This is a genomic window from Enterococcus sp. C63, assembly GCF_040887215.1.
In the GTDB taxonomy this organism is placed as follows: Bacteria; Bacillota; Bacilli; order Lactobacillales; family Enterococcaceae; genus Enterococcus_B; species Enterococcus_B hirae.
Map to the genome: position 1 here is coordinate 346,028 of NZ_JBFOFI010000001.1, position 230,686 is coordinate 576,713.

Genomic DNA, 230,686 nt, shown 5'->3' on the forward strand with positions numbered 1-230,686 from the left:
TTGTCGTACACGTTCTGGATCAGCAGCTGGAAGATCGATTTTATTGATGACTGGCAAAATTTCCAGATCATTATCCAAAGCTAAGTAAACATTTGCTAATGTTTGAGCCTCGATTCCCTGTGCCGCATCAACTACTAATACCGCACCTTCACAGGCTGCTAAACTCCTTGATACTTCATAAGTGAAATCGACGTGCCCAGGGGTGTCGATTAGATGGAAGATATAGGTTTCGCCATTTTTGGCTGTATAATTCAATTCGACAGCATTTAATTTAATCGTGATTCCACGTTCACGCTCTAGATCCATTGAGTCTAATAGCTGATCCTGCATTTCACGAGACGTCACAGTGTTCGTCTTTTCCAGAATACGATCGGCCAGCGTTGATTTTCCATGGTCGATATGAGCAATGATCGAAAAATTTCGAATTTGCTCTTGTCGTTGTTTCATTTTTTTTATATCCATAGCGTCTCCTCTTTTCGTTTAATCAGCACCTCTCATTATATCAATGAAAAGCATGAATTTAAAGACTTTTTACCTAGTCAGCTTTAGAAGTTTTTTTTATGAAAATTTGCTATACTAATAACAAGTAAATAATTGGAGATGAAAGAATGGATGAAAAAGATTTCAGAGAAAATCTTGAATTAAAACCTGTTACTGAAAAAGATGTTGATCAATTCAATGAGTTATTGTCTTATGTCTTTCAAGTAACAGAAGCAGACATCGAAGAAAGTGGTTTTGAAAGCAAAGGGGCATTTATTCGCTCCAAGCGCCCAATTTTGGAACTATCGGAAGTATTTGGATGGTTCCACCATAACAAATTGATTTCTCAAATTGCGATCTATCCATGTGAAGTCAACATCCACGGTAAACCATACAAAATGGGTGGCGTTACCGGTGTCGGAACGTATCCTGAATATGCAAATCATGGATTGATGCAAGATTTGATCTTGGTTGCGTTAGATAATATGCGTAAAAACAAACAATGGATCTCTTATCTTTATCCCTATAGCGTGCCTTATTATCGACGCAAGGGTTGGGAAATCATGTCTGATAAGTTGACATTTAAAATTCGTGATACCCAATTACCGAAGAATGTTCCTGTGGATGGAATGGTGGAACGATTACCAGTAGATCATCCAGATGTTTACCGAGTATATCAGAAATTTGCGGCTCAAAATCACGGTGCTTTGTTTCGTAGCCAATTTCATTGGGAAGAATATTGGCGATTTGAAAATAAAGAGGAACGGACAGCTGCGATCTACTATACGAAAGAGCATGAACCAATTGGTGTTTTATTTTATTGGGTCGCTGAAGAAATTTTCCATGTTAAAGAGATGTTTTACTTGAATCAAGAAGCTCGGAATGGTTTATGGAATTTTATTTCAGCACACTTTTCAATGGTTTACTGGGTTCACGGTGACATCTACAAAAATGAGCCACTGGCTTTCTTGATCGAAGATAGTCAAATAAAAGAACAGATCGAGCCTTATTACATGGCGAGAATCGTAGATGTCAAAGAGTTTCTGAAGCAATTCCCCTTCGTTTCTACTGCGAAACCTTTCCACTTTGTTGTCGAGGACCCTATCGCCTCATGGAACAATGGTGTTTTTGGGTTGGTCTGGAACGAAGACGGACAATTGGATGTCGTGGACGAACCTGTCGGACAATCGGTCCAGTTGTCCATTCAAACATTAAGTTGTTTGATGATGAATTATCGTCGCCCTTCTTATCTTGCAAGGATCGAACGAATCAAAACAGATGATGAAACACTTAAAACACTTGAATTGATTCTTCCAAATATGGAAGCTTATTTCAGTGACTATTTCTAAGAAAAGGACGATGAAAATGAATATTTATTTTGCTGCCCCACTTTTTGCGAAAAGTGACTTATTATATAATGCGAAACTTGTAGAAGAAATCAGGAGTCTTTCCAATGAATTAACCATTTATCTTCCGCAAGAAAACGAAGCGATCAATGATAAAACAGCCTATGCTGATAGTCAGATGATTGCTTTAGCCGATACAGAAAAGGTGTTGGAAAGTGATTTGATGATTGCACTATTAGATGGTTTGACCATTGATCCTGGTGTTGCATCCGAAATTGGTGTTGCCTATGCTAAAGGGATTCCTGTCATTGGATTGTATACAGATAGTCGGCAACAAGGCGGTACCCACCCGCAAAAAATTGCTGCTTTACAAGAAGTAGCTGAAAACCAATTCCATTATTTAAATCTTTATACAATTGGGTTAATCAAGCTAAATGGCGCTCTCGTAACTAGTGAAGAAGCGTTACTCAGTCAAGTAAAGACTTACTTAGATGGAGGTTTGAGCCATGAATAAGACAATGAAAAAAATCCAACTTGCACTTGTTGCTTTTGGTGTGTTTGTGGTTTGTTATAATCTTTATGAATTTATTACTAAAAAATATTCAACTACTCAGGGAGTTACTTTCATCATCGAATCTTTAGCTGGGATTCTATTGATTTTTCTCCCTCAGATCGTTAGAAAAATCGCAAAATTATACGTTCCAGATGCCATTGTTTTATTTTATTGGTTTTTCTTGTTTATTTCCGTGTTCTTAGGTACCGGTATGCATTTGATCAGTATCATTTCATTCTGGGATAAAATTTTACACGCCGTTAGTCCTATGGTATTGACTGCCCTAGGTTACGGATTGATCGGCTTATTATTGAAAGATGCACCAATTGCGAAGACTAGTCCATGGTTGTTTTTACTGTTTGGTTTTGCCTTTGCTGGCCTCTGTGGCGTGTTCTGGGAATTTTGGGAATTTCTCTGTGATCAATTCTTAGGAATGAATCTCCAACGGTTTGCCGCTTCAGATGGCACCTTATTTGTCGGACGAGCTGCTTTGATGGACACGATGGGTGATTTATTCACAAATACGATTGGTGCATTGGTCATGGGAATCTTTGCCTGGACCCAAGGAAGAAACAATCGTGATTATTTTGAAAATTATCGGTTGAAAATTTTGAAATAGAGCAAAAAAAATATCACATTAAAGAATTGTGACAAAATGAGATGCCACCTAACCATTGACGTTTTCACGCACAATTTTTAGGAAGCATCTCACTTTTGTCTCACCCACTTATTTCTTATCATCAACCCTTACGGTGATTTTGTTACCATTCTCAATGAAAATTGTACTTATTGATAAGGGTTAAAATGATGGGAACAAAGAAGATATTTACCTGACTACTCCTATTTATATGGGGAATAAAAACATTACCTTATGAGTAGATGAACTTGGAAATAACGATTGAGATCAACTTATTTTATGAATGATTTTTTCAGACTTATGACTAAATTACAAAAAAACAATAAAGCTAGGTGGTTGACCTAACTTTATTGTTTTTTTTTAAGCTTAGATGGTGTGTGGCTCAACTAAACATTTGATCGATTCTACTGTTTGCCAACACCCGTTTTCTTGCGAAAGCTTACCGTTTCTTTACTCTTCCGTGTCTTCAAGTTCTTCCGTTTGGAAATGAAGTTTCTCTGCTAGCAAGGTAATCGTTACTTTAGATTTTGGTAAGATGTGTCCTGCTACGATTTCTTTGGCTAATGGTGTTTCTACTTCTTTCGTAATAAAGCGTTTCAATGGTCGTGCCCCGTATGCTGGTTCGTAGGCATTTTCAGCGATCCATGTTTTGGCTTCGTCGCTGATTGTTAGATGGATTTCTTGATAATCCAATCGTTTTGCCAATTGTGCCACCATTTTATCAACGATTCCTTTCACATTTTCAAGACTTAACGGTGTGAATAAAATCGTATCATCGATTCGATTTAAGAATTCTGGTTTGAAATGACCTCGAAGGATCGTTCTTACTTGTTCTTCCACTTCTTCAGGGATAGTGCCATCTGCTGACACTCCTTCTAATAACAGTTGAGAACCAATGTTGCTGGTCATGATAAGAACGGTATTTTTGAAGTCAACTACACGTCCTTTAGAATCAGTTAACCGTCCATCATCTAATACTTGTAACAAGATATTAAAGACATCTGGATGGGCTTTTTCGATTTCATCGAGTAAAACGATCGTATAAGGATTTCTGCGAACGGCTTCCGTCAATTGTCCGCCTTCTTCATAGCCAACATAACCTGGAGGAGCCCCAACCAAACGAGATACGGCATGTTTCTCCATATACTCACTCATATCGATCCGCACCATGTGTTCTTCAGAATCAAATAAGTTTTCTGCTAAAGCTTTCGCTAATTCTGTTTTCCCAACTCCGGTTGGTCCTAAGAATAAGAAAGAACCTAGTGGGCGGTTTGGATCTTGCAATCCTGCTCGAGAGCGAATGACCGCATCACTGACAGCATCTACTGCTTCATCTTGTCCAATCACACGTTTATGCAATGTTTCGTTGAGCTTGATTAGTTTTTCTCGTTCCCCTTCCACTAATTTCGTGACTGGGATACCAGTTAAACGTCCAACCACTTGCGCAATTTCGTTTTCAGTGACTGATTCTTGAACCATTTTGATTTCACTGTCTTTAGCTTTTGCTTCCAATTCCTTTAATTCTTTTTCTAATTGAGGAATCGTTCCATGTCTTAGGACGGCAGCCCGTTCTAAATCATAGTTGTTTTCTGCATCTTCTAATTCATGTTTGGCTTTATCGATTTCCGCACGTTTAGAAGAAACGCTATTGACTTCTTGTTTTTCTGTTTCCCATTGTATTTTCATCGAGTTTGCTTCTTCACGAAGATCAGCTAACTCTTCTTGTAGATTTTTCAAACGTTTTTTACTTGCATCGTCGGATTCTTTTTTCAATGCTGCTTCTTCGATCTCTAATTGCATCAAGCGACGAGTCACTTGGTCTAGCTCAGTCGGCATAGAGTTCATTTCTACTCGGATCGTTGCACTTGCTTCATCGATCAAATCAATTGCTTTATCTGGTAAAAAGCGGTCTGTGATATAACGGTCAGATAAAGTTGCAGCAGCGACTAATGCATTATCATGAATGTTGACTCCATGATGAATCTCAAAACGTTCTTTCAATCCTCGTAAGATACTGATTGTATCTTCTACTGTCGGTTCTTTGACTAAGACTTTTTGGAAACGTCGTTCTAATGCTTTATCTTTTTCCATATATTGACGATATTCATCTAATGTAGTAGCACCGATTAAATGCAATTCACCTCGAGCAAGCATTGGTTTCAATAAATTTCCAGCATCCATGCTGCCTTCAGTTTTCCCTGCACCAACGATATTATGGATTTCATCAATAAATAAGATGATTCGTCCATCACTTTTCTTGACTTCTTTCAGCACAGCTTTTAATCGTTCCTCAAATTCACCACGGAATTTAGCACCAGCAATCAATGCCCCCATGTCTAATGAAAAGATCGTTTTATCTTTCAAGTTTTCTGGCACGTCTTTTCGTACGATACGTTGTGCTAACCCTTCTACAATTGCTGTTTTACCGACACCAGGTTCACCAATCAATACTGGATTATTCTTGGTTTTACGAGATAAGATACGGATAACATCCCGAATTTCTTCATCACGTCCAATGATTGGATCCATTTTCCCGCTTCTGACTTGTTGAACAAGATCTACGCCGTATTTTTCTAATGCTTTGTATTGTTCTTCTTGATTTTTAGATGTCACCTTTTCTCCTCCTCTCATGTCTTCGATATTTTTACGTAACTCTTTTTCTGATAAACCATTTTTGGTCAAATAAACCGTCAATGGATAATTTTTCAATTTCATCAAGGCTAAAATTACAATCTCTGTTGAAAGAAATTCATCGCCAAAACTTTCTCTTAACTGGTCTGCTTCATTTAATAAACGGAATAGATTTTGGCTTAGATTCTGACCATATTGGACGGTTCCCCCTGAAACTGTGGGATATTCATCTAATACACGATCTACTTCCTTTTCAAACGTATCAACATCCATTCCCGCATCAGTGTATAGATTGCGCCCAAAATGGTTTGGTTGTAAAAAAATCTTCCACAAATGCGCAATATCAATTTCTTGATGTTTTCTTGTGACAGCGATTTGTTGCGCTTCAGCAATCGCTTCTTGAAGCGTGGTTGTCATTTTTTCAATGTTCATTTTACTTACCTCCTGAATATAAAATTTCAATATTCAATATGATACATCTCGTTCCAATAAACATTATACCTCTTTGGTCAGTCTTGGTCAAAAGATAACCTCGCTTATTTTATCGGAAATAAGTGATCAAAAAAAAACACAACAGAGCCAACTTGGATGGACTTACTGTTGTGTTTTAGATCTAATAAAATGACTCTATACAATCGCTGTAATAATCAATTTGATTCTTTTTTGTTGTTTTTTACATCTTGGATCTCTTGTTTTATTACCCTTCGACGATCAGCAATCACGTAGAATAACCCATAAATAAAAGGTAAGATAAATGAGCTAAACCGATACAGTAATAAAGAAGAAAAAGCATCTACGGTTCCCACAAGTGGTCTGAATAACAATAGATAGACAAATTCAAATGAGCCGATTCCAGCTGGTGTAGGGATGACACCAGATAATACTACCGCAAAACTGATGAATGAAAAGGTCAAGAGAAAGTCGATCGTGGGATGGTTTTCAACCAAAAAGAGATAGGGCATGATATACCAAAAAATAAGTTTGACCATATTCCAAAAATAGATGCGTAATAGAGCTGTTCGATCTTTGACAATTGTCTGGACAGTTTCTCTCAACGAATAGATTTGTGTATTACATGTATCTACCCAACTTCTGATGCGTTCACTTCGAAACAGTTTGTTTGAGATACTCACAAAGAAAATTTGTAGATTCAGACTCATCGAGACCATCAATAAAAAGGCAATGATCAGCCCAGTTAGAATAATGCCAGCAATAATGAACCAAATCATGTTTGGTCCTTTGGAATAAAATAAAGAGAACTGGATGATCAAACCAATGATCGCATAGGTAATCACGGCTAATTTATACATAATCATATGCAACGCAGTGACACCTGCACCTTGTGAGTATTTCATTCCTTTTTTATTATAAAAATAAATTTCTGAAATCAAAGTGCCTGTTCCAAATGAAACGATTCGATAAAATGCAATATAGCAAGATGTCCAAAAACCATCCCAAGTGGAAAATGTTGGTTCGAAAGGCTGGGCAATCTCTTTGATTGAACGCCCTTCTGCCAACTGATAGATCGTTCCTAACAAGAATGCCGCTACCAGAACGATAAAGCTTGTAGACAGCAATTCAGCGAAAATATCTGCAAAAGATTGGTTGATCAAATAATAAATAATGGCAAAAATTCCAATCAATAAGAATAGATTTAACGCTATTTTCGTTTTTGCACCTTTTGTCGCCATCAATTACTCCTTAATGAAAAAAATAAATCAACAGTAAATCCACCAATACACCCAGTACAAATCCTACTGTAAATTTCTTTTTTCTCGTTTTATGATGGAATACTTTACGAGAAATCAATCCGCCAATTCCACCGCCTAATAAACTAACAAAAATCAAATTATTTTCTGGAACGCGCCAACCGCCTTTTTTTGCTTGATACTTATCATACCCCATCAAACAAAATAAATATAAATTGACGATCACTAAATAAAACCACAAAGGATTGTGTAGTAAAGCTTCCATACGTGTTTTCCTCCACCTCTAGCACATCATTTTTGCTCTTCTTTAGGAGCAAAGACCGACAACCCTTTTTTGACTACGACTAATTCGATAGGCAGATTATCTGTCGTATCACCATCTGTACGAGTGCCAACTGATTTCTCCCGTGCTTGGATATTGATTTGACTAGCAGTCAAATAATTGATACCTGGGACAGAGTAAATTTTTCCTTTGATTAAACGAGGCAAATAAAAAACAAATCGAAAAATATCTAAAGATGGGATGATTGTGACATGAAACATACCATCATCGGGTGAAGCTGAATCATCAAAATTCGTATAACCACCTACTGAGTTAGACATTGTGACTGTCAATAATTGTGTTTTTCCTCGCCAATGTTCTTTTTCTGTTTTGATATCTAAATGATACTTTCTCTTTTTTAATAATAACTTGATGAACCGTTTGATAAAAATCCAAGAACCATATTTTTGCTTTTCTTTTTGACTGATCCAAACAGCTGTATCTGCCAGTATACCGATCGTTAAAGTTGAGATAATGACTTCATCATTGACTTTTCCATAATCGATTTGACGGATTTGTCCCTCTAAGATAATGTCCGCAGCTTTTTCCTTTTCTAATGGAATACCGAGAACACGTGCTAAATTATTGACTGTTCCTCCTGGTAGTAGTCCTACTTGATAATGCTCAAGTTTATCTTGAAAAGCCTGTACAATATGATGGATCGTACCATCGCCTCCGATTACGATTAAGGTATCTGCGTGCGTTTCTTCAGCTTTTTTGACTAATGTCTCATGCTTGATCGAAGGACCTGTTTCCGTTAGATTGATGATTAGTTCTGGTCGTTTCTTTAAGGCATATTCTTTAAACCAGCTTGCTAATTTTTCACCTTCATCTTGTCCTGAGCTTTGATTATAAAAAACTAGCAATTTTTCCATTTCTTTCTTCCTCCCATTTTTACACAAAAACCAAGGGGTCAGACGTTCCATTATTGGAATACGCCCACCCCCAGCTAAAAGGATAGATCCACTTCGTTCACTTACTTGATCCATCCACGTTCCTATTTGATTTTATACGTTTGTATTCAATTCTGCAATTTTTACAATCACATCTGTTGCTTTTTCCATCACTTGCAGAGAAACAAACTCAAATCGGCCGTGCATATTTTCGCCACCCGCGAACAAATTAGGCGTTGGAATGCCTAGATAAGAAATTTTCGATCCATCTGTTCCACCTCGTACTGGTTCAATCACAGGCTCGATTTCTAAATCGATCATCGCTTGTTTTGCTAATTCAACAATGCTCATATCTTTTTCAATAATTTCTCGCATATTATAGTACTGATCATACATATCAACTTTCACGCGTGTCTGATCGAAGCGACTATTTAGTTTTTCTTGGATTTCAGTAATTTTCGCTTTCCGTGCTTCAAATTTTTCTCGATCGTGGTCACGGATAATATAACTCATAGTTGCTTCTTCGACATTTCCATTTAATCCCATCAAATGGAAGAACCCTTCATAACCTGTCGTTTTTTCTGGGACTTCATCTGCTGGTAGTTGATTATGGAAGTCTATCGCTAATTGTAATGCATTGATCATCGTATCTTTGGCTGTACCAGGATGGACATTTTTTCCTTGAATTGAAATATTAGCCTGAGCTGCGCTGAATGTTTCATATTGCAATTCGCCTAAAGGTCCACCATCAACGGTATAGGCAAAATCAACATCAAACTGCTGGACATCAAATTTATCTGCTCCTACCCCAATCTCTTCATCTGGTCCAAAAGCTACTTTGATCTCACCATGAGGGATAGTTGGGTTTTTCAGCAGAATTTCCATTGCGGTCATAATTTCAGCGATCCCAGCTTTATCGTCCGCACCTAACAACGTACTGCCATCAGTTGTGATCAATGTGTGTCCTTCGTAGTTTTTCAAATTAGGGAAGTCTTTGGTATTTAATGTATAATGTTCTTCACTATCTAGAACAATCGTTGATTCCCCATCGTAGTTCTCAATGATTTGTGGATTAACATTTACTGCATTGAAATCTGCGGTATCAATGTGGGCAATGAAACCGATCGAGCGAACTTTCTTTTCAATGTTACTTGGCAATGTTCCTATAACAAATCCATTTTCTTCATTGTAAAATACATTGGTTAGTCCTAAATCTTCTAATTCCTTTTTTAAGACTTGCGCAAAAGCGACTTGTGTTTGTGTCGAAGGAGTCGTTTGACTACTTTCATCAGATCTGGTTTCAGTCTTAACATAGCGTAAAAAACGTGGTAAAAGATTTTCGTACATACAACAGCTCTCCTTTAGTTAAATTGAAATGGGTTCGTATCCGTTTCTGAAACAAAGAAATCAACGGTCCAATTTTCTTCTTGTTTCCATTTCTCAAATTTTTCGACAAACTTTTCTTTACATAAAGATTCAATATAATGACCTGGATCAATCGCAATCAAGCCTGCACTTTGCATATCTTGAGCTGTGTGGTAATAGATATCTCCAGTAATATAAACATCCGCTTTTTGAGCTAATGCATAAGGATAGAACTTTTCGCCACTACCACCACAAATGGCGATTCTTTTAACAGTGCTCTTTGTATGAGTTGGACGAACAACTCGTAGCCCTTCTAATTGGAAAACTTCTTTTACTTTAGATACAAATGTATCTAAATCAAGCGCTTCTGGTAATTCTCCGATTCGACCGATCCCCCAGGTTTGAGTCGGTTCGTCAATTGAAAACAAATCAAATGCTACTTCTTCATAAGGATGGACACGATACATAGCTGATAACACTTTTTCCTCACGGTCTTCAGGAAAAATCACTTCCACTTTAGCTTCTTCTACCTTTTCTAGTTGGCCATTTTTACCAATTGCGGGATGTGCCTGTTCATTCGGTCGAAAACGACCTTCGCCAATACTGGTAAAACTTGTATGATCGTAATGACCTTGTTCACCCGCACCAGCCTCAGCTAAAGCCTTACGTAATTTGTCAGCGTCTTCGATCGGTACATAAACAGCTAGTTTTTTGTAATGCCTTGTATGTGTCTTTAACAAATAATTTTCGACATTGATTCCTAATGCTTCACAAAACCAATCATTCAATCCATCCTCGATAATATCCATATTGGTATGTGCTGCATAGACAGAAATATCATGTTTTAATAAATCAGCATACATTTTTTCTTGTGGATGATCCGTTGTTAATCGTTTAATTGGTCGAAAAATGGGAGGATGTTTAGCAATTAACAAATCAATCTTTTTTTCGATGGCTTCTTGCACAACTTCTGGACGAACATCTAATGTCATCATTATGCGTTGAATCGGTTTATTTAACGTTCCAAGGTGTAGCCCCACAGGATCTCCTTCTTCAGCCAACCATTGAGGACAATATTCTTCAAATTTGCGAATAAATTCATTACCGTTGATCGCCATTAAGCTAAAACCTCCTCGATCATCTGGATTTCTTTTTTTATCGCTTCAACACGTTCTTCTTGGTTCTGTGCTTGTGCCAATTGTTTTAAAATCGCTTGTCTTTGTTTTAATTCTCTTTGCCATTTCTTTTGGAATACCACTGTTTTTCCTTGCAATAAAAATGGACCAAACAGAATCTCTTCCTCATTATAGATATGCTTCGTCGATGTTTTTTCAGCTACAATGATTTCATAGATTTTTTTGTTTTCCTCTAAAATCTCTTCTGCAATGATTTGATAGTGATTGTCTTGCAACCATTTTCTCACTGCTTGCTCGCCAATATTTGGTTGGAGAATCAAACGCTCCTTCCCTGTTAAACGATGTTGTTTGGCGCCTGCTTCTAAAATATCTCGAATCAAAGCCCCACCCATACCAGTAATCGTGATCGCATTGATCTGATCTGTTGGCTCAATCGCATCTAATCCGTTAGCTAAACGAACAACGATCCGCTTTTCTAAACCATTTTTCTGTACTTGTTTTTTTGCTGACTCATAAGGGCCTTTTACCACTTCGCCAGCTACAGCAAATTCAATTTTATCCTTTAACATTAATGCAACTGGCAAGTAAGCGTGGTCAGAGCCAATATCTGCTAAAAACGCTCCTGTTGGGACATGTTCTCCCACTAATGCTAAGCGTTTCGATAAATCTAAGTGGTTCATACCTTCACTCCTTCCCCCTCATTATAACATTTTCCCTATAAATGAAGGAGATTTGAAAAAGAAAAATTTCAAATCTCCTGATGAGCTATTTGCTTTTACGAAACTTTAACACTGACTATTCAATAACTCTTACCTCAACGATCGAATTACCAGGAATTTGCGGAGGGATTGACATTGTCATAATTGGTTTTTCTTTTAAAGTAAACTTGATCTCGTCACCTTTTTGAAAAGATTCCTTACCTCCGACTAATTGATCATTCGAAACATTTAGTGTTACACCATCATTATCAAAAGAGGTTCCAATATTCTCGGGGTCTTCGATTTCATCTACATTGACCACTTTGATTTGAATGGTATCATCGACTGAGTCATCAATACTTTCAATTTCACCCTTAAAAATACTTTGTCCTTCGTTAGAAGAATCCTTCGCTTTAGTCGTTGTTTCCGCACTAATCGAATCGATCGATGCCTCATTTTTATCTCCATTACCACAACCTGTTAGCGAAAAAAGTAACCCTGTCGCCAACAAACAAGAAAAAATCACTTTCATATCTTTATCCTCCGGCTAATTATTTACATTACTTCAATTGATGATCGTTCTTTGACTTTTTATTTAGTTGACGATAATCAATATATTCTGTTTTTAGTCGTTCAATTTTGTTTTTGATACTTGTTCATCAGAAATTTATGGTTGTCTTTTTTCGTTACCATGATGACTATTGATCAGGCATAAGCTTCTCAGTAATCATCACTCTATCCAGTATGACACCACTTTTGTAGCTTGTTACGATCAATATAAGTGGCGTTAAGTATGAATTCAGATACACTTTCATCTCAAATTATGAGTTTCTTGAATAACTAAGTGAACATCGAGAGTCATTGAAAAGAGAATTATTTGCAGACTTTTCTCAATTAATTGTTTGCATTGCTTATTTTCCTACCCATCAAAGCAATAGGCAGGAAATAGGGCAATAACTAATTCAGCAAAAGGCTTTCGCGATCACATCTTCTAAGCCTACTAAGGCTACAATTATGACTTCTATGCTTTCTCTTTTCGCTAGCCATTTCTTCGATTGCGTCCAGTCATTTCAATTTCTTTTGTCAAATAACGAATCCGTTCCATGATTCGTTTGGCTTTCAATGGTTCTTCATCTCCACGCTGTGTCACAGCAAGATGTTGTTCCAATTCATTCATTGTAAAATTGGAAGAGAAAAAGGTTGGCAGTTGCTCTTGCATTCGATATTGCAAAATCACACCAAAGACTTCATCTCTGATCCAACTACTCATTGCATCAGCGCCAATGTCATCCATCATTAAAATGGGTGAACGTTTGACCGCATCTAGTTTTTCTGCGACTTGATCTTTTCCAATCGCTTGTTTCATTTCAACAGCAAAAGTAGGAAAATGGACAAGTGTAGTTGTAAAGCCTTTAATGGCTAGTTCTCTGGCAGTCGCCCCTAAAAGATAGGTTTTTCCTATTCCAAAGCTACCAACTAAATAAAGTCCTTTATGATATTCTTTGGGACTTGCACTATAATTTTCCACAAAGTCTAGTGTTTCAAAACTTGCATAGCTCCGTCCATCGGTACGCTCAAAATTATTGAAAGAAGCATCTTGGATATCTTTTGGCATATCGACAGCTTTGATCCGGTTCCTAATTTCTTCTTGTCTTTTCTTCGCCAATAAGGCTTCTGTTGGAACATAAGTCACATCGACATAATGAAAATTCAAGGTTAGCTTGGGCTCATAGCCAGGAGCGATCATCGTAGGGTCATTTTTTTGGTATTTTCGTTTTTCTTGGACAAATTCATATAGTTTTGCATAACTTTTTTCGATATCTGCTTGTGTTAACTCATCTTTGTGATCCGCCAAAAAGGCTTGCACATCTGGATCGTTGAGGACTTCTTCGATCATTTCAGCAAATTTTTGTTGATAATTTCGCTGGCTGATGATCCGCTTTAATTCTTTTCCTACATCTTCCATTAGCTATCTCCCTCCTTCTTGGCAAAATATTCTTTGAATCGTCGTTCGATCTCCGCTTTTTTCTCACTACTGATTTTTTTCTCTTCTTTTGGCTGGTTGACCCAATCTGGTAGTTTCTCACGACGAACGTTTCGACGATTAGTTGAATAATTCTGGTTCGTATTTTTAGTATTTTGTTTGACTTTGCTATTGGTTTTCCGAATATGTTCAATGGCTTCTTCTGGGGTCATGATCTTTTTTTGTGCCCATTCGTTAGCGATCGTGTTGACAAAGCTTGCGGTTAAGCTAGGACGATCTTTGATTACTAAGACATAATTGATCAGGATATTGATCAAACTATTCGACAATCCCGATTGTGAAACCAAATCCTGTAAAAGCCAAGTTTCTTGTTTTGAGACATAGCCGCCTTTTGCTTGTTTCAGTGCCTCTAAGTATTTCATTGGCGGAATGCTTTTGGCTTCGTTCACTAACTGTAGTGTCGCATTTGTCAGAGCAGTTGCTTCCTTAGGTGTCTCATTCTGATTGGCAGAGGTTGCTTCTTCATTTTGATTAGCCAATGTATTTGTTTGCTTCGTCTGTTGGTTCTTCAATACGATGCGTTGAAGCTCTTTGACAGATACTGTCTGCTCAGAAAAATCATACGCTTGTACGACCCATTCACCTAACGTCAACTCATCCACGCCATAAAGTAAATGATACATTGTTAACTGTTCCTTCAATGATTCATCTAGATTCATGATATGTTTTTTTGCCAACCAATCTGTCAAAAAGCGCCAATCAAGAGTGGATTGTTCCATGGACTTCCCCAGATCAGCTGATTTGGTTGTAAATGACTGTTGGTTTTCCTCGAGTTTCTCTTGATCTGCAGCATAAGTTTTTTCATTAAAGCGATATACTTCTAAAAATTTCTTTGTGATCTTTTGATAATCATTCGTCGAAAAATGTTCCGGCTGAAATAGTTGGATCAACTGATCGAAACGCCGTTGACCGACTTTTTCTAATAGCAGAAAAGACAATAATGTATCTTTAAAAAATGCTAACGGTTCAATTGGCTCAAGTAACTCATAAATAAAACATCCCCCTAAGCTAGGGTCTTCTTTGAAAAAAACTTCTAAAAGTCCGATCCCTTCTAGTTTTTTTCGTGCTTCATAAAGCTGAGGAATACCACAATTCAAGCTACTTAACAGATCAGCATGTAATCCTTCCAGTCCAACGCCTTTTTGTAAAGGAATTTCTGATAGTAAGGTAAAATACAAACTCAAAGCTTCACTGCCGATTAATGGCTGGTAGAGATAAAGTAATGAGGATTTCCCTTCTTCTCTTAGCGGATAGCTTTTTCTTCCTTGGTAGATATTTTTAGGTTGAAGCTCTTTCCATGCGTTATCCAAGGAATTTGGCCTCCTTTTATGACTTGATTTTATTTCTGATTTATTCGTTGTTTTCTTTATGATTCTCTTTATTATTTTCTTTTGCTTTATCAACGATGTCTTGTAATTCTTTTAAAAACACCGACATATCTTTAAATTGACGATAAACACTGGCAAAACGGATATAAGCAATCTCATCTAAATTGACCAGATCTTCCATCACGTATTCTCCGATCAACGTCGTCGATACTTCATTTTCACCAAGACTTCGCACCCGATTTTCAACATGATTTACGATTTGCTCCATTTGTTCCATCGCAACTGGTCTTTTTTCTGCTGAACGGATTAATCCTCTTAAAATCTTGTCACGATTAAATTCTTCCCGTTCCCCATTTTTTTTGATCACTAATAAAGGTGCTGCTTCAATTCTTTCAAATGTTGTAAAACGAAAAGAACAGTTTTCGCACTCTCGTCTTCGACGAATTGCTCGACCATCATCCGCTTGTCGACTATCAATCACTCGGGAATTGTTATGTTGACATCTAGGACATCTCATTATTTTCACCTCTTAATCTGGAATTTTTCTGATATACATTCATTTAATATATTGAATCAATTTATATAGTATTGATTCAATGAACAGTCAAAGGATAAATTTTCACTCGATAATAGTTACGTAAATAATTACGTATGAAACAATATTTTTATGATTCACTCCTGCTTTTCATAAAAAAAGTTTCACACATGTAACTAGTTGTATTATAACATGAAACAATTCTTACAGGCGACTCTCCTGTATAAAAAACCTCGTTAGAAGAACCTTTTTTTCAATCGATTGATCGAAATTGTTCCAAAGCAAAACAATTAGGCTTGACTTTCGAGAAAATTGCATGTAAAACAGTGCTTCTTAAAAACTTCTTTCAGGTGCATACTTCAAAAAAAACAGAGAGTGAGACAAAACTTGTCTCACTCTCTGTTTCAACAGTCTAAGTTATACCCATTAAAGTTTTTCTTCAATCCCTGTATAATGTTTCATTCGTTGTTCATCGATTTTTTGTTGTTCAGGAATATGATCGGATTCTGGTAAAGGTGTTTTTTTGTGTGTTGGATCATCTTTTTTTCGTTCTTGTGTCAGATCTTGCTCCTTGGCTTCTTTTTCTGCTTGTTGGTCTTCTAATTCATCGACTCTGGCTTTGTAGCGTTCATCATTTTCTTTTGCAGCTTCTGATTGTGCCCGTCCTTCATCTACCAGTTCATCTTTATTTAAGATCTCTCCTAGTTTTTCTTTTGCAGAACCGACTACTTTATCTTTTTGATTTTTAAAAGTCCCCATACCAATCCCCCTCTTTTCTTTATATTCAGCATAGCAAACTATCTAAATATACTCAAAGAAATCGATTGTTGAAGTCCGAGAGCCAACGTTCGATTTGACAAGTCAGTTCATCCTTACTACCGGAATTGTCAAAAACGATATCTGCTAATTTTTTCTTTTCTTCAATCGGCATCTGGCTTTGTATTCTTTTCTTTGCTTCGTCCAGTGTCAATTGATTTCTTTTCATCAAACGTTGCAATTGAATTTCTTCTGGAAGGTAAACGACTGCTACAGCATCCATTTCCTGTTCATAATGACCTTCAAATAATAAAGGGATATCAACGACAACTAAAGGATAATTTGCTTTTTGTTGCTTAATCTGTTCCGTAATCGCTTGACGGATAAATGGGTCTAATAAGCGATCAAGTTTTTGTCTTTGTTCTGTCGAATCGAAAATAATCTTAGCTAAAGCTACTCGATCAAGCGAGCCATCTTCTTGAAGGATTTCTTCCCCAAATTCTTGAACGATTGCCGCCAATCCAGGAGTCTGAGGTTGGACGACTTCACGGGCGATGATATCTCCATCGATCATCGGGATTTGGTGACGGCTAAAAACAGCTGCTGTAGTGCTTTTCCCAGTAGCAATCCCACCAGTTAAGCCTAAGACATAGCCTACTTGCTGATTTTTAGTCTTTGGCAATTTGGACAATAGTGAGTCCCCCTTTGCGCTACTTTTGTTTTGACGATCGGTGTATGACAACGAACACATGGTTGACCAGTCTGACCATAGACATGTAAAGCTACTTGAAAGTTACCTGACTCGCCTAACGCATTGAGATAACTCCTGATCGTCGTTCCGCCAGCCTCGATTGCCCGAGACAACACGTCAATAATTGCTTTTCGTAACAACTCTGCTTCTTTGGGCTTCAATGTATCCGCTGGCTGTTCTGGATGGATCTTCGCTTCCCAAAGCGCTTCATCCACATAGATATTCCCTAAACCTGTTACTAATTTTTGATCTAATAATAATGGTTTAATCGCTTTATGAGATTTTTGTAAGCCTAAACGAAAGCCGTCTAATAAAAATGTATCTGGCAACGGTTCTGGACCTAATTTCATGATGCCTTTGTAAGCATCACTCGCTCCTTTTTCAACTAATGTCATTCGTCCAAATTTACGTACATCATGGTATCGGAGTTGGCTACCATCTTCAAAGAAAAAAATGACATGCGTGTGTTTATCGATTGGTTCATTTTTTTCAACAAATTGGTATTTTCCTTCCATACGTAAATGTGAGATCAATTCATAATGAGTCAAACGAAAAATTAAAAACTTGCCTCTTCGATCAATAGCCAGAATCTCTTCGCCAACTAACGAAGCTTCAAAGATTGCTGTTTCTGGTTGTTCAATGATTCTTGGCCATAAGACTTGGATTTTTTGGATTTTCTTTCCAACGACTAAACGAGACAAGCCTTTTCGTACAGTTTCTACTTCTGGTAATTCTGGCATGTTTTCACCTTCGACTTATTTGCTTTTTTATCTATTTATTGAACAGATCGGTTCAATAGCGGCAATCAGCTATTTCGCTTCATACCACGTCTTCCCCCAACTACTATCTGTAATCAATGGTACGTGTAAGGACACGGCATGTTCCATGACTTCACTTACTAATTTGTCTAATCGTTCTAATTCTGTTTCTGGCACTTCAAAAACCAATTCATCGTGTACTTGTAACAACATGGTTGCTGATAGTTTTTCTTCTTTTAAGCGTTTATCCAACTCGATCATCGCGATTTTAAGAATATCAGCGGCACTTCCTTGGATTGGGGTATTGATTGCTGTTCTTTCAGCAAAAGAACGTATATTATAATTTCGTGAATTGATATCTGGTAAATAACGTCTGCGATGGTAAAGGGTTTCGACAAAGCCTTGTTCCTTTGCTTCACGAACGATACGTTCCATATATTCTTTGACTCCAGGATATTTCTCAAAATACGTATCAATGTACTGTTGTGCTGCTTTTCTTGTAATCCCAAGGTTTTGTGATAAACCATAGTCAGAGATGCCATAAACGATCCCAAAATTGACTGCTTTTGCTTGACGACGCATATTTGGTGTGACATCTTCTGCTTTTTCAATCCCAAAAACACGCATAGCAGTACTTGCATGGATGTCTTGTCCTTCAAGAAAGGCTGCTTTTAAATGTTCATCATTCGAGATATGAGCTAAAACTCGCAATTCGATTTGTGAATAGTCAGATGAATAGATCAACCAGTCTTTTTCTCTAGGCACAAACGCTTGGCGAATCTTTCGCCCTTCATCTAAGCGAATAGGAATATTCTGTAAATTAGGGTCTACTGAACTTAAACGCCCCGTTTGTGTCAAGGTTTGAACATATCTGGTGTGGACTTTCCCATCAGATTGAATGACTTTTAACAAACCTTCCACATAAGTTGATTGGATCTTGGCGATTTGGCGATACGTCAAGATGTCATCCACGATTGGGGCTTGTTCTCTTAATTGTTCTAAAACATCGACCGCAGTGGAATAGCCCGTCTTCGTTTTCTTGATCACCGGTAACCCCATTTTTTCAAATAAAATGACACCTAATTGTTTTGGTGAGTTTAAATTGAAGGATTCACCAGCCTCTTGATAGATTGTTTCCTCGATCTCTTTCAATCGATTGGAGAATTCGATTTTCATTTCTTGTAAACGAGAAGCATCAACTTTGATACCAGTGATTTCCATTTCAGCTAAGATGATTGAAAGGGGTAGTTCCATCTCACGGAACAAGGCCATTTGGTTTTTTTCTGTTAATTCTTGACTTAACTTAGGTGTTAAAACATTAATGGCAGATACTTTTCTGGCAAGGTGGGCAAAAAATACTTCTTCCTCTTCCGGTAATCCTTTTTTTGCCCCTTTTCCATAAATTGCTTCATCTGACTGCACTTCATGATAGCCATAATGGGCAGCGATTCCTTCAATATCCGTACTTTTCTCATTTGTATCAAGCAAGTAGGCACCAAGCAAGACATCAAAATCGATCCCTTTTGTTTTCGTGGCATACCGATTTAAAGCCACATAGGTCCGTTTGGCATCATAGACTTTTTTCAACCGTGTTGGATCAGCTAACCAAGCACAAAAAGCTTCGTTCTCAAATAACGCTAGATCATTCGTAACATAAATTTTTTGTTTCGTCCCCCAAGCTACACCCACGATATCTTCTGTATGGTAATTGTCTCCCATCATCTCCACATATAAAGCCATGTCAGTCGTGAACATGTCCTCATGGTATTCATGGACTACTTCAAATAGGATATCTTCAAGTTCTACTTCTTCCTCAACAAGGTCCAGCTTTGCCAGGAATTGTTTAAATTCCATTTCTTTATAAAATGGCACCAATTTCTCTAAGTTTTTCCCTTCATATTTCAATGAATCAATTGAGACTTCAACTGGCGCATCTGTATTGATCGTCGCTAATTGTTTGGATAAGAAAGCTTGTTCTTTATCATTGATCAAATTTTCTTTCATTTTGCTTTGTTTCATTTCATCAATATGCTCATAGATTCCTTCAACGGATCCATATTGTTTTAACAATTTGATTGCTGTTTTTTCGCCGATTTTCGTCACACCAGGAATATTGTCTGAAGCGTCTCCTGCCAAACCTTTCATATCAATGATTTGATTTGGCGTCAACCCATCATATTTTTCAGCCACATGTTCAGGTGTGTAACTTTCGATATCACTCACACCTTTCACCGTAATGTCTACTTTGATTTCATTACTAGCTAATTGAGTCAGATCTCGATCACCAGATAAAACAACGACATCAAATTCTTCTTTATTGACTTTTTCGGCTAATGTCCCAATGATGTCATCCGCTTCATAATTAGGTAATTCATAGTATTGGACACCTAGTCCTGTGAGTAATTCACGAATGTAAGGCATCTGTTCTTTAAATTCTCCAGGAGTTTTTGAACGGCCACCTTTGTATTCTGCATACATCTCGGTTCTAAACGTCGTCTTTCCTGCATCGAATGCAACTAATACATGAGTAGGTTGCTCTTTTTGCATCACATTTTCAAACATCGTGTTAAAAGCATAGATCGCATTTGTATGCAACCCATTTCTATTTTTAAACCGTTCTAATGAATTGTGTAAAGCAAAAAATGCGCGAAAAGCAACACTATTTCCATCTACAAGTAATAATTTATTTTTTGTCATCTGCCTAACTCCTTACTGTAAAGTTCTTATTTATTCTAACAAAGAATACTGAGGAAAGCGAAAAGAAAAACGCAAATTAACCACTTTACTGGACAAAAAAGAGTGAAAAGACTCAATGCTTTTCACTCTCATAATTATTGTTCAACTGAACGATCCATTCAATCGCTTAATTGTTACGTCCGAAAATTCTTAAGAATGCTAAGAACAAGTTGATAAAATCAAGGTATAGTTGCAATGCCAAGAAAACGGCAATTCCACTGTGTGCTGTCCCATTTGATTCTATATAGATTGACCGGATCTTTTGGTTGTCATATGCGGTAATTCCTGCGAAGATCACGACTAAAAGAAGAGAAATAAACAACTCTACTGCGCTGCTTCGTAAGATAAAGATATTCAAGACCATGGCAATAATGACACCGATCAATGCGGCCATTCCGGCACGGCCGACACCTGTCAAATCTTTTTTAGTAACCAAGCCTACAACGGACATCCCTAAAAACATTCCAGTTGCTGTAATAAACGCTCTGGTAATGCTACCGATATCATACATCGCTAATGTGACAGCTAACGTCAGTCCATTCAAGAGCGAATACGCAATAAAACCACCAATAGCTAAACTTGGGTTTTTAGCTGCTTTAACGCCCAATACAACTACTAAAATCAACTCTACGATCCAGAGACCCATAAAGCCTAATGGAAAATTATTGATGAACGAGAAAACTTGTTGAGGATATACTTGTAATGCGAGATAAGAGATAATCGCACTTAATGCTAGACCTCCTCCTAGATAACCATAGATCTTAGCATAGAAGCGATTCAGTCCTGTTGAAATAGTACCTTGATTATTCATATGTTTCACCTTCACTTTCAAGAGTAATCTCTAATTCTGGTTCGACCGGTGGCTGAACCATCACTACTGCATCCAATACCCGATTTTCTTCGCTATTGTTTGCTTCGACAGAGATTGTCACGACATTTTTCATTTTGTCTACTTTGATAATATCAAACTGAAAAGTCAATGTTTGATAATGGAAAACTGGCTCAATAAAATTGACAGAAAAATTGACTACATGAGACCCAGGACCTGGCAAATGTTTTGAAATTGCACTGGTGATGATGCCCATCAACATGACAGAAGGCACAATCGGTTGTTGGTATTCCGTGTGTTTCGCAAAATCATGTTGGATGTAGAGTGGATTCGCATCATTTGTTAGTCCTAAATACAATAACAGCTGATTGTCTTCAATCGATTCAGTTAAAGACAACGAGTCCCCTTCCTCCAGTTCATTGATGGTTTTTCCTAATTTACGTGGTTTACTTATGTTCAAGTTAGTAACCCTCCAGTTTATATATTGATCACTTCTTATTGTATCAAAACAGTCCAAAAAGGCAAGTTACACTGATTAAAACAAGAAAATATTAACGAAACTGAAAGAAGACAGCGATGTTGATTCCTCTTTTGAAAACCAGAAAAATCAAAAAATCTCTATCTGTTAAGTTTCATTCTTTAACAGATAGAGACTGCTTTACAATCGACTACTTAAAAAAATAGATTACAATACATTCTTTGTCGTACTACTTAATAATTTTTCATACGCTTGTTCAAATTTTTGAACGTCCCCTGCACCCATAAAGATAATGACAGCATCGTGGAAATCAAGTAAAGGAGAAACATTGTCTTCTTTGATCACTTGACCACCTTTTTTGATTTTATTGCCAAGATCTTCAATTTTAACATCGCCCTGTTCTTCACGAGCAGAGCCAAATATATCACATAGATAAACTTTATCTGCAAGATCTAGTGCTTCTGCAAACTCATCCATCAAAGCAATTGTGCGGGTAAATGTATGAGGTTGGAAAACTGCAATGATTTCTTTATCAGGGTACTTTTGTCGAGCCCCATCGATTGTTGCTTTGATTTCAGCTGGATGATGAGCATAATCATCTACAACTGTCATATCAGCTACGATTTTTTCGCTGAAGCGACGTTTTACACCTGGGAATGTTAACAATTCTTTCGCTACTTCTTCTTGGTCTAGTTTTTCAAAATAAGCAACTGCGATCACGCCTAATGCGTTTAATATATTATGTTTGCCAAAAGCAGGAACAGTGAAATGTCCCACAAATTCATCTTTGTGGTACACATCGAAAGCTGACCCCGTCGTTGTGCGTTCGATATTCCGAGCTTGGATATCATCGTCTTCAGAAACACCATAATAATAGATCGGAACATCTGCTTCTAATTTTCTTAAGTAAGCATCATCTCCATAGGCAAAGATCGCTTTTTTCACTTGATTTGCCATTGATTGAAATGCGGTAAACACATCATCAATACTTGTATAATAATCTGGATGATCAAAATCAATATTTGTCATGATAACATAATCAGGCGAATATGCTAAGAAATGGCGACGATATTCACAAGCTTCAAATGCAAAAAATTCTGCTTCGGGATCGCCATGTCCTGTGCCATCACCAATTAAATAACTTGTTGGACGAATGCCAGTCAACATATGTGAAAGTAATCCTGTCGTACTCGTTTTACCATGTGAACCAGTCACTGCAATACTCGTGTAGTTTTGGATAAAGTCGCCAATAAAGTCATGATAACGAACAACTTCTAATCCCAACTCTTTCGCTCTTTGAATCTCCTCATGCGTATCTGGGAAAGCATTACCAGCAATGATCGTCATTCCAGGTTGAACATTCTCTGCATCAAAAGGCAAAATTTTGATATTTGCTTTTTCTAAATCCCTTTGTGTAAAGAAATATTTTTCGATATCTGATCCTTGTACTGGTAACCCTTGCTCGTGTAGGACAAGTGCCAATGAGCTCATTCCTGATCCTTTAATACCAACAAAATGGTATAATTTATTTTGATTTTCCATTTGAATCCTCTTCTCTTAAATATCATCCATTATTTTGTTTTCTATTACAACACGTTCCTCATTATCATATAAACCTAAAAAAATTTCAACCAAATATATTTGAAGAGGTTACTTACTTGAAAAATCGTTCAAATTTAAAAACTGGCTAACGCTCTCGTTTGGTCTACTAGGGATAATTTTCTCATGAACGCAAGAAAGTTCCTGAAACAGAAGAACGGATCCGTTGATAGGCTGACCAAACTTTTTGTGGGATGTCCACATGATTCATATAATTTTTCCCATTTGGTCCATAGCCCTGTTCATCATCCTTCAAACGAACCATTTCTCCTAAAACTAACGCATAGAAATAATCTTTCGACCATTGATCGTTCAACTCTGGCTGAGAAAAATGTAACTCTTCCGCTAGTTCAATTAATTGGGGAACAAATGGGACATAGTTACACCATTCTACTCCTGTGCCTTTCCAGACCTTCTCAAAAGTTGCTCTGGTACGTCGCTGTAATGTTGGATCATTCATAAGAAAAATCCGTTCAGGTAGAGCGCCCTTTTTTTGAAGGATCGTCAAGGCATGTTGTGCATTTTCCCCAGAGTTCGTCGAGGTTGTTTCTAAAATGAATCTTTCAGTTGGAATGCGGTATTTTTCTGTTAAGTAACGAAAACACATCTCACTTTCACTGAGTCCATCCTCAAATAAAACCCCTTGCTTTGCAAAATTTTGGCGAAGCACCTTAGTAGCATGTCCGATTCCTCCGACTAGAAAAATTTGCTGCACTTGTCCTTGCAAATACAGTTCAGCTGCCTTATCAGCAAGAATCGGTAAGCCATTACCTGCTAGAATCACTATTGGTGCCGAATCATTTGTTCTTTGATCACTTGCATCAGCCAAAAAGGATAGCAAACAATTCCAATCTTTCAATTGTTCCCCTTGATTCGTCATGAGCTTTTTTCTCCTTTTTAAGATTTTTTACTTACTGGAAAGCTGTTCATTTGGCACTTTATCCAGTGTTTCCTTCCAAATCAAATGCCCTCGACATTTCCCGCAAACATAGCGTTTGGTATCGATTTTTCGTTTGCGGTAAATATCGGTTGTACAACTAGCACACTGATACCATTCAATTTTAGTCGTTTTCTTAGCAGAAAGAGCAGGAGCGTATCTTAAACCACCCGTTTTTTTTAGTAAGGCCTTAAAATCAGCATCTCGATGACGATAACCTTTATTAGCTAAATGCAAATGATAATGACATAATTCATGTTTAATGATTGCAACTTTTGTCGCTTCATCCACTTCTTGAAACATCTTCCAATTAAAATCTAAATGATGGTCGTTTAAGTGATAACGTCCCCCTGTAGATCGCAAACGAGAATTGAATTTTGCTTGATGCTTAAAGGGCAATGAAAAACTATCTAGCGAGATTTTTTCAACGAGTTGCTGCAATTCGATTTCTGTCACTTTATTTCGCCTCATAAGGGGAAAGCATCGTTAAACTGATTCTTCCTTTATTGACATCAACAGCTTCAATCCAAACTGTTACAACATCGCCTACAGAAACAACATCAGTAGGATGTTTAACAAATTTTTTACTTAATTTAGAAAGATGAACTAATCCGTCTTGCTTTACACCGATATCAACAAACGCACCAAAGTCGATTACATTCCGTACAGTCCCTTTCAACTCCATCCCTGGTTTCAAATCTTCCATACTTAAAACATCTGAACGCAAGAGTGGGGCTGGCATTTCATCCCGCATATCTCTACCAGGTAGGGTTAACCCTTCAAGAATATCAGTTAACGTTTCTTCTCCTACAGATAATGTTTTGGATAAATGAGTGGAAGAAAGTTGAGATAGGGTTTCGATTGCTTCTTTTTTACCTAATGATTTCTCTGATAACCCGTTGCTTTTTAGAATTTCTTTTGCAATTGGATAACTTTCCGGGTGAATGCCTGTATTATCAAGAATGTTTTTCCCACCTGGTACACGGATAAACCCGATCGCTTGCTCATAAGCCTTTGGTCCTAAGCGAGGAACTTTTTTCAATTGCGCTCGCGTCTCAAACGCACCATTTTCTTCTCGATAAGTCACAATATTTTGAGCAGTTGTTTTATTCAAACCAGAGATGTGTTGCAATAATTGAGGGCTTGCAGTATTAACATCCACACCCACTTGATTGACCACAGTTTCTACTACAAAATCTAATTGTTCCGCTAAACGTTTTTGAGAAACATCATGTTGGTATTGTCCAACTCCTACAGCTTTAGGATCAATCTTCACTAATTCAGCTAATGGATCTTGCAAACGTCGAGCGATCGACACTGCACTTCGCTCTTCCACTTGGAGGTCAGGAAATTCTTTGCGGGCAATATCACTTGCAGAATAAACAGAAGCTCCCGCCTCATTCACGATCGCATAGTACGCTTTATGATCAGCTGATTTTAATTGTTCAGCAACAAATTGTTCTGATTCACGGCTAGCAGTACCATTCCCTATTGCGACCATATCTACTTGGTATTGGTTGATCAATTGAACAAAAGCAGGTCCTGCAGCTTCACGTTTCGCTTGAGAAGCAGGTTTATGCGGATAGATGACTTCAATTGCCAAAACTTTACCTGTCGCATCTACTACAGCTAACTTACATCCTGTACGATAGGCTGGATCGAATCCTAAAACGACTTTTCCTTTTAAAGGAGGTTGTAACAAGAGATTACGGAGGTTTTCTCCAAAGATCGCAATTGCTTGCTCATCAGCTTTTTCAGTTAATTCATTGCGCACTTCCCGCTCAATCGCAGGTTGAATAAATCGTTTGTAACTATCTTGATAAGCATTCCTAACAAACATAGTTGCGGGAGAAGCTGGGTTATTGATCAATTGCCGCTCCAGATAAGACAAAATAGGTTCCTCTTCCACTTGGAGTCCGACTTTCAAAATGCCTTCTTTTTCACCACGATTCGTCGCTAAAATGCGATGAGAGACGATTTTATGAATGGGTTCGGCATAATCATAATACATTTCATATACCGCTTTTTCATCCAGCTCCTTCTTTTTAACGACACTGACATAAGAACCTTTATTGTAGGTATAGGAGCGTACCCACGTTCTGTAAGTTGCATTATCACTGACTTCTTCAGCAATGATTTCGTGAGCGCCTTGCAATACTTCCTCGACCGTATGAACTTCTTTTTCATCATTGAGGTATTTTTTTGCTTCTGCATAGACATCTTCATTGGGCAATTGACGAAGCCACTGGGCAAAAGGCTCTAATCCTTTTTCTTTTGCGATCGTCGCTTTCGTTCTGCGTTTTTGTTTATAAGGACGATACAAGTCTTCTACTTGTTGCATTTTAACTGCTAAAGTAATGTCTTTTTTCAATTCTGGCGTTAGCTTACCTTGTTCATCGATTAAACGAATCACTTCTTGTTTTCGTTTCTCTAAGTTTTCTAAATAAGCATAGCGCTCTTCAATTTCTCGAATTTGTACCTCATCTAAGCTACCGGTCATTTCTTTTCGGTAACGTGCAATAAATGGGACAGTATTTCCTTCGTTCAATAAATTCAATACGGTGGTAAGTTGTTTTGAATGATACATCGTTAGTTCTTTTTGAACTAACTGGACAATTGTTTGATTTAAATTCTCTGCCATCAATATACTCCCTTTTTAAGTTAAAGCCATTTTCATTATTCCCTGTTTCTAAATAAAAATGGTGGATTTTCTCACATACTTATTTATTTTATCATATTTGATAACAGTACTTATAGCAGCTCTTAGCAAAACAAATCAATCACACTAAAAATCCCCTATAATAGTTGAGGAATTTGAGTTTCCTCAATACTTTTATAAGGAATCATGTACTGTTATCCTGATCCATTAATTTCCTTGCCACGGTCCTTCAGTGTTTTGATACTCAATGTCTTGAACGATACCAGTTTCATCAAAAACCACACCATGCATCGATCCACCGAAGACTGCTCCACCGTCAATTCCGATTTTCTTATCGTGAATCCATAAATCTGTCGTTTCCATATCTCCGTGTAGCATAGGGGTAATGGTATGACCAAAAACGATTGTTTTTCCTGTATTATTTTTACCTTCATGGAAAGGTTCGCGGATCCAGATGAAATCATGAGGGTTTGTATCATGCCAATCTTTTTTAGTTAAGTCAACCCCTGCATGGACAAAGAGATAATTATGCCATTCATAATAAAGCGGCCGCTCACATAAAAAATCAATCAGTTCGCCATATCGTGAGCGAATCATCAACGCAATCTCTGTGGGCGAATACTCTTCAGTTGACCCAGGGTGTAAAAGACTGTCAAATGTTTCTTTGCCACCATTCCGTAAATAGGGCTCATACCAGTCTTCAGGACTTTGGAGGAACTGCAAAAAGTACTCTTCGTGGTTTCCTCGAAGATAAATCGCGTTATTTTCTTTGACTAGCTGCATACCTAGTAAAAAACACTCTTTCGTATTAGGGCCTCTATCATTCAAATCCCCCATCAATACTAATTGATGATTTAATGGATCAAATTCGTTGACCAATTTTTTAAAGAGATCGTATTTTCCATGAACATCGCCAATCGCATACACCCACTTTTTCATGATGAAACTCTCCCTTTCCATTGTAGTATAACGTATCTTTCGCATAGATTTACACTTATCGAAAAGGTTTTTCCCTTTCCTATACTGATTTTCTCAATAAAAAGAAAAAAAGACAAGCCAAAAATAAAGATAGCAAAGGAATTCCCTTATTCACTCAGCGCTCAACTAGAGCTAGGTGATTGGAGAACAGCTTCTCCTGCTATGTTTATTTTTCAGCTTGTCACTAAATGCTAGTTAAAAAAAGCAGCTAATTTTTCTTCTACTTCTTTTTCAGACAGTTGATGCTCTTTGATGTAGCGGTTTTGTGGATGTTTTGCGCATTCGATCGAACAAGAACCTAAATGTTTTTCTTCATTTTCAACAGAAGTCAACATCTGACGATTGCATTCAGGATTGCCACAATTGATGTAGCGTTCGCAAGGCGTACCGTCGAACCAATCTTTGCCTACGATTCGTTTATCCACTTGATTGATATCAACTGCAATACGTTCATCGAACACATACATCTTACCATCCCACAATTCTCCTTGAACTTCAGGGTCTTTTCCATAAGTCGCGATCCCGCCGTGTAGTTGACCAACATCTTTGAAGCCTTCACGGACTAACCAACCAGAAAATTTTTCGCAACGAATCCCACCAGTACAATAAGTAACCACTCGTTTTTCCATAAATTCTTCTTTATGATCACGGATCCATTTAGGGAGTTCCCTAAAGCTTCTAATATCAGGACGAACAGCCCCACGAAAATGTCCTAGATCATACTCGTAATCATTTCTGGCATCAATGACAACAGTATCTTCATCTAAAATTGCCTCTTTGAATTCTTTTGGTGAGAGATAATCTCCTGTCAATTCGTGAGGATCGATATCGTCTTCTAATTTCAAAGAAACAAGTTCTGGTCGTGCACGAACAAACATTTTCTTAAATGCGTGGCCTTCACTTGGATCAATTTTAAAAAATGTATCAGCAAAACGCTCGTCTTGATGCATCATCGCCATATATTTTTCAGTTTCTTCGATCGTTCCAGACAATGTGCCGTTGATTCCCTCTTTGGCAACTAAGATTCTTCCTTTTAAATTCAACGATTTACAAAAGGCTAAATGTTCCTTCGCAAATTGCTCTGGGTCTTCAATGGTTGTGTAGTTGTAATAAAGTAATACTTGGTAATCCATGTTTTCTTTCCTTCCTTCTCTTCTCTCCAGAATAGTATAAAAAAAGTAAGGTTCGTTTGACGATATTTATGCTTGTGTATTTATGTTCAAACTTTTCAGTTAACATAATATAATTATCGTTTTTTAATTTAGGCAAACTTTACTACGTAAAAGATGGAATAAGATGACCTCAACGATGGAATGACCATTTACATAAACTAGGTTCTACCAAGTGAAAAACACCCACTCTACTAGTCGCTAAACATGACCTGTTTAACTACTAGTAGAATGAGTGTCTGAAGACTACCTTCAAATCATTTCTTTATTTCCCTGTTACTGCAAAATAATTACCATCAGGATCGGCAAAATTAAATACGTATTCTTCACCTAACTGGACTAATTCGCCTAATACCGTACCTTGTGCTTGCATTTTCTTATATAAATCAAAAATATCATCGCTATAAAACATCAAGGATGGGGAACTTCCAGCAACTTCTGGGGAATGTTGTTCAATGAATTCCCGATCGTATAAGACAAGTGAAGTAGTCGCTTTCTCTGATTGGGCGATTTCTACAACCAGTGTGCCATCCATTTCTTGACGATCTAATTCTTTGAATCCAACCGCAGTCCAAAAATCAACGTTTTTTTTCACATCATCAACATATAACATGATTTTCATTTCATTGGTAAACATGTAAATCCTCCTACATTTCTTCGTTTTAGAAGTCATAAGCTTAACTATTTTAGCATACGGAGATCGGAAAAGCTATCTTCACTCCATCTTTATACTCTTATACTTGCCCTTATTGTCATAGTTTTTGGAGTGGATGGAATCTCGTTTTCACTTTTCGGAATAAAATAGATTCCCTGTATCAATCGCCTATAAAAAAAACAGATCCCGTCTCAAAGACGAAATCTGTTTTTGGCTTATAACTAAGCATTGACATCAATGACTTTTGAATCATCTTTGATTGCTTCACGATCCAAGTCCTTAATTCTAGCACTTGTGACAATCCCGGCAACCATACTGCCACTGACGTTCGTTGCTGTTCGAGCCATATCAATCAATGGTTCTACTGAGATAACTAAGCCAACGATGGCAACTGGCAAATTCATCGCCCCTAAGACGATCAATGAAGCAAACGTTGCGCCGCCACCAACACCGGCTACACCAAATGAGCTGATCGTGACGATTGCAACTAACATCAAGATAAAGCCAATACTAAAAACATCAATTCCAGCAGCTGGAGCAACGATCGTGGCTAGCATCGCTGGATACACACCTGCACAGCCGTTTTGCCCAATTGATAAACCAAAGCTGGCTGAAAAATTCGCTGTTGCTTCATCCACACCTAACGCTTTGGTCTGTGTTTCGATATTCAATGGCAATGCCCCTGCACTTGAACGTGAAGTAAAAGCAAAGCTCAATACTGGAAAAGCTTTTTTAAAGTAGTCAAACGGATTGACTTTCACTGAAAGCAAGATCAATGAATGAACAATCAAGACTGCTAGTAAAGCAACATACGAAGCAAGTACGAATTTTCCTAAATTGATAATGGCAACAAAATCACTAGTAGCCATCACATTCGTCATCAACGCAAAGACGCCATATGGAGTCAAACGTAAAACTAAGGTAACGATACGCATAACGATTTTATATAAACTATCAATCAAATTGGCAAAAAATTCTGCTTCTTTCGGTGCTTTTCTTTTGACTCCTAGATAAGCAATCCCGACAAATGCAGCAAAAATCACAACACCGATCGTACTTGTTGCACGTGTACCAGCTAGATCAGCAAAAACATTTTTAGGGATGAATGATAATATTTGTTGCGGAATCGTTAATCCTTGGATACTCTCTTGGCGAGTGGCTAATTCCGAGATTCGAGCTGTTTCTGCTGCGCCCTCGGTAAACTTCGCTCCTTGAAGACCAAATAATATGGTTGTACCGATTCCAATCAATGCAGCAATTGCTGTTGTTGCAAGCAGTGAGGTTAATACTGTTGCACTGATTTTACCTAATTTTTCAGAAACTTTCATTTTTGTAAATGCGCCAACGATCGAGACGAATACTAATGGCATAATCAGCATTTGTAAGAAGCCGACATAGCCTTCACCTACGATATTGATCCATTCCATTGATTGACTGATGACTTGGTTATCTACTCCAAAAATCAATTGTAATAAGCCACCAAATACGATTCCGATAGCTAGAGCTGTATAAACCCTTGTTGAAAATTTTGCATGGCGCTTTTGCATGCGATAGAAAACATATAATAATACCGCAAAAACTAGAACCACTAAAACTGTGATGAGTGTTGTCATTTTACTCCTCCTCTAATTTTTAATGACAAGTCCATCTAAGGAAGTAAAGGTTCCCGAAAATGATTCTTCAATCATTTTCCTGAAAATATTTTTTTCAGCGACTCGTTTATTCTAGACTATTTATGTAAAAAATACATTCGTTTTGCTTACAATTAGTAATAGAAAAAAACCAGTAGTGATAGCCTTTGACTATCACTACTGGTTTTAAGCACGTTTTATGCTTCGTTTTCTTCTTTTTCAGATTGAAAATTTAGTTTCACGCCTGGTTGATCCAATGCAATCTCAGTTATTTCATAGGCCATTCGTTTGACGATGTCAAATAATGGCGCAACTAGCTCATCCACTTCTTCTTGTGTGACATCATTTTGTCCTTCAATCTTTCGATTAAGGATATGGTTAATTTGACTCACGCTTCCTGATAAAACATATGTATCAAAGACTAAGCGAAATTCTAAACGTGCCCCTACGATACTGTGTTCTTTCGGATAGTTCTCAATCGTCTCTTTTAGAGGAGAAAATCCTACTTTTAAATCTGTTTCAACTTCTTGATCAGGCCTTTTAAAATCATAGTGAAATGCCTCTACTACTTCTTTTTGTCTTTTGATTTCCATTTGATCACTCCTTATTCAAATTATAACATACCTCACTTTGAAAGAGGATACTATTTTATTGCTTTCTCCTTGATATCAAGGATTTTTAAGAGATTATCTACAACATAATCGGCAGGAATATCTTGTAAAAAATGATCAATATCATACAAACAAGTCAAGACTCCTGCGTTCTTACCAGCTTCTATATCTAAACGACGATCACCAATCATGATCGTTTCCGACTTTTTCAATTGATGTCTTTGGATCAAATCATTTAATGAGTCGGGCGCTGGCTTACGAGGAAAATTCCGATCAATCCCAATGACTTCTTCAATTAAATCAGCTAGATCAAACTGCTCAAGCAATTCCCAAGTCGAGTTTGAGAGTCGGTGGGTCAAAATAAAATGCTCTGCCCCTTGGCTTTTCAATAATCGTAACACTTCTTGGGTGCCTGCAAAAGGCTTGGGAATTTTCTGACTCGCTGCTTCATAACGATGAAACAAGGGTGTAAATTGTTCTTCTGGTAATTGGTATTCTTTGATTAGTTGACGGGTGGAAAATTTCTTCATGATCGGATAAATCGTTTCTTGATCCGCTAAGATACCTAACGCAGCCATTGCTTGAAGCGCTCCATCGACCATGGCTGGATAAGTATCAAATAATGTTCCATCAAAATCCCAAACATAATTTTTTATCATCGTAACTTCTTTCCTTTAGATCTATTCATATTCCCACAAAACATGTCCCTCTTATAACAATTCTTTTCCGAGGATTTCTAACTCTTTATTTAAAGTGTATTGGATCGGTTGCGCATTCGGGATATCAATCGTATCCAACTGATTTTCTGGTACATCTTCTAAGTATTTCGTTAACGCACGTAAGCTATTCCCATGTCCAACCACTAAGACATTTTTACCAGCTAATAAGTGTGGTGCAAGTTCATCTTGCCATAAAGGAACCACGCGCTCAACTGTCATCTCTAAGCTTTCACCATGGGAGAGCAAACGTGGATCTAAAGAATCATAGCGTCGATCAAAATGGTTTTCTGATACGAGTGGCGGAACTTCTCGATAGCCACGACGCCATTTTTTGACTTGTTCTTCGCCATATTCTTTTTTCATCTCCGTTTTATTTTTACCAACTAATGCCCCATAATGTCGTTCATTTAACCGCCAAGTTTTTTGGACGGGAAGATACAATTGATTCATTTCTTCTAAAGCTAACTGTGACGTTTTGATTGCTCTTTTTAGTACAGATGTATAAACGATATCAAAAACCAATCCTTGCTCATTCATTTTTCGTCCAGCTTCCGTTGCTTGTTGCATCCCCTTTTCAGTTAGCGCAACATCTAACCAGCCAGTCCAATAATTTTGAAAATTGGCTTCACTTTCACCATGTCGTAATAAGACTAACTTCATCCTCTTCACCTAGACTTTCGTTTCAAATTGGGTACCGCATTTTTTACAAGTCACTCGAATTCGTCCTTTACCTCGTGGCGCTCTTTGCTTTTGGTGACAAGTAGGACAAGAAAAAAACGTGTACTCCATCACTTTCTTTGAATTTTTTGGCTTTCTCAACTGAGAAAACCATAATTTTATTTGATTCGATTTTTCGATGAATTTCCGATTTTCATTTATTCTTACATAGATTTTCTTCGATAACAATCGAAATACGATCAGACCGAGTAATCCCCAAAATAAGAAATAACCGATTGAAAAAGGAAGTAAAAATTGAAACAGACGAAAGAATAGTGCCAGAATCAACAATACTCGGTTCAACGAATCAAATGTTGCATAACGTCCTTGCATCACTTGGTTGTATTTTCTTTTGTATTCAATCAAGCGTCTTAACCAAATTTGTGCCATCGTAACTCCTCCTGCTGCTCTTATTATGGCAAAAAAAAGCAAAAAGAAAAAGCTTTAATTCGCTTTTTCCATTGTTAATTGATGAAGTGCATTCCGATTCTTCATAAAGTCAATCACGATGACTTTCTTTTCCTGCGCTCTTTGGACGACACGAAATGTATCCGCTAACGGTAACGTGAGTTTTCTAGAAGGCACTTCCTTCAAGCGAACAAATCGGCGAATCAGCGTTAAGAATTGTGTTAATTGAATCGATGTATGAACTAAATCAGGATATTTTTTTAATAATTGAGTTGTCTTTAATAAATGGCGTTTTTTACCAATTTCACTTAAAAAACTTTTTAAGATTTTTTGTTGCCGTTGAAAAATTGAAAACGAATCTTTCTCATCAATTTTATAACGCATTTGTCTTTGAAGTTCACTGACCGTTAACTGTATCAACTGGCCGTTCTCCTTGATTATCAAGCCATTTGGAAATAGCTCTGTTACTGCCTGATCCCAACTTGTCAATGAAAGCTCAAGATAATCTTTCACAGGTAAATCAAGTTCTCTATTAAAAAAGAGCAAAAGTGCAGTTAACCCTTCTGATTGATAGATTTCTCCTAGTGTTTGACCTTCTAAATGAAACTCTGGCGAAAAATGCAACAAAGTTTTCCCCTTGTTTAACTGAACATAAAGAAAGGTCGAACGGTTGATGACTTGATCCTTTAGCACCACTAAAAAATTCATTTTTCTCCCCCTTTATCATTTTTAACATAGCATATTTTTAAAAAGTTGTCTGGTAAAAGAGGAGGGTTTCATAAAAATTTAGTAATTCATCAAATTCTCCTTAAAACAATGAAACCACCTGAGCGATTGTAGGTTCACTCCTCTTTTTCCATCAATTCTTTCATCTCGATCACTTCCCGATATTGGTGGATTTTAGTGATCCCAATGACTTTATCGACATCAATACTAAAACAGATACCATTGCCTGGAACATCGATGTTGATTCCCTGACCAATCGTCTCCATGACTTGATTGGTTAAACTATCAGGTACGAGGGTTAACACAATATCTTTTTCAGGTGAGATTTCCAGACCTAAAAAATTACTAGAATCATGAATCCCTGATCCACGCCCATGGAGTATCGTACCTCCAGCTGCTCCGGCGGTTTTTGAAAACTTAATCACTTCGTACCCCATCCCCCCATCAACAATCGTGACGATCATATTCAGATTCAACGCTACAGGATCTTTCATTTTTTTCCCTCCAACTGTTGTAATTTGTGTTTGGCTTGTTTATCTTTTTCATCTTTCCTTTTGTAGATATAGCCTAGAACCAATGTCGATAATATAGGCGTCAATGCAATCATAGCCACTACTCCAAATCCATCAATAATCGGATCTCTTCCTTCAATTTGCGTGGCGATTGCCACACACATCGATAAAATGAACGTGGAACACATGGGGCCAGTCGCTACCCCTCCGTTATCAAATGCCATAGCAAGAAAAATTTTATCAACCTTGCGTCCTAAAATGAAAGCTAAGCCATATCCTGGAATCAAAAAATAGTAGAGAGAAAACCCAACTAATAAACGCCACATAGATAACCCAACTGCTAAGCCAATCCCAATAGAGATGACTGCTAACATGATTTTTGCTTTGATTCTTCCCTCACTCAATTCTTCCACTTGTTTAACCATGACGTGGATCGCTGGTTCTGCGAAACCAACTAAAAACCCCATCAAGAACCCTAAAGGTATCAAAAGCTGATTATGTTCTAAACTAGCAAGTACACTACCTAGATGTTGTCCAACAGGAACGTAAGCCAGATCGACACCATGCAGGAATAAGATCAATCCGACAGTAGTGATCAAAAAGCCCTTGATAATAGCCCAGAAGCGTTCTTTACTCATCTGAAAGCTCAGGAAGTTCATGACTAAGAATAATAGTATGATCGGCGATATGGCGATTAACACCTCATAGGAAATGATTTCTATCCCCGAGAATAATTCTTGGACTATCTTCATTGAAAAATCACCCCTAAAATCATTACTGCCAGAATTGGACCTAAAGATGCAATCCCAACCATCCCAAAGCTATCATTGGCACTCGTTTCTTGACGAATCATACTAGTCAGTCCGCCAGCTAATGCTAGAATAAAAGGAACGGTAATCGGTCCAGTCGTAACGCCTCCAGAATCAAAAGCAATCGGCATAAATTCATTACTTGTAAAAAATGAAGCGACTAATACACCAACATAACCAATCGCCATCAATTGATAATAAGATAATTTGAAGACAACCCGTAAAAGAGCAAACGCTAAAAAGACACCTGTGCCAACGCTTACAATTCCAATTAACAACACTCGGCCAATCTTTCCTTCAGAAATCTGATTGACTTGTTGTCCCAACACTTGAACGGAAGGTTCTGCGATCGTGATTACAATTCCAATCATAAATCCTAAAGCAATGAGGATTGTGAGACTTTTCTTTTTGATCATATATTTTCCCACTAATCGCCCGACTTCCATCATCGAATAATCGGCGCCAAATAAAAATAGTGTCATGCCAATCATCATAATCCCTGCCCCAAACAAAAAAGAAATCATTTCATCTGAGTCAAGCGGTGCGAAAATAAAAGTTAAAATAACAATTAAAAGTGTCATTGGAAAAATGGCGATAACAACTTCTTTTAAATTTTTTAGCATATATCCTCCTCCTTTACTCTATTTTACCTGATTCCTTCACAAGTTACGAGCAGAACAGGTAAACGCTGTTATTTTTTTCAATAAAAAAATACTCAAATATGACATTACCGTAAAAAGAAGCCAAATTGAGCGAAAATCAAACTTGGTTTCGGCTCCTTTGGCTTCTCTTTATGTTATAAGCAACCCTGCTACTTCAAAATCAAGAATGAAAAACCATACGAGCCTTTCAATTTTTGGGGTTTGATTCTGAAAAGGAAGGTCTACTGTTTAGCAAGGTACTCAAAAAACATCTGGAGCTTTGCGCCCTTTTTGTTTCACCCTGAAAAAGTAATCACAAAATAAGTACTCAACTCTAAGACAAGGAAGCAATCAAGTGTTTTCGAAATGCTTCGTATTCGTCTGCCTGTTGATTAAACAAACGTTGGTTGCTTGTGTGGCTATCTTGCATCCATTCTTTTGGTTCGCTGCTGCCTAGAAACGCATCTAACAATTGTTGTGTGACAATCGGATTCTTTTTCACTGCTTCTTTGACCAGGTAAAAATCTTCAATTCCTCTTTGCAATTGTTTGTAACGTAAAGACAACAATAGCTGTCCAGAATAGCTAGGATAAATGAGACAAGTATCACCGATCGGTAACGAACTAGTATTATAGCGGATATCTTCTCGCACATTTTCTGGCCAGCAATTATATGCCCAACGCAGCATACCATCTGTTTTGAAGCAATGCGCTAAAATTCCTTGGATACGAGTCTCTAGTAATGAGCTGTGTAAAAAGGTATTCGGACGATCAGGATAATTACAAATATAATATTGTGTCTTTCCTGGATGGCTTTGTGTTAACCGCTGATAATGGTTGCACGTACAATAAAAAGAAGTGACCGGAAAATCGACATCTGGCAACAATTGTTCCAAGACGTTTTCTTTATCAAAAGCGACTTTTATCTGAACACTAGTATCCACTGACTTTAATTCTGCTAATGAAGCTTTAAAGGTGTCTATTTCGTGAATCTTCGGCTCATCAGAGATAATCCTGACTTTATCCCATACCCCAATCTCTTTGAAATGCTCAAATAATTGGTTGAAATAGGACTTCAATTCATTTTTGTTTTCGATGAATCCGATCTTTTGCAAGGCTTCATCAAAATAGCGAACCACAATTTTTTCAGGGTAATCTAACTGTTGGATCAATGGGAAGAATGGTACTTGCCACACACCTAACAAACCAAAGACGTTGATTTCTTGATCGATACCTGCTTCTGCCATTGTTTGAAGATAGCGATCTAAAATGGTGAAATCACACGTCAATTCTCCTTTGAGATCCTTCTTGACTTTGATCATTGAATACTCATAGAGATTCGCTGGATAGTCTTTGACGATATAATTGAACCAACCTTTCCAAGGGATCTCGCCTGCGATCACCGTTACCGCTTTTTGCCCAATAGCTGCTAAACTGGCAGCCATTTCGCGAATCAATCGGAAATGAGTCTCACTCCAAAGTGGGACTTGAAAACTTCTCGCTAAATTAGACGGTTGTTGCCAGATGTCCAAATTAAATTTCTGAGTCACGTTATCTGGAAAACAATAATCTGAAACGTCAATCATTAATTTTTTCGTCACTACTTCTTCGTCACCGGCTGTCAAATATGAACGGTAAACTGTTATTTCTAGTGAATAGCTGCCAGACTTGATTTCAGTATCCAAAGGAAATTCCAGATAAATTGGCGCATAACGATCGCCTGAATAAGTTTTCACTGTTTGTTCTAACAACTTATCAGCATACAATATATCTTCGTTGCCTAAATAATAGTCAATAAATTGAGCTTTTACTGGTAACGAGGATTCGATAGCGATACGATAAATCGGTATCTCAATAGCATCTGGTATCGAAAATTCATCCGATAGTACGAAATGGTTTTTTCGCCCGTCATGAAGTAGTAACTGACAAGCATTTTTACTGTTCTTATAAAAAGTTAACTCCGTAAGTTCCTGAGGCTGTTCAGCCGTCAGACGATTGGTCGCTTTATAACTTTCATGGACAAGGTAAGCTTGCATTCAATGCTCCTCCTTTGGTCGATTCAATCCATCGATCAATTGTTCAAATCGTTCATTCGTCATTTGATCTGGAATCATTCGCCGTAATTGCTTTAAATTAAGTCTTTTTACCAATTTGAAACGACTAGGATCTTGCCAGCTAGGGAAAAATCGTTGGAGAACTTGCTGATTTTCTGCCTCTTTTACGAGTTGAAAAATCGGTATGTCGATGATCTCTCTGGTCGAAAATTCGTTGCCTTTTTCTTGTTGTTCCCACTGTGATTCCATCCATTCCATCGCAAATGGAAACCAGCGAGCAAAACGTTCGTCTGTCACTTCATCAGATGTGCGGTACCACTTAGTTGCCAAAGAAAGTCCATGAGGTCCTTTTTGAAAAATATGTGATTCAAAAGGAACATCATTTTCTTCTAACGCACGTAAATATAGTAAGGAATTTTCGATAGGAACGATCGAATCTTCAAATGTGGAGAATAAAAACGTCGGCGGCGTATCACTCGTCACGCATTCTTCCAAAGAAGGAGCAGAAATACCCATGACCTCTGAAAAAGAAGAGAGGATAGCTGGATAACCTAATAAACATAGAGCGGGTTTAGTCGCTAACATTGTCGACATGGCTGCTGCTAAATGCCCACCTGCTGAAAAGCCAATGACCGCAATCTTATGACGATCAATCTGCCATTCTTCCGCACATTCTTGAAGTAATTCCATTGCTTTTTGTCCATCAGACAATGCTTTTTGAAAATGACGATGTTCTCCTACATGATAATGTAAAACACCTGCATGATAGCCCTTTGACAGAAAGCTTAATGCGATCGGTTCCCCTTCTCTTTCACTACAAAAAGAATACCCACCCCCAGGAATCACTAAAATAAACGGACGTTTTTCGATTGGCTGCGATTCAAACAATTCTTCTTGTAAGTAAAGCTTGAGACCGGTATTTGCCTTGCGATCAAAAATCATTTCTTTTGTTCTCATTGCTTCATTCTCCTAAGCCATTTTCCTCAATCACTTGTTGATACCAATAAAAGCTATCCTTTTTATACCGTGCTAAATCGAGTAACTCTTCATCGGTCCGATTGACATAGATAAATCCGTACCTTTTATTGATTCCTTCATGAGTACTGATCAAATCAATCGCACTCCATGGGCAATAACCGATCACCTCAACGCCATCTTCAATCGCTAAAGCCATTTGCTGGATGTGTTGATGTAAATAATCAATCCGATAATCATCATGGATTTTCCCGTCAATGAGTTGTTCTGATGCACCGATCCCATTTTCTGTCACCAAGAGTGGTAAGCGATAGCGAGAATAAATTTCATTTAAAGTAAAACGAAACCCTTCTGGATCAATAGGCCAGCCAAATTCCGTCATTGGTAAATGTGGATTTTCGACTGTTTGAAAGAATCCTGGAATCCCAAAACCGGATTGCTGATCTATTTTTTGTTCTTTGGCAAAATAACTGGAGACGGTCATTGTATTATAGTAGTTAAAAGCAATGTAGTCTCCTGTTCCTTCTGCTAAAATCGTTTGATCTTCTGCAGTAATCACTGGTTCCGCACCAATCTTCTCTAATAAATGCCAAGCATTATGATTGTACTTCCCAAAAACAGCAACATCTAAAAAGAGCCAATTTCTAAGCGCACTCATATATAAAGCGGCCATCTGATCCTCTGGTTTATCTGAAGCAGGATACACACTGGCGATGTTAGGTGCTGGTCCAATTTTGCCGTTATAATTTCCTTTGTGGTAATTACTGGTCACGAGGGCTTGTGCGACTAACATATGATGGTTTTCTTTCATACTTTTATTACTTGTCCCAATTACAGAACCAGCCAATGCCATGACATTTTGTTCATTGATTGTTTGCCAAAGTGGAACATCTTGCCCAAAATGGTCAAATAATACCTGACAATAATCCGCAAAAGTTTGAATCGTTTCTCTATTTTCCCAACCACCTTTTTCGGCAATGGACGCAGGCAAATCAAAATGGAAAACAGTTACGATTGGTTGGATATCATTTTCTTTCAATAACTCAATCAAACGTTTGTAAAAAGCAATACCAGCTGGATTCACTTTTCCATTAGGCATTACACGACTCCATGAAATCGAAAAACGATAAGCTTTTAGTCCTAACTCTTTAAATAAACGGACATCTTCTTCCAATCGATGGTAGTGGTCAGAGGCAACTTTAAAATCAGTCGTTCCTTCTGGGATAGACTTGATATCCTGAACAGATGGTTCTTTCCCCTCTTCATTCCAAGCGCCTTCTACTTGATAAGCACTGGTAGAAGCTCCCCATAAAAAATCTGTTGGAAATTTATTTTTCATCTTCATTCTCCTTTATGGCCGCACCAATTAAATTGGCGTCTGCTTGAAATTTTGCTGCTTCAATCGTCATTGGTTGTAATGTTTTTTTGATGATTGGCGCTACTGTAAACAGCTCTCGATAAGCTTGTTGAATCGTCTGGATCAAATATTCTTGTTGACTGATTCCTCCACCAATGACGATCTTTTCAACATCTAGCAGCGTTTGAACATTGAAACAAAGAAAAGCAACCTGTTTACAATAATCATGAAATAAAGCTTTGGCTGACTCATTCTCACTGTCTTTTAAGGCAGCAAAGACCTGTTCGCCCTCGTCGTCTACTTTTAATAATTCAGCTAATTGTTTGATCAACCAAACAGCCGACAGTCCCATACCTACAAACGAGTCTTGACCAGTAATCTGACGATCACGGATCATAAAGCTAATTTCACCGGCTTGCATGTGCGTTCCTTTATAAAGCTGTCCATTGATACAAATGCCCATGCCAACTCCAGTTCCCAAAATAATCGCTGCGCCTTGTTGGATCCCTTTTAAATTGCCATATTTCATTTCACAGGAAGTAGCAGCTTTGGCATCATTTTCAACGAACACTTCGAAATTCTCCAACTCTAAAAACGATTGCAATTGGAGTTGATCCAGATAAGGAACAGCACCGCCGAAGCGAACTGTTCCAGACTGATCAACCGATCCAGGTACTGAAAAAGCAATTTTATGGAATGATTGGATTTCTTGATAGTCACGAATCATTTGTGATAATAATCGTTGAAATTGCTCTTTGTCTGAAGGTGTTGGAAAACGCTTTTTAAAAGAAACTTCATTCTGAGAAATCAGAGCGGTCTTGATCATCGTCCCTCCAATATCAATCCCTAAAACGACCATTTGCTCTCCTCCATTATGCTTGAACTTCTTCTGCAATCACACCAGCCATCTTTTCTTTTGCTTCCTTAGCTTCGGCTTCTGCTTTTAATTCTAATTCATACTCTTTTTTGTCAGCAATCTTGATAAATGGATACCACATCAAGATCCCGATACCCATGCAAATAACCATCAAGATTGTATAATTTATCCCACCAGAAAGTGGCATCTTAACAAAAGTTGGTGTCGTCCAAGGCAATAAACTTATCATTGGGTTCAATGAAATCGGTAAAATGGTTGTGGTTAATCCCCACGTCACAAAGCCTGCGATCAACTGTGTAAAGACTTGTGGAATGAAAAACAATGGGTTTAAAATAATCGGCATACCAAACATCAAGGGTTCCGTAATGTTGAAAATGGCAGGAATCACGGATAATTTCCCAAGTTGTTTCATTTTGGCAGATTTACTACGAATCATAAAGAACGTCACAAATCCCATGAAGCCTGCAGCGTACATTCCCATGTAGATCACAGAAGGAATCAAGTAAGGCAAAGCTTCATTTTTTTGGAAAGCTGCGATATTTGAGACAACCATCGTCATACTGATTGCTCCTAATGGTCCTTGTAAAACTGCATTGTGAATCCCAAAGAACTAAAGGACAGCTAATACTTCCATGATAATAATAATTGATAATGGACTAGCAACCAACGCGTTAAGCGGTGCATTGATCACATCGATAAAGAATTGAAAAATCGAGCCAGATTTTGTCAAACCAAATAAGATACGCAGAATAAATACAAGGACAAAGATGATTGTTACAACAAAGACCGGTGCCAATGATTGCGTAACCATCGGAGGTACGCTATCTGGTAATTTAAGCACAATATTTTTTTTCGATAGATAAGCATAAAGTTGAGTAACCACTAACGCAACGATCATTCCAATAAACAAGCCTTGTCCGCCTAAGAAATCTAAGCGTAATGCTGCAATCGTAGAGTCTACAGCCTCTCCATTTTGCATAGCCATTGTTGCGACAGTTTGAGGCATCAACATCACAAAACTAGCTAAAGAAATAATTGCTGCGTTTCGCTCATTCGTCCCCAGTTGTTTTGCATAAGAAAAAGCCAGACTATAAACGACATACAATGAAAATACTCCAGTTGCACCATTTGTAATAGCTTCTACATGTGGGTAAATACCTAATGAAGTCAAATAATCGATCCAACCAGGAATTGGGAAGTTCCCTACGATCGTAATCAGCGCAATCCCCAAAGTGATTGGACTCGTACGAATAAACCCTTCCATCAAAGCAGCTAACACTTTATTTTGTTGTAATTTTTGCGATAATGGTAATAACTTATTTCCTAAAAACGCTTCTAATTTTTCCATCGTAATCCCCCTATTGTTTATATTCCCATGTGGTAACACTTTCTAACCCGTCGACATTTAAATAAAAATGGTAGACACCTTCTTCTATCCAACTATTTCCATTATTATCAAAGATAGCTAAGTCAGAAATTGGAATAGTGATTCTTGCTTGCTTTTCTTGATTTGCTTCTAAATAGATTCGCTGACTGCTGACCAATCGTTTTTCCGGTTGGACAATCGAAGCATATTCTTGATGAAGATAAACATGTGTCACAATTTCTGCTGAAACATCCGATCGATTTTTCACTAAATAATTGATCTCAATAAATTGGTCTTTTTGCTCACTTCTCAGTAATTGACTTTCGAATGAGGCGTAACTCATTCCCGTTCCAAATTTGAATAGCGGATCATTGGATTCATCGATATATTTTGAGACAAAACGCTCAGAATGATTGCTTGTTGAGATTGGTCTGCCTGTGGAGGTCTGAGCATAATAAATCGGTAGTTGTCCTTCACTTCTAGGAAACGTCATCGATAGACGAGCAGAAGGACTGACTTTACCAGCAAGTAAATTAGCGATTCCGATCCCACCCATCGTTCCAGGAAACCAGACAAGTAATAAACTATCGAAATATTTTTCTACATCCGTTAAGACTAGCGGCCGACCGGTGTATATTACGCCTACAATTGGTTTATTTAATTCATGTAATTTTTTGATCAGACGTTGTTGTTTTTGTGAAATCTGTAAGTGAGCTTTAGAAGCTCCTTCACCACTTTCCAGAAATTGTTCGCCAAATGTTAATACAATCACATCAGCTTTTTGAGAAATCTGGTAAGCTTCTTCCATTAATGATTCCTCTTCTGCAATTGGCCCATTCAATAATTCCATTCCTTTTTTCAGAGGTCCAAACCCATCATAAGAATCGAATAAATTGTATCCTTTAGCAAACATTAAGTGATCTGTCGCAAAATGGCGACTCAATCCTTCCTTCAAAGTAACCGTATCTTGTGGCTTTCCGCTGACTGAAGCCCAAAAACCTAAAGTGAGAGGACTTTCGCCGTATGGACCGATCACAGCAATTTTTTGATTTGGTACTAATGGAAGTGTGTCATTATTTTTTAAAAGAACACAACTTTTTTCAACCAACTCGACTGCTGCTTCTTTAGCTTTTTCGGTTAAGATTTCTCCAGTATTCACTTCTTCCAAGCCACGATAAGGATTTTCAAATAAGCCCAATTTATTTTTGAGCATTAAAATACGCCACACCGCTTCATCGAGAAGTTGCATAAATCGTGGCTCTTGTACTAATTCAGACAGGTGATTGGCATAAATCGAAGTCATCATGTCTAAATCAACACCTGCAATAAGTGCCTTTTTGGCTGCATCTATTTCGTCTTTGGCATACCCGTGAGGAATCAGTTCTTTGATTGCTGCATAGTCTGAAACTAATACGCCATCAAAACCAAAGCGAGAACGTAAAATCTCTCGATTCAACCATTCATTTCCAGTTGCAGGAACTCCATTCAATAAATTAAAAGCAGTCATTACTAATTCACATTTTGCTTCAATTGCTGCTTGATAAGGCTGTAGATATTCATTGAAAAGCCGTTGATGGGACATATCTACCGCTTGATATTCTCGTCCTGCTTCCGGTGCTCCATAAGCTGCAAAGTGCTTCAGACATGCAGCTATATGTTTTTCTGGAATTTTTGTCTCACTCTCTCCCTGATAACCATTGACGATACTTTTTGCAAACTCTTTCGCCGTATAAACATCTTCGCCTGGAGATTCCATAACTCGCCCCCAACGTGGATCACGCGCTAAATCTAACATCGGTGAAAACAAGACATGTAAGCCATTTAAATAACTTTCTTCTGCTGTTAACTTAGCTGCTTGTTGAATTAGCTCAAAATCGTAAGAACCAGCTTGAGCTAGAGGTATGGGGAAAATTGTCCGAAACCCATAGATGACATCTGACATAAACAACATGGGTATCTTGTGTTTACTTTTTGCTAAAACTTTTGTTTGTAGTTCTTTTAATTTTTGATGATCGTTGATATTATAAATAGAGCCAATCTCAAATACGTCTAACTCTTGAGGTAATCCTAATTCTTCCATTGGCCCAGTATTCATCACATCATTTTCTGATAGAATACTTCCATTCAGTTGGATCGTTTGTGCGATTTTTTCCTGAACAGATAATCGATCAAACAAAGATTGTAACTGATCTGTTTCCATCGGCGCCTCCTTTGTAACCGCTTTATAGAACAGATTATAAAGAATAAAAAACGAATTTTATATAAAAAAATTAGCATTTATACCAAAATATTCGCGCTATATAAAATTTATTCGTGTAAAATAAAAAGAAAGAATTCGTCACAAGGAGTATTTATATTATGACTACCGATACGATTAAAATAACTATGGATTTATTGTACCGAAAATATCTGATTCCGATGCTATTATTTGATGAAAACGGATATCTCATCCATCCAAAAAATTTAGAAGACTTACCAATCACGATCAGTACCTATTTTCCATTTAAAAAAACAGAGCAGATCCAGCTTTACCATACAACATCCTATTTATACGGCTATTTTTGTTTTAAATCTGATCAAAAGGAATATCAGATGATCATTGGCCCTTGCGGTATTATCGGTTCAAAAGAAACCTCTTGTTTTTTTATGGGACATGAGTACCATTATAATATTCATTATTCCAAAGAAGACAAGTATTCATTTGAAGAATATATCCAACTATTACACACGATTCTGACTCAGCGGCCAACCAAAAAGGAAGAATTTATTTGGTACTTTCAACAAGAAAAAAATAAAAAAAATCGATCCACTGATTACAGCCTGGAAAATAATCTTTATGATCGACGGATCCACAAAGAAACCTTCGATTCGTATCATTTTGAATTACGCTATCTAGATTACATCAAACGAAACGAACCTGAAAAAGTCATTTGGGTCTTTAATAAAATGAAAGAAACCTATAAAGTCTCTTTATCCCCCTTTGAATTGGAAGGATTGAAACTTAAATTTGCCTCGTTCGTAGCCATCGTTACCAGAATGAGTATTGAAGAAGGTGTACCGATCAATCAAGCCTTCGGTCTGTCCGACTCTTTGATTCAGGGACTGATTTATATCCACTCAGTCAAAGAATGTCTGCAATATATGAAAGAAGCAACCTTCCGTTTTATGGAACTTCTTCATAATTTTCCTTTAGCTCAAAAATCCATGTTAGTAAAAACGATTGTCAACCACATTGATAATCATTTATACGAACGCATCACCGTCGACGAGTTAGCTGCCATCACTGAAAAACATAAAGCACATATTTGCAGCCACTTCAAAAAAGAAATGGGGATTACCATTCACGGATACATTCAAGAAAAAAAGATAACCGAAGCAAAACATTTGTTATTGTTTACAGATCATTCTTACGATGAAATCAGTCACTTGCTTGCTTATTCTAGTCAAAGTCATTTTATTCAAGTGTTCAAAAAGGTCGCCGGCTGTACCCCAAAAGAATACAAAAGTATCCACTATGCCCATTCATTAGTCTGAAAATGCCTTAACTACTAAGTCGTTCTCCATTTATCTTGATCGTGATCAGATAGGTTCAATACTTTCATGTATGTATTTTTAACTGCTTTTGGTTTGAGTAAATGTAGTAAAAACAAGCCGAAGAACACTAAAATCAAGGAAATGATTTTAGATTCTTCGGCTTATTTCATCAACCTAATTATGCGTGGCGCTACTCTCTCGATCGTGTCAAACTTCGTCGCGTTTCTCAGAAAGATCAATCATTTTTTCTTAGCGTCTTTGACTTCCAAAAAGATAATTTAGAAAATTAGTGACATATGTTTGATACGCTACGGGATCAACTGATTGGGCTTCCCCATGTCCAGCTCCTGCTATAATCAACTTGACTTTATAGCCCCCGGAAAGATCATAGAGTTCATCCGCATTTTCATGAGGAACTACTTGATCAGCATCTCCGTGAATGATCAATTTGGGGATCGTTGTGGCCATACCAATTTCAGGTAGATTTTTATTCACATTCATTTTTAATTCTTGGTCAAAGTAATACTCTTTCAACAATCCCATATATAGATCTTCATGTTCTTCGTCTGCTACAATGTCAAATTCTTCCCCAAATATTGAACCTAATAAAGGCGCTACGGTATTTTTGTAGGTGTATCTAAGTTGTTCATCAATTGATTTAAATCCGCAATTCTCGATGATTCCTTTTACGTTTGCTGGGATATCCTTAGCTAATGTTGACATCATAGTTGCAGCCCCCATTGAGCCACCATAAAGTAAAATCTTTTGAGTCGGCTTAGTTCCTACTTCTCGATTGATCCAATAGAGCACATCATCTGACTCATATTGTCCATAAGTGACATAATCGCCCCCACTGTTTCCAGTGGCACGAGGGTCTACAAATAATAAATTATAGCCCGCATTGTAAAAGATATTATACTCATCCGTTACTGTCCCTAAATTCCAATTTCCTCGAAAACCACCATGAATCATCACCGTTACATCTGATTTTTGATCCACATAATAAGATTTCAACGTCATTAATTTTCCATCTTGCTTATTTACGGTCGTTCCTTCTAATTGAGTGGTATTAGGATAAAAACCTGTAGGCTCAGCAGGTGCCGTTCCATCATTCGCTGCACCAAGCAAGCTCATAAAACAACTGTCTTTTGCAAAAGCAATGTCATACATCGCACTGATTGTAATCAAACGTTTGATTACTTCTGGACTAACATCAAAGCGTTCTTTTACATTCACTTCTGAAATTTGGTCTGATATCAACGAAGAGAATTCACTTAGAAGTTTAAAAATATCTCCATTATACTCTTTGAAAACTTCAGTTATTTTATCTCGGATATAATTTAAATAAAGTTTTCCCTTGAAATTCTTGCCTTTACCGATTGCTTGAATGATCGCTTGCTCATCGTCAGATAATCCAAGTGTTGTTGTTTTTACTTGCCCCTCGTTTCCTTTGTTGAGGGATTGAGAAACAGATGTAAGGCTTGTTCTTGCCAATAGTCCCTCTTGTTCCTTTCCGTAAACGATACTTGGTGTAGCACATCCTAACAATAAAATAGAAGCCAAAGTAATCATGCAACATTTATTTTTCATTCTACTCACTCCTTTATTTGATATTTCTATTCTAATGAAAGCGTAACCATTTTTATATCAAAAAAGAAGTGTTTGTTATATAAAAGAAGCTCTTTTAAAAAATTCTTGAGTAAATCTTAGGATCATTCAGGTCATTTATACTAGCATAGCCATTTAGCTAATATTTTATACTGGTCTTATTTGTATTACACCACTAAAACCAAACGCTTGTGATAAAACAAAAGAAGATACTGAGACAACTTTTTTGTCCCAGTATCTTCTATTATATCTAAAAATGAATAAACGGTGTTTAAAGAGCTCTTGTTCACGACGAGATAAAAGCAGCATTTTTGAAAGATAAGCCGAAATTAATCAAAAATTGGAGAAGCACAAAGTAGATAACAATCGACAGAAAAAACTAGCGTTTGTGTTTCTTGGCAATTTTCGGTATTCTTTTGGTACTTGATAGTTAACACTTTCGTCTCAACCTCTAAGGTGCTAAGTTTTTTGCTAAAGACGATCAATTCGATAATTTTGACTGCTCATCTTGCCTGCTCATCATATGCTATTTAAACAAAACATAATATTGGGACATATAATGTTCTGTATCTTTTGGAGATAGAGATTGTATGGCTGTCCATAATTGTTTTTTAGCCATTGATCTTTCCACGCCATCGGTGTAATACCCTCAGCTTTTACTAATGAATTCCCTAATTTTTCAATTTTTTTCATAAGATCTTTTTCTGGATTATTGTTTAATCCAAGGTGTTTTAACCCATGTTCCGTAACTAGCCAGTGGTTAGTATTTTGTCCACGATCAATAAGATTTTCTGGACCTTTCAAACGATTTCTTGCTTCTGCATGGTAGATTTCTATGCTATCTCCTATCTCAAGCAACAAATGGTCATCGGTGAATCGTTCAGGTATGTCTCCATTAATCGATTTTTCATACCTAATTTTGCCATCATGAGATTTGATAGTCACTTTTACATAAAGTTCATCTTTAAATAAATAATGAGGTTTTGGCATATTTAAGGTAAGTGTTGCTTCTCTTGAATTTAAATTCGTTCTTAATGAACCTGACCATTGATCATTAAAGCCATAAAAGATAAGATCTTCATCGGCTAACTTACTGATGTCAGCTTTGATTAATGAAAGAGAAGCATGGTTTTGGGTTTCCTTTACATAAACATAATTTTCGCTTGGTAAATAATACTTCATTTGTTCACCAGAAAATTCTAAATGATAGACCCCATTAGGAATATTTTTAAATGTCATTTTTTGTTTTACTGGTTGACTCGCTATAATAGTTGCTCCATCTTTTAATTCAACTGTGAGCCCTTCAAAGTTACTCAAATCGCTAGGAAGAATTTCAATGGTCAAATCACCAACCAACCCTAGAGAGGCGATTTCTTCGTTAGTAACCAATTCAAAATTAGAATTGATCAAATAGTTTGGGTCAATCAATTGACGTGCACGCACCAACTCATTTTCAGAGACAATATCTGCCAATGAAGCCACAGCTGGATAACCTGCCACACGATTTTTTTCTGCTTGAAATTCATCAAGATACAACCCACGTTTTTTTAAGGCAGCAGAAAAATCCTGCTTACTATTTTCACTGTAGATACGATTCATTAAATTGGGTAATGTATATTCCCAATCTTTGAAATCACTCTGATTAGCCATTTTACGGTATTCCTGATATATCTTAGTGAAGGAGTCATTTCCAGCTTTTTGTTTGAACATCGTTAATAAAATCAGTTGTTCACGCACATCGACATCATGGTAAGTGTCTCCATCACGGATCAACTTATCATATAGCTTGTTTTCGACTTCTTCTTTTTTACCTAAATTAAACAACCAACCGATGTCATCTGCTTTTTTTCCATATTTTTCATACTGATATTGGACCCCAAATAAATTATTTGACACTTCGCCAGTATACATATCTTGCCCATCAAAACCAGCTTGATAACCGTGAGCAATTTCATGTAATGTTGCCCAACTTAGTTCTTTCAACCACATATCTGTCGTAGGTTCACTATTAGCTGTCCAATCACCCCCATAATAAGCAGCACCTGCGCCAGAATCATCAGCCTTTAAAAAGTAACGATTCGCGCCGTTCTGATTTTCTGGTGCGGAACCATCAAAACCAGCGATACCGTTAAATAAAGCAAAAATACCGTGATGATACTCAATCAACGCATCAATTGATGGAAAATCTTTTAAGTTTCTCACTAGTTCTTTGTCCAATTTGGGTACGAGTAATTGGAAATCTACTCCTTGAATTAGCGCATACTCTGCATCCTCCGTATCCCACATTGAAAAAAACATGGTCTCATTCCCATGATATCCATAAACAGGTAACGCTTTCATTTCTTTGGAAGTCACCACTTCGTATTCGATCTGTGCTGATCCTTCTCCGTACGGTGTATCAACAAATGGAACCAAGGGCTCATCTGCACGTATACTTACCCAATTTGATCCAACTTCGATACTTTTTTCATTCTTTTTATCGTTTCCTAGTAGTCGCAATTTTAACTTATTCTTGAAATGAGCATTTGTCTGTCTCATTCTCAATTCGATATTTTCGCTTAAGATAAAACCTAGATCCTGACGATCATGGTTTTTCCCTTTACTCATCCCTGAGTTGAAGATCCACGTCGGCTCCGGAATACTAAAAATCTCTTTTGACGTGACTTCTTGCGCCCCAACATTGGCTGAAAGTACAAAGATACCAAACACAAACAACAACAGACTAACCGCATATTTTTTCATTTACCTCACTCCTTAAAATTATTTTATGAACAAAAAATAATTATTCACTCATTAAGAAAACGTTATTTTTTGTACAATTTAATTATAAATAACAACTAAATAAATAGCAACAATATAATATTTATAAATTTTTATCCTAACAACCTATAATAATTACAGTTATTTAAATAATTAACCATAAATATATTTTTTAATATTAATCGTTATCTAAAAAGAAAAAAAGCTCTCCCTTAGTGGGACAGCTTTTCCTATACATTTAAAGTTTATACCAAACTAATTTTATCATCGAGTCGCGTTTACTTGACAGAACCGATCATTCCTTGAACAAATTGTTTTTGTAAAACAAAGAACACGATAGCTGTTGGTAATGTTGCAATCACAAGCCCGGCCATAATCATTCCGTAATCTGGTGTATAAGAGGCTCCCATGGCAGATAAAACTAATGGGACCGTACGCTTATCTGGTGATTGTAATGCAACTAAAGGCCAAAGATAGTTATTCCAGCTACTCATAAAAGTAATGATTGCAGCAGCTGCATACGTATTTTTAGCAGTGGGTAGGTAGACACGGAAAAATATACTTAATTCTTTTAATCCATCTAAACGTGCAGCTTCTACTAAATCTTTAGGAAACGCTTTAACGTTTTGTCGAAAGAAGAAGATCAAAAAAGCTGTACTTACTGAAGGCAAAATGACGACTAAGAAGCTATTAATCCCTAAGATCGTTCCGTTTAAATTAGAAAACATGCGGTACAAAGGAATCATCAACGCAGCAAAAGGAACCATCATCGATAAAAGCAAAATCGTAAATAATCGTTCTTTTTTTCGACTTTTATAGATCTCAAACCCATAACCAGCCATAGATGAAATCAACAAAGCTAAGACCGTTGTTACAATAGCGATCAAAGCTGAATTCCACAATGAGCGTGCAAAGTTTAAGTCATTTGAAAAAAGATTCTGGAAGTTGACAACTAAATGGCTACCGATCTTTAATTTTCCGGCAGTAATATCGATAGGTGTATTCGTCATTCCTAAGATCATCCAAACAAAAGGAAAAATCGAAATAAATGAAATCACGCTCAAAGAGGCATATTTAAAAACAGCTAACCAATCGAATGTTTTAGTCGCTTTTTTTTCCTTCTCTTTAAGAAGTACTTTGTTTTCTGCTTGATCTATCACGCTTTTTCACCTCCGACTTTCGTTTGAATGATTGATAACAGTACAATAAAGACTACGATCACAAATGAAACCGCCGCAGCATAACCAAAATTCGGTGTAAATTTATAACTTAAATTGTAAATATACTGAGATAGCGTAGTTGTTGCATTTGCTGGTCCACCACCCGTAATATTTTGTACTTCATCAAAGAGTTGCAACGTACCGATCGTTGATGTGATTGACGTAAACAAAATAATTGGTTTTAAGTTAGGAATCGTGACTTTGATCAATTGTTGCCACTTAGATGCGCCATCGATTTCTGCTGCTTCATAAATTGCCGGATCAATATTTTGCATTCCTGATAAAAAGAAAATCATGTTATAACCTGTCCAACGCCATGTAATCGAAATGATGATTAATACTTTCGCCCAAACTGGATGAGTCAGCCAGCCAATTGGCATATCGATCAAGCCGATCGTCATCAAAAAATTATTCACTAATCCCGATTGAGAAAACAAGCTTTTCATAATAAGCGAATAGCTAACCATGGATGTGATACAAGGTAAAAAAATCGCTGTCCGGAAGAATCCTTTCATTTTAAGCTTTTTATCATTTAATAAATTAGAGACAAATAAAGCTAAAAACAACATAATCGGTACTTGTACCAATAAATATAAAAAGGTGTTAAAAAAAGCCTTTTTGAAGGTCGCATCATTCAACATGCGTTGATAATTCCCCAAACCATTAAAACTCATATTAACTGGAGGACCACTTTGAAATGAAGTGATCAGCGCTAAAATCATTGGAATAAACACCATGATCGAGATCATCAGAACTGGTAAAACAAGAAACGCATTTCCGTTCTTGAAAAAATCTTTTTGTTTCATCTGCTTTGCTCACTTTCGTTACGTTCATCTTCGTTTTATCTGTCATTTAAGGATCGTCTCACAAATCCTCCCTCTCAACTAATTGTCTGAGTAATTGACAGCGTCCTCACGAAAATTCTACGGTATTGATTGAAACTATTTTTAATAGATAGCAAATTTGTGTGACTGATGACCGTTCAAAAATCACCAGCCAACACAAATTTGATCCTCTAAATCAACTCATTTCACTCTACTTAATTGGCTAACTGTGCTTCTACTTGTTTTTGCGTATCTGCCAAGACTTTATCAGTATCTTCTCCATTGATGATTCGGTGTAATGACTCTGCTACAACTGCTTCGATTGCATAGGTTTCTTGTCCATAATTAACTTGTGGAATTTCCGCTGTCCATTTAGAAAAGTCTTCAAACACCTTTTGACCACTATAGAATTCAGAAGACTCTTGATAAGCTGGTTGATCTTTTGCACTTAACATGGTAGAAACTAACCCGATTTCTTTCGCTAAGGTTCCCATCAAGTCTTCGTTAGTCGCAAAGGTCTTCTTCAAGAAGTCTTTCGCATTTTCTTCGCCTGAAACACCTTTGATCACATACCACCCAGCTCCGCCTAAATTAGAAGCTTGTGCTTTTTGCATATTGGCAGGTAATGAAGGTGTCGGTGCAATTGCCCATTTCCCTGATTGATCTTCAGCACCTTGGATCGTTGAGGAATACCAAGCACCAATTGGACTGGATGCAACAGCCCCTGATTGAATGGCCGTGACACCTGCATTCCAATCTGAAGTTTGTTCCACTAGATCTTCTTTAAGTAGTGTAGCAAATAGATTTAATCCATATTTCAATGATTGGTTATCTTTGATCGTAACCGTCTTTCCATCTTCCGAAGTGTACCATTCACCAGCTTCTTGCATGATCATACGGACACGTCCAAGATCTGAGGGATTCACTTCAGTAATTTTTTTACCCGTTTTTGCTTTAACATCTCGAGCAACTTGTAAATAGTCATCCCAACTTAAATTCTGCATATCTGCTTGACTGTAACCGGCTTCTTCTAACAAATCTGTTCGATAAAAATTAGCCGTAACACCTGAATCAAATGGAACGCCATAAATTTGATCATCGATCTTATTAACCGCAAATTTATACGAAGCAAAATTGGATTCATCTACGATATCGGTTAACTCAGAAAATGCGTCCGGATAAGAATTCAAATAACCTTGAATACGATAATCCTCAATCAACACGATATTCGGTAATCCATCCGTATTTCCACTGGCTAATGCTGTGTTTAACTTTTGTACGATATCATCTTGTGACATCGTAACGACATCCACTTCGACGTCTTTATTGTCATAGACTTTTTTTGCTTCATTGACTGCTTTGATATTAAACGTTTCATCCCATGCCCAAACACTGATTTTATTTTCATCTTTCGTTGCTGAATTCGAGGAACTCCCACATCCCGCAAACAAAACTGCTGCTGAAGCTAAAAGCGTCGCACTTACTACTAATTTTTTGAATTTCATATCCAACCCGCCTTTTTCATTTTTATTCTTTACATGTGAATCATACCAAAAAATGTAATCGTTTTCTTAATTTCTAAAAGAGTTCCAAAAAATATCCCAAAATAAGAAAAAATCACAAATTTAGATTTCAAATTTTTTTATTTTGAGTAATTCATCTTGCTTTTCTGCCAATTAAACCGTATTTTAAAAAGAGAAACTGTTTAAAAGGGGGAACAAGCTTGATTAATTTATTATTGATCGACGATGAAAAAACAATCTTACATGGCATAGCCAATTTGGTTGATTGGTCAAACCACGGATTCCAAATTAAAGGCGCTTTTTCAAACTCATTGGAAGCGCTTGATTTTTTCTCTATTCATTCTAATGATATTGATATTGTCATTACTGATCTTATCATGCCTGAACTGGATGGGATTGAACTTGCTCGCCTCTTAAAAAAAAGCAAGCCTGATATTCAAATATTAGTGTTATCAAGCCATGATGAGTTTCAACTAGTGAAAGACTCTTTTAAAGAAGGCGTATCCGATTATTTACTTAAACCAAAATTGAATCCAGAAAACCTGCTTTCTGCTTTGAACCATTTGGTTAAAAAAGGCCAAAAAAATCTAGACTCTAAATTCTCTCTAGATAGTGCTTTAACACAATATTTCTCTGGACAAAAAACAACGATATCTAACGATCCTTTTCGTTTCCCGTTATTTTACATCGTCTATAGCGAAATGGATGATTTAGCTCCACTAGCTTCTCTAAAAAGTAACGAAGAACGAGCTGAACCCTGGATTGATTGTCAGCCTTTTACCACTCTCGACTATGAATATGGTTGCTTACTAAATGTTTCTTCCATGGAATGTTTCGAACAAATTCAGACTTCTTTGCGTGAATATGCGCAAAAATCTGATGCATTATTGATTATTTCCCCTTGTTTAGAGCTAAGTGAGCTGTTCGATTGTTTTCAAAGATTAAAAAAATTAGGCAAAGGACAACGTTTTTATCAGAAAAGTGCTGGTGTTGTATCGGAAGAACAATTAGTCCCTTTGATTCCACACTTTGATCAGAGCACAAAAAGCTACTTAACAAAGATTGTCAACAAAGATTATGTATCCGCTATCAGAGAAATGAAATCTGCGATTGAGACTCTGATCGCTTTAAAAATTGACCCTTTATTTTTAAAACACGAAACAATCAATCGTCTCTACGCACTCATCAATGCTTTAGAAGATGGTCAAGGGACGAAAGAATTGACGACATTAAAAATTACGTTACCAACACTTATAACGAACGTCGCCACCATCGAAGATTTTTCCATTACGTTTACTAAAATCATCACTCAATTGATGCGTTGGAGCACGCCGGAAAAGAATGAAAACTCAGAAATTCTGACAGCGATCTATGATTATGTTCAAGAAAATTATCATCAAGATATTTCCTTGCAAATCATCTCCGAAAAATTTCATTTTTCCTATAGTTATTTATCTACCATGTTTACCGAGAAATATGGGATTAGCTTCACTAAATATCTAAAAAAAGTCCGGATACAACATGCGAAACGGCTTTTGCTTGAGACAACCGAGCCACTTTCACAAATCTCTTACCAAGTAGGATTTGCTGAACTTGGTTACTTCTCAAGAGTATTCAAGGAAGAAACTGGGCTAAATCCTTCTCAATATCGAAAAGGAAGTTTGAAACATGAAGAAAAAATTCAAAGAGTATGAACTAGTTACAAAACTACTGGTTGTCCTAGTCATTGCGCTTCTTACTCAAGCGATTATTCTGTCCTTCTTCATTTATGATCGATCCAAAAACGCTTATATCCATCTATTTGATAAATCGAATGAACTAACGCTTGGCAAAATACAACGTGATTTTGAACGATTGAATGATAATATCGAAAATACCTTAACGATGGTCGCTAACAACCCTGCAGTCGAAAATTATTTCTCTAACGATCCGCACTCTTCGTTAGATAACTACGCAAATGTAAAAACGATCCAACAAATGAACCGAAGCTTCACTTCGATCTCTCCTTCCATCAATTACGATCTGATGATCTATGGTGAAAGTGGACATACCTTCGTTGGAAACGAGATGCTTACCAGTATGGATGCTGCGGCATTCATGAGATCTGATGTCGTACAAAAAGCAAAGGCACATAAAGCATCGACCCAAATGTTCTTTGTTGACTTTGGTTTGACTACTCGTGACCAAACAAAAAGCAGCATCCTATTCATTAAGAAATTGACTTCCTCGTTGAATCATATTTATGGGTATGCTGTCATTGCGATAACTGCAGATGAGCTAGCGAATTTATTCAATGAAACGATCCATTCGGAGGTCTCCAAAATCTATCTCATCAATGAAGCAAATCAAATCATTACCTCCAATGAAACTGGCATGATTGGTGCCAAAACCAACTTGTTAAATGATTTAAATACCAATGAAACAAAAACAGTTGATTATAATCGTTTAACACGTGTTCCATTATATCGACAAAACTTAGCTTTGATTAGTAAAGTAAATATTCGTTCACTAGTCAATCAAATGGGACTGATTGTTCCGATCGTCCTTTTTAATTTGATGACTTTAATGGTAGTTGGTGCTATTGTCTTTCGCTATATGAACCGTCAGACGAAGTCGATTTATGCCTTGATTCAGTCCTTAAAACATATCAAAAAAATTCCTAATAATACCCAAGTAGACGTTCAAGGGACCTACGAAACAAAGACTTTAGGCACTACAATCAATCAACTATTAACAACGATCGACGAGAACTATTTTACTTCAATTGAAAACGAAAAGAAAAAACGCCAATTAGAGATTCAAACGATGCAAGCCCAAATCCAGCCTCACTTTATCTACAATACGTTAACTAGTCTAAAATTTTTGATCTGGCAAAAAGAAAATCAAAAAGCAATTCATGGAATCGATCATTTTATTGATTTATTGAGAAGTACCATTGGAAAAAAAGCAGAAACAATCACTGTCGAAGAAGAATTAAAAAGTGTGCAAAGCTATATCCATATTCTTTCATTGAGATATGGTGATGATATCGCCACTCGGATCATGGTCCCCGATGAACTATACCCTTTTAAAGTGCCCAATATGATGATCCAGCCAATTATTGAAAATGCTTTTTTACATGCTTTTCAAACAAAAAAAAGTGGGTTTATTACTTTATTCGGAAAAATTCATGAAACACAATTGATCTTTGAAATCGTAGATAACGGTGATGGATTTGATACAAATCAAAAGAAAAAAAACAAGGACTATTTTTCTGGAATCGGAGTCAAGAATGTGAACGAACGAATCAAATTGCTTTACGGCACAGAGTATGGATTGCAGATCCAATCGATTATGGGTGTTGGTACAACGGTAAAAATCACATTGCCATTAATCAGTTAATCCAAAAATAAACAATTCAGTTAGTTGATACTTATAAGCAATAGACGCTGCCCTTCTAAGATAGATGATTTTAGAAAAGCAACGTCTATTTGTCTATGGTTTTATATTTTTCGTGACTGCTAATAATATGAAAAGCTATTGTTCTTTACCGATACTTAGCTATCAATCCTTCCTCTAGATAGACAGCATTCAAGCATCAGCTCCTTGAAATAAGCCTAAATTTTTTTAACATGAAAAGGTGTTTTAAAAAATTGCCTCTTATTTGCTCGGAGCTGACCGCTTCTTTCACGACCTTTACTTCACGATAAAACTGAATTCATGGTCTTCTTCCGCTGAAATATGATACGCTTCTTCAACATCTGCTCCCCAGCTGTTGATTCCTCCTACACCACGTACCTTCCCTTGAATCACTAAGACGGTTCTTCTAGCTGGTGGTAACTCTTCAAGATGCGTAGCATTTTCTAATTCTTCGGCTTTATAGGGGAGAGCTGAAAATGCAAAATCGCCGTTCACTTGTTCAAAGCGTAATGAAAATTCCTCCTTTCCTTGATCCGCATTATTCATCGTAGAATCTCTAGTGATTTCTAGCCATTTCGTCTTCATATGGACACCACAATCTTGTGGCACGAGATAGGGAGTCACTGGTAAACCAGTTACTTTATAAGTACCCTCGATTCCTCCTGCCATTCGATCTGGATACGTTTCTCCTGATAGTCCTTCATATTCAAAATATTTCGCTTTGGTTGGCATAATAAAGCGAAAACCTAATAAAGGTAATTCAGGCAGTCCTTGCTGTCCATGATAAAAGACAGAAATTTTCATTTCCCCATCAGATTGTACTTCATAGTTGACTATGACTTCTGTTTTGGGCACCGAATTGATTTCTAACGTGAATTTGATCGCTGCTGATTGCGCATATTCATGATTGGAATAGCGATTATTGATCGGAGCAATTGGCTGTTCGATTGGTTTTTGATCAATGGAAACTTGAACATTTTTTACTTTCGGGTACATCCCAGCCCCTAGCCACATGGACGAACGATAGCCAAACCCATTCCCTCGATCATTATCCGTCAAAGCCCGCCAAAACGTCGGCAGCGTTTCTCGATACAACCATTCTTTCCCATTTTTATTTAAGGATTCCAACCCACCTCTTGTATAGGAAAAGATATAATGAAATCCTTCACCTTTTAAAGCAAATGTACAATCTCCATAAATAATCTTCATTTTAATCGCTGTATTTTCCATAATAATACCTTACCTCCTGTAATGCCGGTTTTTCTTGACCATCAGAAAAGACGATCCCGTTACCTGAAAATTCATAATCACTTGGACGATCATCAAAGTCCCCACCGTATCTCATTACTTTTTGTTTCGTCAATGGATCGATCACTTGAATCGCTTGATCTTTAAAGTCCCAAATATAGCCACCTTGATACATTGGGTATCGATCTAATAATTCCATGTAAGAATTCAATCCTCCCAACGAATTCCCCATGTCATGCATGTATTCACATAAAATGAAAGGCTTTTTCCCATCATTTTCAAGGTAATCACAGATATCTGTTGGCGTAGCATACATGCAACTCTTGACATCAGAAATCGAATCTTCGAATGCAGGATTAGGGAAATTTCCTTCATAGTGAACAAGGCGATCGGGATCTTTTTCTTTAAAGTAATCATTCATCAAACGAATATTCTCTTCTGCGTAAGATTCATTTCCTAAAGACCAGAATAAAATACTCGTATGGTTCTTGAATGTCTCAAAATTTGTCTGTGCTCTGTCAAGAACGATCTCCCGCCATTGAGGAACATTCCCCGGTACATTGTAAGACGGCTCAAACGCCCCCATCTTTTGCCAAGAACCATGAGATTCCAGATTGGTCTCTGCCATCAAGTGAATCCCCGCCTGATCACAAAGATAATACCAAGGGATTTGATTTGGATAATGTGAGGTTCTAACCCCATTGATATTCGCATGTTTAATGATTTCTAGATCTTTCTTCATATCCATCAAATCGATAGCTCTTCCTTTTTCAGGATGCCATTCATGTCGATTGACACCGTTGATGATCAAACGTCGGTCATTCAAATAAATGATCCTCTCTTTGATCTCGATCTTTCTAAAACCAAATGGATAGTAACTATACTCCGTCACCCCAGTATCATCAAACGTTTCAAATTCGGCGGTGTATAAATTGGGTTGAAAATGATCCCATAAAGTAATTTTATCTACTGGAATATGCAACGAGATTTGTTCTTCGATTCTCACTTCTTCTTGATGGATCTCTTCTCCTTTGCAATTGAGGAGTCGGACACGCAGCTTTCCGTTTGAAGTAAGATTTTCAATAGTCAAGTCGATATCTACCCAACCGCTTTGAAAAGAGGGATCAACTTGAGGTTTGATCCACATATCCTCTATATGATTTTTCCCTCTGGCGATCAATGAAACATCTCTAAAAATCCCAAAGAAACGGAAAAAATCTTGGTCTTCGAGAAAAGCGGCACTACTTCTTTTATGGACTTCTACCGCTAAACGATTCTCTTCTTCCAGATAAGGAGTTAAATCAAATTCAGAAGGCGTGAAAGAATCTTCTGCATAGCCAACAAAGTGCCCATTTAACCAGACATACTTTGCCTGTTCGACACCTTCAAATCGAATGGTGATCGCCTTTTCTTTCATTTCTTCATTTAAAGTAAAGTTCGTCACATATGAGCCAACTGGATTATACTCGGCTTGAGAAAACATCCCCTCGGCTTCTTCCTTACCAGCGGTTGTATAAGCCGGACGTCTAAACTCATGCCCTTCCCATGGATACATCGTATTGATGTAGTGGATCTTGTCGTATCCTGCTAGTTCGATATGCCTAGGAACATCAATCTGATCGAAGCCACTGTTATCAAATCCCTTTTCAAAAAAATTCACTGGACGTTCTAAAGCATTGCGGGAATAGCAAAATTGCCACTTCCCATTCAGCGATTGGATTCTGGTGTTTCCTGTTTCCACTTCTTCTTTAGCACCATAAATAACATGATCACTATGGGCTTTCCTTTGATTTACTCGATACACTTGCGGATCATCTAACCATTCAATCAATGCGTTCATTTTTCTATTCTCCTTCGTCTATACTCATAAAATGAATCAATTCTGTTTGAAAATCGCCATAAAAATCCGGGAAATAAAGACCTATTGTCATTAATTCCGATCCTGAATATACTTTGCCATCTATCTGGTTCTGGTATAGTTTTTCTTCGCTTAGTCCAACAAGGCGTACCTCATGAAATTCGGGCTGTGCATTTGCCAACCGACGATTTATAAATAAGAGGACTTCCTGTTGGTTTTTTGAAACAAATTCCCAGGAAGCAATATTTTGCTCAAAGGGATTTTGTAAACGATAGAAATCACCATATTGGACTGTCTGTCTGATTTTTTTATAAAATTCTACCTGTGCGGCTACTTCCTGCTTTTCCTCACTAGATAATTTTGTTAGATCGAGTTCATATCCAAACACCCCGCCCATGGCCACATCTCCACGTGTTTTTAAACTGGTGACTCGACCCGTTTGATGATTAGGAACAGCTGATACATGGGCAGTCATAGCTGAAATAGGATAAGCTAAGCTCGTCCCATATTGGATATTGATGCGTTCAACCGCATCTGTATTGTCACTAGTCCAAGACTGTGGCATATAATAAAGCAGCCCTGCATCGAACCGTCCACCACCACCAGAACATCCTTCCCAAAGGATATGAGGATAGTCGTTTGTTAAGTTTTCCATCATCTCATATAATCCTAATAGATAACGATGCAAAACTTCCCCTTGGTTTTGTTTGCCCAATGACACCGAATAGACATCAGATAGCGATCGATTCATATCCCATTTGATATAGTCGATCTCCACACTGTCTAACAAATGCCGTAACTGTGTTTCAATCGTCTGCCGGACTTCTTTTCGGGTAAAATCAAGGACGTGTTGAGATCTAGAAGCTGATGGTTGACGACCTGGTTCTTTCATCATAAATTCGGGATGATCCCGATTTAATTGAGAGTCGCTGGAAACCATTTCAGGCTCAACCCACAAGCCAAACTTTAGTCCTTTTTGGTGAACATAGTCAGAGATCCCTTTTAAGCCATTTTTCAATTTCCCTTGATATTCAAACCAGTCTCCTAGAGAAGATTGGTCCGAATCTCTTTTCCCAAACCAGCCGTCATCTAAAACAAACATCTCTATCGCTAATTCGTTTGCTTCATCAACGATTGCTTCGATCTTTTTGCTCGTAAAGTCAAAATAAGTCGCTTCCCAATTGTTGACTAGGATCGGACGTTCTTGGTATTGGAATCGCCCTCTTGCTACTCGTTCCCGTAATAAATGATGGGTCACTTGACTCATCCCATTCAACCCTTGATCAGAATAAGTTAAGAGTATTTCCGGTGTTTGGAAGCTTTCATATGGTTGTAACTCCCAAGAAAAATTATAGGGATTGATCCCACCGATCACTCTAAATTGTTGAATGGCATCTTTTTCAATCTCAAAGGAATGATTTCCCGAATAAACAAGATGGATCCCAATCGCTTCCCCTGTGAATTCAGTTGTTGCATGATTTGTCAAGGCGATGAATGAATTCATCTGATGACTGCTTGAACCACGACGGCTTTCAAATGATTTGATGCCATCTGTTATGCTTTGTCTAGACATCTGCCGTTCTTTGACATGCGCTCCTGGTAAGGCAATCACTTCATCAAACCGGCCTGAATTCGTAAAATCAAGTTGAAAAGAGGCTGCTTTTTCAATCATCACTGGATCATTGGTTTCATTTCTTACCTTCAGCGAACGTGTAATCACTGCTCTTTCTCGATAAATCGTATAGGAAAGATCCACGTAAATCTTTTCTTCACGATCTTTCAACGTCACGATCAATGTTTCTGCTTCTGTATCATTCTTGATATACGCTTGCGGTAATCCAGATAAATTTGGCTTTCCTTCTTGGATCTGAAAACTTTCATAACGTAGATCAAGCAGATTTGATCCATTTTCTCGACGAATCATCAAGGCAGGTAATCGATAATCCATCCCTCCGTGCCCTGAATACTCTTGTGGTAATGTATCTTTTGAATACGTTCGATCTTCATTTAAGGGGACGTTCCCAGAAAAGCCACGATCTCTGCGAGGATATTTTTTATAATTATGATAATGGGTCGTTCTTTTACCAAAATAAACATGAGCCAGAACTTCACTTTCTTCAATTTGAAGAATATAGGAAATTTCTGAATTGGATAGATGAAATACTTTTTCCTGTTCGTCAAATGTGATTAAAGCTACTCTTTGATTCTTCATCACTTGTTCCATTGTTTCACCTCTCAAATAAATAGTAACCGTTTACTTTTGTTACATTTCCTGTATACTGTTTACTAAACAAATATGTCAATAAAAATTTTTATTTTTTTGTAAGGGGTGCCATTTTATGGTTGGAATTAGAGATGTCGCAAGAAAAGCCAATGTTTCACCTGCTACGGTCTCAAGAGTTTTGAATGAAGACAAAACGATCAGTGTCTCTGCTGCTACTCGTCAACGGATTTTCACTGCAGCTGCCACATTAAATTATGATATCAACAAGCGAAAATATATTAAAAAACGCCGTCCTTCCATCGGTGTCATTTCAGCAATCAGTAAAGCCAGCGAAGAAAAAGATATTTATTATCGAGAATTACGAGCAGGTCTAGAAGAAGAAGCCAGCCGACTCCATATCGGCATGAATCGAATTTATAATATGTCGGATAACCCGACCGAGTGGAAAGATTTGGATCAATTAGGTGCTATAATCGTAGTCGGTACGATCGATAAAGGTGCAATCGCCGATTTATTGAAACAGAACCGACAATTAGTTGTAGTAGATAATCCAGATATCCAACAAGAAGTGGATATGGTCTATGGGGATCTCGAACGAATGACTAAATCTGTTTTAGAACTTTTTTTAGACAATGGGCACACCAACATCGCTTATATTGGTGGTTATCAAATCGATATTAACGAAGCTGGTCGGAAATCAACAACTGAGAATGAAAAAAGGCTCAGAGCCTACCGCCATTTCATGCAAGATCATCATTTGACCAAACAGATCAATTATTATTTAGGAGAATGGACAGAGGAATCCGGAGAGCAGTTAGCGACCAAACTTCTCGAAAAACAAAAACATGATTTACCGACGGCCATTTTGATCGGTAGCGATCCTTTAGCATTAGGTGTTTATCGAGCATTACAAAAAGACAATCGAAAAATTGGAGAAGAGATCGTTCTAGTTAGCTTCGATAACATCGAGGCGATTGCTGATTTATCTCCTAGTTTAACAAGTGTAGCGATCAATGCAAAAGCCATTGGTCAGTCTGCTGTTCGATTAGCGGTGGAGCGAATCGATGGTTTGAGAGAGGAACCGATCATTGTCACTTATCCTACACGACTAATCATTAGAGAAAGTTTTAACCCTGATAAATCCTAACCAAATAGACGAAGAAGAGCGAGATAACTATCCTTTCCCGCTCCTTCTTCGTCTACTTTTGCTTATCCTCATTTGTTAAATCAGCTTCTACTTTTTGGCTTTCGATCCATCCTAAATAATATTCATGATAGACTCCTTCTTCCGTTTGCTTCGTTAGCAGATACTGTCCAATCACATTTCCTGTTTGATACCCTCGTTGAGCTAATGTTAATCTTACTTCTTCGATATTGTTCTTTTCGGTATGATTGACTTCCACTTGTAATAAAAATCGATGATAAGTTTTACCAGGCTGATTGTACCAAACAATTTTAGACAGTGGAATTGTGGCTGATGTTTGGTCTGTACAGAAGCCATAAATCATTTCATCGCTCAGCGAAAAATCAAAATACCCACCGAAGCTGGCATAGTTTTCAAGATAGGCTTTCGAATCTAAAATGTCGTCGGAATCCACTATGACGATTGCCGCAAAAGGAATTGTTTCTTTGGTAATGCCTCGATTGTCAATCATAAGTTTTAATTGTTCTTTTCGAGCCAAGATTTCTTCATGTTTTTTTTGCAGACTTATTTTTTCTTGCTTAATCCGCTGCTCTGTTTCTGCAATCGTTGCATAATGTTCTTCGATCGTTTTTCCATATAAATTTTTCATCTGTTTGATTGGAACATCTAATTTTCGATAGAAATTGATGTCATAGATCTGAAAAATATCATCAATATTAAACATCCGATACCCGTTTTCTTCATGGCGTAGAGAATGGATTAACCCTTGCTCATCCCAAAAACGAATCGTTGACTTTGGTACATTTAGTAGTTCCGAGACTTCTCCGATCGTGTAAAGTTTTGGCATTTCCGCTCACCTCTTGTTAATTTTACCGCTTCTTCTATTGACCTTCAAGTAACTTTAAGGTGTAAAATTCATTATTGTCTAGTAAAAGGAGGAAACAAAATGACATTACTTAAACAATTCCTATGGAAGAATAAAAAAATCGTAGGCATGACTTTTTTATTCGTCTGTTTACAAATCATTGGTACACTTGGTGTGCCTAAATTAGTGGCAACATTAATTGATGAAGGGATAGTTACTGGTCAAAACAGTAAAATTTATACCATTGGTCTACAAATGGTATTCGTAGCCTTACTAGGTACTTTTTCAGCGATTGCTTCTAGCTATTTTTCTGCACTAGTGTCTGCAAAATTTGGCTACCAAACAAGGGAAACCTATTTTGATAAGTTCCAACAATTATCGATGAAAGATGCAGATGAATTTGGAAGTGCCTCACTCCTGACTCGAATGACTAATGATGTAGATAATATCCAACAAATGATTGTACTCTTTTGTCAAATGATCTTACCTGCACCAATCATTGCGGTGTTTACAATTGTCATGATGCTTCAATATTCCATGACATTGACATTGATTACATTGATTTCTGTGTTTATTTATGCTGTCGTTATTTACATTTTAATGAAAAAAGGAACCCCTCTATCTCTCAGTATCCAACCAAAAATGGATCGTATCACAGTGACTTTAAGGGAATTTTTTACAGGTGTGAATATGATTCGAGCCTTCAACAATCAAGACTATGAGGAGAAGCGCACCAATCAAACATTTGAGAAATATGCCGCACAGATGATCCGAGTCAATCGCGTATTTGCTTGGGTCACTCCAATTGCTTTTTTATTAATGGGGATCGTATACAGCGCCATTCTTTGGTTTGGTGGTTCGTTGGTCAGTGAAGGTGCACTACAGATCGGGACTGTTACTGCCATCGTCGAATATTCGATGCTCACGTTGGCTTATCTAATGACTGCAGCTATGGTGTTAGTCGTCGTTCCAAAATCGATGTCCTCTCTTCGGCGGATCGAAGAAGTGTTGAATCAACCTATTGAGATCATTGATCCGGAAAATCCATCAACAGCTTCGCTGAATATGGATGATGAGCATGTGTTATCTTTTGAACACGTTTCTTTCAGTTATACCAAAGATTCGGAACCTGTATTGGAAGATATCCATTTTAAGGTACCTAAAGGCAAAACAACTGCCATCGTTGGCGGAACTGGTTCTGGTAAAAGTACAATTGCCAAATTGCTTCTTCGTTTGAATGATGTGACCAGTGGACAGATTACATTAGGGGGTCAACCACTCCAACAATTAACACAAGAAATGATTCGCTCAAAAATCAGCTATGTTCCGCAAAAAGCGTTTCTGTTTAGTGGAACAATTTTATCAAACCTGCAAATGGGCAATGAGCATGCAACAGAAGAAGAATTGACCTCAGCTATACGTATTTCACAATTAGAGGAAGTTTTGGATAAATTGCCCAAAAAATTAGCTAGTTTTGTTGCACAAGGCGGAGATAATTATTCTGGCGGACAAAAACAACGGATGTGTATTGCACGAGCGCTCATCAAACCAGCAGATATCTATGTTTTCGACGATAGCTTTTCTGCTTTGGACTACAAGACGGATGCAAAACTAAGAACAGCCCTCCATGAAGAAATGGCTGATAAGACATTGATCATTGTGGCTCAAAGATTGAGTACAATCATGAACGCTGATCACATCATCGTTTTAGACAATGGCCGAATCGTGGGACAAGGAACTCACGAAACACTCCTTGCTACTTGTCTTTCTTATCAGGAATTTGCTAAATCACAAGGGATTTTGAAAGAAGGGAATATATGAAAACAACTGATGTAAAAATGAATAAACATAGTTTGATCCGCTTTTGGAAAATGATCCAATCTGATCACAAAACATTTTATGGCTTACTATTATGTAGTTTAATCGGTAACCTGATGGTCGTTGCAATGCCGATGATCATGGGCGTTGGTATCGATCAGCTTTTAAGTCGAATCCGTACGATCGGGATTGCTGAAATGACATTTCATGATGTCAAGGATGCCCTTTTGTTCCCTGTTGTTTTATTACTCGTTTTTTCTTTTTTAAGTAGTATTACTTCTTTCATTCAAGAATACGCAATGGCTACATTGAGTGAAAAAATCACACTTAATGTTAGAAAAGAAATGACCAAGAAATTCAAAACATTACCAATGGCCTTCTTTGATCAGCATCAGGTAGGAGATATCATCAGCCGAACAACGACTGGTTTGAATCAACTAGCACAAGTCTTGCTAACAGGGATCAATCAATTTTTCACTTCCATCGTAACGATTTTATTTTCCATTTTGATGCTGTTTTATATTGACAGCAAATTGACGTTACTGATTCTTTTATTGATCGTTGGTAGTTCATGGGTCACTCAACTCTTTGCGAATAAAAACAAAAAGATTTCTGATGACAATCAAACAGAACTAGGTTCATTAAATAATAAAGTGGAAGAATATCTTGCAGGTAACTTGGTCATCAAAACATTCAATCAACAAGATCAAGCGATCGAGTCGATCCGTCAAGTAAATCATTCACAGTACCAAGCATTTAAAAAAGCGCAATTCATGAACTTTGCCATCTATCCAGCGATTCGCTTGATCAATCAATCAGCGTTCATTTTAAGTGCTGTCTTAGGTGGGATCTTAGTAATATCTGGTGGACTCACACTAGGATTGTTACAAGCTTATCTGCAGTACATCAATCAAATCTCTGAACCGATCTCGACCGCTTCTTATGTCATCAATTCGTTACAATCTGCTATGGCGGCGATTGATCGTATCTTTGAGATTATGGATGAACCAAATGAGCGTTCTGATCACGAAAATACAACATCACTTGACCAGCCTGCTGGTTCAATCAGGTTCAAAGATGTTCGATTTGGTTATAGTCCAGATAAGATCTTGATGGAAAATGTCAACTTTTCGGCTAAACCAAAACAAACAATTGCAATCGTGGGACCAACTGGGGCAGGAAAAACGACATTAGTCAATTTACTCATGCGATTTTACGAGCTAAACCATGGAAGAATCGAATTCGACGGAATCGATATCACGAAATTCTCTCGTAGTGAGTTACGTAAACACTTTGGGATGGTTTTGCAAAATACATGGCTCTTTGAAGGCACAGTGGCAGATAATATTGCTTATGGGAAACAGCAAGCTTCCAGAGACGAAATCATTGCGGCTGCCAAAATTGCCCAATGTGATCATTTCATCCGTACGTTACCTGAAGGATATGATACGATTATTTCAAGTGAAAATGGTTCGTTGTCACAAGGACAACAACAGCTATTGACCATTGCTCGGGTATTGCTAGCGAATCCTTCCGTAGTTATTTTAGATGAAGCAACCTCCAGCGTGGATACCCGCACCGAAGCAATGATCCAAAAAGCAATGAATGCTGTCACAGAAAACCGAACCAGCTTTATCATCGCCCATCGGTTATCTACGATTGAAAATGCCGACTTGATTTTAGTGATGGAAAATGGAAATATTATTGAACAAGGAACCCATCAGTCACTATTAAGCAAACCAACACTTTATGCTAGTTTATATAATAGCCAATTTCAAATCACATAAAAGAGGTTGTGAAAAGTGCGCTTTGATCTGAGTAATAAGGAAGAAAATCTCGAAACAGCTCCTCATGTTTTGAGATTTTTAGACTTATTACCGAGGGTCAGCACTTTGAACACCGTTTATATCAAGAGGTTGTGAAAAGTGCGCCTTGACCTAAGTAATTTTGAACACTTTTTACCTATTTTAAACCCCATAAAAAAGAGCCTGGACTTTTTTCCAAGGCTCTTTTTTATGGGTCTATTCTTTCAATCTCTCTTATTCACAAATTCAATCGTTACATAGAGAACTTTCACTTACATAAATTGTCAATGTCTCTCCTTACGCCATTTTCTTTTTGGTGTTGAAATTCATCTAAACTTTTTTAGCGATTCTCTACTTGCGATAATTGTTGTTCGAATTGCCATGTTTCTCCACCATCAGTCGAATAAAAAAGACAAGCAAACATTTTCCCTGCATCGATCGATCCATTTTTTAGGAGGTAAAACTTGGTTTCCAATTTATTGGCACTTACTTGTACCACTTCATTTGGTGACTGGAACAAATCGATCCCTCCCAATTGATACTCACCCGGGATAGCTACCAAGGATTCTTTGAATGTTAGTCCCCCATCATTCGTATAATAGATGTTTTCTCTTGTAGAAAGGAAACCCAATGTCTTCGTCACAAAACTAACATTTTGAATCGGTTGATTTACGATGGTACTGCCGCTTTTTTGCCAGCTTTGCCCTTTATCGTTGGTCGTATAAATTTTTAGACTTTCCGCAGACATTCCTGTAGAGGATGAAAATACCATGACGCCTTGATCGTTTGTGAAAAAGTTTGCTTTACGGTAACGAACCTGTCCGCCTTGATCTGTAATCTGACTTTTTTGCCACGTCTTCCCATTATCAGCTGATGATAATAGGTAAACGTTTTTTTGATCAGGTAAATAGATAAACCAAGAAAAAGTAGGAGAAACATCAAATGTTTTGTCCATCCATTCCCCTTTTGCAACAGTACCCGAAGTCAAAGTATAGTCACCAAAACGCAACCAGTCCACAGCAATTGGAACGAAATGCCAGTCTTTTCCTTGATTCGTCGTCAAATACAAGGCTTGTGTTTCTGGGTCTATTTTTACGTCATTCGTTTGCTCAGTGGTCAAATTGACGGATGTTTGAACAGGTTTCAATAAACCGTCCTGATTAGTCGAAGTTGGCATTTTTCTTACTTTTTCTTCGCTTTGCATCATAGAGTGTACATTCGTTGCTACTGGTCCTGCATTAATGAATTGATAAACACCCCCGCCAATCAACAAGAGTGTTCCAACTCCAATTGCTAAATGAGAGTAAAAAGGCTCAATTCTTTTTTTGTTTTTTCGGTCTATCGGTTCATTTACTTGCATAAAAACATAGTATCGATTACTGCCATACCAAGTAAGTTGTTCTCCTAGAAAAAGTGAGACACCCTCCATCGTTTGCAGCAGAAAATAACGCCTCTTTTTCGCAAGTGTAAACTCCTTTTTGTTATGATCACTCAAGTAGAGATAATTTTCGTCCTGAGAGCCAACTGAAATATGTAACATATTCGCCACTTGTTTTTCCAGCCATTGATCATAATGCCGAGAGATGTTCCTCTTTTTGAACCATAGCACAGCAACGAGTAAAAACAAGAATAGTCCTATCGCAAAGTCAACATAACTTGAAAAATGGTACAAACTAGTGATTCGCTCCATTTTAAATGAATGTGGATGATTCTGCTTTAAATGATGGTAGATGTTTCCCCATCCGCCAAAGAACAACAGGTTAGCGGTTAAATACATCCCAATTTTCCATGTCATTTTTTTCGTTCGTTGATTGATGATAGACAACATCTTTGCTTTTGCTGACATCAATTCAATAATCAATAATTCTTTATCCATCTTGCCAATCTCCTTTTTTTACATTATGACGTAAAACGAGGAGATTGACTAGTTGATTTACGCTTTATTTAACGTTTATCTTTTTTTTGTAAACAAAGTATAATCCAAGTAAGAAGCAAGCCATGCCAATCATAGAAAGACTTGATTTTTGATAACCTGTAGTAGGTAGTTTTTTGTCTTCTTGTTCTTCTTGTTCGTCTTTTTCATCTTTTTTATTTTTTTCATTTTTTTCGTCTTTTTTATCTCTCTGATCGTTGTTATTCGTTGTCTCATTTGGCGTTGCTGGTACTGGCTTTTTATCCCCCGATTGGTTCGTATCCGCATCTGGTTTTTCTTTAGTTGGTTCAGCTAGCACATGGATTTCAACAGTTTTCTTTTGATGACCGTTTTGATAGGTCACTGGATAAACGCCAACTTTTGTCGTATCCACCTTACCAGAAACCATTTTCTGGTCAAATGTTAGGGGATTTCCTTCTTTATCATTGGCTGAAATAAAATTGTCTCGTGGATTCCAATTGTCTCCTACATAGAGTGTGGAACCTTTAACTACGAGTGTTTCTTTGTTCTCTTTGACCGTTACTTTGATCGTCTTACTTGCTATTCCGTTGGTATACGTCACAAAATAATCGCCCGTTTTTTGGCTATCCACCGAACCTTCCACCATTTTTGGAGTGAACGGTAGAGGCATCCCATCTTCATCAGTAGCTGAAACAAAATTAGCTTGTGGATCCCATTGATCACCCACATAAATAACTGAGTCTTTGGCCTGAATGCTCTCCTGGTTTTCTTTTACTGTTACATGAATGACTTGAGCAGCGCTACCATTAGTATAAGTAATCGGTGTCACTCCTACTACTGAGGTATCCACTGTTCCACTGACCATACTCATATCAAATGGAAGGGGATTTCCTTCCTTATCTGTTGCTGAAATAAAATTATCCTGTGGATCCCAGGTTTCACCAAGGTAAAGCGTCGAATCTTTGGCTAAAATTGATTCATAGTTTGGCTCTTTCTGCCAAACATACGTATCTGCCATCGCTCCTGTATAGTTCGCCATCAATTCTTCTGAAGTTAGCACGTATTCCCCAGCAGGGTTCGTAACCGTTCCAGAACCAACGTTTTGCCAATAACCAGTGTTTCCATCTTCTACTGGAATAGCAGGAAGATTGGCTGAATCTACAAAACGATAGCCTTTACCAAGAGTCAATTCATTGAGGCTCGTTGTTCCAGCCAGCATTTCTGCCATTTCTACGGGATCCTCAAACTGAAAATAAGAAAGATCTAATTTTTTTACTTTCGAACAATTTAAGAACATATATGTCAGATAATTCACAGACTCTGTATTGAAATTAGACACATCGATCGTCTCTAGTAACTCACAATTAGCAAACATGTATCTCATTGCTTGGACTAGACTGGTGTCAAAATTAGAAACGTCCAAAGAGGTTAAACTATTACAGCCATTGAACATATAATTCATGGATGTTACTTGACTTGTATCAAAACCTTCCACTGCGATCGTTTTCAATTTGCGACATTGATCAAACATGTAATGCAAATGAACAACCTTTGATGTATCAAAATTAGAAACGTCCACACTCTCTAATTCATAATTCAAACGAAACATCACTGAAAGATCAATCGCACTTGATGTATCGAAATTTGAGACATCCACATAGCGCAACTTCTTACATTCAGCGAATAAACGTGACATATAAACCACATTTGATGTATCAAAGTGAGCGATATCTAAGGTAATTAATTCATTACAAGCAAAAAACATTCTGTTCATGTTGACAACATTACTCGTATCAAAACTAGAAAGATCGATTGATTGTACTTTGGTACATCGACTGAACATGCCACTCATATCAACTACATTACTTGTATCGAAACTTGAAAGATCAAGATGAATGAGATTCTCTGTTTGGTCAAATGCTTCAAAAAACATATTAGACATATTCGTGACATTTGACGTATCCCATCCTGACAAATCAACGCCATTTAGTACACGACAGTCAGAAAAAAAGGAAGTCATATCCGTTACTTGACTTACGTCTAAATAAGCTAAATTCTCAATGGACAAAAGATTACTATATCCATAAAATAAGCGATGAGTTTCTTTAGGAGCAATCGTTGGTCCAGTGAATACCATTTTTTTTATTTTAAATCGATAGCTGTTGAACCAAGGAGGAAAAAACGTAACCGGTGTTTCTCCCAATGTGCCTCCTCCAATATATAATGTACCTTCTGCATCGATTCGCCAAGAACAAGTTCCGAAAACACCACTGGCAATATCGGTGGATTCTTCTGTAGGTGTGGCAGTGTTGAGAAGTGTCTCCTCTTGTTCTGTGTTTTCCGTCAATTGATCCTGATCTAAGTCAACAGCTGATTGACTTTCAGTTGGTTGATCAAGGCTCTCTGATTCCTCTACCAGTTTTTCTTGCGGAACTTCTGTCATTGACTCTTCTAACTCTGGCTGATTTTCATCAGGTTCCTGGATCATTGTTTCTAATGGATTTTCGACCAGATCGTTTTTACCTCCTGGTTCGTTTAAACTAGTTGCTGTTTGTACTTGCTCTTCGTCTGGTTTACTCCATTCTTCGGCATAAGAATAAGAAAACGGATGAAGCAGAGATTGTGTCGCCAACCAAATCGCTAACGAACATTTGACTAACTTTTTCTTGTTCATTGATTTTCCCCCTAAATTCACCATGTTTTTAAAATAAAAGCTATTTATATAATCAACGATTACTTGAAGGAAAAGTTTTCTATTTTTTTCTTTCAAAAAAAATATTAGTAAAAAAATTGAGCTCATCGTTTATTCAAGTTAAAATAAAAAAGATTTCACTAAATAAATTACGCGGCTTTTAATTAAAGTCGGGAAGGAATAAGAATGAATAACCTATTTTTCAGATTATTAAATAACAAGCAATTACAGCGGCAGATAAGAATTCTTTACTATTTACATAAATGTGATTCGATTTCTTCAACTGAAAAACTAGTGAAAGAACTTGAAACAACAGCACCGACACTTCGCGCGGATATTGATTCTTTACAACAATTACTTCCCAAGGGAATGACCATCAAATATTATAAAAAGATCGGTTACCGATTGATGGTGTCTACATTCAAAACGATTGATTCCATTGTCATGGAGATCGCTAAAGATACAATTGTTTATAAATTGATTGACGAAATCTACCGAGGTCGTATTCATTCATTCCAAACTGCCACCGAACAGTTTCATCTCTCGCATTCAGTTTTGAGAAAGACCATTCGCCATATTAACAAAGAATTAAAATTTTATCGCCTTACTTTATCGACTAAACAATTAGATTTATTAGGAAATGAAGCAGATATCCGTTACTTTTTATTTGAGTTTTACCATGGTTTTAGACAAACATTTACGACCAATCATTCTTATCAAACAATCAACAATACATACGAAGAACTCCAAGAAGCGACAACGCAAATCGCAACAAATTATTTTCGCATCAACTTATGGATGAATATTTTAAAACAGCGCTTATTAAATAAACAAATGATTCATCTCGAACCGTCCTTATGTAAAGAAATTAAGGCAAGAACAAGTTTCATTCAGTTTAAATCGGTTTTTAAAAAGTATTTTAAAAGTAGATTTGGTATTACCCAAGTAGCCGAGGAGGAAATTGTTTGGTCTTACCTCATACGCTTACATTGTGTTTCTTACTACCCAGCTAACAAAACTTTGAATCTGTGCTATCCAGAAGATATTCCAACCTTAGAACAGTATGAACCATTTTTACGACCATTACAGAATTCTACAACTATCACAAATGTCGACCTGCTAAAGTTAAAAGGATATCTCAGCAACCTGCGTCTGCTGACAAAAATCTCTTCTCATTTTGAGCGAATCACTTTAGAACTTCATACTAGCGTACCTATGAAAGTCAAAAACTTTTTAAAGAATGGCAGAACTATTTAAAAAAGTATACACATGTATTACCTTTTTCTGTTACCCACTATCAAGATATCGCCTTAACGTTAAGTATTATTCATTATGCCAATTTAACCTCTTCCTCTACCCAAAAAAAACAGACGATTTTATTTTCATTCCAAGGAGAACCCGGATTAGAAGACTATTTGACTCGATTCGTATGCCAATTGCTTCCACAAAATGTGGTTCCTCTTTTTGTCTCTAATAAATTTATTTCACATAAGATGGTTTTAGAAACTGAGGTTGCATTGGTTGTTTGCAATTATGATTTTCTAGATACAACCTGCCCTTGCCCAGTACTCTTACTTTCTTATTTTCCTACAAAAAAAGAATGGCTCGATCTGCAACAATACATTTTTAAATTAGCTTACCCAATCAATGATTGATCATTAGCTGAACAAGTAACAAAAAAAGAATCAACACGATTTTTAGTTTCGTGTTGATTCTTTTTAATTATTTATTATAGATTTTTGGTCCTTTTCGCATATTCCGTCGATCATTTTTAGGCTCAGCCATTTTTTTTGAACGTCCGCCGCCTTGTTTCTTTTTGATCAATTCAAGCATTTTTTCCTTTGTATCCATCTTATACCCCTTTCTTCATGATTGTCAGCTACGTTATCATTTTCTAGTTTTCTGATTCTTTTACATGATTCACTAAGTTTGAATTATCCCTTAGGTGCTAATAGCGCCACTAATTCCACATGATGTGTTTGTGGGAATAAATCGACTGGTTGTACTTTTTTCACTTCGTAGCCTGACTCAGCAAATAACTTTGCATCTCTGGCAAAAGTTGCTGGATTGCAAGAGATATATACTAATTTCGCAGGTGCCATGTCAATGGCTGACGCAATAAAACGTGCATCTAATCCTTTTCTTGGCGGGTCGACAACGATCACAGATGGTTTGATCCCTTTGTCTTGCCATTTCTTCATGACTGTTTCTGCCTTACCTACTTCGTAATGAGCATTTTCAATTTTGTTTGTTAATGCATTGAATTGTGCATCTTCAATCGCTTCCGGAACAAGTTCCATGCCATAGACCTCTTTAACTTTATCAGCTAGAGATAAACCGATCGTTCCAATACCAGAGTAAGCATCAATGACGGTATCTTCTTTTTGTAACGCTGCAAATTCAATGGTTGTTTGATACAATTTTTCCGTTTGTTCAGTATTCACTTGATAGAATGATTTTGAGGAAATACGGTAAGTTTTGCCCAATAGTTGATCCTCAATATAACTTCTACCATAAAGAACCTTCTCTTTATCGCCTAATATCACGTTTGTTTTCTCTTCGTTGATATTTTGAACGACTGAAACGACTTCTGGCAATTCTTCATGAATAATAGAAGCAATTTCCTTGCCTTTAAAGAATTTTTCTTTTCGTGTAACTAAAACGACCATCATTTCATGTGAGTAATGACCTCTTCTGATGATAATATGACGGATTTGTCCTTCATTTTTCGCCTCGTTATAACCACGTACTTGGAAACGTTGCAAAATATCTCTCACACGTTTGATGGCTTCATCGATTGCTGGATCTTGAATATAATAATCCTCGATTTCAACTAGTTCATGGCTATTCTTTTTATAAAAACCAGTTGCTAGACGACCATCTATTCTTCTCACTGGAATCTGTGCTTTGTTACGATAGCCAATAGGATTCTCCATTGGGATGGTAGGTAAAATGTTAACCTCTGGCATCTTTGCGATCTTGCTCATGACATTTTCCACTTGCTTTTGTTTAAAAAGTAATTGCTGCTCATAGTTCAAATGTGCTAAAGGAGCAATTCCTGTCCGTAGAAGGCGATTATCCTTTAATGGTTGACGGTCTGGTGATTCGGTTAGCCATTTTTCTACTTTTCCATAACCAAATTTATTCCCAGCTTTTACTACTAGCACTTCCACTCGTTCACCTGGTAATGCATTTTCAATAAACAAAGGATAGCCATCGATTTTAGCTACGCCCATACCTTCATAACTTAAATCGATAATATCTAATGTGTAACGTTCATTTTTTTTAACTGATAGTTTCTCTTTCATAATAACTCCTCATTTAGGTTTGTAACTGAAGCAGTTTTGCTTTTAGTACTACGGTCATATCCAAAAAACGATCATTTGTGTTTTATTGGATAGGGACTTGGTACCGGGTTGCTTCAGGACATTTTTTTTAGGCACATAGAGCCTTTTTTTGGCAAGTCCATTTATTCACTTGAAGCCTTCACTTCATTTACGATCCAATTGTCAATCTTTCGTTCGCCTACTTTAGACTCAACAAAGAAAAATAACATACTGTTACATAATGATCTTCAATAAATAAGAATTAATTTTTATCATACGAAAGGGTGGAACGATCATTTGTCCCACCCTTTACGTCATTTTTCTTTATCTGCAATCTTGCCGTCACCGTCTATGTCTTCATCAGTCAAACGCTCAACTTCTTTGACAAATTCTTTGCTGACCTCTTCTAACTCCTCTTCGGAACCAGTAATTGCTTCATCTGGAATTTGGTCGATGTTTGCATAAAATTCAATATGTTGATGAAGGTTTTGGAAGTGCATAGGTGCATTTCCACCATATTCGCCGTCTAAGTTGATCATGACCGGTCGGTTGATATCGTCTTCTGTTTCGACATACAAACTGCTGGTTTTCGTATAAATCACTCGAGAATCATCTACATGGCGCCCACCATTCAACATCAAGGCTGCGATATGCAAAATTTCAAAAATATTCGCTGTTTTGACAATAATTAATGAAAATTTACCATCGTCTAGCTTGGCATCAGGAGCAATCTTTTCGAACCCGCCGACTGAATTAGTGAGTCCTAAAAAGAACATAGAGGCATTCCCGATGTATTCTCCTTCATCATATTTCAAGCGCATTTTGATTGGTTTCACTCGAGGCAGCATCTCTGCACCTTTAGCTAAATATGCCAAATAGCCGAAAATACTCTTTAGTTCTGAAGGAACTTCATAAGTTAACTCCGTTAAATAACCACCCGCAGCGATGTTGATAAAGTAGCTATCTTCCGTTTGACCGATATCCATCTTAACCGTCTGATTCTTCTTGATAACTTCAGCTGCGGCTTTGATATCATCCCGTGGAATCTTTAACGCACGTGCGTAATCGTTAGTAGTACCTGCTGGGATAATCGCCATTTTAGGACGATGCTCAAGCGGTGCAATACCGTTAACAACCTCATTGATTGTCCCATCGCCTCCCGCAGCTACCACCAGATCAAATCCATTTTCTGCTGCTCTTCTTGCTTCATTTTTGGCAGAATTTTTTTCTGGTGTTGTCGCATACGCACTTGCTTCATAGCCAGAATCCTCCAAAGCTTGGAGGATATCCGCTAGATTTTTTTTCAACAATTCTTTGCCAGAAGTTGGATTATAAATAACACGAGCTTTTTTCATGATCTACTCCTAGCGTTTTGCTAATTCTTCTTGCAACAGTTTATTAACGACACCTGGATTGGCTTGACCTTTAGTTGCTTTCATGATTTGTCCTACTAAGAAACCAACCGCACGATCTTTTCCGTTTTTGAAGTCATCTACTGATTGTTGGTTATTATCTAAGATTTCGTTGATAACTGGTAATAGTTTGCTTGGATCAGACAACTGAACCCAACCATTTTTTTCAACAACATCTTGTGCGTCGCCACCATTTGTGATCAATTCTCGGAATACTTTTTTCGCAATCTTAGAACTAATCGTACCATCTGCAATCAGACGAATCATGCCTGCTAGATTTTCAGGAGTCAAGTTCGTTTGAGCTAATTCTAGTTTCTCACTGTTCAAGTAAGCAGATACTTCACCCATTAACCAGTTAGATGCCTGTTTTGCATCCGCACCATTCTCTAAAGTCGCTTCAAAGAAGTCAGACATTTCTTTTGATAGAGTTAGAACCATTGCATCATACTCTGGTAACCCTAATTCTTGGATATAACGTTGACGACGAGAGGCAGGCATTTCCGGCAAGCTTGCTTTCACTTTTTGGATCCATTCATCGTCAATCACAAATTTAGGAATATCAGGTTCAGGGAAATAACGATAATCGCTAGAACCTTCTTTGACACGCATCAAAATCGTTTTATTAGTTGTTTCGTCAAAACGTCGTGTCTCTTGTTGGATTTCTCCACCAGAAAGTAAGACTTTTGCTTGACGTTTTTCTTCAAAGGCTAGACCTTTTTTAACAAATGAAAGGGAGTTTAAGTTTTTCAACTCTGCTTTTGTTCCAAATTCTTCTTGTCCATAAGGTCGTAAAGAAATATTGGCATCACAGCGCATAGAACCTTCTTCCATTTTCACATCACTAACTTCAGTAAATTGGATGATTGAACGCAATGCTTCTAGATAAGCATAGGCTTCTTCTGGTGAACGCATATCAGCTTCAGAAACGATCTCGATCAATGGTGTCCCTTGACGGTTTAAGTCAACGTAAGAATAGCCACCAATACCATGCATGTTCTTACCAGCATCTTCTTCTAAGTGAACCCGTTCGATCCGTATTTTCTTTTTCTTACCTTCAACTTCGATCTCGATCCAACCGTCATGCCCAATGGGTTGATCAAATTGTGAGATTTGGTAAGCTTTTGGATTATCTGGGTAAAAATAATTTTTACGATCAAAATGTGTGTCTTTAGAAATTTCACAGTTCAAAGCGAGTGCTGCTCGCATACCAAATTCTAATGCTGCTTTATTCATTACTGGTAAAACACCAGGATATCCCCAGTCGATCACATTTGTATTGCTGTTTGGTTCAGCTCCAAAATGTGCAGGAGCTGGAGAGAAAATTTTTGAGTTGGTCTTTAACTCAACGTGGACTTCAAGCCCAATGATTGTTTCAAAGTTCATTCGCCTTTCCCTCCTAAAATTGCTGGTTTTTGATTATGGAATTGTGTTGCTTGCTCAAAAGCATAGGCTGCTTGGTACATTGTTTTTTCATCAAAATAATTACCAATGATTTGTAAACCAACCGGCATATTCTCAGATAATCCCGCAGGAACTGACATTCCAGGTAAACCAGCTAAGTTAACAGGAATTGTTAAGATGTCACTCATGTACATCGTGATTGGATCATTGATGTTTTCACCGATACCAAATGCCACTGTTGGAGAAGATGGGCCGATGATCAGATCGTAGTCTGCAAAGACTTTTTCAAAATCACGTTTGATCAATGTTCGAACTTGACCCGCTTTTTTAAAGTAAGCATCATAATATCCAGCACTTAATGAGAATGTTCCCAACATGATCCGACGTTTGACTTCTTCACCAAAACCTTCAGTACGTGAATTCACATATACATCTTCTAAGTTCTTCACATTTTCTGAACGGTAACCGAAACGAATACCATCAAAACGTTGTAAGTTGGAACTTGCTTCTGATGAGGCAATGATATAGTAGACTGCTACCCCATATTTTGAATGTGGCAAACTTACTTCTTCTACAGTTGCGCCTAATGAACGGAAAGTTTCTGCCGCTTTCAAAATGTTTTCTTTTACGCCAGGATCGACTCCTTCGCCAAGATATTCTTTTGGTAAAGCAATCTTCATCCCCTTGATGTCGCCAGTTAATCCTTCGGCAAAATTAGGAACAGAAACACCAGAAGATGTGCCATCTTTTTCATCATAGCCACTGATTGCTGTTAAAGCTAATGCATTATCTTTGACGTTGCGAGTCATTGGCCCGATTTGATCTAGTGATGAGGCAAAGGCGATCAAACCAAAACGTGACACACGTCCGTAGGTAGGTTTCATTCCCACGATTCCATTAAATGAAGCTGGTTGGCGAATACTTCCGCCAGTATCACTACCTAAGGAAACTGGGATTTGTCCAGCAGCGACTGCAGCAGCCGAACCACCAGAAGAACCACCAGGAACTTTCGAATGGTCCCAAGCATTTTTTGTTTTCTTAAAGTAAGAAGTTTCTGTACTTCCTCCCATCGCAAACTCATCCATGTTCAATTTACCAACTGGAATCATATCTGCTTGATACACTTTGTCCATGACAGTAGCATCATAGATAGGATCAAAATTATAAAGAATTTTGGAAGCTGCAGTCGTCAACAGATCTTTGGTAACGATATTGTCTTTGATCCCAATTGGAATCCCAGCTAAGACATTATTTTCGTCAATTCCTTTTTCATCTAACGCTTTGGCTTGTGCCAGAGCTTTTTCTTCATTCAATGTAATAAAAGCTTCAATCTCTGGCTCAGTTTCTTTGATTCGCTCAAAGGTTGCTCTTGTTAAATCTTGTGCAGTGATTTCTTTAGAAACCAGTAATGCGTGCAATTCTTCTAAAGAAAGATCATATAGTTTTGTCATTATGCGCCAGCCTCCCCATTGTCAATAATTGCTGGCACTTTGATAAAGCCATCTTCTTTTTCTGGTACATTTCTCAACAATTCATCGCGATCCCAACCAGCACTTGCTCGGTCTTGTCGCATAACGTTCACTGTTTCAACCACATTTGATGTAAATGGAACACCTTCTGTATCAACTTCCTCAAGCATTTCCACCATATCAATGATTTTCCCTAATTGATCAGTAAAACTTGCAAGTTCTTCATCTGCGAACGCAAGTTTTGCTAATTTGGCAACGTGTTTTACTTGTTCTTCACTGATCGCCATACTACCCCTTCTTTCTAAACGAGTTAAAAACTTTGCTCTCTATTTTAACATAAGTGATTCCCATCTGAAATTGTTTCTTGAAATTTGTCTGAAAAAAATCAGATTTTCTTAATTAAAATGACTGTCAGCTAATGCTTCTGCCATTTTTTCTTCTGACCATACGTCGATTCCTAGTTCTTGTGCTTTGGTCAGCTTACTACCAGCGTCTTCGCCTGCAACCACGATATCGGTTTTCTTAGACACACTGCTAGTAACCTTACCTCCAAGATTTTCAATGGTTTCTTTTGCTTCTTCACGCGTAAAACGAGTCAATTTCCCTGTTAAAACCACTGTTTTTTCTTTAAAAGGTGAGTCGATCGTTTCGATCTGTGAAGAACGAATCCCTTTATACTCAAAGTTGACACCTGCTTGTTTTAGTTCGGACATCAAGTCATGGACCTCTTCATTACTGAAATAAGTCACTACGCTATCAGCAATCGTATCGCCGATCGTGTCTAGCGCAATGATCGATTCAAAGTCACTTTTACTTAATGTTTCCAGATCGCCAAAATGCTCTGCTAATATCTTCGCTGCCTTGGAGCCGACGTGGCGAATCCCTAAGCCAAATATCAATCTTTCGACCGAATTATCCTTACTATCGTGGATTGCTGTCAATATATTATTGGCTGATTTTTCTTTGATTTTATCTAACGTCAGCAATTCCTCTTCCGTTAGCTTGTAAAGATCAGCCACATCTGTAACTAGTTGTTTATCATACATCTGTGCCAATACTCTTGGTCCTAGGCCATCGATATTCATGGCGTTACGTGAAACAAAATGATTCAATCCTTCTTTGATTTGGGCTGGACACTTCGGATTGATACAACGAAGAGCAACCTCTTCATCAAGATGAACTAATTCACTATGACAGATCGGACAATGTGTTGGTAAAACATAAGGTTCGCTATCAGCAGGTCGTTGATCCAACACGACTTGTGCTACTTCAGGGATAATATCTCCTGCTTTATAGATGCGAACAATATCGTTTAACCTTATATCTTTTAACTTGATGTAATCACCGTTATGCAGACTTGCTCGACTAACTGTCGTGCCAGCCACTCGTACCGGAGTCATAATCGCTGTAGGTGTCACAACACCAGTCCGCCCAACCGTCCATTCGATTTCTTCGATCTTCGTTTCTACTTCTTCCGGTGGGAATTTATATGCGGTTGCCCAACGAGGTGCTTTGACAGTAAAACCTAATTGGTCCTGTAAAGAAAATTCATTCACTTTGATGACGATTCCATCAATTTCATAGGTTAAGTCCATTCGTTTTTCATGGTATTCTTCAATAAATGACCAAACTTCATCAATCGAATGACACAAACGCTTTTCGTGATTCGTATGGAAACCGATCTGTTCTAATTCTTCTAAAGCATCATATTGGGTTGTTGCTTTCATCGGTCCAAAATCCGCTACCGTATATAAAAAAGTATCCAAATTACGTTTTGCAGTAATTTTAGAGTCCAGTTGTCTCAGTGATCCTGCAGCTGCATTTCGAGGATTTGCAAAAATATCTTTTCCTTCTGCTTCTCTTGCTTGATTTAATTGCACAAATGATTTTTTGGGCATAAAACATTCGCCGCGGACTTCGATACTGATAGCATCTTTCAACTTCAATGGGACAGAACGAACTGTTTTTAGATTTCCTGTGATATTTTCGCCAACCGTCCCATCTCCTCTTGTTGCACCACGAACAAATTCGCCATTTTCATAGCGCAAGGAAACCGATAAACCATCAATTTTTAACTCACAGCAGTAATCAACAGGGCGACCAATCGCTTTTTGGACACGTTGATCAAAGGCAAAGAGTTCGTCTTTGCTAAATACGTCATTCAAACTATAAAGCGGAATATCATGAGTCACTTTTTCAAACCCACTGAGAACTTTCCCCCCTACTCGCTGAGTTGGTGAATCCGAAGTGATTAAATCAGGATATTGCTCTTCAATTGCTACTAATTCAGCATATTCTTGATCATAAACATAATCTTCGACAGTTGGTTTATCTTCAACATAATATTCTCTGGACCAACGATTTAACCGAGATCGTAGTTCTTCTGCTCGTTTTGCAGCTTCATCAATTGTCATTTCATGTTCCATCGTTTATCCCCCCTGTTTAAACTTTTTCAATTGGCGCAAATGCTGCTAACAACCGTTTCACACCTTGACTAGGAAATGCCACGTCCAATTCTAAATCTTTGGCAGTACCATTTACCCTTACCACTGTTCCGATCCCCCATTTTTTATGGTTGACTTTATCGCCTGCTTTCCAGCTATTGCTTTCTCCACCAGTTGCTGTTTTTGAAGAAACAACAGTTGTTACTGGTTGTTTGTAGGCTGGTTTAGCTGTTCTGCTCGTAAAAGGACTCGTTTGTTTTGGCGTTGGCCGCATGCCTTGGACTTCTAATAATTCTTGATCGATTTCTTCTACAAAGCGAGAAGGTCGATTATATTGCGTCCTGCCATATAAGGTACGGGAAAAAGCATTGGTCAGGTAGAGTGCTTCTTCTGCTCTCGTGATCCCGACATAAGCAAGTCTTCGTTCTTCTTCCAATTCGCTTTCTTCCATCAAGGCTCGTGACAATGGGAAAACCCCTTCTTCCAACCCAATCAGAAAGACGACTGGAAATTCAAGACCTTTTGCGGCATGCAAAGTCATCAATGTCACTTGGGTAGTTTCTTCTTCTAAATTATCGATGTCAGAAACTAAGGCCAAGTCATTTAAAAATACAGTTAATTTTTCTTCTGGTGCATCCGCATTTTCTTCATTTTGTTTTTCAAATTGTTTATCAAATTCTTGAGTAACGGTTAAAAATTCTTCCAAGTTTTCGATTCTTGCTTGTGATTCTAAAGTATTTTGAATTTTTAAGTCTTCTAGATACCCACTACGTTCTAAGATTTCTTTTGTCAGTTCGGTCACTGTTAGATAGGGAACCATTTGTGTGACGTCATTGATCATATCGCCAAAAACTGCTAATTGTTGACCGGCTTTTCCACCAATGTTAGTTAAATCAACATTTTGCGCCGCTTCAAGGAGTGGCCATTGGTGGATCGTCGCAAAACTTCTTAATTTCTCGATTGAGCCAGGTCCGATCCCGCGTTTAGGCGAATTAACGATCCGTTCAAAACTGATTGAGTCTTGAGGATTCGCAATCACATTCAAATACGCTAAAATATCCTTAATTTCTTTACGGTCGTAGAACTTATGTCCGCCCACCATTTTATAAGGAATATTCGCTTTTAGTAAGGTTTCTTCCATTACACGAGACTGAGCATTGGTTCGGTACAAAATCGCAAAGTCGCCATAATTTCGTTGATTTTCACGAATTTGCTCTTGCATACGATCCACGATGAAACGTGTTTCATCTCGCTCGTTATCTGCACGGTAGTAAGTGATTTTATTTCCTTCCCGGTTTTCTGTCCAAAGATTTTTCGGCTTTCGATTGCTATTATTTTCGATCACTTGGTTGGCAGCACTTAAAATTGTTTTAGTTGAACGGTAGTTTTGCTCTAATAAAATGACTGTGGCATTCGGATAATCTTTTTCAAAATCCAAAATATTTTGCATATCAGCGCCACGCCAACCGTAAATACTTTGATCAGCATCTCCCACAACACATAAATTTTGGAATCTTTGGGCGAGTAGATTAACTAAAGTATATTGTGCATGGTTCGTGTCTTGGTATTCATCTACATGGATGTAATGGAATTTATTTTGATAATAAGTCAAAGAATCTGGATGCTCTTCAAATAACCGAATGGTATTCATAATCAAGTCATCAAAATCCATACATTGGTTATATTGTAATTCTTTTTGATAAGCTACATAACACTTAGCTGCAATTTCTTCATAGTAGCTTCCTTGCAACTTGGCAAACTCCTGAGGGTTTTGCAAGTTGTTTTTTGCTTGCGAAATCGTTCCAAGTATACTTCTTGGATCGTATTTTTTCGGATCAATATTCAATTCTTTTAAGATACGTTTCATTAAAGACAACTGTTCAGAAGAATCGATAATAGTAAAATTTCGGTTGTAACCGATAAAATCGACATCTCTTCTTAAGATACGCACACACATGGAATGGAAAGTCGACACCCAAACATCTTCGCCACCATATTCTAAAATGGCATTTACCCGCTCCTTCATCTCTTTAGCGGCTTTATTGGTAAAAGTAATCGCTAGGATGTTCCACGGATTTACTTCCTTTTCTTCAATCAAATAAGCAATTCGGTGGGTCAAGACCCTCGTTTTCCCACTACCTGCACCGGCCATCAATAATAGTGGTCCCTCGGTATGAAGAACCGCTTCTTTTTGTCGAGGATTCATCCCATTCAATAATTCACTTTTGGATGACATTTACAACATCCTTTCTTTTATCAATCCGTTTAATTATAGCATTTCCCCAGCTTTCATTAAAGCATATATTATCTATGAATAGGGTAGTAATAACCGCAATCTGATCACTGCAAGCGAAATGAAAATTTGTTTGCAAAGCGATGGATTTGCAATGAAAAAAAATTTATTTTCTTTTCCTCTTGTAAAAAAGAAAAAATCACGCTAAATTAAATTGAAACGAGGGATTAGCAATGAAAGCAAAAACATTATTTAAACATGTCGACAAAACACAACTATATTATATTTTAAAAGGGGTCTTAGTTGGGTTGCTCACTGGCGGTATCGTTAGCTTTTTTCGCTTGGCGATTGAGAAATTTGGTGAATTGACCGAACAAGTTTACCTTCATAGTCAACAAGAACCTTTATATTTAGCATTTATCTTAGCAGCTTCAATTATTATTGCTATTTTTGTGGGATTTCTTATCAAAAGCGATCCCGATATTAAAGGAAGCGGCATTCCCCAAGTTGAAGGACAATTACAAGGAGAATTAACAGTCTCATGGTTTTCTGTTCTATGGAAAAAATTTATTGGAGGCGTGTTATCGGTTGGTTCCGGTTTATTCTTAGGTCGAGAAGGTCCATCAATCCAGTTAGGCGCAGTGGTGGGTGAAGGAACAAGCCAATTATTAAACAGCTCTTCAGCTGAAAAGAAAATTCTTATCTCTAGCGGAGCGAGTGCAGGATTAGCAGCAGCATTTAATGCACCGATTGCTGGGTTATTATTTGTTTTAGAAGAAATCCATCATTCTTTCTCTCCATTAGTTTGGCTGACATCCTTTACATCAGCGATCACTGCTAATTTTGTGTCACTTTATTTTTTCGGTTTGAAACCTGTATTGTCTCTAGGAAAAATTCCGTCTTTACCGTTAAAATATTATGGTTTTTTAATTATTCTAGGTATTATTCTCGGTGTGCTAGGGTATATTTATCAGATCGTTTTGCTTAGCTTACCAAAATTTTATCGAAAGCTGCCGATTCCTGCACACTTTCACGGAATCGTTCCTTTTCTTTTAGTTTTGCCGATTGGCTATTTTTGGCCAACAATCCTAGGGGGCGGAAACCAGATCATCATCACTTCAGGACATGCCTTTTACCCATTAACATTGATTGCAGGTCTATTTATCTTACGGTTTTTCTTTTCTATGGTTTCATATGGCGCCAGTTTACCGGGCGGGATTTTTTTACCAATCCTAACTTTAGGTGCGCTGATTGGAGCATTTTATGGAGGGGCTTTAGTGAACTTAGTTGGTATGAATCCGATTTATGTCAAAGACTTTCTCGTGATTGCGATGGCAGGTTACTTTACAGCAATCGGAAAAGCCCCGTTGACTGCAATTATCTTAGTAACGGAGATGGTCGGTTCTTTGAATCATTTGATGCCTTTAGGTGTCGTTTCACTCTTCGCTTACGTTAGCAATGATTTATTAGGAGGCAATCCGATTTACGAATCTTTACTCGAGCGATTGATTCAACAAGAAAAACAACCAATATTAGTCGGCAAAACAACCTTTGATTTTCCAATCACTGCGGAAAGTACATTGGATGGACGAATGGTCAGAGATTTCAATTGGCCAAAACATATGTTACTCGTTTCCATTATTAGAGGAAATAAAGAGATTTTGACTCATGGGGATACAATCATGAATGTTGGCGACATTTTAGTCATCTTAACCGATGAACGTCATCTTTCAAGCGTACGGAAAACGATTGTTGCTCGCTCTTCGATTTTAACGACGAAACAAGCCTTTTAGGCAATAAAAATTTGCTCTTACGATTAGCCAGTATGCTAGTGGTAAGAGCAAATTTTTATTTTATAGGGAAATACAACCAGTATCTTTATCTTTAAAAAAACTTTTCATCTTATTCTCTTTCTTTATTTCCCCAAAAATACTTCACTGTAATTGTTACTCCTACAAGGAACATTCCCAAGAAACTAATCATTAAACTGTCTGTGTCCGTTGTTTTGGGGAAGGTACTCATCGTTTTTACTTCTGTTTTAATCACATAACCTGGTTTTTGAGCCCCTGCACTTTCTTGCTGGTCATTTGGCAGTTCGGCATCAATTCCAAGTGATCCTTTTACGTCAAGTGTTGCCTTCATATTATCCCTTCTAACTTTTTTAATCAGTTTAAGGCGCTGCTGTCCAAGATACAGCATCTAATTGCAACGTCAAATTGAACGTTGGTGTACTCTTGGTTGCTGTGGTAGAAGATACTGTTCCAGCATAGTTGAAGGTGGTCGAAAAAGCATTATTTGCGGTACCATTTGCAGTTAGTTTTCCTTCATTGTTTGCTAATGTAAAGAGTTTGACTGGTGTCGTCGCAAAATCTGTGAGTGTTCCTGCGGCGATCAAGGAAGTGTTCGTTGCTGCTGGAGAAACAAGATTTAGACTAGAAATTTCTGTGATACTTTCGGCATTTGTTTGCGCGAAATCTGCAATGGATACATCAACTGGACGTCCCGATTTATTTTCAATATTATAGGTTGGAGATTCAATATCATTTCGCCCGCTTACGTTATAGAATATGGTCGCTGTATCTAATGTCACATTGATCCAATTGTCATGACTTTCCTCAATCGCTTCTTCTGGATCTGTGTTATCTAATCCAATCGTACCATTGATTTGAATATCGGCTTGGTCAACACCAATCACGTCTTCCGCTTGAACCATTGCGGGCGCAACAAATCCAACAAAACTCCCACTAAACAACATACTTACAAGTACTTTTTTCATCATATCAATAAACCCCTTTTATTTTTTATTCAACTGTTAATGTAACTCCTGCAGCCACTTGACCTTTTTTTTCGTTGGTGTCTGGGTCATACAAACTAAATAAAGCAACTGATGGATACTCCCCCTTTTCTAATGCCTGTTCCAACGTGACATTTTTTATTTCATACCCGGGCTGAATCGCACCGGAAGTATAAACAAGTTGATTGTTCTTTTTTTCTCTAATTTCTACATTGATCGGATAGCCATTTTCACTGGGATTTTTTATCATCAATTCGCCGCTCCCTGTTTGTCGATCGATTTTCGCTTCAGGTGAGATAACTAAATTGAATTTGCTTTTATCTACTGCAACCTGCGCGATTTTTTTATTTTCAGAGTCAGAGATTTTTTGGGCATCTTTCCCAGCGGGTAAAAATTCGCCACTGACAATAGTAACGGGCTCTGGTTTTGCTTGAAGATAATAGCGGTACACTAGCCAGCCACTTAGCAACAACAATAATCCTAGTAGAATGAGTAGTACCTGTTTTTGTTTTTTCCGTTTTGTTTCTTCCATTGCTTTTCTCCTTTATTCTTTAGCTGATAGTTGATAAGTAAAGGCATAACTAGGATAATATTTTTGTAAAATGTTTCCTGAAAATTCTCCAGCTAAATAAAGTTCAATTGGTTCTGTTAAAAAAGGGGCAATTTCCAATCTGTCCACATTATTTTGCCCGACAACCAACGGTCCCATCGTTGTCCCATCAGTGGCAACAAGATTAAGAATCAACTCGTTATGATTTCCGCCAGAAAATTGATTGACTAGCACAACTGATGAATCAGCTGTAAGATCTTGAACCGTGCCAATCGTAAAATCAATGGGATAGTTACTCGAACTAATGATTGGTTTGGTCGAAGATGCCGTGTCGAATGCACCTTCTGTTTTCGATTCAAATATCATTTCTAAAGGTACTTCCACACTTAATGGACTTTTGACTACTTCCACCTGTTGTTCTACCCAAAGACTTTCAGTTAAATAGGCTTGAAGTTCGGGATCATCGTTGACGGCACCAGCTATTTTTGTATAGACAAAATAAGTTCCAGCTGGTAGTTTTTCTTTTGTCCATGTCATTCCCGCGGTTTCTTCGACTGCGATCATCCCATCTGTATTTTCATCAGCAAGCTCAACTTGTTGTTGTGCTTCCTCAGTCGTTAAATCGGTTTCACTCCAAAGTTGTTTCGTACTTAATTTAAACGTCGTTGCCTTTCCTATCCGACTGGCTGGCTCATAAGCATTGATCGTAGTGTCTAATTGACTTTGTCCGACCGCTACACTCGGCTGTGCTTTCCAATCGGTAATATTGATTTTTTTTTGATAGATTGCTTGTTTTAGAGCTGTATTTGTAAAGTAACTGTCATTTAATGTAGCTGTACCAGCTCCTACTACTTCCTTTTTTTGTAAACTTTGATCAGTTGCTAAATAGCTAAATTGATAGCCTCCTATTTCTCCTGCTACTCCATCGATCCGGTTAAATGTCATATTTCTAGCAAACAAGCCGTTGGTATTAGAAGTATTTTGAAAACGAACAAAATCGGGCTCATCCGCATTCATTACAACATTTCCATTTGAATTGAATCTGCCTAGGCTGATCATTGAAGTTTGTGAATTAGCGCCAAAATTGATTTCTGCTGCTTGACCATTCGTAAAATTCATTGGCTTGTTACCTGTTTGTTCATACAAAAATTCAGCATTTTGACCAATCGTAAAAATTAATCCTGTCCCATCATAAGAAAAATAATCTTTGCTTGATGTCAATTGCACATTCGCATTTTCTTCAAGAGTGACTCGTATTTTCCGATCACCCGATCCGCCAGAAGCTGAACCATAAAACAAAGCGAGATTCGTACTCGTTTGGTGGTTGATAATCGTCGTCGAATCTTTCGCAAATGTAATGTTGTTTCCTTCCATGAACTCTTCGCTGTTTGCTCCTGCTTCACTGACAAATTCATTTTTCCCCTCAAAGGTGAAGGTGGATTCTGTATGCCAAGCTAGAAGTGGTTGCGCCCCAGTCTTTCCATAATAATTGACGTTTTCAAAAACCGCGTCAAATGAGAGAACAGATAAACTTCCAGCCCCTAAGATCCCGTAGTAAGATTGGTTGCCATAGATAACGCCATTTTCATCAGTTAGTGTCGCGCTTCCAAAATTCATGTTTTTCAATTTGATTCTTAATCCACTAATCTTCACTCGATAGCCAGTATTCGAAGCGGTTGAGTTGGAAGCGTTGGTATATAGCATATGATGATTTTGACCATCGATCTCGACATTTTTATAAAACTCAAAAACATCCGCATCTGTATACACGATGTCTGCTGTCAAAGCAACATAATAGGTTCCCGAACCTGAATCATTATTGATTTCACTCATTACCCTAATTAATTCATCTGCTGTTGCTGCAGTATAAGGACTTTCTAATGATCCTTCTCCAACCAAAGGACTAATTGCACCAATTTCGTCGGACAGTTCAGCGTTTTCTGCTAACACTTGTTTTGTTTCTTCGCTGCTTGTTGATGCTTCGGTGATTTGATTATTGACATCTTCATGGGATTCTTCCGTAGTTGTCTCAAAGGAAACGGAGTACTCATCACTTGTGCTCGTTTGCACATTGTCATGGAGATTTACACTATTCTCAGAATTTTCTTGTGCATCAAAGTCATTGACTGGGACAATACTAGCACAAAGAATAAAGAGCGATAAAACAACCCATTTTGTACTTTTTTTCATATTCCCCTCCTCTATAACCATTCTTTTTTTATATAAAAGCGCTTTTGATTAACATTAGATTACAAAAAAATGATACTATACACATTTATATCCGTCAATAAATAACTAATTTCTAATCACAAACCCTATATTTATTCATCTATTTGTCAATTTCGCTTTCCATTTTTTAATTTTCAAAAAATTTGCATTTAATCTCACAAAAAAACCTTCTTACGAAAATTATTGTTAAATTCCGTAAGAAGGTCTCATATTTATAAATTGAAAATTATGCTGTTGTTACTGTTGGTGATTTTCTTAGTAAACCATAAATCACACCAGAAACGATTGCACCAATAGCGATGAATGCTAAGTACAAGACTGGATGACTTAACAAGAATACAACGAAAATCCCACCATGAGGAGCAAGTAATTTGATACCGAAAGCACCAACTAAACCACCTGTTAAAGCAGAGCCAATAATGAAACTTGGAATGGCGCGGATCGGATCAGCTGCTGCAAATGGGATCGATCCTTCTGTTACAAAGGACAAGCCCATCACAATATTCGTTAGACCAGCATCTTGATCTGTTTTACTAAATTTATTTTTGAATAAACGAGTAGCAACAAAAATTGCTAATGGTGGAACCATCCCACCAGCCATAACAGAAGCCATCACGACACTACCGCCAGTCGCAACAGTTGTTGCTAGCGTAGCTGTACCGAAAACATAAGCCGCTTTATTAATTGGTCCACCTAAGTCAGCAGCCATCATTCCTGCAAGTAAAGCTCCAAGTAACGCAGCGTTTGAACCGCTCATACTTGTTAAAAATCCGTTTAATGCATCATTGATTGCTTTCATCGGTACATTAACCAACAACATCAAGAACCCGGTAATCAACAACCCAAACACAGGATAAAAGAGAATCGTTTTGATTCCGTCTAATGATTTAGGTAATTTCTTGAAGAGTTTACGCAAGAACACAATGACATATCCAGCTAAGAAACCCCCGATCAAAGCTCCTAAGAAGCCTGCACCGCCAGTATTAGCTAATGCACCAGCAGCAAAACCAACAATCAAACCAGGGCGATCCCCGATACTTGAAGCAATAAATCCAGCAAGAACTGGTAACATGAAACCAAAAGCAGCTTGACCGATTTGGTTGAACCAGCTGGCAATTTGATTATAATTCCCAAGGTTTGCAAGCTGATCTTGTGGTACACCCATAAATTGGTCTACCATGAAAGAAAGAGCAATTGCAATCCCACCGCCAATAACAAACGGCAGCATATGAGAAACACCATTCATCAAATCTTTATAGATTCGTTGACCGACGGTTCCTTCTGCATTTCCTTCATCAGAACCAGTATCTTTCCCTTGTCCATGATAAACTGGTGCAGTACCACTTAAAGCAAGATTGATCAGTTCTTCTGGCTTACGAATCCCGTCACTAACCGGACGATTGACAAGTTCTTTCCCGTCAAAACGATCCATGGCAACTTTTTTATCTGCAGCTACGATTACACCATCCGCACGAGCGATGTCTTCAGCTGTCAATAAGTTTTTAACGCCTTCTGATCCGTTTGTTTCAACTTTGATCTCTACACCCATTTCTTTCGCTTTTTTCTTCAAAGCATCTTCCGCCATATAAGTGTGGGCGATTCCTGTTGGACAAGCGGTTACTGCAATAACAAACTTGCTCTTAGGATCAACGGTTGCAGCTTCAGCTTGTTTTGCCTGTTCTGCTTTTTCTTCCGCAGCTTTTTGATCTTCCGCTGTTTGGAATAATTCTTGTACAGCTTCTGGTGAATCTGCTTCTTTTAATTTTGCAACAAAATCTGGATCCACTAAAAGGCGGGATAAAGCAGCTAACGCTTGTAAGTGTGTATCATTTGCGCCTTCTGGAGCTGCGATCATAAAGAATAGGTAAGTCGGCTGATCATCTAATGCCTCATAATCGACCCCTTTGTTACTTTTAGCAAACAGTACGGTTGCTTCTTTTACTGCTGCATTTTTTGCGTGAGGCATCGCAATGCCGTCACCTAGTCCGGTAGAAGTTTGCGCTTCTCGTGCTAAAATCCCCTCTTTATAGGTTTCAATATCTGAGATTCTTCCGGCAGCAAACATTTTTTGGACCATTTCATCAATTGCGCCTTTTTTATCAGTTGCTTGTAGGTCCATGATCATTGCATCTTTGATCATTAAATCTTTGATATTCATGATAATCCTCCTGAAAACGAATCTATTTTTGTTATCTCAACTTCTGGTAACAGTTCATCAATCAATGCTCTAGAAGCTAAATCATCAGAAAATGCTGTCGCACTTCCACAAGCGACTCCCCATTTAAATGCTTCCACTGGATCTTGATTTTTGCTATAAGCACCAATAAATCCAGCAATCATTGAATCTCCTGCACCAACCGAGTTTTTTAACGGGCGAACTAATACGTTTGATCGGTAAGCACCTTCATTAGTAAATAACAAGGCACCATCTCCCGCCATTGATATCAAGACATTTTGTGCCCCTTCAGCTAATAGTTTCTTACCATATGGCAAAATCTCTTCCACACGATCAAAGTGTGTCTGATATAATTCGGCTAATTCATGGTTATTAGGTTTGATCAACAATGGTCTTTTAGCAAGAGAATTTTTTAGATCATCCCCAGTTGTATCAATCACAAAGTCTGCTTCTTTTTCACGAATGATCTCAATCAATTCTTGATAGAACCCTTTTCTTAAGCTGGCAGGAGTACTACCAGATAAGACAACGATGTCCCCTTTGTTCACAACACTTAGCGCTTGCTTGAATGATTGGATTTCTTCATCTGAGATCGTTGGGCCTAAACCATTGATCTCCGTTTCAGAATCAGATTTTAATTTGATATTGATCCGAGTATCTGATTGAACTGTTGTAAAAGAAGTTTGGATTGTTTCTTTTTCCAACCACTCTGCGATAAAGTTTCCTGTAAAGCCTCCTAAAAAACCAAGGGCTGTCGAATCAGAGTCAATTCTTTTCAAAATTCGAGAAACATTGATCCCTTTTCCGCCAGGAACTTTAAAGTCTTCTTTCATTCGATTCAATTCCCCAATTTTTAACCCATCGACACGTACGATAAAGTCAATCGACGGATTTAATGTTACTGTATAAATCATTGTATAGCTGCCTCCTTGATAGTTGTCCGTTCCCGATAATCGGTAACAAATTCCAATGGACAACGTTCGGTTACGATCGTAGCTGCTTCTAAAGGTGCCACAGAAGTGAAACTAAGCTTGTTGAACTTAGAATGATCAATCAGGACGAAACTTTCTTCCGCATTTGCCATTGCTAGACGTTTCACGGCTGCTTCTTCCGGATCTGGCGTTGTAAATCCACGGTTCAAGTCAACACCGTTCATTCCCATAAACACTTTATTAAAATAGAAATTTTTTAACTGGCTGATTGTACTATTTCCTAGTACAGCATTTGTTGATAATTTAACTTGTCCACCTAATATGATGGTGGGAAGTTGCAAATCAACCAAACTAGCTGCATGTTTCACTGAATTAGTTACTACCGTTACCTTTTTCTCTTGCAAATATGGGATCATTTCTAACGTCGTGGACCCAGCATCTAAATAAATAACGTCATCGTCATTGATTAATTGAGTTGCTAATCGAGCGATTGTTTGTTTTTCTTGAACGTTTTTGAGCGTTTTTTCACTCATATTCTGTTCAAACCCTAAAAGTTGCCCTTTTTTCGCGCCACCATGGATTCTTTCTAACAGACCATCATTCTCCAACTCTTGCAAATCACGTCTAATCGTTGATTCAGAAGCGTTTAGAAGTGTTACTAAATCTTGAGATTTCACTATTTTATTTTGTTCTAACAAGTGTAGTATTTTTTGTCTGCGCTCTTCTGTAAGCATTTCCACGATCACCTCACGACATATAGTAGCATAATTCTTTTTATTAATCAATAAAAATCATTCAAAAACATTCATAGACAATCTAAAACATTCAAAAAAGAGTCTGAACTTTCAACTGGTCCAGACTCTTGATTGGTTGTAAAGAAGTACGAACGGTATTCGCTGTACGATTCTTCCACAACCTTTTATATGCTTTATTTTCTATGCACTAAATAATAGTACCTTCCTAATCCAATGAACATAATGATAAAGCCCAAAATTGATCGTACAGGGATGTTGGGAAGAAAGAACATCAAAAAAGCTACAAATGCTGTAGGTAACATGACCCGATAATATAAGTGTTTATCCATGTGATCACCTCAAATTTTTTGTAATGTCGCAAATTTGTTTAACTTTGGATAATCATAGATTTCTACTCTAAGATGATTTACACCTTTTTTCACGTCAAAGCTTAAACGTCCTCGTCTTTTTCTTATTCGCTTAAACTGAATATCTGATAGTTTTTCGCGAATTTCATTCAATGGGAGCTGTGTCAAATTTTCAGTAGGTACGTATAATCGTAAAGTAACTAAATATTCTTGATATTTTTCATCGTCAACTGCGATCTCTAAGTATTCTCTTATATAGTAGCAATAAGCTTCAATCCCATCATCCAAAGAAATACGGGGATCAATCACTTTGTAAAACATCATTTGTGCCCGTTGTTCATCTACCCAAGGAAAATAAGCTTGTGTATTCAACCGTCCTCTTACTCGCTTTTCGCGGTATTCATCATTGACAAAATTATAACTTCGAGTAACGAAGAACGTCGCATCCTTTTTTTGAGTCGGTTGCATTCTTTCATTTTGGTATTGAACAGATTGAATACTTTGATCGGTATAAGCATACTCAATGTACGGGGCTTTCAAAAGCCCAACACCATTGTCCCAAGAAAGATGATCAAATCCCAATTGGTCGCGATAATAGGTCTGAAAATGTCGATTCGTTTCCTCAGCCCATTTGAAAGGGTCACGATATAATTGAATACAGATCACACCATTTTGTTTCTCTTTTACAAATTCCACTTGTTGGACATCTAAAAATACTTGTTTCGGAATGATGCGATAGTAGTAAGAGCTGTAATACATTTCCCAACAAGAAGTAAAGCATAATCCCTCATGAGATAGATCGTAACCAGGCAATTGATTACAATCAATCACAACCGCTCCCGATCGTTCTCTCATCTTTGGCAACTTATCAATAGCTTCTTGTGTTTCAAACTTCAACCGTTCTTCAATTTCTTTAATATTATGATACTTAAATTCATTGTATGAACGTAAGTAAGCAAATACGCCATTTTTATCCATTTTAAGCTGGATATAATCTCTGATCACCGATTCATGTTGTAAGAAAATATTCTTCTCCAAAATATTCTTAATGATCAATTGTTGACCATCAAAATGAAAACGACACTCATTCCTTTCATTTTTTACAGTCAGCCAACCAAATGCGAACTGAGATTCCTGCATTGCTTCCTTTTTAAAGGTTGTCCATTCAAATATTCGTGCTGTCTGACGAGAAGTCTGAAAAAATGAGGGACTAAACATCATTCGAATAAAAAAGAACCAATCTTCCAATTCATTTTCTCTTTGACTTTGATTCAAATCGGTTAATTGAATCGTCATTAATAATTGTTGTTCTTCCACTATACTCTCACTCCTTTCAAAGTGTTTTATAATTAAATTATAACCAAGCATAAGAAAAAACTAAAATTTAACGACTTCCAATTATTTTAGTAACTATCCATGGTAGAATAGAAACAAATAATCAAAGAGGTGAATAATTTGGGGCTTAAATTTGAACGTACAGATAATCTTGATAAATTATTTGAATCCTTTGCTGTTGATCCAGAAAAAACAGTTGCTTCAAAAGAAGAAATCGATCGCTTTTTGAAACCAAAAAATGACGAAAAAAAAGAACAGACAAAAAAATAGAAAAAAACTAGTAGCAAGCGAATGTTCTCCTCTTTGAGTCCTTCGTCTGCTACTAGTTTTTTATTCTGAAATTGCTTCTTCAATTGCCTGCCAAGCTTCTTCTTTTCCTTGCTTTGTGACAGAAGAAAATAAAATAAACTGATCATTATTATCAAAATCCAACGCTTTTTTGATTTCACTTTCATGCTTGTTCCATTTTCCTCGTGGTATCTTATCCGCTTTAGTCGCTACGACAATCACTGGAATATCGTAATATTTCAAAAATTCATACATCTGGATATCCTCTTGGGAAGGTTTGTGACGTAAATCGACTAAAGAAACGACTGCTCGCAACTGCTCTCTGGTCGTAATATATGTTTCGATCATTTTACCCCATTTTGCACGTTCAGTCTTTGATACTTTGGCATAACCATAACCAGGGACATCGACAAAGTGTAACGCATTTTCAATCAAATAAAAATTCAATGTTTGGGTCTTACCTGGTTTTCCCGAAGTGCGAGCTAAATTCTTTCGGTCAATCAACGTATTGATAAAAGAAGACTTTCCGACATTTGAACGCCCTGCTAAAGCAATTTCTGGTAAATCAGATTCTGGGTATTGTTTTGGTGCAACTGCACTAATCACTATTTCTGCTTGATGTACTTTCATAAAATCTCTCCTAAAAAAGGTCGTTGAAGAAGAAAGGAACTCTATCGAGATGAGAGAAGATTGTTTAATATCACTTTATTAAACAATCTCTGATAAACGAAGAGTCGCTTCTTAAACGCCGTGTAACAGGTTGCGAGAAGCATGAATTGATTCGTTCTTTAAAGAAAAAAATCTCGAAACAGCTTCTCATGTTTTGAGGTTTTTTGATTTCATTCTAAGATTCAACGATCGAAAAACTGCAGTTGATTGCGGAAAGTACGTTTTTACATAAACGAAAGTCATCTTCCCTATTTGCCAATTTTGAGTAATCACAACGTTGAATCGCCTGCTGTCAATAGAATTTCTTAATCATTAATCAATAGTTTCGATAAAAAGACAAAGCTGCCGCAAAAGCAATAACTAACTTTCACGACAGCACTCCAGCTTCTATCTGCTTTTATCCCGCTTTTTTCTCAGAATCTTTATAAACGACAGTCGGTTCTCCTGTTAATTCAGCAGCTTCTTTCGTAATGATCACTTTTTCGATATTCTCATTAGATGGGATGTCAAACATAATATCCATCATGATTTCTTCGATGATCGAACGTAGTCCACGTGCCCCAGTATTTCGGGCAATTGCTTTTTCAGCGATTGCTGTTAATGCCTCTGGTTCAAATTCTAATTCCGTATTATCCAAAGCAAGTAATTTTTGGTATTGTTTGACCAAAGCATTCTTTGGCTCTGTCAAAATACGCACAAGATCTTCTGTCGTTAATTTTTCAAGTGCTGCCATTACTGGTAAACGACCAATAAATTCAGGAATCAAACCAAATTTCAATAGATCTTCTGGAATGATTTCTTGCATGACACTTTCGCCATCTGCTAATTTTTGATTTTTAGTCCCGAAACCGATTGTCTTTTCTCCTAGACGATTTTTAACAATTGTTTCAATCCCATCAAACGCACCACCTACGATAAACAAAACATTTGTCGTATCGATTTGGATAAATTCTTGATGAGGATGTTTCCGACCGCCTTGAGGGGGAACGCTGGCAACTGTCCCTTCTAAAATCTTCAATAAGGCTTGTTGGACACCTTCACCTGAAACATCTCGAGTAATTGAAACATTCTCGCTTTTACGAGCAATTTTATCGATTTCGTCAATGTAGATGATCCCTTTTTCAGCTCGTTCCACATTGTAATCAGCTGATTGCAATAATTTCAATAGGATGTTTTCGACGTCTTCCCCAACATAACCAGCTTCAGTTAAACTGGTTGCATCAGCGATCGCAAAAGGTACATTTAACGTTTTAGCTAATGTTTGTGCCAAGAAAGTTTTCCCTGATCCAGTAGGACCGATCAAGCAGATATTACTTTTTTGCAGTTCAACATCATCTGCATCTTCTTGGGATTGTTGATTAACACGCTTATAGTGATTGTATACTGCTACAGCTAATGAACGTTTCGCACGATCTTGACCAATCACATAATTATTTAAGACTTCCAAAATTTCTAATGGTTTTGGTACTTCTGTGAATTCACGTACCGCTTCTTCATAAAATTCTTCATCAATGATTTCTTTGCATAGGTCAATACATTCATTACAGATGTAGACCCCTGGACCAGCCACGATTTTTTTTACTTCTTCTTGTGTTTTCCCGCAAAAAGAACAACGTACGGTCTCATTGCCACTTGGATTATCATACATGGTCTTCACCCCTTAACTTGCATCATAAATGCAAGAAACTATCACAGACTTTACAGTCTTTTACCATCATACCATAATTCAAAAAAAAGCAAAAGCACTAAACAAAAACCAAAAATCGAAAATATGCAAAAAGAGGAAACCTCTCAGTTTCCTCTTTGATAAAATGCAATAAAAGATGATTATTTTGCTTCAGTAGCAGTTCCAGTAATCAAATCAATTGCTTTCTTCATTGTCACATCATGTTCCAACATATCTTCTGTTAACACTCGTTTGATTTGTTCGATTGGCATGTTGTATGTCTCAGATAATTCTTGGATTTCAGCGTTGATTTCTTCATCTGTTGCTGCTAGTCCTTCTGCTTTAGCGATAGCTTCGATTACAAGATTTGTTTTTGTGCGTACTTCTGCTTCGCCTTCAAATTGTTTGTGCAAGTCTTCTTCTGTAGAACCAGTTAATTGGTAGTACATGTCAGGAGAGATTCCTTGACGTTGCATGTTGTTCAAAAATTCATCCATTGAACGGTGTACTTCATCGTGAACCATCACGTGTGGCAGATCAACGATTTCTGCATTTTCAACAGCTAAGCGGATTGCAGCTTCATCTTTTGCGTCTTCTGCTTCTTTTTCTTTTGCTTCTGTCAATTCTTTTAGATATTTTTCTTTCAATTCAGCTAATGTAGAAACTTCATCATCTACATCTTTTGCAAATTCGTCATCTAATTCAGGTACTTCTTTAGCTTTTACTTCATGAACCGTTACTTTGAACACTGCTTCTTTACCAGCAAGGTCTTCTGCTTGATAGTCTTCTGGGAAAGTAACTGTTACATCTAAGCTTTCACCTGATTTTTTACCGATCAATTGATCTTCAAAGCCAGGAATGAATGAACCAGAGCCTAGTTCTAGTGAATAGTTTTCACCTTTTCCGCCATCGAATGCTTCGCCATCAACAAAGCCTTCAAAGTCAATCACTACAGTATCGCCATTTTCTGCTGGAGCATCTTCTTTGATTACTAATTCTGCTTGAGCTTCTTGTTCACGTTTGATACGTTCTTCCACATCCGCTTCAGTAACTTCACGGTCTTGTTTTTCAACAACTAAATCTTTATATTGACCTAATTTCACTTCAGGTTTAACTGTTACTTCAGCAGTGATCACCCAATCTTGCCCTTTTTCCATGCTTTCAACATCGATTTGAGGTTGTGATACAGGTTCGATACCTGCTTCTTTAACTGCTGCTTCATAGCTTTCAGGTAAGACAGCATTCAATGCGTCTTCATAAAGAGCTTCTTCTCCGTACATACGGTTGAATACTTGGCGTGAAACTTTCCCTTTACGGAACCCTGGTACGTTCAAGTTTCCTTTAACTTTATTAAACGCAGCTGTCAATCCTTTTTGAATTTCATCTTGCGCAATCGTAAATTTTAAAACACCATCGTTTGTGCCTTTTTTTTCAAATGTTGCAGTCATTTAGTTCCCTCCGAGTTTAGAAAATTCATTTTATACATCAAAAACGTTTCATGCATACCCTTAAATAGTACACTAACCCTTTCAAATTGTAAACATATTGAATGGTTAGAATCCACGTTTTTCATGACTTTTTTATCTGATAAGTGTCAACGGTCACTTTGAAAGAGTAGCATTTCCCTTAAAATATTTCCCCTTTTTTCTAGGAAATCTGCTTCCTCTGCTTCTGTTTGTCTATTATTATAGTTTGGATCATACATGCTAAGTGTATCAGCAAACCATTTTTTAGGATCACCGACATATGTATCATAAACAGGATAAAGAAGAGCGGATTGCATCATAAATTCTTCTTTTAGCACTGTACTAAGATAGGCATCTTGATCTTCATAAGCTTCTGCTAATCGCATTAACTGTTCATAAGCCTTCTGCTTTTCTGGTTTTGGTAATGTTGCAGGTATGACTTCTATAAACGTCTGATCCATCGTTAAATAAACAACTGGCTGGTGTTTCTTCACTTGCACGAGTGACTCTAACATTTTTGCTCGCACTAATAAGTGGATCTCTGGTAAGATAATCATTTTTTTGATTGTTTGTACCAATTCATGATAAGGCAACTCTTCAATCTCAGACACAACCAAAAGTTGTTCTGCAGGTGGCATTGTCGGCATTTTTTCAACACTAAGATGAATCTTACGTATTTTTTGACGGTCATTTTGACTCGTGAAATTTTCTGCTTGTTGGATCTTCTCTACCATGAGTTGCTCAAATAAATCAGAAAAATCATAGCTGGCAATTAACTTGCGAGCATAAAGATAATCTTTTGTTTGGATCAGCAGATCAAAATAAAAAGCTGCCACTTTTTCATCTGTCAGGTAGTCATTTTCATAAGGAAACGCCTGATTCAGCGCTTCTTTTTTTTCATCTAGCTCAACTAAGCAAAGGACAAGTAGACGATTCGCCTCAAATGTTCCTTTAAGCTCCAATGCTCGTTGTAAAAATGTCTTTGCTTGTAAATATTGATGATCAGCTAATGCTTGTTGCGCTAGACGCATAAGATTTTCGTATTTATCAGGAAAATCAATCGGCTCCAATGTTCGTTCTCCCTTCGACTCTTTGCCAGTAAAATCATGAATAAAACTATAGTATCAAACATAAAAAAACATGACAATCTTTTTTAGATTGCCATGTTGAAAAAATAAAATGAATCAAGCATTAATTTCTTGATTAAAGGCTTTGACTAGATTTAGCGTGACTACACTCGTATTTGAAAAATAATCACCAATATGCTGTTTTCTTTGATTAAAGATTGTCGGTAAATAGCCAACAAAAAGTAATGGGAATTTCAAAATGAACCGACAAGCGCCTTCTCTCACTAGCACTGTTGTCCAACTCAAATCTGATTCATTAAAGCAAATCACACGAATCCCAAAAATCATTTTTCCTATTGTTTGTCCATGGTTTAATTTCGTGAATAAAATAAAATAACCAAGGTAAATCAGCAAAGCAACAAAACCATAAATACTTAAATAAGAATCGGATACTTTTAACCAGTCTAAATTAGCCGCTAAGCCAATGGTCAACCGTGTGATTGAGCCAATACAAATCAGATCCACAATAAAAGCGAAAAATCTTATCCAAAATCCTGCATAAAAATATTTAGGAAAGTCATTTACATTGATTTTTTCCTCTTTATCTTCGGTATACTGTTGCCATTGTTGTTGCTTTACTTTGATTTCACTTTCAGATAATGGTTTTTCTTTAAAAGATTGCAGTACTTTTTGAGAAAAGCTCGGATCTGGCCCTACAGCAGGACGATCTGCCTTGTTATGTGAAGATAAATCTTCTGGTTGCTTCGTCATGCTTACTCACCTCCGTAATAATACATTGCCTTTGGTGATTGAACAGTTCCTTGATTTTCTAAGAAAGACAAGATTTGACTTGTTTCAGAAGCTTTTAGGCCTTGCAGCTGAGCAAGTTTCGAACCGAACCATGTGTTTGCAAAACCAGTAGTATTCGTTTCATATTCTACTAACTGAGCGTTTTCTAAATGTTGCTCACTTCTCATCGCTTTTAACGCGTCTTGTGGATACCCAATTTCATCCACTAATCCGACTGCTTTCGCCTGTTCTCCATCATAAATACGACCATCCGCAATTTTTCGGACTTCTTCTTCTGATTGATTTCGTCCAGTACTGACTACTTTGACAAATCGATTGTAGGCATTATCGATATAAGTTTGTAAGACTTTTTGATCTTCTGGCGTTTGGGGTCTAGTACTTGAACCCATATCTTTCAATGCACCACTTTTTACCGTCGTATCCTCGATCCCTAATTTTTCTAAAAGTCCAGAATAATTAAGACCTGACATGATGACACCAATGGACCCAGTGACTGTTTCCTCTGTTGCATAGATTTTATCCGCTTGGGCTGAGATATAATATCCGCCACTAGCAGCTGTATTTTTCATACTGACATACATTGGAATATTTCGTTCATTTCGGATATCACTGATTGTCTTAGCTATTTCTGCACTTTCATAAACACCACCACCAGGAGAATTGACTTCTAACATCATCCCTTTGATCGTTTTATCTTCTTTTATAGCATTTAATTGCTCCATAAACTTAGCGTGATTGTATCCTTCTGTTGCAAACAAACCTGATGTTCCATCACTAGTGATCGTCCCATCAACAGTCAATTTTACGATTTTTTCTGAACTATCTCCTTCTTCCAGAACCGTGGGCGATAGTTCATTAGTGCCATATAATAAGCTATTCAAACCACTCATTTGCTTTTCTTCTTTTGAATTTGACGTCAGGCTAGATGATACCAACGAAACAACCAATAAGCCTGCCGCAATCAACACTGCTATCCAACGCTTTTTATTCATACTCTCCCTCGCTTAATATAAATTTTTGATAACGATCACTGTTTCTTTTTCTCCAGTTGCATTCATTTTTTCTGCTTTTTCGACTAATGTAAATCCATTGAACTTCTCTTTTGTCCACTCATCTTCTACTACGAATTGTTGCGCTTCTCCAATAGTCAACGCATCAGGCGCAATTTCTTGGATACTATCCCAACCAGTATCTAAAAAGATTTTGGTTTCATCATCCACTGTATTTACTTTTTCAAGTTCGGCCAACTGTTTTTTTAGCATGCCTAATGTCAAGACTGCGATATTTGATGCCATTTTTCATCCTCCTTCTTTTACTTACTCTCATATTGTACCGAAGTCTGCAAAAAGATGATAGTCAAAACTTCATTTCGATCCTCCCGCCACAACCATATAGACCAATTTTATTTTTTCTCTTTTTTATTGACAAACATCACACAACAACGTTATCATTTAAGAAGTTTCCAGAAAAATACTAAAAAGGAGTTTAGATATACCATTCTCATTTTAAGGAATAGCGCCTGGTCTGTAGTTACAGATGACGAGGAAAGGGTTTATCGAAATATTCGGCGGATGACCCTAGGGACTGCACTCTATAGGATCGATCAAAACCTATCTGTGAAGATAGAACAAAAATCGATTCCAGCAGCTGGAAACTTTCATAATGATTATATTATAGAAAGTAGGATGTTTTTTATGTGTGGAATTGTCGGAATGATTGGATTAGAAAACGTAACACCAGGATTGATCAATGGTTTAGAAAAATTAGAATATCGGGGATACGATTCGGCTGGAATCTTTGTTGCGAATGACGAAAATGATTTTTTGGTCAAAGCACAAGGTAGAATTCAGAACCTAAAGGATAAGCTAACAAACGAAACAGCGGGAACAATCGGAATCGGTCACACTCGTTGGGCAACTCATGGCGAACCTTCTCAAAAAAATGCGCACCCTCACACTTCTCAAAGCGGACGTTTTGTTCTTGTCCATAACGGTGTAATTGAAAACTTTGCTGAACTAAAAAATGATTATTTAGAAACGGATCAATTTTCAGGGGAAACGGATACTGAGATCATTGCTCATCTTATTGAATTTTTTGCAAATGAAGGACTGGATACAAAATCTGCCTTTGTCAAAACACTTCAATTAATCAAAGGTTCTTATGCTTTCGCATTAATTGATCGTACTCTGCCAGATCAAATTTTTGTCGCTAAAAACAAAAGCCCTCTCTTAATTGGTCTGGGAGACGGATTCAATGTTATCGCCAGCGATGCAATGGCTATGCTGGCTTATACGAAAGAATTTGTTGAAATTGAAGATGGTGAATTAGTGATCGTCACCAAAAATGAGATTTCAATCGAAACGATCTCAGGTCAACCAGTTGAACGAACTTCTTTTGAAGCACAAATTGATGCAGCTGATATTGAAAAGGGCACTTATCCTTACTACATGTTGAAAGAAATCGATGAACAACCGATCGTTATGCGAAAGATTGCCCAAACTTACGTGAGCCATGAGAATGAAGTACTGATGGACAAACAACTTTTAGAAACAGCTAAAAACAGTGACCGTATCTACATTGTTGCTTGTGGAACGAGTTACCATGCTGGCTTAGTTGGAAAACCTATTTTAGAACAATTAACCCGTATTCCTGTGGAAGTCCATCTTGCAAGTGAATTTGGTTATAATTTGCCTCTACTTTCAGAGAAACCATTTTTTATTTTCTTAAGCCAAAGTGGGGAAACAGCAGACAGTCGACAAGTACTCGTGAAAATGAATGAATTGAATTACCCATCATTGACGATCACTAATGTACCCGGCTCTACTTTATCAAGAGAAGCTTCTTACACTCTTTTATTACATGCTGGACCTGAAATCGCCGTGGCTTCAACAAAAGCTTATACTGCTCAAATCGCCGTTTTAGCTGCACTTGCTAAAGGAATTGGTCATGAAAAAAATCTTTCTTCAGCTAGAGAATTCGATCTAACGCACGAGCTTAGTATCGTAGCGAATGGCATGGAAGAACTAATTTCTCAAAAGGACTACTTACAGGAGTTAGCATCTGACTATCTAATGGATGCAAGAAACGCTTTTTATATTGGACGTGGAACAGATTATGCTGTCTCTTTAGAGGCTGCATTGAAGTTAAAAGAAATCAGTTATATCCAAGCAGAAGGTTTCGCAGCTGGGGAATTAAAACATGGTACGATCGCGCTGATTGAAACGAACACACCGGTTATCGGGATGATCAGCGAAGAGATAACAGGTGCACACACGAGAGGAAATCTAAAAGAAGTGGAAAGTCGTGGAGCAAAAACTTTGGTTATGGCTACAAAAGGCTTAGATCGACCAGATGACCAATTAGTATTGCCTGTTGTTCATCCTTTACTCACTTCATTAATCACAGTGATTCCTACACAATTGATTGCCTACTATGCGACCTTGCTAAGAGGTCTTGATGTTGATAAACCGAGAAATTTGGCAAAATCAGTGACCGTTGAATAGGAAAAAGGTTAAAAAAATATAGCATGTATCACCATGAAAAAAGCCAAAAAACAATGAAATTTAGTTTTCATTGCCTTTTTGGCTTTTTTTGTGTAGTCATCAATCAGTTCGAAAATGACTTTTTATTGTTTTAACCTATTTTGCATCGAGTCCCCCATCTAAAGGAGCTAAGCATTAGTTCCGGGCTGTTTTGCTTGATGGCTCTTTTTTTGTCTCCTGTAAGATAACAGGATTGTTACACTCACTATGGTTAGCCCCAGTAGTTGTAGCAATGGACTAACTTTATTACCCGTAGCTGGTAACTGTTTACTCACCTTTTTAGCAGTATTCTTATTCACTTTTGCTTCCTCTTTTCCTTTATTAATCGCTCCATTATTTTTTGTTTCGGTTTCTTTTGCCACAGGTGGTTTTTCCGTTGATTCTTTTACTATCTCTTCCTCTAAAGGAGGAATAGTCTCATTTTTTTTGCTTGTCTGCACAATGATTTTATTACTTTCTTCCGAGAGATTCCCTTCTTTGTTTTTCGATTTAACTACATAAGAATATTTCGTATTTTCCTGTAAATCTTTATCAGTATATAGTGAGGTTTCCCCCGCTACTTCTCCTACCAATACATTGTTTCGATAAACTTGATAGCTCATGATTTCCTTCGATTCATTAGGTGCGTCCCACATTAAAGCCATTTCATGTTCTGTGACATGGGCTGATCTCAGTTTAGTAGGAGGCAACGGGCGACTCACCTCAATTGTCATTTTCGTTCTTGCTTTCACTGCATTACTCGCTTCTGATAGATTACCAGCTTGATCAACCGCTCTGATTTTATAGGTATAAGTGGTAGCCTCCATCAATCCTGTGTCTATGTAAGTTAAGTCCGTACCAGAAAGTGTTTGGACTAACTGATCGTCTCGATAGACGTGATAACCAGTGACACCCACATCATCGATTGCTGCTTCCCACGACAAGCTGACACTGTTAGTTGTTACATCATCGATTCGTAAATTCAAAGGGGGCGTAGGAGGAGTCAGATCTTCTGCTGATTTTGTCCTAGCCGTTACCGCATTACTTGCTTCTGATAGATTCCCTGATGGATCAACAGCTTTGACTATATAGGTATAGGTGGTATCTTCCATCAACCCTGTATCTATGTAGGTTAAGTCCGTACCAGTTAGCGTTTGAACCAACTGATCATCTCGATAAACGTTATAACTAGCTACATCAACATTATCGATTGCTTCTTGCCATGACAAGCTGACACTGTTAGTTGTTACATCATCGATTCGCAAGTTCAAAGGAGCTGCAGGAGGAAGAATTTCTTCTGTTGGTTTTGTCTTAGCTGTTACTGTATTACTCATTTCTGATATGTTTCCTGCCTGATCAACTGCTCTCACTTGATATGTATACATCGTATCTTCCATTAATCCTATATCCGTGTATGCTACTTCCTCCGCACCAATCACTCCTTGAATTAACTGATTGTCTCGATAAATGATATAACCGATTACGTCAATGCTATCTGTCGCTGATTCCCACGATAAGCTGACACTATCAGTTGTTACACTAGTGACTTTTAAATTCAAAGGCACTGCAGGTGGGCTGCTACTCGCCAGTTTTGTCCTAGCCGTCACTGCATTACTCGCTACTGATACATTCCCCGCTTGATCAACTGCTCTCACTTCATACGTAAAGGTAGTATCTTCCGTTAATCCATTGTCGGTATAGGCGAGGTCTGCATCGGTGACTGTTTGAATCAGTTGGTTGTCTCGATAAACCAAATAACCCATTACGCCTACGTTGTCTGTTGCAGCTTCCCAAGACAAGCTAACACTATCACTTGAAACGTCGTTGACTTTCAGATTTTTAGGATTGGTAGGAGCTTCCAAATCTAATGCAGTGGCTTGAACGTTATCAAAATATGCTGTCCCGTTTCCACTAGACGCAAAACGGATAATATATGTATTTTCACCTTCCGGAGTCGTAAAGCTAAATTCATGTTGTTTCCAAGCATCATTATAATGTCTCTCATCCTTCAACGAAATAAACCCTTCCCCATGATTAAGCGTGCCAAATTCCACAATTGCTGGAAACGAAGGGTCTCCGATCACATAATAAGTGAATTGATAGGTCGTTTTCGGTTTTAACTGAACATATTGCAGGATATTCTCTCCATTTGATGCCATTACATAATGATTGCCACTTTCATCTGTCACAAGTGCAGGATTGTTACTTCCAGGATTGGAAACGATCCAGTGATTCAACCCATCATTAAATTCACCATTTTTTATAATCACCTCTTCTGCTAGTTGATAAGAGGGTGCATAAGATGGATCAACCGCTACTACAATGACCGGTTTTACAAATAGAAAAACAATCATCATCAATCGAATCAGTTTTTTGAAAATTTTCATATTTACCTCCTCTAAATTAGTTGTTTCGCAAGTTAGTTTAATCTATTCAGAGATAAAAAAAGCCCTTTTTTTTCGTACAATTAGAAATTAAAGTTCTATCATAACAACTTTTAACGGAGAATATTCTAAACCCAACGCTAATTTTATACAAAAAAGTAGTTATCTTGGAACAAGCATTTGACAGCAACCCAAATTTGTTTTCCTACAGACAAAAAAACTGTTATTCACAAAAACAAGAAAACATTTTTGTAAATAACAGTCGATTACTATTAAAATGAGAAAAATTTTAGTTCTTATTCTTCAAGTCCGATCTCTTCTCGAACAACTGCAGCAATCTTATCCACGTAATATGCTACTTTTTCATCCGTTGGCGCTTCAGCCATGACACGTAATAATGGTTCAGTTCCAGAAGGACGAACTAAAATTCTTCCTTCACCAGCCATCTCGGCCTCAGTTTCTTCAATCACTTTTTTGATCGCTGGAACTTCCATTGCACCATTTTTGTTGCTTACTCGGATATTTACTAATTTTTGTGGGTAGATCGTCACTTCGCTCGCTAACTCGGATAATTTCTTCCCAGTTTGCTTCATGATATTCAGTAATTGGATTCCTGATAACATTCCATCACCTGTAGTATTAAAGTCAAGGAAGACCATATGACCAGATTGTTCTCCACCAAAATTATAATCATTTTTTCGCATTTCTTCTACAACATAGCGGTCACCAACCTGAGTAACTACGTCCTTCAAGCCAATTTCTTCCACCGCTTTATGGAATCCTAAATTACTCATGACCGTTGTAACGATCGTATCTTTTTTCAAACGATTTTTCTTTGAAAGGTATTTCGCACAAATGAACATGATTTTATCACCATCAACGATGTTCCCAAGTTCATCCACTGCAATAATTCGATCCCCATCACCATCAAATGCTAAACCGGCATCGGCGCCTTTTTCAACAACCATTTCAGCTAACTTTTCAGGGTGTGTTGAACCAACACCATCGTTAATATTTAAGCCATTAGGGCTGGTACCCATCGTATAAAAATCTGTTTCTAAGTCTGCGAATAAACGGTTGACAGAAGTTGCTGTCGCCCCATTTGCCGCATCGACACAAACGGTTAGGCCTGATAGATCCCCATTGATCGTTTGCACTAAGAATTGAGAATATTTTAATAAGCCTTCTGGAAATTCTTCTACTGTTCCTAATCCCTCTGCTGAAGGACGTGGCAATTCGTCCACTTCGGCATCAAGCAATGCTTCAATTTCTAATTCTTGTTCATCCACTAATTTAAACCCATCAGCACCAAAAAATTTGATTCCATTATCTTGTGCAGGATTATGTGAAGCAGAAATCATCACGCCGGCATTGGCTTTTTGCAATCTTGTTAAATAAGCAACTCCTGGTGTGGAAATGACGCCAAGTTGAAATACTTCAATACCAACTGATAACAAACCAGAAATTAAGGCTTCTTCTAGCATTTGCCCAGAGATTCTGGTATCACGCCCAACTAAAACCCGTGGACGTTTCCCTTCTGTTTCATGTTGGCTTAATACATATCCGCCACATCTACCTAACTTAAACGCTAATTCTGGTGTCAATTCTTTATTGGCTTCGCCACGGACACCATCCGTTCCAAAATATTTACCCATAATTGTAAATTTGCTCCTTTAACTTAATTTTCCGAAGAATACGTTTGACTCTCTTGTGTACTTTGCATAGTGGATTCACTCGAATCTGTACTTTCAGAAGTTTGCTTGCTTTCTGTCTGGACACTAGAAAGTGACGTGCTCGATGTAGTCGACTTTGTCGTTGACGTTGTTGAGTCATTCCTTTTAGTCGAACTTTGATTTTTATCGACTGAAGAATCACTAGTTGTCGATTCCAGCACTGGTGTTATCTCAACTTTAACCGATTTAGGCGAGACGCTCATTCCTTGTTCAATAGGAATCTGAATCGTCCTAGTCGTTCGATGAGTAATTCCTGATATGTCGATAGGCACAGCGATACTATCCCCTATTTGAGCAAGTTGTTCCGTCGTCCCTGTGACTTCAGCCTCTAATTCGGAAAACTTGAAATTATAGTTCTTAATTCCTTCGCCTTTTGTCCCTTGTTGAATACCATATAGGCTAACCGTTTTTTTCGGTTTGATTGCATCTGACGTGACGTTGACTTGCACTGGATCAGAAACAATACTCAACGGCTCACCAGCTGAATTTAACGCTTGTACAGATACATTACTATTCACACCATCGTCCGTTATCATTGACGAGTTGACTTTTGCAACCACTTGATGAATTTCCGCTAAAGTCTTATCTCCAGTGGTGATCGTGACCTTCGTCGGATCGACGGTTGTTTCAGTTAAATTATAACCAGAAGGCGTCGTCTCTGTTGGCAGAATAGCCTTAACTTCAAAGTCTTTGGTCACTTTCTTTTCAATTGTAACCGTGATCGTTTCCGGTTGCAACTTAGCGGTGACAGCGCTGCTTAGATTTTTGATTTTCAATGGCACTTCGTGGGTTCCTTCACCTAGATGTGCTAAGTCTGCGGTGACCCTAAAGGTACGGGTGTCTTCATTTGCCTCAGCCATCAACTGGATACGATTCGCACTAGCCAATTTGACAGTAGTAGTGTTTTCGTAACCATGGATATAATACTTATCGGTATCATATAAAAGTTGGATCGAAACATCAGAAGCTGTCTGCGAATAGGACTCGTTTCCAGATAATGTGTTTTGCATCGTTTGACCATTCGCATTGAAATAAAGAATGATACTAAACAATAACGCAACAAACCCATACAGAATACTCGTACGCTTTTCTTTTGAGATCATTTCCGATCCCCTCCCTTAGTCATTGCGTCCAAGAAAGATTGAAGCCCATTCTTTTTGTTTTTATTTTTTTCTTCTACAATTAGTTGTTTTCGTAAGATCGATAAATACTCTTCTTGCGATAACCCTGGTATCAATTGATTGTCTAAAGTGATACTTACATCTCCTGTTTCTTCCGAGACCACGATAGTTATTGCATCGCTGACCTCACTAATACCGACAGCAGCTCGGTGACGTGTTCCAAATTCTTTTGGAATCAACATACTTTCTGATAAAGGTAAATAGGCACTGGCAACTGCAATTTTTCCATTTTTGACAATAACTGCCCCGTCATGCAGCGGCGTATTGGGGATAAAGATATTAATGAGTAACTCACCAGTAATATCTGCATCCAATGCAATGCCTGTCTCAATATACTCATCCAAACCAGTATGACGCTCGATCGTAATCAGAGCACCAATCTTTCGTTTCGACATATATTGAATAGCTTTATCAAAGGATAGGATCATCTTCTCGTCTTCTTGCTGTTCGCTTTTCGTTTGTTTGAATAACGAACTTCTTCCCAGATGTTCTAACCCACGACGAATCTCTGGTTGGAAGATGACGATTGCTGCAATCACACCATAAGTTATGACTTGATTCATCAGCCATGACAGCGTGTGTAGCCCAATCAACTCAGCCGCAATTCGAATCACGATAAAGATGGCAACGCCTTTGAGCAATTGGATCGCTTTCGTCCCTCTTAGTAGCTGGATCAGTTTGTAAACCAAATACCACACGACTAAAATATCCAGTATGTTTACCAAAAAATTCAGAGAAAATAAGTCACCGGAAAACATTTGTTGCCAATACTCTAAATTAAAAAGTTCCCCGATTTGAAATGACATAAAAAGCCTCTCTTCTCTTTTGAGATTTCCCTTTAAGTATATCATATGTTTGGAAATATGAGACGATTCTGGCTACTTTTTTCAAGAAAATTACATAAATTATTCGATCGATTTTTCCTCCCTTTAAATTGTTTGCTTATCATTCACCGAATGAGATTGTTGGATCACTGAACGAAACATCAAAACATCATTTTCGACGTGCTGCGCGTTCTGCTCTTTTAGCAGCTCTTCTGGCTGCTGCTTCATCATCGATCTTACGTTCTTTTTTTCTCTTTTTCGTTTCGACTTCCTCTTCTTTTACAATTGGATCAGACGGTTCTAGTTTTTCTTTAATTTTATCAAGCTGTCCAGTGAGTGAAGCATAATTGTAAAAACGAGTTTTTGCATCTAGAACCGTTTTTTCAAACAATTTTTCAGCTAATTGAGGGTTGGCACTTTCTAGTGAAGAAAACCGGACTTGCTTACGCATAAAATCGCCCATTGTTGAAAAGTCTGGTTTTTTGTAATCCAAAATCATCGGAACCTTCCCTTTTTCAATTAAACTTGGATTATAACGATAGAGGGACCAATAGCCTGATGAAACAGCTTCTTTGGCTTCTTTAATCGATTCTTTCATGCCCCCCAACAGACCATGGGTGATACAAGGCGTATACGCAATGATTAGTGATGGCCCTGGGTATTTCTCTGCTTCTTCAAACGCCTTGATTGTTTGCATTTGATTGGCACCAGAAGCAATTTGAGCGACATAGACATTCCCATAAGTCATTGCCATCATTCCTAAATCTTTCTTCGACGCATATTTCCCACTTGCGGAGAATTTTGCAATAGCTGACGTTGGCGTTGCTTTAGAGGTTTGCCCCCCAGTATTAGAATAAACTTCATTATCCAATACTAGGATATTCACATCTGCCCCACTAGCCAATACATGATCGATACCACCAAAGCCAATATCATAAGCCCAACCATCTCCGCCAATAATCCATTGACTGTTTTTGACAAAAATATCTTTGTGTTCAAGAATGGATTCCAATTCTGGGACTTGCTGTACTTCCGCTACCATCGCAGCCTGAAGTTTAGCTGCTCGTTGTTGTGTTCCTTCGCTATCGAATAAATGGTTGAGCCAATCCTCCATCAACAGTCGAAGCGCACTCGATACTTTTGGCATGATTTCACGAACAGATTGCGCTAAAGCTTCACGACGGGTTTGAGCAGCTAGTAACATACCATAGCCAAATTCAGCATTATCTTCTAATAAGGAATTAGACCAAGCTGGACCTTGCCCACAAGCATTCGTTGTGAACGGTGATGCTGGCGAAGCTCCTCCCCATATTGAAGAACAGCCGGTTGCATTAGCGATCATCATTCGGTCTCCGAACATTTGGGTCAAAAGTTTCACATATGGCGTTTCACCGCAACCCGAGCAGGCACCTGAAAATTCAAGCAACGGTTGGTTAAATTGGGTAGCCATTACCGTATTTTTTCCTTTCATAGGGTTTTCTTTCTGTCTCAATGTCATTGCAAACGCCCAATTGACCGCTTGTTCTTTTTGTTCCTCGTAAGGTTTCATCACTAACGCTTTTCCTTTGGCTGGACAAGCCTCCACACATAATCCACATCCTGTACAGTCCTCCACGGAAACTTGGATACGATATTTTAACCCGTCAGGTCCTCTCATATCACGAACGATAAATCCTTCAGGCGCTTCAGTCAGCTCTTCTTCATCAGCTAAGAATGGGCGGATGGCTGCGTGCGGACATACAAATGCGCACTCATTGCACATCGTACAACGGTCACTGATCCATTCAGGGACTTCTAGGGCTACACCTCGTTTTTCCAGCGCTGCTGTTCCTAATGGCATCTCGCCAGTTGTCATCTGGTTGGCTACTAAAGTACCTACTGACAGTTGATTTCCTTCTTGAGCATTGATCGGCGTAAAAATCTCTTTTACGTAACGTGATGTTGTCTCTTCTTTTTTGCTAGGTAGTTCTAATGATTGCCAATGTTTGGGGATTTCAACTCTATGGAGAAGTTCAAGGGTATGATCAATCGCTTGGTTATTTTTTTCTACGATTTTCATTGATTTATGACCATAGCTTTTAAGCACTTCTTCTTTCAAGAGCGGAATCACTTCTTCAATAGGAATAATGTTTGCTAATTTGAAAAAAGCCGTTTGCATGGCAGTGTTAATACGACGACCTAATCCAACTTCTTGAGCAATTTTCATCGCATTGATCGTATAAAATTGAATCTCATTTTCTGCCAAATATTTTTTTAGACGAATAGGCAGATGCGTTTCTAACTGCTCATCTGTCCATAAAGTATTCAATAAAAATGTGCCACCTTTTTTCAACCCTTTAACTAAATCATAGCTGTGCAAGTAAGCAGGCGTATGACAAGCGACAAAATCAGCATGTTCAACTAAATAAGTAGAACGAATTGGCGTGTTTCCAAAACGGAGATGGGAAATCGTCAATCCACCTGATTTTTTTGAATCATAGTAAAAATAGCCTTGGGCGTATTTGTCTGTATGATCACCAATGATTTTAATAGCAGATTTATTTGCACCGACAGTCCCGTCAGAACCAAAACCCCAAAACTTAGCTTGATAAGTTTCAGCATCCGTTAAATCCAATGTTGGTCTTGGTGCCAAAGAATGATAGGTAACATCATCCACTATCCCGATTGTAAATCGTTTTTTCATTTGTTCATCTTTTTGCAACTCGTCAAAAACGTTGATGATTTGATCTGGTGTCACATCTTTTGATCCTAATCCATACCGCCCACCAATTATTTTAGGACAGATTGTTGCATCATAAAGTGCACTTTGAACATCTAGCAGTAATGGTTCCCCACCAGCTCCTGGTTCTTTGCTTCGATCTAATACGGCAATTGACTGTGTAGTTTTAGGAAGTTTTTGCAACAATGTTTCAATTGGGAATGGGCGATAAAGATGGATATTCAAGAAACCGACTTTCCGGCCATTTTTATTCAAATAATCGACTGTCTGCTCAATCGTTTGCGCTACCGACCCCATCGAAATGATGACTTCTGTCGCATCGGCAGCACCATGATAAGTGACTAAATCATAGGAAGTTCCACGTAATTCATTGATTGCTTGCATGTATTTTTGTACGATGCGAGGTAATTGTTCGTAATACGAATTGATCGTTTCTCTTTGTTGAAAATGAATATCTGGATTTTGATTCGTTCCACTAACAGTTGGGTGGTTAGGGTTCATCGCTCTTTTTCTAAACGCAGCAAGTTTCTCTTGATTGATTAACGATGCTAACTCGTCATATTCTAGTACTTCAATTTTTTGGATTTCATGGCTCGTACGAAAACCATCAAAAAAATTCAAGAATGGCAGCTCTGCTTCAATCGAAGCCAAATGTGCTACGGGTGCTAAGTCCATAACTTCTTGCACACTACTTTCTGCAAGCATCGCAAATCCAGTCGATCGAGCAGCCATGACATCCCCATGATCCCCAAAGATATTTAACGCATTCGTCGTGACTGCACGACTTGCGACATGAAATACGCTTGGTAGTAATTCACCAGCGATTTTATACATATTGGGTATCATCAACAACAATCCTTGAGAAGCTGTATAAGTCGTTGTCAGCGCTCCTGTTTTGAGCGAACCATGCACAACACCAGCCGCTCCTGCTTCAGATTGCATTTCAACCACTTTAACTGGTTGTCCAAAAAGATTTTTCTTCCCACTAGCAGACCATTGATCCACTAATTCTGCCATCGTTGAGCTGGGCGTAATGGGATAGATTGCAGCTAATTCTGTAAAAGCATAAGAAATATAAGCGGCAGCTGTATTTCCGTCCATTGTTTTCATTTTTCGCATTTGTCATCATCCTTGTTCAAATTCTCTCAAATATCCCACCTATTATAACGCAAAAGCTCCTGAAAACCTACCTATTCTGTAAAAGTACTCACATGAGAAGATACATGCTTTATCAAACAAAAAACTAGTCTTTTTCCTGAAAAATGCTTAAAATGAATCTAAGAGGTGATTATACATGGATATATCTATCATTAAAGCAGATAAAACAAATACCGAAACTGGCATTCATTATGGAAACTTAGATGCTCCTAAGAAAATGGCAGAGTTTATCAATCTAGCTTGCCCTTATTGCCGTCAATGGTTCAACGAATCTTATGAATTACTCGAAGAAGCTGTAAGTAAAGGTCGTTTGCAACGGGTGATCAAACTTTTTGATAAAGAAAAAGAAAGTTTGCAACGTGGGAATGTGATGCATCATCATATTGATACATCAGACGGTCAAGTAGCTTTACGAGAAATCAAAAAAGTATTTGATTCGCAGGATGATTGGAAAAATCTTAGTCTAGCAGAAGTAGCAGATTATGCTCAAAATAAGTTAGGTCTAACTTACCAAGAAGACTCTCCTGCCTCTCAAGCAATTATAGCTGAGGCGAATGCTGCCAATATCCGTTTTGTTCCAACTGTTATTTTGGAAGAGCATATTTTTGATGAATCGATCAAAAAAGAAGAGCTAATTGACTACATTAACGAGTAATAATCCTGACTATCACATGTACTTGTAATCATTATTGATCAGGATTGACACTATCGTTCCGACCCTAACAAGACCCAAAGAACCTCAAAATAGCCTAGCCTATTTTTAAGGTCCTTGGGTCATTTTTGATTGAGCGACTATCCAGATCTTAATTTAGAAAAAGATAAAAAAACGGATTGATACACCATCTATCTATCCTAAGACCTTTCGTTGACAAAGCTTCGTAAACTAGCTTGGACACGTGGGTTATTTAGATGCTGTTGCCATTTCTGTTCGATGACATTTTGTACTTTTTCAACGGCACGAGTTGTAGTCGATGAAAAACTTTTTGGCTGTGACAATATGGGTGAGTCTACCCGTGCTTTTTTCAGACTTAGGTCCAGGGCGCCAGGATCCGATTCTGAATTTCTTCTCTTCCTCTCTCCTTCTGATTTCATTTCTTGACTCTTTTCATATTTTCCTTTCACTTGGTCTGAGCTATTTGATCTAAGCTCGATTTGATGAAAACGTTTGGTCAATTCATCCATAGATATTGGTTGTAGTGGTTGGTGACTCGTGCTTTGGTACAACGGATTGTTTTTAACTAGAGATAACACTTCATCTTTATGGATAAACCGCAGTTTTCCATCGGAATTAGGAACGGAATAAAAAGAAAATTCTGTCGCAATCTCGTTAACTGTCCTCCCTTTCTTTTCTTCATTTCGGATGTAATCACATATTATTTCTTGGACCTCTTCTGGTGATAAATTATATTGATATGAAATTACTCCTATATTTTGTTTCTCCTTATACTCACTAACAATGATTTCACGCAATGGATCTATTCTATTCGATTTAGTGTAGATTTGATGAAACTGGTTTGTTGATTCAGCCATAGATATTGGTTTTAGTGGTTGGATCGTGCCTTCTTGTATCAGATTTTTCTTAACTTCAGAGATTGCTTTCTCAATGATAGGTGGTTCTGGGGTGTTTAATTCTGGTTGAGATTCGTTCTGAATTTTATTCACTATCTCTTGAACGGCTTCTTCGTTTATCTTTAGCGTACATGCAATTTCATTAATGGATACTCCTTTTGCAACTCCCCCCTCTACATATATCTTATAAATTTGAGCCAACGTGCTGCCATTTTTCTCCTCAATTCTTTGAATTTGATGGTTCATTGCTATATAATCTCTAATATATTGATATGGAAGTACTTTTATGTCAGTTTGAGTTAAACAAAGCTGGTTACCTATTTCTTCTTTAGACATTCCCTTAATTGAATGTTGTATAATAAATTCAGCCATTCGATGTCTCACCATTTCCGAAGTCCAGTCCAATTCGGTTGCAATATCACCAATTTTTATCCCTTTTCTTAGTTTCTTGACAAGCTCTTCGAAGCTTAGTTGTTCAAGTACCCTTTCTGGTTGTGTTTTTAATAATAAGGTATTTGTGTTTTTACTTTCTCCCTCTAACTTATTATTTTTTTCAACTTTTTTGAAAGTCTCAAGTATCCTCGGATATCCATCTAAACTCACAGGTAATATAATATTTAATTCTTCCCGTGTATATCCTTGATGAATCTTTTTTATTGCATAATCCTCTATTATCGTTTTAGTTTTTTCTACCGAAATATTCAAGCTTTCAGAGATATTCTTTATGTTTTTCTTTATTTTTAGCTTGTGAACGACCAATTTTTCCATCACATAATCTTCTGAACAACCAATATTCTCAGCAATGAGAGGGATATCACTATGCCTTTTAAAACTATTTTGGATAAATGCATGTTTTTTGTCCATTATACTAATTGAACTTTTATGTAGTCTTTCAGCTATCTGAAGTACCGAAAAACCTTGGTATATGCTACGTGCGATTTCTAAATTAAGTATCCTAGAAGCAGTTGGTCTACTAATCTTTAGTTGCTCGATAAGTTCTTCATGACTTATTTTATTTTCAAGTCCTTGAATGAACTCTACTCGTATTTTCTTCATTTCCTCCTTATTGTGACGTTTTAGAAACACTAATTTTTTTGAACTATCTTTATTGGGGCGCATCTTATGAATGGATTTTTTCATTTCAAGTGCGCCTTCGATATACATTAATTGAATCTGATCGAACGTAGAACTGTTTAACCAAGCAATATGTTGCATTGTATTAGCCTTTAACTCTACTGTAAGATAGTTGTATACATTTTTTTTCATTTGAGCTGTTGTTAACCAAAGATAGGTAGAAATGTGTTGTTTAGGGGTCCCCTTACTCGATTCACTGATAATAAATTGCGCTATTATCATTCGAATTGTTTTATGACTTCTATTCAACTCTTGTGCAATTTCCTCAATATTTTTACCTTTCTTTCTTTGGATAGCAATATAATTAATTAGATATTTATTTAATTCACTTGATGTTATTTCTTCTAACTTGTCTTTTCTATTTTCTTTGTAAAAATTAATTATTTCATTTTGTCTCCTACTTTCTACTCCTTTTTCTCCTGATTCGTTTTCCTTTTTAACTTCAAGGTAGATATTATGGACTCTTGGATTCTCAGCCAAATTAATATGCAACATTTTATGCAATTCTTCCAGTGTGTATCCTTCCTCACAGATTTTTCGTATTGCATAATTTTCTATTATCTTTTTAGTTTCTCCTAATGAAATAGAAACACTCTTAGTAATATCCTCGATATTTTCCATTTTTTTCAGCTTTTGAATAATTATTTTTTCAAGAACATACGCCTTCGTGCCACCTATCTGCTGAGAAATGGAGTCAATCCTAGAGGAAGGTGGAATCTCAGAAATGGATTTATTACTTGAGGAATCCGAAAAACGTCTTAGAATATAGTTGTGTTTGTTTCTGTGAATTTCCTCAATGGGCTTGTGAAATCGTTCAGCTATTTCAAGTTCCGTAAATCCTTGACTTAGTTTACATGCGATTTCAAGCAATTTGATTTCAGCCACTATTTTACGGGATATCTTCAAGCTATCTGCAATTTCTTCATCTGTTTTTCCTTGTTCATAACCTTGAACAACCTTGGCTCTCAGTATTTTATTCAGATATTTCATGATACTATTCTCCTTTGTTTTTAGTAGCAATAACCGTTATCAATGGGACTTGCTACTTACTTTTTAACATATTAAAGGACACTGATTAGAACTTTTTTTGGAAATATAATAAAAAAAGATTCTGAGACAAATACTTGTCCCAAAATCTTCATTAATTAAAAAATTAAAAATTTTTTCACTTAACTTGCTTCTTCGCGCAACTTTCCTGCAAATTCATTAATCTTTCTGATTCGATGATTGATTCCGGATTTAGAGATCGCTCCTGATGGAATCATTTCTCCTAGCTCTTTTAAACTGACTTCTGGGTGCTTTAATCTCAATTCTGCAATTTCTTGCAATTTTTCTGGTAGTGCAGTTAATCCAACTCTACTTTCAATCAATTCAATATTTTCGATTTGTTTTGCTGCAGCATCAATCGTTTTATTCAGATTGGCTGTCTCACAATTGACAAGTCGGTTGACTGAGTTTCGCATATCACGTACGATACGGACATCTTCAAAGCGCAACATCGAATTCGTCGCACCAATTAAGGTTAAAAAGTCAGCAATTTTCTCTGCGCCTTTTAAATATGAAATATAGCCGTTTCGACGTTCCAATGTTCGAGCATGAAGACCATAATAATTTAACATATCACAAATGTCTTGATTATGTTGTTCATAAATGGAGAAAATTTCTAAATGGTAACGACTAGTTTCAGGGTTATTGACTGAACCAGACGCCATGAATGCTCCTCTTAGATAGGATCGCATTTTTTGTGCATTTCCTAAAATTTCATCAGATACATGCCCATTGAACATCATTCCGTCCATGATATCTAGATCCATCAGTACATTTTTCGTTCCTTGTTTCAAACGAACGATATAGACATTATTCTTTTTCAATTTCATTTTTTTTCGAACGAGTAACTCGCTTCGGACATTATAATGATCTTTTAAAAGAGAATAGATCCGTCTGGCGATAGCTGCATTTTCTGTTTGAACGTTTAAGATAAATTGTTGATTCACAATCCCTAAAGATCCATTCATTCGCAAAAGTGCAGCTAATTCCGCCTTTGCATGTTCGCGGTGAACTTCAAGTCCAGTAAGTTCTTTTTTGACATCTGCCGCAAATGACACCCTATTCTCCTCCTTTCTTTTAGTAACCTACCGTTTAATATTTGGAACCAAAAACCAAACGAAATAGCTCTTCCACAACTTTTTCACCATCATGGAAGACACCTCCATTTTTTAATTCTAAAAAGTCAGTCGAAATCACTCGACAACCTTCATTCCGTAATCCATGAAAATCATGGGTTACTTGTACGAGGTATTCATCGTAAATTTCGGGATCCATATAACCTGCTGGTACTTTTTCTGTGTTAACTAAAACAGTATCAATAAATGGTCGTTTCAAATGTTCATGCAACACCCGAATATGATCAGCATCTGTAAAATGTTCTGTTTCACCTTTTTGTGTCATGATATTACAAATATACACCACTTCGGCTTCTGTTTTAGCTACTGCTTCTCCAATTTCTTGGATGACCAAATTAGGTAAAATGCTAGTAAACAAACTACCCGGTCCTAAAACGACCATATCCGCCTCCATAATGGCAGAAACAACTTTTCGTGCTGGTTTGGCTTCGCTATCATCCGTGGTATTTCGCACATAGACATGATCAATCGTTTTTCGATCGACCGCAATTTTTGATTCCCCCACCGCAGTAGTACCATCTTTAAAAACTGCATGGAGTGTTAATGGTGTTTCAGAAGAAGGATAGATATGACCGTCCACATGCATCATCTTAGATAGGAGTTGTACTGCTTCGTATGTACTTCCTCTCATTTCTGCGACAGCGGCAATGATCAAATTACCGATCGTATGATTGGCTAAAAATTGATCTTCTTTTTTAAAACGATACTGAAAGATATCTTCATAAAATTGTGGCATATCCGACAATGAAACCAACACATTCCTCAAATCGCCAGGGGGCGCCATCGCAATTGATTCTCTGATTGCACCGCTACTGCCCCCGTCATCTGCGACAGTTACGATCGCTGTAATATCAGCCCCTTGGTTACGCAAGCTTTTTAAAATAACCGGTAAGCCTGTGCCACCCCCAACGACAACGATTTTGGGCTTTCTTATACGGTAAGTTTTCATCTTCACGAGCGATTCACCGTCTCTTTCCGTTTATCTTTGTCACGGTGAGTCACATTGACTTTATAATTTTCTTTCAAAGCACCTGATAAACGTTCTGTTAACGCAACTGAACGGTGTTGCCCTCCGGTACAGCCAATAGCAATCGTCAAGCTGCTTTTACCTTCTTTGATATATCCTGGTAAAACCGTCTGTAATAAATCTAAAAACTTATTATAAAACAGCTCAGTTTCATCAAATGACATCACATAGTCATAAACTGGTTGATCTTTTCCTGTCAAAGGTCTTAATTCAGGGATATAGTGGGGATTTGGTAAAAAGCGTACATCCATCACGATATCTGAATCAATTGGCAAGCCATATTTGAATCCAAAGGAAACAAATTCGATTCGAAAGCCTTGATCGCCTTTGGTCTTAAACGTTTGATTGATTTTTTCCCTTAACTGACGTGGCGTTAAAGTCGTCGTGTCTATAATGACCGAGGCCTGCATCTTTAGATCATTCAATATCGCACGTTCTTTACGAATTCCTTCCGTGACTAAACCGTTCATTGCCATTGGATGGGTACGTCTTGTTTCCTTGTATCGTGCGACTAATTCTTCATCGGATGCATCTAAAAATAAAATCGACGTATCGATAAAATCCGTATTCTCAATTTCGACTAACATATTTTGGATTTCTTCAAAAAACGAGCGTGAACGCAAGTCTACCACTAATGCCATTTTCGTCACTTTACCCGATTCTTTGATCAATTCCCAAAACTTTGGAATTAGATTTGGTGGCATATTATCAATACAGAAATACCCCATATCTTCAAAACTTTGAATAGCGACCGTCTTCCCAGCGCCACTCATCCCTGTGATGATTACTAGTTGTAAATTATCAGCCATATCAAACGGCCCCCTCTCATATCTCTTCCTAAAATTATATCACTTCCGGGCGTATCATTACCAGTTAAACATTCTTAAAAATGAAGTTGTCGATAAAAATAGGGACAAATACCACTGTAGGTATCCGCCCCTAATCTTTGCTCATAAAAGTTTTCAACTTGATATGGTAGCTTGTCGGTGTTGTAAGGCACGGGCGATCGTTTGATCAGCTAAGATTGACTGTGCGTCAATGACGGGATATTCATTTTCCCCTACATACTCTTGCATCAACGATAATTCTGTACAGCCTAAAATAATTTTTTCGCAATCAAATCGCGCCACCGCTTCTGCCAAAATTTCGTAGTATAGTTCTTTGTTTAAATAATCTGATTCTTTGATATCATGATAAATCAAATGGTTGATTTTCGCCTGAAGTTGAGCATCAGGAATGACAGCCTCAAAGCCTAGCTGTTTCACTTCCTTTTCATAAATTCCAGCTTTCATGCTACCTTCCGTACCCAGGATGGCTACTTTACCAGTTGTGTTTTGTCTGACAAGCTCATTTGCCGCTTCTCGTGGCATATGAAGAATCGGAATCTCAGTGGCTGCTTGAAGTTCATCAAAGAAATAATGAGCTGTATTACACGTTAAAACGATAAAATTTGGTTTGAGTAAATTTTGTTTTTCAACATCATCTAGTAGGTAAGGCATTGGACTTTCTTGTTCCCTATCTAAAATATAAGCCGTTCGATCAGGAACTGTCGCATGATTAAATAATACATAATTTAAATATTCCTGATCTTTTGAGGCTTTGGTTCGATGATTGATTAGACGGACAAAACTCTCTGTGGCCATCGTTCCCATTCCGCCCAAAATACTAAAAAAGTTTTCCATGAATCAACCTTCTTTCACATGAAAGTATTTTTTAAATCGAGGAATGTAATTTCTAAACATATACTTCATCAATAACCAACGTTTGAGCGAACGATCTTTCTCATAAAAAACAGTCGTTCCATAACGATTTTCTTTAATCATTTTTTCTGCAACTTTTTTGTCTTCATTTGCTTTTGCATAAGTTAAAAAGACCTTGTTAGGTACACCCATCCATAATTTTGCTTGATCCGATTGGCTCGTCCCATAGGTAGTCCCTGTGAATGGAACTTCAAATACACGGTCTTCTGTCACAAATTTTGCTAAATTCAAGCCATTAAGAGTGACAAAGAAACTGCTTCTTCCCTGACGAAGGTTGATTTCAAAAAGTTTGTATTCACCATCTCTTGGATCGTATTTCATATCAAAATTCGCAAAACCAGTATAGGAAATATCTTCTAAAAATCGTTTAATCGTTTGATAGATCTTTTCATTATAATCTGGCATGATCACCACATAATTACCAATCGAAGCTGGTGTTGGATCTTCTAGTAATGGGTGACCTAAACACATCATTCTTACTTGATGGTTTTCATCGACATAAGCATTTAACACACGCATATTACTATCATCCCCAGGAATGAAATCTTGGACGATCATTTCACTTGTATAACCTGCTTCGTAAATACGACCTAAGATCAAGTCAAATTCTTCACGATTATCGATAATAAAGGCTTTTTTTCGACCTTCAAATTGGACAGATAAGTATTCTACGCTGTTTGCCGGCTTTAATGCCACTGGAAAGTCAAATGGTAACTCTTGATTCAAATGCCCATCAACTAACATTTCTTTTCTAACAATCAACGTTTTGGGATAAGGTAACTGGTATTCCTCGCAAACTTCATAAAAACTAACCTTATTAATCAGACGTTTAAATAACGAATAATCGATGTAAGGACAAATAAAATACTTTGAGAGTTCTTCTTTATGCTGAGAAATCAGTTCTGCATAGCCATCTCCACATGCAATCAAGAGATACTTCTTCGTTTGATCTGAATATTTCTCTCTTGCTAAACGTAACATGGACTCAATAAAGACCGGATCTTTATCAAAACCAGGAATTACGTCTACTTTGACGATTTTGCTATAGCGAGTTGGTGCCAACTGATTTGATGCATACGCCTGGCAAACTTTGCCATACGCTTCATGAAATGAACGTGCCATTCCATAGACATTCATGTCGCTACCCAATAAAATAGGAATAAATTCTTCGTTTACATTACTGTTCATCATTATCTCTCACTTACTCATAATCTCTAGTTTTCTTTTTCAACTACACAAGGAATATCATACCATAAAGAAAAAAGCAATCAAAGGAATCTCCTCCGATTGCTCAATTCTTTTTTGAACGGATTGAACTTATAGGAAGTTTTTATCTATACCAATTAGTGTAGAAAGAACTACCATGTTTCGTATTTTAGTCTATACTGGTCAATAAAACAAGAATAGATACTTGATTTTAATTTTTTTTTAACTATCCAGTTGGTTTTCACCATTCATGATTTTTTTTAAGTATCGACCAGTATAACTCTCTTTCACCTCAATGATATCTTCAGGTGTACCAGTGGCTAAAATCGTACCGCCACCTTCCCCGCCTTCTGGTCCAAGATCAATAATATGATCAGCGGTTTTAATAACATCAAGGTTATGCTCGATCACTAATACCGTATTCCCTGCATCTACTAAACGTTGCAAGACATCAAGTAGCCGGGCAATATCATCTGTATGCAAACCAGTCGTTGGTTCATCCAAAATATAAAAGTTCTTACCATTCGCTATTTTGTGTAATTCACTAGCGAGTTTCATCCGCTGTGCTTCCCCACCAGATAATGTTGTAGCTGGTTGCCCCATCGTAACGTAGCCTAGACCAACATCGACAATGGTTTGAAGTTTTCGATGAATCTTAGGGATTGGTTGGAAAAATTCAACGGCATCTTCAACCGTCATTTCTAAAATATCTGCAATACTTTTTCCTTTATAATGAACTTCTAGCGTTTCAGAATTATATCGCTTCCCATGACAAACTTCACAAGGAACGTAAACATCAGGTAGAAAGTGCATTTCAATCTTAATAATTCCATCGCCTCGGCAGGCTTCACAACGTCCACCTTTAACGTTGAAACTAAAACGGCCTTTTTTATACCCACGCATTTTAGCTTCATTTGTTTGTGCAAATAAATCTCTAATATCATCAAATACACTAGTATATGTCGCAGGATTGCTTCGTGGTGTGCGCCCAATCGGACTTTGATCGATATCAATGATTTTTTCAATACTTTCATAACCGGAAATTGATTTGAATTTACCAGGTTTTGCTGAATTACGATTGATTTTTTGTGCAAGAGCTCGTTTTAGGATACTATTGACCAATGTACTCTTACCTGAACCGGACACACCAGTCACCGCAACAAATTCACCTAAAGGAAATTCCACTGAAATATTTTTCAAATTATTTTCCGTTGCCCCAGTGATTTTGATAGCTTGTCCATTCCCTTTTCGTCGTTCAGTTGGAACTGGAATACTCTTTTTACCGGATAGATATTGTCCAGTCAAAGAATCTTCATCAGCAGCCACTTCCGCTGGCGTGCCAGCTGAAACGATTTCTCCTCCTTGATGCCCGGCACCAGGGCCTACATCAATCAAATAATCTGCCGCACGCATCGTATCTTCATCATGCTCGACCACAACCAGAGTGTTCCCTAGATCACGCATTTTCTTCAATGAACCGATCAAACGGTCGTTATCTCTTTGATGGAGTCCGATAGAAGGCTCATCTAAAATATAAAGAACCCCTGAGAGATTCGAGCCAATTTGAGTGGCCAAACGGATCCGCTGTGCTTCTCCTCCTGAAAGAGTTCCTGATGCACGACTCAGCGTTAAATAATCGAGACCAACATTTTCTAAAAATGAAAGTCGATCATTCACTTCTTTTAAAATCGGTTTAGCTATTACTTTTTCTTGGTCTGAAAGGGTCAAATTTGAAAAGAAGTTGACCGCTTTTTGGATAGACAACTCGTTCGTTTGTCCAATATTCGTCCCATTGATTTGAACGGATAAAGCTTGAGGATTCAAACGATACCCATGACAAGTTTGGCAAGTCAATTCAGTCATATATTGTCTCATTTGCTCTCTTGTGAAATCACTGTTTGTATCATGGTACCGACGCTTAATGTTTTTCAATACCCCTTCAAAAGTTGTTTCAACATCACGAACACCACCGAAATCATTCTCATAGTGGAAATGGAACAGCTCGTCTGTCCCATTGAGCACGATTTCTTGATGTTCAAGTGGCAACTCTTCAAAAGGCGTCTCCATATCAATCCCATAACTTTCACAGGCTTGAGCCAGCATCTGTGGATAGTATTGTGAACTGATTGGATTCCAAGGGACGATCGCTCCTTGACTCAACGTCTTCGTACGATCAGGTATCACTAAATCTTGGTCCACTTCTAATTTGACACCAAGACCATCACAATCAGGACAAGCACCAAATGGCGCATTGAAAGAAAACAGTCTTGGTTCCAATTCACCAACAGTAAAGCCACAATAAGGACAAGCGTAATGCTCGCTAAACAGCATTTCCTCTTCTCCGATGACATCAATCAAAACATAGCCTTCTGCTAAACGCAAGGCAGCTTCGATTGAATCAAACAAACGTGAACGGATTCCTTCTTTTATGATGACACGGTCTATGACAATTGCGATATCATGCTTTTTATTTTTTTCTAATTCTGGTACTTCACTTAAGTCATAGATTTCTCCATCCACTCGAACACGTACGTATCCTTCTTTTTGAATACGTTCAAAAACTTTTTTATGTTGGCCTTTTTTCTTGACAATGATCGGCGCAAGAACTTGAATTTTAGTTCGTTCAGGTAATTCTAAAACTTTATCAGCCATTTGATCAATAGATTGGCTGGTGATCTCAATGTGATCATTCGGACAGATAGGATGCCCCACACGTGCAAACAGCAATCGGAGATAATCATTGATTTCTGTGACAGTTCCTACTGTTGAACGAGGGTTTTTACTAGTTGTTTTTTGATCAATTGAAATTGCTGGACTTAGCCCATCAATACTATCAACATCCGGTTTATCCATTTGCCCTAAAAATTGCCGTGCATAAGCAGAAAGACTTTCGACATATCTTCTTTGTCCTTCTGCATATAATGTATCGAATGCTAACGAACTTTTCCCAGAACCAGATAATCCAGTGACCACCACAAATTTATCTCGCGGAATTGTCACATTGATGTTTTTTAAATTGTGGGCTCTTGCACCATGGATAATTATTTTATCATTTGCCATATAATCCCCCTACTCTGACGCCTTTAGTTCAAGAATCATATCCCGTACATTTGCGGCTGTCTCGAAATCTAATGCTTTAGCAGCATCTTTCATTTCTTTTTCTAATTTCATTAATAATGTAGCTTTTTCTTCTCTTGTCATTTCTTCATAGGATACTTGAACCGTTTCTTTTGCATCATCTTCGGATTCTTTCGTGATGGAAATCAAATCACGGATCTCTTTGATGATCGTTTTCGGCACGATACCATGCTCTTGATTATATTGTTCTTGGATACTACGTCGTCTAGCAGTTTCATCGATAGCCTTGCGCATCGAATCAGTCACTTTGTCCGCATACATAATCACTTTTCCTTCTGCATTCCGTGCTGCACGTCCAATCGTCTGTACTAAAGAACGTTCGCTCCGTAAAAAGCCTTCTTTATCTGCATCCAAAATCGCTACTAGCGAAACTTCCGGTACATCAAGTCCTTCACGTAACAAGTTGATTCCTACAAGTACATCGAATTCACCTAAACGAAGATCACGAATGATTTCGGTACGCTCTAATGTTTTGATATCACTATGCAGATATTTGACTTTGATTCCTAATTCTTTAAAATAATCAGTCAAATCTTCAGACATTTTCTTTGTCAATGTAGTTACAAACACGCGCTGATCTTTTTCAACTCGTTCATTGATTTCTCCTACCAGATCATCAATTTGCCCCATGATCGGCCGCACTTCGATGATTGGATCTAGTAGCCCAGTTGGTCGGATGATCTGTTGAATCACTGTATCCGTTTGTTCATACTCATATGGACCAGGCGTAGCAGATACATAAACGATTTGATTCACGTGCTTTTCAAACTCTTCTAATCGTAACGGACGATTGTCTAATGCCGATGGTAAACGAAAACCATAATCGACTAACATCTGTTTTCTTGCGCGGTCACCATTGTACATTCCCCGAATTTGCGGCATTGTCACATGCGATTCATCAATAATCATTAATGAATCTTCGGGAAAGAAATCAAGTAATGTGTATGGTGGCTCACCTTCTTTTCGACCATCCATGTGTCGCGAATAATTTTCGATTCCAGATGTATAACCCATCTCTAACATCATTTCAATATCATAGTTCGTTCGTTGTTCTAGCCGTTGAGCCTCTAACAATTTATTCTCATTCCGCAAAACTGTCAAACGTTGTTCCAGTTCCGCTTTGATATTTGCAACCGCATGTTCCATGTGTTCATCATTTGTAACAAAGTGAGTCGCTGGAAATATCGCCACATGCTCAGTTTCTCCCAAGACCTCACCAGTCAACGCATTGACTTCACGAATCCTTTCGACCTCATCCCCAAAAAATTCAACACGCAACGCACGTTCATCCCGACTGGCTGGGAAAATCTCCACAACGTCCCCACGTACTCGAAAACGACCACGTTGAAAATCAATATCGTTGCGCTCAAATTGGATACTAACTAAATCACGAATCAATTGATTACGATCAAGCTCAGCTCCTTGTCTAATTGAAACGACTTGTTTTTGATACTCAAAAGGTGAACCCAAACCAAAGATGCAAGAAACAGAAGCAATCACGATCACGTCATTTCGTTCTAATAACGAACTGGTTGCCGAATGTCGTAATTTATCAATTTCATCATTGACACTAGAATCCTTTTCAATGTAAGTATCACTTGAAGGGACATAAGCTTCAGGTTGATAATAATCGTAATAAGATACAAAATATTCAACTGCATTATTGGGGAAAAATTCTTTGAACTCCCCATATAATTGTCCAGCTAATGTTTTATTGTGGGCAATAATCAATGTTGGCTTATTCACTTTTTCAATCAAATTCGAAACGGTGTACGTCTTCCCTGTACCAGTTGCTCCTAAAAGTATCTGAGCTTTCTTTCCACCAACTACCCCATCAACTAACTGTGTAATGGCTTCGGGTTGATCTCCTGCTGGTTGATATTTTGACACCAACTCAAAGTGTCGGGAGGTATCTCTTTCTATCATATTTCATCCTCCTTTTCATTCTTTCCTCTTCATTTTACGACCACAAAAAAGAAAAGGAAAGCAAAGGCATTCCTTGTTGATTTATTATACCACACCGAACATACTTTCGCTACTTTTGAGTTTTTTCTTTTCTACTATATTATATAAATTCATACATGTATTATGTAGTAAATTAGGCAGCAAAATTATATATCAATAATGTCCCTTAAGTAATTATTTATCTTACGTCAGATTCCTCTCTACATTTATTATGTTACATTTTATAACATAGATTGTTACAAAATGACATTTTTTTTATTTTTTTCAGCAACTCAGCTTGTATCTATTATTAGTTTTCGCATATAATAGGAAAATATGAAAAGTTATTGAAATTTTAGGAGGTTAATTATGAAAAAAAAGCATTTGCTTCATACGATTATTTTCATAATGACAGGACTTGTCACATTTGCGCTTAGCAATCCTGTACAAGCTGACGATAAAACTACTGCTGACTCAAGTACGAGCGAGACGATGCAAAAAATAGAACCTAAGAAAGAGACGTATGTCATTGCCAGCGATTCAGCTTTTGCACCTTTCGAGTTTCAAAACGCTGAAGGCAAATACGAGGGAATTGATGTTGGATTAATGGAGGCAATCTCCAAACTGCAAGGATTTAACCTACGTATGGATTATCGTGGTTTCTCTGCTGCGCTACAAGCGTTAGAATCTGGTCAAGCAGATGGAATGATCGCAGGAATGACTGTGACCGATGAACGAAAAAAAAGCTATGATTTCTCAGATCCTTATTTTGAAAGCGGGATTCAAATCGCTGTCAAAAAAGGAGACAATTCAATCAAGTCCTATGAAGACCTAAAAGGAAAAACAGTAGGTGCCAAAGTTGGAACTGAAAGTGCTGATTTTTTAAATGCCCACGAAGACCAGTACGGCTATACCATCAAGTACTTCGATTCTGCAGATCAGTTATATGACGGATTGAGAGTTGGCGCAATTGACGCCATGATGGACGACTACCCTGTTATCGGCTATGCAATTAAAAACAATCAACAATTAGAAACACCGATTGCTAAAGAATCTGGTGGTAAATACGCTTTTGCTGTGAAAAAAGGCCAAAATCCTGAACTATTACAAATGTTCAACGAAGGTCTAAAAGAATTAAAACGAACTGGCGAATACGATAAAATCATCAACAAATATATCTCAACAGATAATACGCCTACTAAAGCCAGCAAAGATGAATCTACACTAACTGGTCTATTACAAAACAACTACAAAGTTTTACTAAAAGGTTTATGGCAAACGATCTTATTAACTTTAATTTCATTCGCCTTGGCATTAGTTGTTGGTGTTATCTTTGGTTTATTCAGCGTAGCGCCAATCAGAGCCCTACGAACAATTGCAAGTATTTATGTCGATGTCATCCGCGGTATTCCAATGATGGTTCTTGCATTCTTCATCTTCTTTGGATTACCAGGTATCGTCGGATTTACTATTCCCGACTTCATTGCCGGGATTATCACACTAACTTTGAACGCCAGCGCTTATATCGCAGAAATCGTTCGTGGTGGGATCAAAGCTGTGCCAGTTGGTCAAATGGAAGCTTCTCGCAGTTTAGGACTTTCATATAATCGAACCATGCAAAAAATCATCTTACCACAAGCAATCAAGATCATGTTGCCATCTTTCGTGAACCAATTCGTTATTTCATTGAAAGATACAACAATCATCTCAGCGATCGGCGTGGTAGAGTTACTGCAAACTGGTAAAATTATCGTTGCACGTACGACACAAAGTACGTACGTCTATCTAATTATTGCTATCATGTATTTGATCCTCATTACTATTCTGACAAAATTAGCAAAAGTTTTAGAAAAGAAGGTGAAATAAGATGGCTGAAAAAATTCTAGTTGAACATCTTGTAAAAAAATACGGTGAAAATACCGTTTTAAATGATATCAATGTTTCAATCAACGAAGGTGACGTTGTTTGTATCATCGGTCCTTCCGGTTCAGGAAAAAGTACCTTCCTACGTTGTTTAAACCGTTTAGAAGAGCCTTCAGACGGCGAAATCATCATTGATGGGGCCCACTTAATGGACAAAAACACCGATATCAATTTGGTAAGACAACACATTGGAATGGTATTCCAACATTTTAATCTATTCCCACATCTTTCAGTGCTAGAAAACATTACATTAGCACCTATGGATTTGAAAAAAGAATCAAAAGAAGCCGCTGAAAAGAAAGCAATCAAATTGCTACAAACCGTCGGCCTTGAAGATAAAAAAGACATGTATCCAGAAATGCTTTCTGGTGGACAAAAGCAACGGGTCGCTATCGCTCGTGCTCTAGCGATGAATCCTGATATCATGCTCTTCGACGAACCAACTTCTGCACTAGACCCGGAAATGGTCGGAGATGTCTTGAACGTCATGAAAAAATTAGCTAAGCAAGGGATGACGATGGTTATCGTTACACACGAAATGGGCTTTGCTAAAGAAGTTGCCAATCGTGTCATGTTTATTGATGGAGGGAATTTCCTAGAAGATGGCACACCACAACAAATCTTTGAAAATCCACAAAATGAACGAACAAAAGATTTCCTAGATAAAGTACTAGATATTTAACCTTAAGATGATGAAATTGTTAAAGACCGTTGCAAAAGGATGCCTATCCCTTGCAACGGTCTTTATTTTAAAGGCATTTATAAAATTGACCAGAAATAACACTTACTTCCTTTTTGTCCTCTTCTTTCGTCCCTGCTTTAATTATTTGTTTGCCACTTTCTCCTGTCTAAATAAAAAAAGCAAATCAATAAGAGGCTGGCGATTCTCCAGCAATTAGATGTTGGTCTAACTGCCAGAGATGCTAGTTGAATTTATTGATTTGCTTTTCTTTTATTTTCTTTTCTTACCGCCAAAGGCATCTTTCACTTTATCAAAGAAGCCATCTTCTTGTTGTTCTTCTACTTTGATGCCGCCAGCTTCAGCAAAAGCACGCAATGCTTCACGTTGCTGTTCATTTAAGTTCTTCGGCGTGATCAACTTCACTTTCACATGTTGATCCCCAGTAGCTCCTCCACGAAGTTTAGGCGCTCCTTTGCCACGTAAACGGAAATTCGTTCCTGTTTGCGTACCTGCCGGAATTTTAAGTTTGACATCTCCATGAACTGTTGGCACTTTTACTTCATCACCTAAAGCAGCTTGTACAAAACTCAATGGCAATTCGTAATAGATCTCTGAACCATCACGATCGAAAATATCACTTTCTTCCACACGGAATACAACATATAGATCACCAAATGGTCCGCCGTTTTCTCCAGCTTCACCTTGACCTGCCAGACGCATTTGTTGTCCTTCTTCTACACCTGCTGGTACATTCACCTTAACAGAATGTGCTTTCTTTTCGTGACCAGAACCATGACAAGTTGGACAAGGATCTTTGATTTCTTTACCAGTACCATGACAAACGTCACAAGTTTGACGACTCATCACACGGCCAAGTGGCGTTTGACGTTCCACATTGATTGTCCCTGATCCATGACACTTATGACAAGTTGTTGGTTGTGTTCCAGGTTTCGCACCATTTCCATGGCAAGTATGACAAATTTCTTCTCGGTTATACTTGATTTCTTTTTCTACGCCAAAAATCGCTTCTTCAAAAGAAAGATCGATCGTATACTGTAAATCCGCACCCTGTCTTGGCGCATTAGGGTCTACCGTACGACCGCCACCGCCAAAGAACGAATCAAAGATATCTTCGAAACCACCAAAACCGCCACCTGAAAAGCCGCCAAAACCACCAAAGCCGCCACCGGCTCCACCAGCGCCATAGTTTGGATCGGTACCTGCGTGTCCATATTGATCATAAGCTGCCCGTTTTTGCGGGTCACTTAAAATTTCATAAGCTTCTGATACTTCTTTGAATTTTTCTTCTGCATCAGCTTCTTTATTGATATCTGGATGATATTTTTTTGATAGCTTTCGATAAGCTTTTTTAATTTCATCTTCAGAAGCTCCTTTTGAGAGCCCTAAGACTTCATAATAATCACGTTTTGTTGCCATAGGCTTTCCTCCTATTGGTTCTCATCATTTCCACGTCGCTTGTTATCATATCATACTTTTACGAAAACAAAAACTGCTACTTTCAAGTATTTAAAAAAGGAAGCTAGTTTAAGGCTCATACCTAAGTCAAGTTTTCCAAATTGAAGAAAGAATGTTCCTCAAATCTTATCTTATGACCAGATCGAACTACCTCAAAGCAACAGCTATTGTCCAAGAAATTCTCCCATTGTTCTTATGACTTCTGTTATTCAACAGGCATAATCATGCACATCAAATCTCCAAACAATAAGGTCTCTATTTTGCGCATCATTCTTGAAAGTAAACGCCTACTTACCTTTTAGACCACTCTAAATGTAGCACTATCGGAAAATAATCCGAAGAATCTCGAAAATATGAGAATCTATTTTCGCATTCTTCGGATTATTTCTTAGAGCTGATCTCTTTTGCTAAACCTTCTTTCAAGCATTAACACTAAAAACGAATGGTAAAGTAAATTGTTGTATAAACTTCGATTCACTCGTCTTTTAGATCCTGCTTAATATTGTTTAACAACGTATTCAAAAGGTTGTATTGTATGATAACAGTCCCAGCTAGAGAAGGGGAAAACCTTCTCTACTGAAACTTGTCATTTCTACTAAACAGCTAACGATTATTTAATGAGATTATTTTTTGTCGTCTCCGTCGACTTCTTCAAAGTCAGCGTCTACTACATCATCTGCACCTGTTTGCGCTGCTTCTGGATTTTCTTGTGCTTGTTGTTGCGCAGCTTGTTCATACAATTTAACTGTCAAATTTTGCACGATTTCATTCAATGCATCACGTTTTGTTTTCATTTCTTCGATATTGTTTGCTTCAACAGCAGCTTTCAATTCATCGCGAGCTTCTTCCGCTTTTTTCACTTCTTCTGCGTCAACTTTACCTTCTAATTCTTTTAGTGTTTTGTCAACTGAGAATAGTAAAGCATCAATATCGTTACGTAAATCCACTTCTTCTTTACGTGCTTTATCTGCTTCTGCATTCGCTTCTGCATCTTTTACCATGCGTTCGATTTCATCATCAGTTAGTCCTGAAGAAGATTTAATCGTGATTTTTTGTTCTTTTTGTGTACCTAGATCTTTAGCAGAAACATTCACGATACCATTTTTATCAATGTCAAAAGTAACTTCGATTTGTGGCACACCACGTGGTGCTGCAGGAATATCTGTTAATTGGAATCTTCCTAACGTTTTGTTATCAGCAGCCATCGGACGTTCACCTTGCAAGACATGGATATCTACAGCAGGTTGATTATCTGCAGCCGTTGAGAACACTTGTGATTTACTTGTAGGGATCGTTGTGTTTCGATCAATTAATTTAGTAAAGACGCCACCCATTGTTTCAATACCTAATGATAACGGAGTAACATCAAGTAACACAACGTCTTTGACATCACCTGTGATAACCCCACCTTGGATAGCAGCACCCATCGCTACTACTTCATCTGGGTTTACAGATTTGTTTGGTTCTTTTCCAGTTTCTTTTCTTACTGCTTCAACAACTGCAGGAATACGTGTTGAACCACCAACTAAGATAACTTCATCAATTTCAGATTGTGATAAACCAGCATCTTTCAAGGCTTGTCGTACTGGAATTTTTGTACGCTCTACTAAATCAGCGGTTAATTCATCAAATTTCGCACGAGTCAATGTCATTTCTAAGTGAAGAGGACCTGCTTCGCCAGCTGTGATGAACGGTAAGCTGATTTGTGTGCTTGATACTCCAGATAAATCTTTTTTCGCTTTTTCTGCAGCATCTTTCAAACGTTGCAATGCCATTTTATCTTGTGATAAATCAATGCCGTTTTCTTTTTTGAACTCAGCTACCATGTGATCAATGATTTTGTTATCGAAGTCATCCCCACCTAGATGGTTATCTCCAGCTGTTGATAGTACGTCAAATACGCCATCACCTAATTCAAGGATAGATACGTCGAACGTACCACCACCAAGGTCAAATACTAGGATTTTTTCATCACGATCTGTTTTATCCAAGCCATAAGCAAGCGCTGCAGCAGTTGGTTCATTTACAATACGTTCAACTTCTAAGCCAGCAATTTTACCAGCATCTTTTGTTGCTTGACGTTGTGCATCATTGAAGTAAGCAGGCACAGTAATAACTGCTTTTTCAACTTTTTCACCTAGATAGTCTTCAGCGAATCCTTTGATATATTGAAGGATCATTGCAGAGATTTCTTGTGGTGTATATGATTTCCCTTCTACTTCTACTTTATAGCCTGGTTCACCGATATGGCGTTTGATCGATGAAATCGTATTTGGATTCGTTACTGCTTGACGTTTAGCAACTTCACCCACTTGAATTTCCCCATTTTTAAATGAGACAACAGAAGGAGTTGTACGGTTACCTTCTGGATTTGCAATAATTTTTGCTTCGTTTCCTTCTAAAACAGCTACTGCTGAATTGGTTGTACCTAAGTCAATACCGATAATTTTACTCATAATTAACGTCTCCTTATCTTAGTTAATTTTATATCATGACATTATTGCGCAACAATAACCATTGTTGGTCTTAATACGCGGTCATGTAATTTGTAACCTTCTTGTAGTACTTCGACGATTGTGTCAGCTGGAAGTTCCTCAGTCGCTGGCACGGTTTGTACAGCTTGATGGAGGTTCGGATCAAAAGCCTCTCCTTTTGCTGGGATTTTTTCGATTCCTTCTTCTTTAAGTGCTTGTTTCAAGCTTTCTAGTACCATTTCAACACCTTTTTTCAAACTTGCACCCTGATCATCAGCCACATCTGTAGCCAAAGCACGCTCTAAGTTATCAATTGAAGGTAATAATTTTTTAGCAAGATCTTGTGAACGATATTTTTGTAATTGTTCACGCTCATTTTTACTTCGATTTGCAATATTTGCAATCTCAGCTCGAGCACGTAAATATTTATCTTCCAACTCTTCCATTTCAGCCTTTAAATTTAAACGCTCAAATTCTTCAGCTTCTACGTCAGAGACACCTGAGTCTTCCGTCGCTTCCGTATCGATTTCCGTATCTTCTTGAATATCCGCTACGTCTTTTTCTAACTCTTCTTTTTTTTCTTTCACAAGACACACTCCTTTTCGTTAATCAGTCAGTGATTCGTTTTCATGCTAAGATCCAGTCAAATCAATTGATCGATAATAATCAGCAAGCTTGTTCGCTAATTCTTGACGATAGACATCTACCAGACCCAGCATTTTTGAATAAGGCATACTGGTTGGTCCTAACAAGGCTATTGTACCTCGACCGTGTCCAGCAATCTCGTAACTTGCTTGGATCATGCTCATATTTTGTAAAAGCTCATTTCCTAATTCAGATCCAATTTTGATGTGGATGTTACTATCCGTTGGGACGATCATTTGGGTTAATTCATAAGTATCTGTCATAAACGAAAACATCGATTTGAACTGCTCCAGATCTTGGTGGAGTTCATAATCTAGTAGATTCATTTGCCCACTTACATAAATTTTGTCTTCAAACGCATGTCCGAGTATCGTATCAAAAAGATTTGATATCCCTTCAGTTGTCTGAAAATATCTATGCAAAATCATTGGAATCTCTGTCCGCAATTTATGATAGACAGTCATCAATGGATCTCCCACCAATCGTTCATTGACAATGCGAACAATTTTTTCTAAATCTTGGCTTCCTAGATTTTCAGGAAGTGTAAAAACTTGGCTTTCTACATTTCCTTTATCGGTTACTACAATCGCAATCACTTGACGACTATTTAAAGGAACGATACGAAAACCAGTCAAACGGCGGTCTTTAATTTCTGGGCCTAACGAGAAGGTTGTGTAACTAGTCAGCTCGGATAAAATCTCAGCAGATTGTTGAATAATCTCGTTAATTTCATGAAATTCTTTGCTTAAAGACAGCCGAATCTGCTGCAGATCATCATTGGTTACACGAGCAGGTTTTAGCAAATGATCCACATAATGCCGATAACCTAATGCTGAAGGAATCCTTCCTGATGAAGAATGAGTTTTAAGTAACAACCCAGCATCTTCTAAGGCTTTCATGTCATTACGGATCGTTGCTGAGCTTGCCTTGACTCCATCTTCCATTAAGGTTTTGGAGCCAACGGGTATACCGCTACTCGTATAGTTTTGGATGATCAGACGTAAAATCTCACTTTGTCTTTGTGTTAACATCTTCTTCACCTCTCATTAGCACTCATATCTTCTAAGTGCTAACCCACTTACTAATATAGCAAGAAGCGCATAGTGTGTCAAGAAAAAGAACACCACTTTTAGCACTCTCATTTAACGAGTGCTAAAAGCGGCATTCTCTGATAAATACATTGATAGATCAACACGAAAGATAAATAGGTTTCTTAATACCTTCCATTATTTAATCGATATATAAAGAAATTTAAAGGTTTTATTGACCTCTCACAACTATTTTTCAAGCAAGAAACGTTCAAAGACTTCATTTCCTAGAAAAGTTCCTTTTGGCGTTAAATAAATTCGATCGGATTCATTTACCAATAATCCTTCTTTTTCTAAATCTGTCAAAACCTTTGAATAAAGCGATTCGATTGTTTGCTGATAACGTTCGTAAAAATGTTGTTTGGAAATTCCTATCTTTTTCCTTAACCCAAGAAACATTTCTTCCTCGATTTGATTTTCTCTTAAAAGTACTTCAGTTTCCAAAACAGGGAGTTCTCCTGCTCTTAATGGACGTAAATAATGTTGAATCGGTCCCTTATTACGGTATCGTTTATTCCCAAGATATCCACTTGCACCTGCGCCAAAGCCGAAATAATGATCATTGTTCCAATACATCAAATTGTGTTTTGATTCATGCCCCTTCAATCCAAAATTACTGATCTCATATTGATGACGTCCCTTTTTTTCCATCGCTTGTATGGTTTCTTCAAACATTCGCGTTTCGGTTTCTTGATCAGGCAGTTCTAAACGCCCTTGCCGCACCCAATTCATAAACATCGTTTTATTTTCTAAAATCAATGAATACAATGAATAATGGGGCAAATCAAGTGCAAGTGCTTGATTCAATGTCTCTCGATAGCCCTCTAACGTTTGTCCAGGTAACGCATAAATCAGATCAATACTCACATTCGTAAAGTTTTCTTCTTCTAAAAAACGCATTGTTTGGTAAACATCCTCTGCGGTATGTTTCCGCCCAATTTTTTTCAGCAACCGATTATCAAAAGTTTGCACCCCCATTGATAAACGATTCACTCCATAATTTTTCATGACCTGAAGCTTTTCTTTCGTTAGATCTCCAGGATTCGCTTCAACCGTAAATTCTTTTCCTTCTTTAAAAGGCAATATTTCCCTAGCGCCTGCTAACAAACGATCCAATTGCACTGCAGTCAAAGACGTAGGTGTCCCACCACCAACATACAGTGTTTCTAATTCTTTTACAGGATGTTGTTCAAGTGTGATTTCCATTTCTTTTAGAAGCATCTCGACATATTCATCTACGGGTTGACCTTCTAAAAATACTTTATTAAAGTCACAGTAATAACAGATATGCTCACAAAACGGGATATGGATATACGCAGAAACCTTTTGTTCTGCGGGATTGGTTGTTTCATTCATTAAACTAAATTCTCCTTACGTCGAAAAGTCGTACCTGTTTTCGACCTTCTTTAAACGGTGTTCAAGCGATTGCTTCTTCGGAATTAAGTTCAAAAAATTCAAAAATATGGAAAGCTATTTTCGATTTTTCGCTCTTAATTCTTGAAGCATACCATCGCTTTCACAACCTCTCATATACGCATACTAACCGTATTTTCCAAACAAATCCACTAAAAAATCCAAGAATCGACTTCTTGGACTAGTTTTTCTTTGGTTGTATTGGTTACTTGGTTATAAATTTCTAAAGTAGTTTTCATGTTGGAATGACCCACTCGCTCCATGATCGCTTTAATTGGAACGCCTGCTTCTGCCAATAAAGAGATATGAGTGTAATGGTAAAGACAGTAAGGTCTATACAGTGGCTAATCAAAAAAGACCTAAAAAATGGTAATTCAACAAGCATCTCCTCAATTGCTGAACTTATTAGCTATTTCATTCTGTCTTTTATGTTGTATGTACGTTTTAAATCTAATTCTTTTAATCATTCTTTTCTTTAGGTTTATCCATTTGAAAAACTCTGCATCACTTGATACAACCTCTGGGGGTTTACACACTTTTTTATAGACTACCTTTCAAAAGTTGACTCTCGTTTAGTTCTTGAAAATTCTTCGTTATTTTTTATAGCAGTATTTGTTAGTTTTTCTGAAAGAGTAGGTTTCATTGACTGGCCTCTTTTATTTCTTCTGTTATTAGATTGTTCAAAGTTATTAATGAGTTTATTGTATTCATCAGTATACTTTGTTGCTAACGAGGGGCTTAATTTTCCTTTTTTTACAAGCAACTCTATACAATTTTTCTCATTAATTATTGCATATTGAATATTCGTTTTTTCACACTTTAATGTTGGAAGGATGATATTCTCAAAAATATTAAGATTTTTTTCTGTCTGCTGAATATCACTAGGAGACATTTTCTTATTCGAGCGTAACTGTAAATGGAACTCATTAATTTGTTCACGTAAATATTTTATATTTTTAGTTGCCATGTTGAAATTGTTTGAAAGATCTTCAAATCTTATTGCTATAGATTCTTCTTGTGGAGAAAGAGTAGGTAGCGCTGTTGTAGGTTTATTCGTTATTTCAGGCATACTTATCGTTGTTTTATAAGTGCTACCCAAATGGGTTCCTTTTGATTTTGTAGACTTTTGTGAAAAAATAGTAGGACTTTCTGTTTCAAGAGAATGCACTGCAGGGGTTCTCAGGTAGTTTATCTCATTTTTTAGGAATCTTGTTAGCTTTCTACAATTGGCTAAAAAACTATTGGCCTCCCTTTTTTTGTTTTTTAGATTGTCTAAGTCCATTATGTAACGAAACGCATATTCTTCTACTTCTGTTCTATTCTCTATTCCATCATTTTTTAAATATTTTTCAAGCGATTCCATCTTCTGTTCTGTCTTATTCACAAAAGTTTTTAAATCATTCCTCACAAGAAGTAATTCTTTGCATAATTCTTCAGACTGCTCACGGTATGATTTTAATAGATTAATTTCTGCAGGTTTTTCAGTAATATATCCGTTTAAGAGTTTGATAAATTCTGACTCTTTTTCCACTAGTTGATAAATTGCTCCGTCATGAGCTTTTTGATCCTCGAGATGCTTTGAAAATTCTACATCAATTTCTTTTGATTGTTTAGATTTTTGAGCTGAATAGGGGTTTGGATCATCTACTTGCATTTCGTCTAATAGTCTTGAGGTTTGGTCAGTGTTCATCACATTATTGTGTTTCGAGTGTCGAACTTTGTGTGGATGAATTTCATCATTTTTTTTAGATTTTTTAGATTTTTTTTTAGATATTTGAGCTGAATAGGGGTGTCTTGGATCATCTCTTTGCATTTCGTCTAGTAGTCTTGAGGTTTGGTCAGCGTTCATCCCATTGTTGTGTTTCGAGTGTTGAACTTCGTGTGGATGAATGTCATCAGGTAAAAAATTAATTCTACCCAAGTTTTCTACATACGGATTTCGTTCTAATTCCCTTCCTTGATTTTGGTGTCCTAAACTACGTGCTTCATTTGCTATGCTCGCCACACCAAGAGCAGCAGTAATCAGTTTACCTATTCTCATATAGTATCCATCTCCTTTTCATTTAATGCTTATCCCATTAACTATGTACTTCATCATTTCTTTTGTTTTTTGGCCAACAATTGTTTAACCAATCAGCGATAATTCTGTTGTCTTTTTTTCATGATTTTATGTAACAATTTCTTTATTGCTTATGATTATAAAGATGTTTTTTTAAATGGCTTACGATTATTTCATATCCCCAAGCAATGAGAACAAGTATTACAATTCTCACATAAATAGGAAAACAATAAATAATAAATATGTTAATCAATTCAAAAATCACTAGTAATATTAAATAATGAAAAAATAGTCATATTTTAGATAAATATTTCATATAAAACACCAGCCAATCAAGATTTCTTTACTTTATTGGCTGCATACACTTATGATTACTCAACAATCAATATTCGAACCCCATTTTCATCCTGGTTGTTTATTTACAAGAATAATCATTCCTTTACTTGTATGAATAGTAGTTCCGATAGAACCAGTAATAGCTTGAGCTATCCTAAACCTACATAATGTACAATCGCTGCAAGCCCAACAGTTTTTGCAGTAGTCGCAATATAAGAGTTCAAATAAATATCTTTTGTTTCGTTATTGAAATTAAATACTTTATTTACCCTAGCCCTAAGTAGCTCTTTTCTTCTTTGTAATGCTATTTCGCTAGCAGTAAAAATTGTATATGGATCAATTCCTTATTGTTTCAAAATAGTGATTAAATCATCAATATTTAAATTAAATAATTGCCTGAATCCTTCAGTAAGCTTTTATTCAGTAATAGTTCTGTCTATTGATTGATTCAACGAAATTTCTGTATTTTCATTAGCAAATACATTTGATCCTATCGAGATTGATGGAGTAATAGAGACAACCAAATCAGATGTAAGTAATACTAATTTTCATTTAAAAATATGTATCCTCCCAATTATTTTATTTGTCTTATATGACGATACAACTGTAAACTAATAACGATGTTATTAGTTTACCTCATCATAAAAAGCGTTTTTAAAGTCATAACTGTTTGAATTTTTTAAATAAAAGAACTAATTTTAGTCAGCTAGTTACAGTAATAACAGATATGCTCACAAAACGGGATATGGATATACGCAGAAACCTTTTGTTCTGGGGGATTGGTTGTTTCATTGATTTTTGTTCCCCTTAATCTTATTTTATTTTGTTTCTTTCTTATGTTATAAAGCAACTTTAATTTTTCTTATTTGACTAAATAACTTTAACTTCCATCGATTCTAATATACTTACGTTTTCACGGATAAAAATTTTTTGTTTTTCTCCTTTTTCTTGATCTTTTTTCAGTTCACAATCCCTCTTGGTTTCTTATTTTTAAGCAAAAAAATAGACCTAATTATACTTGAAATTTCAAGAAAATAACTAGGTCTATATGCTATACATAGTTGAGACAGCACAGTTTATGTGGTAGCTAATCCCAATAGAAATAAGGTGATGCCTATGTTGATTTGTGGCTTGATCCCTAGAAAGGAATAAGCTTGTCTGTTTTTGAAGCACTAATATTTGCGATAGCTTTTGCAACGTTAGTTCTGACAGTCAGCAATCACAAAAACGACAAAAAATAACCGCAATTTACACTTAGGCAGTTTAACGGTTATTTTTTGTAACTATAATTAAACTGAGCCACCGTCTTAAACAGTGCTGTCAAAAGGGAACTGTTCGCGCAGTTCCTTTTTTCATTTTCATTATAGCATACGCTTATTCTTCTATTCAATTTTCAAAACAAAAGAACAGTTGTTTTTCATTTTTAAGGTAATAATAACAAATCCTATATGCTATAATCAGTTATGACAGTAAAGTTTAATGACGGTGGCTATCTAATCTGAAAGTGAGGTGGTGCTTATGCACATAATCTCAAACTTTAGAGAAAGGAGACGCCTTTTGTCTGTGGAAGCAGCGTTAGGGCTAATGATCAGTTTTGGATCTTTGATCGCAACACTGATTTTTGGCATTCTAACCTTAGCCCACAAAAACGACAAAAAGAAGTAACCGTCACTTTAGCGAGAGATTGGTTACTCCTTTTTGAGATAACTATATAACTTGCCACCGTCTTTAGCGGTGCTGTCAAAAGGGAACTGTTGACGCAGTTCCTTTTTTCATGTTTATTATAGCATACCCTTTCTCTTTTGTTCAATTGTTTCATTATTCATCATTTAATCTTTCATAAACTCATCATTTTTCACACTACAAAAACGCTTTTTACCCCGACACTTTATTTCAGTAAATTATTTCTTATTTTTCTTTACAACAACTATCTGCCCGATAATCAAAATCAACGTTACTCCAAAGCCGCTTCTTAGAAAGTCTCGATTCAGTAAATATTCGATAAAAATACCTATTAAACTGGCTACTAACGCCACAATGATAATACTAGCGTATGGATGATTTTTAGTATACTTTTTCCAGTTTTTATACAAGAAAACTCACTCCTCTATATTATTCCGGCTATAGCTATTCCAGCATCATTATAGCTAGTTCTCGTAGGAAACCAGCCTAACCTTTTTTAATTCTATCTTATTTTCTTGAAAATGCTGTATTAAGCGCTGATTCTAAAGTTGCTCAACGTAAATCAGAGATAATCTTATAGTATTTTTTCATGATGTTCTACCATAGTTTTTTATAGTTAATGTTTTAAAAAACGTCTTATGATTATTTCATATCCCCACCCAATGAGTATCAATATGCCTATTCGTACATAAAAAGGAAACTGATAAATAAGATATGTGTTAACTAATTCAAAAATGATTAGCAAGATTAAAAAAGAAATAAATGACCAACTTTTAGTGATATACTTCATCTAATATCCCTCTCTTTATGAATTTATTCCGCGCACTCTAGCCTTAGTCGTATTCCAGATATTTACTAATAAGTTGACCCCATATCATTGTGAGGATGAGTTTGAGCTTTAGATTGAATATAACCTATCTCTAAAATGACGGTTTTACTATTTTGGAACAGATTAGGTGCTGTTTATTTTTCTATTGATTGAGTGAGACACATAAATACCGATTTTCAACGTTTGGTCTTATTTATTTTGATTGTCTTCATATATTCTAATTCTTTTTTTACGTGAACAAGCATATAATAATCTTCGACATAAAGATTTTTTACTAGTATAAATAAATCATTCGATTTAAAAATTAAAAAAATGATTATCAGTGTAAAAATACTGATTAGAAAAATACTAAAATTTATACTGCCATTCTCAAAAAATTTTTGGATGAGATAGATCATGATAGGAAAACACAAAGCTACGATAAAGTTTTGCTAAATACTTAATATCTTGGTTCCGTGTATTTCTTTCTTTTCGATCAAGTATTCCACATCAAAAATCAATTGATTGATACTTCGTTCGTCAAGCATTCTTTCGGCTTTTCGTTTATATAAATAATTATGGTATTTCTTAGGACGACCATGCTTTGTTCGATATATTTTATAGCAACAGTATAAGATAAAAATTGTTGCCACAATAAATTGGTAAAAAATATTTTCAATATTGTTATAAGCATTATGATTTCCAGTTAAATATAAAAAAACACTACCCAAAATTACTACCGTAAATAACACTATAGGCCCTGCACTAATAATATACAAAAACAGATAAAAGGGTTTGATTACCCACATGTTTCTGAATGAACTTGCTTCTCGATAGATATCCGTATAAAATTTCATTGCTTCAATTTGCTTTACTTTGAGTATTTTTGTCATTTATCCATTCTAGAGTCCTTTCTTAATCACTTGTTTGAACTTTTTACTCTTTCTATTGAAAAATTGACGGGGAATTATTCCCAAGTATGGCTTCATCACATATTTTTTTGTGGATTTTTTATACTATAAACGCTGTCTTAGCGTCCGTAGTATTGACTACCATTCAATCGAAGTATCACTATATTAGTATATGTAGAGATTTTGGAAAAAGAATCGCTGACTAATGCTATCATTCCGTTGTGTTGAACTTTTCTGTATGACCACAATGTAAGGAACATGCTTTAAATAGATGGCCGGTTTTTCCATTCCGACAATTAATTATGATTCCTTCGCTACATTTGGGGCATATTTTTATACCCATTGGCAAAGAATTTAAAAGCTGAAATTTTAGCATCGTATCTGGTATGATTTGATTTAATAATTGTAATAACCCGTAGCGATCATACCACTCGATTTCTTTTGCTTTTTCATTTTGTTCAATTTCTTCATAGACCTGTTGATAAAAAAATGAAGTGGTGATAAACATTTTTTTATCCCAATTTTTATTTGAAATTCCTGAAAAATTAGTGATATCTTTACGTCCAATCAGTGTCGGTGTGGGTTTTGCGTTTAAGCGATTGGATTTTGCTTGTACCGCGATCCGCTTTTTTTCTTTCGTCAAAATTAAATCGACACCCCCATCTCCCACATACTTACGATGATCTTTGACATAACTTTTCTTCGTTATCTCAACCCCGTATCCTGCTAATCGGAAAGCTGCTGCTAAAAATTGCTCAAAATGTTCTCCTTGCCTCACTCGATCATCTTGGCTACTACCGAAATCTTTATCCATGTCACTTAAAAAGTCGATTACGATCTTCTCATCTTTCTTTTGCACAAAAGACGTTTTTCTTATTTCTAAGTATTGTTTGGAAACCACTTCTTGAGCGCTGCTTTCCAGTTGATTGGCTTCTTTGAATTTTTGTAAGAATTTAAAAACCATTATTTTCTCCTCTCGCTTATCGTTCTGACAATTAGATTGTAAATCAATAACAAGAGTATTAATTTGTTATATAATAAAAATTTTTAAATAATTTTTATTAAAAGAATCAATCCGTTGATACTTCGCTTACTAGAACTATTGTGAAGATTACAGATTTTTTTAGGCATTCTCGTTGATTATCATTGATTTGAACTATCGTTTACTAGGTATCATTCCTCTCCTATGCTCAAAGAAACTTTATCAAAAAGGCTCGATTATATTTTAAGGAAAGCTAACTTGTGTCCGAGTCACACAAAGGATTTTTCCTATTTGGAAAGATTGGATTGTTACTTGTTCTTGTGTTGATCAAAAACTCTGAATAGTCATTCAGAGTTTTTAGCCAATTACTTAAAACAACTGCGTGTACTGACTCACTAATCTATGATCCTTGATTTGCTTATTGGTAACAGAGTTGGCGTTTGTTTGAATCGAAGTGTCGTTATTCAACTTACTACCAACGTGGCTTTTCGGTAAAACGCTACATAAACTAGCCCCTCGCTCAATCAAGTCAGCGAAGGACTAGTTTTTTAGTAGATTTTTGATTGTAAAGTACCCTTAGTTCAAATCTTTCTTCAATAAATCTACCTATCTACTATTTTAGATTTATTTCTTCATTGTCGCTATGCCCATTGTTTGTGGGATTTTTAGGATTTCAATGATTGGCAGAAGCATTAGCGCCCCTAAAACAGCAAAACCTAGGCTATAAGCCAGTGGAATCGACAGCTGGATTTCCAATAAATGAATCACCAACGTAATAAATGATACCCCTAATCCTTGAGCTAAAGATTGGACAACTGTATTCAATGTATTGGCACTATTGCGTTCTTGTGGTGGAATTTCTGATAAACTTAATCCCATAAACGCTGTGAGTGCGAGCGAGCGTCCGATTCCTGAGGCAAAAGCTAGTAACATAATAATCGCTGGAAACGTGGTTGATTCAATGAAAACTAAACAGAAAGAACTACTCAAAATCATTAGGAATGACGCAATCAATGCCCCTTTGTAGTTAAGTGAGCGAATAATCGATGTCGTGAAGGGTTTGATCCCAATATTTCCAATAAAAATGAAAATAACATAACTTCCTGCAACGACTGCTGACCAATGAAAAATATTTTGTAAATAGATCGTCAACAAATATGGCATCGCTCCGACAGATAACCAAAGGATTGCCCCACTGGTTTGGCCGATTCTAAAAGAAGTTTTTGATAGGGCTTTTAATGAAAATAAGGGTTGTTCGACTTTATTTAAATGTTGATATGTGAACAAAAGAAATATTATTCCACTCACGATACACAAAATTCCTGCTATCTCAAATGAAAGACCGTCTCGTGAAGATAATTCTGCACCGACTACAAGTAAGGTGGATGCCGTTGCCATTTCCACAAAACCGAGCCAATCAAATTTATTTTTGATCAGGTCATGGTCTGACGGAATCAATGAATATCCTAGGATCAAGATCGACATACCGATTGGCAAATTGATCAAAAAAATCCAATGCCAAGTTAAATAGGTAATGATTGCTCCACCCATTATAGGAGCGATCGCAGGTGCGATTAATGCTGGCCAAACAAGATAACTCATCATTTTTAATAGTTGATCGACTGGCGTTTTTTCAAAAACGATCAATCGTGCAGTAGGTGTCATCAACGCTCCAGAGAAACCTTGTAACATTCGCATTCCTAAAAGAACCCCAAAACTAGGCGCAAGGGCGCTCCCTAATGAACTAATGGTGAATAGGAAAACAGCCAGAAGCCAGATTTTTTTCTTACCAAAATAATTGGCTAACCAGCCACTCATTGGGATAAAAATCGCCACTGTGACTAAATACGCACTGATTAAAAGTGAGATTTGCGACATACTTGTTGAAAAAGTAGTCGCCATTTTGGGTAAAGCTGTCGTAACAATCGTACCATCTAATATTTCCATAAATAAACTCATTGCCATGACTAAGGCAATTTTGATTTGTTGAGACATGTTCATTCCTCCATCTATCGTCCCTGATATATCTTTTAGATATATATTTTTTTGTATAAAAGAGACTGTAACCAAAAAAGTTACAGCATTTGTTCCTTTTTTATGACGTTTTAAAAAGCGCTCCGTTGATAAGGACTGTCACGTCTTGTTCTATTGATCAAGTCTATTCTTCCCTATAAGGTAGTTCTGATAAAAAATCTTCTGCCCACTGGATTGCTAACTGGGCTTTTCCAAGTAATAATTCTAACTTTTTAGTCGCATACCAATGATCAATTTTTTTTACTTCGTCTAGTTTTTTTAAATAGCCCTTGATTTCGTCAACCGTGATTTGTTTTTCACGTATGTAGACCATTAACAATTCTTTTTGTTCGTCTAATGAGAGATGTTGCATCGAATCGAGTTTGATTAAATAAATTTCTTCTGTATGAGCGCCACTGGGAACGTCTTGTTTCATTAATTCAAAAAATCGTTGACGTCCTTTATCAGTAATACTGGCAGTCTTTTGTGTACGGCCTTCTTCATTAACAGTAATAGTGATTAAGCCATTTTTTGCCAACTTGTCTAACAATGGGTATAAAACACCAAAACTGACTTTGCGATTTTTGCCTAAAGAAGCCTGCATTGCATTTCTTAAGTGATAACCATTTTGTGGTGATTCCATCAATTCTCCTAGAACAAACAGTTCATTCATCATGTTTCTTCCTCCTTATCTATCTTTTAGATAAAAGAATGATATATCTAATAGATGCATAAGTCAATCACTTTTCTTTATTAAGGTAATTAAGCAAACCCACTTTGCCATTCACATTCTTTCTGTTCTTAGTTCACCATTAAATAACTATTTTTATATATAATTAATATTAAAAAACATTTATCCAAAACAAAAAACACATAATTAAATAACTTTAATAAAGGAACTCTAAGAACCATTACATGATATAATGGGAAAAAATTTAGTAGGTGTTAAAATGAGAATGTTAGGAAACTTGATTTGGTTTATTTTTGGAGGCTGTATCGGTGGGATTGGTTGGTTTTTAGCAGGAGTCATTTGGTGTATAACGATCATTGGTATTCCAATCGGGTTACAATGTTTTAAGCTGGCAACTCTTAGCTTTTTCCCATTTGGTAAAGAAGTGATTTATAGCGATAGTGGGACTTCTTTAATTATCAATATCATCTGGTTGATTATCAGTGGACTCCCATTAGCGATTGCCCATGTGATTAGTGGTCTTATACTCTATATTACGATCATTGGTATTCCATTTGGTAAACAGTCGTTTAAATTAGCTAAATTAGCGTTGATGCCTTTTGGTACGAGAATCGTTCTAACCAGATCTTATTATTGATTAGATAGTTAAGAACCTGGTAACAATTTCTAGATCTAAAAAAGCCGAAGAATGTCAAAAAAGAAACAATTTTTGAAATCTTCGGCTTTTTTTTTTGGACAACTTTTAAGAAACACCAGGATCAATTATTGAAGACAACATCAACTATAGATTCACCTCTTTGATCACTGCTTGTTCATATTGTTTCGTGCCAGATGATTTGCTGTTGTGCAGCTAATGGTTCTTTAATCATCGTTAAGACTTCCTCTTCAGTCAAAGCATCAGGGTAGTCACTCCAGATGGCAAAATAGGCACCTTGTACTTTTTTCATTTGTTCGTTTGTTAATCGTTGGTTTTCAGGAAATTGATCAATCGTCCAGTGGTCTTGAATCTTTTGAGCTGTAGGATATTTATAACTGGCACCTTCTCCTAAAACAAAATAGAAAAATTGATCGTTGACATTGATCAATTGATGGTCACGAGTGAGAAATTCCCCCGCAGTCGCCATTGTTGCTTGATGTTTCGTCCAATACGTAATTTGAATAGAAGGTTTTAATTTACTTTTCATGAGCAGTCCTTTTTTATAGACACCATCATTCCAAATTCTAGCTTTTTTACCTAATGTTTCGACATAGTCTGCTAACTCATTGATGTAGTCGATGAAAACATCATACTGACGGGTTGGATCGTGGTATTCCACGATTGCTTGTGCTTTTAATGCAGGATATTTATCCAACTCTGAAAATTCAATGTATTCATCTGCACCTAAATGGAAATAATCGGAACGATGAAATAACTCTGCATATTCTTTTATCATCTTTTTGATCATGGTAACTGCATCTTTTTTGGTGATATCAAGGGCTCGATTAGTGGGGAAAATCAAAGAATCCTCGCCTTTTCGCTCCATTTGCCATTGTGGATAGATTGCCAACAGCCGTTGCAAATGACCAGGACTATCAAACTCTGGAATCACAGAAATCCCCTTTTGCTCCGCATAATCAATCAAATCCGTCATTTCCTGTTTCGTCAAAAATTTCTCTGATGTGATTTCTGGAATTGTTTCGCATTCCAACCGAAATCCTTCATTATCAGAAAAGTGAAGTTGCAAAGCATTCATTTTCAATGAAGCCATGTAGTCTACAAGTTTTTTCAGAAAATCCATTGAATAAAATTTACGACCAATATCTAAAATCACGCCACGCTCTTTTAAAGAAGGTGCTTTTGTAACAGATAATGGCTTGTTTGATTCATTCATCAATTAGCATCCACTCCTTATTCTGCCATTAGTTGCCAACAACCAATGCCCTCCATCGTTTTTCCTGGTACTAAAGTTTCAGATCTCTTTGTCTGATTTTTTTCAGACAGTTCTTGAATGGTAAAGTTTCTATAATCCAATCCTACCTCAGACAGCAATAAAGATGAAGCGTTTTCTTTATAAAAAAAGTAATAATCGTCATTTTTCTGGGTCACATACCAGCCTTCAGGGGAATCAAACGGTACTGCTCTTGTCTCATAGATTCCTTCGCCATATTTTTCCAACCAATCGCCTAGTCTTTCTAAAATCGCTACCGCTTCTGTAGGTAACTCTCCATTTGGTTTAGGTCCGATTCCTAGTAGTAGATTTCCTCCTTTTGCAACGATCTGGACGAATGATAGAATAACTTCTGCTACTTCTTTATACTCATCATTTGGCCAATAGCCCCAATTTTTGGTTAATGGGATATTACTTTCCCATACTTTGACTGGTGGTTGTTCAGGTATTTTTCTTTCTGGTGTCACATAGTTCTCATAGGCCCCGCCAATGGTTCGATCGACAATCAAGAGATCTGGCTGAGAATGCCGAACTTCACTCGCTATTCTTTCCATATCCAGTTGTTCATTCCCCTGATTCACCCAGCCTCCATCTAACCATAAGATATCAAGTGGGCCATAATTTTGGCTAATTTCAGTGAGTTGATTCGTAACAAACCGATCATATTTCTGCCAGATTTCAGGAAACTCTTTTGGGTTATAATTTGCATATCGCCCAGTCGCTTCTCTTTCTGGCAACCAATAATAAGAGCTATGCCAATCTGGTTTTGAATAATAAGCACCTGTCGCTAGTCCTTCCTTTCTAAAAGCAGTAACAACTGCCTTAAAAATGTCTGCTTGAGGCGCTTTATGGTAGGGACATGTCGCTGCAGTTACTTTATAATCCGAATACTTTGTATCATACATTGTAAAGCCGTCATGATGTTTTGTTGTAAAAATCATGTAGCGAAAACCAGCTTGTCGGCAAAGCTTTGCCCACTTAGCTGGTTCAAACTTATAAGGATTGAAACTATGGATCAACCCCCAATAATCTTCTCGTAATTCGACCATGTTCGTGCGCCAAGGTATTTTTCTTGCCCAGCTGTCTTCTTGTGACAATTGCCAAGACTCTACAATACCGGGAATACTATACAGCCCCCAATGAAAGATCACTCCCAGTTTTTGATCTTGAAACCAATCGAGTTTTTTTTGGATATTAGCGGGTAACTCCTGGTAATGATCTGTTTCGCTTTGATGGTTTTCGACAATGTCTTTTCGCAGCTTACGGTCTTCGTTTTCCTGTTCAACTGCGGATACACCATGTGCTTTTTTCATGATCATCAACCTTTCTAAATAATTGAATACTTTGTTTAAAGGTAACTGTTTCAACTGTCAAATGAACTTCTCTTGGCAATACTTCTTTAAACGTTTCATCTAAATAGTATAACTGTTCTTTTGTTAGGATAATTTCAATCGTTCGTTCTTCCAATGGGGTTAGATGTACTTTTTTAAATGCGAGCAATTCTTTTTCTCGTGGGGGAATAAAACCTTGTTGTTTTTTCCCGTAAATTTGAATCGTCTCCGCCCCACTATAATTACCTGTGTTTTTCAATCGACAAGAAACCTTAATCGAATGATCTTGATGATCGGTAAAGAGTACATCGGTCAATTCAAACGATGTATAGCTTAAGCCATAGCCAAAACGATAGATTGGCTTTTTAGGATAATCGGTATACGTTTCTTTAAATTGAGTATTTCGATAGTTATAATAAACGGGTAATTGACCTGAATGCTCGGGAATCGTAAACGCTAATCTACCATTCGGATTTTTCCCAAAAAGAACATTCGCGATCGCTTTTCCTCCGTATTGTCCTGGATAGCCAGCGAAAAGAATCGCTGAAACATATGGTTCAATCGCTGAGATACTATGAGGTCGGCCTTCAATCAAAACGGCAATGACTGGTTTTCCATGTTTTGCTAATTCCTTGACTAGTTTAATTTGGCATTCGGGTAGTTCAATCGAGGCTAGGTCAATGTTTTCTCCACTAGTCATTTCTTGTGATCCCTGTAATGCAGCACCATTTTTAGCAAAAGCCGTTGAAAAATCTCTGGCACTGGACCCACCTAAAGTCACGACAATGACATCTGCATTTTCAGCTACTTGATTTGCTTCGTCTAGTCCTTGAGGTAGATCAGTTGTGATCTGACAGCCTTGAGCAAAAGACAATTGGGTAGTTGAATTTGCCGTGTGCTCTTCGATCCCCTGCAATAGATTGCAACATGATGCTATTTTTTTAAAAGGCGTGTAATCACCTAATAGATGATAGATATTATTCGCATGAGGTCCTACAACTCCAATTTGATTTAATTTCTCTTTTTTCAAAGGTAATATATTGTCATTTTTCAACAATACTAGACTGTCTTCTGCCAAAGCTGTACACAACGTTTCTTTTTGTGCCGAAGTAAAAGAAACTTTCGGTGAACTTTGGCTAGAGAAAAGACCTAATTCGCTTTTCAACTCAAGAATTCTTAAAACAGAACAATCAATCACTTCTTCACTTACCAGCCCAATAGCCACTGCTTGTTCTAGATAAGGAAACACCTCGTCCCATAAGCTAAGATCAACTCCACTAGAGATGGCTTTGGCTGCAGCCATTGATGGATCGCCACAAGTTTCTGCCACTCGATCTAATGCACAACCATCGGCCATGACAATTCCAGAAAACCCGTATTCTTCTCGTAAAATTTCTTGTAACAAATGGGGATTCGTGTGACAAAATACACCATCAATATCGTTATACGCTGCCATACAGCCTTTTGCGCCAGCTTTAATTCCTGCTCGAATGGCGGGTAAATGGATTTCCCTTAACTCACGCTCTCCGATTGCCACTGGACCAGAATTATGTCCTCCCATGACGTTTCCTTGACCAGCCAAATGTTTTAACACAGCTTTAATTTTTTGTTCTTTTTGTAAACCAGTTACAGCTGCTTGGGTAAAGGCCGCTGTTAGATACGGATCTTCACTAAAACATTCTTCTGTTCTGCCCCAGCGTGGATCTCTTAATAGATCTAAAGTCGAAATCAGTCCAAGATGAGCTCCTTTTTCTTGTAACTCCGCAGCCACGACTTCCTGCAATTGTTGGTAAAGTTCTGGATTCCAACTACATCCCACTGAAAAATTCGTTGGCAGTGTGGTGGCTTCTAAGGCTTGATGCCCATGAGGACATTCTTCGGATAATAAGACCGGGATTTTTAAACGGGTTTCTTTTTTCATGTATTGTTGGATCATTTGACTGACTTCTTGTGCCTCACTGGTTGTTAAACCAGTCAGCTCATTTCTTTCAGACCAAGGATCGGCACGAAATACCCCATAAATGACACCGACTGTGCCATATTTTTTCACTTCATTTTTGAAATAGTCCGTCAAAAAAAGCTTTCCATCTTTTTTTTCGTAGACTTGCCAGCCATACAATCGTTGATTCAATTGTCCAACTTTTTCTTTTAGTGTCATTTTTTGCAACAATTTTTGCAAATCACCCATCGTTCTGCTCCTTTAATTGGATTTTGAAGGTATGGATCTCGTAAGGTTTGAACACCACTGTTACCTCATGCTCACTGTCTAAAGCGACTGTTTCAATTGGATTTTCTAATAGATCGCAAATCTGTACATGTTGAATTGGCTGAGAAAATTTTAAGACCGTTGTTGTTTGGCGATTTTCAAATTCATAAGCCCGCATAATGATGGATCCATCCGTTTCAGCTTTCTTTAAGGTTTCCAGACAAATGTTTCGTTCTTGACAGTTCACCCACGAACCTTCTGGTAAAGTTTTCTGTTCTTGACGAACAGCCAAACAAGGGATATTTAATTGACGAGCTTCTTCTTGGGTCTTCGCTTCCTTCCACGTTTGAGCATGGCAATAAAGCGAGTAGGTGAACTGATGATTTCCTTGATCTGCTGTTTCATAAGGATCTGTGGCGGATTTGATCAATGAGACTCCTAAATGTTGGTATTGAGCATCAAAGCCATACTTTGAATCTGTCAATAATGAAATCCCATAGCCATCATCGGATAGATCGACCCATTTATGTCCACATACTTCAAACTTTGCTTTGTCCCACGAAGTATTTTTATGCGCCGGTCGTTGTAGATTGCCAAACTGGATATCATAAGTCGCTTGATAGGCATTGACAGGCACTGGAAACTCCGCTCGAAGGAGACTATGATTTTGCTGCCAATCAACCTTCGTTTCAAAATCGATTCGTGCTTTTCCGTGAATCAAATGGATGTATTGCGTAATAGTCGAATCATAAAACTTTCTAACGATTTTCAACGTGTCCCGAATCGGACCTTGATCAACAATCAATGCTTCTTGAATATCGGTAATGATTGTTGGTTTATTTTTATAGTAAAAATCAATGTCCCATGCATCATAATTTAAAGGCAGATCTTCGTAAACCAGTAGTTCGTTCACTGCTTTCTTACCAGCGATTTCTCGTTGGTTCTTTTTATCGAATGCACTGATCATACGATAGTGTTCGTCGAATAAAAGACTAAAGTCTTGTGTCTCGTATTGCTTAGTTAAAGGAGTGGTTTCCGTTTTAGTCGTGACTTCACGATCTGATTTTACAATAGTGTAATAACTCCCACCGAGAGCAGGTAAATGATCGAATCGTCCTAAGAATTGTCCATCATACGTTTTTTGGCTGACAATCGACTGACCTTGATGTTCCAGACATTCTCCTGATTCCAGTGGTAATGGAACGATGACTTGTTCACTTACTCCGCTAGGGTTGAACAGATAAAGAAACTGTCCTGCATCGTGACTTGGCAACACTGTGTCAATTAATTGGTTCATTTCAGTGAAAAGTTCGTGATAATCAATATCTGTCTGATCATAAACTTCTTTGATTCCGCTTCCTGGAAGAATATCATGGAATTGATTTAACAATAATTGTTTCCATGATTTTTCCAACATTTCAGCTGGATATTTTTCTCTGGCGAAGATACTATATAATTTTTCAACTGTCTGTAATAACGTTTCACCAAATCGATTGTTGCGCTTGTTTTTCCCGATTGAGGTGTATGTTCCTCGATGGTATTCAAAATACAGTTCTCCGAGCCACTCTTTTTCCTGATGTTTGGTCATTTTTTCTGAGAGTTCTTCAAAAAAATCAATCGCTGTGCTTTCAATGACTTGGGGCATACTCGGCAAACCTTTTTTCATACGCTTCAACGTTTCCAACATGTCTCGTGTTGGTCCTCCACCACCGTCTCCATAACCGTAAGCGATCAGAATACTGTCATTGACATCCTTATCTAAGTAGCGTTCCCAACTTCCTTTCACCGTATAAGGATCGAGTAGTCCATTGTAAGTCGTATAGTAAGGTGTCGGGCTATAACCGTCACTGATTGTCGTAATAAAATGAGTTAGCGCTCGGCTACCATCGATTCCTTGCCAAAAAAAGCTGTCATAAGGGATCTGATTGAATTGATTCCAAGAAAGTTTTGTTGTCATGAAATAGGGCGTGTTTGTTTTTTTCAAAATTTGCGGTAAAGCTGCAGAATAACCAAAAACATCTGGTAACCACAAAATTTGACTTTCTTGACCAAACTCTTCGCGTATAAATTGTTTCCCATAAAGAAATTGACGGACCAATGATTCACCTGAAGCAAGATTACAATCTGCTTCTACCCACATAGCCCCTTCTGGAATCCACTTGCCTGCAACAATTTTTTCTTTGATTTTCTCATATAGTTGCGGATAGGTATCTTTGATCAATTGATACATTTGTGGTTGACTCTGAATGAAAGTCAGTTCATCATATTCCTCCATTAATTTCAATACAGTCGAAAAACTACGTTCTCCCTTTTCAACCGCCTGCATCACTGTCCATAACCAAGCCAAATCGATATGTGTATGACCAACAACCAAGGCACGAGGAGCATTTTTTACTAAGCCTGTTTGATAAAATGCACGTTCTAAGTGTTCTTTTGCTTTCATTAATCCTTGATAATATTCTGAGCTATAAGGTTTATAAAAATTCAATTGATCAACTACTTGTCCTAATTCTCTTTCATAATAGATATAATTCGAGTCATGCTCGTTTAGCGATCGCCAACTATCCAATATCACGAACAAATCGTAATAGAGTTCATAAGACAAAGGATCGATCAGCCTTAGCTCAACCGTCAAAGGATATTTTTTTTCCTCCCGACCTGAAAAAACCTCGATTTGCAATGGAATCCGATCTCTTGAAGCATATTCTTTGGGTAACCGCAAAGTCGTATGGTTAACATCTAATCCTTGGATCCGCTGATCATCAAAATACACTTTTATTTGTGGGTTTGTCGTTGAATCCCATTCAGTTAGTGAAGAAAAGATTGCTAAATCGACTGTTTGATTTTGAAATTCATTTGGTAAACAGAGTTCTCCTGCAATTGTATAGTACTGATTTTTTTCGCCAAAATAAGCACCTCTTTCAAATTCTTTTGTCCCCGTTTCAGAATGAAAAACTAAATTCTCAACAGGTATCGCAGTTTTGATTATGTTCTTTTTTAACTCTATGATGATTCGTTGCACACGTTCAAATTCTAGTAATTTTTTCACACTATTCCTCTTTTCTAGTGAAAAGCCAGGAAACAACTAAAAAAATTGAGCTCCTGGCTTGTACTATCTGTATTATTTTTGTTCTTTTTTCCAACTATCATATTGTGTTTGCATTTCCGTGATAATTTCATCTAGTCCAGCCGCATTCATTTTTTTCTTCATATTATTCAAATTCTCTTGTGTTTCAACTGAGCCAGTGTTGATCAATGCTTTAAATTCTTCTTGTACGTTATTCAAAGCAGCAAGTTGCGTTGTCACAGCTTTCGTGTCAAAGTTGAATCCAAGTGCTGGGGATGCTTCTGCTTGCTCATTATAAGATTTCAACACTTCCCATTCGTCTGTTGGTGCACCTTCTTGGTGATAAAGATTGAAGTAATTCCCAAACATATAAAATGGCATCGTATAATTGCTATGAGCATCTAACCATTTGATTGTCTTCTCCCCAGTTTTTTCATAATGTGTTCCTTCAATACCATAGGATAAGAGATTCATCAATTTTTCGTCGGTATTTACAGCTTCTAATAGCTTCATCGCTTCTTTTGGATGTTTCGAGTTCGCACTGATCACCGTACCGCCACCCATTGCTGAAGCATTCGTCACAATTGAATCTACCATAGGCGTTACCACTACATCTTTTTTCACTTGGTCTTTGACTGTTGCTGTATCAAGTGGTCCCATCACGATTGAAGTAACAAACCATTCTTTCCCAACAATATCGGTTTGTTTTGCCAGTGCTGCATCTTTATTGACATAGCCTTTTTTCATAAAATCTCTCACTTTTTCAACCCGTTCAACGTATGGTTTCTCAAAATAATAATTGACGATCTTCCCTTCATCTCCTTCAAGGTTGATCCCAACGGATGTTGATAATTCATCGAATTTATAAGGGTTTCGGTAACCTTCAGACATGTACCAAGGATTGATTCCTTCTTTTTCCTTAATCGTTTTGAGCCATGGTTCAAGTTCATCATAGGTTTTGATTGATTCATACGGAACATCATATTTATCAACTAGTTCTTTAATGAAGACAAAATATTCCGTAGCAGCGATTTCTTTTTGCGCTGGTACCCCATATATCTTTCCATCAATGGTGGAACCTTTCCAAAAATTCTCGTAGATTTCAGCTTTTAATCCTTGGTTTTCATTATCAAGTAATTCTGTGATATCGTACAATGCGCCCTTTCGAGCATTGGTTAAATAATTAAATCCTCCTAGCCAAGAAGCAGTAAATGCGAGATCAAAGCTTTCTCCGGCATTGACCAGTGCGCTCATCTTTTGGTCATATTCACCCCAGTCAATTTGATTAAGAGACACTGTGACATTATATTTGTCCTTTGTATACTTATTGACCGCCTCATTCACTTTTGCCACATCTTTTTGTGGAATACCCGTTATGTACCAAGTAAGATCCACCGTACCAGACTCACTCGCATTACTGGTTTTGTTACTTGAACATCCTGTTAAAAGACCTCCTGCTAATAATGCAGCTCCTAGCAATACAAATTTTTTCATTATTTTTCCTCCTATACTATTCTTTCACTGCGCCAACAGTTAAACCACCAATAAAATATTTTTGAAAAAAAGGATATGCAATCAAGATCGGTAAAGTAGCTACTACTACCACCGCCATTTTGATCGTTTCAGTGGGTAAAGCACCGGTTTGGGTCATCCCCATTTTTCCAGCATTGTTTGCAATAAATTCAATATTATTCTCCATCTTCATCAACAAATACTGTAACGGTACCAATTGATTATTATCGGTATAAAGTAATGCTGAAAACCAATCATTCCAATAGCCTAAGGTTAAAAATAAGGCAATGGTTGCGATACCTGGTAACGATAACGGGAGTACGATTTTAAAATAAATCAACCACTCACTGGCACCATCGATATATGCTGATTCAATCAATGCTTCTGGGACAGACATTTGATAAAACGTTTTCAAAACCATGATTGAAAACGTGGACATACACAAAGGTAAAATCAATGCCCAGATAGAGTTCCTCAACCCTAAAACATTCACAATCACAATGTAATTACCAATCATCCCACCGCTAAACAACATGGGTATCAAAGAATACCTTGATAAAAACCCTCGATAAGCGTAAGTCTTTCGAGAAAGGGTATACGCAAAGGTCGACATTAAAAACACACCGATGACGGTCCCAATGATCGTAATGAAAATCGTTGTACCGAAAGCGGAAAAAATCGCTCCTTCTTCAAAAATTGCTTGAAAAGCTGCTAGGCTCCATTTTTCAGGTAGCAGTCGGTACCCGTTTCGTTGGATCGATTCTGAATCAGTAAAGGCGATAATACAAACTAAAATAAAAGGAACAGCAGTTAAAAAGGTCAATATCCCTAAACCCAGACTAATCAAAAGGTTATTTTTTTTACTGATTCGTCCAAATCGGTTCAAAGATTCACCTAGTGTTTTTTTTGCTTCCACTCTTTTTCCTCCCTTAAAAGATTCCTTGTGTTTTATCGATTTTTTTGACGATCATGTTGGTTCCTAACACTAAAAAGAAGCCAACTACTGACTGCAACAGTCCACCAGCAGCCGATAAACCGATATCTCCCATAGACGACAATCCGCGATAGATATAAGTGTCAATGGTTTGTGTCACATTGATAAGCGCCCCTGAATCTTTTGGCACTTGATAAAACAATCCGAAGTCTGTCCGAAAGATCCCCCCTACTGCTAAAATCGTCAACATAATGATCACCGGTTTCAACATAGGAATCGTGACATACCAGATTTGTTGGAATTTTGTTGCTCCATCAAGAATAGCTGCTTCGTAATAAGATTTATCAAACCCGCATATTGCGGCTAAAAAAATAATCATATTGTAGCCCATCGTTTTCCACATTTGTACAACGACTAAAATATAAGGCCAATACTTTGCTTGCATATAAAATTGGATCGGCTCTTTCCCAATACTTATCAAAAACTGATTGATAAACCCATTTGTCGGGTCCAAAAATGCAAATACGATATAACTGACAACGACCATCGAAAGAAAGTAAGGAATAAACATGACACTTTGATACAATTTTGATAGTCGCTTACTGAAAATTTCATTTAACAATAATGCAAGGATCAATGGCACGATGATTCCCATAACAATGAACAGCACATTATAACCAACCGTGTTGCGAATAATCAGGCTAGCATTCCCACTTTTAAAAATAAATTCAAAGTTTTTAAAAGCGACCCAATCACTCTTCATAAAACTCTCAAAAAAATTACCACTTAATCGAAAATCTTTAAACGCCACTAAAATCGCAAAAAGTGGAAAATAGGAAAATATCGCAAACCAAATGATTCCTGGTAAAGAAAGGAAAAATAAAGGTCGGTTTTTTTTAAATGTTTTTAACACACGATTTTCCTGCTTCTTTTTGACAAATGTTGCTGCTAAATTTTCTTCCATCCTGTTCAACTCCTTATCTATGTTTATCATAAAGTAAATAAAGCGCTTTCTCAATTTGCGATTTTATAGATTTATTGGCAAAATTATAGACAATATTTTTTGTGTGTAATAAAGACACAAAAAAGAAGAGTCTGGAATATCACTCTTCTCGAAAAATGATTCATGATTTCATTATTGGTTTTGCAACACCTTTCTTAGTCATAAAAAATGATAAAAGAATGATTTTTCATTTTAGGTTCAACGGCTCTCTTTCATTTTCGAACTTGCGTGCTTTATTGGGGGTTATTCCGTATTCTTTTTTATAATGACGATAAAATAAACTGATATCATCATATCCTAAGGCTTTTGCGATCACAGTAATTCTTTCCGTACTCTCTTTGATTCGCTGATTGGCTTCTCTCATACGAATTTTTTTATCATATTCACTAAAACTCATATTCAATTCTTTTAAAAAAAGCTGTCCAAGATAGGCTGGATTCATATGAAACCGCTCAGCTAATGATTTTAAAGAGTAGCGTTTCGTGAAATCCTGATTGACTAGATATAAGATTTGGTCAATCACTGGAGAATGACTTTTTGTGGTACAACTTATTTCAGTCAGTTTTGAACAGATCGTACCTATCTTTTTCTTAAAAACTGATTTGTCTGCTGTCTTTAATGTGTAGAGCAATGGTTGTAACTCTTGATAAGCTTGTTCTTGTTTTTCCAGAGTAGCAATCCCTTTGTGAAGTGCGATCAGCAAGTAATGACATACTAACGACTGAATCGGATGGTCTTTCCATTGATCAATATTGGCAATAGCTAATTGTTGGAATGCTTCAATCGATTGGTTTTCAAGATAAGCTAAACTTTTAAAATAAATTTTCTGCGTTAGTTGGTATTCGTTGATCAATGTAGTTTTAGGAAATAGATCAATGACTAATGGGTTTTCCAAGATATTTTTACTTTCCATAAATGGTTCAATACTTCGATAAGAATGCGTGATCTCAATTAATGAATGGCAGCCACTACCGATGACCGCAAATAAATCAAATGTCTCACATAAATATTGAATACTTAACCGATAATGTTGTTCTTCTTTAGGAGAAAAAAACAAAAGAAGTTTATTCGGTTCCAATAAAAGGCTATAAGGTTGGACGAATAATACCGATAACTGCTCAGAAACACGTTCAAAAAGTTTATCATTATAAAAAGCACCTTCTAGGTAAGTGATGGTATAATTTTGCCAATCCGTGATTGGTTCAAGGATGTCCTGCCATTTTGCTAATTCCGTTGACGAAATTTCTTGATGCAGCAATTTCCGCAACAAATTGACACGAAACACATCAATCTGTTGATTGTTCTTCAAATGCTGAAAGAGTTTTTCTTCTTTTATTTCTCTTGTCAACTTCCCAAAAGTAGTGGCTAACTCAATAGGATCGACTGGTTTTAAAAGATAATCACTGCTTCCAATGAGAATGGCTTGTTTCAGATAACTAAAATCATCATAACTACTGATAAAGATGATTTTTATTTGTTTTTGTACACAACGTGCCTTTTTAGCAAGTGCCAATCCATCAATATCAGGCATTCTGATATCTGTTAATAAAATATCAATAGCTACCTCATTTAGGATTTTCAATGCTTCAATACCGGAAGTTGTTTTAAATGTCGTGAAATTTTTTGTGTTACCGGTTGTTTTTTTTAGCAGTTTCTCAATTCCTTCTGTGATTAACTGTTCATCATCAACTAGTAAAACATTCACACGATCTCCCCTCCTCTTTTTTTAGGCATGGTGATTTGAAATTTCACATAATCTTCTTGCGTAGTAAATGTTACGCCATACTGATGACCAAAGCGTTGTTTGATTCGATAATCTACCCCAAATAAGCCAGTAGGGGCAGTCATCTCCAGATCATGGCTGTTTTGAGCAAGTTGTTTTTGGATTCTTTGTTTTTCTACTTTTGGAATTGGCTTTCCGTTATTTACTACTTCAATGTACAACCGATCATCCTTTTCAAAACAATGGATCTCGATGAAATTATCCTGGCGTTGCGAATCAATCCCGTGATGAATAAAATTTTCGATGATTGGTTGGATCGTAAATTTCTCAATCAGCAAAGATTCAAGACTTGGATCACAAACGATATCATAAAATAGGGCATCTTCAAAACGTATTTCAAAAAGACTAAGATAAGCATCACAATATTCCAATTCTTCCGCTAAACAAATGACATCTTTCCCCTTGATCAATTTACGGTATAATGTTGCAGCATTTAAGAGCATTCCTGCCACTGCGTGATCTTCATTTAGTTCTGCTTTCATTCGAATTGCTTCTAACGTATTGTAAAGAAAGTGTGGATTGATCTGGGACCGAATACTTTGGATCTGATAATCCTTTTGTTTAATCTTACTTTTATAAACTTGATGAATCTGGTCATTTAACTGATACGCTAATTCATCAATACTAGAAGAGATCAAAGAAATCGCATCATCACTTTTATAGTCGTCTGATTGAGCGAACTTTTCAGGGTCAAAATTCCCTGTTTTTACTTTGGTAATTTTTTGAGTTAGTTGAGAGAGTCTTCCCTCTATTTTTTGCAAATACTGAAATAGAAATGGGAAAAAACCTAAAAACACAAGGATGGCAAAAAAAGAGTAGACAGTATAGATCAAAGAATATTCTGTAAAAACATTGGCATACTTTGTCGTGGCTGTAACCACGTAATGTTCTGCTTGACGTTGGTCTAGAACATATTTTGGTTTTATCTCCGGTGGAATAGGGTTGTTTTTGTAGAAAACTTGAATATTGCCGTTGTTTCTTAACACTTGATAATGAATCTTTTCAAATAATGGAGAAATATCATAATAAAAATAGACATCTGCTGCGTAACTTAAATCTGTTTCTTTATGTAATTCTTTGTGAAATCCAATCAGATTTCTATTCTTATTTATCTTAAAAATTTGCTTTTTTGTCTTTTCGATATCGTTTGGGTCTGCTAGATGAAATTCATCCACTTTTTTCATCGTGGTTGTCTGATCTTTATGAAAGACTACGCTACGTTTCGTCTGCGCATGATAAATAACTACAGTTGACAAATAATCATTCATTTTAAAGGACTGATTAACAAAATTTTGGGTTCCATTATACTTTGAACCGGCATGTTTCATGTAAGTAGTCGTTTTGTATTCGTAGTATTCTGCGAGTGATAAATTAGTAATTTGCCTCAAATCTTCCAAATCAGGTTGTTCCGCATACAAAAGCGCCAGCATATTATCTGTTGCATTTTTCATCATCATAATTTCTGTATAAAAATTTAAGTTGATTTCCTTTAGATTTTCATCTCTTTTTTGATGGAAAGAAACTGTGATGAGATAAATAATAAAGAATAACACTAATAAACTAACGCTCATCCACAACATGTAACGATAAAAAGCGTGTTTCAAAAGGTTATGTTTAATCCTCGTTATGCTTTTAGTCATTTCTCTGATCCAATCCCTTAATACTCGCTATCCGAGTTTGTAAAAATGGTGCATAAAAAGTTAAAAACAAGTAGCAGTAGCCACTAAAACCGACAAAAAAGAAGATAGCTGGCGAGCGTGGAAACAATAAAAGAACAAATAACAGATAGGCAATCGTAAAAAGCTGTAATTGCCATTTTTGAAAAGATAAAATCATCGCATTCAACAACGTTTTTAAAAAGGTGTTTTGGAAAAGGATCGTTTCCATGATAGCAAAAGGAAGGATCAACATCCCGTAGACCGCTAAAATAGCATAAATAATAACAAATATAGAAAAAATTGGAGAAAGTTCAACCATAAAAAAGAGAAATCCTATTGAAGCAATCAAACTGATGAGCAAATAGACAGGTAAACTATCCCAAGAACATGCCTTAGCGATGCTCCGCCAAAAAAATCGGAGATTGCTTTCCTGTTTCTTAATAATAAACTGATACAGCGATTCAAATAGTGCGATCAATGAAATAGCAAACAGAATCATAAAGAGACCCATTAAGATTAGATATAAAGTAACTCCTTGATAAATCATCAAATAAAGGTAACTGAACAGCGGTAAATTTACAACAATAAAAAAAAGATTGTTTATGACTACATAAATGATCTGTGATGCTACATCATATATTTTTTCTTCCCTTGTCATTTGAATACCCTCCCTAACCAATGTACTATTTTACGTATCTACCTTAACATAAAAGCGTTTTCTTGTAACGGCTATTTCAATTAATTTTTCTCTTTGCTCATTCTTGCTTTTCTTCATATGACCAACTAATATAGGATGTTCTTTCTTTTTACGAACAAAACAGTACGCATTGGTTCAACTTTTAAAAAAGATATCCCAGCTTTTGTCTGTAGACTATTTCCAGATGATTTTTAGACTTCCAAAATAACCGTTTTCTCTCTGACTCTTTCGTTCAAATTTTACTTCAACATCTATATTTCCTTTCAATTATTTAAATATTAAATAAAAAAAGTCTAATAATTTATTCTTTTATTCTCTTTATCCACACATTGATTCTTGCTATACTAAGAACGATTGAAAGTTGGAGGTGATGTGTGTGAAAGTGTACTATATTGAAGATAATGTATTCCATCAAGAAGAATTTCGTAAACAATATAATCGTAGTGCTAATTTAGCAGCAATTTCGTTAACCATCCCCTTGCCTTCTCAATTAGAAAAATTCTATGCTGACCTTGATTTTATGCCTATCCAAGACTCAGATATTTTTATTGTTGATATCGAATTGAACCGTTTTCATTCTGGGATTGATTTTAGCAAAAAAATTCGTCAGAGAAATCATTCTTGTTACATCCTGTTTTTGACGAATGACACAACTAAAGGGATGGAGATTATCAATCAAAATATTCGAGCAGATAAATACTATAGTAAAAAAGACATCATGGAAGCTGTAAATGGCTTGGAAGAATTATTGTTCAACCATTCGAATTTGCAACAAGGACAAAGTAAACTCATTAAAATCGAATCACTTTCTAAAATCTATTTAATCGACCCTAAAGAAGTCAATTACTTAAGTAAGATCACAGGTTCTCGTTCGACTATTGAATTTTTCTGTCAAACAGAATTTTTTTGATTCATGGAAAAATTGAAGAACTAAAACAAACGTTTCAAAACTTTCATTTTTTCAATGATTTGAAGAGTTACTCCATCAATCCAGCTAACATTAAATTAGTAGATAAAAAAAACAATGAAATTGTGTTTAAAAATGATGATACCTTGATCCTTAGCCGTCGAAGCATAAAAAAATTAGTGGATTTTATGGAACATCTGAAAAATGAAAATCATTTGGTTCATTAGTCCTATACGTACAACAAAAAGCCACCTACCTATTCAGTAAATAGGCGAGTGGCTTTTTTTAATGGACTGTTTCTTTTTTCAAAGTTAAGATACAGTAAAAACGTTGCTCTTGTTTGTCATACTTTAAATTCAATGCAAGATTCTCATTCTCTTCTACGATTTTTTTGACACTGTATAACCCAATTCCCTTACTACTTTTCTGACTAGTTGTTCCTTTTTGAAACAATTCAGTTAGATTTTTTCCAGTGTTTTTGCTGGGATTACTAAATTCAAAATAAAAACAATCCCACAAATGTTCAACGATGATCGTGATTTCTTTTTTTCTTTCGCCATCGTTTGATCATAATGAACAAACGCATTTTCGATAATATTTGTAAATAAGCGAATCATGTCATAGGAATTCATTGAAAGCTTGGGTATGATATGATTAACTTGGATTTTATAAGGTATCCGAAGCTCTTCTGCCCGCTTAACAAATTTGACAAAAACTCCTTGTAACAGTGGATCATAAATTTTTTGTAACTTCATGTGTAAAGCATCGTTGAGTTGCGTTTCAAAAAACTCTTTTTCTTCCCCTACGATGGCCTCTATTTCGTTATGAATTTGTTTATTCTGTACAAGATCTTCCATCACACCAACATAATTTTTATAATCATGACGAAATTCTTCTAGCTTTTGATAATATTCTTCATTTTTTTTCATGCTTTCCAAATAGATCTGATAGTATTCTTCCTTTTTCTCATTCAATAAAATCAAAAGCATAAGTAGTCCATAAAAGGAATTACTAGCAACTAAAATAAAAGAGGTTAAAAGGAAATCCAATGAATCCATCGAAAAAAGCAAATGATACCACAAAAGTGACATGAACATACATATAATCAAAAATGTCGAAAACAGACGATTTTTTTTATATGCGTATAGATAATTACTAATTCGAAACTTTTTATCTAATTCTTTCATTACAATTAGGATTACCACTAAAAGCAAAATTTCTAGGATCGCATTCGCTAATAAGTCATAATTTTCTAAAAATCGTGGCACTTCAATTGTCAAAAAAACAGAAATGCCGATAAAATTTACACAAAAAGTATTTAATAAAAAAACAATAAATAGATTTCTTGTTTCCTGAAAAATATATTTTCCATTATAAAAATAAAGTAAAACCAAAAATACTGGCGTCCATTCAATCAGCCATATATTAAGTAGCGTTAATCCCAAACGAATGAAGCAATCCATAAAAATCCTTTTTTTTGCAAATAAAATGAGACCTATCAGTGCAAAATTAAGATGAACCACTATAATATAAATAATCACTTCCATTAACCCATCCCCCTAAGCAAACCAGTTTATCATTTTCAAACATACCACTTTTTCATTAATTGGTGCCTCCCCTTTTGACAACCAATAACATTACTGTTATAAGATAACATGAATAATAAAAAATACTAGAAAAATCGCAAGCATATTTAGAATATTTGAAAAATTTAATTTTTATTTAACCACCTTAGAGCTTATCTGTAAAACTGAATCTCACGTTACCTTAACCTTCTCGATTAGATGGAAATCCAAGTTTCATTTATTCATCTTTTTTTAGTAGCATAGAACTATCCAAACTATTTCAATCAATGAACAGTCTTCTTTGATCAGCATTTGCACCATCCTTAATAAAACAATACAAAAAATAAGCCAAAGATAGCTTAAATACAAAAAGTAATTTTGGCTATCTTTGGCTTATTTCTCTAATTTCAATATTAAAAATCTGGATTTCAATCATTTGAATATCCCTGTTAACCAGTTCCACTATATTTTATCAATAAAAATAACTAAGGGGCATTGACAATTGTCCATTCCACCTGTGATGAATATTCCCCAGCATATCCACCGGGTTGCACATTTAGATAAAAATAGTTTTCTGAATTTTGTAGAATGCTGTAATTCCGGACATTATTATTAGTTGTTACTTCAGTCATAGGAAGTGTGATCGGATGTTCTTTTTCGATGACTTGTGCCGTATCACCATTTTGATAAAAAAGAGTGGCTGGTAATACTTGTTTACCATCTTTAAACTCTTCAGTTTGTGACACATTAAGTTTCCAATTCATCGGTTTTCCAGTTGTATCTTCTACTAAAAGATTGGCTGCCTGTGTCAAATTTGTTTGAATCGTATGACTAGCAACGGGGATTGACATGAAAGTCAGAAGATCTGGTACGTTTACAAATCTCACAACCCCCGCTTCTTTGATCACCTTAAATGTTTCAATATTTGATTGTTGTTGTTTTTCATTTTTAACATAAACTTCAAATTGATTTTCTCCTGCTGCTAAGTCTGCAAGTGTGAAATTCTTTGAAAAATCAACCATATTTCCAGGTTGTGTATTCGCAATCGAATCTGAATCATTCAGCTTTTTTTCAACACCATTTAACTTATAGTAAATATTGATCCACGAACCACTATCGGCTTTCCACTTGCCACTCAAAGTAAACCCTTGATCCCCCGGGTAAAGAACGAGCGTTTGATTAGCAAGATTATTTGCCAGTTCAATCGTAGGAGGTGAAGCAGGTTTGGTCATTCTTAAGACCGTTGAATCTTGTGCTGACTCACCATTACTTTTTTGGATCATCAAAGTCACATTATTCACTTCTGAAACTGATGGTAGCTGACTCAGGTCAACAGGTACACGAAATGTGCCATCACTCTTGAAGCAAGACAATAGTTCATCAGTGTTCATTATCATCCCATTGATTGTTAAGTAAGCTGTGAGATCGTCCAAAGGACCACTCCATTTACCTGTTAGCGTGATCTGCTCGGAATCTAATTCTAGATTTTTGCTCGTATCATCAAAAGATAAGGCTAACTTTTCTGATTGAAAGCTTGGCATTTCAGCAGATAAAAAATGAGTAAATCCAATATCTTTTTTCATACTATCCCAAACAGATGCACGCAAGACAAATTTATCCTTAGTGACTGCTTTTTCTGTGACTTTGGCACGATAGGTGATCGTCATTGAATCACCCGTTTTTTCCAATAATCGATAAACCGAGTAATTGTCACTATAAGGACCATCAGAGATACCGTCTGAAGCGAGCGGCAATATTTCTGTAATCCGCCCATCATAGGACTTGGAATCTCCAAATTCTGTATGTCCATAAAAGTTATAAGCCGTTATGATGTCATAGGCAACTTCCTTAGATGGAGCCATCAAATTTCCGTTACCTGTTACACCACCATGTTTATAAACAAGTTCGGGTTCTCCTAATAATTCCAACCCTTGCTCTTTATCAGGAAAAACCGTCACTAACGTTGATTGCTTATACTCTTCTTCAAGGTTTGTATCATCTTTTTTTTCTAAAACTGTTGTAACTGTTATCGTATCCCCAATCGCTGTATAATTTGGATTCCCATCTTTTACATAGGTGATTTTAGCATGGATATGTCCACCATAGATGTCAGCTTCTGATTGTCCATCAGGCCATGAATCCGCAACAACTGACTTAGTAGAGAAGGCTAGCTGAAAGAGACTGAACAAAGCAAAATAGGCGACTAGAAATAATAATTTTTTATTCACTTTTTGCTTTTTCATTTCCTTCCTCACCTACCTTTTTGTTGGAACAGTTTGTAACTTAAGAACACAATGATCCCTAATAGTAAGCCGCCTATCCCAATGATCATCGGCAGATAAGATACTTCTGCTTTTTCTTCTGTAATTGCTTCATCATTGATTTTTTTGGCATTTTCTGGTTTGATCGTAAATGTTTTTGCTAAATGCCATTTCTTTTGATTATTTTCTGTTGTCGCATCCACTGTTAACATATAAGTTCCCGGATCGATTTTCTTCTTGTTGACACTGATCGGAAAATCAAAGTTCGTATTGGGTGCGATCGACATATGATCTTTGTTTGCTGTATACAACACTTTTGATGAGCCTTTTTTAGTGATCGTCGCTTCCGTATGAACTTGACTGATGATCGTTGATGTAGGATTTTGTAAATGTGCAAAAATCGTTGCATACGAATTTTGTAACCCAGTTCTTACAGAAATTAATTTCAAATCTGGTGAGACAGGTTTACTGTTGTTCCTAAGCTCAACCCCAATAACATAAGCATACTTATTTCGAATCGCTGTTCCAGAAACTTTTTCACTTTGGTTCTCTTTTTTCGTTACATGGATACCTCCTAAAAGAATCCCGTCAAATGATTCTTTTGGCATTTTCAATTGAAAGTGCACGTCTTTTGCTTCTCCAGCTGGAATTGTTACTTCCTTTGCATCAGTGGTTAAGCAATCACTGACTTGGTATTTGGCAGAGGCATCCTTTTTAACTGTTCGTTGATTATAATCGATCACACCGTTTGTGTTGGTCGCTGCATTGTTGATCTCTATTTCAAAGACACTTTCTTTTTCTCCGACATTGGATAAATGAATGGATAGGTCGCGCGTTTCATTTGGTGCTTCAGTTAAATCAAAATAAGATACATCTTTATTTGTTTGTTCTTCAGGTATATTTGCACTTACACTATATGCAGATTCAGCTGAATCTGCATATGAGGTGAGCGAATTGACACCAAGGATTCCCCAAAATCCGATGATGCCTGTGACTAAACAAATAAAACGATGATGACGTTTATGCATCATTGTGCATCAGTTGGACCTGCAGTAAGGGTCCAAGTAATCGTTGCGGTATACTCTTTTGCTTGAGCAGAACCAGCAGGAACAGTCAATTGAACATTTGTATTGTTTCCTTCTTCTCCTTCAAATACATCTAACCAAGTTCCCTGACCATTCAGACTTTTTGCCGTCATAACTGGTTGAGCTTCATGATTGTTAAAAGTGAAATCAAAAGCATCAGGTTTGCCGCTGATGTTATCAGAAGTCGTTCGAGTATCTCCATTCGCAAATGATAGGATTGCTCCTTTTAATTCAGTGCTGTCAGCTGCTGAAAATTTTGAAGCAGTCGCAGTTAGTGACCAGCCACCAGCTACTCCTCGTTTATCTGTAATTTGAACAAATGGTTTTGCATTTGCTGCGACATAGACTTTTTTATTTTGTGAAATTTCTTGTGTACCAAAACTGATATTGGACACATAGTCAATTGAAAGTGGTCCTTGATCGCCAGTTCCATGATTGTTAGGATCATCTGGATCTACTTCGTCTGGTTTGTCGATTGGATCATCTGGATTATCTGGATTCACTGGTTTGTTGGAATGGGTATCATTCCCTTCGAATGTGATCTTTGCTGTTGAAGTTGCTGAATCACTCATTTCTTCTGCATAGATGGTCATACTCATGGTATTAATGGCTAACACACTTAATAATGTAGTTGCTAGAATATTTTTTTTCATGTTTCTTCTCCTTTAGATTAAGCTGGTGCGTCTGTTAATGTCCAAACAAGTGTGGCAGAATAAGTTCCTGCCAAGTTACCAGAAGGTACTTTTAATGAAACAGCTTCTGCTGACATCTGATCTTCCCAAGTCCCTAGACCGGTTGTTGCGGCAGCAAACATAATATTTTGTGCATCTTTATTTACTGTTACCGTTGCCGTTTCAGCTGCCGGAGATTGATTCTCTGTCACCGTTTTTGCTGTCCCTGCTGGCAAGCTTAGTTCACCCCCAGCTAACGCAACACCATTTTCAGTATAAAATCCTGCTTTTTCACTATCATAGCTAACTTGTAAGTTCCAACCTGCACCATTTCCTCGTAGATCAGATATTTGTGTTTCAACAAATTCATCTGAATTCCCAGCTGTATAGTTTTTTGTTTCACTAGCGATTTTTTGTGTACCGAAGTCAATATTTGAGATATAGTCAATACGTAAAGCACCGGTGTTTCCTGTTGGAATATACGTACCTGGTACATCTGGTGGATCAATTGGATCCGTTGGTTCATCCGTTTCATCTTGTTTCTCTAACCCAACTTTAGCGATACTTGTGCCATGAGTATCATCGGCTATTTCTGCATAAACGGTTGTTGCCTTCGCACTAATAACGAATGTGCTAAATAGTGCGATTGTTAAAACTACTTTTTTCATTTTTTTCCTTCTTTCCTTTTCTCAGTAAGAGGAAACCTCCTGCTGCTGTTACAATGAGTCCACCACAGATCATCAAAGAACTACTCTGCTGATCAATTGTTTTTGGGAGCTTTCTTTGCATCATTCTTTTTGTCTGCCCGTCTTTCTCTTTTGCCAGATCTTCTGATGATGCATTTGAAGGATTTGGTACAAAGCGGATCCCCGCTGTGCTTTGTACAGATTCAGCGTAGACAATCATTGTTCGCGTATATGCCTCAATGGTCAAAAAAATAAGGAACAAAAAGAAAACAATCGTCATCTTTCTCATCCACTTACCCTCACCTTTCTCTTTACAGCAAATGTAACAAAACCTCCTTTTTTTAATCTTCGCTCAATTGGGTAAATCCTATTTTACTTATATTCATTCTAAAAAAAGGCGTTTGAAACCGTTTAACCTTGCAATTTTTGCTTTTTTTGTCTTAAAAGATGAATCGAACGACTGACTGATAACAAATCGGTGTGATAGATCAAATTTCAAAATTGTTGTAGAGACAGTCAAATAAATACTTTGCTAACAATAGTTGGCTGTTTCTAACAATCTCAAAGAATATTCCACCACATTTTTCAAGCCATTAAGTATTCGTTTCACTATTTATTATGTAGACACTTAACTACGCTTCTGTCCTTAACGAAGACTCTTACAGCAATAAAAATTGACCGTAATTAAGAAGAAAGAAAAAAATTAATGGTGAACGTTTCACCCAAATCTATTGACAGAAAATTCAATTTTTTACTTTTTTTGTCTTGACACTGTCCATCATTGCTTCTATAATGAACAAAAATCATTGATAGAGAGAGTAACGAATAATAAGCATTTTAGAGAGCGATTGGTTGGTGGAAAATCGTAGGTCTATTATTTGTGAAAGTAACTCTGGAGATGCACAAGTGACGTTAGAAGTTTGTGCCGGCGATCCCCGTTATCGGATAATGCGCTTCACTATTAGTGAGTCGCTAAGAGATTGTTTATTCATAAACAAAAAAAAACGGTGGTACCGCAATGTCAATTGCCCGTTGGAATAATTATTCCAACGGGCTTTTTGTGTTTTTCACCAAAGAAAGGAAAAGATTTATGCAAATTTTTAGACAAAGACGAGTCAGACGTTTAGCTTCATTTCATTTATGTTAACTAAACGATTAAGGAGTTATTTATGATGGAAAAATTATCAACAAAGAAATTATTTTTATTAGCTTCACTCATTTTCGGAATGCTTTTTGGAGCAGGTAACCTTATTTTCCCTGCTCATTTAGGTCAACTTGCAGGTAGTCATTGGTTATCTGCTGGGATTGGTTTTTTGATCTCCTCTACTTTATTACCTTTAGCTGCACTGATTGCCTTAAGTAAAACACGCTCAAGCGGGTTGTACGATTTTGCTAAACCAGTGGCTGCGTGGTATGGTACCTTATTTCTTATTATGAACCATATGGCCTTAGGACCTTTATTCGCCACTCCCAGAACTGCTGCATTAGGATATCAATTTAGTTTAGGAATGATTTTACCAGAAAAGTATACAACGATTGGCTTATTTATCTTTTCGGTTATTTTCTTTGGCTTAGCCTATTATTTATCAACTCGTGAATCAAATTTATTAAAAATCATTGGAAAATATTTAAATCCATTAATCGCAGAATCGTTTATCAATTGACGACAATCTTTACAGCCATACCTGCTTTATTTGATGGTATCAAAGCATTACCTATTCAAAATCATTTGACAACAAATTTAACCAATTGGTATGTTCATACGATTCCATTTGCTTCCAGTGGTGTTGGTTTTATCCTGCCAGCAATCAGTGGCTTTATCATAGGCGTACTGTATTGTTTAATTTTTAAACAAAGAACTGAGTTAGACCCTTCTCTATCTAATTGAATCTTGTAACGGACAAAGAGAAGTTTTACCGAAATATGACGCTTCATTTGATAATTTGAGTGAAGCCAGAAGAAAGAAGCAAAAAAGAACAATGTTGATTATCTTTTGATAAACGCATTGTTCTTTTGCTAGTTTTCATTGATTGACCTGATCTTGTAAGAGAATTTGATTGTTAATCAGATCTGAGATAAACTCTGTGATATATTTTTCTTTTTCTTCATTAGAATAGTCACCAGAATCAGCAAATCGTATTAATACTTTTTCTTTTACATGACTAAGTGCTACATTTGTTTTTAATAATTCAAATATATAGATCGATACTTCATTATCTAAAAGATAGATTTCATCATTCAAGGAAAGATAGAGGTCGTTCCCTAATTTCTCATAGGCCAATTCGCCGTTCAGTCTCACCTAATCACGCTCCTTCAGGTCATTTCTGTCTGTTTCCAGATACGATACATTTGATTTTTTATTAACTCTTGCAATAATTGACATTCAGAGCGATCCACTCCATGAATATCATTGGTATGATAATAATGTTGCGCACGACAACCACCACCGCATAAATAGCGAAAAGAACAAGTTTGACAACCAGATAAATGATGGATATTTTGAGATTCAAGCAATTCTATCTCTTTATGGTTATAAATATCAGCTAATTTGTTTTTTCTGATATTACCTAATTTATAGTCATCTGTCTCCAATAATTTACATGCAAAAATATCCCCAACTGGATTGATAACGAACTCTCCCAAACCCAAACCACAAGATTCTTTAATTGTAAATGGCTTTAAAAATGCAGATCGTTGAGTACTTTTTTCTTTGCACTCGATTTCTTTTCTTTCTTCAAAAGATAATGAAATATCTGCCATACTACCTCTTCCTAATTCGCTAAATCCACCTAATTTATAGGCGATTCCATTCTCTTTAAAAAACTCAATCGTTTGATCAACTGATTTTAAGTTATAGTTGGTAACGGTTGCATTAACGTAAATATTATGGAAACCGATATCTAAAAGATTACGGATACCTCTCATTGCTATTTCATAACAACCTCTACCACGGTTCTTGTCATTTTCTTCTTTATCAATCGAATCCAAGCTGATGGTCATTGATTCGCATCGATCTGCCAAGAATTGTGCATTCCTTTTTTTTCCAATCAAGGTTCCATTAGTGATCAAACCAACCGATAAGCCTAGTTGATAAGCATAATCGATATATTTTAAAGAATCATGATTCAGTCCTATTTCTCCACCAGTAAAAATGACTTTTTTTACACCACAGTCTTTTAATTGATCTAATAGTTGGAACCATTCAATAAAAGACAATTGATCCGGATAGTTCTTGGTCATATCTGCTTCTGCGTAACAATACACACATTTTAAATTACATTGATGTGTCAACGCCAAATAAGCGGTTTCAGGAATGGTGACTTCATTTTTTTTTACTTTTAATGGCTCATCTAATAGAAGCTGAAAGATTTTTATTTTTTTTTGCGTAGACTCGGATAACGCTGAATACTTTCGTAGCTTCACCAACTCTAACTCTTCTTTAGAAATCACTAGCCAGCTGCTTCTTAGAACATTATGGAGAATCACTTCATCAAGAAAAGGATAAGCGTATAAATTTTCCTTGATTTTCATAGATCACTCACCTCTTTTATTAGCATCACAAACGAATAATAACATTTTGACTATATTAAATAGGAAAATAAAGTCGCCTTTTTAACAGGGGAGTTTTGTAGGGCAACTTTATTTTCCAATTAAAAATGGACATCGGAAGACTAGATTAAGAACCGTTACCAATCAATAACCCACAAGAACATGGGGACAAAACATTGCCAGAGATTTTTTTTAGTACAGGTTTCGTAAACATAACAAGTCTCCTTTCTGAACTTTTAGGAAAAAGCACGATAATATTCATTTTTTTTCCTAAATATAGTATAAACTTTGAATGAAAATATTGTCAATGACGGTTCGAGAGAAAAATTATTAAAACCTTAGTTATAAAATAAAAAAAATTAAACAATTGATGCGTTTCTTTTATATAACGTTAAAATTTCTAAGACATGTTGATTTGTTCTTCTGACTTATTTGATTGGATTCATTACTATCTATAAGTAAATTTGTTTTTATTTTATTTCATCACCTCAAATTTCCATAGTGATCATAAATTTTTATTAAGTTATTTTAAATAACGATTTTTTAAGTTTAAATTTGAAAAACACTGCTTTATCTGTTTATTTTATTCTAAACATAACGATTATTTAACGAACAAATCTATTTTTTTCATAAGAATTTTAGTATAATTACAATCTATAAAGTATATTTAATTCCTCATCAATCTGAAACTAACTTTTGGGTCATAAGGACTTTATTTTAATTCGATACCACGGTGTTTAAATAGTGGTTTAATTTTTAGGAGGGATATATTGAAAGGTTATTATTCAGTACAAGAATTAGCCGACCAACTTGGTGTGACAACTCGTTCAATTCGAAACTATCTGCACGAAGGGAAATTAAAGGGAACAAAAGTTGGAGGAAAATGGAAGTTTTCTGAACAAAATTTGTTTGATTTCCTTTACGGTGACAAGGAAAATCTAATGATCCAAAAAGATTATCAAGTGACGCTTGATGTCCCTGTCACATTAAAATTATCTCTTGTAACAGATGATTTTCACGAAATGGATGCCTTTAAAGAGCAACTTTTTAACTATCATTCAGAGGTTTATGCTAATAAAAATGATCGATTGATCCAATACACGCATTTCAAAGAAAATGAATATGATATCTTAATTGGTGGTAACTTTAATTATGTCACTAATTTCGGGTCATGGATCTATGAACAACTACAAAAACAAACATCCATTTCACTAAAAAAGAATTAGTTTTTTATTTGGAAAAAGAGACTGTGAAAGAAGCGATCTGCTCTGATGACAATAAGCCTGAATTTTTTGAAACAGCTTCCCATGTTTCAAAAAATTCAGGCTTATTTCAAGAACTCGATGCATAAACACCGTGTATAAGAGATTGCGAAAAGAGCGTTTGACCTGATTACTCGCCAAGTAAAAACTACGACGAGTAATCGTTGGAGCAATCAAGATAAAAATCTCGAAACAGCTCCCCCTGTTTTGTGGATTTTTGTCTTATTGCCGAAGGTCAGCTCTTTGAATGTCGTTTATTGTTTTTTTAGATTCTAAATTTATTATTTCCCCTATTTCTTGTTTCTATTAATAATGCTAAGTAGCTTTAACCCTTACCCCCTTGAAAGGATGGATATAGTTTCATGCCACCATCTACAAATAAAGTAATTCCTGTCACATAACTGGATTCATTAGAAGCGAGCCAAACAGCAGCGGCGGCGACTTCCTCGGGTTTACCCACTCGTTCCATTGGTATCATGCTTTCTAGAATTACTTTTTCTTTTGGATCTTCAAATTTTTCTGCATTAATCGGAGTTTTGATCGCCCCTGGTCCAATACTGTTGATTCGAATATTTTCTGGTGCGTATTCCATGGCTACTGTTTCTGTAAACAGCTTGACACCGCCTTTTGACGCTGCGTAATGAGCAAATGTCGGCCAAGGGATTTGTTCGTGAACGGAGGACATATTGATAATATTACCTTTGATCTGATGAGTTTTAAAATAATTCAACGCTGTTTTTGTCCCTAAAAATACGCCTGTTAGGTTCACCTTTAACACTTTCTCCCAATCTTCTAATTCCAGCTCATGGGTTGGTTTTTGCGTTTCCATACCAGCATTATTGACCCAGATATCTAAACTTCCGAATGTTTCGATTGCTGCTTTGAGCAGACGATCTATCCCTTCTTCTGTACTGACATCCGCTTCGACAGCTACTGCTTTGCCACCATTTTTTTCGATCTCGGCTACTGCTTCTTGTGCCCCTTCTTCATCCGAATGATAGTTGACAACCACACACATTTTTTCTTTACCAAAGCGTTCACAGATTGCTTTACCGATCCCTTTTGATCCTCCAGTTACTACTGCCACCTTATTTGTTAGATCTTTATACATATACTTTCCACCCTTCTTTTTCACCTACTGCATACTTCCTATATCAAGTGTACAATAGCACCCTGTCTTTTAGGCAAACGATACGCTTATTCGATCAATTTACTTTTTTCTATAATAAAAGAGTCAGCAAGCTACTTGCTGACTCGAATGATTTCACCAAAAAAGGCTTTTTTATTGGCTTCAGTTAAATTCAATACTTTTATTTAAAATAGTCCGCTGTCGCTTTTTCATCTGCTTTCAGTTGTTCAATCAATGATTCAACGTTTGGAAATTTCACTTGGTTTCTCAAAAAATGATGCCAACGGACTTTTACATGCTCTCCATAGATATCTTGAGCAAAATTTAAAATATATAATTCAACGGTAAGTTCACGATCATCACCAAAGGTATCATTATGACCGATTGATCCCATTGCTTGATACCACGTTTCACCAACTTTGATCTCTGAAACATAGACACCTTCTTTTGGAAGATGAACAGTACTTTTAACTTTGATGTTAGCTGTTGGGAATCCTAGCAGGCGGCCACGAGCATCGCCATGGACTACCACCCCTTCGACCTCGTAAGCAGCCCCCAATAAACGTGTTACTTCATTTATTTCTCCTGCGTTTAATAATTCACGTATCCGTGTCGAACTAATCTTCTCGCCACTGTCTTCTTCTTTTGGTACAGTGATGATTTCAAATCGATTTTTTGCATAACTTGGTAAGTGCGCTACATCTGCAATTTCTTTAGGTCCGTAAGTATAGTCAAAACCAGAAACAGCATATTTTGCATGAAGTCCTACGATATATTGATCGACAAATTCTTGTGGAGCTAAATGAGCAAACGATGACGTAAAATCGATTTCGTATAAATAATCAACACCTAATAAGGCCATTTTTTCTTCTTTTTGTTCCAACGTAGTCAAATATTTTACTTGACTTGGATTTATTTTTTTGAAGACGATTGAAGGATGTTGGTTGAAAGTCATCAAAGCTAATTTCAATCCTTCTTTTTTAGCAATTTCTTTTCCCCGATTGATAACACGTTGATGGCCTAGATGTACCCCGTCAAAAAAGCCTAAAACAAGTACAACGTCTTCTGGTGGGATCTGATCTGCTTGATAAGGATGTCTAATTTTGATAATTTTCATTTTTATACCTCATTCCTCAACACTTTGCTTGGTTTTAATTTGTTTTTTTCTTTTGGATTTGGCTGGTAAATACTTACTACTTTGTCTTGGTAAAAAAGTGCGATCTCTTCTGTCGGCATTTCTGCTAAGTTAAATACCTGATAATCTAAGCGCATACCATTTTTAACTTTTTCCCAAACACGATCACTAATGTCTACTCTCTTAAAACGAGCGACACCAGCTTCTAGTGGCAATAAATGTTCTTCAAAGGTTCCTGCAAGCATATAATCTGCTACTTGCTGTAAAGTGATTGCCTGCTCCTTCTTCATTCCTCCACTAGCTGTTCGAGTTAGATCGGACATGTGAGCAGGATAGCCTAATTTTTTCCCAGTATCAACAGCAAGCGTTCGTACATAAGTCCCTTTCCCGCATACTACCTCAAAACGCCAAGATAGCAACCCCTTCTCTTGGTCCCAATGCACGTCACTTGTTCTTTCAAAACGTTCAATCTGCGCTTTACGCACGGGACGTGTAACTGTTTCATTGTTTCTGGCATACTCATAAAGACGTTTGCCGTTCACTTTGACAGCTGAATACATCGGTGGTATCTGAGTGATTTCCCCGATAAAACTTTTCATCGTTTCATCAATTTCTTCATCACTGATTAATCGATCAACTGTTTTACTTTCGACGACCTCACCAGATTTGTCTTCTGTCGTTGTACTAAATCCTAATGTAATCTCTCCTTGGTATACTTTTCCTGCATCGCTTAAATATTCGATAACTTTAGTCGCTTTTCCAAGGCAAATCGGTAACACACCATCAACATCAGGGTCTAACGTACCGCCATGACCAATTTTTTTCATATGTAAGATTTTTCTTAATTTAAATACACAATCATGACTTGTCATGCCACGTTCTTTCCACAAAGGTAATAATCCGTCCATGTTTTTTCTCCCTATCCAATAAAATATCAACTTTGTCATTATAACACATCCCACAATAATGTGACGATTTTACCTTTTTTCGCTACGTTTTTATTATTTGGCAACAAACTTGTAATAAAACTTCACAAACCTGTAAATACAATTTATGTTATTCTCTTAGACAAAGGCAAGCTTGAATCCTTCATTTGCAGCCTTTGATTAAAACGAGTCGCAGCTTTTAAGGAATAAATGATCCTAGTCTTCCCCAAAACAAAAAACTGAGGATCATATACGAATCTCGAAAAGAGTCTGAAGTATAAATCTAACTCTTAATAAACGGTGTCCAAGAAGCCACTTCTTAAAAATAAGAGAGAATTTTTCAAAATAAGAAAAGCTATTTTAAAAGATTCTCTCTTATTCGTTTGGAGTTGACCGTTTCTTTCACAACCTGTTCGAGACACGTACAAATTGCTCATTTTTTTCTCATGTATTCTGTACAGTAAAATTATGGTACTGTGCGTTTGTCATTTTAAACTACTTGCATTGTGTAGTTTGAACTTTTTTTCTAAAAAATTGGATGATGGTGTAACTGCGGTATCTCTGCTTTATAAAAAGCTAAAACTAAAAAAACTACTAAAAAAGAGCTATAACCCCACTTCTTAAGGTTTATAGCTCTTTTTGTTTTAATCTTTATTTAAATTACGAAGCAACTCATCAATGTGGTTACCATACCCTACTGACTCATCTAATTCAAAAGTTAATTCAGGCGTTTTATAGATGCTTAAGTTGTGTCCTAATTCACGGCGAATCAGTCCACTTGCTTTTGCTAGGCCTTCCTGTGCTTTTTTCTTATCTGAAGCTAAGTCAGATAAAATACTATAATAGATGGTTGCTTGTTGTAGATCTCCCGTAACGTGGACATCAGTGATTGTCACGTTTTCTACACGAGGATCACGAACTTTTTTGCGTAAAATATCATTTACTTCTTTTAAAATTTCTTGACCGACTCGGCGGTCTCGATAGTTTGCCATATTGAGCGGCCTCCTAAAATTAATTTGTTTTGATTTCTTCCATAATGAAGCCTTCGATGACGTCATCGACTTTGATGTCATTGAATTTTTCGATCATTGCACCACATTCATAACCCATTTTAACTTCTTTTACATCGTCTTTGAAACGTTTCAAGCTAGCTAGTTGTCCTTCGTAAATGACGATACCATCACGGATCACGCGAACGCCACTATCACGTCGAATGTATCCTTCTGTGACATAAGCCCCAGCGATCGTTCCAACTTTTGATACTTTGAATGTTTCTCGAACAATCATTTGACCAGTGATTTTTTCTTCAAACTCTGGATCTAGCATCCCTTTCATCGCCGTTTCGATTTCTTCGATTGCTTTATAAATGATTCGGTGTAAACGAATGTCCACTTCTTCATTATCCGCTTGAATTTTAGCTTGTGGTGTAGGACGAACATTGAACCCAATGATGATCGCATTACTTGCTGCTGCAAGGGTTACATCACTTTCATTGATGGCACCAACTGCAGAATGGACGATTTTCACACGTACGCCTTCTACATCGATCTTTTGCAATGAAGCAGCCAATGCTTCTGCAGAACCTTGTACATCAGCTTTAATGATAACATTTACTTCTTTTAATTCGCCTTCTTTTAAGCTTTCAAACAAGTTGTCCAATGTTACCCGACTAGTGATCGCACGATGTTCTAACAACGCACGTTTGGCACGTTCTTCACCGGCTGCACGAGCAGTTTTTTCATCTTCAAAGACAACAAAGCGGTCACCTGCTTGTGGCACATCGTTTAACCCAGTGATCTCAACTGGTGTTGCTGGTCCAGCAGATTTTTCACGACGACCTAAGTCGTTGACCATCACACGCACACGTCCATAGGTATTTCCTACTACAATTGGGTCACCTACGTTTAAAGTCCCTTGTTGAACAAGTAATGTTGTAACAGGTCCTTTTCCTTTGTCTAGACGTGCTTCAATTACTGTACCAATTGCTCGTTGTTTAGGATCTGCTTTTAGATCCTCTACTTCCGCAACTAGCAAGATCATTTCCAGCAATTCGTCAATATTTTGACCAAATTTAGCAGAGATTTCAACGAAAATCGTTTCTCCACCCCAAGCTTCTGGAATCAATTCATATTCACTTAATTCTTGCATCACGTGTTGAGGATTTGCCCCTGGTTTATCAATCTTATTAACAGCAACGATAATTGGTACGCCAGCTGCTTTCGCATGGTTGATTGCTTCGACTGTTTGTGGCATAACACCGTCATCTGCTGCTACAACTAAGATCGTGATATCAGTGATACTTGCTCCTCGCGCACGCATACTTGTAAATGCAGCATGCCCAGGTGTGTCTAAGAATGTGATTGGTTTGCCATCGATATCGATTTGGTAGGCACCGATATGTTGTGTAATCCCACCAGCTTCGCCACTTGTTACTCGTGAATGACGTAATGTATCAAGTAATGTTGTTTTCCCGTGGTCGACATGTCCCATGATTGTTACAACTGGTGGACGAGAAACCAATGTATCAGGATTTAATTCTTCTGGTTCAAAGAATTTGTCGATATCTGCGATATCTACTTGGATTTTTTCTTGTGGTTCCATCCCATAATCTGTTGCTAAGAGTTCAATCGTATCTTTATCTAGTGCTTGGTTTTGGTTGACCATTACGCCAAGCATAAATAATTTTTTGATGATCTCTGCTGGTTCACGATGGATTTTCTTCGCAATATCCGCAACGTTCATGCCTTCAGTATACTCTAATACTTCTGGTAACTCACGGAATTTACGTGGTGGTACAGCAGGTTTATTGGAGGTTTGTTGTTTTCCTTTTTTCCCTTTTTTGTTAAAACGATTGCGGTTGTTATTGTTAAATTTACCACGATTATTATTGTTGTTACGGTTTTGGTTACCACCTTGGTTTGATCCTTGGCGATTTTGGTTTCCGCCTTGTGTTGATCCTTGGCGGTTTTGATTGCTACTTTGTGTTGCTCCTTGACGGTTTTGGTTATTTCCGCCTCCATTATTACTTCGGTTTTGGTTTGTTGATTGGTTTTTTCCTTGATTCACTTGACCGCTCCCTTGACCGCGATCTTGATAGTTGCGGTTATTTTTTTGTTGTTTCGTTTTTGTTTCTTGTTTCTTTTGTTCATTCGGCTGGTTTGTGGCTGGCTTTTGGCTGGCTTGCTGTGCTGGTTTTTTATTCGTCTGTGGTTTTTTGAACGCTTGTTGCAACTTCTTTTCATCACCAGTTGTGATTGCTCCCATGTGATTCTTCACATTAATCCCAAGTTGCTGCGCCTTTTCCACAACGTCTTTACTAGGCTGATTTAATTCTTTTGCTAGTTCATAAATTCGTTTGTTGCTCATGCAATCACCTTCCTAACCTTCAATTAGCTCCTTGGTTTTCTTCGCAAAACCGTTATCTACGATTCCAAATACTTTGCGAGGCTTCCCAATCATCTGCGTGATTTCAGCTTCGGAAAATAGTTCAAAGCAAGGAACTTCATAATATGAACTCTTATCTTTCACTTTTTTCTTCGTATTCTCACTCGCATCATTTGCTACAAACACGATCTTTGCTTTCTGTTTACGAATGTCTGCAATGGTCAACTCCTCGCCGGTAATCAACTTACCAGCGCGCATCGCTAACCCAATGAGATTCATGGCTTTTTGCCGATTTCCTTCATTCATTTACCGAATAGCTCTTTTCGTGCTTTTTGATGGGTTACATAATCGAGTAACTCTTGGTAGAATTCATCTGTCAAAGTCGTTTCTAACGCCCGATCAAGAATCTTCTTATCCCAAGCTTGTTGTACTTCAGCTGGCTCAAGTGAGACATACGCACCACGGCCTGGCATTTTCCCAGTGGGATCAATCGATACTTCCCCTTCTTTGGAACGGGTAATTCGAATCATCTCTTTTTTGGGTTTCATTTCACCTGAAACCACAGATTTGCGTAAAGGAATCTTCCTTTGTTTCATCTCTTCGCCTCCTAAGCTAATTGTTAAGCATCTTGATCCGTATTTTCAACTGTTTCATCGTTGAAAGCAATCGTTTCATATTCATCATCTGTATAATCAGATTGAACGATCGCTTCATCATGAGCGACTTCTTCAGAAGCTACTTCTTGATCTTGCGCTTGTTTTTCATAATATTCAGCCATATCTGATTCTGACTTGATATCGATTTTGTGATTTGTTAGTTTGGCAGCCAAACGTGCATTTTGTCCACGTTTACCAATCGCTAAGGATAATTGGTAATCTGGAACGACAACGGTACAAGCTTTAGGATTTTCTTCATCAAAAATCACATCGATCACTTGCGCTGGATTCAAAGCATTCGTGATAAATACCGCTGGATCTTCGTTCCACTCAACGATATCCATGTTTTCACCCTTTAATTCATTCACGATCGCTTGCACACGCTGGCCTTTTGGACCAACACAAGTTCCAACTGCATCAATATTTTCATCATTTGAACGAACGGCTACTTTTGAGCGATCGCCCGCTTCTCTAGCAATGCTTACGATTTCAACGATCCCATCGTAAACTTCTGGCACTTCTTGTTCGAATAAACGGCGTAATAGATCTGGATGGCTACGGCTAACGAAGACTTGTGGCCCTTTTGACGTATTTTCTACACGAGAAACGTACACTTTGATACGATCATGCGGTTGATAAAATTCATTAGGCATTTGATCTTGTTTCGATAAAACAGCTTCGATCTTTCCAAGATTTACATAGATATATCGTTTATCTTGACGTTCAACGATACCTTGCATAATGTCTTTTTCATACGCGCTGAACTCATTGTAAATGATGGTTCTTTCTGCTTCTCTGACACGTTGTAAAATAACTTGTTTTGCTGTTTGTGCAGCAATTCGTCCAAAGTCTTTTGGTGTCACTTCAAAACGGATGGTATCACCAATCTCATATGCCGGATTAATCAAAAGTGCATCTTTTAATGATACTTCTAATTGTGAATCCATTACTTCTTCAGTAACTTCTTTCACAGCATAGACGTGAATTTTCCCTTTCTTTTGATCAAATTCAACTTCAACATTTTGAGCTTGACCATAATGGCGTTTGTATGCAGAAACTAAAGCAGCTTCTAAAGCGTCGATCACGATTTCTTTTGAAATCCCTTTTTCAGCTTCTAATGCATCTAATGCGTTTAGCATTTCTTTACTCATTTTTCTGTTTCCTCTCCGTGATTAAAATTGGATCGCTAAGCGAGCTTTGGCAATATTTTTTCGGTCAAGAATTAATTCTTTTTCCCGTGTTTTTATGCGTATTTTCAATATCAGCTGTTCAGCATCAACTGATTGGAGAAATCCTTCATATTGTTTTTCTCCATCAACTGGTTGATAAAGAGAAACATGGATATATTCTCCAAGCGCTTTTTCGTAATCTTTCTCTTTTTTTAATGGGCGTTCTGCCCCTGGAGATGATACCTCTAGAAAATAAGCTTGTGGGATAGGATCTGGATCTGCTGCATCAAGTTTTTCGCTAAGTTTTTCGCTAACCCATGCACATTCTTCGATATCGATTCCGCCATCTTTGTCAATGAATACTCGTAAGAACCAACTTTTGCCTTCCTTCACAAATTCTACTTCGACAAGTTCAAAATTTTGTTCCTCTAAAATCGGAGTCACCATTGCTGTGACTGTTTCAACGACGCTACTCAAAAAGTTCGCCTCCTTAAAATTGCTTCCGTAATTCCATTAAAAAGAGTGAGCGAAAATTCCGCTCACTCACAGTTAGTATCATTACCTATAAATAACTATACCATATTTCATTTAAAATGACAAGCTTCCACGCTAACCCTTGATTAGAACATATCAAACAAGGAAAGTTGGTTTTCATCTGGAAGGTCTTTCAATACCCCGTTGTCGTTCATATACTCAATCAACGTTTTAGAAACTTTTCCTCGTGTAGCAAGATCTTCTTTTGATAAGAATGGTCCATCTTTTCGTGCTTCAACGATTTGTTTTGCAACGTTTGTTCCTAAACTTGGGACAGCTCTAAACGGTGCGATCAATGTGTCTCCTTCGATCACGAAGTTCACGGCATCTGATTTATATAGATCGATCATGCCAAAATGGAAGCCTCTTTCCAACATTTCATTCGCTAATTCAAGGACGGTCAACTGATTTTTCTCTTTGACTGAGGCATCCAAACCTTTATCTGTGATTTCTTTCATCGCTTGTTTTACCGCATCTTTCCCTTTACACATAGCCACAAGATTAAAATCATCCGCTCGAACTGAGAAATAGGCACAATAGTATAAAATAGGGAAATAGACTTTAAAATAAGCTACACGTAAGGCCATCAAAACATAAGCCGCTGCATGGGCTTTTGGGAACATATATTTGATTTTAGAACAAGAATCAATGTACCAATCTGGAACATTGTTTTCTTTCATGGCGGATAGATAGGTTTCTCGTAATTCATCAGGGATCTTGTTCCATAGCCCTTTACGAACGGTTTCCATAATCTTAAAAGCCATCCCACTATCTAATCCAGCATGGATCAAGTAAACCATGATATCATCCCGACAACCAATTACTTCAGCCAAAGTTGCATCCCCACGTTTGATCAATTCTTCTGCATTGCCTAACCACACATCGGTCCCATGTGATAATCCGGAAATCTGTAAGAGTTCAGCAAAAGTCGTTGGATGTGTTTCTTCCAACATTCCCCGAACAAAGCGTGTCCCAAACTCTGGGATACCTAGTGTCCCTGTTTTAGAATAAATCTGTTCACTGGTAACGTTCAAGACATCTGGACCGGCAAAAATTCTCATTACTTCTGGATCGTCAGTTGGGATCGTTTGTGGATCGATTCCCGATAAATCCTGCAACATACGGATTACTGTCGGATCATCATGTCCCAGAATATCAAGCTTCAGTACATTATCATGGATAGAATGGAAATCAAAATGCGTTGTTTTCCATTCTGAATTTTGATCATCTGCTGGATATTGGATCGGTGTAAAATCATATACGTCCATGTAATCGGGAATAACGATGATCCCCCCTGGATGTTGTCCAGTCGTTCGCTTCACGCCAGTCGCACCTTTGGCTAATCGATCAACTTCAGCACTGCGAAATTGTAAATTATGATCTCGCTCATAACCTTTAACAAAGCCATAAGCTGTTTTATCGGCAATTGTACCGATTGTTCCTGCTCGATAAACATATTCTTCCCCAAACAAAACTTTCGTATAGTTGTGCGCTTCTGCTTGGTAATCACCTGAAAAGTTCAAATCGATATCTGGTACTTTGTCTCCATGGAACCCTAAGAACGTTTCAAAAGGAATATCATGGCCATCTTTATTTAATCGTGCGCCACATTTCGGACATTTTTTTTCAGGCATATCAAACCCCGAACCGTAAGTACCATCTTCAAAGAATTCTGAATACTGGCAATCAGGACAATAATAGTGAGGGGCTAATGGATTTACTTCAGTGATCCCAGTCATTGTCGCAACAAAACTAGAACCAACTGATCCACGTGAACCAACTAAATAACCATCTTCGTTACTTTTATGCACCAGTTTTTGCGCAATCAAATAGATCACAGAAAACCCATTCCCGTTGATCGAATTCAATTCTTTTTCTAATCGTTTTTCAATGATTTCTGGTAATGGATCACCGTACAACTGTTTAGCTCTGGTATAACTCAAATCAGAAATCTCTTCTTCAGATCCAGGAATTTTTGGCGTATACAAATCATCTTTCACCGGAATGACCTCTTCACAAAGGTCAGCAATCTTATTCGTATTGTCAACGACGATTTCTTTCGCTAGATCTTTTCCTAAAAAGTTAAAAGCAGTCAACATCTCATCTGTTGTTCTAAAATGCACATCAGGCAAACTATGTCGGTTCAACGGATTAGCCCCACCCATTGAATTAATCAAAATCTTCCGATAGATTGCATCTTCTTCATTAAGGTAATGAACATTCCCAGTAGCAACGACGATTTTGTCCAATGACTTTCCGATTTCAACTAGATTTTTGATGATTTCTTCTAAATCATGTTCATTTTTGACTAGTTCTTGCTCAAGCAATGGTGCATAGACCGCTTTTGGCATCACTTCAATATAATCATAAAATTTTGCTCGATTTCTAGCTTCTTCAATTCCTTTTTGCATCATTGCTTCGAAAATCTCACCTTTATCACAAGCAGAGCCAATGAAAAGATTCTCACGTAATTTCTTCAGTTGTGAACGAGGAATACGTGGGACACGTTCAAAATATTCCACATTCGACATCGAGATTAATTTGAATAAATCTTTTAATCCAGCTTGATTTTTCGCTAAGATCGTCACATGAAATGGCCTTGCTCGTTTATACGAATCGCCTTCTCCCACATGAGCATTGAGTTGATCATGGTAGAGCATCTCATGGTTTTCCATTGCTTCTTTAACGAAAATCCATGCTAAATGACCTGTCGCTTCAGCATCGTAAATCGCTCGGTGATGCTGTTCAAGACTGACACCAAATTTTTTAGATAACACACCTAGACCAAATCGTTTAAATTGAGGATACAGATATCTGGCTAATTCTAGCGTATCGATGACTGGATTCGTCGCCTCTGGGATTCCATATTTTGCATAACTTGTATTCAAGAATCCCATATCAAACGCGGCATTATGGGCGACCAGAATCGAATCTTTTGAAAACTCGAGAAACAGACGTAGGACTTCTTCTTCTGATTTAGATCCTCGTACCATTTCATCTGTGATCCCAGTTAGATCAATCGTTGTGCGGGAAAGTGGGTGTCCAGGATCAATAAATTCATCAAAGCTTTCAATGACATTCCCTTTATACATCTTGACCGCAGCTAATTCGATGATCGTATCATAAACAGCAGATAGTCCAGTGGTTTCCACGTCAAATACGACATATGTTCCTTCATTCAAAGAAACATGTTCATCATTGTAAGCAATCGGCACACCATCATCTACAACATTGGCTTCTACCCCATAAAGAATTTTTACGCCTGCTTTTTTACCGGCACTATGCGCTTCAGGAAATGCTTGTGCCCCTCCATGATCCGTGATCGCAATCGCTTTGTGTCCCCATTTTCCAGCTTGAGCCACAAGGTCAGAGATACTATTGGTTGCATCCATCGTACTCATATTACTATGAACATGTAATTCCACTCGTTTCTCATCGTCAGGAGCATAGTCTTTACGAGGTGCATGCTTCACCTCAATGATATCTTGTGCATTCATCACCAGGTCTCGCACAAATGTATCTTCTTGGATACTTCCTCTAACTTTTAACCAGCTTCCTACGCTGATTGCATCAAAGATTTGTTCATCTTTTTCATTATTTGAAAATTTCTTAACAATAAAAGAAGAAGTATAATCGGTGATTTTTAACGTTAGAATCTTACGTTTTGAACGTAGCTCACGCACTTCTTTATCAAATACATAGCCTTCCAAGGTCACACGACGTTCTTCTTCAACGATATTGATCATTGGTATTGTCGGTTCATCTGCTGGAATATTACGACCTAACTGGATCGGTCCATCTAGTACAGGAAGTTGCTCTTTTCTTTCTTTTTTCTTTTGTTCATGGACAATCAAACTTTCCGCAGCTTGCTTCATGAACGCTTCTGCTTGTTCTTGCTTCCGCTCTTCAAACAGTTTTAGCACACGTTCTGCTTGTTCTTCATCAATTTCAGGTTCGATACGAAATTTAGGGAACCCGTAGCTGACAAACAGCGTTTCAACTAAAGGTAGATATTGTTGCTTTAAATAATTAATAGCGCCATTACTATCGACTGGCAAGACAATTTTCTTTTCCTTCAATATAGGGACTTGTGTTTTTAAAACTTGTTGAGCCAACGGCGTATCGCATTGTTGGCTTTCTAAAGCTTGTGCCCAATAATCTTGTAATAATTTTTCATCAAACTGCTGATCATCAGCTTTGATAGTTAATCTGATCTGTGCAATATCTTTAAATGCCAGTGTCAAATTTTGGAGCAATGATCGATAAAGCATGATCGGTAAAATTTGAGTAAAGTGTAGGGTAAACTCCCACAATCTTGATTTGCGGTGAACCACTACACGCTCCATTTCGCCAGCAGAGATTAGTGGATGATTTTTTTCCACTTCTTCTAGTTGGATTTGTTCCAACAATTTTTCAAATAACTCTCGTTTTTCTGACAAAACCATACGCCCTTTCTGACGAGGACAAATCAATGCTATTTCATTTGAACCTCTTCTTCTTTCAGTACTATTTAGTATACCCGTTTTTACATGGATTTACATTAAAAAAACGACAAAGAATTTTCTTTCTCGTTCTAAATCGTTGATTACTTAGCTAAATGAATCCTCACAACGTAAGCTGATTGGTACTCCTTGCTCTTGCAACGTAGTAACATGCAGTTCGCCCCAATCACATAACGCATCTAACACACTACTTAATGTTTGACCATATTCACTTAAGGAATAAACAACTTTTGGTGGAACCTGATGATATGAGGTTCGTACAACAATACCGTCTGCTTCTAATTCACGCAATTGTTGAGTCAACATCTTTTGGCTAAGATTAGGAATTTTTCGTTTTAAGTCGCTGGGACGAAGCGGACTGTGACGCAGGTTGCATAAAATAATCGGTTTCCATTTCCCACCGATAACATCCATCGTGGCTTCTACACCAATATTATACGTTTTTTCAATCATATTTCCCTCCTAAAATCCTTTTACTATCCAATAGTTACTTTTTAGACACTATAGCACAATAAAGTAGGTACTATCTATTAGAGCCTATCTAGTATACATTATATCTATTGAAAATTAAAGGAGGAGTATAGATGATCCATTCATTGAATGATCGAATCATGTTAAATAACCAAATAGAAATTTCAGGGATAGGACTTGGTGTCTTTCAAATCCCTGATACCCAAACTGCTGAAGTAGTCAAAGAAGGCATTGTAAAGGGCTATCGGTTGATTGATACTGCTCAAATATATGATAATGAAATTGGTACAGGAATCGGAATCAAAGAAGGGCTGAAAGCTGCTGGAATTTCTCGAGAAGAACTATTCGTAACCTCCAAAGTCTGGAACGATCATTTAACCTATGACGAAACGATCCAAGCTTTTGAAACCAGTTTAGCACGTCTAGGACTAGACTATCTAGATCTTTATTTAATCCATTGGCCTGGCGAAGATGCATTTTTAGAGTCATGGCGTGCTTTGGAAAAATTATATCAAGCGGGGAAAATCAAAGCGATTGGTGTTAGCAATTTTCAAATCACTCATTTAGAAAAATTATTGACACATGCGAATGTCATTCCTGTTCTCAACCAAGTGGAACTACATCCAAAGTTATCTCAAATTGAACTACGCAATTTCTGCGCAAAACATGCAATAAAGATCCAAGCGTGGTCCCCTTTGATGCAAGGGAAACTATTGAATCATCCAACTATAGTAGAGATTGCTGAAGCGCATCATATTACTCCAGCCCAAGTAATCTTACGTTGGGATGTCCAGCAAGACATCTTATTAGTGGTCAAGTCAGTTAAGCCCGAACGAATGAAAAGTAATGCTGACATTTTTGATTTCGTTCTTTCTGAAGATGAAATGACGGTTTTGAATGCACTGAACGATCATTTTCGGGTAGGACCAAATCCTGATACATTCGATTTTAAATAAAGGAGGAAGATGTAAGATGGAACTAGGTTTATCTCATAAGGTTGCGTTAGTCACTGGCTCAACAAAAGGCATCGGAAAGGCCATTGCGATCGAATTGGCAAAAGAAGGTGCAGATGTCATCATCAACGGTCGTCACGCACCGCTTGTTGATCAAGTGGTCACTGAATTAAAAGCAAAATTCCCCCAAACTAACCCTCAGCGTGCGCCATTTGATTTAGCAGATCCAGAAGCACGGCAAGAACTGTTTACGCAATTTCCTACAGTAGATATTTTGATCAATAATATGGGGATTTTTGAACCGATGGATTATTTAGCTATCACAGATGATATTTGGGAACATTTTTTCCAAGTCAATGTACTTGCTGGAAATGCATTAGCCAAAAATTATTTACCTAAAATGTTGAAGCAAGATTTTGGTCGTATCCTTTTTATTGCGAGTGAAGAAGCAGTGATGCCTTCAGGTGAAATGGCCCAATACAGTATGACCAAAACGATGAATCTTTCTTTAGCAAAAAGTTTATCCAAATTGACTGTTGGCTCTCAAGTGACCGTCAACACGATCATGCCTGGCTCCACCTTGACAGAGGGCGTTCAAGAAATGTTAACAACAATGTACGCAGACAGCCAATTGCCTGAATCTGAATGGGAACAAGATTTTATGAAAAATCATCGTCCACTCTCACAGATCCAACGCTTGATCCGACCAGAAGAAATCGGGCGTTTTGTTGCCTTTGTTTCTAGCCCCTATGCAACTTCTTTTTCTGGCGCTGCCTTGCGACTTGATGGAGGATTGGTGCCAACGATTTATTAAGAACGATTTTGTAACACAAATCAATTTCTTCTTACTAAAGAGCCAGTATGATTTTTCATTCGAACAAATGTGAGAAACAAAAAACGAAGGATACCGAGCCAAAATTTGCCTCAGTCTCATTAGAAAAAAGACAAGCCCAACTATTTGTTAGGCTTGTCTTTCATTTCAAGCAAGAATTTTCTTTCTTGACTGTATTTTATTGATTTAAAAGAATGGGTAACGTATTTGCTAGCTCTTCTTTGCGAACTTCAACCATTTCCCCAGTTTTCTTAATTTTGACTTCAACGATACCATCCACCGCTTTTTTACCTACTGTAATTCTAATTGGACAGCCAATTAAATCGGAATCTGCAAATTTCACACCTGCACGCTCATTACGATCGTCAACGAGTACTTGATAACCAGCAGCTAACATCGTTTGTTCAACTTCTTCGGTTAAGTTCGTTTGGTTTTCGTCTTTTAGATTCATTTGAACAACATGTAAATCAAAAGGCGCGATTCCTTTAGGCCAGTTAATGCCATTTTCATCTGAATTTTGTTCAACGATTGCTGAAAGCAGACGACTTACGCCAATTCCGTAACAACCCATAATGACAAATTTTTCACGTCCATTTTCATCTAATACGGTTGCGCCCATTGATTCACTATAGCGTGTGCCTAATTTAAAGATATGTCCGATTTCGATTCCACGTGTAAATGCCAATACACCATTATTATCAGGTGATGGATCTCCTTCTTGAACAAAGCGAAGGTCTTCATATGAGATCACTTCAAAATCTCGTTCTGGGTTGACATTCACATAATGGAACCCAGTTTCATTCGCTCCCGTAATAGCGTTCGCTAAGTCTTGGACATGACGATCAGCGTAGACTTTTACTTCTTCTGCTACACCGATTGGACCAACAGAGCCGAAATCTGCTCCTAGGTATTTTTGAGCATCTTCTTCTGTTGCTTCTTCTAAGAAATCAACCGCTAAAAAGTTTTTCAGTTTCACATCATTGACATCGTGATCCCCACGTACTAATACCAATACTGGGTTTTCGTCTGCCATAAATAAAACAGATTTGATGATTTTTTGTGGCTCAGTTTCAAAGAAGTTCGCTACTTCTTCAATCGTTTTTACATCTGGTGTCGCAATTTTTTCTAATTCAAGTTGTGTTTCATGTGATTTTTTAGGGACATAATAACTTGTCGCCATTTCTAAGTTAGCGGCATAATCGCTTTCTGTTGAGTAACAGATCGTATCTTCACCGATTTCTGAGATCGCCATGAATTCTTTTGAATCTTTACCACCCATTGCGCCACCATCACCAATGATTGCTCGGAAATCTAACCCACAACGTTTGAAAATCTCAGTATATGCTTTTTCATAATCTTTATACGCTTCATCTAAACTTTCTTCTGATGAATGGAAAGAGTAAGCATCTTTCATAATAAATTCTCTGCCACGTAATAACCCAAACCGTGGACGTTTTTCATCACGATATTTTGTCTGGATTTGGTAAAGGTTCAACGGCAATTTTTTATAGGAATTGACTTCATTGCGAATCAATTCAGTAAATGTTTCTTCATGAGTTGGACCTAAGATCATTTTGCGATCATTACGATCATTGAGACGATATAAATTTGGGCCGTAAGTTTCATAACGACCAGATTCTTCCCACAATTCCGCAGGTAAGAGAGCTGGCATCAACATTTCGACAGCGCCAATCTTTTCAAATTCTTCACGCATGATCGTTTTTAATTTTTCCAATACACGATTAGCAAGAGGCAAATAAGAATAAATACCAGCTGAAACTTGGCGAATATACCCTGCTCTTAATAAAATTTGATGACTTAGTACTTCTGCATCATTTGGAACTTCTCGTAATGTTGGAATCAACATTTTTGATTGTCTCATTCTATATACTCCTTCATTTCTCATATAATCATTTATCGTTTGTAATTATACCCTATTTATAAACTTTTTCTAGAAAAAGAATCGTTGGATATCATTCCATGTGACTAATACCATTAAAAGCATCAATAAACCGAAGCCTGCTAATGTGATAAAGCCTTCTTTTTCTTGGCTGATTGGTTTTCCACGAATCCCTTCCACGACGTTCAAGACAAGCTTTCCTCCGTCAAGCGCTGGAATTGGTAATAAGTTAACGATTCCCAAATTCATCGAAAGAATGGCCATCAAGCTAATGACCGTTAATATTCCTTGATCTGCAGCTTCTGAAGATAATTGGAACATCATTACAGGACCGCCCAATTTATTTAAACTAAAGTTTGTAAATAATGAGCCTAGTGCTTTAAAAATTTCTAATGAACTACTGAAAGCTTGTTGTGTTCCTCCAATGATTTTGTCAAAAAATCCCGTTTTCATTGGTGCTTTGATTCCTAATTGCCCATATTTTTTTCCATTCGATTCTACCACGCCTGGTGTTACTGAAAGGGTTTGTTTCTGACCATTGCGCTCGACTTCAACATTGAGTTTTTTCCCAGGATTCTCGGTGATCGTAGCCGTTAGATCTCCCCAAGAATGAATGGCATTACCATTGATCTCCAAGATTTTATCATTTTCTTTTAAACCAGCAGTTTGTGCTGCACCATTAGGTAAGACTTCGCCAATTTGATTCGTGTTAGTGACTTGAACTCCGCCATGCATAAAAGCAAGCAGAATAAATAACAAAATAGCTAACAAGAAATTATTCATTGGTCCTGCGAAATTCGTCAACATCCGTTGCCATAATTTGGCTGATTGGAACTGCACGTCTTTTGGAGCGATTCGAAGTTCTGTGCCATCTGCTTCAATGATCGAAGCATCATGCGCGACAGAATAAGTCACTTCTTGTTCTTCCTCGCCATTGACATAGCCAGTAATCGTTAATTCTTCTTCAAGATCATAACGAATCAATTCCATCGGGATACTATTTGTAAGCTGTACTTTTTTACTTAAATTGATTTTCTCTACGATACCATCAGAATTTAATAAAAGAGATAACGGCATTCCCGGAGCCATCTCTGTTTCATCGTCCCCGTTTCCTGCCATCCTCACATAACCTCCGATTGGCAATAAACGTAGTGTATAGGTAGTTCCGTCCTTAGCTTGATGCCCATAAATTTTGGGTCCCATACCAATTGCAAACTCTCGAACGAGAATTCCTGATCGTTTCGCAAAGAAGAAGTGTCCAAATTCATGAACAATGACCAAAATGCCAAAAACAATAATAAATGTAATAATTGTTTTCATTTTACATTCTCCTTTACTTTTTTTTAGGTTAAATAAAACATCTTAATTTTACCATATTAATAGCTATTCACCAATAGCCCTAGTTTTTTTAAAGAAAAGAGGTGGCGCTGGAAATAATCAATTTTTAGAAATAAGCCAAATAATCCAAAACTATTTTTCTTCTGGATTATTCGGCTTATTTTCTGAACGAACAACTTCTAAGACACCACGTATTCTTTTTTGAGTAAGATGTGAACATAAAGCTCGCATATTGATTTGAAAAAAGATAATGCTTCATTCCCATACCCATATTTAGTTAACAACTCATTGGCATCCTATTAAACTATTGTTATTTATAAATGAGTAGACGATTAGGCAAGTGCTCATTCAAGTCTTTGATGATCACTAAATCAATCCAAATAAATGCATGATTGGAAAGACAAAAAGCAAACTATCAAAACGATCTAGTATCCCGCCATGCCCTGGTAAGATATTCCCAGAATCTTTGACATCGTAGTGACGTTTGATCGAAGATTCAACGAGATCACCAAATTGTCCCACGATCGATAAGAGCATCGTTACAAGGAGCATGAAGAACAGCCCATGTCCAAATAATTCTTTGGCTGGATAGAACAAGAAGTACAACAAAGCAACGACTAATGCACTAGCAATACCACCTAATGCTCCTTCGATTGTTTTATTTGGTGAAACATCTGGACTTAACTTATGTTTTCCGTATTGTCTTCCAACCATATAAGCACCGATATCAGTTGCCCAAACGACAAATAATCCAAAGAGCAAGACTGCCAAACCTTCTGTTCTTGCATTGACAAAATTTTGAAATCCAATACCTACATATAAACTAGTAATTACCGGGAATCCCGCTTCATCAATCGTATAGGTATTCTTTGAAATAACTGATGTTCCTAGCAAGATCATGACGATCAAGTAAAAGAGCATAAACGTGCTTGTCTTCTCCGATAAAAAGAAAAACCAACGTTCTTTTGGCAGAACTAAAATGACTGCTCCAATCGCTGATAATATTCCTTCAAAACTTAACAACGTCAAGCCCTTCATACGGAATAACTCATAGACACCGACGACTGCTAACAAAGCTGCTACAAATTCGATTGTGATTCCACCGATCCATATAATTGGTATAAATAGGACCAGGGCAATAGCAGCTGTGATCACTCGTTGCTTCATGACTGATCTCCTTCTTTCTCTGTTTTCTTCACGCCACCGAAACGACGGTCTCTGTTTTGAAATGCTGCGATTGCTTCTTCTAGATGCGCCCCATCAAAATCAGGCCACAAAGCTTTTGTGAAATACAATTCGCTGTATGCAAGTTGCCAAAGCAAGAAGTTACTAATTCTTTCTTCCCCACTTGTTCGAATAACCAATTCAGGATCCCGCCATTCGGTTGGCAAAAAACCAGTCATGAGATGATCTGCAATCAGTTCTTCGTCAATAGCTTCAATCGCAGTTTCTTCATTTTTGACTTCTTCAGCAATTTTTTTGACTGCTGTCACAATCTCTGCTCTGCTTCCATAATTCAAAGCAAAGTTAAGGATCATTCCAGTATTATCTTTTGTTTGCTCAATTGCTCGACGAACAGCATCTTGTGTATGTTCAGGTAATACTTCTTCATAGCCCATGACACGAACCTGAACGTTTTCTTTGATCAATTCTGGAACAAATGTATCAAAAAAATCCACTGGAAGTTGCATCAAAAAACGGACTTCATCTTTTGGTCGTTTCCAATTTTCTGTTGAAAAAGCATAGAGGGTTAAAACTTTCACACCTAAACGAGAAGCTTGTTTGGTTACTTTTTTAACTGTCTCCATCCCTTCTTTATGTCCAGCAACTCGAGGTAAACGTCGATTTTGGGCCCAACGACCATTTCCGTCCATAATGATTGCGATATGCTGAGGAATGGGACCTTCAGCCGCAAAATGAAAATCACTTTTTTCTTGAATATACTTGTTTTTTTGCGGAAAAAAACGTAACATTCTTTTTCCTCCTATACTTAAAAGTTACCACTATCTTTAGTATTATATCAATTTATCACGTGATTTCCTATGCTGGATTACTTTTTTTAGTTATTTCTACGACTTTTTTCTTATTTTTTAACTTTTGCTATAAAAAAAGCCTAGGACAAGAAATCGTCCAAGGCTTTTTAGTAGGTGTAAAAATACATAAACAGCATTGATAAAAGACTGATTCTACCAAGCTTTATGATTAAACTTCCAGTAATTCTTGTTCTTTGTCACTAGCGATTTTATCTACTTCTTTGATGCTTTCATCGGTTAGTTTTTGTACTTCTTTTTCTAATCCACGTAGATCATCTTCTGTGATATCGCCATTTTTTTGTTGTTTTTTGTATTCATCAATTGCATCACGACGAATGTTACGAACAGCGATTTTTGCATTTTCTGCTTCTTTTTTTACATCTTTTGCTAATTCTTTACGACGTTCTTCAGTTAATTGAGGAATAATTAAACGAATGACATTCCCATCATTGGTTGGACTGATTCCAATATCACTTGCCATAATTGCTTTTTCAACATCTTGTAAAATGCTCTTATCAAATGGAGTGATCATTAAAACACGTGCTTCCGGGATTTGGATTGAAGCCATTTGGTTCAAAGGTGTTGGTGCACCATAATAATTAACTGTGATTCGATCAAGTAAACTTGCATTGGCACGTCCTGCACGAATTTGTCCAAGCTCACGTTGTAAATTTTGTGCTGCTTTTTGCATCTTTTCTTTTGCTTCTGTCATAATTGCATCTGCCATTTTTTATTTCCCCCTTACAGTTGTTCCGATATTTTCGCCTAAGATTGCACGACGGATATTTCCATGTTCATTTAAATTAAAGACAAGCAATGGGATGTCATTGTCCATGCTTAGTGAGCTAGCGGTAGAGTCCATTACTTGCAACCCTTTTGCAATCACTTCTAAATGAGTCAATTCTTCAAATTTCACAGCATTTGAATCTAATTTTGGATCAGCTGAATAAACACCATCAACATTGTTTTTAGCCATTAAAATAACATCAGCGCCAATCTCAGCTGCGCGTAATGCTGCAGTGGTGTCTGTTGAAAAGTATGGATTCCCAGTTCCACCTGCAAAAATCACGATTCGGCCTTTTTCTAAATGACGTTCTGCTTTTCTGCGAATATATGGTTCAGCAATTTGTCGCATTTCGATTGATGTTTGGACACGTGTTGGCACACCAACATTTTCCAAAGTATCTTGCAACGCTAAAGCATTCATTACAGTTGCCAGCATCCCCATGTAATCAGCTTGAGCACGTTCCATTCCCATCTGAGCACCGATTTGTCCGCGCCAAATATTGCCGCCGCCTACCACGATTGCCATTTCAACGCCTAATTCGTGTACTTCTTTGATTTCTTGGATGATTTCTTTAATAACAGGCGGTTTGATTCCAAAGCCTTCATTCCCAGCTAAAGCTTCTCCACTTAATTTTAAGACAACACGCTGATATTTCGGTGTGACCATGTTCATTCCTCCAATATTTTCTATTGCTATTTTACCATATTCAGGTAATTTAGCCACTAAAAGTCTAACTATTTGTACCTATGCCTAAAAAAAAGAGCTGTGACATACGTCGCTGCTCCTTTTTAATTCCAAATAAGCATACTATCTAATGTTGATCCAACATTTAAAAAGTGACTCGCAAAATGGATCAACATTAGATAACATATACTCGATTTTCAGAATTATTTTTTCACTTGGTTCATAACTTCTTCAACAAAGTTGTCTTCGCGTTTTTCGATTCCTTCGCCAACTTCAAAGCGTACAAAAGTTTTCACTGTAGCACCTTTAGAAGCAACATATTTTTCAACAGTCATATCAGGATCTTTAACGAATGGTTGGTCAACCAAAGCGATTTCTGCTTTAAATTTCTTCAAGCGTCCTTCTACCATTTTTTCAACGATATTAGCAGGCTTACCTTCGTTTAAAGCTTGTTCTGTAAGAACAGTTTTTTCATGTTCTAATTCAGCTTCAGGAATTTGAGTTTCGTTTACATAGCGAGGATTGATTGCAGCTACGTGCATAGCAACGTCTCTTGCTACAGATTCATCAGTTGTTCCATCTAAAACAGTCAATACAGCGATACGTCCGCCCATGTGTAAGTAACCACCGAAAGCAGCGTTATCTTCTTTTTCAACTACTTCAAAACGACGGAAGCTGATTTTTTCTCCGATTACTTGTGTTGCTTCGATCAAGTCAGATTCGATCGTACCTTTTTCTGTTTTGATCTTCATTGCAGCTTCCATGTCTGCAGGTTTGTTTTCTGCAACAAGTTCAGCGATTTCTTTCACTAGATCTTGGAACATTTCGTTTTTAGAAACAAAGTCTGTTTCTGAGTTAACTTCAACGATTGCTGCAGTATTTCCTTTGATTGCTACTGAAGCTAATCCTTCAGCTGCAATACGATCATTTTTCTTAGCTGCTTTAGCCATTCCTTTTTCACGTAAAAGATCTACTGCTTTTTCCATATCGCCTTCTACTTCAACTAATGCTTTTTTCGCATCCATCATACCTACGCCTGTCATTTCGCGTAGTTCTTTTACCATTTTAGCTGTTACATCTGCCATTATTGTATCCTCCTATAGTTTCTTTTTAAAAAAAGCTGTTTCAAAGGAGAGTGAGGCTTGTCGCCTAGCCTTTGAAACAGCTCCATCATTTAAAAATTATTCTGCTGAAGTGTTGTCGCCTTCTACAACGTCAACGATTTCTTCGATTGAAGTAGCATTGTTTTCTACTACAAAGTCTTCTTCAACTACTTGGTCTTCCCCTTGGTTACCTTCGATAAATGCATCAGCCATTTTTGAAGTAATCAATTTAACGGCACGAATTGCATCGTCATTTGAAGGGATAACTACGTCGATTTCGTCTGGGTCGCAGTTTGTATCAACCATAGCTACGATTGGGATATTTAATTTATGCGCTTCTTGAACAGCAATGCGCTCTTTACGTGGGTCAACGATGTACATTACATCTGGAATTCTTGGCATATCAGCGATACCACCCAAGAATTTTTCAAGACGTTCACGTTGTTTGTTCAAACCAGCAACTTCTTTTTTAGGTAGAACTTCAAAAGTTCCATCTTCTTCCATTGCATTGATTTGTTTCAAACGGCTGATACGTTTTTGGATTGTATCCCAGTTAGTCAATGTTCCACCTAACCAACGATGGTTTACAAAGTATTGTCCAGCACGTGTTGCTTCATCTTTGATTGCTTCTTGTGCTTGTTTTTTCGTACCTACGAATAAAGCCACGCCGCCTTCTTCTGCAACGCTCTTCATGTAGTCATAAGCTGCATCTACTAACTTAACAGTTTTTTGTAAGTCGATGATGTAGATTCCGTTTCTTTCTGTGAAGATATATTTCTTCATTTTTGGGTTCCAGCGACGAGTTTGGTGACCAAAATGTACGCCGGCTTCTAGTAATTGTTTCATTGAAATTACTGCCATTTTTGTTTCCTCCGATTTGGTTTTTATTTTTCCTCTCCCTGTCTTTCACCTCGCTGACAAACTTTTTCAAGCACCTATCAACGATCCAACAGGAATGTGGATTTGTTGATGCAAAAAGCATCTTTAAACATTATACAAGTAACCTACCTGTATAGCAATAGCTAAAGAGACATTCTTGCTCAACATTCAATATTTTACCTGACTTGCTAGTAAATATCAAGAGAAATCTCTAGTTGCCTCTGCATTTATTCTCATCTTTTATGCTTTACTCTCTCATTAACAAATGATCATAATTCCTAGAGTTATCTCATAAATCAGAATAATATTGGGCAACTCGATTTTTTTTTGATATGATACATGTGAAATCTTTCGTAAAGGAGAAAGAATATGCGTAAATCTGAGCGACATTTACTTATTAAACAAGTGATCGGGGAATTTACGATCCGTACACAAGAAGAACTCTTGGCCAAACTGGAGGATTATGGTGTGACAGCGACACAAGCTACGATTTCCAGAGATATTCGTGACTTAAAAATCGTAAAAGTACCAGATGAAAATGGCGTTTCCCATTTTGTTCTTTTTCAAGGAAAAAAAGGACTCGAAGCAAAAACAGATGATGAAAAACGGTTAGTCCAAATGATCGAAGACATCGTGTTAAAAGTGGAACGGGTCCATTTTCTGACGGTCGTCCATACCTTACCAGACAACGCACATCTTTTCGCTGCCGTTTTAGACGATATCAAACCACCTCATATCGTCAGTACGATTGCCGGGTTCGATACAACCATTATCATTTCCAAAGATGAAGAAGAAGCAAAATTGGTGGAAGCCTTCTTACATGCTCCCAAAGAAACAACACTTTTTTAAGCCAACTAAATTTAATCAACGCAGCATGAATCAATGAATGGATGATATCTGTCCCAATCACTTCTATATAAAATAAACCGCCCCTCACGAAAGCTGCTATTATAAGTAAGCCTTTCGCAAGGGACGGTTTATTTGTGTACGTTACTTTTCTTACATTTTATCTGGTGCGTGTAAGCCAAGCAAACGTAAATCTTCTTTTAACAAGACTGTTACAGCATAAACTAATGCTAAACGCGCTTCTTTTTGGTCATCTTCAACTAAAATTTTAGTATGTGCATAATATTTATTAAATGCTTGAGCTAACTTGATTGCATGTTTCGCAATAATAGAAGGTTCGTATTTTTCACCTGCTTGTAAAACAGTTTCTGGGTATTTTTGAATCAATTTTACAACTTCCCAGCTGTTTTCATCATTCAAGGCGTATTCTTGATCTGTCGATGGCGTAAAGTCGGCTTTTGCTAACAAGCTGACAGCACGAGCATGTGTATATTGTACATAAGGTCCTGTTTCACCTTCGAAACGGACAACTTCTTCTAAATTAAAGTCAAATGTATTTAGGCGATCGTTTTTTAAATCATGGAAGATAACTGCGCCAACACCGACTTGTTTAGCTACCACATCTCTATTTTCTAAATCAGGATTTTTCTCACTGATCTGTTCTTTAGCAGAGTCAATGGCTTCATTTAGCACTTCTTCAAGTAAAACAATTTTCCCTTTACGTGTTGATAGTTTTTTACCACCTTGAGTAATCAATCCGAATGGGATGTGATGCATATCATCTGACCAATCAAAGCCTAATTCTTTAAGAACAGCTTTCAATTGTTTGAAGTGATAACTTTGTTCGTTTCCGACAACATACAATGATTGTTTAAAATCATAGGTGCGTTTGCGGTAAAGAGCTGCTGCTAAATCACGAGTGATATAAAGTGTTGCACCATCTGATTTCTTGATCAACGCTGGGTTCAAATCATAAGCTGATAAGTCAACGATTTCAGCACCTTTATCTGCTTGCAATAAATGTTTTTCTTCTAAAAGTTCTACGATTTCATCCATTTTATCGTTATAGAAAGCTTCACCATTTAAAGAATCAAAACGAACTTCTAATAGATCGTAGATTTTATTGAACTCTTTCATAGATTCGTCGCGGAACCATTGCCATAATTCAATGGCTTCTTTGTCGCCTTCTTCCAAACGTTTAAACCATGAACGTGCTTCATCATTCAATTCTGGTTCTGTTTCAGCCACTTCATGGAATTGAACATACAGACGCAACAATTCATTGATTGGTTCAGAACGTACTGCTTCTTCTGAACCCCATTTTTTATAAGCCACAATCAGTTTCCCAAACTGTGTGCCCCAATCTCCTAAATGATTGATACGAATCGGGTTGTAGCCTAATTTTTCCATGATAAATCCGATGGAGTTCCCGATAACTGTAGAACGCAAATGCCCCATTGAAATCGGCTTTGCAATATTAGGAGAAGACATATCGATTGGTACGTTTCCGTTATTTCCGATGGAGCTGTCGCCATAATGTTCTTTTTCTTTCACGACAGAAGCCAAAACTTCTTTACTGATCATCGCTTTATTCATAAAGAAGTTTAAGTAAGGACCAACCACTTCGATTTTTTCAAAGTTTGTTGAATCGATTTTTTCTGCTAGGTCAGCTGCAATTTGTTGAGGGGCTTTTCGATAGATTTTCGCTAATGAAAAGGCAGGAAAGGCTACATCCCCATGGTCTGCAGATTTTGGATTTTCTAATAGTTTTTCTACTTGTTCCATTGTAAGATCGTCTTTGACAACGTCATAGATCGCTTTTGATACAATATCTTTGTTATTCATTTACATTCCTCCTATAAATACTTTTGTTTGCTGAAAACAAAAAAATCTCTAGTGATCATAGATAACTATGATCACTAGAGACGAGATATCCCGCGGTACCACTCCAGTTGTCCTATTTGCTAGGACCAGCTTCATCTGATATCGGTTGATAGCCGTCTGTCTTAGACAGAGTTCTCCAAGTGCGCTTCATTGTATCCTCTCGTTTGGCTTTCACCACACCCAAACTCGCTTTAATCAAGTAAATACAATTACTCTCTTGTTCAACAAACTATGAAATTATTATATTAATTGAATTATAGCAGAAAAAAAAACTGCTGGCTAGGGATTTCTTATAAAAAATGTCCAGAAGGTCTAAAGGAGAAGAAATACCAACTGGACACTTTTTAACATAGTTCATTTCCTAAGAAAAAGAATTCTTAGTTATCCGCTACGATGATCGTTCCTTCTTCAGATGCGAGAAGGTTCTCAATATTTTCTAAAGAAGTAATAATCGCTTTAGCTTTTGGTTTTGCCTCAACAAAGGCAATTGCCGCTTCGACTTTTGGCAACATACTTCCTGGTGCAAATTGATTTTCATCAATGTATTGCTTCATTTCTGAAACTGAAACAGTTTCTAGTTTCTTTTGATCTGGTTTTTGATAATTTACATAAACATTATCTACTCCAGTTAAAACGATCAATAGATCTGCATCGATGATTTCCGCTAATTTTTCAGAAGCAAAATCTTTATCGATGACCGCTTCTCTACCTTCTAAACCAGTTGCCGTTTCCACAACAGGAATTCCGCCACCACCAACAGAGACTGTAATCACGCCTTGTTCTACTAGCGTTTCAATCACTCGTGCTTCTTTAATTGAAATTGGTTTAGGAGAAGCCACTACTTTACGCCAGCCACGACCAGCATCTTCTTTAAAGGTTACTGTTGAATCAGCTTTCATTTGTTCATTGGCTTCTTCTTCGGTATAGAATGGTCCTACTGGTTTGCTTGGGTTTTTAAATGATGGATCGTTTTCATCAACGATGACTTGCGTAACAAGTGAAACCACATCTTTATCGATGCCTTTTTCTTTCAATACTTCACCCATTGCATTTTGTAACCAATACCCAATTGATCCTTCTGTCATTGCAACACAAGTATCTAAAGGCATCGCTGGTGTCTTTTCTGAGTCAGCTGCTTGTTGTTGGATCAGCAAATTCCCTACTTGTGGTCCATTCCCGTGAGAAATGATCAACTCATCCCCTTGTTCAATGAATTTTACTAAGTATTTTGCTGTTTCCATCAATGCCTCTTGTTGTGCTTTTGCACTTGCATCTGTTGATAAAATCGCATTACCACCTAATGCGACAACTACTTTACGATTTGCCATATTTGTCTTCCTTTCTCCAGAGAGTTCTGAATTTTCTCAATGACAAAACAAGCCAGCCCATGATGAGGTCCATTAAAGCTGACTCGTTTTGTTCTTGAGATGAATGTGATTAACCGTTACACACGAGGAATAAACAAGTTACCAAGTGTTGCTGCCATGATCGCTTTGATTGAGTGCATGCGGTTTTCTGCTTGGTCGAATTGACGTGCATATTTACTGCGGAAGACTTCATCAGTAACTTCCATCTCAGTAATGCCGAAGCGTTCTTTCATTTGTTCACCATAGATTGTGTTAGTATCATGGAATGCTGGTAAGCAATGTAAGAAAATCAAACGGTCAGTATTGTGCGTTTTTTCGATCATTTCCATGTTGATTTGGTAAGGTTTCAACAATTTGATTCGTTCTTCAAATTTATCTTCTTCACCCATTGATACCCAAACATCTGAATAAAGTACGTCAGCACCGTCAACACCTTTATCCACGTCATCAGTGATCATTAATTGTGCACCAGATTTAGCAGCAAATTCTTCTGCCATTTTGACGATTTCTTCTTCTGGTTGTAATTCTTTTGGTGCTACGATACGCATGTTTGCACCTAAAATAGCACCAGTCACAAGTAAAGAGTTCGCCATGTTGTTACGTCCGTCACCACAATATGCCACTGTGATTCCTTCAACTGTTCCAAAGTTTTCTTGGATTGTTAAGAAATCTGCGATCATTTGTGTTGGATGCCATTCGTCTGTTAAACCATTCCATACTGGAACACCAGAAAATTCTGCTAGTTCTTCCACCATTTTTTGGCTAAAGCCGCGGAACTCAATTCCGTCAAACATTCGACCTAATACTTTAGCTGTATCTTCTGTTGATTCTTTTTTACCTAATTGGATATCATTGGCACCTAGATATTCAGGATGCGCACCTAAATCGATTGCTGCAGTTGTAAAAGCTGCACGTGTACGAGTAGACGTTTTTTCAAATAAAAGTGCAATGTTTTTACCTTCTAAGTAGTGATGTGGAATGCCACGTTTTTTCAAATCTTTTAAGTGCTCAGAAAAATCGATTAGATATTGTAATTCTTCTTTTGTAAAATCTTTTTCTGCTAATAAACTTCTTCCTTGAAATACTGACTCTTTCATAACTAAAATTCTCCTTTAGGTTGTTTGTTTTTGTTTTAAAGAGGAAATCTAGTGGCAGCTGACAGTTAGACTGCCACTAGCATTCATATTATTTTAAATCTTCACGTACTAATGGTTGGCTCATGCAGCGTGGACCACCACGACCGCGTGACAACTCACTTGAATTGATTTCCAATACTTTGATGCCATAGCTACGTAATAATTCATTTGATACATAGTTACGGTTGTACGTTACGACAACACCTGGTGCGATTGCCAGGGTGTTAGAACCATCATTCCATTGTTCACGAGGAGCAACGATCGCATCACCATTACCAGTTGGGATCAAGACTAAATCATCCAAACCTAACGCAGCTTTTAATGACGCTTGTAAGTCATCTGAATGAGCGATCTTGATGTCATCGCCTGCTTGTTCGATCGTAAAGACATCCATTTTTCCTTCTTTACTTTGGATTGCTGGATGGATCGTGAATTTATCATGGTCAACCATGGTAAACACAGTATCTAAATGCATCATTGCTCGATTGTTAGGAATCTTGATTGCTAGGACTTTTTCAAAGCCTGCATGTTTAGCAAATAAATTACGTGCTAATTTTTCGATTGCTTTAGCGCTTGTTCGTTGTGAGATACCTACAGCGACGACTTTGTCACTTAGGATTAATTCATCTCCACCTTCGATGTGATCAGGGTTTTCACGATCTAACCATACTTCAACCCCTTTGTTCGCAAAACGTGGGTGATGTTTCAAGATGTATTCAGTAAACATTGATTCACGACGACGTGCTTCAAATGTCATCATGTTAACAGTCATCCCATTTCCCATTGATGCGGAAGGATCACGTGTAAAGTAAAGGTTTGGCATTGGGTCCATATAGAATGGATAGTCGTCATCTGAAGAAAGATCATACAGACTGTTTGAACGAACTGAAATATCTTTCGTGCGGACACCCGCCATAATTTTATCTACCATTTCTTGGGTTTCCATTGATAGAAGGAACTCATGAAGACCATCTCTTACAGCAGAAGATGCAATGTGGGATTCGTCTAACATTTTATTTAAAAATTGTTCTTTGACATTGCCGGCATCAATTGCTTCTGCAGCTAATTTTTCTAGATATAAAGTTTCGACGCCTTCATCTTGCAATGTCTTTGCAAAATAGTCATGCTCTTCTTGTGCGATTGGCAGATATGGAATATCATCAAACAACAGACGGTCCATAATATCTGGTGTTAAATTTTCCACTTCTTGTCCAGGTCGTTTCAATAAAACTGTCTTTAACTTCCCTATCTCAGAGAAAACGTGAATAGGTTTATCCATGTTGTGTTGCCTCCTTCGTTTTGATTACATACATAGAATACCGCCTTTTTGTAACCACTTTCATAATTTCTTCTCATCTAAAACGAGAGCAATTTCACATTATTAGAAGACAATTAAATAAATAAACGTTTTTACATTTTTTATTAACTTTTATCACTTTTTTTATACTGAAAACTCTCTCAAAAAAATATTTATTCATTAAAAAATTATTTTTGAATATTTTCTTTTTCGATATTTCACAAGGTTGATAGCGCTTGCTTTATGTAATAATTGTGTTTTTTATACAAAAATACCAATCATTAAAAAGAATTATGCAATCTATCCGTATAAATTATTCATAATAACAAAAAAGACTGATCACAAAGAATAAAATTGCTTTTTTAACCATGATTTTTCTTCTAGGTTAAAACTTTACATTTAAGCCAAAACCAGTCACAATATAGTATGTAGCTGAAAGTAAGGAGTGGGAGTTTTATGCGTATAAATAGAATTGATTATCATTTTTCAAAGTTACGCTATCAACCTGATTTTGAAAACTTTACTGACGAGGAATTTGAGCTCATTAAAGAGCATACGATCCTTCGTTCTTATAAAAAAGGACAAATTTTATTTGATGAAGGAGATGAACGACAACGTCTCTACATTTTAACATCAGGATTGGTTCGTCTAGAACGATATGATGAAAGTGCTACTTATTATTATTATGATTATGTCAATCCAAATAACCTTTTCCCAATGTCTGGTATTTTTGAAGAAGGAATTTATTCATACACTGCTCAAGCAATGACAGACATCGAAACTTTCTCTTTCCCAGTATCTTGTTATGAAAAAATTGCGAAAAACAATCCAAAACAATTACTCTATATGATCCATAAAATCTCAAAAGTAGTAGCGATGCACGAACTGCGGATACAGATCGGTTTAACTTCTAGCGCTTTTGATCGAGTGAAACAAAACTTATTCATTTTAAAAGAAGAGCTTGGCATACCAACCACAGATGGCCATGTCGAAATTCCATACCCTATCACACTAAAAGAATTAGCGGTTAATAGTGGGACAACGAGAGAGACTGCTGGACAAGTAATCAAACAGTTAAAAGATTCTGGTTTATTAGATTACCAAAAGAAACGGTTTACTTTTTGTAAAACTGCTGTGACGCCTGCTTTAAGAGAATAAAAAAACATACTAAGATGAGGCTGCCCTTATCTTAGTATGTTTTATTTTTTGTCTAAGCCTGATTTATTTGTAAAGGAAACAAAGAAACCTTTTCATCCTTGTTTGCGGTGCTGATGCCAAAATAGGAAGTGTCTAGGAATCATTATCGCTATTAGTGGTTTCAAGACATACAGATAATGAACTTTAGCAACCTGTAATTCTTTGAAATTACGATATTTCAACCGACTTTCCCCAAGGCGATTTTTCCAGGAAATTTTTTTATAATACTCTTTATCTTGATAGTAATAAACTAAGTTTTCTTGTAAATTATAACCTTTGTGTCCCTTCGCATATAACCGCATATATAGGTCATAATCTTGTCCTCTAACAGTATCTTTTGAAACTCGATAACCCGCTACAGATTCTAAGATGTGTTTTCTAAACATAGCCGATGGATTGATGAACGGACTCGTTTTCAAGAGATCTTTTATTTCAGGTCGTTCTTTGACCACCCGTTCACCATAGACACCCTCTTGGTCCCATAAATAGGCATTACTGCCAACAAAACCAAATTCTGGATGAGCCTCTAAAAACGCTACTTGCTTTGCCATACGTTCCACGTGACAATAATCATCGTCATCTAGTTGCATAATGTAGTTCCCCCGTGCATGTTTGATTGCCTGGTTGCGAGTATAAGCACTTTTAGAATTTCTAGCGTTTTGATAGATTCTGATACGTTGATCTTGTTTTTTTAATTTCGTTAAAAGTTCCCAAGTATGATCTGTTGATCGATCATCGACAATAATGATTTCAAAATCTTGATAGCTTTGTCTTAGTACAGAATTGACTGCTCGCTCAATCGATTTTTCTGCATTGAAAGTGGGAATAATCACACTAATCATTTGACTGCTCCTTTTTTCCATTTACTAGAGATCCCTGTTCTTTCACAACGAGTAAACCTACTAAGATCCATAGTAATCGTGAATTTTGTAAAGAAATACTAAAAGAAAAAATAATATTCGCTAATATTAAGAGACACAGCAACCATTTTTTCAGCAATAATTTTCTGACAAACTGACCAAATACCAACAACATTCCCATCATTGCTGGGACTATTCCCCATTCAACAGCTATTTGTAAAAAAGTATTATGAGCAATCGTCGGGCTTCCACTAACTGATAAAGCAACTGAAGAGTAGTCAACGAAACCGATACCCATGAAATGAGTCCGCGTTAACAAAAGTTGTGCTGTTTTCCAAGCCTCTGTTCTACCGGAACCTCCAGCAACGATTGCGCCATAAAAATTAGTGAAGACTCCCTCAAATCGGACAAATTGCGGAATGGAAAGAAAACGTGCAATTAAATTACTTACATAATCAGCAAAAAGAAAATGCGTACCGATAATCAATACACTCGCTGTCATGATTGTCATTACAAGATGTTTGACGTTGATATTTTTCCTAAATAATTTTTGAATTAGAAATAACAAATTGATTACTAAAAACGCTACAACCCCTGTTTTGGAAGCAGATAACAAAATACAGAATGTATAACCCATGAATGCAATCAGGTTCTTCCACTTACCTTTAAATGGTCTTAAGTACCAGATACAGTAGCCACATGTTTGAAGATAAGCAAAATAGTTAGGATCATTCATGAATCCTTTCAAACGTAGATCACCGAACAAAACAAATGATTTCAAACTTGCTGGAGCTACTAGAAAAATGAACATACTAAGACAGCCAAAAAAAGTGTTCCGACTTTTACCCCAGATAAAAAATCTTTTTTCAACTCTGGATTTATATGAAGGATCGAGATCGTTAGAATCAAATAAAGGAGATTGACGAAAAATTTTTGTCCCGTCATGATGACTGAAAAAAGCGAAACAGAAGTATCCACCCATGAACTTAACAATATCGTGGACAATAACCGCCAACAAATAACCCCAATAAAAAATAGTACTAATTGTTTACTGAACACCACTTTTTTCATTAGTAGAAGGTAGCCAACTAATAGCACCATAAATACATCACTTATTGACATATTGATCCCGAAAAAAACACGCGAAATACAGAGTGTAAATCCCAATAGGTAAAATAACCTTCCTAAAATTTTTTGGTTGCTTTTCGTTAATTCATCAATTGATGAGTACCCATTTGCTTCAATTGTTTTCATTTTCTATCTCCCCGTGCGCCTTTAACAGCAAAAATTCACTGATTGATTTATTTTTCCAATCATCATTTCTATCTTTTCTTCATTCATTAGAAGCATTTGCAAACGCTATAACTTTCTTGGCTGCTTCGCTTTCATCTTCTGGTAACTGTTCAATTAGCTGGGTGACTTCTTTTAAAGAAAAGCCTTTAATGTCCCCAACAAAAATCTTCTCAAAAATTTGCGTTTCTTTCTTTTCTTTTTCTAATAGCAATTCTTCATATAATTTTTCCCCAGGACGTATCCCTGTTTCAACAATCTCGATATCTTCTTCTGTATAACCACTCAAATGGATCATATTCTTAGCTAGATCCACGATCTTGATCGGCTTATCCATATCCAAAACAAAAATTTCTCCTCCCTTAGCCAATGCACCTGATTGAATAACTAATCTGCTCGCTTCAGGGATCGTCATGAAGTAGCGGGTCATCCGAAAATCGGTGACAGTGATCGGTCCCCCTCTTAAAATCTGTTCTTTAAACAGTGGAATAACACTACCTCTAGACCCAAGTACATTCCCGAAACGGACAGCCGAAAACTTGGTCTCACCAGATTGGTTCAGACTTGTGATTAACATTTCTGCGATTCTTTTTGTTGCTCCCATCACATTTGGCGGGCGATTTGCTTTATCAGAAGAAATCATCACAAAGTTCTTAACATGATTTTTTTTAGCTGCTTCCGCCACATTTTTTGTTCCGTTAATATTATTCTTAATTGCTTCTGTGGGATTATATTCCATCAGCGGAACGTGCTTATGTGCGGCTGCATGATAAACAATCGTGGGATGGTATTTTTCCATCAAATAAAAGATGCGTTCTCTATCTTGAATATCAGCAATGATTGGTAGAATCTCTACTTTCCTCTGAGGATCTAATGTAGTTAGTTCTCGATGAATCGAATAAATCGAATTTTCTCCATGTCCAAGTAAAATCAACTTTGCTGGTTCAAATGCCAAAACTTGCCGACAAATCTCTGAACCAATCGAGCCCCCAGCCCCAGTTACTAAAATCGTTTGTCCTTCTAATTGATGGCTGATACTTTCTAGGTCAAGGGAAACTTCCTCTCTTCCTAATAGATCGATCACATCTACTTCTTTTAATTGCGAAACATTGATTTTTCCGGTAGCTACTTCTTCAAAAGAGGGAACCATATTTACCTTGATATTCTTATTTTCAATGGATTGAACAAGCTGTTGGATCTTTTTTTTTGGTAACGAAGGAATCGCTATCGTAACCATATTGATACGGAATGTCTGGATCAATTGATTTATTTCACGGGTATTTCCCAGTACTTTTTTACCTAAAAGATAAGTTCCCCATTTGTTACAATCATCATCGACAAAGCCCACAACTTCAATATTATTCACAATTTGAGAACCTAAAAAACTTTGATACAGTAATTGTCCACCCTCTCCAGCACCAATGATCAAGATTCGTACTTTTTTTTCATTCGAACGACCATTTTTATTTTTCAATTCAACCCAGACCCGCCAGCCTAACCGACTACTAGCAATCAATAAAAGTGCCATTATGTAAGAAAAAACAACTAATCGCAAACTAATCTGGTACATGAGCTCCTGGTTAAACAAGTAAAACAAAGGAAAAATTGAAAATAACATAAAAGTGAGTGCCGCAAAGATCCCTAACAACTCATTAAGATTCGTATAACGATTGATTCTTGTAAATACTTTAAAGATTCCACCATAGAACAGATAACAAACAACTGATGAAATGAGTGTTATTGCCAAATAATCTCTATTGATGATAACAAATGGAACCATAAATATAAAACTGATGTAATTAGCAAGTATGATCAGAAAACTATCGAGTAGCACCAAACTAATCGCTTTGATTTTTCTAGTTGGTTTAATCAATAAATCACCTTCTTTAGTACTTGATATGCACGATCTTGATCAACATCTTCTTTCAATCATTTTAACACACCACCTACTACCTCAATAATAGTAGTTGATATCTTTCGACTTCTTTACTCCATTATAGACAATCCCTAAGATATTTGCCTGAGCGATCGTCAATAGTTCCTTTGCTTTGAACAATTCTTGCTTTAGCGTTTTTCGTTCTCTCACGACAATAATTGTACCATCTGTTTTTGAAGCTAGTATCTGTGCATCCGTCACAGGCACAACAGGAGGCAAATCAAAAATGATCAAATCAAAATTTACGCTTAATTCATCAATGATTTCATTCATTCGGCTTGACTCGAGTAATTCAGAAGGATTGGGAGGTTTTGGTCCACTGGTCATCGTCTACAAATGTGCAATATTTGTTTCATGAATGAATACGAAAGCTGATTCATTTCTTTTTTTTAACAGGTTAGTTAGTCCGTCACTGTTCGAGGTTGAACGAAATGTACTTTCTACACTTGGCTTTCTTAAATCTGCATCAATTAGGAGTGTTTTCTTCCCGCTATTTGCAAAAACAATCGCTAGATTCGCTGAAACAGTTGACTTCCCTTCCTCTGGACCTGCTGAAGTAACGACGATTGTCTTTATATCCTGATCAAATGAGCTAAATTGGATATTTGATCGAACCGTTCGATACTGTTCAGAGATCATGGACGATTGTTTACTAGCACTAATCAGAGGAACACCCTTTTTTTTCATATTATTTTTCACGTATTAGTCTCCTCATCTATTTTCGTGTGAACCGATTTTCTCTGCTTAGATGTGTACGCGCTCGTTGTCTATGTGTATGCGTTCCTTGTTGAGAGTATGTTGTGAGTTGAATCGATTGCCCACTTTCAATTTCCTTATTACTCATTTCACTAATTATCCCTAAGACTGGATACCCCATCGTTGCGAGAAAATGCTCATCCTTTACTGTTTTATCCATTATTTCTAACAAGACAGCCATCCCGATCCCTAGAAGTAAACCTAAAAATGCACCAAGAAAAAGATTCAACCGTTTATTGGGTGAAACCGGTAGCTGATTTGCTTGCGCAATTGATGTGATCGTTACTTTATTTACGTCTAAAACTTCTTTTACTTTTTCTTCAAAAGTATAAGCAAGAACATTTGCTATATTCGCAGCTTTTTCAGCTTCATCTGACATCACCTTGATATGGAACATTTGTGAATCTGAAGATTGAATAATCTGAATATTCTTTCTCAATTGATCTTTCGTTAAGTAATAAGCAAATTTATTTTCTAAGTATTCGGTTGCTTCATTAAGTACGATATCTCCTAAAATCATGTCTTTATATGTATTAATCAAGAGTACATTTGCATGTACTTCTGATTGTAAATTATGGTTGACGATTTCGTTTTTCGATTGAACGATCAATTCAGCCGATGAACTGTATGTTGGAGTAATAACAAAATAAGTTACTCCAGTCGCAACGGCGAAACCGCCGATCAATGAACAAATGATCCACAGTATCCGCTTTTTTAACCAGCTTAGTATCTCATTCAAATTAATAACCGCTTCCATCTTTTCGCCCCTTTCTATTCTATTTTTCACGTCGAACTATTTTCTTTCTGAAAAACTCACTTACGCCAAATAGGAACAAGTTCAACAGGATACTGAAAAGACCAAATTTCATAAACATAAAGAGAAAATTTTTCAAATAAGTCGTTAAAAATAAGTATAGAGCTTCAGAATGAATACCCAATCGTTCAATCAATCGAGTTACATACAAATAGGTCGGTAAAGCCCCTACCATTAATCCAGCTCCACCGATCACATAAGCAAGGTAACGGATAATTAAATGAAAGAAAGGTTTGTTAAGCGAAATGATTGCGGAAAATAAGATTCCAAAAAAAGCGACTGCAAAAATGAGCAACAGGTTAAGGGTGGATGTATAAGCCATTATTTTTTTGCCGTATAACGCAAAATAAGGGATTTCGATATCACGCCGAACTGTTTCAATACTCACTTTTTTTAGTTTATTTACTGTGGTTTCAAATTCTGCATTTCTTGGGTAATTCTTTTCTTTTCCATAACTTTCTAATTGGCTTTGGACTGTCTCTTCTATTTGCTTCTCCCCTTCTAATTGAAAGGTTGAGCCAGCATAGATACTATGAATATATTGTTTGATATTATCATTTACTAAGCTTTCTGAAACTGTCTGATTCAACCATTTTTGGGAGATATTGGCACCTCTTCCTACATCAGCAATTGTGTGATTGATCTCTTTAGTGATCGTTTCCCCATAATGTGAGGATTCCACTGCACGGATCATAAAATTTTGATTGAATAAAGTAATCTTAAGAATGCCCAAGACAAAAATTGCAAATAAACTAAGCGAACAGATAAAAGCAAGAATCATTTTTGGCACTTTTCGCCATTGTTTTCTTTTTTTCATAACTATTTTTACCAAATGTAAGAAAAGACCATAAAATTTCACAAACTCATTGCAGCTTAAATTGCCCCACTTCGAAATTTTTTATCCACTAACTTCATTTTTAGTGAGCCAAACAAGCGATTATTCGATTGATCATTTGATTCTTTTTTGGTAAATCCACCTCTTTTCAAAGCGTTTTGCTTAACACATGAGTAGCGCAATTTTTCAATTCATTATTTATCTGGTTGGATCATTGGCCCCTTAATGAGATCGCCTAGAATAAATAATCTTTGATCCGTCATTCCAATACTATCGACTGGATAACAAGTATACAAAATCAGTTTTCCTTGCTGTTTTTGAACTAGAAGTTGACTAATCAATTTCGCATTTTTATCTAAAATCTTTGTTTCGTATACTTGGTAAACATACTCACCATAACTAGTGGAAATGTTAATCTTATCCGTAATTTTGACAGCACTTAATTTTCCAAATTCACTACTATTATGCCCACCAATCAATGTAGTCCCATGTTCACCTGGATACACAGACCCCATGTATTGTCCAGCACCCTCTCGTAAAATATCATCTGAGTCTCCATAATATAAGGGCACATTCAAATTTACAGAAGCAACATCAACCTGTCCATATTGATACCCGCTTCTTGGATAATCGATTTTACTGGAGGGAATGTTCTCTCCTTCCAACTCAATTGTTTTCCGTTTTTCTTCTAACTCACTAGTTGACATACCTTTAGCTGATGGTTGTGTCTTTTTTTCATATTTTGGAATATCCGAAAGCAGAAACAATCGCAAGGAAGAAGTCGTAAACTGAATGACAGGTCGCCCTATAATATACATTAGCGAATAACCCATGATCAAAAAAAAGATAGGGGTAAAAATCATTCCGCCTATTCTTTTTAATTTTTTCTTTTTTTTATGCAAGTTTGACTTTCTTTCCTACGATGAATGCACCTGTCGCAGTCATCATTAAACATCCAATTGCAAGAATGCTTGAGATAGGGAATGTTCCCGTTTGTTTAATCGGTTGTTTCGAGTTGAACACTGCTGAAATCGAGCCATCAGAGTTTTGTGCGCCTAGCTCAACATACCCTTTATTCCAACTTAAAACGACTAATCCTAAAGCATCCGCTGTTGATGAAATCAATTGCTGAATTTCCAAAATTGTTTCCCTAGGGATAATTTTTATTAAATCATTTATCGTATGAACCGATGACAAATCAATGTCTAAATTAGTCAGTTTTTGCTTCACATTTTGGATATTTTTTACTGCTGTATCCACTTGTGACTTGGATAAATCATTTTGTTTTAAATAATTTTCAGTTTGTGTAATATATGTTTGAGGCATTTGAAATTCTTTGCCTTGAATTAAAATAGGTTGAGTCAATTCTTGGATGATCATTTGCTCATCTTGCGAAATCGCCCCGGCAGCATCAACATAAGACGTAAAAAAGAAACTACATAAAATTAAAACCATACTCTGTAACACATATTTCATCTTCTAACTCTCCTTTTCCTATCAAAATAATTAAACAACCATTAAAAAATAACACATAAAAGCATTTCTACCATCCATATTAGCATATGTTATTTCTTAAGACAATTAAATAAATGCCTTCAAAACAAATAACCATCGTAATAAAATCACTACTTGTGAAATAACAATTACTATTTAGAAATAGTTATTATAATAAGCGGTTTCACTGAGAACATAGTATTTACGTCATTTGTATTCTTAATCTCTAATCCATATTATCGCGAGATCTCTTATTAATATAACGATTTGAACAATAGAACAAAAATTTCCAAATTTAGAAATTTTAAGTCAAAAAAGCTTGGAACAAATAAAAGATTGTCCCAAGCTCTTTGATAGATGTAAAAATAAAAATGATATTCTAACTTTCATATTTCATTAATTAATCGATTTCACTTACTACAAAGTAAGTTTTTCTCAACCGCTCTTGCCATGTAGACGAAAATAAGGTGAATTTTACTCATTTCCTCCTTGATTCAATACCAAACTAGGTTTCGCATTTAAACGAAGATCAGCGAAATTGGCTTGTTTCAACTCTACATGCGCAGCTGCTCCAATCATTGCTGCATTATCACCACAAAGTTTTAATGGAGGGATCAGCAGTTCAATTTCTGGATGTTCTTTTTTCAATGCCTCTTCGAGAGTTTCACGCAATCCTTGATTAGCTGCAACTCCACCTGCTACAATCAATTGTTTGACTGGGTATTCGTTACAAGCACGAAGGGTTTTATTGACTAAAACATCCACAACGCTCGCTTGAAAACTAGCAGCTAAATTATTTGTATCAAGAGTTTCTCCACGTTGTTGGGCATTGTGTACTAAATTGATAAAGGCGCTTTTTAAACCACTAAAGCTAAAATCATAATTACTTTCATGAATCATGGCTCTTGGAAAATGGTAGGTATCTTCACCACGATGCGCTAACTGATCGATTTCTTTTCCGCTTGGATAACTCAAACCTAAGACACGACCAACTTTGTCATAAGCTTCTCCAGCGGCATCGTCTCTCGTTTCACCGATGATTTGATAGTTCCCGTCTTCCTTCATATAGACCAACTCTGTATGTCCACCACTGACAAGCAATGCTAGTAGCGGAAATTCAAAAGGCTTTTGAAAGCGTGCAGCGTAAATATGACCTGCCATATGGTTCACAGGTATCAAAGGCAAATTGTTCGCCCAAGCAAAAGCTTTAGCGGCAGAAATCCCAATCAGTAACGAACCAACTAAACCAGGACCATAAGTAACCGCTACAGCACTCAGTTGTTCAACAGAAGTGCCTGCCTCCGCCAAAGCGTCTTCGATACATAAAGTGATTTGCTCTACATGATGGCGACTTGCTACCTCTGGAACAACACCGCCAAATCTTTTATGGCTGTTAATCTGTGAAGCAATGACATTGGCTAAAATCTCATCACCATTTTTCACAACTGCGACACTCGTTTCATCGCAACTTGATTCAATTGCCAGAATCAATTCTTCTTTCATTTCATCGTCTCCGTTTTTAACTTTGTACTCATAATGATCGCATCTTCTACTGGATCATGATAATAAGATTTTCGTTTCCCTAGTTCTCTAAATTTCTCTGATTGGTAAAGATGACGAGCTGCTAGGTTAGACGTTCGTACTTCTAAATAAACATTATATGTTCCTGCTTGTTTTTCTCGGTCTAATAAAAAGCGTAATAACTGACGTGCATACCCTTTTTTTTGCAGTTTTTTTGCCACAGCAATATTCGTGATCTCCGTCTCATCGATAACTTTCGAATAACCAATGAATCCTTGGAGTAGCGAATTTTCCACCAATAAGTAATATTGCGTATGTGGTTGTTGGATATCCATTAAAAATTGGTCTTTGGTCCAAGGAGAACCATGTTCATATGCTTCCTCACAAAGCGCCCATAAACAAGACGCTAACTGTTCATCTTCAAAGTCATTCTTAGTATAAATCAATTGTACCTCTCATTTTTCTAAATATTTGATCATTTCTAATCCATCTTCATTTGTTTGGGTATAATACCCTTTTTTTACTTTGTTCGATTGAAATCCTAATTTCCGATAGAGTCTTTGGGCATCTTGATTACTCATTCTCACCTCTAAAGAGAGTGTGTCACAGCGATTCATTATAGCAAATTTTTCAATTTCGTCAATTAACAATGTACCGATATTTCTTCGTTGGTACACAGGAATAACCGCAATATTTGTAATATGGCAATCCAAGCCAAAAATTCTCGCACCTATAAATCCAATTAACTGTTCACCGTCTAGTATTCCTAAATATAAATTTTGAAAAGGTGAATTTAATTCAGAAAGGAAGGCACTTTTTGTCCATGGTAATTCGCCATTGTATACCTGGCGTTCAATCGATAATAAATCTTTGATATCTCGAGGTATCAGCTCTTTTATTCGATAGCTTTTCCCTTGATTTTCAATTATCTTAGTAGCAAATTCTTTTTTTTCATAGAATAAACTTCTAGCATATGCTTTAAATTTTTTCAACATATCTTTCGTCTCCAGGAGTGTGGGTTTCCAACCACTTTTCCTCTGCTTCTACTTTTTTCAAATAACGTGGTACAAAATTGGTTAAATCTCTTACTGGTTCACGATTAGCCCCTAATGTTGCAATCGTACAGCCATTAGGAAGATCCCATTCAAGCACCTTATTTATTTCTGCTTCATGTAATACTTCCTTTATTTCATTCGTAAATTTTTGCGTATCTGTTCCGACAAATAAGATAGGTTCATCGAACTGAGACAGTTGCTTAAGCAGTTCTTCAATTGAAATATGTACATCTTCAAGAACTGTTTCTAATTTTCCATTTTGTCTTCGGTACACACCAGCATAAACATTTTTTCTTCTTGCATCAAATAAAGGCACGATCAACCCATTTACGTTCCGGCAATTAGCAGCAATTGCTTGTAAACTTGAAATCCCCACAAGTTCTTTACCCAATGTATATGCAAGTGTTTTTGCAGTAGTTACACCGATTCTTAGACCGGTGTATGAACCTGGTCCATCGGAAACAGCAATTCGATCGATAGCGGTTGGTGCTAATCCGAGTGCTGAGAATAATTGATCGATAGCCGGCATCAAACTAACGCTATGATTTTTCTGTTTATTGATTTGGATTTGCCCTAAGACAGTATCATCTTCAATCACGCCGATCGCTAAAGTTTGATTAGCGGTGTCTATCCCTAATGTAATCATTTTGATGCATCCTTTCTACTAACTTCTATCGTTTTATATTGTAGCATACTTCTTGCTAAGAAAAAGACAATTCATTTCAGAAAAAAAGAAAAAAAGTTGCAATCATTCGCAACTTTCTCTTGATTTGTTCTTTAGTTTTTTGTAGACTCACGCAAGATAAGATCCGTTTCTACAATGATTTTTCTCGAAACAGGTGCTTTTTCATTCATCATTTGTAACACGGTCTCTACCGCCAGTTCCCCCATCCATTCCGTGTGAACTTTGACTGTCGAAAGAGCTGGTGAAACATATTTTGCTACACTAATGTCATTGAATCCGATCAATGAGATATCCTCAGGTACTTTCAGACCTTTTTCGTTAATTGCCTTCAATGCACCGATCGCTAGTGTGTCATTTGCTGCAAACAGCGCCTCAAACGAATACTGTCCACTATCTAAGTATTCTTTGACTTTCCGATAGCCAGATTCAACTGAAAAATCTGCTTCAATGATCGTTGTAGTCAATCCTTTACCAGCCATGATTTGTTGGTAGGCGGCAATCCTTGGGTCATCAATCCGTTGATGTCCTTTTTTGGTGTATTCCCTACCAGCAAGCATTGCAATCGCTTTTTTATCCTGGTTAAAAAAATAATCAATCACTTTTTGGATACTTGTTTGAAAATCAACGATTAATGAATTAATGTTATAGGGTGTTCCATCAAAATCAACTAATAACAGATTGCTTTGTGTCTGCTTCAATTCAATCAACTGCTGCTCATCGAATTTTCCCAGAGCAATCGTTCCATTTGTCGGTCTATCACTGATAGCGTCCCACGTTTCCTTTAGCAAAGTCACATTTGATTCCTCTGCCTTTTTCTCTATTCCCAAACGAATAGCAAGATAATAGAGATCCTCTAATTCTTCTTGATCATTGTACCATTGGATCAAACGCAACGACTTTTGATTCAACGATGTGTTTCTATGATGCTTCGTGTAATTCAGCTCTTCAGCAGCCTCAAAAATTTTTCTTTTCGTTGCTAGGCTAACTGATAACTCCTGATCATCATTTAAGACTCTTGACACAGTAGCAGGAGAAACCCCTGCCAACTTTGCAATATCTTTAATCGTTGCCACTTGTTTCTCCTCCTATCTATTCCACTCGGGCATTCTTCTTAAAGCGTTGCAGTAAAGCGTTGGAAAGCTTCTTGACCTTTTGTATCGCGTTTGAATACCCCTGAATCTTCCAACACACGAGCAAAAACTTTACCAATAGCTTGCTGAACGATCTCTGTTACTGTTTCAGTTGTCACATTTGGATGGTCGGCTTTCAAGCCCTTCGCCCATTCCATGTGATACTCAGCTATCTTATTTTCTTGTCCAAGCAAATACTTTTCTACTTCTGCCATTTCTGATTTTAAACGAGGTGGTAAAACAGCTAATCCCATGACTTCGATCAAACCGATATTTTCTTTTTTAATATGCTGAATATCTCGGTGAGGATGGAAAATCCCTTCTGGATGTTCGTCAGAGACATTGTTATCTCGTAACACTAAATCGAGTTCAAAATAATTTTCGCGTTTTCTAGCAATTGGTGTAATCGTATGATGGGGCGTACCATCTTTAGAAAATGCCGTCACTGCTACCGCGGGATCTGAATATTGTTGCCATTTTTCTAAAATACTATTAGCAGCTTCCACTAGGATTTCTTTCCCCGTCGCTTGCAGACGAATGACAGACATTGGCCATTTGACAACACCTGCGATTACTTGAGGATAATCCGATAATTTGATTAATCGTTCGATTGGAGCTTTAGCCATTGGAAATTCATGGCGCCCTGCTTGGTAATGATCATGTGACAGAATCGATCCTCCAACAATTGGCAGATCTGCATTTGAACCAACAAAGTAGTGTGGTAAAACCTCTGTGATTTTTAATAAACGTGAAAATGTTTCTTTCGTAATCTTCATAGGACGATGCTCTTCTGACAAGATGATCGAATGTTCATTGTAATAAGCATATGGAGAATACTGAAATCCCCAACTTTCCCCATCAAGATTCATTCTGATGATTCGATGATTGGTGCGAGCTGGATAATTTAAACGTCCTTTATAGCCTTCATTGTTCATACAAAGCATACACTCAGGATAATCAACTTTTTTGGCATGTTTTTCGGCAGCAATTTGCTTAGGATCTTTTTCAGGTTTGGATAAGTTGATCGTAATCTCTAATTCGCCATATTCTGAAGGATACGTATACCTGATATTTTTCGCAATCGCTCTGGTTTTGATATAATCATTTCTTTTACTCAATTGATAAAAGTAGTCTGTTGCTTCTTCTGGATTTGTTGCGTAATGTTGTGCAAAAAACGCATTGACTACTGATGGTGGTGGTGTTAAAAAATCCATTAATTGTGCTTCAAAGATTTCGATTTCAGCTGGTAAATCAGTAACCATTTCATTTTTTTTGGCTTGTTTGACTAACCGATCAAGTAACACCACCGATTCTTCTGAAACAGGGCGCACTTCAGTGTTTTCCAAAGCCTCTTCGCCGATCATTCCCAAAATTCGATTTTGTAAATAAATTCGATCCATTTCCATCCAGCCACCAGCTTCAATTGCTAGTGTCGTAAAATCACAAATCGTTTGACTGATTGTCATCTTCTCTCTACTCCTCATAACCATGGGGATGACTCACATGCCAATCCCAGGCTGTTTTAATGATTTCTTTTACATCTGTGTAAGCTGGTCGCCAACCTAAGATTTCTTCAGCTTTAGCACTGGAAGCGACCAACCGGCTTGGATCTCCGGCTCTACGTGGTGCCACCTTAGCTGGAATTTCTCGATTTGTTACTTCTCTAGCCGCTTCAAGCATTTCTTTGACGGAGTAGCCTTGATTGCTCCCTAGATTAAAGAAGTTACTTTCATTCCCCGCTCTTAAATATTCTAAAGCTAAGATATGGGCATCAGCCAAATCTTCCACTTGAACATAATCTCGGATGCATGTTCCATCGGGTGTATCGTAATCATCACCGTAAATCGCCAAAGAATCACGTTGACCTAGAGCTACTTGGAGAATAATAGGAACTAAATGCGTTTCTGGTGTGTGATCTTCCCCAATCGATGCATCTGCTTTTGCACCTGCTACATTGAAATAACGCAATGCTACATATCGCATGCCATAGGCTTGGTCACACCATTTCATCATTTTTTCCATCATCAATTTGCTTTCACCGTACGGATTTTTTGGATTCGTAGGAGTTGCTTCGGTAATTGGTGATTCTGTAGGTTCACCATAAGTGGCTGCTGTAGATGAAAAGACAATATTCTTCACATGATATTCATGCATCACTTCTAACAATATTTGCATACCATAGACATTGTTATTAAAATACTTCAATGGTTTCTCAACAGACTCTCCCACTAATGAACTAGCTGCAAAATGAAGGACTCCTTCGATCGTTTCTTTTTCAAAAACAGACTGTAAAAAAGATTTATCCCGAATGTCACCTTTGTAAAATTGTGCTTTAGGATGAATTGCTGCTTGATGCCCCGTTAATAAATTATCCACTACTACCACTTGATAGTTTTGATTGATCAACCGATCAACAGCATGTGAACCGATATAACCTGCGCCACCCAATACCAAGATTGCCATGAAAACACTCCTTTTTTTACAAAAGCAGCAAAAAGTACGTTTTGAATCGTTTGAAACTATGAATCTTTTGTTTCTGTTGCCTTTGCTATTTATTTAGTAAATTTATAATAAAACATTTAGTAAATATTTTCAAGAAAAATTTGTAAAGGTTTCCAATAAATAGACGTCAGACTAGCCTTTTTTTTCAATTTGTTACATAATAGAAGCAACAACTAATAAACGAGGTGGATTTAATGAAAAAATTTGTATCTGGAATTTTAGTCGGTAGTCTTGCAACAGCGGCAGCTGTTGCTGGATTGGTAGCTTCAGTTAAAAAAACAGTAATCGATCCCATTGATGAAAAAGAAACAATGATCGAAGAAAATCGTAAAAAAGCGATGCGTAAACGTGTAGCTCGCTAATCTTTAAACGATTCAAGAAAATCATCCCTTTTATAGCCCAAAGAATCATTATTAATTAGTAAAACACAACCGATCTTAAAAGTTAGATGAATGATCTAGCCTTTAGAGTCGGTTGTGTTTTTTGCTTCAATTGGTTGCCCTTCCAAGAATCAGCTGTGCCACTTTATCGATTTGCCTCAAATTCCAAGCATCGGTATATGGTCGTGAGACTGTAGCTGTCAACCAATCCACACCTTCGACCGGAATCCCTAAACAATATAAATTTTCTTCTAGCTCTCCCTGTTTGTTCCAGACTTGATTGGTGCTTAGTTTGATATCAATTGCACCAGTTTCATACACGCCAGTCGTGTCCTGATAAGTAAAAGGACGAATCAGCTGATGTTTTTTCAAGCTATTTAATGCTGGGTTCTTTGTTTGTGTCAAATCAGTCTGCGGGAGTCGGGCTTCAATCAAGTAGCGACTTTCAATCCGTTGTCCCTCGTTTTCTACGATAAAGAAACCGGCCTCTGTTTTGATTTCCAGCGGTGGGGAAACGATTGTGAAAATACCCGCATCAATCAGAGCGGCTAATTCTCTTGTCCGAACAACTGGCGGACCGATCGTGAGAAAAGCATTGAGCTTAGTAAACCAACCCCATAATACTTCTCTATATTCTTTGGCAGTGAAGATGCCCCATTCAATGACCAGATGGACAGGATCACGCCAATCTTTTAACGCATCAAAAGCTGAAGCAATCGCCCCAGTACAATTTCCTTTCATTGATTCATTGATTTGATAATCAATAAACCTTCGACTTTCTTTTTGAAAGTCGTGCTTCTCATGATAGATAGGCGTTTTAAAAAAATCCCACTCCCATTGATAAGGCTGTAATTCAGGAAATTGTTTTTGCCAATCACTTTGATCACGTGTTAAAAAGATTTGTTCAAATAATACTGGTGAAATAGCTAGATGTTTTTCCTCAATTAATTTCTTATAATAAAAAAGTTCGACATCTTTTTTTAGCAAGTCGAAAAACAGTTTTCCAGTTAATTGTTGATTTTGATAAAGCTTTGCTAAATTTTCTTTGGTGATCAATTTAGGAACAGCCATTGCTCCTCCCCGTTTTTCATTTTTTCCTCGAGGAAAATAGGGCAACCCTTTTCTAGACCCGCAGTATACGATCGGCTCACGTCCAGACGGCAAATATACCAATTTCTCTGTTTTTCAAACTTACCTCCTCTATTCTCGGTAAGTAAACCTACATAATCAAAAAAACTTAGACCTAATCCTCTAAGAATCACTGTGGCTTTTGGCGGGATAGTTTCTACGGAAACATCAGCTGGATTTGCTGGCGGTTGGTAGAACAATTGCTCTTTTTCAGCATAGTCATAAAACCTTTTCTCGTCTTTGGATACTTTATTTTCCCAATGTCCCATAGTCATCACTAACTGATCTACTACTAAATGCTGTTCGTTTGTTTTCAAGTAAAAACCTGTCTTTATCTTATCAATCTCTTTCACTAAGGATCGAACGATAGTGAATGAATGCGGTGCTAATTTTTTTAATTGTTCATAAAACCACTGTTGGTACAAGCCATAAAAACATCTGGTAGCTGGTTCATTGGCACGTAAGCGCTCGGCTTCTGCCAAAAAAAATTCTTTATTCACAAACTGTTGCTTTTCGATATACTTTTTCGCCTCTGTTTGGCTCCATTGATATAAATTAGGCCCCGGTGAAATCTCTCCGCCACTTGTTAATGTTTCATCTGTAAAAAGCGTAACTTGCTGAGAGACTGAGTTCATCAATAACTCTGTTGGTTGATCGAGCCGCCAGACTCGACCACCAGGCCCATCAGGATCGAATAAACAGATCTGGATATGTTGGTTTTCCCGATTGTTTCGGATCAATCGTTCTACCATGCTTAGTCCTCTGGGGCCTGCCCCAACAATGCCAATAATCATCGATTCAGCTTCCTTTCCATCAACGCTTTTAGCACCACGGCTTGATTTTGCTGTTCATTCTTTGCACCATAAACTAAGGTCACAATTGGATAGTTTTGACAGAGTTCAGCTAACTGCTTGACTGCCAATTGCTTTTCTTGATCTGTCATTAACTCTTCTAGGTATTTTTCTTCAAAAACAGGAAAACGCTCAGGAAGATGTCCAAAGAATTTTCTCAACTCAGTACTTGGTGCAATCTCCTTTAACCATAGATCAATCTGTGCTTTTTCCTTTGATATCCCTCTTGGCCATATTCGATCAACTAAAATTCTAAAGCCATCACCCTTTTCGCGCGCACTATACACTCTTTTCAGTTTGATCATTTTCTCCACTTCTTTCATTGCTTATACATTGATCATAGCATAAATGATTAGATTCTCCTTTGATTATGTCATAGCAAAAAATCGTGGCTTGATTTCTGTTAGTACTCCAAATACTAAATTTCAATTTTGCACGCTCAATGGATACTTGCTAGTGATTCCTATCTCCCTTTTCTAGAGGAACAATGTGTTGGCATTGATTATTATTATGACAAGCATCATTAGTTTCGCTCGATTGTCGTCTCAATATTTTTTTTAAAGGTACCCCACCCTTATCCATTTCAATTCCTTGACAATTTGTTATATTCTCTGGTTTATCTGTGTTACTCTTTCTGAAAATGTTTAACGATTGACCCCACTTCTTAATCCTTTTCCTGAACGTTAGCTTTTCAGTTGTCAACTTACTTGTTTTTTTTTCTTGAATGTTTTCTGGTTTTGAACTATCTTTTTGTTCGACCAATTGATCTTCTATTATTTTTTGTGGAGAATCTAATACGCTTTCTATATTTTCTATAACCACAGAATTGGTTATAGAGACTTTACTTTGGCTTGGACCATCATGGCTGATTAAGCGTTTTATGTTATAATCCTTTACGACCTGCTGATATAATTGGGCAGAAAGATCTAGTGAGTATAATACTCTCCCAAGTTCAGATTGCTTTACCTTCTTATTTATAATCTTAGACACAACCGATTCAACGATCTCCTCATATGTCTTTCCTTTTAATTTACCAGCTAGTGAAACCTCAATCGTTCCAACAAGTTTATCAAGTTCCTTTTTTCTTTTTTCTGTTATTTCTTCTTTTTTTACTATTCCTGCAGGTTGTTGCTCAGTGAAAGTTTCATTAGATATTTCTGGCATTGCCTTTTCTCCCCCATTGTTTGATTTATCATTGAATCATCATCATACATGACGTACGCAATGGAGATAGAACTTTTATTTCTGGAAAGAATAAAATTTAGTATTTTATCTTGTGCGATCTAATGAATCCTTTTTATTCCCGTTGCCTAATCGAATAATCAGTCATGCAATTTTCTAAAAAGTACCTGTTACTTTATATACAAAAACTTCTGATAAATTGGCTCTGTCATTTGTGGAACTGATGAATGTATCAATCCCAAAAAATAAGACCAAAATCTAACTTCTGGTGGTTACTACAGAATCAAAGTTGATCCTTCAGCCCCAATTTCCTTCCAAATGAAATAACAAAAAATCTGAGACAGAATGAGGTTCATTCTGACCCAGATTTGACTTTACACGACTCATCAGGATTGACCGATAATATGACGTCATGACGTTCTATACTTTTTTACTTTTAATCTTGCCAGACCAGCCATCATATCCGCCTTTTAAGATATAGATATCTTGGTAGCCAGCTTTTCTTAACTTATTCGCTGTACGAATACTTAAGCTTTTCTTTTGGTCGTAGATATACACCGGTTGATCTTTTCGGATAGATCCTAATGAATCTTTTAAAACAGTATAAGGGATATTTCTTGCCCCTAAAATATGTCCTGCATCAAACACGTCTTTTTCACGAACATCAATGACTTGTGCCTTACGCATCCCATCACGAAATTCTTCTTCTTCCAGTGTTTTTGCAGAACGTTTTGCCATTACTCGTAGATAAACTTCCCAAAACACAATAGCAAGAATAATCAATAGCAAAATGATGTTAATTACCCATAAAACCATGTCATTCCTCCACGTTATTCCGCAAATTTCAAGGCTAATGAAGCAGCACCGATCACGCCAGCTTCATTTCCTAATTCTGCTAATTTGATTTTTGTTGATTGTTGTACTTGAGGGAACGTAAATTGGTTGAAATATTTTTCAACACGACTACGTAAAAATTCCCCGGCAGCAGATACTCCGCCTCCTAAAACAATACTTGATGGGTTCATAGTGTTCCCTAGATTACCGCAAGCTAATCCTAAGTAGAAACAAACACGATCAACGACCATCAGACCAAATGGATCGTCTGCTTGTGCCATTTCAAAAATATCTTTACTTGTTACTTCTTCTCCATTATCAAGCATTGCTTTTAATTTTGAATCTCCGGCATACTCTTCTGCTAAGAAACGTGCTAAGCGAACTACACCTGTTGCACTTGAAACTGTTTCTAAGCACCCTCTTTTACCGCATGTACATTCAAAACCTTCTGGGTCCACTGTAATGTGTCCAATCTCGCCACCTGCACCAGCAACGCCGTGGATCAAGTTCCCAGCAGCAACGATTCCGCCACCGACACCCGTTCCTAAGGTAACAAAAATAACGTCAGGATCATTTTCCCCTGCACCTTTCCAGCGCTCACCCAAAGCAGCAACGTTCGCATCGTTATCAATAGCAAATTTGATTCCAGTTCCTTCTTCAATTTGTTTTTTTACGTATTGAAGTTCAGTCCAATTTAAATTGTAGGCTCCGATCACTGTACCTGCTTCACTATCGACACTTCCTGGTGTTCCCATACCGATTCCGATGAAATTTTCAGCATTCATGTTATATAATTTGATACGATGATTTACTGACTCGATAATTTCCGGAATAATATGTTTACCGTCATCCAATATATTGGTATCGATGCTCCATTTTTGTTGAATCTCTCCTTCTGGTGTTAGAATTGCAAATTTTGCTGTTGTTCCACCTAAATCAATCCCAATAATTTTTTTGTCCATTACAAGTTTCCTTTCTTTCGGCTTTCTTCCACTCGGTGCTCTCGTTTTAGTATGCGCCACGCTGTCATGTATGTATCATGATCGATCAAACGACTGTCATGAAGATTCTTCAATTCAATCGTCATTAATTCAATATCATAGATACGTGACCCAACATAGACAAAGATGCCAAATCGTTTGAGCAGTTGTTGCACGTCATATAAGCTCTCCATCTCAAAGCACTTCCTTCACATTATACAAGTAATCCGTAGTTTTTTAAACCCAATAAAACACATATTATCAAAAGAAATCCAAAAACAAGCGTAGATAGGATTTTTTGATGAATCGAGTAATTGGTCACTTTCTGTGGTAGACCGATGATATTTCCTATAAGCAAGCCACCAACAATCC

187 protein-coding genes, 5 pseudogenes and 2 other annotated features (2 of these 194 cut by a window edge) are annotated in these 230,686 nt (G+C 37.1%); of the genes and pseudogenes, 28 read left to right on the forward strand and 164 right to left on the reverse strand.

Translation table 11 applies throughout. From position 1 onward, the window contains the following. On the reverse strand, positions 1-462 hold the beginning of the coding sequence (gene lepA / locus AB3H90_RS01570) for a translation elongation factor 4 (RefSeq protein ID WP_010719053.1). Its footprint begins 1,374 nt before the window's first position; 462 of the gene's 1,836 nt are visible here — the first part of the coding sequence; its start codon is at positions 460-462; the stop codon falls past the left edge of the window. A gap of 146 nt (positions 463-608) precedes the next feature. Between lepA and AB3H90_RS01575 the strand changes: the two genes are divergently transcribed. The 3 genes from AB3H90_RS01575 to AB3H90_RS01585 are packed head-to-tail and all read left to right on the forward strand — an operon-like array spanning position 609 to position 2,998. Further along, on the forward strand, positions 609-1,829 hold the full coding sequence (locus tag AB3H90_RS01575; RefSeq protein ID WP_010719052.1) for an enhanced intracellular survival protein Eis: 1,221 nt from the start codon (positions 609-611) through the stop codon (positions 1,827-1,829). 16 nt (positions 1,830-1,845) lie between these two features. Further along, positions 1,846-2,340: a nucleoside 2-deoxyribosyltransferase gene (locus AB3H90_RS01580; protein WP_010719051.1), complete on the forward strand. Its 495-nt coding sequence runs from the start codon at positions 1,846-1,848 to the stop codon at positions 2,338-2,340. Continuing rightward, positions 2,333-2,998: a hypothetical protein gene (locus AB3H90_RS01585; RefSeq protein WP_010719050.1), complete on the forward strand. Its 666-nt coding sequence runs from the start codon at positions 2,333-2,335 to the stop codon at positions 2,996-2,998. Before AB3H90_RS01580 ends, AB3H90_RS01585 begins: the two co-directional genes overlap by 8 nt. A 468-nt stretch (positions 2,999-3,466) precedes the next feature. On the opposite strand, the gene clpB is transcribed toward AB3H90_RS01585, so the two are convergent. The 39 genes and pseudogenes from clpB to AB3H90_RS01780 all read right to left on the reverse strand — a co-directional run bounded on the left by clpB (position 3,467) and on the right by AB3H90_RS01780 (position 45,584). Next, positions 3,467-6,079, reverse strand: a complete 2,613-nt coding sequence (gene clpB, locus AB3H90_RS01590; RefSeq protein ID WP_368016034.1) for an ATP-dependent chaperone ClpB — start codon at positions 6,077-6,079, stop codon at positions 3,467-3,469. 215 nt (positions 6,080-6,294) lie between these two features. Then, a complete protein-coding gene (locus AB3H90_RS01595) occupies positions 6,295-7,338 on the reverse strand; it encodes a YbhN family protein (protein ID WP_368016035.1) in 1,044 nt (347 codons plus the stop codon). Positions 7,339-7,348: 10 nt separating this feature from the next. Further along, positions 7,349-7,621, reverse strand: a complete 273-nt coding sequence (locus tag AB3H90_RS01600) for a DUF1294 domain-containing protein (protein WP_010719047.1) — start codon at positions 7,619-7,621, stop codon at positions 7,349-7,351. Positions 7,622-7,647: 26 nt separating this feature from the next. Further along, positions 7,648-8,553, reverse strand: coding sequence for a diacylglycerol kinase family protein (locus AB3H90_RS01605; protein ID WP_025480176.1), 906 nt, complete (start codon positions 8,551-8,553; stop codon positions 7,648-7,650). A gap of 132 nt (positions 8,554-8,685) precedes the next feature. Continuing rightward, on the reverse strand, positions 8,686-9,918 hold the full coding sequence (pepT, locus tag AB3H90_RS01610; RefSeq protein ID WP_368016036.1) for a peptidase T: 1,233 nt from the start codon (positions 9,916-9,918) through the stop codon (positions 8,686-8,688). Between the two features lie 14 nt (positions 9,919-9,932). Beyond that, a complete protein-coding gene (locus AB3H90_RS01615) occupies positions 9,933-11,054 on the reverse strand; it encodes a Nif3-like dinuclear metal center hexameric protein (protein WP_368016037.1) in 1,122 nt (373 codons plus the stop codon). Then, positions 11,054-11,752, reverse strand: a complete 699-nt coding sequence (locus tag AB3H90_RS01620) for a tRNA (adenine(22)-N(1))-methyltransferase TrmK (protein ID WP_368016038.1) — start codon at positions 11,750-11,752, stop codon at positions 11,054-11,056. The genes AB3H90_RS01615 and AB3H90_RS01620 overlap by 1 nt, the downstream gene beginning before the upstream one ends. Positions 11,753-11,867: 115 nt before the next feature. Next, a complete protein-coding gene (locus AB3H90_RS01625) occupies positions 11,868-12,302 on the reverse strand; it encodes a lipoprotein (RefSeq protein WP_010737674.1) in 435 nt (144 codons plus the stop codon). A 507-nt stretch (positions 12,303-12,809) separates the two neighbouring features. Further along, positions 12,810-13,736, reverse strand: a complete 927-nt coding sequence (dnaI, locus tag AB3H90_RS01630; protein WP_368016040.1) for a primosomal protein DnaI — start codon at positions 13,734-13,736, stop codon at positions 12,810-12,812. After that, entirely contained in the window at positions 13,736-15,124 is a 1,389-nt protein-coding gene (locus AB3H90_RS01635; protein ID WP_368016041.1) for a replication initiation and membrane attachment family protein, read from the reverse strand. The genes dnaI and AB3H90_RS01635 overlap by 1 nt, the downstream gene beginning before the upstream one ends. Before the next feature lie 40 nt (positions 15,125-15,164). Beyond that, entirely contained in the window at positions 15,165-15,659 is a 495-nt protein-coding gene (gene nrdR / locus AB3H90_RS01640) for a transcriptional regulator NrdR (RefSeq protein WP_010719039.1), read from the reverse strand. Between the two features lie 444 nt (positions 15,660-16,103). Further along, positions 16,104-16,436: a hypothetical protein gene (locus AB3H90_RS01645; protein WP_010737677.1), complete on the reverse strand. Its 333-nt coding sequence runs from the start codon at positions 16,434-16,436 to the stop codon at positions 16,104-16,106. A gap of 52 nt (positions 16,437-16,488) precedes the next feature. Continuing rightward, a complete protein-coding gene (coaE, locus tag AB3H90_RS01650) occupies positions 16,489-17,124 on the reverse strand; it encodes a dephospho-CoA kinase (protein ID WP_368016042.1) in 636 nt (211 codons plus the stop codon). Beyond that, a complete protein-coding gene (gene mutM / locus AB3H90_RS01655; RefSeq protein WP_096709056.1) occupies positions 17,088-17,924 on the reverse strand; it encodes a DNA-formamidopyrimidine glycosylase in 837 nt (278 codons plus the stop codon). Before mutM ends, coaE begins: the two co-directional genes overlap by 37 nt. A 69-nt stretch (positions 17,925-17,993) precedes the next feature. Continuing rightward, on the reverse strand, positions 17,994-20,639 hold the full coding sequence (polA, locus tag AB3H90_RS01660; protein WP_010719035.1) for a DNA polymerase I: 2,646 nt from the start codon (positions 20,637-20,639) through the stop codon (positions 17,994-17,996). A 166-nt stretch (positions 20,640-20,805) separates the two neighbouring features. Then, on the reverse strand, positions 20,806-21,489 hold the full coding sequence (locus tag AB3H90_RS01665) for a Bax inhibitor-1 family protein (protein ID WP_368016043.1): 684 nt from the start codon (positions 21,487-21,489) through the stop codon (positions 20,806-20,808). Beyond that, positions 21,482-21,967: a MaoC/PaaZ C-terminal domain-containing protein gene (locus tag AB3H90_RS01670; protein WP_053766813.1), complete on the reverse strand. Its 486-nt coding sequence runs from the start codon at positions 21,965-21,967 to the stop codon at positions 21,482-21,484. The genes AB3H90_RS01665 and AB3H90_RS01670 overlap by 8 nt, the downstream gene beginning before the upstream one ends. A gap of 225 nt (positions 21,968-22,192) precedes the next feature. Next, positions 22,193-23,527 (reverse strand): UDP-N-acetylmuramate--L-alanine ligase, encoded by a 1,335-nt coding sequence (murC, locus tag AB3H90_RS01675; protein ID WP_010719032.1) that lies wholly within the window; start codon positions 23,525-23,527, stop codon positions 22,193-22,195. 181 nt (positions 23,528-23,708) lie between these two features. Beyond that, positions 23,709-24,464, reverse strand: coding sequence for a YdcF family protein (locus tag AB3H90_RS01680; protein WP_053766812.1), 756 nt, complete (start codon positions 24,462-24,464; stop codon positions 23,709-23,711). Positions 24,465-24,491: 27 nt separating this feature from the next. Further along, positions 24,492-24,977: a SprT family protein gene (locus AB3H90_RS01685; protein WP_010719030.1), complete on the reverse strand. Its 486-nt coding sequence runs from the start codon at positions 24,975-24,977 to the stop codon at positions 24,492-24,494. 1 nt (position 24,978) lies between these two features. Continuing rightward, positions 24,979-27,162: a Tex family protein gene (locus AB3H90_RS01690; protein WP_368016044.1), complete on the reverse strand. Its 2,184-nt coding sequence runs from the start codon at positions 27,160-27,162 to the stop codon at positions 24,979-24,981. A 225-nt stretch (positions 27,163-27,387) separates the two neighbouring features. Continuing rightward, positions 27,388-28,119: a metallophosphoesterase family protein gene (locus tag AB3H90_RS01695; protein WP_010719028.1), complete on the reverse strand. Its 732-nt coding sequence runs from the start codon at positions 28,117-28,119 to the stop codon at positions 27,388-27,390. Positions 28,120-28,349: 230 nt separating this feature from the next. Then, positions 28,350-29,291 (reverse strand): rhodanese-related sulfurtransferase, encoded by a 942-nt coding sequence (locus AB3H90_RS01700; protein ID WP_010719027.1) that lies wholly within the window; start codon positions 29,289-29,291, stop codon positions 28,350-28,352. Between the two features lie 301 nt (positions 29,292-29,592). Next, the gene (locus AB3H90_RS01705) at positions 29,593-29,964 is read right to left on the reverse strand and encodes a VOC family protein (RefSeq protein WP_010719026.1); all 372 of its coding nucleotides are present in this window, start codon (positions 29,962-29,964) and stop codon (positions 29,593-29,595) included. A 239-nt stretch (positions 29,965-30,203) separates the two neighbouring features. Beyond that, entirely contained in the window at positions 30,204-31,595 is a 1,392-nt protein-coding gene (locus tag AB3H90_RS01710; protein ID WP_010719025.1) for an L-cystine transporter, read from the reverse strand. Between the two features lie 215 nt (positions 31,596-31,810). Beyond that, complete coding sequence (locus AB3H90_RS01715) at positions 31,811-32,206, reverse strand: DUF1149 family protein (protein WP_010719024.1); 396 nt, start codon at positions 32,204-32,206, stop codon at positions 31,811-31,813. A 50-nt stretch (positions 32,207-32,256) separates the two neighbouring features. After that, positions 32,257-32,880, reverse strand: a complete 624-nt coding sequence (locus AB3H90_RS01720; protein WP_368016122.1) for an HAD-IA family hydrolase — start codon at positions 32,878-32,880, stop codon at positions 32,257-32,259. Positions 32,881-32,934: 54 nt separating this feature from the next. Beyond that, positions 32,935-33,603, reverse strand: a complete 669-nt coding sequence (locus AB3H90_RS01725) for a 2,3-diphosphoglycerate-dependent phosphoglycerate mutase (protein ID WP_010719022.1) — start codon at positions 33,601-33,603, stop codon at positions 32,935-32,937. Positions 33,604-33,612: 9 nt separating this feature from the next. Next, the gene (locus AB3H90_RS01730; protein WP_010719021.1) at positions 33,613-34,050 is read right to left on the reverse strand and encodes a hypothetical protein; all 438 of its coding nucleotides are present in this window, start codon (positions 34,048-34,050) and stop codon (positions 33,613-33,615) included. A gap of 54 nt (positions 34,051-34,104) precedes the next feature. Beyond that, complete coding sequence (locus AB3H90_RS01735) at positions 34,105-34,776, reverse strand: hypothetical protein (protein WP_010737691.1); 672 nt, start codon at positions 34,774-34,776, stop codon at positions 34,105-34,107. Between the two features lie 134 nt (positions 34,777-34,910). Then, positions 34,911-35,288: a P-II family nitrogen regulator gene (locus AB3H90_RS01740; RefSeq protein WP_010719019.1), complete on the reverse strand. Its 378-nt coding sequence runs from the start codon at positions 35,286-35,288 to the stop codon at positions 34,911-34,913. Beyond that, positions 35,285-36,058, reverse strand: a complete 774-nt coding sequence (locus tag AB3H90_RS01745) for a DUF1538 domain-containing protein (protein WP_010719018.1) — start codon at positions 36,056-36,058, stop codon at positions 35,285-35,287. Before AB3H90_RS01745 ends, AB3H90_RS01740 begins: the two co-directional genes overlap by 4 nt. Continuing rightward, positions 36,055-36,738 carry a DUF1538 domain-containing protein gene (locus AB3H90_RS01750; protein ID WP_034698192.1) on the reverse strand — a complete coding sequence of 228 codons (684 nt, stop codon included), beginning with the start codon at positions 36,736-36,738 and terminating at the stop codon, positions 36,055-36,057. Before AB3H90_RS01750 ends, AB3H90_RS01745 begins: the two co-directional genes overlap by 4 nt. A gap of 352 nt (positions 36,739-37,090) precedes the next feature. After that, the gene (locus AB3H90_RS01755; RefSeq protein ID WP_368016045.1) at positions 37,091-38,791 is read right to left on the reverse strand and encodes a DUF4091 domain-containing protein; all 1,701 of its coding nucleotides are present in this window, start codon (positions 38,789-38,791) and stop codon (positions 37,091-37,093) included. Next, on the reverse strand, positions 38,792-39,766 hold the full coding sequence (locus AB3H90_RS01760) for an alpha/beta hydrolase (protein ID WP_368016046.1): 975 nt from the start codon (positions 39,764-39,766) through the stop codon (positions 38,792-38,794). A 4-nt stretch (positions 39,767-39,770) separates the two neighbouring features. Next, complete coding sequence (locus AB3H90_RS01765; protein ID WP_368016048.1) at positions 39,771-41,123, reverse strand: glycoside hydrolase family 1 protein; 1,353 nt, start codon at positions 41,121-41,123, stop codon at positions 39,771-39,773. Then, the gene (locus AB3H90_RS01770) at positions 41,113-42,000 is read right to left on the reverse strand and encodes an ROK family protein (RefSeq protein WP_094940134.1); all 888 of its coding nucleotides are present in this window, start codon (positions 41,998-42,000) and stop codon (positions 41,113-41,115) included. Before AB3H90_RS01770 ends, AB3H90_RS01765 begins: the two co-directional genes overlap by 11 nt. A gap of 13 nt (positions 42,001-42,013) precedes the next feature. Further along, positions 42,014-43,366, reverse strand: a pseudogene (locus AB3H90_RS01775) (PTS sugar transporter subunit IIC). A gap of 10 nt (positions 43,367-43,376) precedes the next feature. Next, positions 43,377-45,584 (reverse strand): glycoside hydrolase family 3 N-terminal domain-containing protein, encoded by a 2,208-nt coding sequence (locus AB3H90_RS01780; protein WP_368016049.1) that lies wholly within the window; start codon positions 45,582-45,584, stop codon positions 43,377-43,379. 158 nt (positions 45,585-45,742) lie between these two features. On the opposite strand from AB3H90_RS01780, the gene AB3H90_RS01785 reads away from it, so the two are divergent. Beyond that, a complete protein-coding gene (locus AB3H90_RS01785; protein ID WP_161651752.1) occupies positions 45,743-46,918 on the forward strand; it encodes a helix-turn-helix transcriptional regulator in 1,176 nt (391 codons plus the stop codon). A 267-nt stretch (positions 46,919-47,185) separates the two neighbouring features. On the opposite strand, the pseudogene AB3H90_RS01790 reads toward AB3H90_RS01785, so the two are convergent. The 5 genes and pseudogenes from AB3H90_RS01790 to AB3H90_RS01810 all read right to left on the reverse strand — a co-directional run. Then, a pseudogene (locus tag AB3H90_RS01790) lies at positions 47,186-48,298 on the reverse strand (alpha/beta hydrolase); the annotation flags it as partial. A 747-nt stretch (positions 48,299-49,045) separates the two neighbouring features. Continuing rightward, positions 49,046-51,268, reverse strand: a complete 2,223-nt coding sequence (locus tag AB3H90_RS01795; RefSeq protein ID WP_368016050.1) for a putative mucin/carbohydrate-binding domain-containing protein — start codon at positions 51,266-51,268, stop codon at positions 49,046-49,048. 296 nt (positions 51,269-51,564) lie between these two features. Continuing rightward, on the reverse strand, positions 51,565-52,446 hold the full coding sequence (locus tag AB3H90_RS01800) for a carbohydrate ABC transporter permease (protein WP_207432020.1): 882 nt from the start codon (positions 52,444-52,446) through the stop codon (positions 51,565-51,567). Continuing rightward, positions 52,443-53,312 carry a carbohydrate ABC transporter permease gene (locus AB3H90_RS01805; RefSeq protein ID WP_010719005.1) on the reverse strand — a complete coding sequence of 290 codons (870 nt, stop codon included), beginning with the start codon at positions 53,310-53,312 and terminating at the stop codon, positions 52,443-52,445. Before AB3H90_RS01805 ends, AB3H90_RS01800 begins: the two co-directional genes overlap by 4 nt. Before the next feature lie 233 nt (positions 53,313-53,545). Next, positions 53,546-54,835: an ABC transporter substrate-binding protein gene (locus tag AB3H90_RS01810; RefSeq protein ID WP_368016051.1), complete on the reverse strand. Its 1,290-nt coding sequence runs from the start codon at positions 54,833-54,835 to the stop codon at positions 53,546-53,548. Positions 54,836-55,053: 218 nt separating this feature from the next. Between AB3H90_RS01810 and AB3H90_RS01815 the strand changes: the two genes are divergently transcribed. Both AB3H90_RS01815 and AB3H90_RS01820 read left to right on the forward strand, forming a co-directional pair. Next, positions 55,054-56,547, forward strand: coding sequence for a helix-turn-helix domain-containing protein (locus AB3H90_RS01815; RefSeq protein WP_368016052.1), 1,494 nt, complete (start codon positions 55,054-55,056; stop codon positions 56,545-56,547). Further along, positions 56,522-58,234: a sensor histidine kinase gene (locus tag AB3H90_RS01820; protein WP_368016053.1), complete on the forward strand. Its 1,713-nt coding sequence runs from the start codon at positions 56,522-56,524 to the stop codon at positions 58,232-58,234. The genes AB3H90_RS01815 and AB3H90_RS01820 overlap by 26 nt, the downstream gene beginning before the upstream one ends. A 294-nt stretch (positions 58,235-58,528) precedes the next feature. On the opposite strand, the gene AB3H90_RS01825 is transcribed toward AB3H90_RS01820, so the two are convergent. The 3 genes from AB3H90_RS01825 to AB3H90_RS01835 are packed head-to-tail and all read right to left on the reverse strand — an operon-like array spanning position 58,529 to position 63,582. Continuing rightward, positions 58,529-59,482, reverse strand: coding sequence for a beta-galactosidase small subunit (locus tag AB3H90_RS01825; protein ID WP_368016054.1), 954 nt, complete (start codon positions 59,480-59,482; stop codon positions 58,529-58,531). Continuing rightward, a complete protein-coding gene (locus AB3H90_RS01830) occupies positions 59,463-61,340 on the reverse strand; it encodes a glycoside hydrolase family 2 protein (RefSeq protein ID WP_368016055.1) in 1,878 nt (625 codons plus the stop codon). The genes AB3H90_RS01825 and AB3H90_RS01830 overlap by 20 nt, the downstream gene beginning before the upstream one ends. Positions 61,341-61,344: 4 nt before the next feature. Further along, positions 61,345-63,582 (reverse strand): alpha-galactosidase, encoded by a 2,238-nt coding sequence (locus tag AB3H90_RS01835; RefSeq protein ID WP_368016056.1) that lies wholly within the window; start codon positions 63,580-63,582, stop codon positions 61,345-61,347. A 115-nt stretch (positions 63,583-63,697) separates the two neighbouring features. On the opposite strand from AB3H90_RS01835, the gene AB3H90_RS01840 reads away from it, so the two are divergent. Next, entirely contained in the window at positions 63,698-64,729 is a 1,032-nt protein-coding gene (locus AB3H90_RS01840; RefSeq protein ID WP_010718997.1) for a LacI family DNA-binding transcriptional regulator, read from the forward strand. 52 nt (positions 64,730-64,781) lie between these two features. Here AB3H90_RS01840 and AB3H90_RS01845 read toward each other — a convergent pair whose 3' ends face one another. Beyond that, a complete protein-coding gene (locus AB3H90_RS01845) occupies positions 64,782-65,573 on the reverse strand; it encodes a MerR family transcriptional regulator (protein WP_010718996.1) in 792 nt (263 codons plus the stop codon). A 99-nt stretch (positions 65,574-65,672) separates the two neighbouring features. Between AB3H90_RS01845 and AB3H90_RS01850 the strand changes: the two genes are divergently transcribed. Both AB3H90_RS01850 and AB3H90_RS01855 read left to right on the forward strand, forming a co-directional pair. Next, positions 65,673-67,412 carry an ABC transporter ATP-binding protein gene (locus AB3H90_RS01850; RefSeq protein ID WP_368016057.1) on the forward strand — a complete coding sequence of 580 codons (1,740 nt, stop codon included), beginning with the start codon at positions 65,673-65,675 and terminating at the stop codon, positions 67,410-67,412. After that, positions 67,409-69,196 carry an ABC transporter ATP-binding protein gene (locus tag AB3H90_RS01855; RefSeq protein WP_368016058.1) on the forward strand — a complete coding sequence of 596 codons (1,788 nt, stop codon included), beginning with the start codon at positions 67,409-67,411 and terminating at the stop codon, positions 69,194-69,196. The genes AB3H90_RS01850 and AB3H90_RS01855 overlap by 4 nt, the downstream gene beginning before the upstream one ends. A 358-nt stretch (positions 69,197-69,554) precedes the next feature. On the opposite strand, the gene AB3H90_RS01860 is transcribed toward AB3H90_RS01855, so the two are convergent. Both AB3H90_RS01860 and AB3H90_RS01865 read right to left on the reverse strand, forming a co-directional pair. Beyond that, positions 69,555-71,090, reverse strand: a complete 1,536-nt coding sequence (locus tag AB3H90_RS01860; protein ID WP_368016059.1) for a WD40/YVTN/BNR-like repeat-containing protein — start codon at positions 71,088-71,090, stop codon at positions 69,555-69,557. Between the two features lie 64 nt (positions 71,091-71,154). Further along, positions 71,155-73,782 (reverse strand): BspA family leucine-rich repeat surface protein, encoded by a 2,628-nt coding sequence (locus AB3H90_RS01865; protein WP_368016060.1) that lies wholly within the window; start codon positions 73,780-73,782, stop codon positions 71,155-71,157. 204 nt (positions 73,783-73,986) lie between these two features. Here AB3H90_RS01865 and AB3H90_RS01870 point away from each other — a divergent pair, with 204 nt between their 5' ends. After that, positions 73,987-75,057: a helix-turn-helix domain-containing protein gene (locus AB3H90_RS01870; RefSeq protein WP_368016061.1), complete on the forward strand. Its 1,071-nt coding sequence runs from the start codon at positions 73,987-73,989 to the stop codon at positions 75,055-75,057. 465 nt (positions 75,058-75,522) lie between these two features. Here the strand turns inward: AB3H90_RS01870 and AB3H90_RS01875 are convergent, their stop codons facing one another. The 8 genes from AB3H90_RS01875 to pcrA all read right to left on the reverse strand — a co-directional run bounded on the left by AB3H90_RS01875 (position 75,523) and on the right by pcrA (position 86,088). Beyond that, the gene (locus tag AB3H90_RS01875; protein WP_010718988.1) at positions 75,523-75,651 is read right to left on the reverse strand and encodes a hypothetical protein; all 129 of its coding nucleotides are present in this window, start codon (positions 75,649-75,651) and stop codon (positions 75,523-75,525) included. Positions 75,652-75,734: 83 nt separating this feature from the next. Further along, positions 75,735-77,108, reverse strand: coding sequence for a 23S rRNA (uracil(1939)-C(5))-methyltransferase RlmD (gene rlmD, locus AB3H90_RS01880; RefSeq protein ID WP_368016062.1), 1,374 nt, complete (start codon positions 77,106-77,108; stop codon positions 75,735-75,737). A 332-nt stretch (positions 77,109-77,440) separates the two neighbouring features. Further along, positions 77,441-78,481, reverse strand: coding sequence for a diacylglycerol kinase (locus AB3H90_RS01885; RefSeq protein ID WP_010718986.1), 1,041 nt, complete (start codon positions 78,479-78,481; stop codon positions 77,441-77,443). 9 nt (positions 78,482-78,490) lie between these two features. Further along, positions 78,491-79,921, reverse strand: coding sequence for an Asp-tRNA(Asn)/Glu-tRNA(Gln) amidotransferase subunit GatB (gene gatB / locus AB3H90_RS01890; RefSeq protein WP_096710253.1), 1,431 nt, complete (start codon positions 79,919-79,921; stop codon positions 78,491-78,493). Further along, entirely contained in the window at positions 79,918-81,390 is a 1,473-nt protein-coding gene (gene gatA / locus AB3H90_RS01895) for an Asp-tRNA(Asn)/Glu-tRNA(Gln) amidotransferase subunit GatA (protein ID WP_368016063.1), read from the reverse strand. The genes gatB and gatA overlap by 4 nt, the downstream gene beginning before the upstream one ends. Continuing rightward, positions 81,390-81,695 carry an Asp-tRNA(Asn)/Glu-tRNA(Gln) amidotransferase subunit GatC gene (gene gatC, locus AB3H90_RS01900; protein ID WP_010718983.1) on the reverse strand — a complete coding sequence of 102 codons (306 nt, stop codon included), beginning with the start codon at positions 81,693-81,695 and terminating at the stop codon, positions 81,390-81,392. The genes gatA and gatC overlap by 1 nt, the downstream gene beginning before the upstream one ends. Before the next feature lie 108 nt (positions 81,696-81,803). Further along, positions 81,804-83,834, reverse strand: a complete 2,031-nt coding sequence (gene ligA, locus AB3H90_RS01905; RefSeq protein WP_368016064.1) for an NAD-dependent DNA ligase LigA — start codon at positions 83,832-83,834, stop codon at positions 81,804-81,806. A 16-nt stretch (positions 83,835-83,850) separates the two neighbouring features. Continuing rightward, positions 83,851-86,088 carry a DNA helicase PcrA gene (pcrA, locus tag AB3H90_RS01910; RefSeq protein WP_063627213.1) on the reverse strand — a complete coding sequence of 746 codons (2,238 nt, stop codon included), beginning with the start codon at positions 86,086-86,088 and terminating at the stop codon, positions 83,851-83,853. Between the two features lie 230 nt (positions 86,089-86,318). Here pcrA and AB3H90_RS01915 point away from each other — a divergent pair, with 230 nt between their 5' ends. Then, a complete protein-coding gene (locus AB3H90_RS01915; RefSeq protein WP_368016065.1) occupies positions 86,319-87,878 on the forward strand; it encodes a ClC family H(+)/Cl(-) exchange transporter in 1,560 nt (519 codons plus the stop codon). Between the two features lie 109 nt (positions 87,879-87,987). Here AB3H90_RS01915 and AB3H90_RS01920 read toward each other — a convergent pair whose 3' ends face one another. The 8 genes from AB3H90_RS01920 to AB3H90_RS01955 all read right to left on the reverse strand — a co-directional run bounded on the left by AB3H90_RS01920 (position 87,988) and on the right by AB3H90_RS01955 (position 97,188). Next, entirely contained in the window at positions 87,988-88,227 is a 240-nt protein-coding gene (locus tag AB3H90_RS01920; RefSeq protein ID WP_368016066.1) for a hypothetical protein, read from the reverse strand. 28 nt (positions 88,228-88,255) lie between these two features. Continuing rightward, entirely contained in the window at positions 88,256-88,864 is a 609-nt protein-coding gene (locus AB3H90_RS01925) for a hypothetical protein (protein WP_010718978.1), read from the reverse strand. A 22-nt stretch (positions 88,865-88,886) separates the two neighbouring features. Next, positions 88,887-89,411, reverse strand: a complete 525-nt coding sequence (locus tag AB3H90_RS01930; RefSeq protein WP_368016067.1) for a hypothetical protein — start codon at positions 89,409-89,411, stop codon at positions 88,887-88,889. Between the two features lie 12 nt (positions 89,412-89,423). Then, on the reverse strand, positions 89,424-91,619 hold the full coding sequence (locus tag AB3H90_RS01935; protein ID WP_178305898.1) for a hypothetical protein: 2,196 nt from the start codon (positions 91,617-91,619) through the stop codon (positions 89,424-89,426). A 265-nt stretch (positions 91,620-91,884) separates the two neighbouring features. Continuing rightward, a complete protein-coding gene (locus AB3H90_RS01940; protein WP_368016068.1) occupies positions 91,885-93,816 on the reverse strand; it encodes a fructose-specific PTS transporter subunit EIIC in 1,932 nt (643 codons plus the stop codon). Further along, the gene (pfkB, locus tag AB3H90_RS01945; RefSeq protein WP_010718974.1) at positions 93,813-94,748 is read right to left on the reverse strand and encodes a 1-phosphofructokinase; all 936 of its coding nucleotides are present in this window, start codon (positions 94,746-94,748) and stop codon (positions 93,813-93,815) included. Before pfkB ends, AB3H90_RS01940 begins: the two co-directional genes overlap by 4 nt. Beyond that, entirely contained in the window at positions 94,745-95,500 is a 756-nt protein-coding gene (locus tag AB3H90_RS01950; RefSeq protein ID WP_368016069.1) for a DeoR/GlpR family DNA-binding transcription regulator, read from the reverse strand. The genes pfkB and AB3H90_RS01950 overlap by 4 nt, the downstream gene beginning before the upstream one ends. Positions 95,501-95,859: 359 nt before the next feature. Beyond that, a complete protein-coding gene (locus AB3H90_RS01955; RefSeq protein WP_368016124.1) occupies positions 95,860-97,188 on the reverse strand; it encodes a hypothetical protein in 1,329 nt (442 codons plus the stop codon). A 135-nt stretch (positions 97,189-97,323) separates the two neighbouring features. Between AB3H90_RS01955 and AB3H90_RS01960 the strand changes: the two genes are divergently transcribed. Then, entirely contained in the window at positions 97,324-97,473 is a 150-nt protein-coding gene (locus AB3H90_RS01960) for an SPJ_0845 family protein (protein ID WP_010737727.1), read from the forward strand. A gap of 60 nt (positions 97,474-97,533) precedes the next feature. Here AB3H90_RS01960 and yihA read toward each other — a convergent pair whose 3' ends face one another. The 7 genes from yihA to AB3H90_RS01995 form a co-directional block, all read right to left on the reverse strand. Beyond that, positions 97,534-98,121 (reverse strand): ribosome biogenesis GTP-binding protein YihA/YsxC, encoded by a 588-nt coding sequence (yihA, locus tag AB3H90_RS01965; RefSeq protein ID WP_010718969.1) that lies wholly within the window; start codon positions 98,119-98,121, stop codon positions 97,534-97,536. A 436-nt stretch (positions 98,122-98,557) separates the two neighbouring features. Then, positions 98,558-99,808, reverse strand: a complete 1,251-nt coding sequence (clpX, locus tag AB3H90_RS01970) for an ATP-dependent Clp protease ATP-binding subunit ClpX (protein WP_010718968.1) — start codon at positions 99,806-99,808, stop codon at positions 98,558-98,560. Positions 99,809-99,987: 179 nt separating this feature from the next. Beyond that, positions 99,988-101,274: a trigger factor gene (gene tig / locus AB3H90_RS01975; RefSeq protein ID WP_368016070.1), complete on the reverse strand. Its 1,287-nt coding sequence runs from the start codon at positions 101,272-101,274 to the stop codon at positions 99,988-99,990. Positions 101,275-101,420: 146 nt separating this feature from the next. Further along, positions 101,421-102,362 (reverse strand): hypothetical protein, encoded by a 942-nt coding sequence (locus AB3H90_RS01980; protein WP_010718966.1) that lies wholly within the window; start codon positions 102,360-102,362, stop codon positions 101,421-101,423. A gap of 114 nt (positions 102,363-102,476) precedes the next feature. Continuing rightward, a complete protein-coding gene (locus tag AB3H90_RS01985) occupies positions 102,477-103,130 on the reverse strand; it encodes an RDD family protein (RefSeq protein ID WP_368016071.1) in 654 nt (217 codons plus the stop codon). Between the two features lie 2 nt (positions 103,131-103,132). Next, positions 103,133-104,161 carry a signal peptide peptidase SppA gene (sppA, locus tag AB3H90_RS01990; RefSeq protein ID WP_010718964.1) on the reverse strand — a complete coding sequence of 343 codons (1,029 nt, stop codon included), beginning with the start codon at positions 104,159-104,161 and terminating at the stop codon, positions 103,133-103,135. Between the two features lie 12 nt (positions 104,162-104,173). After that, positions 104,174-104,464: a hypothetical protein gene (locus tag AB3H90_RS01995; RefSeq protein ID WP_010737730.1), complete on the reverse strand. Its 291-nt coding sequence runs from the start codon at positions 104,462-104,464 to the stop codon at positions 104,174-104,176. Between the two features lie 399 nt (positions 104,465-104,863). Here AB3H90_RS01995 and glmS point away from each other — a divergent pair, with 399 nt between their 5' ends. Beyond that, a complete protein-coding gene (gene glmS, locus AB3H90_RS02000; RefSeq protein WP_094940984.1) occupies positions 104,864-106,672 on the forward strand; it encodes a glutamine--fructose-6-phosphate transaminase (isomerizing) in 1,809 nt (602 codons plus the stop codon). Between the two features lie 167 nt (positions 106,673-106,839). On the opposite strand, the gene AB3H90_RS02005 is transcribed toward glmS, so the two are convergent. The 5 genes from AB3H90_RS02005 to nifJ form a co-directional block, all read right to left on the reverse strand. Continuing rightward, a complete protein-coding gene (locus AB3H90_RS02005; RefSeq protein ID WP_368016072.1) occupies positions 106,840-109,077 on the reverse strand; it encodes a fibronectin type III domain-containing protein in 2,238 nt (745 codons plus the stop codon). A 293-nt stretch (positions 109,078-109,370) separates the two neighbouring features. Then, a complete protein-coding gene (gene glmM, locus AB3H90_RS02010) occupies positions 109,371-110,729 on the reverse strand; it encodes a phosphoglucosamine mutase (protein WP_010718960.1) in 1,359 nt (452 codons plus the stop codon). A gap of 23 nt (positions 110,730-110,752) precedes the next feature. Then, positions 110,753-111,910, reverse strand: a complete 1,158-nt coding sequence (locus tag AB3H90_RS02015; protein WP_094940112.1) for a YbbR-like domain-containing protein — start codon at positions 111,908-111,910, stop codon at positions 110,753-110,755. Further along, the gene (gene cdaA / locus AB3H90_RS02020) at positions 111,907-112,794 is read right to left on the reverse strand and encodes a diadenylate cyclase CdaA (RefSeq protein ID WP_010737735.1); all 888 of its coding nucleotides are present in this window, start codon (positions 112,792-112,794) and stop codon (positions 111,907-111,909) included. Before cdaA ends, AB3H90_RS02015 begins: the two co-directional genes overlap by 4 nt. 187 nt (positions 112,795-112,981) lie before the next feature. Continuing rightward, the gene (nifJ, locus tag AB3H90_RS02025) at positions 112,982-116,650 is read right to left on the reverse strand and encodes a pyruvate:ferredoxin (flavodoxin) oxidoreductase (protein WP_368016073.1); all 3,669 of its coding nucleotides are present in this window, start codon (positions 116,648-116,650) and stop codon (positions 112,982-112,984) included. 175 nt (positions 116,651-116,825) lie between these two features. On the opposite strand from nifJ, the gene AB3H90_RS02030 reads away from it, so the two are divergent. Next, positions 116,826-117,344: a thioredoxin domain-containing protein gene (locus tag AB3H90_RS02030; protein ID WP_368016074.1), complete on the forward strand. Its 519-nt coding sequence runs from the start codon at positions 116,826-116,828 to the stop codon at positions 117,342-117,344. A gap of 197 nt (positions 117,345-117,541) precedes the next feature. Here the strand turns inward: AB3H90_RS02030 and AB3H90_RS02035 are convergent, their stop codons facing one another. From AB3H90_RS02035 to uvrB, 8 genes are all read right to left on the reverse strand, one after another. After that, on the reverse strand, positions 117,542-120,382 hold the full coding sequence (locus tag AB3H90_RS02035; RefSeq protein ID WP_368016075.1) for a hypothetical protein: 2,841 nt from the start codon (positions 120,380-120,382) through the stop codon (positions 117,542-117,544). Between the two features lie 179 nt (positions 120,383-120,561). Continuing rightward, a complete protein-coding gene (gene whiA, locus AB3H90_RS02040) occupies positions 120,562-121,497 on the reverse strand; it encodes a DNA-binding protein WhiA (RefSeq protein WP_368016076.1) in 936 nt (311 codons plus the stop codon). 34 nt (positions 121,498-121,531) lie between these two features. Continuing rightward, positions 121,532-122,530: a YvcK family protein gene (yvcK, locus tag AB3H90_RS02045; RefSeq protein WP_010718950.1), complete on the reverse strand. Its 999-nt coding sequence runs from the start codon at positions 122,528-122,530 to the stop codon at positions 121,532-121,534. Continuing rightward, positions 122,527-123,411 (reverse strand): RNase adapter RapZ, encoded by an 885-nt coding sequence (rapZ, locus tag AB3H90_RS02050; RefSeq protein WP_010718949.1) that lies wholly within the window; start codon positions 123,409-123,411, stop codon positions 122,527-122,529. The genes yvcK and rapZ overlap by 4 nt, the downstream gene beginning before the upstream one ends. Positions 123,412-123,564: 153 nt before the next feature. Beyond that, complete coding sequence (locus tag AB3H90_RS02055) at positions 123,565-124,284, reverse strand: amino acid racemase (protein WP_368016077.1); 720 nt, start codon at positions 124,282-124,284, stop codon at positions 123,565-123,567. Between the two features lie 3 nt (positions 124,285-124,287). Continuing rightward, positions 124,288-125,553, reverse strand: coding sequence for a D-aspartate ligase (locus AB3H90_RS02060; RefSeq protein WP_010718947.1), 1,266 nt, complete (start codon positions 125,551-125,553; stop codon positions 124,288-124,290). A 237-nt stretch (positions 125,554-125,790) separates the two neighbouring features. Next, entirely contained in the window at positions 125,791-128,628 is a 2,838-nt protein-coding gene (gene uvrA / locus AB3H90_RS02065; RefSeq protein ID WP_368016078.1) for an excinuclease ABC subunit UvrA, read from the reverse strand. A gap of 9 nt (positions 128,629-128,637) precedes the next feature. Beyond that, a complete protein-coding gene (uvrB, locus tag AB3H90_RS02070; RefSeq protein WP_034698271.1) occupies positions 128,638-130,632 on the reverse strand; it encodes an excinuclease ABC subunit UvrB in 1,995 nt (664 codons plus the stop codon). Positions 130,633-131,019: 387 nt separating this feature from the next. Here uvrB and AB3H90_RS02075 point away from each other — a divergent pair, with 387 nt between their 5' ends. After that, the gene (locus AB3H90_RS02075; RefSeq protein ID WP_010737741.1) at positions 131,020-132,516 is read left to right on the forward strand and encodes an amino acid ABC transporter substrate-binding protein/permease; all 1,497 of its coding nucleotides are present in this window, start codon (positions 131,020-131,022) and stop codon (positions 132,514-132,516) included. Between the two features lies 1 nt (position 132,517). After that, positions 132,518-133,255: an amino acid ABC transporter ATP-binding protein gene (locus AB3H90_RS02080; RefSeq protein ID WP_010718943.1), complete on the forward strand. Its 738-nt coding sequence runs from the start codon at positions 132,518-132,520 to the stop codon at positions 133,253-133,255. 270 nt (positions 133,256-133,525) lie between these two features. On the opposite strand, the gene dnaJ is transcribed toward AB3H90_RS02080, so the two are convergent. The 7 genes and pseudogenes from dnaJ to AB3H90_RS02115 form a co-directional block, all read right to left on the reverse strand. Then, the gene (gene dnaJ, locus AB3H90_RS02085; protein WP_010718942.1) at positions 133,526-134,692 is read right to left on the reverse strand and encodes a molecular chaperone DnaJ; all 1,167 of its coding nucleotides are present in this window, start codon (positions 134,690-134,692) and stop codon (positions 133,526-133,528) included. A 662-nt stretch (positions 134,693-135,354) separates the two neighbouring features. Then, positions 135,355-137,187 carry a molecular chaperone DnaK gene (gene dnaK, locus AB3H90_RS02090; RefSeq protein ID WP_010718941.1) on the reverse strand — a complete coding sequence of 611 codons (1,833 nt, stop codon included), beginning with the start codon at positions 137,185-137,187 and terminating at the stop codon, positions 135,355-135,357. A gap of 41 nt (positions 137,188-137,228) precedes the next feature. Continuing rightward, positions 137,229-137,792: a nucleotide exchange factor GrpE gene (gene grpE / locus AB3H90_RS02095; protein WP_010718940.1), complete on the reverse strand. Its 564-nt coding sequence runs from the start codon at positions 137,790-137,792 to the stop codon at positions 137,229-137,231. A 45-nt stretch (positions 137,793-137,837) separates the two neighbouring features. Further along, a complete protein-coding gene (hrcA, locus tag AB3H90_RS02100; protein WP_010718939.1) occupies positions 137,838-138,881 on the reverse strand; it encodes a heat-inducible transcriptional repressor HrcA in 1,044 nt (347 codons plus the stop codon). A 246-nt stretch (positions 138,882-139,127) separates the two neighbouring features. Beyond that, positions 139,128-140,294, reverse strand: coding sequence for a radical SAM family heme chaperone HemW (gene hemW, locus AB3H90_RS02105; RefSeq protein WP_034698273.1), 1,167 nt, complete (start codon positions 140,292-140,294; stop codon positions 139,128-139,130). Between the two features lie 209 nt (positions 140,295-140,503). Beyond that, positions 140,504-140,665 (reverse strand): annotated as a pseudogene (locus AB3H90_RS02110) (site-specific integrase); the annotation flags it as partial. A gap of 233 nt (positions 140,666-140,898) precedes the next feature. Then, on the reverse strand, positions 140,899-142,392 hold the full coding sequence (locus tag AB3H90_RS02115) for a hypothetical protein (protein ID WP_368016079.1): 1,494 nt from the start codon (positions 142,390-142,392) through the stop codon (positions 140,899-140,901). A 1,872-nt stretch (positions 142,393-144,264) separates the two neighbouring features. On the opposite strand from AB3H90_RS02115, the gene AB3H90_RS02120 reads away from it, so the two are divergent. Continuing rightward, positions 144,265-144,411: a putative holin-like toxin gene (locus tag AB3H90_RS02120; RefSeq protein ID WP_081186522.1), complete on the forward strand. Its 147-nt coding sequence runs from the start codon at positions 144,265-144,267 to the stop codon at positions 144,409-144,411. Between the two features lie 236 nt (positions 144,412-144,647). Here AB3H90_RS02120 and AB3H90_RS02125 read toward each other — a convergent pair whose 3' ends face one another. The 5 genes from AB3H90_RS02125 to AB3H90_RS02145 form a co-directional block, all read right to left on the reverse strand. Beyond that, complete coding sequence (locus AB3H90_RS02125) at positions 144,648-144,839, reverse strand: hypothetical protein (protein WP_010718919.1); 192 nt, start codon at positions 144,837-144,839, stop codon at positions 144,648-144,650. Positions 144,840-145,689: 850 nt separating this feature from the next. Beyond that, a complete protein-coding gene (locus AB3H90_RS02130) occupies positions 145,690-146,130 on the reverse strand; it encodes a hypothetical protein (protein WP_368016080.1) in 441 nt (146 codons plus the stop codon). A 229-nt stretch (positions 146,131-146,359) separates the two neighbouring features. Further along, positions 146,360-147,112 (reverse strand): restriction endonuclease, encoded by a 753-nt coding sequence (locus tag AB3H90_RS02135; RefSeq protein ID WP_010718916.1) that lies wholly within the window; start codon positions 147,110-147,112, stop codon positions 146,360-146,362. Positions 147,113-147,754: 642 nt separating this feature from the next. Then, positions 147,755-149,125: an MFS transporter gene (locus tag AB3H90_RS02140; protein ID WP_368016081.1), complete on the reverse strand. Its 1,371-nt coding sequence runs from the start codon at positions 149,123-149,125 to the stop codon at positions 147,755-147,757. A gap of 163 nt (positions 149,126-149,288) precedes the next feature. After that, positions 149,289-149,819 carry a PadR family transcriptional regulator gene (locus AB3H90_RS02145; protein WP_010718914.1) on the reverse strand — a complete coding sequence of 177 codons (531 nt, stop codon included), beginning with the start codon at positions 149,817-149,819 and terminating at the stop codon, positions 149,289-149,291. Between the two features lie 274 nt (positions 149,820-150,093). Between AB3H90_RS02145 and AB3H90_RS02150 the strand changes: the two genes are divergently transcribed. Further along, a complete protein-coding gene (locus AB3H90_RS02150) occupies positions 150,094-150,471 on the forward strand; it encodes a YccF domain-containing protein (protein ID WP_010718913.1) in 378 nt (125 codons plus the stop codon). A gap of 175 nt (positions 150,472-150,646) precedes the next feature. On the opposite strand, the gene AB3H90_RS02155 is transcribed toward AB3H90_RS02150, so the two are convergent. The 10 genes from AB3H90_RS02155 to AB3H90_RS02200 all read right to left on the reverse strand — a co-directional run bounded on the left by AB3H90_RS02155 (position 150,647) and on the right by AB3H90_RS02200 (position 165,914). Then, positions 150,647-151,705 carry a family 20 glycosylhydrolase gene (locus AB3H90_RS02155; protein WP_368016082.1) on the reverse strand — a complete coding sequence of 353 codons (1,059 nt, stop codon included), beginning with the start codon at positions 151,703-151,705 and terminating at the stop codon, positions 150,647-150,649. Between the two features lie 17 nt (positions 151,706-151,722). Continuing rightward, the gene (locus AB3H90_RS02160) at positions 151,723-153,075 is read right to left on the reverse strand and encodes an alpha-L-fucosidase (RefSeq protein ID WP_368016083.1); all 1,353 of its coding nucleotides are present in this window, start codon (positions 153,073-153,075) and stop codon (positions 151,723-151,725) included. Continuing rightward, entirely contained in the window at positions 153,044-155,281 is a 2,238-nt protein-coding gene (locus AB3H90_RS02165) for a glycoside hydrolase family 3 N-terminal domain-containing protein (protein ID WP_368016084.1), read from the reverse strand. Before AB3H90_RS02165 ends, AB3H90_RS02160 begins: the two co-directional genes overlap by 32 nt. Then, complete coding sequence (locus AB3H90_RS02170; RefSeq protein WP_368016085.1) at positions 155,274-158,348, reverse strand: alpha-mannosidase; 3,075 nt, start codon at positions 158,346-158,348, stop codon at positions 155,274-155,276. The genes AB3H90_RS02165 and AB3H90_RS02170 overlap by 8 nt, the downstream gene beginning before the upstream one ends. 72 nt (positions 158,349-158,420) lie before the next feature. Then, positions 158,421-159,860: an ABC transporter substrate-binding protein gene (locus tag AB3H90_RS02175; RefSeq protein ID WP_368016086.1), complete on the reverse strand. Its 1,440-nt coding sequence runs from the start codon at positions 159,858-159,860 to the stop codon at positions 158,421-158,423. Between the two features lie 16 nt (positions 159,861-159,876). Next, positions 159,877-160,794 (reverse strand): carbohydrate ABC transporter permease, encoded by a 918-nt coding sequence (locus AB3H90_RS02180; RefSeq protein WP_080704589.1) that lies wholly within the window; start codon positions 160,792-160,794, stop codon positions 159,877-159,879. Positions 160,795-160,807: 13 nt separating this feature from the next. Next, complete coding sequence (locus AB3H90_RS02185; protein WP_368016087.1) at positions 160,808-161,776, reverse strand: ABC transporter permease; 969 nt, start codon at positions 161,774-161,776, stop codon at positions 160,808-160,810. A 226-nt stretch (positions 161,777-162,002) separates the two neighbouring features. Then, positions 162,003-163,520, reverse strand: a complete 1,518-nt coding sequence (locus AB3H90_RS02190; RefSeq protein WP_368016088.1) for a response regulator — start codon at positions 163,518-163,520, stop codon at positions 162,003-162,005. Beyond that, on the reverse strand, positions 163,517-165,238 hold the full coding sequence (locus tag AB3H90_RS02195; RefSeq protein ID WP_240274111.1) for a histidine kinase: 1,722 nt from the start codon (positions 165,236-165,238) through the stop codon (positions 163,517-163,519). Before AB3H90_RS02195 ends, AB3H90_RS02190 begins: the two co-directional genes overlap by 4 nt. Further along, positions 165,231-165,914: a hypothetical protein gene (locus AB3H90_RS02200; protein WP_010718903.1), complete on the reverse strand. Its 684-nt coding sequence runs from the start codon at positions 165,912-165,914 to the stop codon at positions 165,231-165,233. Before AB3H90_RS02200 ends, AB3H90_RS02195 begins: the two co-directional genes overlap by 8 nt. 415 nt (positions 165,915-166,329) lie before the next feature. Between AB3H90_RS02200 and AB3H90_RS02205 the strand changes: the two genes are divergently transcribed. Next, positions 166,330-166,863, forward strand: coding sequence for a two-component system response regulator (locus tag AB3H90_RS02205; protein ID WP_240187589.1), 534 nt, complete (start codon positions 166,330-166,332; stop codon positions 166,861-166,863). Continuing rightward, entirely contained in the window at positions 166,860-167,087 is a 228-nt protein-coding gene (locus tag AB3H90_RS02210; protein ID WP_240187590.1) for a LytTR family transcriptional regulator DNA-binding domain-containing protein, read from the forward strand. Before AB3H90_RS02205 ends, AB3H90_RS02210 begins: the two co-directional genes overlap by 4 nt. A gap of 58 nt (positions 167,088-167,145) precedes the next feature. Here the strand turns inward: AB3H90_RS02210 and AB3H90_RS02215 are convergent, their stop codons facing one another. From AB3H90_RS02215 to AB3H90_RS02245, 7 genes are all read right to left on the reverse strand, one after another. Continuing rightward, the gene (locus AB3H90_RS02215) at positions 167,146-167,379 is read right to left on the reverse strand and encodes a GHKL domain-containing protein (protein ID WP_167537606.1); all 234 of its coding nucleotides are present in this window, start codon (positions 167,377-167,379) and stop codon (positions 167,146-167,148) included. After that, positions 167,319-168,407, reverse strand: a complete 1,089-nt coding sequence (locus AB3H90_RS02220; RefSeq protein ID WP_368016089.1) for an ATP-binding protein — start codon at positions 168,405-168,407, stop codon at positions 167,319-167,321. Before AB3H90_RS02220 ends, AB3H90_RS02215 begins: the two co-directional genes overlap by 61 nt. 503 nt (positions 168,408-168,910) lie before the next feature. After that, positions 168,911-170,668, reverse strand: a complete 1,758-nt coding sequence (locus AB3H90_RS02225) for a hypothetical protein (RefSeq protein ID WP_368016090.1) — start codon at positions 170,666-170,668, stop codon at positions 168,911-168,913. A gap of 8 nt (positions 170,669-170,676) precedes the next feature. Further along, complete coding sequence (locus AB3H90_RS02230) at positions 170,677-171,717, reverse strand: DUF916 and DUF3324 domain-containing protein (RefSeq protein ID WP_053766751.1); 1,041 nt, start codon at positions 171,715-171,717, stop codon at positions 170,677-170,679. Next, positions 171,714-172,424: a WxL domain-containing protein gene (locus AB3H90_RS02235; protein ID WP_010737764.1), complete on the reverse strand. Its 711-nt coding sequence runs from the start codon at positions 172,422-172,424 to the stop codon at positions 171,714-171,716. Before AB3H90_RS02235 ends, AB3H90_RS02230 begins: the two co-directional genes overlap by 4 nt. Positions 172,425-172,441: 17 nt before the next feature. Beyond that, positions 172,442-173,110, reverse strand: coding sequence for a WxL domain-containing protein (locus tag AB3H90_RS02240; RefSeq protein ID WP_368016091.1), 669 nt, complete (start codon positions 173,108-173,110; stop codon positions 172,442-172,444). Further along, complete coding sequence (locus AB3H90_RS02245) at positions 173,076-173,417, reverse strand: LPXTG cell wall anchor domain-containing protein (RefSeq protein ID WP_010737766.1); 342 nt, start codon at positions 173,415-173,417, stop codon at positions 173,076-173,078. Before AB3H90_RS02245 ends, AB3H90_RS02240 begins: the two co-directional genes overlap by 35 nt. A 508-nt stretch (positions 173,418-173,925) precedes the next feature. Further along, positions 173,926-174,164: a binding site (T-box leader), on the forward strand. Positions 174,165-174,300: 136 nt separating this feature from the next. Here AB3H90_RS02245 and AB3H90_RS02250 point away from each other — a divergent pair. Both AB3H90_RS02250 and AB3H90_RS02255 read left to right on the forward strand, forming a co-directional pair. Next, positions 174,301-174,792 carry a branched-chain amino acid transport system II carrier protein gene (locus AB3H90_RS02250; RefSeq protein WP_368016092.1) on the forward strand — a complete coding sequence of 164 codons (492 nt, stop codon included), beginning with the start codon at positions 174,301-174,303 and terminating at the stop codon, positions 174,790-174,792. Further along, complete coding sequence (locus AB3H90_RS02255) at positions 174,789-175,016, forward strand: branched-chain amino acid transport system II carrier protein (protein WP_368016093.1); 228 nt, start codon at positions 174,789-174,791, stop codon at positions 175,014-175,016. The genes AB3H90_RS02250 and AB3H90_RS02255 overlap by 4 nt, the downstream gene beginning before the upstream one ends. Before the next feature lie 135 nt (positions 175,017-175,151). Here AB3H90_RS02255 and AB3H90_RS02260 read toward each other — a convergent pair whose 3' ends face one another. Next, positions 175,152-175,427, reverse strand: coding sequence for a hypothetical protein (locus AB3H90_RS02260; protein WP_010737768.1), 276 nt, complete (start codon positions 175,425-175,427; stop codon positions 175,152-175,154). Positions 175,428-175,441: 14 nt separating this feature from the next. Further along, positions 175,442-176,659: a radical SAM protein gene (locus AB3H90_RS02265; RefSeq protein ID WP_368016094.1), complete on the reverse strand. Its 1,218-nt coding sequence runs from the start codon at positions 176,657-176,659 to the stop codon at positions 175,442-175,444. A 788-nt stretch (positions 176,660-177,447) separates the two neighbouring features. Between AB3H90_RS02265 and AB3H90_RS02270 the strand changes: the two genes are divergently transcribed. Further along, positions 177,448-177,903 (forward strand): helix-turn-helix domain-containing protein, encoded by a 456-nt coding sequence (locus AB3H90_RS02270; RefSeq protein WP_010718891.1) that lies wholly within the window; start codon positions 177,448-177,450, stop codon positions 177,901-177,903. Positions 177,904-178,264: 361 nt separating this feature from the next. Here the strand turns inward: AB3H90_RS02270 and AB3H90_RS02275 are convergent, their stop codons facing one another. The 11 genes from AB3H90_RS02275 to AB3H90_RS02325 form a co-directional block, all read right to left on the reverse strand. Continuing rightward, entirely contained in the window at positions 178,265-179,050 is a 786-nt protein-coding gene (locus AB3H90_RS02275) for a glucose-1-dehydrogenase (RefSeq protein WP_368016095.1), read from the reverse strand. Positions 179,051-179,249: 199 nt separating this feature from the next. Next, positions 179,250-180,185 carry a riboflavin biosynthesis protein RibF gene (ribF, locus tag AB3H90_RS02280; protein ID WP_010718889.1) on the reverse strand — a complete coding sequence of 312 codons (936 nt, stop codon included), beginning with the start codon at positions 180,183-180,185 and terminating at the stop codon, positions 179,250-179,252. A gap of 2 nt (positions 180,186-180,187) precedes the next feature. Then, entirely contained in the window at positions 180,188-181,111 is a 924-nt protein-coding gene (gene truB / locus AB3H90_RS02285) for a tRNA pseudouridine(55) synthase TruB (RefSeq protein WP_010718888.1), read from the reverse strand. Positions 181,112-181,773: 662 nt separating this feature from the next. Continuing rightward, the gene (gene rbfA, locus AB3H90_RS02290) at positions 181,774-182,121 is read right to left on the reverse strand and encodes a 30S ribosome-binding factor RbfA (protein WP_010718887.1); all 348 of its coding nucleotides are present in this window, start codon (positions 182,119-182,121) and stop codon (positions 181,774-181,776) included. 19 nt (positions 182,122-182,140) lie between these two features. After that, the gene (gene infB / locus AB3H90_RS02295; RefSeq protein ID WP_368016096.1) at positions 182,141-184,495 is read right to left on the reverse strand and encodes a translation initiation factor IF-2; all 2,355 of its coding nucleotides are present in this window, start codon (positions 184,493-184,495) and stop codon (positions 182,141-182,143) included. 12 nt (positions 184,496-184,507) lie between these two features. Next, complete coding sequence (locus AB3H90_RS02300) at positions 184,508-184,819, reverse strand: YlxQ-related RNA-binding protein (protein WP_010718885.1); 312 nt, start codon at positions 184,817-184,819, stop codon at positions 184,508-184,510. Beyond that, entirely contained in the window at positions 184,816-185,109 is a 294-nt protein-coding gene (locus tag AB3H90_RS02305) for a YlxR family protein (protein WP_010718884.1), read from the reverse strand. The genes AB3H90_RS02300 and AB3H90_RS02305 overlap by 4 nt, the downstream gene beginning before the upstream one ends. Before the next feature lie 23 nt (positions 185,110-185,132). Further along, positions 185,133-186,320 carry a transcription termination factor NusA gene (gene nusA, locus AB3H90_RS02310; RefSeq protein ID WP_010718883.1) on the reverse strand — a complete coding sequence of 396 codons (1,188 nt, stop codon included), beginning with the start codon at positions 186,318-186,320 and terminating at the stop codon, positions 185,133-185,135. Between the two features lie 21 nt (positions 186,321-186,341). Continuing rightward, on the reverse strand, positions 186,342-186,815 hold the full coding sequence (gene rimP / locus AB3H90_RS02315; protein ID WP_010718882.1) for a ribosome maturation factor RimP: 474 nt from the start codon (positions 186,813-186,815) through the stop codon (positions 186,342-186,344). A 143-nt stretch (positions 186,816-186,958) separates the two neighbouring features. Further along, positions 186,959-191,311, reverse strand: coding sequence for a PolC-type DNA polymerase III (locus tag AB3H90_RS02320; RefSeq protein WP_368016097.1), 4,353 nt, complete (start codon positions 191,309-191,311; stop codon positions 186,959-186,961). Positions 191,312-191,461: 150 nt separating this feature from the next. After that, entirely contained in the window at positions 191,462-191,827 is a 366-nt protein-coding gene (locus tag AB3H90_RS02325; RefSeq protein ID WP_010737776.1) for a helix-turn-helix domain-containing protein, read from the reverse strand. 131 nt (positions 191,828-191,958) lie between these two features. On the opposite strand from AB3H90_RS02325, the gene AB3H90_RS02330 reads away from it, so the two are divergent. Both AB3H90_RS02330 and AB3H90_RS02335 read left to right on the forward strand, forming a co-directional pair. Continuing rightward, positions 191,959-192,801: an aldo/keto reductase gene (locus AB3H90_RS02330; RefSeq protein ID WP_368016099.1), complete on the forward strand. Its 843-nt coding sequence runs from the start codon at positions 191,959-191,961 to the stop codon at positions 192,799-192,801. Positions 192,802-192,817: 16 nt separating this feature from the next. Continuing rightward, positions 192,818-193,612: an SDR family NAD(P)-dependent oxidoreductase gene (locus AB3H90_RS02335; protein ID WP_368016100.1), complete on the forward strand. Its 795-nt coding sequence runs from the start codon at positions 192,818-192,820 to the stop codon at positions 193,610-193,612. A 196-nt stretch (positions 193,613-193,808) separates the two neighbouring features. On the opposite strand, the gene AB3H90_RS02340 is transcribed toward AB3H90_RS02335, so the two are convergent. The 8 genes from AB3H90_RS02340 to rpsB form a co-directional block, all read right to left on the reverse strand. After that, positions 193,809-195,512, reverse strand: a complete 1,704-nt coding sequence (locus AB3H90_RS02340) for a proline--tRNA ligase (RefSeq protein ID WP_010718877.1) — start codon at positions 195,510-195,512, stop codon at positions 193,809-193,811. Between the two features lie 69 nt (positions 195,513-195,581). Beyond that, a complete protein-coding gene (rseP, locus tag AB3H90_RS02345) occupies positions 195,582-196,850 on the reverse strand; it encodes an RIP metalloprotease RseP (protein ID WP_010718876.1) in 1,269 nt (422 codons plus the stop codon). A 384-nt stretch (positions 196,851-197,234) separates the two neighbouring features. After that, positions 197,235-198,035, reverse strand: a complete 801-nt coding sequence (locus AB3H90_RS02350; RefSeq protein ID WP_368016101.1) for a phosphatidate cytidylyltransferase — start codon at positions 198,033-198,035, stop codon at positions 197,235-197,237. Continuing rightward, entirely contained in the window at positions 198,032-198,841 is an 810-nt protein-coding gene (locus AB3H90_RS02355; protein WP_010718874.1) for an isoprenyl transferase, read from the reverse strand. The genes AB3H90_RS02350 and AB3H90_RS02355 overlap by 4 nt, the downstream gene beginning before the upstream one ends. Positions 198,842-199,070: 229 nt before the next feature. Then, the gene (gene frr, locus AB3H90_RS02360) at positions 199,071-199,628 is read right to left on the reverse strand and encodes a ribosome recycling factor (RefSeq protein WP_010718873.1); all 558 of its coding nucleotides are present in this window, start codon (positions 199,626-199,628) and stop codon (positions 199,071-199,073) included. Between the two features lie 3 nt (positions 199,629-199,631). Further along, the gene (gene pyrH, locus AB3H90_RS02365) at positions 199,632-200,354 is read right to left on the reverse strand and encodes a UMP kinase (RefSeq protein ID WP_010718872.1); all 723 of its coding nucleotides are present in this window, start codon (positions 200,352-200,354) and stop codon (positions 199,632-199,634) included. A gap of 221 nt (positions 200,355-200,575) precedes the next feature. Further along, the gene (gene tsf, locus AB3H90_RS02370) at positions 200,576-201,457 is read right to left on the reverse strand and encodes a translation elongation factor Ts (protein ID WP_010718871.1); all 882 of its coding nucleotides are present in this window, start codon (positions 201,455-201,457) and stop codon (positions 200,576-200,578) included. Between the two features lie 96 nt (positions 201,458-201,553). Continuing rightward, positions 201,554-202,336, reverse strand: a complete 783-nt coding sequence (gene rpsB, locus AB3H90_RS02375; protein WP_010718870.1) for a 30S ribosomal protein S2 — start codon at positions 202,334-202,336, stop codon at positions 201,554-201,556. A 387-nt stretch (positions 202,337-202,723) separates the two neighbouring features. On the opposite strand from rpsB, the gene AB3H90_RS02380 reads away from it, so the two are divergent. After that, positions 202,724-203,203: an arginine repressor gene (locus AB3H90_RS02380; protein ID WP_010718869.1), complete on the forward strand. Its 480-nt coding sequence runs from the start codon at positions 202,724-202,726 to the stop codon at positions 203,201-203,203. A 150-nt stretch (positions 203,204-203,353) separates the two neighbouring features. Here AB3H90_RS02380 and argS read toward each other — a convergent pair whose 3' ends face one another. The 4 genes from argS to arcA form a co-directional block, all read right to left on the reverse strand. Next, positions 203,354-205,045, reverse strand: a complete 1,692-nt coding sequence (gene argS, locus AB3H90_RS02385) for an arginine--tRNA ligase (protein ID WP_368016102.1) — start codon at positions 205,043-205,045, stop codon at positions 203,354-203,356. A 73-nt stretch (positions 205,046-205,118) separates the two neighbouring features. Beyond that, positions 205,119-205,318, reverse strand: a binding site (T-box leader). Positions 205,319-205,461: 143 nt separating this feature from the next. Continuing rightward, positions 205,462-206,412, reverse strand: coding sequence for a carbamate kinase (gene arcC / locus AB3H90_RS02390; RefSeq protein ID WP_010718867.1), 951 nt, complete (start codon positions 206,410-206,412; stop codon positions 205,462-205,464). A gap of 116 nt (positions 206,413-206,528) precedes the next feature. Then, positions 206,529-207,548, reverse strand: a complete 1,020-nt coding sequence (gene argF, locus AB3H90_RS02395) for an ornithine carbamoyltransferase (RefSeq protein WP_010718866.1) — start codon at positions 207,546-207,548, stop codon at positions 206,529-206,531. An 88-nt stretch (positions 207,549-207,636) separates the two neighbouring features. After that, positions 207,637-208,866: an arginine deiminase gene (gene arcA / locus AB3H90_RS02400; RefSeq protein ID WP_010718865.1), complete on the reverse strand. Its 1,230-nt coding sequence runs from the start codon at positions 208,864-208,866 to the stop codon at positions 207,637-207,639. Positions 208,867-209,340: 474 nt separating this feature from the next. On the opposite strand from arcA, the gene AB3H90_RS02405 reads away from it, so the two are divergent. Continuing rightward, the gene (locus tag AB3H90_RS02405) at positions 209,341-210,042 is read left to right on the forward strand and encodes a Crp/Fnr family transcriptional regulator (protein WP_010718864.1); all 702 of its coding nucleotides are present in this window, start codon (positions 209,341-209,343) and stop codon (positions 210,040-210,042) included. A 92-nt stretch (positions 210,043-210,134) separates the two neighbouring features. On the opposite strand, the gene AB3H90_RS02410 is transcribed toward AB3H90_RS02405, so the two are convergent. From AB3H90_RS02410 to galE, 16 genes and pseudogenes are all read right to left on the reverse strand, one after another. After that, the gene (locus AB3H90_RS02410; protein ID WP_368016103.1) at positions 210,135-210,923 is read right to left on the reverse strand and encodes a glycosyltransferase family 2 protein; all 789 of its coding nucleotides are present in this window, start codon (positions 210,921-210,923) and stop codon (positions 210,135-210,137) included. Beyond that, a complete protein-coding gene (locus AB3H90_RS02415; RefSeq protein WP_228022436.1) occupies positions 210,916-211,752 on the reverse strand; it encodes an O-antigen ligase in 837 nt (278 codons plus the stop codon). Before AB3H90_RS02415 ends, AB3H90_RS02410 begins: the two co-directional genes overlap by 8 nt. Then, positions 211,737-212,195, reverse strand: coding sequence for a hypothetical protein (locus AB3H90_RS02420; RefSeq protein WP_228022438.1), 459 nt, complete (start codon positions 212,193-212,195; stop codon positions 211,737-211,739). Before AB3H90_RS02420 ends, AB3H90_RS02415 begins: the two co-directional genes overlap by 16 nt. A gap of 79 nt (positions 212,196-212,274) precedes the next feature. Beyond that, the gene (locus tag AB3H90_RS02425; protein ID WP_096710209.1) at positions 212,275-214,104 is read right to left on the reverse strand and encodes a nucleoside-diphosphate sugar epimerase/dehydratase; all 1,830 of its coding nucleotides are present in this window, start codon (positions 214,102-214,104) and stop codon (positions 212,275-212,277) included. Between the two features lie 81 nt (positions 214,105-214,185). After that, positions 214,186-214,854: pseudogene (locus tag AB3H90_RS02430) on the reverse strand (CpsD/CapB family tyrosine-protein kinase). A 28-nt stretch (positions 214,855-214,882) separates the two neighbouring features. Further along, positions 214,883-215,680 (reverse strand): YveK family protein, encoded by a 798-nt coding sequence (locus AB3H90_RS02435; protein ID WP_368016104.1) that lies wholly within the window; start codon positions 215,678-215,680, stop codon positions 214,883-214,885. A 19-nt stretch (positions 215,681-215,699) separates the two neighbouring features. Further along, positions 215,700-216,554 carry a hypothetical protein gene (locus tag AB3H90_RS02440; protein WP_368016105.1) on the reverse strand — a complete coding sequence of 285 codons (855 nt, stop codon included), beginning with the start codon at positions 216,552-216,554 and terminating at the stop codon, positions 215,700-215,702. Between the two features lie 212 nt (positions 216,555-216,766). Continuing rightward, positions 216,767-217,390, reverse strand: coding sequence for a class D sortase (locus tag AB3H90_RS02445; protein ID WP_088771460.1), 624 nt, complete (start codon positions 217,388-217,390; stop codon positions 216,767-216,769). A gap of 76 nt (positions 217,391-217,466) precedes the next feature. Then, complete coding sequence (locus AB3H90_RS02450; protein ID WP_034698353.1) at positions 217,467-218,048, reverse strand: hypothetical protein; 582 nt, start codon at positions 218,046-218,048, stop codon at positions 217,467-217,469. A 492-nt stretch (positions 218,049-218,540) separates the two neighbouring features. Further along, entirely contained in the window at positions 218,541-219,569 is a 1,029-nt protein-coding gene (gene tsaD / locus AB3H90_RS02455) for a tRNA (adenosine(37)-N6)-threonylcarbamoyltransferase complex transferase subunit TsaD (RefSeq protein WP_094940616.1), read from the reverse strand. Beyond that, on the reverse strand, positions 219,566-220,033 hold the full coding sequence (gene rimI, locus AB3H90_RS02460) for a ribosomal protein S18-alanine N-acetyltransferase (RefSeq protein ID WP_063627253.1): 468 nt from the start codon (positions 220,031-220,033) through the stop codon (positions 219,566-219,568). The genes tsaD and rimI (AB3H90_RS02460) overlap by 4 nt, the downstream gene beginning before the upstream one ends. 9 nt (positions 220,034-220,042) lie before the next feature. Continuing rightward, positions 220,043-220,582, reverse strand: a complete 540-nt coding sequence (rimI, locus tag AB3H90_RS02465) for a ribosomal protein S18-alanine N-acetyltransferase (RefSeq protein WP_010737793.1) — start codon at positions 220,580-220,582, stop codon at positions 220,043-220,045. Further along, the gene (tsaB, locus tag AB3H90_RS02470; RefSeq protein ID WP_010718852.1) at positions 220,566-221,288 is read right to left on the reverse strand and encodes a tRNA (adenosine(37)-N6)-threonylcarbamoyltransferase complex dimerization subunit type 1 TsaB; all 723 of its coding nucleotides are present in this window, start codon (positions 221,286-221,288) and stop codon (positions 220,566-220,568) included. The genes rimI (AB3H90_RS02465) and tsaB overlap by 17 nt, the downstream gene beginning before the upstream one ends. A 131-nt stretch (positions 221,289-221,419) precedes the next feature. Beyond that, complete coding sequence (locus AB3H90_RS02475) at positions 221,420-222,400, reverse strand: LacI family DNA-binding transcriptional regulator (protein WP_010718851.1); 981 nt, start codon at positions 222,398-222,400, stop codon at positions 221,420-221,422. Between the two features lie 38 nt (positions 222,401-222,438). Further along, positions 222,439-223,923, reverse strand: coding sequence for a UDP-glucose--hexose-1-phosphate uridylyltransferase (gene galT / locus AB3H90_RS02480; protein WP_368016106.1), 1,485 nt, complete (start codon positions 223,921-223,923; stop codon positions 222,439-222,441). A gap of 7 nt (positions 223,924-223,930) precedes the next feature. Further along, entirely contained in the window at positions 223,931-224,920 is a 990-nt protein-coding gene (galE, locus tag AB3H90_RS02485; protein ID WP_010737796.1) for a UDP-glucose 4-epimerase GalE, read from the reverse strand. A 233-nt stretch (positions 224,921-225,153) separates the two neighbouring features. On the opposite strand from galE, the gene AB3H90_RS02490 reads away from it, so the two are divergent. Further along, the gene (locus AB3H90_RS02490) at positions 225,154-225,321 is read left to right on the forward strand and encodes a DUF3042 family protein (RefSeq protein WP_010718848.1); all 168 of its coding nucleotides are present in this window, start codon (positions 225,154-225,156) and stop codon (positions 225,319-225,321) included. 126 nt (positions 225,322-225,447) lie between these two features. Here the strand turns inward: AB3H90_RS02490 and AB3H90_RS02495 are convergent. The 7 genes and pseudogenes from AB3H90_RS02495 to AB3H90_RS02525 all read right to left on the reverse strand — a co-directional run. Next, positions 225,448-227,261, reverse strand: a pseudogene (locus tag AB3H90_RS02495) (FAD/NAD(P)-binding protein). Then, entirely contained in the window at positions 227,258-227,623 is a 366-nt protein-coding gene (locus AB3H90_RS02500; protein ID WP_010737798.1) for a DUF488 domain-containing protein, read from the reverse strand. Before AB3H90_RS02500 ends, AB3H90_RS02495 begins: the two are co-directional and overlap by 4 nt. Before the next feature lie 148 nt (positions 227,624-227,771). Further along, entirely contained in the window at positions 227,772-228,482 is a 711-nt protein-coding gene (locus tag AB3H90_RS02505; protein ID WP_368016107.1) for a hypothetical protein, read from the reverse strand. A 438-nt stretch (positions 228,483-228,920) separates the two neighbouring features. Further along, complete coding sequence (locus AB3H90_RS02510) at positions 228,921-229,316, reverse strand: rhodanese-like domain-containing protein (protein ID WP_010737800.1); 396 nt, start codon at positions 229,314-229,316, stop codon at positions 228,921-228,923. Between the two features lie 14 nt (positions 229,317-229,330). Continuing rightward, a complete protein-coding gene (locus AB3H90_RS02515) occupies positions 229,331-230,296 on the reverse strand; it encodes an ROK family glucokinase (protein WP_010718843.1) in 966 nt (321 codons plus the stop codon). Continuing rightward, complete coding sequence (locus AB3H90_RS02520; protein WP_010718842.1) at positions 230,296-230,508, reverse strand: YqgQ family protein; 213 nt, start codon at positions 230,506-230,508, stop codon at positions 230,296-230,298. The genes AB3H90_RS02515 and AB3H90_RS02520 overlap by 1 nt, the downstream gene beginning before the upstream one ends. Positions 230,509-230,528: 20 nt before the next feature. Then, positions 230,529-230,686: the end of a rhomboid family intramembrane serine protease gene (locus AB3H90_RS02525; protein ID WP_063627259.1), read on the reverse strand. Its footprint extends 541 nt past the window's final position; only the last 158 of its 699 coding nucleotides appear in the window; its start codon lies off the right edge, out of view; the stop codon is at positions 230,529-230,531.

Coding starts and splice junctions, on each gene's coding strand:
- AB3H90_RS01920 (WP_368016066.1), bottom strand. CDS start 88,227: ATGAAGGCAACACTTGACGTAAAAGGATCACTTGGAATTGATGCCGAA.
- pfkB (WP_010718974.1), bottom strand. CDS start 94,748: ATGATTTATACAGTAACATTAAATCCGTCGATTGACTTTATCGTACGT.
- AB3H90_RS02325 (WP_010737776.1), bottom strand. CDS start 191,827: ATGATTGAAAAAACGTATAATATTGGTGTAGAAGCCACGATGGATGTT.
- AB3H90_RS02250 (WP_368016092.1), top strand. CDS start 174,301: ATGGAAAAATTATCAACAAAGAAATTATTTTTATTAGCTTCACTCATT.
- AB3H90_RS02175 (WP_368016086.1), bottom strand. CDS start 159,860: ATGAAAAAATTTGTATTGCTAGGAGCTGCATTATTAGCAGGAGGTCTT.
- AB3H90_RS02160 (WP_368016083.1), bottom strand. CDS start 153,075: ATGAAAAAAGCACATGGTGTATCCGCAGTTGAACAGGAAAACGAAGAC.
- AB3H90_RS02225 (WP_368016090.1), bottom strand. CDS start 170,668: ATGAAAAAGCAAAAAGTGAATAAAAAATTATTATTTCTAGTCGCCTAT.
- AB3H90_RS01805 (WP_010719005.1), bottom strand. CDS start 53,312: ATGAAACAAAAAGATTTTTTCAAGAACGGAAATGCGTTTCTTGTTTTA.
- AB3H90_RS01625 (WP_010737674.1), bottom strand. CDS start 12,302: ATGAAAGTGATTTTTTCTTGTTTGTTGGCGACAGGGTTACTTTTTTCG.
- AB3H90_RS02195 (WP_240274111.1), bottom strand. CDS start 165,238: ATGACTAAAAGCATAACGAGGATTAAACATAACCTTTTGAAACACGCT.
- AB3H90_RS01760 (WP_368016046.1), bottom strand. CDS start 39,766: ATGAGAACAAAAGAAATGATTTTTGATCGCAAGGCAAATACCGGTCTC.
- gatB (WP_096710253.1), bottom strand. CDS start 79,921: ATGAACTTTGAAACAATCATTGGGCTTGAAGTCCACGTTGAGTTAAAG.
- AB3H90_RS01875 (WP_010718988.1), bottom strand. CDS start 75,651: ATGGATACAAAGGAAAAAATGCTTGAATTGATCAAAAAGAAACAAGGC.
- AB3H90_RS02380 (WP_010718869.1), top strand. CDS start 202,724: ATGCGTAAATCTGAGCGACATTTACTTATTAAACAAGTGATCGGGGAA.
- AB3H90_RS02150 (WP_010718913.1), top strand. CDS start 150,094: ATGAGAATGTTAGGAAACTTGATTTGGTTTATTTTTGGAGGCTGTATC.
- uvrB (WP_034698271.1), bottom strand. CDS start 130,632: ATGATAGAAAGAGATACCTCCCGACACTTTGAGTTGGTGTCAAAATAT.
- AB3H90_RS02200 (WP_010718903.1), bottom strand. CDS start 165,914: ATGACAAGGGAAGAAAAAATATATGATGTAGCATCACAGATCATTTAT.
- frr (WP_010718873.1), bottom strand. CDS start 199,628: ATGGCAGATGCAATTATGACAGAAGCAAAAGAAAAGATGCAAAAAGCA.
- AB3H90_RS01855 (WP_368016058.1), top strand. CDS start 67,409: ATGAAAACAACTGATGTAAAAATGAATAAACATAGTTTGATCCGCTTT.
- galE (WP_010737796.1), bottom strand. CDS start 224,920: ATGGCAATCTTGGTATTGGGTGGCGCAGGTTATATCGGTTCACATGCT.
- AB3H90_RS02405 (WP_010718864.1), top strand. CDS start 209,341: ATGCGTATAAATAGAATTGATTATCATTTTTCAAAGTTACGCTATCAA.
- rpsB (WP_010718870.1), bottom strand. CDS start 202,336: ATGGCAGTAATTTCAATGAAACAATTACTAGAAGCCGGCGTACATTTT.
- argS (WP_368016102.1), bottom strand. CDS start 205,045: ATGAATAACAAAGATATTGTATCAAAAGCGATCTATGACGTTGTCAAA.
- AB3H90_RS01575 (WP_010719052.1), top strand. CDS start 609: ATGGATGAAAAAGATTTCAGAGAAAATCTTGAATTAAAACCTGTTACT.
- AB3H90_RS02445 (WP_088771460.1), bottom strand. CDS start 217,390: ATGTATATTATAGGGCGACCTGTCATTCAGTTTACGACTTCTTCCTTG.
- AB3H90_RS01770 (WP_094940134.1), bottom strand. CDS start 42,000: ATGGTCGTTTTAGGGATTGATATTGGAGGGACGATGATCAAGACCGCT.
- AB3H90_RS01845 (WP_010718996.1), bottom strand. CDS start 65,573: ATGCCAAAACTTTACACGATCGGAGAAGTCTCGGAACTACTAAATGTA.
- AB3H90_RS02185 (WP_368016087.1), bottom strand. CDS start 161,776: ATGGAAGAAAATTTAGCAGCAACATTTGTCAAAAAGAAGCAGGAAAAT.
- dnaI (WP_368016040.1), bottom strand. CDS start 13,736: ATGGAAGATGTAGGAAAAGAATTAAAGCGGATCATCAGCCAGCGAAAT.
- AB3H90_RS01645 (WP_010737677.1), bottom strand. CDS start 16,436: ATGGGGACTTTTAAAAATCAAAAAGATAAAGTAGTCGGTTCTGCAAAA.
- sppA (WP_010718964.1), bottom strand. CDS start 104,161: ATGAATAAAAAGCGTTGGATAGCAGTGTTGATTGCGGCAGGCTTATTG.
- AB3H90_RS01730 (WP_010719021.1), bottom strand. CDS start 34,050: ATGGCACAAATTTGGTTAAGACGCTTGATTGAATACAAAAGAAAATAC.
- AB3H90_RS02355 (WP_010718874.1), bottom strand. CDS start 198,841: ATGTTACGTTTTTTTCCGCAAAAAAACAAGTATATTCAAGAAAAAAGT.
- AB3H90_RS01705 (WP_010719026.1), bottom strand. CDS start 29,964: ATGTTTACCAATGAAATGAAAATCATGTTATATGTTGATGATGTGAAA.
- AB3H90_RS02140 (WP_368016081.1), bottom strand. CDS start 149,125: ATGTCTCAACAAATCAAAATTGCCTTAGTCATGGCAATGAGTTTATTT.
- yihA (WP_010718969.1), bottom strand. CDS start 98,121: ATGAAAGTACATCAAGCAGAAATAGTGATTAGTGCAGTTGCACCAAAA.
- AB3H90_RS02275 (WP_368016095.1), bottom strand. CDS start 179,050: ATGTATAAAGATCTAACAAATAAGGTGGCAGTAGTAACTGGAGGATCA.
- AB3H90_RS01665 (WP_368016043.1), bottom strand. CDS start 21,489: ATGAATAATCAAGGTACTATTTCAACAGGACTGAATCGCTTCTATGCT.
- AB3H90_RS02335 (WP_368016100.1), top strand. CDS start 192,818: ATGGAACTAGGTTTATCTCATAAGGTTGCGTTAGTCACTGGCTCAACA.
- AB3H90_RS01885 (WP_010718986.1), bottom strand. CDS start 78,481: ATGAAAAAAGCTCGTGTTATTTATAATCCAACTTCTGGCAAAGAATTG.
- AB3H90_RS01765 (WP_368016048.1), bottom strand. CDS start 41,123: ATGAAAAATAAATTTCCAACAGATTTTTTATGGGGAGCTTCTACCAGT.
- pcrA (WP_063627213.1), bottom strand. CDS start 86,088: ATGTCATCCAAAAGTGAATTATTGAATGGGATGAATCCTCGACAAAAA.
- AB3H90_RS01580 (WP_010719051.1), top strand. CDS start 1,846: ATGAATATTTATTTTGCTGCCCCACTTTTTGCGAAAAGTGACTTATTA.
- AB3H90_RS01750 (WP_034698192.1), bottom strand. CDS start 36,738: ATGCTAAAAAATTTAAAAGAAGTTGTTATCGCCATTTTTCCAATGACA.
- AB3H90_RS02330 (WP_368016099.1), top strand. CDS start 191,959: ATGATCCATTCATTGAATGATCGAATCATGTTAAATAACCAAATAGAA.
- AB3H90_RS02135 (WP_010718916.1), bottom strand. CDS start 147,112: ATGGTTTTTAAATTCTTACAAAAATTCAAAGAAGCCAATCAACTGGAA.
- AB3H90_RS01700 (WP_010719027.1), bottom strand. CDS start 29,291: ATGGATTACCAAGTATTACTTTATTACAACTACACAACCATTGAAGAC.
- AB3H90_RS01820 (WP_368016053.1), top strand. CDS start 56,522: ATGAAGAAAAAATTCAAAGAGTATGAACTAGTTACAAAACTACTGGTT.
- AB3H90_RS01785 (WP_161651752.1), top strand. CDS start 45,743: ATGACTACCGATACGATTAAAATAACTATGGATTTATTGTACCGAAAA.
- AB3H90_RS02490 (WP_010718848.1), top strand. CDS start 225,154: ATGAAAAAATTTGTATCTGGAATTTTAGTCGGTAGTCTTGCAACAGCG.
- nrdR (WP_010719039.1), bottom strand. CDS start 15,659: ATGAGATGTCCTAGATGTCAACATAACAATTCCCGAGTGATTGATAGT.
- AB3H90_RS01795 (WP_368016050.1), bottom strand. CDS start 51,268: ATGAAAAAATATGCGGTTAGTCTGTTGTTGTTTGTGTTTGGTATCTTT.
- clpX (WP_010718968.1), bottom strand. CDS start 99,808: ATGTATGATAATCCAAGTGGCAATGAGACCGTACGTTGTTCTTTTTGC.
- AB3H90_RS01825 (WP_368016054.1), bottom strand. CDS start 59,482: ATGGAAAATACAGCGATTAAAATGAAGATTATTTATGGAGATTGTACA.
- rseP (WP_010718876.1), bottom strand. CDS start 196,850: ATGAAAACAATTATTACATTTATTATTGTTTTTGGCATTTTGGTCATT.
- polA (WP_010719035.1), bottom strand. CDS start 20,639: ATGACAAAAAATAAATTATTACTTGTAGATGGAAATAGTGTTGCTTTT.
- AB3H90_RS01995 (WP_010737730.1), bottom strand. CDS start 104,464: ATGGCATCAAATATCGCAGTCTTGACATTAGGCATGCTAAAAAAACAG.
- AB3H90_RS01935 (WP_178305898.1), bottom strand. CDS start 91,619: ATGAAAAAAAGTACAAAATGGGTTGTTTTATCGCTCTTTATTCTTTGT.
- nifJ (WP_368016073.1), bottom strand. CDS start 116,650: ATGCGAAAAATGAAAACAATGGACGGAAATACAGCTGCCGCTTATATT.
- cdaA (WP_010737735.1), bottom strand. CDS start 112,794: ATGTCATTTCAAATCGGGGAACTTTTTAATTTAGAGTATTGGCAACAA.
- tig (WP_368016070.1), bottom strand. CDS start 101,274: ATGACTGCAACATTTGAAAAAAAAGGCACAAACGATGGTGTTTTAAAA.
- tsf (WP_010718871.1), bottom strand. CDS start 201,457: ATGGCAGATGTAACAGCTAAAATGGTAAAAGAACTACGCGAAATGACA.
- rimI (WP_010737793.1), bottom strand. CDS start 220,582: ATGTTGAAAAAATTTAAAGCATATGCTAGAAGTTTATTCTATGAAAAA.
- AB3H90_RS02130 (WP_368016080.1), bottom strand. CDS start 146,130: ATGACAAAAATACTCAAAGTAAAGCAAATTGAAGCAATGAAATTTTAT.
- AB3H90_RS02230 (WP_053766751.1), bottom strand. CDS start 171,717: ATGATGCATAAACGTCATCATCGTTTTATTTGTTTAGTCACAGGCATC.
- AB3H90_RS02015 (WP_094940112.1), bottom strand. CDS start 111,910: ATGATCTCAAAAGAAAAGCGTACGAGTATTCTGTATGGGTTTGTTGCG.
- AB3H90_RS01605 (WP_025480176.1), bottom strand. CDS start 8,553: ATGGAAAAATTGCTAGTTTTTTATAATCAAAGCTCAGGACAAGATGAA.
- AB3H90_RS02145 (WP_010718914.1), bottom strand. CDS start 149,819: ATGATGAATGAACTGTTTGTTCTAGGAGAATTGATGGAATCACCACAA.
- AB3H90_RS01745 (WP_010719018.1), bottom strand. CDS start 36,058: ATGAAGATAGTCCAAGAATTATTCTCGGGGATAGAAATCATTTCCTAT.
- pepT (WP_368016036.1), bottom strand. CDS start 9,918: ATGTACGAAAATCTTTTACCACGTTTTTTACGCTATGTTAAGACTGAA.
- nusA (WP_010718883.1), bottom strand. CDS start 186,320: ATGAGTAAAGAAATGCTAAACGCATTAGATGCATTAGAAGCTGAAAAA.
- AB3H90_RS01915 (WP_368016065.1), top strand. CDS start 86,319: ATGAAAGCAAAAACATTATTTAAACATGTCGACAAAACACAACTATAT.
- dnaJ (WP_010718942.1), bottom strand. CDS start 134,692: ATGGCAACAAAACGTGATTATTATGAAGTCTTAGGGCTCTCAAAAGGA.
- AB3H90_RS02055 (WP_368016077.1), bottom strand. CDS start 124,284: ATGGAAAACTTTTTTAGTATTTTGGGCGGAATGGGAACGATGGCCACA.
- AB3H90_RS02235 (WP_010737764.1), bottom strand. CDS start 172,424: ATGAAAAAAAATATTCTAGCAACTACATTATTAAGTGTGTTAGCCATT.
- AB3H90_RS01595 (WP_368016035.1), bottom strand. CDS start 7,338: ATGGCGACAAAAGGTGCAAAAACGAAAATAGCGTTAAATCTATTCTTA.
- ribF (WP_010718889.1), bottom strand. CDS start 180,185: ATGAAAATTATCAAAATTAGACATCCTTATCAAGCAGATCAGATCCCA.
- AB3H90_RS01690 (WP_368016044.1), bottom strand. CDS start 27,162: ATGGCAGAGAATTTAAATCAAACAATTGTCCAGTTAGTTCAAAAAGAA.
- AB3H90_RS01810 (WP_368016051.1), bottom strand. CDS start 54,835: ATGAAATTCAAAAAATTAGTAGTAAGTGCGACGCTTTTAGCTTCAGCA.
- AB3H90_RS02420 (WP_228022438.1), bottom strand. CDS start 212,195: ATGAAAACAATTGAAGCAAATGGGTACTCATCAATTGATGAATTAACG.
- AB3H90_RS02005 (WP_368016072.1), bottom strand. CDS start 109,077: ATGAAAATTTTCAAAAAACTGATTCGATTGATGATGATTGTTTTTCTA.
- AB3H90_RS02075 (WP_010737741.1), top strand. CDS start 131,020: ATGAAAAAAAAGCATTTGCTTCATACGATTATTTTCATAATGACAGGA.
- AB3H90_RS02155 (WP_368016082.1), bottom strand. CDS start 151,705: ATGAATGAATCAAACAAGCCATTATCTGTTACAAAAGCACCTTCTTTA.
- rbfA (WP_010718887.1), bottom strand. CDS start 182,121: ATGGCAAACTATCGAGACCGCCGAGTCGGTCAAGAAATTTTAAAAGAA.
- AB3H90_RS01615 (WP_368016037.1), bottom strand. CDS start 11,054: ATGGCGATCAACGGTAATGAATTTATTCGCAAATTTGAAGAATATTGT.
- AB3H90_RS02115 (WP_368016079.1), bottom strand. CDS start 142,392: ATGAGAATAGGTAAACTGATTACTGCTGCTCTTGGTGTGGCGAGCATA.
- AB3H90_RS02035 (WP_368016075.1), bottom strand. CDS start 120,382: ATGAAATATCTGAATAAAATACTGAGAGCCAAGGTTGTTCAAGGTTAT.
- dnaK (WP_010718941.1), bottom strand. CDS start 137,187: ATGAGTAAAATTATCGGTATTGACTTAGGTACAACCAATTCAGCAGTA.
- pyrH (WP_010718872.1), bottom strand. CDS start 200,354: ATGGTCACACCGAAATATCAGCGTGTTGTCTTAAAATTAAGTGGAGAA.
- AB3H90_RS02220 (WP_368016089.1), bottom strand. CDS start 168,407: ATGGAAGTGATTATTTATATTATAGTGGTTCATCTTAATTTTGCACTG.
- AB3H90_RS01725 (WP_010719022.1), bottom strand. CDS start 33,603: ATGAAGTTAGTCTTATTACGACATGGTGAAAGTGAAGCCAATTTTCAA.
- gatC (WP_010718983.1), bottom strand. CDS start 81,695: ATGGCGATCAGTGAAGAACAAGTAAAACACGTTGCCAAATTAGCAAAA.
- AB3H90_RS01850 (WP_368016057.1), top strand. CDS start 65,673: ATGACATTACTTAAACAATTCCTATGGAAGAATAAAAAAATCGTAGGC.
- hrcA (WP_010718939.1), bottom strand. CDS start 138,881: ATGTTAACACAAAGACAAAGTGAGATTTTACGTCTGATCATCCAAAAC.
- AB3H90_RS02450 (WP_034698353.1), bottom strand. CDS start 218,048: ATGAAATATGTGTTACAGAGTATGGTTTTAATTTTATGTAGTTTCTTT.
- AB3H90_RS02030 (WP_368016074.1), top strand. CDS start 116,826: ATGGATATATCTATCATTAAAGCAGATAAAACAAATACCGAAACTGGC.
- AB3H90_RS02440 (WP_368016105.1), bottom strand. CDS start 216,554: ATGAAAAAAAGAAAACAATGGCGAAAAGTGCCAAAAATGATTCTTGCT.
- glmM (WP_010718960.1), bottom strand. CDS start 110,729: ATGGGTAAATATTTTGGAACGGATGGTGTCCGTGGCGAAGCCAATAAA.
- AB3H90_RS02510 (WP_010737800.1), bottom strand. CDS start 229,316: ATGGTTTTATGGGTAATTAACATCATTTTGCTATTGATTATTCTTGCT.
- AB3H90_RS02515 (WP_010718843.1), bottom strand. CDS start 230,296: ATGGACAAAAAAATTATTGGGATTGATTTAGGTGGAACAACAGCAAAA.
- AB3H90_RS02300 (WP_010718885.1), bottom strand. CDS start 184,819: ATGAATGAAGGAAATCGGCAAAAAGCCATGAATCTCATTGGGTTAGCG.
- clpB (WP_368016034.1), bottom strand. CDS start 6,079: ATGAACATTGAAAAAATGACAACCACGCTTCAAGAAGCGATTGCTGAA.
- infB (WP_368016096.1), bottom strand. CDS start 184,495: ATGAGCAACAAACGAATTTATGAACTAGCAAAAGAATTAAATCAGCCT.
- AB3H90_RS02435 (WP_368016104.1), bottom strand. CDS start 215,680: ATGGAAGCGGTTATTAATTTGAATGAGATACTAAGCTGGTTAAAAAAG.
- AB3H90_RS02305 (WP_010718884.1), bottom strand. CDS start 185,109: ATGAAACAAAGGAAGATTCCTTTACGCAAATCTGTGGTTTCAGGTGAA.
- AB3H90_RS01600 (WP_010719047.1), bottom strand. CDS start 7,621: ATGGAAGCTTTACTACACAATCCTTTGTGGTTTTATTTAGTGATCGTC.
- truB (WP_010718888.1), bottom strand. CDS start 181,111: ATGGACGGATTATTACCTTTGTGGAAAGAACGTGGCATGACAAGTCAT.
- tsaD (WP_094940616.1), bottom strand. CDS start 219,569: ATGAAAGAAGAATTGATTCTGGCAATTGAATCAAGTTGCGATGAAACG.
- AB3H90_RS02410 (WP_368016103.1), bottom strand. CDS start 210,923: ATGATTAGTGTGATTATTCCCACTTTCAATGCAGAAAAATCGATTGAG.
- AB3H90_RS02500 (WP_010737798.1), bottom strand. CDS start 227,623: ATGATCAAACTGAAAAGAGTGTATAGTGCGCGCGAAAAGGGTGATGGC.
- tsaB (WP_010718852.1), bottom strand. CDS start 221,288: ATGATTACATTAGGGATAGACACCGCTAATCAAACTTTAGCGATCGGC.
- AB3H90_RS01695 (WP_010719028.1), bottom strand. CDS start 28,119: ATGAAAAAGTGGGTGTATGCGATTGGCGATGTTCATGGAAAATACGAT.
- galT (WP_368016106.1), bottom strand. CDS start 223,923: ATGACAATCAGTCAAACGATTTGTGATTTTACGACACTAGCAATTGAA.
- AB3H90_RS01860 (WP_368016059.1), bottom strand. CDS start 71,090: ATGGATAAAGAATTATTGATTATTGAATTGATGTCAGCAAAAGCAAAG.
- AB3H90_RS02240 (WP_368016091.1), bottom strand. CDS start 173,110: ATGAAAAAAGTAGTTTTAACAATCGCACTATTTAGCACATTCGTTATT.
- rapZ (WP_010718949.1), bottom strand. CDS start 123,411: ATGGCTGATAATTTACAACTAGTAATCATCACAGGGATGAGTGGCGCT.
- uvrA (WP_368016078.1), bottom strand. CDS start 128,628: ATGGCAAATGATAAAATAATTATCCATGGTGCAAGAGCCCACAATTTA.
- arcC (WP_010718867.1), bottom strand. CDS start 206,412: ATGGCAAATCGTAAAGTAGTTGTCGCATTAGGTGGTAATGCGATTTTA.
- AB3H90_RS01715 (WP_010719024.1), bottom strand. CDS start 32,206: ATGGAAATCAAAAGACAAAAAGAAGTAGTAGAGGCATTTCACTATGAT.
- mutM (WP_096709056.1), bottom strand. CDS start 17,924: ATGCCAGAATTACCAGAAGTAGAAACTGTACGAAAAGGCTTGTCTCGT.
- AB3H90_RS01925 (WP_010718978.1), bottom strand. CDS start 88,864: ATGATGAAAAAAGTACTTGTAAGTATGTTGTTTAGTGGGAGTTTTGTT.
- murC (WP_010719032.1), bottom strand. CDS start 23,527: ATGGAAAATCAAAATAAATTATACCATTTTGTTGGTATTAAAGGATCA.
- AB3H90_RS02120 (WP_081186522.1), top strand. CDS start 144,265: ATGCACATAATCTCAAACTTTAGAGAAAGGAGACGCCTTTTGTCTGTG.
- glmS (WP_094940984.1), top strand. CDS start 104,864: ATGTGTGGAATTGTCGGAATGATTGGATTAGAAAACGTAACACCAGGA.
- AB3H90_RS02340 (WP_010718877.1), bottom strand. CDS start 195,512: ATGAGACAATCAAAAATGTTGATTCCAACATTACGAGAAGTTCCAAAT.
- AB3H90_RS02080 (WP_010718943.1), top strand. CDS start 132,518: ATGGCTGAAAAAATTCTAGTTGAACATCTTGTAAAAAAATACGGTGAA.
- AB3H90_RS01870 (WP_368016061.1), top strand. CDS start 73,987: ATGAATAACCTATTTTTCAGATTATTAAATAACAAGCAATTACAGCGG.
- AB3H90_RS01930 (WP_368016067.1), bottom strand. CDS start 89,411: ATGGAAGAAACAAAACGGAAAAAACAAAAACAGGTACTACTCATTCTA.
- ligA (WP_368016064.1), bottom strand. CDS start 83,834: ATGGAACATGAAATGACAATTGATGAAGCTGCAAAACGAGCAGAAGAA.
- AB3H90_RS01755 (WP_368016045.1), bottom strand. CDS start 38,791: ATGCAAGCTTACCTTGTCCATGAAAGTTATAAAGCGACCAATCGTCTG.
- argF (WP_010718866.1), bottom strand. CDS start 207,548: ATGAAAGAGTCAGTATTTCAAGGAAGAAGTTTATTAGCAGAAAAAGAT.
- AB3H90_RS01840 (WP_010718997.1), top strand. CDS start 63,698: ATGGTTGGAATTAGAGATGTCGCAAGAAAAGCCAATGTTTCACCTGCT.
- AB3H90_RS01940 (WP_368016068.1), bottom strand. CDS start 93,816: ATGAATATCAAAGATTTAATGATCAAAGATGCAATGATCATGGACCTA.
- AB3H90_RS02165 (WP_368016084.1), bottom strand. CDS start 155,281: ATGGGTGATTTGCAAAAATTGTTGCAAAAAATGACACTAAAAGAAAAA.
- AB3H90_RS01830 (WP_368016055.1), bottom strand. CDS start 61,340: ATGAACGCATTGATTGAATGGTTAGATGATCCGCAAGTGTATCGAGTA.
- AB3H90_RS01710 (WP_010719025.1), bottom strand. CDS start 31,595: ATGACAACACTCATCACAGTTTTAGTGGTTCTAGTTTTTGCGGTATTA.
- AB3H90_RS01620 (WP_368016038.1), bottom strand. CDS start 11,752: ATGAACCACTTAGATTTATCGAAACGCTTAGCATTAGTGGGAGAACAT.
- AB3H90_RS01780 (WP_368016049.1), bottom strand. CDS start 45,584: ATGGAAACAGATCAGTTACAATCTTTGTTTGATCGATTATCTGTTCAG.
- hemW (WP_034698273.1), bottom strand. CDS start 140,294: ATGAATGAAACAACCAATCCCGCAGAACAAAAGGTTTCTGCGTATATC.
- gatA (WP_368016063.1), bottom strand. CDS start 81,390: ATGACAAAACTATATGATCTTTCTTTAGAAGAATTGCACGCATTACTG.
- AB3H90_RS02060 (WP_010718947.1), bottom strand. CDS start 125,553: ATGATGAACAGTAATGTAAACGAAGAATTTATTCCTATTTTATTGGGT.
- AB3H90_RS02245 (WP_010737766.1), bottom strand. CDS start 173,417: ATGAGAAAGATGACGATTGTTTTCTTTTTGTTCCTTATTTTTTTGACC.
- AB3H90_RS01585 (WP_010719050.1), top strand. CDS start 2,333: ATGAATAAGACAATGAAAAAAATCCAACTTGCACTTGTTGCTTTTGGT.
- AB3H90_RS01985 (WP_368016071.1), bottom strand. CDS start 103,130: ATGACGAAGCAACCAGAAGATTTATCTTCACATAACAAGGCAGATCGT.
- AB3H90_RS01680 (WP_053766812.1), bottom strand. CDS start 24,464: ATGACGAATCAAGGGGAACAATTGAAAGATTGGAATTGTTTGCTATCC.
- AB3H90_RS02265 (WP_368016094.1), bottom strand. CDS start 176,659: ATGAAAATCAAGGAAAATTTATACGCTTATCCTTTTCTTGATGAAGTG.
- AB3H90_RS01735 (WP_010737691.1), bottom strand. CDS start 34,776: ATGAATTTTTTAGTGGTGCTAAAGGATCAAGTCATCAACCGTTCGACC.
- AB3H90_RS02350 (WP_368016101.1), bottom strand. CDS start 198,035: ATGAAGCAACGAGTGATCACAGCTGCTATTGCCCTGGTCCTATTTATA.
- AB3H90_RS01865 (WP_368016060.1), bottom strand. CDS start 73,782: ATGAACAAGAAAAAGTTAGTCAAATGTTCGTTAGCGATTTGGTTGGCG.
- rlmD (WP_368016062.1), bottom strand. CDS start 77,108: ATGAAAGAGAAACTATCAGTTAAAAAAAATGAACGTTACACATTAGAT.
- AB3H90_RS02520 (WP_010718842.1), bottom strand. CDS start 230,508: ATGGAGAGCTTATATGACGTGCAACAACTGCTCAAACGATTTGGCATC.
- AB3H90_RS01950 (WP_368016069.1), bottom strand. CDS start 95,500: ATGCTTACAGAAGAGCGCAGACAAAAAATACTACACTTGTTAGAACAA.
- arcA (WP_010718865.1), bottom strand. CDS start 208,866: ATGGATAAACCTATTCACGTTTTCTCTGAGATAGGGAAGTTAAAGACA.
- AB3H90_RS02505 (WP_368016107.1), bottom strand. CDS start 228,482: ATGCCAGAAATATCTAATGAAACTTTCACTGAGCAACAACCTGCAGGA.
- AB3H90_RS01740 (WP_010719019.1), bottom strand. CDS start 35,288: ATGAAAGATCCTGTAGCGTTGAATCTGAATATGATCGTCACGATTGTT.
- AB3H90_RS02415 (WP_228022436.1), bottom strand. CDS start 211,752: ATGTTCATTTTTCTAGTAGCTCCAGCAAGTTTGAAATCATTTGTTTTG.
- AB3H90_RS01835 (WP_368016056.1), bottom strand. CDS start 63,582: ATGGAACAAGTGATGAAGAATCAAAGAGTAGCTTTAATCACATTTGAC.